General features: G+C 56.2%; 231 protein-coding genes and 1 pseudogene (2 of these 232 only partly in view). 106 read left to right on the plus strand and 126 right to left on the minus strand.

From position 1 onward, the window contains the following. From pheT to pyk, 8 genes are all read right to left on the minus strand, one after another. On the minus strand, nucleotides 1-163 hold the 5' portion of the coding sequence (gene pheT, locus ACXJGX_RS05640; protein ID WP_474779517.1) for a phenylalanine--tRNA ligase subunit beta. The gene continues 2,234 nt to the left of window position 1, outside the view; the window shows 163 of its 2,397 coding nt (coding positions 1-163); the start codon lies at nucleotides 161-163; the stop codon falls past the left edge of the window. Between the two features lie 90 nt (nucleotides 164-253). Beyond that, a complete protein-coding gene (locus ACXJGX_RS05645) occupies nucleotides 254-682 on the minus strand; it encodes an ASCH domain-containing protein (RefSeq protein WP_474779519.1) in 429 nt (142 codons plus the stop codon). Nucleotides 683-841: 159 nt separating this feature from the next. After that, entirely contained in the window at nucleotides 842-1,555 is a 714-nt protein-coding gene (locus ACXJGX_RS05650) for a hypothetical protein (RefSeq protein WP_474779521.1), read from the minus strand. Nucleotides 1,556-1,558: 3 nt separating this feature from the next. Further along, the gene (gene pheS, locus ACXJGX_RS05655) at nucleotides 1,559-2,623 is read right to left on the minus strand and encodes a phenylalanine--tRNA ligase subunit alpha (protein WP_474779523.1); all 1,065 of its coding nucleotides are present in this window, start codon (nucleotides 2,621-2,623) and stop codon (nucleotides 1,559-1,561) included. Nucleotides 2,624-2,756: 133 nt separating this feature from the next. Next, nucleotides 2,757-3,119, minus strand: coding sequence for a 50S ribosomal protein L20 (gene rplT, locus ACXJGX_RS05660; protein WP_272146497.1), 363 nt, complete (start codon nucleotides 3,117-3,119; stop codon nucleotides 2,757-2,759). A 17-nt stretch (nucleotides 3,120-3,136) separates the two neighbouring features. After that, complete coding sequence (rpmI, locus tag ACXJGX_RS05665) at nucleotides 3,137-3,337, minus strand: 50S ribosomal protein L35 (protein ID WP_272146496.1); 201 nt, start codon at nucleotides 3,335-3,337, stop codon at nucleotides 3,137-3,139. A 110-nt stretch (nucleotides 3,338-3,447) separates the two neighbouring features. Then, nucleotides 3,448-3,672 (minus strand): hypothetical protein, encoded by a 225-nt coding sequence (locus ACXJGX_RS05670; RefSeq protein WP_474779525.1) that lies wholly within the window; start codon nucleotides 3,670-3,672, stop codon nucleotides 3,448-3,450. A 32-nt stretch (nucleotides 3,673-3,704) separates the two neighbouring features. Further along, nucleotides 3,705-5,150 (minus strand): pyruvate kinase, encoded by a 1,446-nt coding sequence (pyk, locus tag ACXJGX_RS05675; RefSeq protein ID WP_474779527.1) that lies wholly within the window; start codon nucleotides 5,148-5,150, stop codon nucleotides 3,705-3,707. Between the two features lie 118 nt (nucleotides 5,151-5,268). On the opposite strand from pyk, the gene ACXJGX_RS05680 reads away from it, so the two are divergent. Together ACXJGX_RS05680 and ACXJGX_RS05685 are read left to right on the plus strand one after the other, a co-directional pair. Next, complete coding sequence (locus ACXJGX_RS05680) at nucleotides 5,269-6,006, plus strand: N-formylglutamate amidohydrolase (protein ID WP_474779529.1); 738 nt, start codon at nucleotides 5,269-5,271, stop codon at nucleotides 6,004-6,006. Between the two features lie 11 nt (nucleotides 6,007-6,017). Next, the gene (locus ACXJGX_RS05685) at nucleotides 6,018-6,311 is read left to right on the plus strand and encodes a DUF1244 domain-containing protein (RefSeq protein ID WP_474779531.1); all 294 of its coding nucleotides are present in this window, start codon (nucleotides 6,018-6,020) and stop codon (nucleotides 6,309-6,311) included. 54 nt (nucleotides 6,312-6,365) lie between these two features. Here ACXJGX_RS05685 and ACXJGX_RS05690 read toward each other — a convergent pair whose 3' ends face one another. The 7 genes from ACXJGX_RS05690 to ACXJGX_RS05720 form a co-directional block, all read right to left on the minus strand. Continuing rightward, nucleotides 6,366-7,157 (minus strand): hypothetical protein, encoded by a 792-nt coding sequence (locus tag ACXJGX_RS05690; RefSeq protein ID WP_474779533.1) that lies wholly within the window; start codon nucleotides 7,155-7,157, stop codon nucleotides 6,366-6,368. A 237-nt stretch (nucleotides 7,158-7,394) separates the two neighbouring features. After that, nucleotides 7,395-8,072, minus strand: a complete 678-nt coding sequence (locus ACXJGX_RS05695; protein WP_474779535.1) for a type 1 glutamine amidotransferase domain-containing protein — start codon at nucleotides 8,070-8,072, stop codon at nucleotides 7,395-7,397. 177 nt (nucleotides 8,073-8,249) lie between these two features. Continuing rightward, nucleotides 8,250-9,116, minus strand: coding sequence for a D-amino-acid transaminase (locus tag ACXJGX_RS05700; protein WP_474779537.1), 867 nt, complete (start codon nucleotides 9,114-9,116; stop codon nucleotides 8,250-8,252). Beyond that, a complete protein-coding gene (gene dgcA / locus ACXJGX_RS05705; RefSeq protein WP_474779539.1) occupies nucleotides 9,113-10,069 on the minus strand; it encodes an N-acetyl-D-Glu racemase DgcA in 957 nt (318 codons plus the stop codon). The genes ACXJGX_RS05700 and dgcA overlap by 4 nt, the downstream gene beginning before the upstream one ends. Nucleotides 10,070-10,112: 43 nt before the next feature. Further along, nucleotides 10,113-11,114 (minus strand): N-acetyltransferase DgcN, encoded by a 1,002-nt coding sequence (dgcN, locus tag ACXJGX_RS05710; protein ID WP_474779541.1) that lies wholly within the window; start codon nucleotides 11,112-11,114, stop codon nucleotides 10,113-10,115. Nucleotides 11,115-11,348: 234 nt separating this feature from the next. Next, nucleotides 11,349-12,674, minus strand: a complete 1,326-nt coding sequence (locus ACXJGX_RS05715) for an ammonium transporter (protein WP_474779543.1) — start codon at nucleotides 12,672-12,674, stop codon at nucleotides 11,349-11,351. Nucleotides 12,675-12,696: 22 nt separating this feature from the next. Next, nucleotides 12,697-13,035: a P-II family nitrogen regulator gene (locus tag ACXJGX_RS05720; RefSeq protein ID WP_474779545.1), complete on the minus strand. Its 339-nt coding sequence runs from the start codon at nucleotides 13,033-13,035 to the stop codon at nucleotides 12,697-12,699. Between the two features lie 270 nt (nucleotides 13,036-13,305). Between ACXJGX_RS05720 and ACXJGX_RS05725 the strand changes: the two genes are divergently transcribed. Next, complete coding sequence (locus ACXJGX_RS05725; RefSeq protein WP_474779547.1) at nucleotides 13,306-15,456, plus strand: transglycosylase domain-containing protein; 2,151 nt, start codon at nucleotides 13,306-13,308, stop codon at nucleotides 15,454-15,456. Between the two features lie 43 nt (nucleotides 15,457-15,499). On the opposite strand, the gene ACXJGX_RS05730 is transcribed toward ACXJGX_RS05725, so the two are convergent. After that, the gene (locus ACXJGX_RS05730) at nucleotides 15,500-15,865 is read right to left on the minus strand and encodes a hypothetical protein (protein ID WP_474779549.1); all 366 of its coding nucleotides are present in this window, start codon (nucleotides 15,863-15,865) and stop codon (nucleotides 15,500-15,502) included. Nucleotides 15,866-16,015: 150 nt separating this feature from the next. Between ACXJGX_RS05730 and ACXJGX_RS05735 the strand changes: the two genes are divergently transcribed. From ACXJGX_RS05735 to ACXJGX_RS05765, 7 genes are read left to right on the plus strand one after another with little or no spacing between them, the layout of a single operon-like run. After that, the gene (locus ACXJGX_RS05735) at nucleotides 16,016-17,749 is read left to right on the plus strand and encodes a type I secretion system permease/ATPase (RefSeq protein WP_474779551.1); all 1,734 of its coding nucleotides are present in this window, start codon (nucleotides 16,016-16,018) and stop codon (nucleotides 17,747-17,749) included. Continuing rightward, the gene (locus ACXJGX_RS05740) at nucleotides 17,746-19,107 is read left to right on the plus strand and encodes an HlyD family type I secretion periplasmic adaptor subunit (RefSeq protein WP_474779553.1); all 1,362 of its coding nucleotides are present in this window, start codon (nucleotides 17,746-17,748) and stop codon (nucleotides 19,105-19,107) included. Before ACXJGX_RS05735 ends, ACXJGX_RS05740 begins: the two co-directional genes overlap by 4 nt. A 55-nt stretch (nucleotides 19,108-19,162) precedes the next feature. After that, a complete protein-coding gene (locus tag ACXJGX_RS05745) occupies nucleotides 19,163-19,633 on the plus strand; it encodes a RidA family protein (RefSeq protein WP_474779555.1) in 471 nt (156 codons plus the stop codon). After that, the gene (locus ACXJGX_RS05750; RefSeq protein ID WP_474779557.1) at nucleotides 19,630-20,382 is read left to right on the plus strand and encodes a glycerophosphodiester phosphodiesterase family protein; all 753 of its coding nucleotides are present in this window, start codon (nucleotides 19,630-19,632) and stop codon (nucleotides 20,380-20,382) included. Before ACXJGX_RS05745 ends, ACXJGX_RS05750 begins: the two co-directional genes overlap by 4 nt. Before the next feature lie 31 nt (nucleotides 20,383-20,413). After that, entirely contained in the window at nucleotides 20,414-21,598 is a 1,185-nt protein-coding gene (locus tag ACXJGX_RS05755) for a GNAT family N-acetyltransferase (protein ID WP_474779559.1), read from the plus strand. Beyond that, nucleotides 21,595-21,894 (plus strand): 4a-hydroxytetrahydrobiopterin dehydratase, encoded by a 300-nt coding sequence (locus tag ACXJGX_RS05760; RefSeq protein ID WP_474779561.1) that lies wholly within the window; start codon nucleotides 21,595-21,597, stop codon nucleotides 21,892-21,894. Before ACXJGX_RS05755 ends, ACXJGX_RS05760 begins: the two co-directional genes overlap by 4 nt. Nucleotides 21,895-21,897: 3 nt before the next feature. After that, nucleotides 21,898-22,743 (plus strand): mechanosensitive ion channel family protein, encoded by an 846-nt coding sequence (locus ACXJGX_RS05765; RefSeq protein WP_474779563.1) that lies wholly within the window; start codon nucleotides 21,898-21,900, stop codon nucleotides 22,741-22,743. 299 nt (nucleotides 22,744-23,042) lie between these two features. On the opposite strand, the gene ACXJGX_RS05770 is transcribed toward ACXJGX_RS05765, so the two are convergent. Then, entirely contained in the window at nucleotides 23,043-23,402 is a 360-nt protein-coding gene (locus tag ACXJGX_RS05770) for a winged helix-turn-helix transcriptional regulator (protein ID WP_474779565.1), read from the minus strand. 133 nt (nucleotides 23,403-23,535) lie between these two features. On the opposite strand from ACXJGX_RS05770, the gene ACXJGX_RS05775 reads away from it, so the two are divergent. Beyond that, nucleotides 23,536-24,000, plus strand: a complete 465-nt coding sequence (locus tag ACXJGX_RS05775; protein WP_474779567.1) for a DUF1330 domain-containing protein — start codon at nucleotides 23,536-23,538, stop codon at nucleotides 23,998-24,000. A 67-nt stretch (nucleotides 24,001-24,067) separates the two neighbouring features. On the opposite strand, the gene ACXJGX_RS05780 is transcribed toward ACXJGX_RS05775, so the two are convergent. Then, a complete protein-coding gene (locus ACXJGX_RS05780; RefSeq protein WP_474779569.1) occupies nucleotides 24,068-24,559 on the minus strand; it encodes a redoxin family protein in 492 nt (163 codons plus the stop codon). Between the two features lie 88 nt (nucleotides 24,560-24,647). Here ACXJGX_RS05780 and ACXJGX_RS05785 point away from each other — a divergent pair, with 88 nt between their 5' ends. The 3 genes from ACXJGX_RS05785 to ACXJGX_RS05795 are packed head-to-tail and all read left to right on the plus strand — an operon-like array spanning nucleotide 24,648 to nucleotide 27,054. Continuing rightward, nucleotides 24,648-25,862, plus strand: coding sequence for an NAD(P)/FAD-dependent oxidoreductase (locus ACXJGX_RS05785; protein ID WP_474779570.1), 1,215 nt, complete (start codon nucleotides 24,648-24,650; stop codon nucleotides 25,860-25,862). Then, complete coding sequence (gene rsmD, locus ACXJGX_RS05790; RefSeq protein ID WP_474779572.1) at nucleotides 25,859-26,416, plus strand: 16S rRNA (guanine(966)-N(2))-methyltransferase RsmD; 558 nt, start codon at nucleotides 25,859-25,861, stop codon at nucleotides 26,414-26,416. The genes ACXJGX_RS05785 and rsmD overlap by 4 nt, the downstream gene beginning before the upstream one ends. Further along, on the plus strand, nucleotides 26,413-27,054 hold the full coding sequence (locus tag ACXJGX_RS05795) for an HAD family hydrolase (RefSeq protein WP_474779574.1): 642 nt from the start codon (nucleotides 26,413-26,415) through the stop codon (nucleotides 27,052-27,054). Before rsmD ends, ACXJGX_RS05795 begins: the two co-directional genes overlap by 4 nt. Here ACXJGX_RS05795 and ACXJGX_RS05800 read toward each other — a convergent pair. From ACXJGX_RS05800 to accD, 5 genes are all read right to left on the minus strand, one after another. Next, the gene (locus ACXJGX_RS05800; protein ID WP_474779576.1) at nucleotides 27,051-27,926 is read right to left on the minus strand and encodes a 4-(cytidine 5'-diphospho)-2-C-methyl-D-erythritol kinase; all 876 of its coding nucleotides are present in this window, start codon (nucleotides 27,924-27,926) and stop codon (nucleotides 27,051-27,053) included. The genes ACXJGX_RS05795 and ACXJGX_RS05800 overlap by 4 nt on opposite strands. Beyond that, nucleotides 27,913-29,607: a tetratricopeptide repeat protein gene (locus ACXJGX_RS05805; protein WP_474779578.1), complete on the minus strand. Its 1,695-nt coding sequence runs from the start codon at nucleotides 29,605-29,607 to the stop codon at nucleotides 27,913-27,915. Before ACXJGX_RS05805 ends, ACXJGX_RS05800 begins: the two co-directional genes overlap by 14 nt. Before the next feature lie 269 nt (nucleotides 29,608-29,876). Then, complete coding sequence (locus ACXJGX_RS05810; protein WP_474779580.1) at nucleotides 29,877-30,383, minus strand: hypothetical protein; 507 nt, start codon at nucleotides 30,381-30,383, stop codon at nucleotides 29,877-29,879. Then, nucleotides 30,380-31,621, minus strand: coding sequence for a bifunctional folylpolyglutamate synthase/dihydrofolate synthase (locus ACXJGX_RS05815; protein WP_474780749.1), 1,242 nt, complete (start codon nucleotides 31,619-31,621; stop codon nucleotides 30,380-30,382). The genes ACXJGX_RS05810 and ACXJGX_RS05815 overlap by 4 nt, the downstream gene beginning before the upstream one ends. Before the next feature lie 29 nt (nucleotides 31,622-31,650). Then, nucleotides 31,651-32,583, minus strand: coding sequence for an acetyl-CoA carboxylase, carboxyltransferase subunit beta (gene accD, locus ACXJGX_RS05820; protein ID WP_474779582.1), 933 nt, complete (start codon nucleotides 32,581-32,583; stop codon nucleotides 31,651-31,653). A gap of 295 nt (nucleotides 32,584-32,878) precedes the next feature. On the opposite strand from accD, the gene ACXJGX_RS05825 reads away from it, so the two are divergent. Further along, nucleotides 32,879-33,454, plus strand: a complete 576-nt coding sequence (locus ACXJGX_RS05825) for a hypothetical protein (protein WP_474779584.1) — start codon at nucleotides 32,879-32,881, stop codon at nucleotides 33,452-33,454. Between the two features lie 5 nt (nucleotides 33,455-33,459). Here ACXJGX_RS05825 and ACXJGX_RS05830 read toward each other — a convergent pair whose 3' ends face one another. After that, on the minus strand, nucleotides 33,460-34,368 hold the full coding sequence (locus tag ACXJGX_RS05830) for a lysostaphin resistance A-like protein (RefSeq protein ID WP_474779586.1): 909 nt from the start codon (nucleotides 34,366-34,368) through the stop codon (nucleotides 33,460-33,462). A 106-nt stretch (nucleotides 34,369-34,474) separates the two neighbouring features. Here ACXJGX_RS05830 and ilvD point away from each other — a divergent pair, with 106 nt between their 5' ends. Genes ilvD through ACXJGX_RS05850 form a run of 4 tightly spaced genes read left to right on the plus strand, consistent with a single transcriptional unit; the run spans nucleotide 34,475 to nucleotide 38,034 of the window. After that, complete coding sequence (ilvD, locus tag ACXJGX_RS05835; protein WP_474779588.1) at nucleotides 34,475-36,208, plus strand: dihydroxy-acid dehydratase; 1,734 nt, start codon at nucleotides 34,475-34,477, stop codon at nucleotides 36,206-36,208. A gap of 4 nt (nucleotides 36,209-36,212) precedes the next feature. Beyond that, nucleotides 36,213-36,821, plus strand: coding sequence for a dihydroxy-acid dehydratase (locus ACXJGX_RS05840; RefSeq protein ID WP_474779589.1), 609 nt, complete (start codon nucleotides 36,213-36,215; stop codon nucleotides 36,819-36,821). Between the two features lie 55 nt (nucleotides 36,822-36,876). After that, a complete protein-coding gene (locus ACXJGX_RS05845; protein ID WP_474779591.1) occupies nucleotides 36,877-37,644 on the plus strand; it encodes a DUF6478 family protein in 768 nt (255 codons plus the stop codon). An 18-nt stretch (nucleotides 37,645-37,662) separates the two neighbouring features. After that, the gene (locus ACXJGX_RS05850) at nucleotides 37,663-38,034 is read left to right on the plus strand and encodes a hypothetical protein (protein ID WP_474779593.1); all 372 of its coding nucleotides are present in this window, start codon (nucleotides 37,663-37,665) and stop codon (nucleotides 38,032-38,034) included. Between the two features lie 75 nt (nucleotides 38,035-38,109). Here the strand turns inward: ACXJGX_RS05850 and ACXJGX_RS05855 are convergent, their stop codons facing one another. Together ACXJGX_RS05855 and ACXJGX_RS05860 are read right to left on the minus strand one after the other, a co-directional pair. Then, on the minus strand, nucleotides 38,110-38,946 hold the full coding sequence (locus ACXJGX_RS05855) for a DUF481 domain-containing protein (protein WP_474779595.1): 837 nt from the start codon (nucleotides 38,944-38,946) through the stop codon (nucleotides 38,110-38,112). Nucleotides 38,947-39,074: 128 nt separating this feature from the next. Then, on the minus strand, nucleotides 39,075-40,010 hold the full coding sequence (locus ACXJGX_RS05860; RefSeq protein ID WP_474779597.1) for a LysR family transcriptional regulator: 936 nt from the start codon (nucleotides 40,008-40,010) through the stop codon (nucleotides 39,075-39,077). 162 nt (nucleotides 40,011-40,172) lie between these two features. On the opposite strand from ACXJGX_RS05860, the gene ACXJGX_RS05865 reads away from it, so the two are divergent. The 3 genes from ACXJGX_RS05865 (at nucleotide 40,173) to ACXJGX_RS05875 (ending at nucleotide 44,073) form a co-directional block, all read left to right on the plus strand. Next, nucleotides 40,173-42,197 carry an oxidoreductase gene (locus ACXJGX_RS05865; RefSeq protein WP_474779599.1) on the plus strand — a complete coding sequence of 675 codons (2,025 nt, stop codon included), beginning with the start codon at nucleotides 40,173-40,175 and terminating at the stop codon, nucleotides 42,195-42,197. 151 nt (nucleotides 42,198-42,348) lie between these two features. After that, nucleotides 42,349-43,254, plus strand: coding sequence for a LysR family transcriptional regulator (locus ACXJGX_RS05870; RefSeq protein ID WP_474779601.1), 906 nt, complete (start codon nucleotides 42,349-42,351; stop codon nucleotides 43,252-43,254). An 81-nt stretch (nucleotides 43,255-43,335) separates the two neighbouring features. Continuing rightward, nucleotides 43,336-44,073, plus strand: coding sequence for a GGDEF domain-containing protein (locus ACXJGX_RS05875; protein ID WP_474779603.1), 738 nt, complete (start codon nucleotides 43,336-43,338; stop codon nucleotides 44,071-44,073). Nucleotides 44,074-44,077: 4 nt separating this feature from the next. Here the strand turns inward: ACXJGX_RS05875 and ACXJGX_RS05880 are convergent, their stop codons facing one another. The 3 genes from ACXJGX_RS05880 to ACXJGX_RS05890 are packed head-to-tail and all read right to left on the minus strand — an operon-like array spanning nucleotide 44,078 to nucleotide 46,498. Further along, on the minus strand, nucleotides 44,078-45,049 hold the full coding sequence (locus ACXJGX_RS05880; RefSeq protein WP_474779605.1) for an OmpA family protein: 972 nt from the start codon (nucleotides 45,047-45,049) through the stop codon (nucleotides 44,078-44,080). 4 nt (nucleotides 45,050-45,053) lie between these two features. Then, nucleotides 45,054-45,779 carry a GNAT family N-acetyltransferase gene (locus ACXJGX_RS05885; RefSeq protein WP_474779607.1) on the minus strand — a complete coding sequence of 242 codons (726 nt, stop codon included), beginning with the start codon at nucleotides 45,777-45,779 and terminating at the stop codon, nucleotides 45,054-45,056. Further along, the gene (locus ACXJGX_RS05890) at nucleotides 45,776-46,498 is read right to left on the minus strand and encodes a competence/damage-inducible protein A (protein WP_474779609.1); all 723 of its coding nucleotides are present in this window, start codon (nucleotides 46,496-46,498) and stop codon (nucleotides 45,776-45,778) included. The genes ACXJGX_RS05885 and ACXJGX_RS05890 overlap by 4 nt, the downstream gene beginning before the upstream one ends. A 42-nt stretch (nucleotides 46,499-46,540) precedes the next feature. Between ACXJGX_RS05890 and sfsA the strand changes: the two genes are divergently transcribed. The 3 genes from sfsA (at nucleotide 46,541) to ACXJGX_RS05905 (ending at nucleotide 49,310) form a co-directional block, all read left to right on the plus strand. Next, a complete protein-coding gene (sfsA, locus tag ACXJGX_RS05895; protein WP_474779611.1) occupies nucleotides 46,541-47,242 on the plus strand; it encodes a DNA/RNA nuclease SfsA in 702 nt (233 codons plus the stop codon). Between the two features lie 53 nt (nucleotides 47,243-47,295). Continuing rightward, entirely contained in the window at nucleotides 47,296-48,168 is an 873-nt protein-coding gene (map, locus tag ACXJGX_RS05900) for a type I methionyl aminopeptidase (RefSeq protein ID WP_474779613.1), read from the plus strand. 104 nt (nucleotides 48,169-48,272) lie between these two features. Next, on the plus strand, nucleotides 48,273-49,310 hold the full coding sequence (locus ACXJGX_RS05905) for a TRAP transporter substrate-binding protein (RefSeq protein WP_474779615.1): 1,038 nt from the start codon (nucleotides 48,273-48,275) through the stop codon (nucleotides 49,308-49,310). Between the two features lie 63 nt (nucleotides 49,311-49,373). On the opposite strand, the gene ACXJGX_RS05910 is transcribed toward ACXJGX_RS05905, so the two are convergent. Continuing rightward, complete coding sequence (locus tag ACXJGX_RS05910; protein ID WP_474779617.1) at nucleotides 49,374-50,372, minus strand: polyprenyl synthetase family protein; 999 nt, start codon at nucleotides 50,370-50,372, stop codon at nucleotides 49,374-49,376. 54 nt (nucleotides 50,373-50,426) lie between these two features. Between ACXJGX_RS05910 and ACXJGX_RS05915 the strand changes: the two genes are divergently transcribed. The 3 genes from ACXJGX_RS05915 (at nucleotide 50,427) to ACXJGX_RS05925 (ending at nucleotide 51,679) form a co-directional block, all read left to right on the plus strand. Then, nucleotides 50,427-50,645 (plus strand): putative signal transducing protein, encoded by a 219-nt coding sequence (locus tag ACXJGX_RS05915; protein ID WP_474779619.1) that lies wholly within the window; start codon nucleotides 50,427-50,429, stop codon nucleotides 50,643-50,645. Continuing rightward, nucleotides 50,638-51,393: a tRNA1(Val) (adenine(37)-N6)-methyltransferase gene (locus ACXJGX_RS05920; protein ID WP_474779621.1), complete on the plus strand. Its 756-nt coding sequence runs from the start codon at nucleotides 50,638-50,640 to the stop codon at nucleotides 51,391-51,393. The genes ACXJGX_RS05915 and ACXJGX_RS05920 overlap by 8 nt, the downstream gene beginning before the upstream one ends. A gap of 118 nt (nucleotides 51,394-51,511) precedes the next feature. Then, on the plus strand, nucleotides 51,512-51,679 hold the full coding sequence (locus ACXJGX_RS05925; RefSeq protein WP_474779623.1) for a YdcH family protein: 168 nt from the start codon (nucleotides 51,512-51,514) through the stop codon (nucleotides 51,677-51,679). Nucleotides 51,680-51,849: 170 nt separating this feature from the next. On the opposite strand, the gene phbB is transcribed toward ACXJGX_RS05925, so the two are convergent. The 12 genes from phbB to ACXJGX_RS05985 form a co-directional block, all read right to left on the minus strand. Continuing rightward, the gene (phbB, locus tag ACXJGX_RS05930) at nucleotides 51,850-52,575 is read right to left on the minus strand and encodes an acetoacetyl-CoA reductase (RefSeq protein ID WP_474779625.1); all 726 of its coding nucleotides are present in this window, start codon (nucleotides 52,573-52,575) and stop codon (nucleotides 51,850-51,852) included. Nucleotides 52,576-52,644: 69 nt separating this feature from the next. Beyond that, the gene (locus tag ACXJGX_RS05935; protein WP_474779627.1) at nucleotides 52,645-53,820 is read right to left on the minus strand and encodes an acetyl-CoA C-acetyltransferase; all 1,176 of its coding nucleotides are present in this window, start codon (nucleotides 53,818-53,820) and stop codon (nucleotides 52,645-52,647) included. Between the two features lie 87 nt (nucleotides 53,821-53,907). Next, a complete protein-coding gene (locus ACXJGX_RS05940) occupies nucleotides 53,908-54,714 on the minus strand; it encodes an EAL domain-containing protein (RefSeq protein WP_474779629.1) in 807 nt (268 codons plus the stop codon). A gap of 66 nt (nucleotides 54,715-54,780) precedes the next feature. Continuing rightward, on the minus strand, nucleotides 54,781-55,221 hold the full coding sequence (locus tag ACXJGX_RS05945; protein ID WP_474779631.1) for a molybdenum cofactor biosynthesis protein MoaE: 441 nt from the start codon (nucleotides 55,219-55,221) through the stop codon (nucleotides 54,781-54,783). Then, nucleotides 55,222-55,467 carry a molybdopterin converting factor subunit 1 gene (gene moaD / locus ACXJGX_RS05950; protein ID WP_474779633.1) on the minus strand — a complete coding sequence of 82 codons (246 nt, stop codon included), beginning with the start codon at nucleotides 55,465-55,467 and terminating at the stop codon, nucleotides 55,222-55,224. Further along, nucleotides 55,464-56,129: a CDP-diacylglycerol--glycerol-3-phosphate 3-phosphatidyltransferase gene (gene pgsA, locus ACXJGX_RS05955; protein WP_474779635.1), complete on the minus strand. Its 666-nt coding sequence runs from the start codon at nucleotides 56,127-56,129 to the stop codon at nucleotides 55,464-55,466. The genes moaD and pgsA overlap by 4 nt, the downstream gene beginning before the upstream one ends. Before the next feature lie 90 nt (nucleotides 56,130-56,219). Next, nucleotides 56,220-58,088, minus strand: coding sequence for an excinuclease ABC subunit UvrC (gene uvrC / locus ACXJGX_RS05960; RefSeq protein WP_474779637.1), 1,869 nt, complete (start codon nucleotides 58,086-58,088; stop codon nucleotides 56,220-56,222). A gap of 278 nt (nucleotides 58,089-58,366) precedes the next feature. After that, nucleotides 58,367-59,143 (minus strand): SDR family oxidoreductase, encoded by a 777-nt coding sequence (locus ACXJGX_RS05965; RefSeq protein ID WP_474779639.1) that lies wholly within the window; start codon nucleotides 59,141-59,143, stop codon nucleotides 58,367-58,369. A gap of 160 nt (nucleotides 59,144-59,303) precedes the next feature. Next, a complete protein-coding gene (locus tag ACXJGX_RS05970) occupies nucleotides 59,304-60,098 on the minus strand; it encodes a S49 family peptidase (RefSeq protein WP_474779641.1) in 795 nt (264 codons plus the stop codon). Nucleotides 60,099-60,117: 19 nt separating this feature from the next. After that, a complete protein-coding gene (locus tag ACXJGX_RS05975) occupies nucleotides 60,118-60,879 on the minus strand; it encodes an ABC transporter permease (RefSeq protein ID WP_474779643.1) in 762 nt (253 codons plus the stop codon). After that, complete coding sequence (locus ACXJGX_RS05980; protein WP_474779645.1) at nucleotides 60,876-61,802, minus strand: ABC transporter ATP-binding protein; 927 nt, start codon at nucleotides 61,800-61,802, stop codon at nucleotides 60,876-60,878. The genes ACXJGX_RS05975 and ACXJGX_RS05980 overlap by 4 nt, the downstream gene beginning before the upstream one ends. Nucleotides 61,803-61,884: 82 nt before the next feature. Continuing rightward, the gene (locus ACXJGX_RS05985) at nucleotides 61,885-62,859 is read right to left on the minus strand and encodes a type I glyceraldehyde-3-phosphate dehydrogenase (RefSeq protein ID WP_474779647.1); all 975 of its coding nucleotides are present in this window, start codon (nucleotides 62,857-62,859) and stop codon (nucleotides 61,885-61,887) included. Nucleotides 62,860-63,321: 462 nt separating this feature from the next. Between ACXJGX_RS05985 and ACXJGX_RS05990 the strand changes: the two genes are divergently transcribed. From ACXJGX_RS05990 to urtE, 13 genes are all read left to right on the plus strand, one after another. After that, nucleotides 63,322-65,406, plus strand: coding sequence for a serine/threonine protein kinase (locus tag ACXJGX_RS05990; RefSeq protein WP_474779649.1), 2,085 nt, complete (start codon nucleotides 63,322-63,324; stop codon nucleotides 65,404-65,406). A gap of 55 nt (nucleotides 65,407-65,461) precedes the next feature. Beyond that, nucleotides 65,462-66,268: an FHA domain-containing protein gene (locus ACXJGX_RS05995; protein WP_474779650.1), complete on the plus strand. Its 807-nt coding sequence runs from the start codon at nucleotides 65,462-65,464 to the stop codon at nucleotides 66,266-66,268. Then, nucleotides 66,252-67,277, plus strand: a complete 1,026-nt coding sequence (locus ACXJGX_RS06000; RefSeq protein WP_474779652.1) for a PP2C family protein-serine/threonine phosphatase — start codon at nucleotides 66,252-66,254, stop codon at nucleotides 67,275-67,277. The genes ACXJGX_RS05995 and ACXJGX_RS06000 overlap by 17 nt, the downstream gene beginning before the upstream one ends. Next, nucleotides 67,277-68,656 carry a hypothetical protein gene (locus tag ACXJGX_RS06005; protein WP_474779654.1) on the plus strand — a complete coding sequence of 460 codons (1,380 nt, stop codon included), beginning with the start codon at nucleotides 67,277-67,279 and terminating at the stop codon, nucleotides 68,654-68,656. Before ACXJGX_RS06000 ends, ACXJGX_RS06005 begins: the two co-directional genes overlap by 1 nt. A gap of 161 nt (nucleotides 68,657-68,817) precedes the next feature. Beyond that, nucleotides 68,818-70,899: a dynamin family protein gene (locus ACXJGX_RS06010; protein WP_474779656.1), complete on the plus strand. Its 2,082-nt coding sequence runs from the start codon at nucleotides 68,818-68,820 to the stop codon at nucleotides 70,897-70,899. Next, nucleotides 70,896-71,762, plus strand: a complete 867-nt coding sequence (locus ACXJGX_RS06015; RefSeq protein WP_474779658.1) for a dynamin family protein — start codon at nucleotides 70,896-70,898, stop codon at nucleotides 71,760-71,762. Before ACXJGX_RS06010 ends, ACXJGX_RS06015 begins: the two co-directional genes overlap by 4 nt. Nucleotides 71,763-71,862: 100 nt before the next feature. After that, nucleotides 71,863-72,225: a hypothetical protein gene (locus tag ACXJGX_RS06020; protein ID WP_474779660.1), complete on the plus strand. Its 363-nt coding sequence runs from the start codon at nucleotides 71,863-71,865 to the stop codon at nucleotides 72,223-72,225. 33 nt (nucleotides 72,226-72,258) lie between these two features. Continuing rightward, a complete protein-coding gene (locus ACXJGX_RS06025) occupies nucleotides 72,259-73,038 on the plus strand; it encodes a hypothetical protein (protein ID WP_474779662.1) in 780 nt (259 codons plus the stop codon). A 379-nt stretch (nucleotides 73,039-73,417) separates the two neighbouring features. Next, complete coding sequence (urtA, locus tag ACXJGX_RS06030) at nucleotides 73,418-74,707, plus strand: urea ABC transporter substrate-binding protein (protein ID WP_474779664.1); 1,290 nt, start codon at nucleotides 73,418-73,420, stop codon at nucleotides 74,705-74,707. Nucleotides 74,708-74,768: 61 nt separating this feature from the next. Next, nucleotides 74,769-76,703, plus strand: a complete 1,935-nt coding sequence (gene urtB, locus ACXJGX_RS06035) for an urea ABC transporter permease subunit UrtB (protein WP_474779666.1) — start codon at nucleotides 74,769-74,771, stop codon at nucleotides 76,701-76,703. A gap of 114 nt (nucleotides 76,704-76,817) precedes the next feature. Next, nucleotides 76,818-77,978: an urea ABC transporter permease subunit UrtC gene (gene urtC / locus ACXJGX_RS06040; RefSeq protein ID WP_474779668.1), complete on the plus strand. Its 1,161-nt coding sequence runs from the start codon at nucleotides 76,818-76,820 to the stop codon at nucleotides 77,976-77,978. Then, the gene (urtD, locus tag ACXJGX_RS06045) at nucleotides 77,975-78,715 is read left to right on the plus strand and encodes an urea ABC transporter ATP-binding protein UrtD (protein WP_474779670.1); all 741 of its coding nucleotides are present in this window, start codon (nucleotides 77,975-77,977) and stop codon (nucleotides 78,713-78,715) included. Before urtC ends, urtD begins: the two co-directional genes overlap by 4 nt. Before the next feature lie 2 nt (nucleotides 78,716-78,717). After that, a complete protein-coding gene (urtE, locus tag ACXJGX_RS06050; RefSeq protein ID WP_474779672.1) occupies nucleotides 78,718-79,413 on the plus strand; it encodes an urea ABC transporter ATP-binding subunit UrtE in 696 nt (231 codons plus the stop codon). Nucleotides 79,414-79,741: 328 nt separating this feature from the next. Here urtE and fliP read toward each other — a convergent pair whose 3' ends face one another. Genes fliP through fliF form a run of 4 tightly spaced genes read right to left on the minus strand, consistent with a single transcriptional unit; the run spans nucleotide 79,742 to nucleotide 82,897 of the window. After that, entirely contained in the window at nucleotides 79,742-80,446 is a 705-nt protein-coding gene (fliP, locus tag ACXJGX_RS06055; protein ID WP_474780751.1) for a flagellar type III secretion system pore protein FliP, read from the minus strand. A gap of 24 nt (nucleotides 80,447-80,470) precedes the next feature. Further along, nucleotides 80,471-80,761, minus strand: coding sequence for a FliM/FliN family flagellar motor switch protein (locus ACXJGX_RS06060; protein ID WP_474779674.1), 291 nt, complete (start codon nucleotides 80,759-80,761; stop codon nucleotides 80,471-80,473). Then, on the minus strand, nucleotides 80,754-81,317 hold the full coding sequence (locus ACXJGX_RS06065; protein WP_474779676.1) for a FliH/SctL family protein: 564 nt from the start codon (nucleotides 81,315-81,317) through the stop codon (nucleotides 80,754-80,756). The genes ACXJGX_RS06060 and ACXJGX_RS06065 overlap by 8 nt, the downstream gene beginning before the upstream one ends. Then, nucleotides 81,314-82,897: a flagellar basal-body MS-ring/collar protein FliF gene (fliF, locus tag ACXJGX_RS06070; RefSeq protein WP_474779678.1), complete on the minus strand. Its 1,584-nt coding sequence runs from the start codon at nucleotides 82,895-82,897 to the stop codon at nucleotides 81,314-81,316. Before fliF ends, ACXJGX_RS06065 begins: the two co-directional genes overlap by 4 nt. A 122-nt stretch (nucleotides 82,898-83,019) precedes the next feature. On the opposite strand from fliF, the gene ACXJGX_RS06075 reads away from it, so the two are divergent. The 10 genes from ACXJGX_RS06075 to ACXJGX_RS06120 all read left to right on the plus strand — a co-directional run bounded on the left by ACXJGX_RS06075 (nucleotide 83,020) and on the right by ACXJGX_RS06120 (nucleotide 92,521). Further along, a complete protein-coding gene (locus ACXJGX_RS06075; RefSeq protein ID WP_474779680.1) occupies nucleotides 83,020-83,514 on the plus strand; it encodes a flagellar basal body-associated FliL family protein in 495 nt (164 codons plus the stop codon). Between the two features lie 10 nt (nucleotides 83,515-83,524). Further along, complete coding sequence (locus ACXJGX_RS06080; RefSeq protein ID WP_474779682.1) at nucleotides 83,525-83,878, plus strand: hypothetical protein; 354 nt, start codon at nucleotides 83,525-83,527, stop codon at nucleotides 83,876-83,878. Then, on the plus strand, nucleotides 83,878-84,447 hold the full coding sequence (locus ACXJGX_RS06085) for a MotE family protein (RefSeq protein WP_474779684.1): 570 nt from the start codon (nucleotides 83,878-83,880) through the stop codon (nucleotides 84,445-84,447). Before ACXJGX_RS06080 ends, ACXJGX_RS06085 begins: the two co-directional genes overlap by 1 nt. Nucleotides 84,448-84,526: 79 nt before the next feature. Next, nucleotides 84,527-85,396: a flagellar motor stator protein MotA gene (gene motA / locus ACXJGX_RS06090; protein ID WP_474779686.1), complete on the plus strand. Its 870-nt coding sequence runs from the start codon at nucleotides 84,527-84,529 to the stop codon at nucleotides 85,394-85,396. A gap of 323 nt (nucleotides 85,397-85,719) precedes the next feature. Beyond that, nucleotides 85,720-87,459 carry a hypothetical protein gene (locus ACXJGX_RS06095; protein WP_474779687.1) on the plus strand — a complete coding sequence of 580 codons (1,740 nt, stop codon included), beginning with the start codon at nucleotides 85,720-85,722 and terminating at the stop codon, nucleotides 87,457-87,459. Nucleotides 87,460-87,535: 76 nt separating this feature from the next. Beyond that, entirely contained in the window at nucleotides 87,536-88,186 is a 651-nt protein-coding gene (locus tag ACXJGX_RS06100; protein ID WP_474779689.1) for a transglycosylase SLT domain-containing protein, read from the plus strand. After that, on the plus strand, nucleotides 88,183-90,273 hold the full coding sequence (gene flhA, locus ACXJGX_RS06105) for a flagellar biosynthesis protein FlhA (RefSeq protein ID WP_474779691.1): 2,091 nt from the start codon (nucleotides 88,183-88,185) through the stop codon (nucleotides 90,271-90,273). The genes ACXJGX_RS06100 and flhA overlap by 4 nt, the downstream gene beginning before the upstream one ends. Continuing rightward, nucleotides 90,270-91,052 carry a flagellar biosynthetic protein FliR gene (locus tag ACXJGX_RS06110; RefSeq protein WP_474779693.1) on the plus strand — a complete coding sequence of 261 codons (783 nt, stop codon included), beginning with the start codon at nucleotides 90,270-90,272 and terminating at the stop codon, nucleotides 91,050-91,052. Before flhA ends, ACXJGX_RS06110 begins: the two co-directional genes overlap by 4 nt. After that, entirely contained in the window at nucleotides 91,049-92,128 is a 1,080-nt protein-coding gene (locus ACXJGX_RS06115; RefSeq protein WP_474779695.1) for an EscU/YscU/HrcU family type III secretion system export apparatus switch protein, read from the plus strand. Before ACXJGX_RS06110 ends, ACXJGX_RS06115 begins: the two co-directional genes overlap by 4 nt. Continuing rightward, entirely contained in the window at nucleotides 92,129-92,521 is a 393-nt protein-coding gene (locus ACXJGX_RS06120; protein WP_474779697.1) for a hypothetical protein, read from the plus strand. Here the strand turns inward: ACXJGX_RS06120 and ACXJGX_RS06125 are convergent. The 9 genes from ACXJGX_RS06125 to ACXJGX_RS06165 are packed head-to-tail and all read right to left on the minus strand — an operon-like array spanning nucleotide 92,509 to nucleotide 97,046. After that, nucleotides 92,509-93,015: a flagellar basal body-associated FliL family protein gene (locus ACXJGX_RS06125; RefSeq protein WP_474779699.1), complete on the minus strand. Its 507-nt coding sequence runs from the start codon at nucleotides 93,013-93,015 to the stop codon at nucleotides 92,509-92,511. The two genes, ACXJGX_RS06120 and ACXJGX_RS06125, sit on opposite strands and share 13 nt — an antisense overlap. Nucleotides 93,016-93,036: 21 nt before the next feature. Further along, a complete protein-coding gene (gene flgH / locus ACXJGX_RS06130) occupies nucleotides 93,037-93,759 on the minus strand; it encodes a flagellar basal body L-ring protein FlgH (RefSeq protein WP_474779701.1) in 723 nt (240 codons plus the stop codon). A gap of 9 nt (nucleotides 93,760-93,768) precedes the next feature. Beyond that, nucleotides 93,769-94,185 carry a flagellar basal body P-ring formation chaperone FlgA gene (flgA, locus tag ACXJGX_RS06135; RefSeq protein WP_474779703.1) on the minus strand — a complete coding sequence of 139 codons (417 nt, stop codon included), beginning with the start codon at nucleotides 94,183-94,185 and terminating at the stop codon, nucleotides 93,769-93,771. Further along, a complete protein-coding gene (flgG, locus tag ACXJGX_RS06140) occupies nucleotides 94,182-94,967 on the minus strand; it encodes a flagellar basal-body rod protein FlgG (protein ID WP_474779704.1) in 786 nt (261 codons plus the stop codon). Before flgG ends, flgA begins: the two co-directional genes overlap by 4 nt. Nucleotides 94,968-94,979: 12 nt before the next feature. Continuing rightward, nucleotides 94,980-95,696 carry a flagellar hook-basal body complex protein gene (locus tag ACXJGX_RS06145; RefSeq protein ID WP_474779706.1) on the minus strand — a complete coding sequence of 239 codons (717 nt, stop codon included), beginning with the start codon at nucleotides 95,694-95,696 and terminating at the stop codon, nucleotides 94,980-94,982. Nucleotides 95,697-95,698: 2 nt separating this feature from the next. Next, nucleotides 95,699-95,965: a flagellar biosynthetic protein FliQ gene (locus tag ACXJGX_RS06150; protein ID WP_474779708.1), complete on the minus strand. Its 267-nt coding sequence runs from the start codon at nucleotides 95,963-95,965 to the stop codon at nucleotides 95,699-95,701. Continuing rightward, the gene (gene fliE, locus ACXJGX_RS06155) at nucleotides 95,965-96,246 is read right to left on the minus strand and encodes a flagellar hook-basal body complex protein FliE (protein WP_474779710.1); all 282 of its coding nucleotides are present in this window, start codon (nucleotides 96,244-96,246) and stop codon (nucleotides 95,965-95,967) included. Before fliE ends, ACXJGX_RS06150 begins: the two co-directional genes overlap by 1 nt. An 11-nt stretch (nucleotides 96,247-96,257) precedes the next feature. Beyond that, nucleotides 96,258-96,650 carry a flagellar basal body rod protein FlgC gene (flgC, locus tag ACXJGX_RS06160; protein ID WP_474780752.1) on the minus strand — a complete coding sequence of 131 codons (393 nt, stop codon included), beginning with the start codon at nucleotides 96,648-96,650 and terminating at the stop codon, nucleotides 96,258-96,260. Between the two features lie 9 nt (nucleotides 96,651-96,659). Then, on the minus strand, nucleotides 96,660-97,046 hold the full coding sequence (locus ACXJGX_RS06165; protein ID WP_474779711.1) for a FlgB family protein: 387 nt from the start codon (nucleotides 97,044-97,046) through the stop codon (nucleotides 96,660-96,662). Between the two features lie 99 nt (nucleotides 97,047-97,145). On the opposite strand from ACXJGX_RS06165, the gene ACXJGX_RS06170 reads away from it, so the two are divergent. Then, the gene (locus ACXJGX_RS06170; RefSeq protein WP_474779712.1) at nucleotides 97,146-98,492 is read left to right on the plus strand and encodes a FliI/YscN family ATPase; all 1,347 of its coding nucleotides are present in this window, start codon (nucleotides 97,146-97,148) and stop codon (nucleotides 98,490-98,492) included. A gap of 4 nt (nucleotides 98,493-98,496) precedes the next feature. Here the strand turns inward: ACXJGX_RS06170 and ACXJGX_RS06175 are convergent, their stop codons facing one another. From ACXJGX_RS06175 to ACXJGX_RS06200, 6 genes are all read right to left on the minus strand, one after another. Then, a complete protein-coding gene (locus ACXJGX_RS06175; RefSeq protein WP_474779714.1) occupies nucleotides 98,497-99,237 on the minus strand; it encodes a DUF1217 domain-containing protein in 741 nt (246 codons plus the stop codon). Between the two features lie 59 nt (nucleotides 99,238-99,296). Beyond that, the gene (flbT, locus tag ACXJGX_RS06180) at nucleotides 99,297-99,701 is read right to left on the minus strand and encodes a flagellar biosynthesis repressor FlbT (protein WP_474779716.1); all 405 of its coding nucleotides are present in this window, start codon (nucleotides 99,699-99,701) and stop codon (nucleotides 99,297-99,299) included. Continuing rightward, entirely contained in the window at nucleotides 99,701-100,075 is a 375-nt protein-coding gene (gene flaF / locus ACXJGX_RS06185; protein WP_474779718.1) for a flagellar biosynthesis regulator FlaF, read from the minus strand. The genes flbT and flaF overlap by 1 nt, the downstream gene beginning before the upstream one ends. A 92-nt stretch (nucleotides 100,076-100,167) precedes the next feature. Next, nucleotides 100,168-101,013, minus strand: a complete 846-nt coding sequence (locus ACXJGX_RS06190; protein ID WP_474779720.1) for a flagellin N-terminal helical domain-containing protein — start codon at nucleotides 101,011-101,013, stop codon at nucleotides 100,168-100,170. A gap of 207 nt (nucleotides 101,014-101,220) precedes the next feature. Further along, nucleotides 101,221-101,562, minus strand: coding sequence for a flagellar protein FlgN (locus tag ACXJGX_RS06195; protein WP_474779722.1), 342 nt, complete (start codon nucleotides 101,560-101,562; stop codon nucleotides 101,221-101,223). Further along, nucleotides 101,555-101,848, minus strand: a complete 294-nt coding sequence (locus ACXJGX_RS06200) for a rod-binding protein (RefSeq protein ID WP_474780754.1) — start codon at nucleotides 101,846-101,848, stop codon at nucleotides 101,555-101,557. The genes ACXJGX_RS06195 and ACXJGX_RS06200 overlap by 8 nt, the downstream gene beginning before the upstream one ends. Before the next feature lie 106 nt (nucleotides 101,849-101,954). Here ACXJGX_RS06200 and ACXJGX_RS06205 point away from each other — a divergent pair, with 106 nt between their 5' ends. Continuing rightward, the gene (locus tag ACXJGX_RS06205; RefSeq protein ID WP_474779723.1) at nucleotides 101,955-103,214 is read left to right on the plus strand and encodes a flagellar hook-length control protein FliK; all 1,260 of its coding nucleotides are present in this window, start codon (nucleotides 101,955-101,957) and stop codon (nucleotides 103,212-103,214) included. 8 nt (nucleotides 103,215-103,222) lie between these two features. After that, on the plus strand, nucleotides 103,223-103,885 hold the full coding sequence (locus tag ACXJGX_RS06210; protein WP_474779725.1) for a flagellar hook capping FlgD N-terminal domain-containing protein: 663 nt from the start codon (nucleotides 103,223-103,225) through the stop codon (nucleotides 103,883-103,885). On the opposite strand, the gene ubiB is transcribed toward ACXJGX_RS06210, so the two are convergent. Beyond that, entirely contained in the window at nucleotides 103,882-105,411 is a 1,530-nt protein-coding gene (gene ubiB, locus ACXJGX_RS06215) for a 2-polyprenylphenol 6-hydroxylase (protein WP_474779727.1), read from the minus strand. The two genes, ACXJGX_RS06210 and ubiB, sit on opposite strands and share 4 nt — an antisense overlap. Continuing rightward, complete coding sequence (gene ubiE / locus ACXJGX_RS06220; RefSeq protein WP_474779729.1) at nucleotides 105,412-106,164, minus strand: bifunctional demethylmenaquinone methyltransferase/2-methoxy-6-polyprenyl-1,4-benzoquinol methylase UbiE; 753 nt, start codon at nucleotides 106,162-106,164, stop codon at nucleotides 105,412-105,414. Nucleotides 106,165-106,267: 103 nt separating this feature from the next. Between ubiE and ACXJGX_RS06225 the strand changes: the two genes are divergently transcribed. The 10 genes from ACXJGX_RS06225 to ACXJGX_RS06270 all read left to right on the plus strand — a co-directional run bounded on the left by ACXJGX_RS06225 (nucleotide 106,268) and on the right by ACXJGX_RS06270 (nucleotide 114,943). Beyond that, nucleotides 106,268-106,897 (plus strand): hypothetical protein, encoded by a 630-nt coding sequence (locus ACXJGX_RS06225; RefSeq protein ID WP_474779731.1) that lies wholly within the window; start codon nucleotides 106,268-106,270, stop codon nucleotides 106,895-106,897. Then, a complete protein-coding gene (gene mutM / locus ACXJGX_RS06230; protein ID WP_474779733.1) occupies nucleotides 106,897-107,748 on the plus strand; it encodes a bifunctional DNA-formamidopyrimidine glycosylase/DNA-(apurinic or apyrimidinic site) lyase in 852 nt (283 codons plus the stop codon). The genes ACXJGX_RS06225 and mutM overlap by 1 nt, the downstream gene beginning before the upstream one ends. A 60-nt stretch (nucleotides 107,749-107,808) precedes the next feature. After that, on the plus strand, nucleotides 107,809-108,585 hold the full coding sequence (locus ACXJGX_RS06235) for an enoyl-CoA hydratase (RefSeq protein ID WP_474779735.1): 777 nt from the start codon (nucleotides 107,809-107,811) through the stop codon (nucleotides 108,583-108,585). A gap of 157 nt (nucleotides 108,586-108,742) precedes the next feature. After that, the gene (rpsT, locus tag ACXJGX_RS06240) at nucleotides 108,743-109,006 is read left to right on the plus strand and encodes a 30S ribosomal protein S20 (RefSeq protein WP_474779737.1); all 264 of its coding nucleotides are present in this window, start codon (nucleotides 108,743-108,745) and stop codon (nucleotides 109,004-109,006) included. Nucleotides 109,007-109,621: 615 nt separating this feature from the next. Continuing rightward, nucleotides 109,622-110,968, plus strand: coding sequence for a chromosomal replication initiator protein DnaA (dnaA, locus tag ACXJGX_RS06245; RefSeq protein WP_474779738.1), 1,347 nt, complete (start codon nucleotides 109,622-109,624; stop codon nucleotides 110,966-110,968). 124 nt (nucleotides 110,969-111,092) lie between these two features. Next, nucleotides 111,093-112,211, plus strand: coding sequence for a DNA polymerase III subunit beta (gene dnaN, locus ACXJGX_RS06250; RefSeq protein WP_474779740.1), 1,119 nt, complete (start codon nucleotides 111,093-111,095; stop codon nucleotides 112,209-112,211). A 55-nt stretch (nucleotides 112,212-112,266) separates the two neighbouring features. Continuing rightward, the gene (gene recF / locus ACXJGX_RS06255) at nucleotides 112,267-113,367 is read left to right on the plus strand and encodes a DNA replication/repair protein RecF (RefSeq protein ID WP_474779742.1); all 1,101 of its coding nucleotides are present in this window, start codon (nucleotides 112,267-112,269) and stop codon (nucleotides 113,365-113,367) included. Then, the gene (locus tag ACXJGX_RS06260) at nucleotides 113,364-113,792 is read left to right on the plus strand and encodes a VOC family protein (protein WP_474779744.1); all 429 of its coding nucleotides are present in this window, start codon (nucleotides 113,364-113,366) and stop codon (nucleotides 113,790-113,792) included. The genes recF and ACXJGX_RS06260 overlap by 4 nt, the downstream gene beginning before the upstream one ends. A gap of 2 nt (nucleotides 113,793-113,794) precedes the next feature. Next, complete coding sequence (locus tag ACXJGX_RS06265; RefSeq protein ID WP_474779745.1) at nucleotides 113,795-114,322, plus strand: GNAT family N-acetyltransferase; 528 nt, start codon at nucleotides 113,795-113,797, stop codon at nucleotides 114,320-114,322. Then, nucleotides 114,323-114,943 carry a LysE family translocator gene (locus tag ACXJGX_RS06270; RefSeq protein WP_474779747.1) on the plus strand — a complete coding sequence of 207 codons (621 nt, stop codon included), beginning with the start codon at nucleotides 114,323-114,325 and terminating at the stop codon, nucleotides 114,941-114,943. Here ACXJGX_RS06270 and ACXJGX_RS06275 read toward each other — a convergent pair. Next, nucleotides 114,927-115,526 (minus strand): TetR/AcrR family transcriptional regulator, encoded by a 600-nt coding sequence (locus ACXJGX_RS06275; RefSeq protein WP_474779749.1) that lies wholly within the window; start codon nucleotides 115,524-115,526, stop codon nucleotides 114,927-114,929. The two genes, ACXJGX_RS06270 and ACXJGX_RS06275, sit on opposite strands and share 17 nt — an antisense overlap. A 102-nt stretch (nucleotides 115,527-115,628) precedes the next feature. Here ACXJGX_RS06275 and ACXJGX_RS06280 point away from each other — a divergent pair, with 102 nt between their 5' ends. The 3 genes and pseudogenes from ACXJGX_RS06280 to ACXJGX_RS06290 all read left to right on the plus strand — a co-directional run bounded on the left by ACXJGX_RS06280 (nucleotide 115,629) and on the right by ACXJGX_RS06290 (nucleotide 120,817). Continuing rightward, nucleotides 115,629-116,222, plus strand: coding sequence for an NAD(P)H-dependent oxidoreductase (locus ACXJGX_RS06280; protein ID WP_474779751.1), 594 nt, complete (start codon nucleotides 115,629-115,631; stop codon nucleotides 116,220-116,222). 107 nt (nucleotides 116,223-116,329) lie between these two features. Next, nucleotides 116,330-118,744: a DNA topoisomerase (ATP-hydrolyzing) subunit B gene (gene gyrB, locus ACXJGX_RS06285; protein ID WP_474779753.1), complete on the plus strand. Its 2,415-nt coding sequence runs from the start codon at nucleotides 116,330-116,332 to the stop codon at nucleotides 118,742-118,744. A 903-nt stretch (nucleotides 118,745-119,647) separates the two neighbouring features. Further along, nucleotides 119,648-120,817 (plus strand): annotated as a pseudogene (locus tag ACXJGX_RS06290) (IS3 family transposase). 40 nt (nucleotides 120,818-120,857) lie between these two features. Here ACXJGX_RS06290 and ACXJGX_RS06295 read toward each other — a convergent pair. From ACXJGX_RS06295 to ACXJGX_RS06330, 8 genes are all read right to left on the minus strand, one after another. Continuing rightward, complete coding sequence (locus tag ACXJGX_RS06295; protein ID WP_474779755.1) at nucleotides 120,858-121,964, minus strand: flagellar basal body P-ring protein FlgI; 1,107 nt, start codon at nucleotides 121,962-121,964, stop codon at nucleotides 120,858-120,860. Next, on the minus strand, nucleotides 121,961-122,968 hold the full coding sequence (locus ACXJGX_RS06300; RefSeq protein ID WP_474779757.1) for a flagellin: 1,008 nt from the start codon (nucleotides 122,966-122,968) through the stop codon (nucleotides 121,961-121,963). The genes ACXJGX_RS06295 and ACXJGX_RS06300 overlap by 4 nt, the downstream gene beginning before the upstream one ends. Then, nucleotides 122,969-124,417, minus strand: a complete 1,449-nt coding sequence (gene flgK, locus ACXJGX_RS06305) for a flagellar hook-associated protein FlgK (RefSeq protein ID WP_474779759.1) — start codon at nucleotides 124,415-124,417, stop codon at nucleotides 122,969-122,971. 22 nt (nucleotides 124,418-124,439) lie between these two features. Further along, nucleotides 124,440-125,768, minus strand: coding sequence for a flagellar hook protein FlgE (locus ACXJGX_RS06310; RefSeq protein ID WP_474779761.1), 1,329 nt, complete (start codon nucleotides 125,766-125,768; stop codon nucleotides 124,440-124,442). Between the two features lie 96 nt (nucleotides 125,769-125,864). Beyond that, complete coding sequence (locus ACXJGX_RS06315; RefSeq protein ID WP_474779763.1) at nucleotides 125,865-126,704, minus strand: flagellar motor protein MotB; 840 nt, start codon at nucleotides 126,702-126,704, stop codon at nucleotides 125,865-125,867. Nucleotides 126,705-126,794: 90 nt separating this feature from the next. Next, complete coding sequence (locus ACXJGX_RS06320) at nucleotides 126,795-127,202, minus strand: hypothetical protein (RefSeq protein ID WP_474779765.1); 408 nt, start codon at nucleotides 127,200-127,202, stop codon at nucleotides 126,795-126,797. A gap of 188 nt (nucleotides 127,203-127,390) precedes the next feature. Then, nucleotides 127,391-128,440: a Gfo/Idh/MocA family protein gene (locus tag ACXJGX_RS06325; protein WP_474779767.1), complete on the minus strand. Its 1,050-nt coding sequence runs from the start codon at nucleotides 128,438-128,440 to the stop codon at nucleotides 127,391-127,393. Further along, nucleotides 128,437-129,219, minus strand: a complete 783-nt coding sequence (locus ACXJGX_RS06330; protein WP_474779769.1) for a ThuA domain-containing protein — start codon at nucleotides 129,217-129,219, stop codon at nucleotides 128,437-128,439. The genes ACXJGX_RS06325 and ACXJGX_RS06330 overlap by 4 nt, the downstream gene beginning before the upstream one ends. A 165-nt stretch (nucleotides 129,220-129,384) precedes the next feature. On the opposite strand from ACXJGX_RS06330, the gene idi reads away from it, so the two are divergent. From idi to ACXJGX_RS06350, 4 genes are all read left to right on the plus strand, one after another. After that, nucleotides 129,385-129,915: an isopentenyl-diphosphate Delta-isomerase gene (idi, locus tag ACXJGX_RS06335; RefSeq protein WP_474779771.1), complete on the plus strand. Its 531-nt coding sequence runs from the start codon at nucleotides 129,385-129,387 to the stop codon at nucleotides 129,913-129,915. A 57-nt stretch (nucleotides 129,916-129,972) separates the two neighbouring features. Further along, nucleotides 129,973-130,503, plus strand: a complete 531-nt coding sequence (locus tag ACXJGX_RS06340; protein ID WP_474779773.1) for a gamma-glutamylcyclotransferase — start codon at nucleotides 129,973-129,975, stop codon at nucleotides 130,501-130,503. A gap of 154 nt (nucleotides 130,504-130,657) precedes the next feature. Next, on the plus strand, nucleotides 130,658-131,740 hold the full coding sequence (locus ACXJGX_RS06345; RefSeq protein WP_474780756.1) for a biopolymer transporter ExbB: 1,083 nt from the start codon (nucleotides 130,658-130,660) through the stop codon (nucleotides 131,738-131,740). Between the two features lie 3 nt (nucleotides 131,741-131,743). Continuing rightward, nucleotides 131,744-133,450 carry a peptidoglycan -binding protein gene (locus tag ACXJGX_RS06350; RefSeq protein ID WP_474779775.1) on the plus strand — a complete coding sequence of 569 codons (1,707 nt, stop codon included), beginning with the start codon at nucleotides 131,744-131,746 and terminating at the stop codon, nucleotides 133,448-133,450. Between the two features lie 187 nt (nucleotides 133,451-133,637). Here the strand turns inward: ACXJGX_RS06350 and clpA are convergent, their stop codons facing one another. Together clpA and gloB are read right to left on the minus strand one after the other, a co-directional pair. Then, nucleotides 133,638-135,962, minus strand: coding sequence for an ATP-dependent Clp protease ATP-binding subunit ClpA (gene clpA, locus ACXJGX_RS06355; protein WP_474779776.1), 2,325 nt, complete (start codon nucleotides 135,960-135,962; stop codon nucleotides 133,638-133,640). 180 nt (nucleotides 135,963-136,142) lie between these two features. Continuing rightward, complete coding sequence (gene gloB, locus ACXJGX_RS06360; RefSeq protein WP_474779778.1) at nucleotides 136,143-136,919, minus strand: hydroxyacylglutathione hydrolase; 777 nt, start codon at nucleotides 136,917-136,919, stop codon at nucleotides 136,143-136,145. Nucleotides 136,920-136,981: 62 nt separating this feature from the next. Here gloB and ACXJGX_RS06365 point away from each other — a divergent pair, with 62 nt between their 5' ends. Together ACXJGX_RS06365 and ACXJGX_RS06370 are read left to right on the plus strand one after the other, a co-directional pair. After that, entirely contained in the window at nucleotides 136,982-137,746 is a 765-nt protein-coding gene (locus ACXJGX_RS06365) for a class I SAM-dependent methyltransferase (RefSeq protein ID WP_474779780.1), read from the plus strand. A gap of 45 nt (nucleotides 137,747-137,791) precedes the next feature. Continuing rightward, nucleotides 137,792-138,895 (plus strand): THUMP domain-containing class I SAM-dependent RNA methyltransferase, encoded by a 1,104-nt coding sequence (locus ACXJGX_RS06370; protein ID WP_474779781.1) that lies wholly within the window; start codon nucleotides 137,792-137,794, stop codon nucleotides 138,893-138,895. Here ACXJGX_RS06370 and ACXJGX_RS06375 read toward each other — a convergent pair. The 5 genes from ACXJGX_RS06375 to ACXJGX_RS06395 form a co-directional block, all read right to left on the minus strand. Continuing rightward, complete coding sequence (locus tag ACXJGX_RS06375) at nucleotides 138,892-139,530, minus strand: ATP-binding cassette domain-containing protein (protein WP_474779783.1); 639 nt, start codon at nucleotides 139,528-139,530, stop codon at nucleotides 138,892-138,894. The genes ACXJGX_RS06370 and ACXJGX_RS06375 overlap by 4 nt on opposite strands. Further along, complete coding sequence (locus ACXJGX_RS06380) at nucleotides 139,523-141,190, minus strand: ABC transporter permease (RefSeq protein ID WP_474780758.1); 1,668 nt, start codon at nucleotides 141,188-141,190, stop codon at nucleotides 139,523-139,525. The genes ACXJGX_RS06375 and ACXJGX_RS06380 overlap by 8 nt, the downstream gene beginning before the upstream one ends. A gap of 67 nt (nucleotides 141,191-141,257) precedes the next feature. Next, a complete protein-coding gene (locus tag ACXJGX_RS06385) occupies nucleotides 141,258-142,457 on the minus strand; it encodes an ABC transporter substrate-binding protein (RefSeq protein WP_474779785.1) in 1,200 nt (399 codons plus the stop codon). A 13-nt stretch (nucleotides 142,458-142,470) separates the two neighbouring features. Next, nucleotides 142,471-143,079, minus strand: a complete 609-nt coding sequence (locus ACXJGX_RS06390) for a CDP-alcohol phosphatidyltransferase family protein (RefSeq protein ID WP_474779787.1) — start codon at nucleotides 143,077-143,079, stop codon at nucleotides 142,471-142,473. 93 nt (nucleotides 143,080-143,172) lie between these two features. Next, nucleotides 143,173-145,173 (minus strand): hydantoinase/oxoprolinase N-terminal domain-containing protein, encoded by a 2,001-nt coding sequence (locus ACXJGX_RS06395; RefSeq protein ID WP_474779789.1) that lies wholly within the window; start codon nucleotides 145,171-145,173, stop codon nucleotides 143,173-143,175. 140 nt (nucleotides 145,174-145,313) lie between these two features. Between ACXJGX_RS06395 and ACXJGX_RS06400 the strand changes: the two genes are divergently transcribed. Next, the gene (locus ACXJGX_RS06400) at nucleotides 145,314-145,925 is read left to right on the plus strand and encodes a class I SAM-dependent methyltransferase (protein WP_474779791.1); all 612 of its coding nucleotides are present in this window, start codon (nucleotides 145,314-145,316) and stop codon (nucleotides 145,923-145,925) included. A 372-nt stretch (nucleotides 145,926-146,297) separates the two neighbouring features. On the opposite strand, the gene ACXJGX_RS06405 is transcribed toward ACXJGX_RS06400, so the two are convergent. Next, complete coding sequence (locus tag ACXJGX_RS06405) at nucleotides 146,298-148,076, minus strand: hypothetical protein (RefSeq protein ID WP_474779792.1); 1,779 nt, start codon at nucleotides 148,074-148,076, stop codon at nucleotides 146,298-146,300. Nucleotides 148,077-148,504: 428 nt separating this feature from the next. On the opposite strand from ACXJGX_RS06405, the gene ACXJGX_RS06410 reads away from it, so the two are divergent. From ACXJGX_RS06410 to ACXJGX_RS06425, 4 genes are all read left to right on the plus strand, one after another. Then, nucleotides 148,505-149,671 carry a glycosyltransferase family 2 protein gene (locus ACXJGX_RS06410; protein WP_474779794.1) on the plus strand — a complete coding sequence of 389 codons (1,167 nt, stop codon included), beginning with the start codon at nucleotides 148,505-148,507 and terminating at the stop codon, nucleotides 149,669-149,671. Nucleotides 149,672-149,713: 42 nt separating this feature from the next. Continuing rightward, nucleotides 149,714-150,988 carry an acetylornithine deacetylase/succinyl-diaminopimelate desuccinylase family protein gene (locus tag ACXJGX_RS06415; protein ID WP_474779796.1) on the plus strand — a complete coding sequence of 425 codons (1,275 nt, stop codon included), beginning with the start codon at nucleotides 149,714-149,716 and terminating at the stop codon, nucleotides 150,986-150,988. A gap of 359 nt (nucleotides 150,989-151,347) precedes the next feature. Continuing rightward, nucleotides 151,348-151,656, plus strand: coding sequence for a chaperone modulator CbpM (locus ACXJGX_RS06420; protein WP_474779798.1), 309 nt, complete (start codon nucleotides 151,348-151,350; stop codon nucleotides 151,654-151,656). A 102-nt stretch (nucleotides 151,657-151,758) separates the two neighbouring features. Beyond that, a complete protein-coding gene (locus ACXJGX_RS06425) occupies nucleotides 151,759-152,943 on the plus strand; it encodes a DUF8173 domain-containing protein (protein WP_474779800.1) in 1,185 nt (394 codons plus the stop codon). 12 nt (nucleotides 152,944-152,955) lie between these two features. Here the strand turns inward: ACXJGX_RS06425 and ACXJGX_RS06430 are convergent, their stop codons facing one another. Further along, a complete protein-coding gene (locus ACXJGX_RS06430) occupies nucleotides 152,956-154,488 on the minus strand; it encodes a PAS domain S-box protein (protein ID WP_474779802.1) in 1,533 nt (510 codons plus the stop codon). A 188-nt stretch (nucleotides 154,489-154,676) separates the two neighbouring features. On the opposite strand from ACXJGX_RS06430, the gene ACXJGX_RS06435 reads away from it, so the two are divergent. Then, on the plus strand, nucleotides 154,677-155,030 hold the full coding sequence (locus ACXJGX_RS06435; RefSeq protein WP_474779803.1) for a phasin family protein: 354 nt from the start codon (nucleotides 154,677-154,679) through the stop codon (nucleotides 155,028-155,030). 116 nt (nucleotides 155,031-155,146) lie between these two features. Here the strand turns inward: ACXJGX_RS06435 and ACXJGX_RS06440 are convergent, their stop codons facing one another. The 5 genes from ACXJGX_RS06440 to ACXJGX_RS06460 form a co-directional block, all read right to left on the minus strand. Next, complete coding sequence (locus tag ACXJGX_RS06440; protein WP_474779805.1) at nucleotides 155,147-155,362, minus strand: hypothetical protein; 216 nt, start codon at nucleotides 155,360-155,362, stop codon at nucleotides 155,147-155,149. A gap of 105 nt (nucleotides 155,363-155,467) precedes the next feature. Beyond that, nucleotides 155,468-157,348: a heavy metal translocating P-type ATPase gene (locus ACXJGX_RS06445; RefSeq protein ID WP_474779807.1), complete on the minus strand. Its 1,881-nt coding sequence runs from the start codon at nucleotides 157,346-157,348 to the stop codon at nucleotides 155,468-155,470. A gap of 80 nt (nucleotides 157,349-157,428) precedes the next feature. After that, nucleotides 157,429-157,749, minus strand: a complete 321-nt coding sequence (locus ACXJGX_RS06450; protein WP_474779809.1) for a hypothetical protein — start codon at nucleotides 157,747-157,749, stop codon at nucleotides 157,429-157,431. A 101-nt stretch (nucleotides 157,750-157,850) separates the two neighbouring features. Further along, a complete protein-coding gene (locus ACXJGX_RS06455) occupies nucleotides 157,851-158,378 on the minus strand; it encodes a universal stress protein (RefSeq protein ID WP_474779811.1) in 528 nt (175 codons plus the stop codon). Nucleotides 158,379-158,449: 71 nt separating this feature from the next. Next, a complete protein-coding gene (locus ACXJGX_RS06460; RefSeq protein ID WP_474779813.1) occupies nucleotides 158,450-159,358 on the minus strand; it encodes a DNA-binding protein in 909 nt (302 codons plus the stop codon). 96 nt (nucleotides 159,359-159,454) lie between these two features. On the opposite strand from ACXJGX_RS06460, the gene ACXJGX_RS06465 reads away from it, so the two are divergent. The 3 genes from ACXJGX_RS06465 to ACXJGX_RS06475 all read left to right on the plus strand — a co-directional run bounded on the left by ACXJGX_RS06465 (nucleotide 159,455) and on the right by ACXJGX_RS06475 (nucleotide 162,723). Beyond that, entirely contained in the window at nucleotides 159,455-159,892 is a 438-nt protein-coding gene (locus ACXJGX_RS06465) for an Hsp20/alpha crystallin family protein (protein ID WP_474779815.1), read from the plus strand. Next, nucleotides 159,889-162,282 carry an endopeptidase La gene (gene lon / locus ACXJGX_RS06470; RefSeq protein ID WP_474779817.1) on the plus strand — a complete coding sequence of 798 codons (2,394 nt, stop codon included), beginning with the start codon at nucleotides 159,889-159,891 and terminating at the stop codon, nucleotides 162,280-162,282. The genes ACXJGX_RS06465 and lon overlap by 4 nt, the downstream gene beginning before the upstream one ends. 84 nt (nucleotides 162,283-162,366) lie before the next feature. Next, nucleotides 162,367-162,723, plus strand: a complete 357-nt coding sequence (locus ACXJGX_RS06475; protein WP_474779818.1) for an SPW repeat protein — start codon at nucleotides 162,367-162,369, stop codon at nucleotides 162,721-162,723. Between the two features lie 679 nt (nucleotides 162,724-163,402). Here ACXJGX_RS06475 and ACXJGX_RS06480 read toward each other — a convergent pair. Both ACXJGX_RS06480 and ACXJGX_RS06485 read right to left on the minus strand, forming a co-directional pair. After that, nucleotides 163,403-163,711, minus strand: coding sequence for a hypothetical protein (locus ACXJGX_RS06480; protein ID WP_474779820.1), 309 nt, complete (start codon nucleotides 163,709-163,711; stop codon nucleotides 163,403-163,405). Continuing rightward, nucleotides 163,708-164,133, minus strand: coding sequence for a DUF2267 domain-containing protein (locus tag ACXJGX_RS06485; RefSeq protein ID WP_474779822.1), 426 nt, complete (start codon nucleotides 164,131-164,133; stop codon nucleotides 163,708-163,710). Before ACXJGX_RS06485 ends, ACXJGX_RS06480 begins: the two co-directional genes overlap by 4 nt. Before the next feature lie 136 nt (nucleotides 164,134-164,269). Here ACXJGX_RS06485 and ACXJGX_RS06490 point away from each other — a divergent pair, with 136 nt between their 5' ends. The 5 genes from ACXJGX_RS06490 (at nucleotide 164,270) to ACXJGX_RS06510 (ending at nucleotide 167,368) form a co-directional block, all read left to right on the plus strand. Further along, a complete protein-coding gene (locus ACXJGX_RS06490; protein ID WP_474779824.1) occupies nucleotides 164,270-164,701 on the plus strand; it encodes a CBS domain-containing protein in 432 nt (143 codons plus the stop codon). A gap of 8 nt (nucleotides 164,702-164,709) precedes the next feature. Continuing rightward, the gene (locus ACXJGX_RS06495) at nucleotides 164,710-165,162 is read left to right on the plus strand and encodes a host attachment protein (protein ID WP_474779826.1); all 453 of its coding nucleotides are present in this window, start codon (nucleotides 164,710-164,712) and stop codon (nucleotides 165,160-165,162) included. A gap of 230 nt (nucleotides 165,163-165,392) precedes the next feature. Further along, nucleotides 165,393-165,902 (plus strand): Hsp20/alpha crystallin family protein, encoded by a 510-nt coding sequence (locus ACXJGX_RS06500; protein WP_474779828.1) that lies wholly within the window; start codon nucleotides 165,393-165,395, stop codon nucleotides 165,900-165,902. A 4-nt stretch (nucleotides 165,903-165,906) separates the two neighbouring features. Next, on the plus strand, nucleotides 165,907-166,563 hold the full coding sequence (locus ACXJGX_RS06505) for a phosphoribosyltransferase (protein ID WP_474779830.1): 657 nt from the start codon (nucleotides 165,907-165,909) through the stop codon (nucleotides 166,561-166,563). Nucleotides 166,564-166,654: 91 nt separating this feature from the next. Beyond that, the gene (locus tag ACXJGX_RS06510; protein ID WP_474779832.1) at nucleotides 166,655-167,368 is read left to right on the plus strand and encodes a response regulator transcription factor; all 714 of its coding nucleotides are present in this window, start codon (nucleotides 166,655-166,657) and stop codon (nucleotides 167,366-167,368) included. Here the strand turns inward: ACXJGX_RS06510 and ACXJGX_RS06515 are convergent. Further along, nucleotides 167,343-169,289: a hybrid sensor histidine kinase/response regulator gene (locus ACXJGX_RS06515; protein WP_474779834.1), complete on the minus strand. Its 1,947-nt coding sequence runs from the start codon at nucleotides 169,287-169,289 to the stop codon at nucleotides 167,343-167,345. The genes ACXJGX_RS06510 and ACXJGX_RS06515 overlap by 26 nt on opposite strands. 170 nt (nucleotides 169,290-169,459) lie before the next feature. On the opposite strand from ACXJGX_RS06515, the gene ACXJGX_RS06520 reads away from it, so the two are divergent. Further along, a complete protein-coding gene (locus ACXJGX_RS06520) occupies nucleotides 169,460-170,341 on the plus strand; it encodes a Crp/Fnr family transcriptional regulator (RefSeq protein WP_474779836.1) in 882 nt (293 codons plus the stop codon). On the opposite strand, the gene ACXJGX_RS06525 is transcribed toward ACXJGX_RS06520, so the two are convergent. Further along, nucleotides 170,335-170,553: a hypothetical protein gene (locus tag ACXJGX_RS06525; RefSeq protein ID WP_474779838.1), complete on the minus strand. Its 219-nt coding sequence runs from the start codon at nucleotides 170,551-170,553 to the stop codon at nucleotides 170,335-170,337. The genes ACXJGX_RS06520 and ACXJGX_RS06525 overlap by 7 nt on opposite strands. A 29-nt stretch (nucleotides 170,554-170,582) precedes the next feature. Here ACXJGX_RS06525 and ACXJGX_RS06530 point away from each other — a divergent pair, with 29 nt between their 5' ends. Beyond that, a complete protein-coding gene (locus ACXJGX_RS06530) occupies nucleotides 170,583-171,416 on the plus strand; it encodes a universal stress protein (RefSeq protein WP_474779840.1) in 834 nt (277 codons plus the stop codon). A 2-nt stretch (nucleotides 171,417-171,418) separates the two neighbouring features. Here ACXJGX_RS06530 and ACXJGX_RS06535 read toward each other — a convergent pair whose 3' ends face one another. The 13 genes from ACXJGX_RS06535 to panB form a co-directional block, all read right to left on the minus strand. Beyond that, the gene (locus ACXJGX_RS06535) at nucleotides 171,419-171,820 is read right to left on the minus strand and encodes a hypothetical protein (protein WP_474779842.1); all 402 of its coding nucleotides are present in this window, start codon (nucleotides 171,818-171,820) and stop codon (nucleotides 171,419-171,421) included. A 12-nt stretch (nucleotides 171,821-171,832) separates the two neighbouring features. Then, nucleotides 171,833-172,177 carry a hypothetical protein gene (locus ACXJGX_RS06540; RefSeq protein ID WP_474779844.1) on the minus strand — a complete coding sequence of 115 codons (345 nt, stop codon included), beginning with the start codon at nucleotides 172,175-172,177 and terminating at the stop codon, nucleotides 171,833-171,835. A gap of 65 nt (nucleotides 172,178-172,242) precedes the next feature. Beyond that, on the minus strand, nucleotides 172,243-172,893 hold the full coding sequence (locus ACXJGX_RS06545) for a BON domain-containing protein (RefSeq protein ID WP_474779845.1): 651 nt from the start codon (nucleotides 172,891-172,893) through the stop codon (nucleotides 172,243-172,245). 333 nt (nucleotides 172,894-173,226) lie between these two features. Next, nucleotides 173,227-173,505, minus strand: coding sequence for a glycine zipper 2TM domain-containing protein (locus ACXJGX_RS06550; protein ID WP_474779847.1), 279 nt, complete (start codon nucleotides 173,503-173,505; stop codon nucleotides 173,227-173,229). A 107-nt stretch (nucleotides 173,506-173,612) separates the two neighbouring features. Next, the gene (locus ACXJGX_RS06555) at nucleotides 173,613-175,013 is read right to left on the minus strand and encodes a Do family serine endopeptidase (RefSeq protein ID WP_474779849.1); all 1,401 of its coding nucleotides are present in this window, start codon (nucleotides 175,011-175,013) and stop codon (nucleotides 173,613-173,615) included. 91 nt (nucleotides 175,014-175,104) lie between these two features. Next, complete coding sequence (locus ACXJGX_RS06560) at nucleotides 175,105-176,847, minus strand: PHA/PHB synthase family protein (RefSeq protein ID WP_474779851.1); 1,743 nt, start codon at nucleotides 176,845-176,847, stop codon at nucleotides 175,105-175,107. Continuing rightward, the gene (locus ACXJGX_RS06565) at nucleotides 176,844-177,191 is read right to left on the minus strand and encodes a phasin family protein (RefSeq protein ID WP_474779853.1); all 348 of its coding nucleotides are present in this window, start codon (nucleotides 177,189-177,191) and stop codon (nucleotides 176,844-176,846) included. The genes ACXJGX_RS06560 and ACXJGX_RS06565 overlap by 4 nt, the downstream gene beginning before the upstream one ends. 62 nt (nucleotides 177,192-177,253) lie before the next feature. Then, nucleotides 177,254-179,152 carry a hybrid sensor histidine kinase/response regulator gene (locus tag ACXJGX_RS06570; RefSeq protein WP_474779855.1) on the minus strand — a complete coding sequence of 633 codons (1,899 nt, stop codon included), beginning with the start codon at nucleotides 179,150-179,152 and terminating at the stop codon, nucleotides 177,254-177,256. A gap of 125 nt (nucleotides 179,153-179,277) precedes the next feature. After that, entirely contained in the window at nucleotides 179,278-179,520 is a 243-nt protein-coding gene (locus tag ACXJGX_RS06575) for a hypothetical protein (RefSeq protein ID WP_474779857.1), read from the minus strand. Beyond that, nucleotides 179,517-180,065, minus strand: a complete 549-nt coding sequence (locus ACXJGX_RS06580) for a DUF2953 domain-containing protein (RefSeq protein WP_474779859.1) — start codon at nucleotides 180,063-180,065, stop codon at nucleotides 179,517-179,519. Before ACXJGX_RS06580 ends, ACXJGX_RS06575 begins: the two co-directional genes overlap by 4 nt. Before the next feature lies 1 nt (nucleotide 180,066). Then, nucleotides 180,067-180,417 carry a GerW family sporulation protein gene (locus ACXJGX_RS06585; RefSeq protein WP_474779861.1) on the minus strand — a complete coding sequence of 117 codons (351 nt, stop codon included), beginning with the start codon at nucleotides 180,415-180,417 and terminating at the stop codon, nucleotides 180,067-180,069. 332 nt (nucleotides 180,418-180,749) lie between these two features. Further along, a complete protein-coding gene (panC, locus tag ACXJGX_RS06590) occupies nucleotides 180,750-181,592 on the minus strand; it encodes a pantoate--beta-alanine ligase (RefSeq protein ID WP_474779863.1) in 843 nt (280 codons plus the stop codon). Continuing rightward, nucleotides 181,589-182,413 (minus strand): 3-methyl-2-oxobutanoate hydroxymethyltransferase, encoded by an 825-nt coding sequence (gene panB / locus ACXJGX_RS06595; RefSeq protein WP_474779864.1) that lies wholly within the window; start codon nucleotides 182,411-182,413, stop codon nucleotides 181,589-181,591. Before panB ends, panC begins: the two co-directional genes overlap by 4 nt. Before the next feature lie 333 nt (nucleotides 182,414-182,746). Between panB and ACXJGX_RS06600 the strand changes: the two genes are divergently transcribed. From ACXJGX_RS06600 to ACXJGX_RS06635, 8 genes are all read left to right on the plus strand, one after another. After that, on the plus strand, nucleotides 182,747-184,222 hold the full coding sequence (locus ACXJGX_RS06600; protein ID WP_474779866.1) for an ABC transporter substrate-binding protein: 1,476 nt from the start codon (nucleotides 182,747-182,749) through the stop codon (nucleotides 184,220-184,222). A gap of 40 nt (nucleotides 184,223-184,262) precedes the next feature. Beyond that, entirely contained in the window at nucleotides 184,263-185,207 is a 945-nt protein-coding gene (locus ACXJGX_RS06605) for an ABC transporter permease (RefSeq protein WP_474779868.1), read from the plus strand. Beyond that, nucleotides 185,204-186,019, plus strand: a complete 816-nt coding sequence (locus ACXJGX_RS06610) for an ABC transporter permease (protein ID WP_474779870.1) — start codon at nucleotides 185,204-185,206, stop codon at nucleotides 186,017-186,019. The genes ACXJGX_RS06605 and ACXJGX_RS06610 overlap by 4 nt, the downstream gene beginning before the upstream one ends. Then, nucleotides 186,016-187,611, plus strand: a complete 1,596-nt coding sequence (locus ACXJGX_RS06615; RefSeq protein WP_474779872.1) for an ABC transporter ATP-binding protein — start codon at nucleotides 186,016-186,018, stop codon at nucleotides 187,609-187,611. The genes ACXJGX_RS06610 and ACXJGX_RS06615 overlap by 4 nt, the downstream gene beginning before the upstream one ends. Then, the gene (locus ACXJGX_RS06620; protein ID WP_474779874.1) at nucleotides 187,592-189,037 is read left to right on the plus strand and encodes an aldehyde dehydrogenase family protein; all 1,446 of its coding nucleotides are present in this window, start codon (nucleotides 187,592-187,594) and stop codon (nucleotides 189,035-189,037) included. Before ACXJGX_RS06615 ends, ACXJGX_RS06620 begins: the two co-directional genes overlap by 20 nt. A gap of 1 nt (nucleotide 189,038) precedes the next feature. After that, entirely contained in the window at nucleotides 189,039-189,776 is a 738-nt protein-coding gene (locus ACXJGX_RS06625; protein WP_474779876.1) for an SDR family oxidoreductase, read from the plus strand. After that, on the plus strand, nucleotides 189,760-190,779 hold the full coding sequence (locus tag ACXJGX_RS06630; RefSeq protein ID WP_474779878.1) for a P1 family peptidase: 1,020 nt from the start codon (nucleotides 189,760-189,762) through the stop codon (nucleotides 190,777-190,779). Before ACXJGX_RS06625 ends, ACXJGX_RS06630 begins: the two co-directional genes overlap by 17 nt. 219 nt (nucleotides 190,780-190,998) lie before the next feature. Continuing rightward, the gene (locus tag ACXJGX_RS06635; RefSeq protein ID WP_474779880.1) at nucleotides 190,999-192,435 is read left to right on the plus strand and encodes a hypothetical protein; all 1,437 of its coding nucleotides are present in this window, start codon (nucleotides 190,999-191,001) and stop codon (nucleotides 192,433-192,435) included. A 63-nt stretch (nucleotides 192,436-192,498) separates the two neighbouring features. On the opposite strand, the gene ACXJGX_RS06640 is transcribed toward ACXJGX_RS06635, so the two are convergent. Both ACXJGX_RS06640 and ACXJGX_RS06645 read right to left on the minus strand, forming a co-directional pair. After that, on the minus strand, nucleotides 192,499-192,645 hold the full coding sequence (locus tag ACXJGX_RS06640) for a VOC family protein (RefSeq protein WP_474779882.1): 147 nt from the start codon (nucleotides 192,643-192,645) through the stop codon (nucleotides 192,499-192,501). 66 nt (nucleotides 192,646-192,711) lie between these two features. Beyond that, nucleotides 192,712-193,128: a hypothetical protein gene (locus tag ACXJGX_RS06645; RefSeq protein WP_474779884.1), complete on the minus strand. Its 417-nt coding sequence runs from the start codon at nucleotides 193,126-193,128 to the stop codon at nucleotides 192,712-192,714. 92 nt (nucleotides 193,129-193,220) lie between these two features. On the opposite strand from ACXJGX_RS06645, the gene ACXJGX_RS06650 reads away from it, so the two are divergent. Then, on the plus strand, nucleotides 193,221-193,628 hold the full coding sequence (locus tag ACXJGX_RS06650) for a winged helix-turn-helix transcriptional regulator (RefSeq protein ID WP_474779886.1): 408 nt from the start codon (nucleotides 193,221-193,223) through the stop codon (nucleotides 193,626-193,628). 53 nt (nucleotides 193,629-193,681) lie between these two features. On the opposite strand, the gene ACXJGX_RS06655 is transcribed toward ACXJGX_RS06650, so the two are convergent. Genes ACXJGX_RS06655 through ACXJGX_RS06685 form a run of 7 tightly spaced genes read right to left on the minus strand, consistent with a single transcriptional unit; the run spans nucleotide 193,682 to nucleotide 200,307 of the window. Beyond that, nucleotides 193,682-194,674: an ABC transporter substrate-binding protein gene (locus ACXJGX_RS06655; RefSeq protein ID WP_474779888.1), complete on the minus strand. Its 993-nt coding sequence runs from the start codon at nucleotides 194,672-194,674 to the stop codon at nucleotides 193,682-193,684. 45 nt (nucleotides 194,675-194,719) lie between these two features. Then, nucleotides 194,720-195,571, minus strand: a complete 852-nt coding sequence (locus tag ACXJGX_RS06660; protein WP_474780760.1) for an ABC transporter permease — start codon at nucleotides 195,569-195,571, stop codon at nucleotides 194,720-194,722. Then, nucleotides 195,571-196,488: an ABC transporter permease gene (locus ACXJGX_RS06665; RefSeq protein ID WP_474779890.1), complete on the minus strand. Its 918-nt coding sequence runs from the start codon at nucleotides 196,486-196,488 to the stop codon at nucleotides 195,571-195,573. The genes ACXJGX_RS06660 and ACXJGX_RS06665 overlap by 1 nt, the downstream gene beginning before the upstream one ends. Nucleotides 196,489-196,533: 45 nt before the next feature. After that, nucleotides 196,534-197,316, minus strand: a complete 783-nt coding sequence (locus ACXJGX_RS06670) for an ABC transporter ATP-binding protein (protein ID WP_474779892.1) — start codon at nucleotides 197,314-197,316, stop codon at nucleotides 196,534-196,536. Between the two features lie 22 nt (nucleotides 197,317-197,338). Beyond that, entirely contained in the window at nucleotides 197,339-198,793 is a 1,455-nt protein-coding gene (gene hydA, locus ACXJGX_RS06675) for a dihydropyrimidinase (RefSeq protein ID WP_474779894.1), read from the minus strand. 12 nt (nucleotides 198,794-198,805) lie between these two features. Next, complete coding sequence (locus ACXJGX_RS06680) at nucleotides 198,806-199,057, minus strand: hypothetical protein (protein ID WP_474779896.1); 252 nt, start codon at nucleotides 199,055-199,057, stop codon at nucleotides 198,806-198,808. Further along, complete coding sequence (locus ACXJGX_RS06685; RefSeq protein WP_474779898.1) at nucleotides 199,057-200,307, minus strand: Zn-dependent hydrolase; 1,251 nt, start codon at nucleotides 200,305-200,307, stop codon at nucleotides 199,057-199,059. The genes ACXJGX_RS06680 and ACXJGX_RS06685 overlap by 1 nt, the downstream gene beginning before the upstream one ends. Before the next feature lie 168 nt (nucleotides 200,308-200,475). On the opposite strand from ACXJGX_RS06685, the gene ACXJGX_RS06690 reads away from it, so the two are divergent. From ACXJGX_RS06690 to ACXJGX_RS06700, 3 genes are all read left to right on the plus strand, one after another. Further along, a complete protein-coding gene (locus tag ACXJGX_RS06690; protein WP_474779900.1) occupies nucleotides 200,476-201,084 on the plus strand; it encodes a TetR family transcriptional regulator C-terminal domain-containing protein in 609 nt (202 codons plus the stop codon). 95 nt (nucleotides 201,085-201,179) lie between these two features. After that, entirely contained in the window at nucleotides 201,180-203,078 is a 1,899-nt protein-coding gene (locus ACXJGX_RS06695) for a potassium transporter Kup (RefSeq protein WP_474779902.1), read from the plus strand. 98 nt (nucleotides 203,079-203,176) lie between these two features. After that, complete coding sequence (locus ACXJGX_RS06700) at nucleotides 203,177-203,422, plus strand: hypothetical protein (protein WP_474779904.1); 246 nt, start codon at nucleotides 203,177-203,179, stop codon at nucleotides 203,420-203,422. Between the two features lie 62 nt (nucleotides 203,423-203,484). On the opposite strand, the gene preA is transcribed toward ACXJGX_RS06700, so the two are convergent. Next, nucleotides 203,485-204,789 (minus strand): NAD-dependent dihydropyrimidine dehydrogenase subunit PreA, encoded by a 1,305-nt coding sequence (gene preA, locus ACXJGX_RS06705; RefSeq protein WP_474779906.1) that lies wholly within the window; start codon nucleotides 204,787-204,789, stop codon nucleotides 203,485-203,487. Nucleotide 204,790: 1 nt separating this feature from the next. Further along, entirely contained in the window at nucleotides 204,791-206,125 is a 1,335-nt protein-coding gene (locus ACXJGX_RS06710) for an NAD(P)-dependent oxidoreductase (RefSeq protein WP_474779907.1), read from the minus strand. 367 nt (nucleotides 206,126-206,492) lie between these two features. Here ACXJGX_RS06710 and ACXJGX_RS06715 point away from each other — a divergent pair, with 367 nt between their 5' ends. After that, nucleotides 206,493-207,353 (plus strand): SDR family oxidoreductase, encoded by an 861-nt coding sequence (locus ACXJGX_RS06715; protein WP_474779909.1) that lies wholly within the window; start codon nucleotides 206,493-206,495, stop codon nucleotides 207,351-207,353. Nucleotides 207,354-207,375: 22 nt separating this feature from the next. Here the strand turns inward: ACXJGX_RS06715 and dxs are convergent, their stop codons facing one another. From dxs to ACXJGX_RS06745, 6 genes are all read right to left on the minus strand, one after another. Continuing rightward, nucleotides 207,376-209,289 (minus strand): 1-deoxy-D-xylulose-5-phosphate synthase, encoded by a 1,914-nt coding sequence (gene dxs, locus ACXJGX_RS06720; RefSeq protein ID WP_474779911.1) that lies wholly within the window; start codon nucleotides 209,287-209,289, stop codon nucleotides 207,376-207,378. Nucleotides 209,290-209,301: 12 nt separating this feature from the next. Continuing rightward, entirely contained in the window at nucleotides 209,302-210,165 is an 864-nt protein-coding gene (locus ACXJGX_RS06725; RefSeq protein ID WP_474779913.1) for a polyprenyl synthetase family protein, read from the minus strand. Beyond that, entirely contained in the window at nucleotides 210,158-210,394 is a 237-nt protein-coding gene (locus tag ACXJGX_RS06730; RefSeq protein WP_474779915.1) for an exodeoxyribonuclease VII small subunit, read from the minus strand. Before ACXJGX_RS06730 ends, ACXJGX_RS06725 begins: the two co-directional genes overlap by 8 nt. Beyond that, nucleotides 210,391-211,314 (minus strand): histone deacetylase family protein, encoded by a 924-nt coding sequence (locus ACXJGX_RS06735; RefSeq protein WP_474779917.1) that lies wholly within the window; start codon nucleotides 211,312-211,314, stop codon nucleotides 210,391-210,393. The genes ACXJGX_RS06730 and ACXJGX_RS06735 overlap by 4 nt, the downstream gene beginning before the upstream one ends. Nucleotides 211,315-211,411: 97 nt before the next feature. Further along, nucleotides 211,412-212,113, minus strand: a complete 702-nt coding sequence (locus ACXJGX_RS06740) for a response regulator (RefSeq protein ID WP_474779919.1) — start codon at nucleotides 212,111-212,113, stop codon at nucleotides 211,412-211,414. After that, the gene (locus ACXJGX_RS06745; RefSeq protein WP_474779921.1) at nucleotides 212,110-212,616 is read right to left on the minus strand and encodes a MarR family winged helix-turn-helix transcriptional regulator; all 507 of its coding nucleotides are present in this window, start codon (nucleotides 212,614-212,616) and stop codon (nucleotides 212,110-212,112) included. Before ACXJGX_RS06745 ends, ACXJGX_RS06740 begins: the two co-directional genes overlap by 4 nt. Nucleotides 212,617-212,762: 146 nt before the next feature. Between ACXJGX_RS06745 and ACXJGX_RS06750 the strand changes: the two genes are divergently transcribed. Continuing rightward, nucleotides 212,763-213,632: a branched-chain amino acid aminotransferase gene (locus ACXJGX_RS06750; RefSeq protein ID WP_474779923.1), complete on the plus strand. Its 870-nt coding sequence runs from the start codon at nucleotides 212,763-212,765 to the stop codon at nucleotides 213,630-213,632. A 38-nt stretch (nucleotides 213,633-213,670) separates the two neighbouring features. On the opposite strand, the gene ACXJGX_RS06755 is transcribed toward ACXJGX_RS06750, so the two are convergent. Then, on the minus strand, nucleotides 213,671-214,099 hold the full coding sequence (locus tag ACXJGX_RS06755; RefSeq protein WP_474779925.1) for an organic hydroperoxide resistance protein: 429 nt from the start codon (nucleotides 214,097-214,099) through the stop codon (nucleotides 213,671-213,673). A gap of 105 nt (nucleotides 214,100-214,204) precedes the next feature. On the opposite strand from ACXJGX_RS06755, the gene ACXJGX_RS06760 reads away from it, so the two are divergent. Both ACXJGX_RS06760 and ACXJGX_RS06765 read left to right on the plus strand, forming a co-directional pair. Continuing rightward, nucleotides 214,205-214,651 carry a MarR family winged helix-turn-helix transcriptional regulator gene (locus tag ACXJGX_RS06760; protein ID WP_474779927.1) on the plus strand — a complete coding sequence of 149 codons (447 nt, stop codon included), beginning with the start codon at nucleotides 214,205-214,207 and terminating at the stop codon, nucleotides 214,649-214,651. A gap of 93 nt (nucleotides 214,652-214,744) precedes the next feature. Next, nucleotides 214,745-215,362, plus strand: a complete 618-nt coding sequence (locus ACXJGX_RS06765) for a hypothetical protein (protein ID WP_474779929.1) — start codon at nucleotides 214,745-214,747, stop codon at nucleotides 215,360-215,362. On the opposite strand, the gene ACXJGX_RS06770 is transcribed toward ACXJGX_RS06765, so the two are convergent. Then, nucleotides 215,359-216,279: a DMT family transporter gene (locus tag ACXJGX_RS06770; RefSeq protein ID WP_474779931.1), complete on the minus strand. Its 921-nt coding sequence runs from the start codon at nucleotides 216,277-216,279 to the stop codon at nucleotides 215,359-215,361. The genes ACXJGX_RS06765 and ACXJGX_RS06770 overlap by 4 nt on opposite strands. A 114-nt stretch (nucleotides 216,280-216,393) precedes the next feature. On the opposite strand from ACXJGX_RS06770, the gene ACXJGX_RS06775 reads away from it, so the two are divergent. Then, nucleotides 216,394-217,419 (plus strand): fatty acid desaturase, encoded by a 1,026-nt coding sequence (locus ACXJGX_RS06775; protein WP_474779933.1) that lies wholly within the window; start codon nucleotides 216,394-216,396, stop codon nucleotides 217,417-217,419. Here the strand turns inward: ACXJGX_RS06775 and queG are convergent. From queG to gltB, 4 genes are all read right to left on the minus strand, one after another. Next, nucleotides 217,387-218,433 carry a tRNA epoxyqueuosine(34) reductase QueG gene (gene queG / locus ACXJGX_RS06780; RefSeq protein ID WP_474779935.1) on the minus strand — a complete coding sequence of 349 codons (1,047 nt, stop codon included), beginning with the start codon at nucleotides 218,431-218,433 and terminating at the stop codon, nucleotides 217,387-217,389. The two genes, ACXJGX_RS06775 and queG, sit on opposite strands and share 33 nt — an antisense overlap. A gap of 33 nt (nucleotides 218,434-218,466) precedes the next feature. Next, nucleotides 218,467-219,132 carry an FtsZ-binding protein FzlA gene (gene fzlA, locus ACXJGX_RS06785; RefSeq protein ID WP_474779937.1) on the minus strand — a complete coding sequence of 222 codons (666 nt, stop codon included), beginning with the start codon at nucleotides 219,130-219,132 and terminating at the stop codon, nucleotides 218,467-218,469. Between the two features lie 64 nt (nucleotides 219,133-219,196). Next, a complete protein-coding gene (gene mtgA, locus ACXJGX_RS06790; protein WP_474779939.1) occupies nucleotides 219,197-219,946 on the minus strand; it encodes a monofunctional biosynthetic peptidoglycan transglycosylase in 750 nt (249 codons plus the stop codon). A gap of 81 nt (nucleotides 219,947-220,027) precedes the next feature. Beyond that, a protein-coding gene (gene gltB, locus ACXJGX_RS06795; RefSeq protein WP_474779941.1) for a glutamate synthase large subunit crosses the window boundary here: on the minus strand, nucleotides 220,028-223,064 show its 3' portion. It continues 1,496 nt past the right edge of the window; 3,037 of the gene's 4,533 nt are visible here — the last part of the coding sequence; its start codon lies off the right edge, out of view — the gene reads right to left on this strand; its stop codon occupies nucleotides 220,028-220,030.

Consider the following 223,064-nt stretch of genomic DNA (forward strand, 5'->3'; position numbering starts at 1 on the left):
TTTCCGCCGTTTTCACATAACCAAGCGCAAAACCGGCCAGCATTTTCGCAGGGTCTTCGACGCCTTCGACCTCTAGCCCGAGGTCGGTCAATGCCTCTGTGATTTCGTCCACGGATGCATCTGTGTCGAGGTGGTGTTTAAGCCAAGAGAGAGTGAATTTCATCGGGACATCCAGCGTATAAATGATTGCAATGGCCTTAGCCGATTACGGCGCGGGGGGAAAGACCGTTGGGTGGGGTTTACCCCACCCGCGTCACAGTTCGCGCCCGGCCAGATCTTCGACCACTTCGAAATATTCGAACAGCAGCATCATTTCCGGGTCATAATCGCCATTGCGTTTGAAATAGGCTTTGTGGGCTTTGCGCCAATCAAGCAGGGTCTCGCCCTCGCCTTCGGCGCGTGCCATTTCTTCGGTCACATCACAGAACCGGATTTCTTCAAGGCCGGTGGTGCGGATGACCAACGCCGGGGTGCCGTCCCAATTGGCGGCGATATCGCAGCGGCCGACCACGGGCATGGCGTCAGGATCATCTTCGAAATCGGCCAGCGCGGCACAGGTCGCGCGTTTCTTTCCCTTGCGGACAAGCGCGATCAGGTGCTGGCACATCTCTGGCCCATCGCCAAAGCGAAACGTGCCCGCGCCGGGATAGGTATCTTGCAGGTCTTCGACGTCATTGCTCATGTGGTTTCCATTCGTAAGATAGGGCGGAGTGCGGGCTACGGGGTAAGCCGCGATTTAGAAACTTTCCAGTGGACAGTTTCAGAGGCGAACGGGCGGAGCCTCGGGATACGAATGGCCATCCCAATCGTGGAGGTCCCGGCGCTACACGGCCGCGTAAAACTAAATTTCTTCCTCTAAGCGTCGGCTCTTAATTTCTACCTGTAGTGAGTTATCTAGAAATGGTTGAGAGCTACGATAATGGTTTACCAATCGAGATAATAGTTCATAATATTTGTCTTCCCAAGCAACTATAGCGTCCTTAAAAATCAGCTCAACATCTTGCTCAGTGACGGAATCTGGATTCTCTGATTTCGACAACTCACTTACATTTTTAGTAACTTCACCCCAAACTTTACGGAGTGCTTTTGTCATCTCCGTCGCAAGTTCGGCGTCACTAGACGGGCAATTCAAAATGTATCTAAATTGATTATCCTCGCACTTCGCGTCTATTTTAGAAAACCTATCAGAAAAGCGTTCAAAATCCTCGATGCTTTTGGTTTGCAACCGTAACTCAAGCATATCTTGTTTGATAGCGCTCCACTCTAAAATAAACCCTTGGAGGCCAACCCGCTGTTCACTTAAAAAATCAGTTTGCCTATCCAACCTTTTTTCGTGCCTATCTGCTGCCCGATCCAATTCCTTTTGCCAAGGATAAGCAACGAACGCTATCATGATAGCAACTGTTCCTGCCAAAGCGTATCCCTGAGCGCTTATTGGTACACAAAGCAGAAGGACGCCCCCCAGTATTGTTACAACTGCCGCCATCAACCAATCTATTGCACCCACCTTCTTTATGAAGCCTGCAATAATATTGTCATGAGTGACCTTTTCCACCCGCTACAGCCCACCATGCAGCGTCGGCACTTGCAACGCGCTGAATCCATAGTGACGCAGCCAGCGCAGGTCGCTCTCGAAGAACGCGCGCAGGTCGGGGATGCCGTATTTCAACATCGCAATCCGGTCGATGCCGACGCCAAAGGCAAAGCCTTGCCATAGGTCAGGATCGATTTTGGCGGCTTGCAGCACCTTGGGGTGGACCATGCCGGACCCCAGAACCTCTAGCCAGCCATCGCCTTCGCCGACTTTCAACTGGCCATCAACCCATGAACATTGAATGTCCACCTCGGCAGAGGGTTCGGTGAAGGGGAAGTGGGACGCGCGGAAACGGGTGCGGACTTTGGCGCCGAAATAGGCGCTGAAAAATTCCTCGAGCACCCATTTCAGGTTGGCCATAGAGATGTCTTTGTCGATGGCCAGCCCTTCGACCTGATTGAACATCGGCGTGTGGGTCTGGTCATAATCGGCACGGTAGACACGGCCGGGGCAGATAATACGGATGGGGGCGCCGTTTGCCTCCATGCTGCGGATCTGCACAGGGCTGGTGTGGGTGCGCAGCACATGCGGCGGGCGATCGTCGCCGGGCGCGCGGTGCGTATAGAAGGTGTCCATTTCGGCGCGCGCCGGGTGGTGCCCCGGGATGTTGAGCGCGTCAAAGTTATACCAGTCGGATTCGATCTGCGGTCCCTCAGCCACGGAGAAACCCATGTCCGCGAAAATGGCGGTGACTTCTTCGGTGACTTGGGAAATCGGATGGATCGACCCGACACGGCGGTCGCGCGATGGCAGGGTCACGTCCAGCCATTCGGTACGCAGGCGCGCGTCCAGAGCCGCATCGGCAAGCCCTGCCTTTTTCGCAGCAAGCGCGCTGTTGATCTCGTCCTTGAGGGCATTCAGCGCCGGACCCGCGGTTTGGCGTTCTTCGGGCGTCATTTTCCCCAGCTCGCGCATTTGCAAGCTGATCTCGCCTTTTTTGCCCACGGCCTGCACGCGCAGGTCTTCGATTGCGGCCTCGTCGGCGGCATCGGCAATCAGGGTCAGGTATTTGGATTTCAAATCGTCCATGGCGCGCCTCTTGTATCTGTCATCGCGGTGCTAGCGAAATGGGGCCACGGTTGCAAGCATCGCGCACAGGTTGCCCCAATGAAAAAAGGCCGCCCATGACGGACGGCCCTTTCAAATTCTTTGAACGCTTGGCTTAGGCAGCCAACGCATCCTTTGCCTTGCCGACGATTGTCGCAAATGCATCTGGTTCGTTGACAGCCAGATCAGCCAAAACCTTGCGGTCGACTTCGATCCCGGCCAGCATCAGACCATTGATGAACTTGGAGTAGTTCAGTGTTTCGTCAACCGAACGTACACCTGCGTTGATCCGCTGAATCCACAAAGCGCGGAAGTTGCGCTTGCGATTGTGCCGGTCACGTGTGGCATATTGGTTGGCTTTGTCGACGGCCTGTTTGGCGACCTTGAAGGTCTTGGACCGGCGATCGTAATAACCTTTGGCAGCGTCGAGAACTTTTTTGTGACGACGATGGGTAACTGTTCCGCCTTTAACGCGCATATCTCAAATCCCTCTAATTAACGTGCGTAAGGCATCATCGGTTTGATGATACCTTCGTCAGCTTTGCAAAGTGTGGTTGTGCCACGAGCGTTGCGGAGGAATTTGTTCGAGCGTTTGATCATGCCGTGGCGTTTGCCAGCCTGACCAGCCAGAATGCGGCCAGTGGCCGTCACTTTGAACCGCTTTTTGCAGCTCGATTTTGTCTTCATCTTCGGCATTTCCGTCTCCTCTTTGGGTCGGTAGAAAACGCGACTCGGCATGCCATCTTGGCCGGACGCGCGGTTTGAGATGCGCCGTATAGGACGCATCGCGGCAATAGGCAAGGCGTTTAGAGCACGTAGCGCCCAATCACATCGACAAAAACCTCGTCGATGGTCCCAACATTGTAAACACCGGGGTTTTCTTGCATCGCATAGGCGATGCTGACACCACCAACCAATAAGAACATGACGCCCACCCGCGGCAAACGGCGATCCGAGAACGCGCTGACTGCAGCCGGAATTGCAAAGGCGCAGCACAGCACGCCCATAACAAATATCAGGTCAAAGTCCATCTTTCGCGTTCCCGTTTTGCCTTTTCGTCAGACTATTCCGCCTTTGACGGGAAAATCAAACTTTCATCGCAGGGCGCGACACGCAAAATATTGGTCGACCCCGGCGTATTGAACGGTACACCCGCGGTAATCACAACCATATCGTCCTTGGTGGCCAGCTCCTGATCCTTTGCTGCGCGCACGGCAGCGATCACAGCATCCATGAACGTATCGACCTTACCGGTTACCACACAGTTTGTGCCCCAAGACAGGCACAGACGACGCGCGGTCAGGGTGTTGTTGGTCAGCGCGATGATCGGCACACGTGGCCGTTCACGTGAAACCAACAGGGCCGTGCGACCAGACTGCGAGAAGCAACAGATCGCTTTTACGTCAGTCGTTTCGGCGATTTCACGGGCCGCTGATACGATGCCGTCAGCGACCGTTTTGCCGTCGGCGCGCCGCGAGGCCTCGATGATTTCAGTGTAGGTTGGGTCGGCTTCGACCTCTAGCGCGACGTTGTTCATCGTTGTCACTGCTTCGATCGGATAAGACCCGGCCGCAGATTCAGCGGACAGCATGATCGCGTCTGCACCTTCGTAGATCGCGGTTGCGACGTCGGATACTTCGGCGCGGGTCGGCATCGGCGAATCGATCATCGATTCAAGCATCTGTGTCGCCACAATCACTGGCTTAGCGGCGGCGCGACACTTGCGGATTAGCTGTTTTTGGATTGGCGGAACGTTCTGCACGGGCAGTTCGACCCCCAGATCGCCGCGCGCGACCATGATTCCGTCGCTGACCTTCAAAATCTCGTCGAAGGATTTCACCGCGTTTGGTTTTTCAATCTTCGACAAAATCGCAGCGCGGCCTTTACACAGGGCGCGGGCTTCTTCGACGTCGGCAGCGCGCTGCACAAATGACAGAGCCAGCCAATCAACGCCCAGTTCGCACACGAATTCCAGATCTTTGCGGTCTTTTTCGGACAAGGCAGCCAGTGGCAGTGTCACGTCAGGAACGTTCACGCCCTTGCGGTTCGAAATCGTGCCGCCAACAATTACTTCGCAATTTGCAAAAGTCGCGCCGCAGTCGTTGACCCGCAGTTTGATTTTGCCATCGTTGACAAGCAGGTGCGCGCCCGGCTCAAGCGCATCAAAGATTTCTTTATGTGGCAGTTTCACACGGTTCACGTCGCCTTCGGCATCGTCAAGGTCCAGACGGAACGCCGCGCCGGGGATCAGTTCTTCGGAACCGTTGGCAAAAACACCCACACGCAGTTTTGGCCCCTGAAGGTCGGCCAGAATTGAAATCGGGCTGTTCAGGTCCTTTTCGACCTGACGGATAATTTCGTGACGGACCCGAATTTCAGCATGATCACCGTGTGACATGTTCAGGCGGAATACATCAGCGCCGGCTTCGTGCAGCGCGCGGATCATCTCATAGTCATTGGAGGCGGGGCCGAGTGTGGCGACGATCTTAACGTTGCGGTGGCGTCTCATGATTATTCCTTCGTAGATCAACGACTGTTAGCGGTAACATCCCGCTTCGATCCCTTATACGCAATTCCATTCCCTTCACAACTAGCCTAAATGCAATGACGAAGGAATGACATTAAAGATGACACAGTTTGCTTTTGAAACGCTGGGCGAAGACAGGCTTGGGCGCTGGTTAATCACGTGCGATCACGCCACCAACCATGTCCCGGATTGGATCAACGGTGGTGACTTGGGGCTGCCTGCCGAAGATATGGCGCGCCATATTGCATATGACGTTGGCGCAGCAGGGGTCACACGATATCTGGCCGCGGCGCTGAACAGTCCGGCGATCTTGTCACGTTTTTCACGGCTCGTTATTGACCCAAACCGTGGCGAAGATGACCCGACCCTTTTGATGCGCCTTTATGACGGGACGATTATCCCGGCGAACCGACATGCTGACGCAGATGAAAAGGAAAAGCGGCTTGCGCGATTACATCGCCCGTATCACGCCGCATATACTGAAATCGCGGCACGGCGTGCTGATACAGTCATCTGCGCAGTGCATAGCTTTACCCCCCAGTTGCGCGGACGCCCCCCGCGGCCATGGGAGATTGGCGTGCTTTACGCAGACGACGACCGGCTTGCACGGCCCTTTATTGATGGGTGCCGTGCGCAAGGCTGGTGCGTTGGCGATAATGAACCCTACTCCGGGCATTTGCCTGGCGACGCTGTGGACCGTCACGCGCTAAAACACGGGCGCCCGAATGTACTGATCGAAGTGCGCAACGATCTTATTTCCGATGATGCGGGTCAGGCCCTTTGGGCGCAGCGTCTTGCCCCTATATTGACCAAAGCACTTGCCCAGACAGATCTATAAGGAAGAAACCGATGGATGACCAAACCCGTATCGAAATCGAAGCCGCCGCATTCCGCCGCCTGCGCCAGCACTTGTTGGAAGACAGGCCAGACGCGCAAAATATCGACATGATGAACCTTGCCGGATTCTGCCGGAACTGCCTTTCGCGGTGGTATCAAGAAGCTGCGAACGAACGCGGCATCGAGATGGATAAAGAGCAAGGCCGTGAAGCATTCTATGGAATGCCCTTCGCAGAGTGGAAAGCCAAGCACCAGACCGAAGCCAGCGCCGAGGCGAAAGAAGCCTTTAAGCAATCACACAGCTAAATATTTGGGCCACCTCAAAGGGTGGCCCGTCTACGCGTTCAGGTGGCGGCAGTCCTAGCGGCGATTTGACATCCGGCTTCGCCGCAGCGCGCGAAAGTCAACTTCAGGTACGGGGTCCGCTGTTGGCCCCGTTGAACCGCGCGCTGCCAAATCCATATAGACAAGCGTGGCACCGGCACATTGCAAACACAAAAGCCAAAGCTGCCCCACCAATGCCAGAACAAGCATCGCGATCGCTGATACCCGCAGCTGAGAGGGATCAAGCAACCGCAGCGCACGGCGTATGCTCGCCGCGCCGCCACCCACCAGATCCCCCATACCCAGCGCCGAAGCGATCTGTGCGGCCACAGCTGGGGTAAATGCGATCACAATAGCCCCGAACACAGCAAGAAATATCAAGGGGATCAAGCCCGCACCGAAATGTGAGAGAGGGGTGTGATCACGCCGCCCCGGATCGCGACCAACGGACGCCGAGGCAAGCGGAACCAGCAAAGCCGCCTGAAATATGGCGACGATATACGGGACAATCGCCATCCAGTGAATCGGGGCCGGACCCAAGGTTCGCAACAAATACCCTGCCAGATAACTGACTGCTGATCCGAAAACGGCGATCAGAAGGCCATACCCCAGTGCAGGCCAGAGCAACTGACCATCGGTATTGCGCGGCACCACACCTTTGGTTCCCAGCCCGATGCGGCAACCGATCAGTGTTGGTACGACTACAATGGCAAGACCTGCCCCGAGCCATAGCAACGCAGGCAGAAGGAACGACACATACCCAAGGACGTAGGCCATAACAGCAACGACCGCAAAATACGCAATCATCGCCATCAGCAGAAGGGGCATCACCGCTACGAATCTGATGAAGATCGAAAATGAAAGAGGAATGGATTTGAATACTATCAATCGTCATCTCCTAGATGATTATATACTTGGTAACCAAACCCAGAATTGCATACCTTTTATGCACTTGAAATTCATTCTCATTCGTAAATTTCAAAATGCACGTCATGGTGCAAATGATTGGAAAGCGCGCGCTCCTTACCCCACGAAAGCGGGGGCATAGCGCCCCCGCCCAAATGATTACTGTAGCATCACGAGCAGCTTTTTCGCCGCTTCTTCGGATGAAGCAGGGTTTTGACCGGTGATCAGCTTGCCATCAACGACAACAAAGCTGGCCCAATCCGCCCCTTTTTCATAATTCCCGCCATTTGCCTTCAGCATATCCTCCACCAAAAACGGAACGATATCGGTCAATTGCACTGCCTCTTCTTCGGTGTTGGTAAATCCTGTAACGGTCTTACCCTTCACCAATTTTGTGCCATCAGCACCCATGACGTCTTTGAAAACGCCGGGCGCATGACAGACCGCGGCAACAGGTTTATCGCTGGCAGCAAAGCCTTCGATCAGGCGTTTGCTATCTGCGTCATTGGCCAAATCCCAAAGCGGCCCGTGGCCACCGGGGTAAAAGACGCCATCGTAGTCGGCGAAATCAATCCCCGATAGCAGCTCGGTGTTTGCCAGCGCCTTGTTTGCATCCGCATCACCTTTGAACCGGCGGGTTGCATCGGTCTGGGCGTCTTCGCTATCGCTTTTCGGGTCAAGCGGCGGCTGCCCGCCTTTGGGTGAAGCCAGCGTGATCGTCGCGCCCGCGTCCTTGAGCACGTAATAGGGTGCCGCGAATTCTTCGAGCCAAAAACCCGTCTTTTCACCGGTATCACCAAGGTCTTCGTGCGAGGTTAGGACCATTAGAATATTCATGTCGCTGTCTCCATTTTATGTATTGTGGTTCTAGTGATCTAGGCATCACCAGTTGTCTTCCCAACACATCAGATGCACGCCGGTTCCGCGCGATCACGCTCGGGCCATCAAAAGCAAACGCCGCGCCCTGTTTTGCAAGGGCGCGGCGCGGGTCGCATGACGTTGCGAAAACTTGGGTCAGATGCCGGCCTTGCGGCTTTCGTCCAGATAGATTTCCCGCAAACGGGCTGCGATCGGGCCCGGCGCGCCTGTGCCAATCGCACTTCCGTCGATCTCGACGACGGGCATCACAAAGGTGCTGGCGGATGTGATGAACGCCTCGTCGGCGTCTTGGGCTTCGGCGATCGTAAAGCTGCGCTCTTCGACTTGCATCTGTGCCTCGCGGGCAAACCGCAACACCGCAGCGCGGGTGATACCGTGCAAAATTTCGTGGCCCAGATTGCGTGTGATGATCGTGTTGCCTTTGACGATATAGGCGTTGTTCGACGTCCCTTCGGTGACGGCGCCGTCTTCGACCATCCATGCATCATCAACGCCGGCAGCTTTGGCCATCATTTTGCCCATAGAAGGGTACAGCAACTGCACAGTTTTAATGTCACGACGGCCCCAGCGTTCGTCCGCGATCGAAATTACCTTGATCCCTTTTTTCGCAACCGGACTTTCAGCTAGGCCGGGTTTGTTTTGGGTAAACAGCACCACAGTCGGCTTGGTCGTCGCTGGATCTGGAAAGGCAAAATCGCGGTCATCGGGCGCACCACGGGTGATCTGCAGATAAATCATGCCGTCGGTAATATCGTTCAACCGGACCAGTTCGCGATGGATATCGAGCAGATCAGGCAATGCTTCGGGGTGCGGCATTTCGAGTTCGTTGAGCGATCTCTCCAACCGTTTTGCATGCCCTGCAAAATCAATCAGCTTACCGTCCAACACCGACGTCACCTCGTAAACGCCGTCCGCCATCAGAAAGCCGCGATCAAAGATCGAAACCTTGGCTTCGTTTTCAGGTAGGTATTCGCCGTTGACGTAAACTGTGCGCATGGTCATCCCCATAATGCGGCGGCAGGTGGATGCACGCCATTTTCATCGAATTGCAGTGGTTGCGCACGGTCTTCGGCCAATAACAGCGGGCCGTCAAGGTCCGTAAACGCAACACCCTGCGCCAAAATGGTAGCAGGCGCCATCGCCAGTGACGATCCAACCATGCAGCCGACCATCACGTCAAAGCCTGCGCTGATCGCCGCATCCTTTAGCATCAGCGCTTCGGTCAGACCTCCGGTTTTATCGAGCTTGATATTCACCATATCATATTTGCCGCTGAGCGCCGCCAGACTAGAACGGTCGTGGCAGCTTTCGTCGGCACATACCGGCAGTGGCCGGGCGATTTCGGCAAGCATATCATCCGCACCTGCGGGAAGAGGCTGCTCCACCATCTTGACGCCAAGGCGGATCAGGTGCGGGGCCAGATCGGCATAGATTTCCGCGCTCCAGCCTTCGTTGGCATCCACGATAATCTGCGATTGCGGCGCGCCCCGACGGACTGCCTCAAGCCGGGCCATGTCGTCGGGTGTACCCAGTTTGATTTTCAACAGCGGGCGGTGCGCGTTTTTGGTGGCCTGCTGTGCCATTGCATCCGGCGTCCCCAACGACAGGGTGTATGCCGTGATCTGCGCGGTGGGCGCGGGCAGGCCCAACAAATCCCACACGCGGCATCCCGCGCGCTTGGCCGCCAAATCCCACATCGCGCAATCCACGGCATTGCGTGCGGCACCCGCTGGCAACGCGTCTTGCAGTGAGGCACGGGTCAGGTCGGAAGGTAATCCCTGAATTTGCGCGGTCACGCTCTGCAGCGTTTCGCCATAGCGCGCGTAGGGCACACATTCGCCGCGCCCCAAGCCGTCGAGAGTGACCGTCAACACCTCTGCCTGTGTGCGCGACCCACGGCTGATCGTAAACACTTGCGCCAGCCGAAACACATCAGAGGTCACTTCAATCTGCATGCTCTACCCTTTTATTTTCGCGAAATATTGCAGGAATTTTGCTTTATAGACCAGCCAAAGCGTCCACCAGCCGCCCTGCCCCCTGACGGAACGTATCAACCGTCGGAAGCCCCATGCGATCCTCGACTTGCGCCATATAGGCCATCGCGTCGGCTTCGGACATATGCTGAGTGTTGATTGAAATGCCAATCACCTGACACGCTGGGTTAGCGATCCGCGCCAGCGGCAGCGCGGTATCGCGCAGCGATTCGAGGCTGGGCAACGTGTACTCCGGCAGGCCGCGCATGTGGGTGCGGGTCGGTTCATGGGCCAAAACAAGTGCATCAGGTTGACCACCATGGATCAGCGCCATAGTGACGCCGGAATATGACACGTGGAACAGGCTGCCCTGCCCTTCGATATGATCCCAATGGTCGCTGTCGTTATCCGGGGTCAGATATTCAACGGCACCCGCCATGAAATCTGCAATAACCGCATCCAGCGGCACACCCCCGCCGGTGATCAAAATCCCGGTTTGACCAGTGGGGCGGAATGTCGACTTCAGCCCGCGCTTTTGCATTTCGGCATCCATCGCAAGGCCAGTGTACATTTTGCCCACCGAACAATCGGTGCCGACCGCCAAGCAGCGCTTGCCAGTGCGTTTCTTGCCGTTGGCAATCGGATACGCCACCGATGGAATCCGCACATCAAACACGGTCTGTCCGCTCACGCGGGCGGCGGCCATCAAATCATTTTCTTCGCGCAACAGGTTGTGCAGGCCAGATGCGATATCAAAACCCATTTGCAACGCCTGTATCAGAACCTCTTTCCAGGCAGCCGAAATAACGCCGCCGCGGTTGGCAACGCCCACCACAAGGGTCTTGGCACCTGCGGCTTTCGCCTCTGCCAACGTCATCTCGGTCAGACCCACATCCGCACCACAGCCGGGCATCCGGTATTGACCAACAGCGTTTTCAGGACGCCAGTCTTTGATGCCCTGCGCCACCTTCGCGGCAAGCTGATCAGGGGCATCGCCAAGGAACAAAAGATAAGGGGTCTGGATCATTGCATCACTCCGGATTTGAGAAAAATCATCTCCGGTAGAATTGCGCGTATGCCTTGGTAGTTCATCGTGAATGCTGTCGCGGAAACATAAAATAACACGATATTTTTGCGTGTTTTGCCGGAATACAGGAAAATATTGCGTCAGATTGTCGGGTGTCTGTTGATCCACCGCGCCTCATAAAAAAACCCGGGCGCGAACGCCCGGGTAAGTGATGAAAAACTGACAGGAAGGGTATCAGCCTTTCGAAAACTCGGGGTATGCTTCCATGCCCATTTCAGACACATCAAGCCCCATGATCTCGGCTTCTTCGCTGACGCGGATGCCCATCGTTCCCTTAAGGATCATCCAGACGATAGCGCTGGCGACGAACATGAAGATACCGATGGATGCGAAACCGACGAACTGTGTCACAAAGCTGGTGTCAGCGCTGTAGAACGGTACCGCCATTGTGCCCCAGAAGCCCGCAACCAAGTGGACAGGGATCGCACCGACAACGTCATCGATTTTCAGGCTGTCCAGAACCGGCACAACCAGAACCGCAATCACACCGCCGACAGCACCAATCCAAAGCGCGCCGAACAAAGATGGGTCAAGTGGACCGGCTGTGATCGACACCAGACCAGCCAGCGCACCGTTTAGCACCATCGTCAGGTCGACCTTTTTGTACAGAACCTGTGTCAGGATCAGCGCAGCAACCGCACCGGCAGACGCCGCCATGTTGGTGTTTGCAAAGATACGACCTACGTCTGTGATGTCGCCAACGGTACCAGCCGCCAGTTGCGAACCACCGTTAAAGCCGAACCAACCCAACCACAGGATGAATGTACCCAGTGTTGCAAGTGCAAGGTTAGACCCCGGCATTGGGATAACACGGCCATCTTTGTATTTGCCGATCCGTGGACCAAGGATGAGCGCACCTGCAAGGGCCGCAAAACCACCAGCCGCGTGCACAAGTGTCGAGCCAGCAAAGTCATAGAAGCCCATTTCAAACAACCAGCCGCCGCCCCACTGCCACGATGCCTCGATCGGGTAGAGGAAACCGGTCAGGATCACAGTGAAAATCAGGAACGGCCACAGCTTGATGCGTTCAGCCAAAGTGCCCGAAACGATCGACGCAGTGGTCGCACAGAACATCAACTGAAAGAAAAAGTCGGATGCGGTCGATGCATAATCCAATGCAGCGTCAGCGGCAGACAGGCCAACGGGCTCCAGCGATGTGATCGCAAAGAACTTGCCCACATAGCCCACGATTGTCCAATCGTCGCCGGGGTACATCAGACCGTAGCCGACAAACCAGTACATGATGCCCGCAATCGCAAACAGTGCCACGTTTTTGGTCAGCTGTGTCGTCACGTTCTTGGAACGAACCAAACCGGCTTCGAGCATCGCAAAGCCCGCTGCCATCCACATGACCAAAAAGCCACCGATCAAGAACAACAGCGTTGTCATGATGTAGGGGCCGATTTCGTCGAACGTCGGCGCAGGCGCATCCTGCGCCATAGCCAAAGTCGGCAAGAGCGCGAGGCCCGAACCGACAAGGAGTGATTTTGTAAGTTTCATAATCCTGTCCCTTAATTCGCGATCAAAGCGCGTCATCATTGGTCTCGCCGGTGCGCACCCGCAGGGCGCTTTCCACGTCGAGAACGAAAATCTTGCCGTCGCCGATTTTTTCGGTTTTGGCGGTGGAGGCGATGGTGGACACCACCTGATCAGCCAGCGCATCAGGCACAACGACCTCAAGCTTGACCTTTGGCACAAAATTCACGGCGTATTCTGCGCCACGGTAGATTTCAGTATGGCCGGACTGAGACCCGAAGCCTTTGATTTCCGACACCATCATCCCGCGAACGCCGACAGAGGTGAGCGCTTCGCGCACCTCTTCAAGCTTGAACGGTTTGATTGTTGCAATGATGAGTTTCACGTTCTTCCCCTTGCAAGTTCATGTGCAAACGCCTTTGGCAGCGTTGGCTTGCATGGACACAAGAGACGTCTCCAGCACCATCAAGCAAGGATATCTGCGGGGGTCACCACCCACCGATCGACTGTATTTGCACATTTTTTGCACAAAAAAGCACAATAGCCTAATTTTTAATCAATATAAAAACCAACCCAGAGCGACTCATCGCGCTCTACATTTGCCGTCCGGCCCGCTATGCTGGGCGAAAGAGACAAAAAACAAGTCGAGCAGAGCATGACTGATAACGGAAAAAAGCGCACACCTTTGGTGGCTGAAAAACGCTATAATGCAAGCGCAGCGCCCAAAAAGCCAGCGCCGAAGAAGAAACCTGTCGCCCGCCGAAAGGCCGCGCCAAAGGCGCGTCAGCCGCGTGGACTGATCGGGTGGATCTTGTTCCCATTTATCTGGGCCATCCGGATTGTCTGGGCGTTTAGCTGGCGTATCGGTGCGGTCGCTGCGCTGGTTGTTGCCGGTTTCGCGTTCTACTTTGCCTCGCAACTGCCGCCAGCGTCAGAACTGATTGACGGCAGGACGCGTGGATCGGTCACTATGACCGATTTCCATGGCGACGTGTTTGCATGGCGTGGGGACCAATTTGGCGGTGCAGTCACCGTTGCCAATGCATCTCCGTATATCGTGCATGCGGTCGTCGCCACCGAAGACAAACGGTTTTACCGTCACTTTGGTATATCCCCACGCGGTATCGCATCGGCGATCAGAATTAACATGAACGAAGGCCGCGGGCCTTTGTCAGGTCATGGCGGATCAACGATTACCCAGCAGACAGCCAAATTGTTATGTCTGGGCGTCCCGTTCAACCCGGAAAAATGGGCATCCGAATCCGAATACGAGAACGACTGCCGCCAAGGTTCGCTTGTGCGCAAGGCGCGTGAAGCGCTGTTCGCGATGGGCATGGAAATCGCCTATACCAAGGATGAGATCCTTACCATCTATTTGAACCGCGCGTATATGGGTGCAGGCGCCCGCGGGGTCGAAGCTGCGGCGCAACGCTATTTTGGTGTTCACGCCTCAGAATTAAACCCGGCCCAATCTGCCATGCTGGCCGGGCTGTTGACCGCACCGTCAACGCTCGCCCCGACAAGCAACCTCGCGCGGTCGCAAAACCGGGCCGCGGTCGTTGTCGGGCTGATGGAAGATCAGGGATACCTGACCGCCGCACAAGCCGCTGATGCCCGCGCCCAACCTGCGACTCTATCGGCCACGGCCCGTGCCAATGCGGCAACATTCTTTGCCGACTGGATCATGCGCAGCGGACCGGAATCTTTTACCCGCAATACAACCGAGGACGTCATCATCCAGACCACGCTGGACCAAAGCATCCAGCAAGCTGCCGAAGAGGCGATGATTTCCGTATTCCAAAATGAAGTCCGCGAAGGGTCCGAAGCGCAAGCAGCCATCGTGGTGATGTCTGCTGACGGCGCCGTGCGCGCGATGGTCGGCGGCCGCAATATCGGCGATACTGGCGCATTTAACCGCGCTACCCAAGCCAACCGGCAAACCGGATCGTCGTTCAAGCCGTTTATTTATGCGGCAGCACTTGATCTGGGCATCTCGCCCTACACGATGATCAACGATGCGCGCACCTGCTGGAAACGCCGTGGCGCAGATGATTGGTGTCCCGACAACTATGACCATGAATTCAAAGGCCCCATCCCCCTCACACAGGCCTTGGCAGAAAGCCGCAATATTCCGGCGATTTTGCTGTCCGAAGACGTCGGCCGCGAACTGGTACGCAATGTCGCCAACGGTTTCGGGCTGAACGGCGATCTGGCCGAAGGTCCGGCGCTGGCGTTAGGTGTATCGGAAAGCAACCTGTTGGACATGACAGGGGCCTATGCGGGCATTCTGAACGGCGGGTCACAAGTGACCCCTTACGGTCTGGTTGATTTGCGTATTCGCGGCGACAATGAATCGCTGATGGATTCCCATGGCGCCGGTATCGGCGAACGCATCATTCGTGAAGATGCCGCACGCCAACTCACATGGATGATGACCAAGGTGATCGAAGAAGGCACCGGGCAGCGCGCCAGAATCGACGGCTGGCAGATCGCGGGCAAGTCGGGGACGACCCAAGGTGCGCGCGACGCGTGGTTCATCGCCTTTACCGGGGATTACGTGACAGGCGTTTGGATGGGTTACGACGACAACCGCCCCCTAAGCGGCGTGACCGGCGGTGGTTTACCTGCCACAATCTGGCGCGAAACCATGACCCGTGTTTTGGCGGGGAAAACGCCAACGCCGCTGCCTATGCTGATCCCACAACAGGCCGCACCAACGGGCGTCCTGGAAAGCCAAGGCGGCGAAGTGCTTGATCAGGACATTCTGAACCTTCTGGAGTTGATCATCGACAGCGCCGGAAACTGACAGCGGCCTTACGACCGACGTTTCAAAGAGAGCGGCTGATGTGTCAGTCGCTCTCGACGTCGCAGCGTTGATAGCGGAAGGCGTAGCCGTTCCAGATCATATAAACGCCCGGCGTTTCGGCGTCGGCCATCATGATTGCGCGCTCTGACCAGGTCTGTCCCGACCCAGAGCATTCCATATTAAAAATGGTCGCGTTCATATCCCTGATGTCAATGGGATTGATCATCCGGCATTGCATCTCGACACCATAAAAAATGCTGTCCTCGACCTTTACTGATCCGCCGTCGATGCCCACGAGTGAACATTCGGCATTTGCGGTTTGTTTATAAACGCCATCGAAGGGGCCCGCGCTGACAAGGGTAGGAACCAGCGCGCATGTCACGCTGAGGTGTCGCAATATGTGTTTCATGCCCGCCATTCCCGCAGTAAAGACTGAATTCGATCAACTATTTATGATCTTTTCCGCTCATTTTTCATATGCCGCAGATAGACCATTAACTTTATTCTGGTTTTCTATAGTTTCGCGGCAACACTATGACGCAAGGATAATTTACCCCCCATGCCGACAAACTCGACTGGTCGATCCCAGCTGCGCAAGGCCCGCATCGAAAGCCGTGGCTTATATTGGACTGTGGCCATTTTCAGCTTTTTTGTGAACATGCTGATGCTGACCGGGTCGATATACATGCTCAATGTTTATGACCGGGTGTTAGGGTCGCGATCTTACGAGACATTGGTCGCCTTGTCAGTTTTGGTCGCGTTTTTGTACGGGATGATGGGCATTTTAGATTTCGTGCGTGGCAGGATCATGGGACGGATTGGTGCACGTTTTCAATCTCGGCTTGATCGCCCTGTGTTTTCCGCCGTGATGCAGGCCACCACATTGTCGCGCGCACCGCGCGAGGCCGCGACCGGGCTTCAGGACCTTGAAGCTATACAAAGACTAATCACGTCACCGGCATTGATGGCCCTGTTTGACCTACCTTTTGCACCGATTTTCTTTCTTGGTATCTTCATTTTTCATCCCATGATGGGGCTTTTGGCGGTTGTTGGTGCTGCGATTCTAATCGGGGTGGCCGTTGCGAACCAGATGATCAGCCGCAAACCCCTGCAATCCGCCACAGCAAGCAAATTCGCGGCAGATCAGCTAGGCGCGCAAATTCGCAGCGAAAGCGAGATGGTGCAGTCGTTGGGCATGCGCGGCGCCACCTTTGATCGCTGGCAAATGGCACGCGGACAATCGCTTGATGCGGCGATTTCTGCGTCGGACGCATCGGGGACTTTTACGGCGATCACCAAGACATTTCGGCTTTTCTTGCAGTCGGCGATGCTGGGCCTCGGGGCTTATCTGACGCTGCAAAACGAACTGTCGCCGGGCGCGATGATTGCAGGGTCCATACTGCTGGGTCGCGGTCTGGCGCCGATTGAAATGATCGTCGGCCAATGGGCGCTGTTTCAGCGCGGGCGCGAGGGCTGGCACAAGCTGGGCGTCCTGCTGGATGCAATCCCCCCACAGGCAAACCGCACGCGATTGCCAAAGCCACGCGCATACCTAAGGGTAGAACAAGTGACAGTCGCGCCCCCTGGCGAAAACCTGCCTGCCCTGCGCGGCATCAGTTTCGAAGTGTCGCCCGGTCAGGCGGTAGGCGTCATTGGTACATCGGGCGCCGGCAAATCGACACTTGCCCGCGTGCTTACCGGTGTCTGGCAACCCGTGGCTGGCAAGGTCAGGCTGGATGGCGCCGCGCTTGATCAATATGACCCCGATACTTTGGGAACATATATCGGCTATTTGCCACAGCGTGTGCAATTGTTTGACGGTACCATCACTGACAACATTGCCCGTATGATCATGCAACCGGACGCGGCAGAGGTGGTCGCCGCCGCCAAGAAAGCCGCCGCGCATGACATGATCCTGCGACTGCCTGACGGATACGATACCCGCGTTTCAGCAACCGAGGGGCGGCTGTCGGGTGGACAAATTCAGCGCATTGGGCTCGCGCGCGCACTGTATGGTGATCCGGTCGTGCTGGTGTTGGACGAACCCAATTCGAACCTTGATAACGATGGATCTGTTGCGCTGAACCAAGCCATCAAAGCCTTGAAAGCGGAAGGTAAGGTGGTGTTCATCATGGCCCATCGCCCGGCCGCCATTCAAGAATGCGACCTGTTACTGGTGATCGACAATGGTGCACGCCGTGCCTTTGGTCCAAAGGATGCGGTAATGGCCGATTTGGTGAAAAATCACGCGGATATCCAGCGTGGCCAAGGAACCGGGGGTGGCGTCGCATGAGCAAGCAAAGCAAGGCGATTTGGCAGCGGCTAACAGTTTTCGCCAAAAGCATTCTATCATCACCGCCCGATGACCGATGGTCGGCGTCGCGCCACGTTTGGGTTGGCATGGTCGGGCTGGTTATTCTGGTCGGCGGATTTGGCACGTGGGCCGTGATGGCGCAGATTACAGGCGCCATCATCACGACAGGCCAGATCGAAGTCGACCGCAACCGGCAGATTGTCCAACATCCGGACGGCGGCGTTGTCGCTGAGATTTTGGTAGACGAAGGTGACACAGTTGCCGCGGGCGATTTGTTGATCCGGCTCGATGCAACAGTGCTGCAGTCAGAATTGGCAGTTGTCGAAGGCCAGCTGTTCGAAATTCTGGCCCGCCGCGCCCGGCTTGAAGCAGAGCGTGACGATCTGACCGTCCTGCCCTACGATCCATTGATTGCCACGGCCAATAATCCCGAAGTCGCGGAATTGATTGCAGGTCAAAACCGGTTATTCGAAGCCCGGCTGACATCGAACAAAAGCGCGGTAGAGCAGTTGACCCAACAACGCGCCCAGATCGCAAGCCAGATCGACGGGATCACCGCGCAACAAACGGCACTGACAACCCAAAGCGAATTGATCGGCCGCGAATTAGCCGACCAGCAAACGTTGCTGGACCGTGGCCTTGCGCAAGCCAGCCGTGTGCTGGCGTTACAGCGCGAACAGGCAAGCCTGCTGGGCACAATGGGCGACCTGACCGCAAAGGCCGCCCAAGCCGCCGAACGCATGACAGAAATCGAAATTCAGGTGCTCGGGCTTGCATCTACCCGCCGCGAAGACGCGATTTCACAGCTGCGCGACTTGCAGTTCAATCAGCTTGAACTGGCCGAAAGGCGTCGCACGCTCACCCGTCAGTTGGACCGTCTTGATATTCGCGCGCCCGTGTCAGGCGTGATCTACGGCATGCAGGTGTTTGCACCCCAATCGGTGATCCGCGCAGCTGATCCGGTTCTTTATCTGGTCCCGCAGGATCGCCCGCTTGTCATCGCCACGAAGGTCAACGTGCAAGATGTCGATCAGATTAACGTGGGCCAAGAGGTTACGCTGCGGTTCTCCGCCTTTGACCGCCGGCGCACGCCAGAACTGTTTGGGAAGGTGACGCTGATTTCTGCGGATGCGTTTCAAAACGAAAACTCGGGGCAATCTTTTTATCGGGCCGAGGTGCAGTTGAACCCCGGCGAAATTGACCGCCTGCCCGCAGGCATGATCCTGATCCCCGGTATGCCCGTCGAAGCGCTTGCGCGCACGGCGGACCGCAGCCCGATGGATTACCTGCTCAAACCGCTGGCTGACTATTTTGCAAAGGCGTTCCGCGAGTCGTGATTGCACGCCGTGCATTTGGCCGCTAGCGTCCGGGCAAATACACGAGGAGAAACCAATGAGCGCGATTGAAACCAAACTGGCCGAATTGGGCGTGACCCTGCCCGACGTCGGTGCTGCACCGAAGGCGGCGGGCAATTACCTGCCATTTGTGACAGTGGGTGACATGGTCTATGTGTCGGGGCAGATTTCCCAAGATGCAAATGGTCCGGTCAAAGGCATTGTCGGGCGTGACTTTACACTGGAACAAGGCGCCGAAGCCGCGAAGCTTTGTGCGATTTCTTTGTTGACGCAAGTGAAGGTCGCCTGCGACGGCGATATGGATCGCCTCGTCCGGGTGGTTAAATTGACGGGCTTTGTGAATTCGACCCCTGACTTTACCGACCAGCCAAAGGTGATCAACGGCGCCTCTGATTTCTTTGTCGCCGCACTGGGTGACAAAGGGCGCCACGCCCGCGCCGCCGTCAGCGCCGCGAGCCTGCCCTTGGGTGTTGCTGTCGAAATTGAAGCAATCTTTCAAATCAAATGACCCTGCCCGCCGCTTTTTTGACAATCCCGCTTGCGCACCGCGCGTTCCATGATCGCAAAGCGGGGCGCGTGGAAAACAGCCTTGCGTCAATCCAAGCTGCGATTGACGCGGGCTATGGCATCGAGGTCGATGTGCAGCTGACCAGTGATGGCCATGCCGTGGTTTTTCATGACGACATACTGGACCGCTTGACCACAAAAACAGGCCCGGTCCGCGCGCGCAACCGCGCCGAACTTGCGGCGACGCCATTAAACGACGATCCCGGTATGATCCCGTCGCTTGAGGCGGTATTGGATCTGGTCGCAGGCCAAGTCCCCCTGCTGATCGAGATCAAGGATCAAGATGGCCAAATGGGCCCCAACATCGGCCAGCTGGAAACTGCGACAGCCAAGGCGCTGACAGGGTATGCGGGCGACGTGGCCGTCATGTCGTTCAACCCGCACAGCGTACTGCGGATGTCAGAACTTGCGCCCGGCATCCCACGCGGGATCACGACATCCCGCTATGAGCCCGTGCATTGGCCAGAGCTCCCCCCTGCCACGCGCGATCTGCTGCGTTTGATCCCTGATTACGACCGCACCGGCGCCTGTTTCATCAGCCACGAAGCAAGTGATCTGAACAGCCCACGGATCGCCGAATTAAAGGCACAGGGCGCGCAAATTCTATGTTGGACGATTCGTTCGCCCGAAGCAGAGGCGGCGGCGCGCAAAGTCGCACAGAATGTGACTTTTGAAGGTTACCGCGCTTGACGAAACCGGTCAGCCGCCCAAGTCTGATGGTATGACAGACAGCCCCATAGAAATTGCAGCGCACCGCAACCTGTCCGATATTTCGGAATCGGACTGGGATGCCTGCGCCTGCCCCGAAGCCAGCGCAGGTCGCCCGCACGATCCGTTCACCACCTACCGGTTTTTGCGCGCGCTGGAAGATAGCAAATCGGTGGGGGACGGTACCGGATGGCAGCCCCGGTATTTGACGGCGCAACAGGACGGGCAGATCATTGCGGTCGCACCACTTTATGCAAAGGGGCACAGTCAGGGTGAATACATCTTTGATCACAATTGGGCGCAAGCCTATGAAAATGCAGGGGGTCGTTATTACCCCAAATTGCAAATTGCGGTGCCTTTTACCCCGGCCACTGGACGCAGGTTTCTGACCCGCCCAGGATTTGAGGCACTGGGCATGTCCGCGCTGATCCAAGGGGCGGTGCAAATTGCCGCCGACAATGACCTGTCATCAATCCACGCGACATTTTGCACCGAAGCAGAGGCAATTGCAGGTGCCGAAATGGGCCTGCTGCCCCGCATCGGGCAACAGTTCCACTGGATGAACGACGGGTATGCCGACTTCGGCGCATTTCTTGCGACGTTGTCCAGCCGCAAGCGCAAGAATATCCGCAGGGAACGCGCGACCGCGCAGGCGTTCGGCGGCGAGATTATCCAATTGACGGGCGATCAGATCCAACCTGCCCATTGGGATGCATTTTGGCAATTCTATCAGGATACCGGAAACCGGAAATGGGGCACGCCCTATCTTACCCGGCAATTTTTCGACTGTGCGCAGGACAGCCTGCGTGATGATATGCTGCTTGTATTGGCCATGCGCGACGGGCGCGCGGTCGCCGGTGCGCTGAACTTCATCGGGCGCAATTCACTATATGGGCGGTATTGGGGCTGCACAGAACACCACGCCTGCCTGCACTTTGAACTGTGTTACTATCAGGCGATTGATTTTGCGATTGCGCGCGGTCTGACCCGCGTCGAAGCTGGGGCACAGGGTGAACACAAGCTTGCGCGCGGATACCTGCCCGTCGCCACCCATTCCCTGCATTGGATTGGTGACCCCGGTTTCCGCGAGGCCGTTGCGCGCTATCTTGATGCAGAACGGGACGCAGTTGATCATGAAATCGAGGTGTTGACCAGTTACGGTCCTTTCCGCAAATCCGACCTCGAGGAACAGCAATGACAGAAAAATTAACGCAAGACGAACGTGCGGCCCAGATCGCCCCATTGCTTGCAAATGGGTGGTCTATCGTTGATGGACGGGACGCAATTAAGAAAACTTTTGTTTTTGGGAACTTTATTGATGCTTTCGGGTTTATGACGCGGGTGGCCCTTTGGGCTGAAAAGTGGAACCACCACCCCGAATGGTCAAATGTCTACAAAACAGTGGATATCACATTGACCACACATGACGCGGGCGGCCTTTCGGCCCTGGACGCAAAACTAGGCGCGAAAATGGACGCGCTGGCAGGAGCTTAACCATTGAATGACTTTTTAACCACACCCATTTGGGACGGCAAAACGCTGGCCGATCTTTTAACACTCGAATTTATTGCGTCGATCTTTGGCAGTGTCGTTGCGGCCCTGCTGATTATTGTCGTCGGTTTTATCATCGCAGGTTGGGCGCGTGCACGTCTGATCCATCTGGGTGAAAAACACAAACATCTGGACGTTACCCTGTTCAACTTTTTGGGCAATGTCGCTCGCTACGTGATCATCGGCTTTGCCGTTTTGTTTGTGCTGAATACCTTTGGTGTGCAGACGACGTCGGTCATTGCCGTCATCGGTGCGGCGGGTCTGGCGATTGGTCTGGCCTTGCAGGGGACGTTGTCCAACGTGGCGGCAGGTGTGATGATTGTTTTCTTCCGGCCCATCAAAATCACTGATTTTGTCGAGGTAAATGGCCAGATGGGCACCGTCAAAGACATTACACTGAACTACACAGAGCTTGCGTCGACAGGCAACCTGCAGATCATCATTCCCAATTCAGAGGTCTGGGGAAACACGATTATCAACTATTCCACCTATCCAACACGGCGCGCCGAGTGGGAGTTTGGCGTGGGATACGGCGCGAATTTGAAAGACGCCGAAACCATCATCCGCGACACAATCGCAGCCGACCCACGGTCCAAAACCGAGCCAGAGCCATTCATTCAGGTCAACAACCTTAACAGCAGTTCGGTCGATTTTCTGGTGCGGTTCTGGTGCGATAGCGGCGACTATTTCCAGTATCAGGCCGATATGAAACGCAAAGTCAAAGAGGCGCTGGATAATGGTGGCATCGACATCCCGTTCCCGACGCGCACGATCGTGCAAGCACAAGAGTAAACTGGAAAGGGCGGTCGTTTGATCGCCCTTTTTGCATCCCACCACAGCTGCGGCGCGGATCATGCGCTAACCGCTTAATTTAATAAAACATATCCGGTCTGCGATGCGGCGGCATTGTGGCGCTTGACGGCGCGCAGGCTATATCAGACATCAAGAATCCACCGTAAGTCGGCGGATATTAAACTGCGAAATCCGATTGGACCAATCTCTGCTTCGCGCCCGAGATCACTGATGAAGCCGTCAACAGAATAGGTTGTTGCGGTTGATAGGGGGTTGCCACGTGCGCCCGGTTCGTGCCGTCAGTCTGCCGCGTTTTGGTTTCTTTTCCACCAATCGCGCATTGCGAAAAAGACGTCCTCCATGTCTTTTGCAAGCGGTGTGGCGCTGTATTCAACACGCGGCGGGACCTCGGCATAGATCTTGCGAAACACCAATTGGTCTTGCTCAAGCGCTCTGAGTTGGCTGGTCAACATGGTTTGGCTCACACCATCCAAACGTCTTTTCAGTTCACCAAATCGCTGGGTGCCATCAAAGACCAGTATCTGCAGGATGATAAGCTTCCATTTTCCACCGATGAGCGAGACGACATCGGGCATCGGGCACGGCAGCTGGCACAGCCCCGCAGGCGTGGCGGGAATGGGTTGCGCAATGTCAGTCATTATGTGCCAAAACTCCATTAGTACAGAAATGCATACTATATCAGAAAACTATGCCTACTTGTGAAAATGTACTTTTCTATTAGCTACCGTGCAACCGGCAATATCGGCGGGGCAACACATGGAAAATACACATATGACGACGACACAAACGAACCTGACCGATCGCATAGAGACCATTCTTGCGCAGTGGGGTCACCACGCGCACGGACTGCCAAGTGAAACCACATGGACAGCGCTCGCGCAAATCCCCGCGGATCAGCCCGTCACTTTGGTTAACTTTTTCAAGATGCGAGACACAGCCGTTTATCCCACGGACTTTGCGGACGGTGCGGATGACATATCTGGCAACGAAGCCTTTCAACGATATGCGGCAATCAGCATGCCAAGCCTTTCTGACGTCGGCGGAAAATTCCTGATGGTCGCGCCGTTCGGCAATTCATTCATTGGCCCCGCAGAGGACTGGGATTTGGTGGCGATCGGGTCATATCCAAATGTGAATGCGCTGGTTTCACTTTTTGAATCCGAAACCTACCGTCACGCTTATGCACACCGGATTGCAGCCTGTGCCGATCAAAAGGTATCGCTTTGCCTTGGCTAAAGCACAATTGCGCAGGCGGGTAACACGCGTAGAAAAAGGGCGACCCGTTGGCCGCCCTTCTTCGATTTTATGCCATTGCTTCCAGCAATGTTTCACCAGCGGAGATTTCGCAGGTGCCGGGGTTTTCTTCGGCGTTCAGGATCGTCACGACCCCGTTTTCAACCAGCATCGAATACCGCTTGGACCGGTTCACGAAACCCACGGGCGGTGCGCTAAAGTTCATACCGATCGCGGTGGTAAACGTGCTTTCGGCGTCGGCCAGCATGGTGATGCCAACGTCTGTGGCTTTGGTGGCTTCGCCCCATGCCTTCATCACAAACGGATCGTTGACCGAAATGCAGATGATTTCGTCCACACCTTTGGCAATGAAATCATCGTAAGTGATCATAAAGCTGGGCACGTGCGCAGTAGAGCATGTGCCGGTATATGCACCCGGCAACCCAAAGATCACCACTTTGCGGTTCGCAAGCTTTTCCGCGATCGCCACCGGCTGCGGCCCATCATCGCCCATCTGCAAAAGTGTCGCGTCCGGAAGTTTATCACCTGTCTTGATTGTCATTTTTATAGCCCCTCTTCATGTTGGTAATATCTCTGAAATCACATATAGAGTTCTTTGTAACAAGAGCCAGTCACAGGAACCCCCGCATATGTCACATGTCGTTGTTGTTGGCGCAGGTCAGGCCGGTGCCGCGCTGGTCGCGAAACTGCGCACCGAAGGCTTTGCCGGTAAAATTACTCTGATTGGCGCGGAAAAGGTGCCGCCCTATCAGCGCCCGCCCTTGTCAAAGGCTTATTTGCTTGGGGAAATGGCCGAAGAGCGTCTGTATTTGCGCCCTGCGGCCTTCTATGTGGATCAGGCGATTGATCTGCGGTTGGGCACCCGTGTGGTTGCCATCAATCCCGCGGATAAAACCATAACTTTAGCCGGAGACGGGGTCGTTTCTTACGACGATCTTGCCCTGACGGTCGGCGCACATCCGCGCACGCTGCCCGCAAAAGTCGGCGGTATGCTGGATGGCGTTTATGGGATGCGCGATTTGTCGGATGCTGATGCGATGTCGCCTGCTCTTGTGGCGGGCAAGCATGTGTTGATCATTGGCGGCGGGTATATCGGTCTTGAGGCGGCGGCTGTTGCGGCCAAACGTGGGCTGAAGGTGACGTTGGTCGAAATGGCCGACCGCATTTTGCAACGTGTGGCGGCCCCGCAGACATCCGACTATTTCCGCGCCCTGCACCGCAGCCATGGCGTGGATATCCGCGAAGGTGTGGGGTTGGATTGCCTGTTGGGTGACGATCATGTCACCGGCGCGCTCCTGACAGATGGCACCACTTTAAACATTGATTTTGCTGTGGTCGGTGTCGGGATTACCCCCGCAACCATTTTGGCCGATAGCGCCGGCTTGACCGTGGACAACGGGATTGTCACCGACAGCCATGGCCGCACATCGGACCCGCACATCTGGGCAGCGGGCGATTGTGCCACCTGTTTGTTTGGCGGGCGACAAATCCGGCTGGAAAGCGTTGGCAACGCCATTGACCAAGCCGAAGCAGTCGCGCTGAACATCATGGGGCGCGATCAGGCCTATCTGCCAAAGCCGTGGTTTTGGTCGGATCAATATGATTGCAAGTTACAGATCGCGGGGCTGAATGCCGGTTACACGGATGTGTATGTCCGCATGGGCGATGCCCCCGGTGTGCAGTCGCATTGGTATTACAACGGTGATCAGTTGCTGGCGGTGGATGCGATGAACGACCCGCGCAATTATATGATCGGCAAACGCCTGATCGAAGCAGGGCGCAGCCCCGATCCGGCCCTGATTACCGACCCCGCGACCGATATGAAGGCGCTACTGAAAGCGTGAGGATTATCGGCGGCACACATCGTGGGACCGTCTTGGCGGACGTGGGCGCAGGCGATGCGAACGCACATTTGCGGCCGACCAGCGACCGGGTGCGCGAAAGCCTGTTCAACGTGTTGCAAGGTGGCCGGTTTGGCGACCCGATCACTGGCGTTGCGGTGCTGGACCTGTTTGCTGGGACCGGCGCGCTGGGGCTTGAGGCGCTTTCGCGCGGCGCGGCCCATGTGACCTTTGTTGATAATGGACGCGTGGCGCAAAAGCTGATCCGCGCAAATATTGCCAAATTACGCCGACTGGCCGACACCACTGTGATCAGTAGCGACGCAAGTCTGCTTTCCGGTGGCACCCCTTGCGGGCTGGTGTTTCTTGACCCGCCCTATGGCATGGGGCTGGGCGCTAAGGCGATTGCGGCCGCGAAAAAAGCGGGATGGATCGCACCGGGCGCATTGATCGTCTGGGAGGAAAACAGCGCACAAATTGCGCCGCCCGGCTTTGCCACCCTTGACCAACGCCGTTATGGCGACACGTGGATTACGCTTATAAAGGCCAATGTATGACCCCGAAACTTGTGATTTTTGACTGCGATGGCGTGCTTGTGGACACAGAGCCGATGACCGACGCGATCCTATCCGCCAACCTGACCCAGCATGGGTTGCCGATCAGCGCGCATGACATTCATGTGCTATTTGCGGGTGGCACAATCGAAGGTGTCGGCATCGAAGCGACCCGTCGCGGCGCGACACTGCAAGAGAGCTGGGTGGACGATATTTATGCCGAAATCTTTGCGGGACTGCGCAAAGGTGTGCCTGTGATTGACGGCGTGTTGGATTTAATCAAAGCGATCGACGCTGCGGGCATCCCACGCGCGATTGCGTCCAACGGCCCGCTACCGAAGATGGACATCAGCCTTGCGCCAAGCGGATTGCTTGATCTGTTTGCGGGACGCATTTATTCCGGGCACGACCATGGCCCAAAACCAAAACCCGATATGCTGCAAAAGATCATGGCGGATGCGGGTGTTTCCCCCGCAGACACGATCATGATCGACGATATGCCCGCTGGATTTTTGGCAGCGAAAGCCGCGGGTGTACGGTGTTTTGGGTATGTCGCAGATGGTGACCCGGCGCGCATTGGCGATACCGGGGCAGAACCAGTCACATCAATGGCGCAAATCGCCAAAGCCATCGGGCTTTAGTAATGCTGCCCCGTGCCGAGGACTTCGGCGGGGGTGACCCACCAATCCATATTTGACACCTGAACGATCCGGGCCACATGGCGCGCTGTCGCCATATCTTTGACAAGGCCGAAACAGGTGGCGCCCGACCCCGACATGCCGGCGACACGAACCCCCGGCAATGACCGGAGTTTCGCAATGACTTGGCTGATCACGGGGGCAATTTTTTCGGCGGGCGCTTGCAGATCATTGCGTTGCGCCGACAGCCACTGCGCAAATCCATCAAAGTCGCTGCCGATTGGCAGCGGTGTCATGGCCGCCCCGTTTTTATCGGCTAACCCCTGGAAAACCGCGCCAGTGGGCACGTCAACGGGTGGCCGGACCAGCACAATACCGCACGACGGCAGGATCGGCAGGGCAGACAGTGTTTCGCCGATACCCGACATGCGTGTTGGCGTGGGCGCGCGCAAACACACCGGCACATCCGCGCCCAGCGCCAAAACGGCAGGATGGCTGGCATCCAACGGCGCAACCTTCCACAGCTCTGCCAGCATTGCCAATGTGGCGGCGGCGTCGGATGATCCGCTACCGATGCCCGCCGCATGGGGCAGTTGTTTTTCCAGCGTCAGCGCCGCGCCCACGGTTACGCCGCGGGCACTTCGCAAAGCTTCGGCCGCGCGCATCATCAGGTTGCGGCCATCAGTTGGCACGCCAAATGCAAACGGACCGGTGACCGTCATCCGCATTTCAGGTGCGATGCTTGCCGAAATGTGGTCCGCGACCCCCGCAAACACGACCAGACTGTCCAGCAGATGATACCCATCTGCGGTCTGTCCGGTTACATGCAAGGTCAGGTTTACCTTGGCCGGCGCAATCGCCTTAATTGTCGCCACGGGCGATCCTGACGGGTGCCAAGCCTTCGTCGAGCAAAACAAGGTCTAGACCGCGGTCCATCTTGTCGCGGATGCGGGCGGCCTCTGTTTCGGTTGGATCAAATGACAGCGCGCGTTGCCACTGAAACCGGGCTTCGATTTCGCGGCCAACGGCCCAGTACACATCCCCCAAGTGGTCATTGACGACAGAATCAACGGGTTCAAGTGAAGCCGCTGTTTCAAGGAGGCCGACCGCCTCATCATAGCGCGCCATGCGGAACAAAACCCAGCCAAGACTGTCGATGATCGCCCCGTTTTCCGGCTGCGCCGACGCAGCGGTTTCAAGCATGGCCAATGCCTCGTCCAGCTTTTCGCCGCGTTCGACCAGCGAATATCCAAGGTAGTTCAAGACCTGCGGATGATTTGGACGCAGCGCGAGGGCCATGCGAAAATCGGACTCTGCGGCGGTCCAGTCACCCGTACGATCCAGACAAATCCCGCGCGTGTAATAGATGAACCACTTTGTCGGGTTGTCGTCTGGATACAGCTCTAAGGCACGCGAATAGGACGCAACCGCGTCGGCGTATCTGGTCGCCTGTCGCAAGGTATCACCTTGGTTTGCGAAAACTTGGGGAAGGTTCGGGAATCCGCGCGCCAGCGCATCAAGAACTTCAATCGCCGCATCAACGCGACCACCAGCACGTAGCACATCTGCACGGCCCAGTTCTGCAGCATGATAGGCTGGATCCTCGCGTGGGACGCTGCTGTAGACGGTGTTGGCCAAGTCATATTGATGCAGATTCTCAAGCAAAGCTGCGTTCATGATCGCGATCGTCGTATTCGCTGGCCAAAGCGCATTTGCGGCGCGGGCAAACATTAACGTATAGGCGTCCGGGGCCTCGGATTGTACAGCGCTGGCGGTGGTGAAATAGATTTCCGCAAGACCCTGTGCGGGCGTTGTCACCGCATTATACGCGACAGCGTCGCCCGCGACCAATTGATCCCGCAGCGCCGCGACGCGGGGATCCATCTGTTGACCAAACACGCCATCAAGAATTGCAATCGCATCTGGGTTACGGCCCAGCTGGCTCAGGACTTGGGCGTGTGCAATTGCGCTTTGCCAGTTATACCGCATCCCACCGGGCATTGGGCGTGCAAACAATGCGTCGGCCCCTTCGAAATCACCGACCGAAGCCAATGCATAGGCTTTGTGCGTTGCGCCGTAGATTTCCATGCCTTCGGCCTCGATGACGTGGTCAAAGCTGTCGCCGGCTTTGCCCATGTCGCCTTGACCCAAATGCGCCCACCCTTGGGCGATCCCGTCGATGACCGGACTGATACCATGCCCCTGTTCGAGGGCATAAAAAACGGCGTCCCAGTCAGCGCGACGTGCGGCGTCCATTTGCAGGACGAGGTTGGCCACCTGACTGTTGTTGCCCTGATCAACGATGCCCTGTGCAATGACGATTGCCTGATCGTTTTGTCCCAGCGCCAAATATGCCGTCATCGCACGATCAAGAAGATAACCGTTGCTGGGGTCTTCCATGAGGGCGCTGGTGACATAGCGCGACGCCTGCGCGAAGTCGTTGTCGCGCATTGCTTGACGTCCGGCCAGATATGCACCGGCGTTCGGATCTGCGACGACGGCAGTCCCGAAAGACACCACAACCGAAAGCGCGAAGGCGGATAAGGAGAATTTCATCAAGAACATCAGACCCTTTAATCTATTCCGCTTTAGCCTAATGACACAGATCAAATCATGCAAACACGTCCTCGTGATGTGGCGGAACGCTGCATATTCGGGGCTGTTTCGCAGGTCACACCCCGAAAACAAGAAGACAGGCCCGAAAGCCCGTCTTCTCGCCCTGCCAAGGCTGCTCTGTCGCGCCTGTTCAGGCCGGCGCGTTGCGTTGGGACAGACACTAAGCGACGAAGTGATTCGCCGTCAAGTGTGTGATTCGCGGATCGGCGTTAACTGACCGGAGCATAAACGCGGCAATAGGGGTCAACGGGAACAGGGCTGACCAAAAAGGGTGTATCGGGTGGCATCCCGCTTTCTTCGACCCAGACCCCGTTCAGGCAAAAGTCTTGGGCAAAATTTCCCAAGTTGAACCCAAAGCCGGGGTTACCGCAGTCATCGGCGTCGCCGCCTGCGTTCCATGCCTGCGTCACACCAAGACCCAATTCGCCGGGCGTCAGAAAGACACGACGCTGCGGATCGTAAGAGAGCATCCAACTGGTGTTCGCTGTCCGGCTTGCCATGTCCCATTTGCCTAAAAGCTGTCCGTCGCGATAGCCCGCTATTTTGAAACCTGTCACGGCTTCTTGGGTGACAATCGACTGCCCCAAGACGTCATCTGGCAGCACCATTTGCCCGGTCATCGTATAGCCGTTCGCGCCCGCCCAGCAGAAATAGAAATCCGCCGCCTGCGCCTGTGTCGCGACCAGTGACAGGCTGATGGCGACCGCGCGTATCATGCGCCATTCTCGCGCAGAACATGCCCCGCTAAATACAGCGAACCACAGATTAATATTCGCGCGTTTGGTGATTTTTCTTTGATCGCCGCAATCGCGTCTTGGATGCTGTCGCCTGTTGATGCGGTCAACCCGACGTCGGCCGCAACTTGCGCGGTTTGTGCGGCAGGGATCGTGTTCATCTCTCCGGGGATCGAAACGGCGGTCAGGCTTTGGGCAATCGCGGCCAAGGGCGCCAAATATCCGGCGATATCTTTGGTGTTCAGCATCCCACAGATCAAATGCGTCGGACGTGGTGATTGCGCAACCAAAGTCGCGGCAAGCGCACGCCCCGCGGCAGGGTTATGCCCGCCATCAAGCCAAAGCTCTGCCGGGTACGCCAGATCGACCAACGCGCCCTTGGTCAGATGTTCCATCCGCGCGGGCCAATAGGCGCGGGTCACGGCCGCCTCGCAGGCGGTTTCATCCTTGCCCAGCAGGCGCAGTGTCGCAATCGCGGCCCCGGCATTCATGATCTGATGCGGACCGGGCAGCACGGGCAAAGGCAGATCCAGCAATCCGTGGTCGTCCTGAAAAACCAGCCGATCGCGTTCGCGGCTAACATGCCAGTGTTGTCCGTATGCGTGCAGCGGCGCGCCAAGGCGTGCGGCGATTGCTTCGATCACGTCCATGCTGTCGTCATGTTGCGGCCCCACCACACAAGGCACCCCGCGTTTGATGATCCCGGCCTTTTCAGCCGCAATCAACGCCAACGTATCGCCCAGATATTGTTGGTGGTCCAAATCGACCGGCGTGATGACCGTAACCGCAGGTTTATGGACCACATTGGTCGCGTCCAGCCGTCCCCCCAGCCCCACCTCAAGCAAGGCGTAGTCGGCATGTGTTTCAGCAAAAGCCAGCAAACCCGCCGCCGTGGTAATTTCGAAATAGGTCATCGGGTCGCTGCCATTGGCGGCGGCGCACCGATCAAGCGCATCTGTCAGCGCGTCTTCGGTGATCAGATCACCCGCGACCCTGATCCGTTCATGAAAACGCGCCAGATGTGGCGAGGTATAAGCGTGCACCAGTGATCCGCCCGCCTCTAGGCCGGCGCGGATCATGGCTTGGGTTGACCCTTTGCCATTGGTTCCGGCGACATGGATTACGGGGGGCAGTTTGTCTTGGGGGTTACCAAGTTTGTCGAGCAGGCCCCACATGCGGTCTAGCGTCAGGTCAATGACCTTGGGGTGCAAGGTCATCATCCGTTCAAGGATCACATCAGAGCGGGTCGTCACTTTTTCGCGTCCGCCAATGCGATTTCTGATGTCGCTTCGGATTTGATTTCGGGCGCGGGCAAGTCGCCCATCACAGGTGGGTCAAGCCGCATCAGCATCCGAATGATCGTCACCAATTCATCCTTCAGATGCGTACGCTTGGTCACGCGGTCAAGCATCCCGTGGTCCAACAGATATTCTGCGCGCTGGAACCCTTCGGGCAGCTTTTCACCGATGGTCTGTTCAATCACGCGCGCACCGGCAAAGCCGATCAAGGCGTTCGGTTCCGCAATCTGCACATCGCCCAGCATGGCGTAGGACGCAGTGACGCCCCCAGTGGTGGGATGGGTCAGGACGACGATGTAAGGCAACCCTGCCTCTTTCAGCATCTGTACCGCAATGGTGGTGCGCGGCATTTGCATCAGGCCTAGAATACCCTCTTGCATGCGCGCGCCGCCAGCGGCCGAGAACAAGATCAACGGACGGCCCAGCGCGATGGCACGTTCAGCCGCCGCAACAATGGCGTTGCCGACATACATCGACATTGATCCACCCATAAAAGAGAAATCTTGCACAGCGACGACAACGGGCGTGCGACCCATATCACCCTCGGCGACAAGCATCGCGTCTTTTTCGCCAGTCTTCTTACGGGCCTCTTTGATGCGGTCGGTATATTTCTTTTGATCGCGGAAATGCAGCGGGTCAGTGACCGGTTCTGGTACCGCCACCTCGATAAACACACCGCCGTCGAACAGCGACGCCAACCGTTCGCGGGCGCTGATCGCCATGTGGTGGTCGCAGTTGGTGCAGACGTTCAGATTATCCGCAAGTTCGCGGTGAAACAGCATGGTTCCGCACTCTGGACATTTGGTCCACAGGTTTTCTGGCACCTCACGGCGGGAAAACAGCGAGTTGATCGTTGGGCGGACGTAGTTGGTGATCCAGTTCATAAGCGGGCCTTCTGCGTTGTTCCCCCTGAGATATGACGCGGCGTGACGAAATGCAATCAGCGGTGTTCACCTGCACGACGGCAGGCTGGTGCGTTCGGCACCGTCCATCAAGTGAATGCAATGAATAATTGCATTATTATACCGCTTGTCTACCATCGGAATAGAATTTTACGGTGACCTATTGGGATTTTGAACGCATATGAAAGCGCAAGCAAACGTGACACATCAGGCTTTGCCTGTCTCTGCGCCGCGACCAAAGGCGATAGCCACATCAAGACAACATGCCCCTGACCTGATGCAAATGCGCGAAGCGGCCGCGCAAAGCCCCGGCGTTCTTGGCCTTCATCAATTACAGCTTGATGCAGCCGCTTATTCCGGGGCGCCAATCCAGCGCGTTGTCACGCCTAACCTTGTTCCGTGGGGACCCAACAAGGGAAAGTGGAAATCATCAGAGACCGGCCGAGAAGATTATGACACCCAACAAGACGCGCAGGCTGCAGATGATCTTGCAAGGGAAGCAAGACTGGCAGCAGAAGAGGACGCTTGGGAGCAAGAAGCTGACCGGGTGAGTTGGGAATTCCGGGATTTAAATGGCCGCCTCACCGCGCATTATAGGGACGGGTGGGGTGCGAAATATGGGATCCAATCGCACGCACAACTTCAAGCCTATATCGAACAGTATAACGCAGATGGAGATAGCCCAGGGCAATATACAATCGACATAGGGTCTTACGGTAACGTAAAGGATCACCACATGATGCGCCCTTGTACGATTGTGTACAACGTATGGATAGAGCAACTTACCGTTGGGCCAATTACAGGGGATATCACGGTGCGCGAAGTGTTCCACTGCGGGCCGTCAGATCAATAAAACCGCTATCGCCTGATCGCGATTCTTGCTGCGAGCCACATCACAAGGACCGACAGGAAATGCGCGCAAGCATAGACCATTGTTTCGGGTGCGAGCAGGGTATGCAGCCCGTAGTCCTGGCTTGCGGGGTCGACATAGGGGAATAAAAACAGCGCTACGCCGCTTCCCGGCCAATCGGTCATGCCGTACAGAAGCAAAGCGAACGCATTGCTGGCCAAATGCAGCCCGATGGCCGCACCCAAATTACCGCTGCGCGCTGTCAGATCGGCACAAGCCAAGCCCAAAAGCGTGGCCCACACCGCCCAAAGCAGCCCTTCGGCGGGGCCGTTTCCATTCCAATAATGCAGCACACCAAACATGACGGACGGCACACCCATCCAGATCCAGCGTTTGTCCGAAACCCATGCCAACTGCTGCTGCAGGTATCCTCGGAACAACATTTCTTCGGTCCCGACCTGAACGAACAGCGCAAGCAAGGTCACGGGAATCAGCAAGAGCCAGCGGGATAGCGCGCGTACCTCTTGGACTTCGCCAAGGTTGTACCAAGGTGGCAACAGTTCTTGTACGAGCAGCACCAACGCAACGATGCTCGCAACGCGCCTTAAATTATCCCACGCAGGCACCGCCGGACCGATCAGCGACCAAAATCCCCGACCGTGCAGCAGCCTCAGCAGTACGACCAAGCCAAATGCGCTGATCCCAAACGTAAAGAACTGCGCAAGTGTGCCAAATGCCGAAACCCCTGAAAAATAGGCGTCCACTGTGTCTTGGCTGATCAGAAAAGACGTGAAAATATCGGGCGACAGCGCAAAGATCAGCTCGAATCCGGCGACGAGCACGATGACCCGCCATAGCGCGGGTGCGCGGCCTGCAGGACGGATATATTTGGAGTGCGCGGCATAGGGATCAGACATAGCGGACATTAGGCCGCGCATTGCCGCGCCTGCAAGCGCAGTTCTATCTTGCGTCACCCCCGCCCAACTTTTAGACCTGCCCCAACAGTTCCCGGGAGATAAGCCAATGCTTAAAGGCAAAGCCGACAAAACCAACCTACCTAGCCGCCACGTGACCGAAGGCCCAAGCCGTGCGCCGCACCGGTCGTATTTCTATGCGATGGGTCTGGACGAAGACGATATTGCGCAGCCGTTTGTTGGTGTTGCCACCTGCTGGAACGAAGCCGCGCCTTGCAATATTTCGCTGAACCGTCAGGCGCAGGCTGTGAAGATGGGCGTCAAAGCCGCATTTGGCACCCCCCGCGAATTTACGACCATCACCGTCACCGATGGCATCGCGATGGGCCACGAAGGCATGCGGTCATCGCTTGCGTCGCGTGAAGCCATTGCCGACACCGTTGAATTGACCATGCGCGGTCACTGCTATGACGCGATTGTGGGACTTGCGGGCTGTGACAAATCGCTGCCGGGTATGATGATGGCGATGGTGCGCCTGAACACGCCGTCTGTATTTATTTACGGTGGGTCGATCCTGCCGGGCCGGTTGAACGGCAAAGACGTCACTGTTCAAGACGTCTTTGAAGCAGTAGGCCAGCACCAAGCCGGGAATATGTCCGACGCAGAACTGGAAATCCTAGAGCGCGTCGCCTGCCCATCTGCGGGTGCCTGTGGCGGCCAGTTCACCGCCAACACCATGGCCTGTGTCTCGGAAGCGATCGGCCTTGCGTTGATGAATTCGTCGGGCGCCCCTGCCCCCTATGAAAGCCGCGACCAATATGGCGAAGCCTCTGGTCAGGCCGTGATGAACCTGATCGCCAAGAACATTCGCGCCCGTGACATCGTCACACGCAAATCGCTGGAAAACGCCGCCCGTATCGTCGCCTGTACCGGTGGATCGACCAATGCTGGCCTGCACCTGCCTGCCATTGCGCATGAGGCCGGCATCGACTTTGACCTGTTCGACGTCTGTGACATTTTCCATGACACGCCTTATTTCGTCGACCTGAAACCGGGCGGCCAATATGTTGCCAAAGACCTTTACGAGGCGGGCGGCGTCCCTGTCGTGCTGAAGGAATTGCGCAAAGCCGGCCTCATCCACGAAGACTGCATGACCGCATCCGGCCGGACCATGGGCGAAGAACTGGACATGATCCGCGGCGAAGCTGACAATAAGGTCATCTATTCGGTCGAAAACCCGCTGACCAAAACCGGCGGCGTTGTCGGCCTGAAGGGCAACCTTGCCCCCGAAGGTGCGATTGTGAAGGTTGCGGGAATGAACACCCAAGAACAAACCTTTACCGGTCCGGCCCGCGTGTTTGAATGCGAAGAAGATGCATTTGAGGCGGTCAAAGCCCGTAAATACGAAGAAGGCGAAGTATTGGTCATCCGCAACGAAGGCCCCGCTGGTGGTCCGGGCATGCGTGAAATGTTGTCCACAACCGCTGCCCTGTCGGGCCAAGGCATGGGTAAAAAAGTCGCCCTCATCACAGACGGACGTTTCTCGGGTGCAACCCGTGGTTTCTGTGTTGGCCACGTTGGCCCAGAAGCAGCGCACGGCGGTCCGATTGCACTGCTGAAAGATGGTGATGTGATCACGATTAACGCCATTACAGGTGAATTGTCTGTTGATTTGACCGATGACGTTCTGGCCGCGCGCAAAGCCGACTGGAAAGGTCCAAAGGACACGATCTATGCGTCGGGTGCACTTTGGAAATATGCGCAGCTGGTCGGATCGACACGTCTGGGCGCCGTAACCCATCCGGGCGCCAAGGCCGAAAAACATATCTACATGGATCTGTAGGCCGATGTTTCATCGACTTGCCGGTTTGACCGGGGTGCTCGCAATCGCCGCCTGCACCCCGGTTACGCCGCAAAAAACTGTTGTGCTTGTGGACGGCGATGTCTTCGCACAGATGCCCGCCGGGTATTGTGTGGATATCGCGGCAAGTCGCGCGCGTGACGGGTTTGCTGTTGTCGCCCCCTGCGTCACCTTGGGCGAAGCAGAGGCGGTTCCCTTGGCGATCGGCATTGCGACCATTCAGGTTGGCGCGCAAGGCACGGCAAGTGTCGCGGGCAATGAAACCCAGATGCGCGACTTTTTTAATTCGGATGCGGGTGCGGCGTTACTTAGCAGCGATGGCCGTGCTGGCAGCATTGATGTGATCAGTGCTCGTGCAGTTTCGGGGCGCGTATCCGTTCACTTTAAAGACAGTGAAACACCGCCGATGGCCGGGCAACAAGACCAGGAATGGCGCACGTTTAAGGACGTAAACGGCCGCCTTGTGACGATTGCGCTGCGGGGGTTGGCCGCGGCGCCTCTGGATACCAATATGGCTGATTGGCTGCTGGGCATGTTCGCTGACGGCATAAAGCCCGCAACCACAACCCCCGCAAACCAAGCACCCGACAATTAACTTTTCTTGTGATACGTTGTGGGCATGACGCACCCCAAAAAGGCATACGCGCGCGATGACCCTGAACGATAGCTTTGGAAAATTGCTGCACCGCTTCATGTTGCGTCATTGGAAACGTGTATCACGGTTATCGCCGGATGCCGAACTTGCGTCCTTACGCGCAAGGCGCCAACAGGCGCGCCAACTGTCAATCCCGTTGCAAGAACTGATCACCATCGCTGACAGCCGACTGGCGATCCCGCGCATCGGATCAACCACATTTCCGCGCCCAGCCGGCACCGATTGGGCATGGCGGCCGATGGCGTGGCGTGCAGGCCTGACAAAACGCGGTCTGGCTCCGGCGCTGAATAAGGCAAAAATCGGCGACGAGATTGTTGTCTTTCACGATTGCACCCGGTCGGAAATCGCGATCACACAGCAACGCAACAGGCGCGAAGATGACCTTGCGCCTTACGGGTTAACCGTTGAAACCTATCATTTTGATGGCAGTTTTCTGTCTTTGGCGCTTGATTTGCCGGATGCGGCCTGTGTCGGCCTGCAAAAACGTCACATCGTGCAATTGTCGGCGCTGATCTCTCGCGAAGCCCCAATCACCATCTATGCACGCCTTAACGTGAAGCATGGTCCAAATACAGAACAGGTCATGTTGACGCTGCCGCACGAAAACGGCGAGATATCCATTGCCTTTGATCTGGCATATACGCAATTGAACGAAAAACGCACCGAGAAGATGTGGATCGACCTGATGTTTGAAAACCCTGCGATGAACAACATTGTTATTCGCGACCTTCACATCTGTCGCTATCCACGTGCCGCGATATAGCGCCAAAAAGGGACTGCGATGACTTCTTACACGTTGACAAAAACCCAACTGATCGGCGGCATCTGGCAGGGTATTTTGACGGGCGCTGACGACGCCATGCCCACACTGGTTGTCACACACGAAGGGCAGCAGCTAGACGGTATTCAGCTTGTTCGGGATGCGCCAAACAGCCGATGGTATGTGACGTTTCAGATCCCCGTTGCATTGATTAGCGACGGGATTCAGACTTTTGTAATCAGCGATGAAAAAGGCCATACACTGTCTAGCTTTGCGCTGCTTTCCGGCGAAGCCTTGGCCGAAGATATCCGTGCCGAAGTTGATTTGTTGCGCAGCGAATTAGACCTGCTTAAACAAGCGTTCCGCAAACAATTTCACGATACCCAAACATAAACAGACGGCAGTTTTCACTGCCGTCTGTGGTCTTCAATGATCCGTCACCAGAGGCTTGGGACACTGATCACGCGATCAGTTGAAGTTGTAGATTACCGACACACCCAATGTGTTCACACCTTCGGACAGGTCAGCGTCTGTTTCGCTGTTGTACGATGTTGTGTAGCCAGTCCGCAGCGACAGCGTGTCTGTCATCGCTACGTTCAGCGCCAATTCGTTGACCAGCGTTGTTGCTGTTTCCGAATAGATCACGTCGGTATCGTTCGTGATATAAGTTGTATCGGTCAGACCTTTGAAGATGTTCGAAGACACCGATGCTGCTGCTTCGGATACGTTGGCCATATCAACGCGCTTTGCCACACGGTATCCGGGCCCCGCTTGAACCGACCACTGCATGTCTGCACTGTTATAGATACGGTAACCAAGACCGGCGCCGACAAAGACGTCTTGTGTAAAGTCGCCAGCGGTATCGGCCATGTTGTCAAAGCCTGCTTCGATTTTGCCATAGGCAAAAACGGTCGATGTCAGATCACGACGATAGTCGATCCCGGCCAGCAGCGTGTCTTCGGTTTTGACACCATCGGTTTCGCCGTAAGCAAGCGTTGCAGTCACGTCGATACCGTTCACGCCATCATAGGTGCCGTAGCGCAGGCCAAGCCCGATGTCGGTCGTGGTGCCATCGTCGTCTTTGACAGACGTTCCGCGCAGCGCAACCGAACCATATGCGCCCAATTCACGGCCTTCGTTGCCAAAACGACCGATATCGCGATCACGATCCTCTTCGATAGCCTCTTCCAGATCTTCAACTGAATCGACAGAGGCATCGGCGTTCGAGAATGCTGTGGTTTGCGCGGCACCGGCTGTTGCGACAAAGGCGCTGATCACAGCAATGATAAATGTGTTGTTGGTCATGGGTCTATCCTCTCCCAAAAAGGTGACCCGCCCTATTTCCAGAACGGGAGCATCTCTGCTAGGGATTGCCTAAAGACGTCTTATCAATAAGAGAAATTCAAAATAATCATGCTTAAAACGATATTTTGTTATTTAATGTCGTGATCTGTTCCCAAAACGTCAACATCATGGTCTCCGCTGATGTCACGCAACCGCGCGAGGACAGCATCACCGTCCGCTTCTGCGCCATGGGCGACCCGGTGCAGGATGCTGTCGGCAGTCTGGCGAATTTCGGGGTCCAGGTCTTCGCGCCATACAGCCCAAACGGGGTAGGGAAAGCGTGGTGCATCGGGGACCAGATGCAGTTGGCCGGAATCAAGGTATTTTTTGACGTAGCGCGCAGGCAAATACGCGGCCCCGTCGCGGTTCACGACAAATTCGGCAACCATTGCGCCCAATGAAAACGTGAGGCCCGGGTTGGTCAGGTCGGGCAAGGCCAGCGCGTGCGCGGTCACAAATTCTGGCCCCCAGTCGACAAAGACATACTTCCCCTTGAGGTCCATCGTCGGGTCCGGCCAAGACGCAACCAACACCAGCTCCTCCTCCAGAACATGCTCTGCGACCAGCCCCGGACGCAGTTGCGGCATATAAAACAGCCCCACCTGCATGATGCCTTCCATCAGAAAACGGGTGAGCCGGTCGGGCATGCCCAGTTCGGCGCGAATGTTCAGGTCAGGCATTTCGGCGCGCAAGCCGTCAATCAGGCGAAACCCTAACCGCGGCCACAGGGAATATTGTGCGCCTATGGTCAGGCTGCGTGTAAATCCGGCGGGGATGGCAACCTGTTGACGCGCTTCTTCCCACACGCGGATCATCGATTGGGCGTAGCGTTCAAATTCTCGGCCGGCATTGGTAAGCTCCGCCCCCGCCTTGGACCGCGTAAACATTTGCTTGCCCAAGGTGTCTTCGAGGCGCTGAATACGCAAAGACACGGCCGATTGCGTGACATAAAGCCGATCAGACGCCGACACAAATGACCCTGTCGCCGCCACCTCGAGAAAGGTTTTTAGCAAAGTGATGTCCATGTCTGCCTCCTGTTGTAATTATTTAGGCTACTCTGGTTTCATATGTGCAATCCGCGCGACATTCACCCATGATATTTCCATATGCCACAGCGACCTGACGCCACGTAGACAGTGACGTGCGCGTCAACTTGCGCCATGATTTGCCAAAATGGGAGGCACGCAATGACCGATTATCCACATCTTTTGGCACCGCTTGATCTGGGGTTTACGACGCTGAAAAACCGCGTGCTGATGGGGTCGATGCACACCGGGCTTGAGGAAACCAAAGACTGGAACCGCGTCGCCGAATTTTATGCGGCACGCGCCCGCGGCGGGGTTGCGTTGATGGTCACAGGCGGCATTGCGCCCAACCCTGAAGGCGGCGTTTTTCCCGGGGCGGCAGGGCTTTATACACCCGCAGATATCGACAACCACCGCATCGTCACGGACCGCGTACACGACGCGGGTGGCAAGATCGCGATGCAAATCCTGCATGCGGGCCGTTATGCCTATAGCCCCAAATGCGTGGCCCCCTCTGCCATCAAATCCCCGATTTCACCTTTTCCACCACAAGAGCTTGATGCGGATGGTATCGAAAAGCAAATCGCCGATATGGTGACCGCCGCCATCCGCGCCCAAGAGGCAGGCTATGACGGCGTCGAGGTGATGGGATCAGAAGGATATTTCCTAAATCAATTCCTCGTTACGCATACCAATAAGCGTGACGATGGATGGGGCGGATCCTATGAGAACCGCATGCGCCTGCCCGTCGAAGTCGTGCGCCGGGTCCGTGCGGCCGTTGGACCCCATTTCATTGTGATCTACCGCCTGTCCATGATTGATCTGGTGCCCAATGGATCCACTTGGGAAGAGGTCGTGCAACTGGCCAAAGCGGTCGAGGCCGCAGGCGCCACAATTTTAAACACAGGTATCGGCTGGCACGAGGCCCGAATTCCGACGATCGCAACATCGGTGCCTCGCCGTGCTTTTACATGGGTCACAAAAAAGCTGATGGGCGAAGTTTCGATTCCGATCATCACATCAAACCGGATCAACATGCCGGATGTGGCTGAAAACGTGCTTGCGGATGGCTGTGCCGATATAGTCAGCATGGCGCGCCCCTTTTTGGCCGATCCCGATTTCGTGGCCAAGGCCGCGGCGGGTCGGGCCGCGATGATTGCGCCGTGTATTGCGTGCAACCAAGCATGCCTTGACCACACATTTAGCGGCAAGTTGACATCATGTCTGGTGAACCCGCGCGCCTGTCACGAAACCGAATTAACCATCGCGCCCACCGCGACACCCAAAAAAATTGCCGTCGTGGGTGCCGGACCCGCCGGGCTGTCCGCTGCATTGACGGCAGACGCGCGTGGGCATCACGTCACGATTTTCGATAAATCCGATGTGTTAGGCGGCCAGTTGAATATGGCTAAACAAGTCCCCGGCAAAGAAGAATTCTGGGGTTTGGTCGATTATTATGACGCCATGGTCGCGGCGTCTGGCATCACGCTGAACCTTGGCACAACCGCCACCCCCCAGATGCTAAACGGGTTTGACGACATCATCATCGCCACCGGCGTTGCCCCGCGCGACCCGCATATACCGGGACAAGATGGACCCAATGTGCTGTCCTATATTGATGTATTGCGCGGCAAAGCCCCTGTGGGCGACCGTGTTGCGGTGATTGGTGCCGGCGGGATCGGGTTTGACGTCGCCGAGTATCTGGTGACCGCAGACAGTCCGACCGAAAACCTCGCAGAATGGCTGCATGAATGGGGCGTGAGCGACCCGGCGGTAAATCGTGGTGGGTTGCACCCCGATGGGGCACAGCCAGACGCGCCGGTCCGGCAGGTCACGCTGCTACAGCGCAAGTCGGAAAAGCTTGGCAAACGGTTGGGCAAAACAACCGGTTGGATTCACCGCGCTGGCCTGCAAATGAAGCACGTACAGATGGTGGGCGGCGTGAACTATGAAAAAATCGATGCGCAAGGGCTGCATGTGACGACAGGTGAAGCGCGCGAAAATCCGCGGTTGATTGCCGTAGATACAATTGTGCTTTGTGCCGGGCAGGTTCCTGAACGCGGCCTTGCTGATGAGCTGATCGATATGGGCCGGACGGTCCACGTGATCGGCGGGGCAGATGTCGCGGCGGAACTGGATGCCAAACGCGCGATCAATCAAGGCACACGATTGGCAGCGACGTTATAATTTTACACCAATTGTGACGTTTTACGCACCAATTCACACCATGCTTATGACAAATTAGCGGTGATACCGCAGATTTGTCAGGCATTCGTCCCATTCCCGCCTGATTTCAAACGCTATAACACCTGAGATTATTTGACTTTAGGAAGCGCGTATGGATCGTCTGACCGAAATGGAAGCCTTTGCCACAGTTGTTGACCAAGGCGGTTTCACGGACGCAGCCAAAAAAATGGGCATCTCGAAATCGGCGGTGTCGAAACATGTGTCCGCTCTTGAGGCACGGTTAGGTGCCCGCCTGCTGAACCGCACGACCCGGCGTGTTAGCCCGACCGAAATCGGCCTTGCCTATTATGATCGCGCGCGGCGGGTGCTAAATGATGCCGGTGAAGCAGACGCGTTGGTCACGTCGATGCAATCAGCACCATCGGGGCTGTTGCGGATCAGCGTTGCGACAGATTTCGGGGTTAATCATTTGTCGCCGGTTTTGGGGACCTTCTTAAGCGAATTCCCTGATATCACTGTGAACATGGTGCTGAACAATCGCTACGTCGAGCTGATATCAGAAGGGTTCGATATGGCGGTGCGAATCGGTGAACTGGAAGACAGCACACTGCAGGCGCGCAAATTGACTGAAACGAACCGACGGATGATCGCAAGCCCTGCATATTTTGAACAATACGGCCGCCCCGAAAAGATCGATGACCTGAACAACCACAAGTTGCTGCACTATTCCAATCAGTCAAATTCGGCAGTCTGGAAGTTGACAGCACCGTCTGGTGAAAAACGGCAAGTGCGCACCGCAGGTTGGTTGACCGTGAACGATGGGCAGTCGTTGTTGAATGCATGTATTGGGGGTCTTGGCATCGCGTATTTGCCGAATTTTCTGTACGCAGATGCAATGCGTAACGGATTGGTCGAAGAAGCGATCCCCGAGCTTCCGGTCGAAACCCAAGGCATTTACGCAGTCTATCCACCGGGCCGGTTCACACAACCTAAGGTGCGCGCGTTCATCGACTTTTTGGCGCATGCCTTCGCGGATAAGGGCCCGAACGCCTGGTAAACGGTGCGAAGTAAGAAACAGTTAAAGATTTAGTCACACATTGCCCCCTACTGTTCTGTACTCATGAACAGGACAGGCGCCATGGACAAGTTGATGCACCGGCTAGAACTGCGCGGCATGCTCGGTGTGGCGACCGCGTTCCTGCTTTCGGTGTCTCTGGTTGCGCTCGCAAACTACGGGTTCGCAAAACTGTATGGTATTACCGACATCCTGCCAGCGTCCCTATATTTCGCGCACGCGGTTTTTGTTGGTGGCCCGTTCGCGGTAATGGTTTTGACCATCATCATGTATCAACTGCGTTTGCAACGGAAGCTATGGGTGCTGTCGCGCAAAGATGGGCTGACGGGTATCAATAACAGACGTACATTCCTTGAATCCACGCGTCGGCGTCTAGGCGAAGGTAAAACGGGTGTTTTTCTGCTGCTAGATGCCGACAATTTCAAGGTGATCAACGATACATATGGTCATCAGGCTGGTGACAACTGCCTGAAAGCCATTGCCTTCACGCTTGAGGGAAGCGTGCGCCAGAATGACGTTGTGGGGCGCATCGGGGGCGAAGAGTTCGCAATATTTCTGAGCGACACAACACTGGCCCAAGCCAAGGTTATTGGCGAACGGCTGACAAAGCCAATCAGCTTTCAGATCAGCACAGATCAACCGCAGACGTTCTGGGTGACACTTTCTGTGGGCGCTGCGTTGCATTGTCCCGATACGTCGCTTGATGCGCTGATCGCACATGCAGACGAGGCGCTATATCATGCAAAGCACAACGGGCGCGCGCGGCTTGAGGTTTGGACAGATTTGGCCTGCAGTGCCTAGAGGATCAAGGTTGAACCGACGTGATAATGACCTCGACACGCCGGTTTTCCTCTCGGCCTGCGTCAGTCTGGTTGTTGGCAATCGGCGCCAGATAACCCATGCCTTCGGCGGCGACCTGAGACCGGTTAACCCCGTATTGCGCAATCAGGCGCTCGCGCACAGATCCCGCCCGGCGTTTTGACAGCGCGATATTCGCGTCCAAGCTACCTTCGGCATCGGTATGGCCGACCAACGCGACCTGCAAATCCGGCGCCGCGGCAAGGTAGTCTGCCAATGCCTGAAGCGACGCGAAATCGCCATCATCCAATTGCGCCGATCCGGTATCGAACATCAGGTCCGACAAAACCGCGCGCCCGACATCATCAAGTCGGCCAGCGAGGGTTGTTGCATCCGATGTGCCGGGCGCGCGCAAGGCAGGCCCTTGGCCCATCGACACCTGCGCAGCATCGGTATTTGCCGGAGCCACATGCGTCACCTGCACGAACCCCGCACGCGCCGTTCGACTGATAAACAAGGTAAGATATTCGGGGCCATCAGCGCCGAACCGCTTGGCTGATAGAAACCGAAAATCGCCCAGATTGATCTGCATTTCGGGTGGCGGCAGCGTTGCCGTACCGAACCGAAAATCAAACCCGCCACAGGCCTCGGTTTGGCATTCAAACAAAATTTGGTAGCGGTCATTCCGCAATTGGTCGCGCAGCGGACGCAGCATTTGCAGGGTGGTCAGCGCCTGCGCATTGATGCGCCATGCCTGCTGGATGACTTGCCCCTCGACGACGTCTGCCGGCAAAATATCATTTGCCCAAATGCCCGTTGGCACAGCATAGCTATCAAGCGGGCTGATATGTTCGATTTGAAGGTTTGCATTGCTTGGAAAACTGAGTGTCTGCGCCCGCGCCGCGCCAGCAACCACCACCATAAAAATAACTGCAAAACAAAGCTGCAGGACTTGCTGGGCTTGGGTGCGTGGGGTCAACGTATCACTCCGACAGAATCCGATAGTGGTATTGTCCCACAAGGGTCATTCCGAGGGAATTATAGAGCGCATTTGCACCGCTATTTTCCTGCGTTGTGACCAACGTCATATAGGTGGCACCTTGCGCCTGCGCCCAAACCGCCGCCGCCTGCGTTAAGTCCCGCGCGAGCCCCATACGACGGTGGCTTTTTGCAACCTCAAGGGCGTGGATCATGGCGCAATTTGCGGCAATCGCGACATACGCTGTGCCAGCGGCAACACCGTCAATGCGCCCTAAAATGGTTGTCTTGGGGTCACGCGCCCGGTCCATAATCGCTATCCGCCCAAGACCCACGCCACCCGCCGCCCAGATTGCGACCTGTTCCGCCTGTGGCGGCCAAACTTCGGACGTGCGGTCCGCAGACGGGCCACCCGCCGCAATTTTTGCAATGTCGGCGGCATACATATTGACCGGGTCTTTGATGGTGTAGCCACGCGCGGCCAACACCGCGTCAAGCCTGTCTTCGCCATGACGCAGCATGAAAATAGGGCGCTGGCCGCCATCGATCATCGCGGCTTCGGCGGTCACAATGTCACGGTCTTCAAAGGCAAGTTCCGCTGTTGCTGCATTGACCCTGCTGCTGTTGCTGTCGTCTAGGCGCACGGTCCACGGACCCATCGCCTGTTTGACCGCAGCGGGCCATGTTCCGTCGATTACCGCGTAAAGTTTTTGTGCGTCAGGCAAATTCATACGCCGAAAACCTTTTTTAATGCTGCGAATGCAACATCAAGACGGGTCGTGTCTTGGCCGCGCAGCACCAGATTGGTGCCGTGTATCCCATCCTTTTGAAACGGATAAGACCCAACAGAAAGGTCGGCGTATGCTTGCGCAAATGCCGTTAAGGGGGCCGCGACATCGCCTTCGCCTTGCAGCAAGGGCAGTGTGCGCGACTGCAAAGGTGCACCGCCGGTCATTTTCGGCAGGACGCTTGCGACCATTGCCTGAAACACCGATGGCACACCGGCCATCACATGCACATTTCCCAAACTGAAACCTGGCGCCACACTGACGGGGTTATCGATCAGCGTCGCACCATCGGGAATCCGTGCCATGCGCAGGCGCGCCGCGTTCAGTTCTTTGCCGGACCGGTCGTAATGGTTCTGCAACAGCGCGCGCGCGTCGTCGCGCACGTCGATAGGCGTGTCAAACGCCGCCGCAATGCAGTCTGCGGTAATGTCATCGTGGGTCGGCCCGATGCCGCCGCTGGTGAACACATGGTCATACGCCTCGGCCAGCGCCTGAACTGCGGCAATAATTGCGGGGCGGTCGTCGCTGACGACCCGCACTTCGCGCAGATCAATCCCGGCTTCGGTCAGCTGTCCGGCCAGATAGTGCATATTCGCATCGCGCGTGCGCCCCGAAAGGATTTCGTCCCCGATCACAAGCATCGCAGCGGTTGGGTTAAACATGGGTGGTTCTCCTGTCTTGCGCAAATGGTTATAAGCCGCCCTATGGAATTTGCCACGCCTCTTATCCCTGCCCGTCTGATCCGCCGCTACAAACGGTTTCTGGCCGATGTCACATTGCCAGATGAAACCACAGTAACCGTTCATTGTCCGAACCCGGGTTCGATGATGGGGTTGTCCACGCCGGGTACCAAAGTGTGGCTTGAGCCCAATAGCGACCCAAAGAAAAAACTGAAATACGGCTGGCGGTTGGTCGATCACGAAAACGGGCATTTCACCGGGATCGATACATCTGTGCCGAACAAAGCGCTGAAAGCGGCGCTGAGCGCGCATCAGGTCCACGGACTGCCCCCATATGTCGCCGTCCGCCCAGAGGTGAAATACGGTGAAAATAGTCGCATCGACTTTTTGCTCAGTGGGGCAGGCAAGGACATTTATGTCGAGGTCAAAAGCGTGACCCTGTGCCGCACAAATGGTTTGGCCGAATTTCCTGACAGCGTGACGGCCCGTGGCACAAAGCATCTGCATGAACTGGCACAGATGGCCCGTGCGGGGCACCATGCCGTCATGTTTTTTCTGGTGCAGCGCACCGATTGTACAGCAATGACTTTGGCGAACGACATTGACCCGACCTATGCAAAGGCATTCGCGGATGCGCGTGCTGCGGGCGTCGTATGCCTTGCCCAATGTTGTGATATCACGCCGCGGGCGATCACGCTTGGGCATGCGATCCCACAGGTCCCCTAGCGCTTTTGCTGAAAATCGCCTATGTCGCGCTGGACATAAGAAGGAAAACGACCGTGGACACAAACAAAGGCCGCATCACGAAAGACGGAATTCGCATTTACGCAACCGAAGATTTTGCGCGGATGGCCACGGCAGGCGCGTTGGCCGCGCAAATTTTGGATGACATCGCGCCGTATGTGACCGTTGGTCAAACCACGGGCGAGCTTGATCGATTGATCAGCCAGATGGTCACCGATGCTGGCGCGATTTCCGCGACGATTGGGTACAAAGGTTATCAACACGCAAGCTGCATTTCGGTAAACCACGTCGTATGTCACGGCATCCCCGGCGCGCCAATTCCGATGGCCGCGGGCGAGACCGTGTCGAAAGACCTTGAAAAGCGGCGCCCCGATGACAGCCTGAAAGATGGCGATATCCTGAATATCGATGTGACCGTCATTGTCGATGGCTGGTTCGGGGACAGCAGCCGGATGTATGTCGCAGGCAAACCTAAACCCATCGCGTCGCGCCTGATCCAGGTAACACATGACGCACTGATGGAAGGGATAGCTGCGGCAAAGCCGGGCAACACATTTGGTGACATCGGTCATGCGATCCAAACCTTTGCAGAGGCACAGGGCATGTCGGTTGTGCGCGATTTTTGTGGTCACGGATTGGGGCGCGTGTTTCACGCACCGCCAAATGTCGTGCACTTTGGTCGCCCCGGCACCGGCGCTGTTCTGGAAGAGGGGATGTTTTTTACCATTGAGCCGATGATCAACCTCAAGCGGCCTTATGTCGAAGTCCTGAATGATGACTGGACGGCTGTGACCCGTGATAGATCCCTTTCAGCGCAATTTGAACATTCGATCGGGATCACCGCAACCGGCTGTCAGATTTTCACGCTGTCACCATCCGGCCGGTTCCATCCGACACAAGAAAGCTAAACTTTCTTTGCGAACGACTTGCAACTAGTGACGCCCATCTTTATGTAAGTGGTGTCGCTAGCGGTGGCACCCTTCCCCACATTATTGATGAAAGGATGCACACCATGCACCTGAACAAACATGCCGCATTTGCGGTTGCATTCACCATGACCGCCTCGGCCAGCTTTGCCCAGGATGTGACGCTCCGGTTCCAGCATTTTGTTTCGCCCGCCAGCGCCAACCCGACCCATTTCATGCAGCCTTGGGCGGATGCGATTGAAGAACAGTCAGAAGGCCGCATCAAGGTCGAAATCTACCCGTTTATGCAATTGGGCGGCGCGGCGCCAAATCAATATGACCTTATTCGTGATGGCGCGATTGATGGCGGATGGGTGATCCCATCCTATCAGCCGAACCGCTTTCCCGAAGTCGAAGCGCTTGAGCTGCCGTTTATGACAACCAAGTCCGCAGAGGAAGCAAGCGCTGCGGCGTGGACCTATACGCAAGACTTCCTGATGGATGATTTTGACGACGTCCATGTGATTGCGGCCCACATGCACGGCCCCGGTATCATTCACAAACGCGGTGACGCGATTGCGACGGTCGGGGATTTTGATGGCCTAAAGCTGCGCGGTCCTTCACGCCCCGCGACGATGCTTCTTACCGAATTGGGGTCAACCCCCATCGGTATGCCCGTGCCACAATTCCCGGAGGCGCTGTCCAAAGGTGTTGTGGATGGCGGCGTGATCGCATGGGAAATAGCGCCGTCGCTAAAGCTTGACGAACTGACAGACAGCCATACGGATGTCGCCGGGGATCGGTCGCTCTATAACCTGTACTTCATATGGGCGATGAACAAAGACGTGTATAACGGCATGCCCGACGACCTGCGTGCGATCATCGACGCCAATTCCGGCATGATGGCGAGCATGTGGGCAGGCCGCGCCCATGACACGGGCGATATAGTGGGTCGTGACCTCATGGCCGCCGACGGCAACGACATCGCGACATTGTCCGAGGACGAAACCGCCAGCATCATGGCATTGGGTGATCGCGTTACCGCACAATGGATCACCGAGATGAACGACAAAGGTTATGACGGTGCCGCGCTGGTCGCTGCCGCGCAGGCCGCTGTGGCCGAAAACATCGTCGTTGCCGACTAGCACAATTGCGGTACCTGCCGCCCATCGCGGCAGGTACCTTTAACCCAGCACCGTCAGTTTTGATTAGGTAATCCGCGCGACGACGTAATCGGCCAGATCAACCAACATCGTCTTCAGCGGATGATCAGGGATCACGCCCAGCGCTGATTTCGCTTTTTGCGCCCATGCGATTGCGTCCAAACGGGTCGCTTCCATCGTGCCATGTTTTGCCAAAAGGCTGATCGCGTGATCCAGATCACCGTCTTGCTGTTTGCCTTTTTGGATCGTCCTGACCCAAAAATCACGCTCGGTGGCGTCAGCAGCCGCAATGGCACGGATCACGGGCAAAGTCAGTTTTCGTTCGCGGAAATCATCGCCGACGTTTTTCCCTGTGGCTTTGGTTCCGCCGTAATCCAACAAGTCATCCACAATCTGAAACGCCACGCCCAAGGCATCACCATAATCATATAGCGCCTGTTTGGTCGCGGCGTCCTGGCCCGCGATTTCGCCGCCGACTTCCATCGCAGCCGAGAAAAGTGCCGCCGTTTTACCGCGGACCACCTGAATATAGATGTCCTCGGTCGTGGCCAGATCGCTGGCAGCGGTCAATTGCAGCACCTCGCCTTCGGCGATGGTTGCCGACGCATTGGCCAAAATATCAAGAACCCGCAAAGAGCCGGTTTCGACCATCAACTGAAAAGACCGGGCAAACAGGTAATCACCCACTAACACGCTGGAGGTATTGTCCCAAAGCAGGTTCGCGGTCGGACGTCCCCGACGCTGGCTGCTTTCGTCAACCACATCATCATGCAGCAGGGTCGCCGTGTGAATAAATTCAACGGTCGCCGCAAGGTGGATGTGGTAGGGACCGTCATAGCCACACATGCGCGCCGCCGCGAGCGTTAGCATCGGGCGCAGACGTTTGCCGCCTGCCTCGACCAAATGCGCGGTCACTTCGGGGATGCGGGGTGCGTGTTCGGATGCCATCCGCGCGCGGATCATATCGTTTACTGCGGTCATGTCGTCTGCCAGGGCAGCAGCCAATTGTTCGTGTGGTTTGGTGGCAGCTTGATCAAGGCTCATCGGCGGTTCCGTCATGTGATAGACAAAGGCAACGCCCCGTCTTAGGTCATAGGTATGAAAGAGCTTTTGCGCACCAACGACCCGACTGTCATTGCTTTTGCAACCGCCCTGCTGGACAGCGAGGGTATAGACTGCTTCACCTTCGACGTAAATATGAGCGTGCTTGAAGGCAGCATAGGCATAATGCCACGGCGGCTGATGGTGCTGGACCGTGATATGTTCATCGCCGAAGCAATAATGCGCGACGCGCAGATTGATTTAGGCCGTGAATAACGATCTGACACAAGATGACTTTCTGGGTGGCAAGCTGCGTGTGTGGCAACCGCGCAAAGGCTACCGCGCGGGCGTCGATCCTGTTTTGCTTGCCGCGAGTATTGCCGCAAAGCCGGGCCAAACAGTGTTGGAGTTGGGCTGTGGGGTTGGCGTGGCCTCGCTGTGTTTGTCGGCACGCGTTCCGGGCCTTGCGATCACGGGTGTCGAACTGCAACCTGATTACGCAGATCTTGCACGCCGGAACGCATTGGAAAACAATGCCCCGTTCGAGGTGCTGACCGCTGATTTGCGCAACCTGCCTGCCGCGTTGCGCCAGCAGAGATTCAATCATGTGATCATGAACCCACCCTATTTCGACCGCACGGCCAGTGTCGCGGCATCAAACGCGGGTCGCGATGTTGCGTTGGGGGGTGATACACCGCTGGCCGATTGGCTGGATATCGGTGCGCGGCGGGTGGGTCCGCGGGGGTATTTGACAATTATCCAGCGTATGGAGCGGCTACCCGAAGTGATTGCCGCAGTGCAGGGGCGGTTGGGCGCATTGATTCTGCGCCCGATTGCAGGTCGTGAAAACCGTGCACCTGAATTATTTTTGCTGCAAGCCCGCCAAGAGGGCCGCGCCGCATTTCGCATGACCCCGACGCTGGTCATGCACGACGGTACGGCGCATGTTGACGATCAGGAAACCTACACAACACAGGTGCGCGCAGTACTGCGCCACGGCGCCGCATTGCCCGATTGGGCTTAATCATTTGGCAATAATTTTCAAGCAGCCTGACTTCACGCTGTCTTGTAATCTTGCAGCGTGACTTTGCGTCACAAATGTGTTGCAATTGAATTATTCAAAACCCCAGAGGAGGACGACCATGAGCTTGAGTTCACACCTGCAGGAACTGAAGAAAAAACACCAATACCTCTCTGATAACGTCGAAATGATGCAGCGCAGTCCTGCAACCGACGATCTTGAAATTGCGCGGATGAAAAAGCAAAAGCTCGCGCTGAAGGAAGAGATCGCGAAACTCAGCACACACTGATGACACCTAAGGCAGTATCTGCCGAAGCGTGGGATTTAGCTGCCATAGTTGGGCACGCGTCCCCGGGTGACTGATGTCTGTGACGTCTCACGCAAAGATGCGGCCATACCACACATAAAAAGGGGCCACACCGATCGGACGTGGCCCCTTTTTATTGTCTTCGTGGTCGATCAGACCATGTACTGACCGCCGTTCGCCGTCAGGGTCGACCCGGTGATAAAGCCCGCATCATCCGACGCCAAGAAAACAACAGCCCGTGCAATTTCCGATGCTTCGCCTAAGCGGCCAACGGGAATTTGCGGTAAAATCACTTCGTTCATGACTTTTTCGGGAATCGTGCTCATCATTTCGGTATTAATGTAACCCGGCGCAACCACGTTGACGGTAATGCCAGCGCGCGCGCCTTCTTGCGCCAGCGACTTGGTAAAGCCGATGTCGCCAGCCTTGGCCGCCGCATAGTTTGCTTGGGCGAATTGACCCTTTTGACCATTGATCGAACTGATTGTGATGATCCGCCCGAATTTGCGTTCGCGCATACCGGGCCAAACGGGGTGGGTCATGTTGAACACACCTGACAGGTTGGTCGAAATAACCTCGTTCCACTGCTGTGGTGTCATTTTGTGGAATGGGGCGTCGCGGGTGATGCCAGCATTGTTGACCAAAATTTCGACCGGACCTAGATCGGCTTCGATCTGGGCGATGCCAGCTGCGCAAGCGTCATAATTCCCGACATCCCATTTATAGGTTTTGATCCCGGTTTCCGCCGTAAATGCTGCGGCTTTTTCGTCGTTCCCGGCATAAGTCGCCGCGACAGTATAGCCAGCGTCCTTAAGAGCCGTTGAAATTGCTGCGCCGATTCCGCGCGAGCCGCCAGTAACGAGGGCTACTCGTGTCATATGTCTCTCCTCCCAGAGAATTTGGTTAAGCAATGTTATTGCAAAATAAGTTCACGTTGCGAAATATAGTTACGCGCGCTCGACGCACATTGCAACACCCATACCGCCACCTATGCACAAAGTCGCAAGACCTTTTTTCGCCCCGCGGCGTTTCATTTCAAACAGGAGGGTATTCAAAACGCGACATCCAGAGGCACCAATCGGGTGACCAATTGCGATCGCACCACCATTCACGTTCACAATCGCAGGGTCCCAACCCATTTCCTTGTTCACGGCGCAGGCCTGCGCGGCAAACGCTTCGTTCGCCTCGACCAAATCAAGGTCTGACACGCTCCATCCCGCTTTCTCAAGCGCCTTGCGCGACGCCATAACCGGTCCCACGCCCATGATCGATGGGTCAAGTCCGGCTGTCGCATACGAAGCGATCCGCGCAAGCGGTTCGATCCCACGCCTTTCGGCGTTGGCAGCGGACATCAGCAAAGTTGCGGCCGCACCGTCGTTCAGGCCTGATGCGTTAGCGGCAGTCACAGACCCATCTTTTGCGAACGCAGGGCGCAGTTTTTGCATGGCTTCCATCGTTGCGCCGTGGCGGATGTATTCGTCTTGATCAACGGCCACCTCTCCTTTGCGGGTTTTCACCATAAACGCGACGATCTCGTCCGCAAATTTTCCAGCCTTTTGCGCGGCTTCCGCTTTGTTCTGGGATGCGACCGCAAAAATGTCCTGATCCTCGCGGGTAATCCCCCACTTGCTCGCGACATTTTCGGCAGTCTGACCCATGTGGTAGTTATTAAACGCATCCCACAGACCATCGCGGATCATCGTGTCGATGAACTGCATGTCGCCCATCTTTTGACCCGGGCGCAGCAGCGCCGCATGCGGGCTCATTGTCATGTTTTCTTGACCACCCGCAGCGACGATATCTGCATCGCCCAGCTGAATATGTTGTGCGCCGAGCGCAACCGCACGCAGACCAGAGCCACATACTTGGTTAATACTCCAAGCAGCGGATTCGATGGGAAGTCCTGCGTTGATGTGCGCCTGACGCGCCGGGTTTTGCCCTTGGGCGGCCGTCAGAACTTGCCCCAAAATCGTCTCGCTGACCTCTGATTTGTCGATACCGGCGCGCGCAACAACTTCTGCGAGCACCGCGGCGCCTAAATCATGTGCGGGCGTGGTGGCGAAAGCACCGCCAAAGCTGCCAACAGCAGTACGGGCGGCAGATGCGATAACGACGTTGGTCATGGAAAATCCCCTCAGGTTTGCTAACTTGAGGTAACGGTGCCACTTACCCATGTCAGGCGCAAGATAACTTGCGGCCTAAAAATGCGGTTAAATGTCAAACTTTGGTACACCAAAGTAGTAGCCTTGCAGGCAATCGACACCCAAGGCGCGCAGAAACCCGGCCTCTTCCTTGGTTTCGACTCCGTCCGCAATTGCAAACATTTCAAACTGATGCGCGACCGTAAGCAATGCCTCTGTCAGCACTTGGTTGTCAGGATCAGACGCGATCCCCCTGACAAAACTTTTGTCGATTTTGACGAGATCAAAAAAGAAATCTTTTAAATGGCGAAACGCGGTTAAGCCTGCTCCAAAACCGTCCAACGCAAACGACACGCCCTTTGGTTGTATTTCAGTCATAAAGCGAATGACATTTTCATGCAGCATCATTGCCGATGTTTCGCTGATTTCAAAAATCAAACGGTCCCCGGGGTTGGACCGGTGCAACATCCCCCGGTCCAGAATACGCCGCCATTCACCATCGCCGATGGAGCGTGCCGATAGGTTTACGGACAACCGCAAATTTGGCCGTTGGACCAGTGTTTTGAGCGCAAGATCAAGCGTTACACAGTCAATTTGACGCCCCATGACGGTTTCTTCGACAAGCGACATAAAATGCGCGGCGGGAATAATGCGCCCCGCATCATCCATCAATCGAATCAATCCTTCGTAGAATGCAATACGCGGGGTCGCGTCAGCGGTGTAAATCGGTTGAAACGCTAGCCTTACCCGCCCCGCATCCAGTGCGGCACGTACCAAATTCATCACGTCTGAATCCCTGCTTGCCATTGCATACTGGAACGGATCCGCAAGCGCGTGATCATCAATTTCTGTGCGGGTGCGAGATGTGTTTTGCATTTGTCAGGCCCATGAATACGCGCCCACCATCAACCAATGCAGCTAAAATCTGATTAACGCGCACCGCTACCAGCGATTTAGCGCGTCTTCATCCGTGGCTTTGGCCGCGACCCATTCCGCGCTGGTTGCTGTCACCTCTTTTTTCCAAAAAGGTGCGCGTGATTTCAGGTAATCCATCAGGAAATCCGCAGCAGCAAATGCCGCTGCACGATGTCCGGCCGCTGTGGCCACCATCATGATAGGTGCGCCGGGACTGAGCGTGCCATACCGGTGAATCACCAGAACATCCATCAGATCCCATCGCGTAACGGCTTGGGCTGCAATGTTCGCAATCGCATGTTCCGTCATGCCCGGATAGTGTTCGATCATCATATGCTGAAGATCGCCATTTGTATCACGCACAACCCCCGTAAAGCTGACAACCGCACCGACATCAGTCCGACCTTTGGCAAAGTCGTTCAGCTCTGCGCCCGCGTCGAACGCCGCTGTTTGCACACGGACGGTCATTTAGCCCCCCGTCATCGGCGGGAAAAACGCGACCTCGGAAACGCCGGCAAGGGGGGCGTCAAATTCAGCAAGTTCTTGATCAAGCGCGACGCGCAGCGCGGTCAGGTCGGCAAAGGCCGCCGCATAGCGTTCTTCCTTTGCGCTTAGTTCAGCGACAAGGTCAGCCACAGTCGCTGCATCCGATTGGACCTGTTCTTGGGGGATGCCGATCCGTTCACGCACCCAAGCAAAATAGACGATATTCATTGTCCATCCTTCAGATACGGTCGCGCCTTTGAAAAATAGTCCCAGCCGGTGACAACCGTAAGAACGGCGGCAACCCACAATACGACAACGCCTGACCACCAGCAGATCAGTTCGCCTTGATGCTTCCAAAGCAGGCCGTTCACATCGGGGGTGGTTCCGTTTAGCGCAGCCTCAACTGCGTCTTGCGTCATCGCCAAAGCGTCGATCGCGAGATAGTGTTTGAAAGCACCGGCTGCGAACAACAACGCGATGCCGACCATTTGCGCCGTGGTTTTCCACTTTGCCAGCTTTGTCACCTTTAGGGTGCCCGCGGTATCGCCCAAAAATTCGCGCAGGCCCGATACAAAAACCTCGCGGAACATAATGAGCGTGGCGGGAAGAAGAATCCACGGGTTCATGCCTGAAAATCCGGTGATCACCAGCAGCGCGATGATGACCATGGCCTTGTCAGCAATCGGGTCAAGCATCGTACCTAGCTTGCTTTCTTGTTTCCAAGCACGCGCCAAATACCCGTCAAGGAAATCTGTCAGCGCCGCCAGCACAAACAAAACAAGCGCAAACCAGTCGGCCCAAGGCCGATTGAAGTACAAGAACATGATCACCACACCGGGCGCAGCGGCCAGTCGCAGGATCGTCAGGAAGTTTGGTAAATTGAGTGTCATAGTTTTACCTACCGCGATTGCAACGTGCTGACCATATCCGTCTTTTCCGAAAATGACCTATCCACGATTAGGGCATATAAAATGCGTGTGTCATCCGTTTTCATGAAAGAAATCGTAGATCGTTTGCGCCATATTGTCCGATACGCCAACCACAGCCTTCAGGTCCATCAAGTTGGCGCGCGCCACAGCTTTGGCTGATCCAAAGTGTGCCAACAGCGCCCGTTTGCGGGTGGCGCCGACGCCTGGAACATCATCAAGCGGGGTTGCCCCGATCGCCTTGCTGCGTTTCGCACGGTGGGTACCAATGGCAAAGCGGTGCACCTCGTCGCGCATCCGCTGAATGAAATAGAGGACAGGATCGTTGTGGCGCAGCGCCTTGACGGGTTTTCCCGTGCGGTAAAATTCCTCTTTGCCTGCGTCCCGGTCTTCGCCCTTTGCGACCCCGATCATCGGGATGTCACTGACGCCAAGTTCATCCATAATCGCCCGCACCGAACTGACCTGCCCCGCGCCCCCGTCGATCAACAGCAGGTCTGGCCACGCACCAGACGTGCGATCGGGATCTTCTTTCAAAAGGCGTTGAAAACGGCGGGTCATCACTTCTTTCATCATCCCGAAATCGTCGCCCGGCGTCAGGTGGTCACCACGAATATCGAATTTGCGGTATTGGTTTTTTTCGAATCCGTCGGGGCCGGCGACGATCATCGCGCCCACCGCATGCGCCCCTTGAATGTGCGAGTTGTCGTAAACTTCGATCCGCTGTGGCACCTTGGGCAGATCAAACGCGTCGGTCAGCCCTTGCAGCAGACGGGCCTGCGTGGCCGTTTCCGACATCTTGCGCGCCAGACTTTCGCGTGCGTTGCGCAGGGCATCACGCACTAAATCCGCCCGCTCCCCGCGTTGGGGCACCAAGACATCGACCTTGCGACCGGCCTTTTGAATCAGCGCGTCTATCATCAGTTCTTCGTTATCCAACCCATGCGACAGGATCACAAGTTTGGGGGGTTCACGGTTGGTGTAGAATTGGCCAACAAAGGCTTCCATCACCTCTGACAGGTCTTCGTCGCCCGCGATGCGGGGATAAAAATCGTGGTTGCCCCAGTTTTGATTGGCGCGGATAAAAAACACCTGCACGCAGGCCTGACCACCATCGGTATGCAGCGCGATCACATCCGCCTCGGGCGTGCCTTGGGGGTTCACGCCTTGGGTTGCTTGCACCTGCGTCAGCGCCTGAATCCGGTCGCGCAACGCGGCCGCCCGTTCAAATTCAAGATCATCAGAAGCAGCCCGCATTTGTGACGCCAAGGTTTCCTGAATACGCTTGGTACGCCCGCGCAAGAATTGTTCTGCCTCATGTACCATCTCGGCATAGTCTTCATGCGAAATTTTTCCGCAACAGGGCGCCGTGCAACGTTTGATCTGATACTGAAGACACGGGCGGCTGCGGTTTTCAAATTCGATGTCCGTACAGGTCCGCAACATAAACACTCGCTGCAATTGGTGCAGCGTCCGGTTGACGGCACCCGCGCTGGCAAAGGGGCCAAAATAGCTGCCTTTTTCGCGCTTGGCGCCGCGGTGTTTTTTGATCTGGGCATAGGCGTGTGACCCTGTCACCAGAATGTTCGGAAACGACTTGTCGTCACGCAGCAAGACATTGTAGCGCGGCTTGAGCTGCTTGATCAGGTTTTGTTCAAGCAGCAAGGCTTCGGTTTCGGTTTGGGTGGTCAGAAACATCATCGACGCTGTTTCCGTGATCATACGCGCAATCCGGGGGGAATGATTGCCGGGGCGTGCATAGCTACTTACACGGTTACGCAAATTGCGCGCCTTGCCCACATACAAAACCCGGCTTTCCGCATCCAGCATCCGGTACACACCCGGAGACGAATCCAACAGCCGCAGATAGCTGTGGATCAGGTCGTATCCAGTCAGAGATGTCGTCGCGGGTTGGTCTGTCATGCGAAAAGCTGATTCTATTTGGGCTGCAATGGTAGCGCGGTCGGGACAAGAGAAAAGGTATCCACCGTTTCTGTGGATAAGTCAGTGGAGTTTTCTGTGAGAAGGGAAAATTCTCTAGGCTTTTAGCGGGGTTCGTCTGTTTGATTAAAAAACAGGCAATTATTCAAGCCACTGAAATATATTAATATTTTTATTACCATCTCCTTAACGCCCTGAAATTTGGTTAATTATGACACTTCTGTGAATGGCGTGCGGGGCGCGTGTACAACTATAACGACCTACTCGACCCCAAGCACGTCCGGCGTCTGCCACGCAAGGTGCTGCCCCCCATCCACAGCAATCATTTGCCCCGTCACCGCTGGCGCATCCAGAAAGTATCCAAGCGCCGCAGTGATGTCGGACGGGTTTGCACCGCGACCCAGAATTGTGGCGCCACGTTGGGCCTGAAAATGGCTTTCGGTTTGGCGATGCCCCTGCAAAGTGGGCCCCGGACCGATGCCGTTGACACGGACGTTGGGCGCAAGCGCCTGCGCCGTCGTTTGTGTCATCGCCCACAGGCCCATTTTAGCGATGGTATAGGTCATGAATTCGGGCGTCAGTTTATGCACCCGCTGATCCAGCATGTTAACGATCAATGCCTGCGCAATTGGTTCCGCCTGCGCGTCTGGTTCGGCCTGCGGCGCCTGCGCTGCGAATTGCTGCGTCAAAACAAAAGGTGCGCGCAGATTTGACCCCAGATGCCGGTCCCAACTATCGCGGGTTGCCGAGGTCAGGTTGTCATATTCAAAAATCGAGGCATTATTGACCAGACAGGTCAATGCGCCCCCCAAACCATCGACCGCGCGCCCAACCAACGCTTGCGCCGCCGCTTCGTCCAACAAGTCAGCTTGTAGTGCAACGGCCGTGCGACCCATCGCCCGGATTTGCGCAACCGTGTCGTCGGCCCCTGCCCGTGACCCTGCATAATGCACGGCAACGTCATATCCGCGCCGCGCCAAGTAGAGCGCCATCGCCTGACCCAGCCGCGCGCCCGCACCTGTTACCAATGCCTTCATGGTCGTCCCTTTTCACACGCGCACGGCCCTTTGCCGATGCGGTAACGTTGGCATTTCGGGCATTTGGCATCCTGCAACCGTTGCTGCCACGGAAACCGGAATTTCCCGAAAATTCCGAGCACGACAATAAATGCCAGAAACAGAAAGACGCCTCTGATGATCACAGGCCAAACCTTGCATATGCCGCACGCTCTTCGATGCCGGCAACCGCGTCACCGACAATTTGCGCGCCAAACCGTGACAGGATGGATTTCCTTTGGCCATAGCGGCGGAACTGGGTCTTGTCGCCAAACCGCTGTTTCATCACTGGCACCAAATGCCCGATCCCGTCGACCAGCCCCGCATCGACCCCCTTTTGGCCGATGAAGACATCGCCTGTGAACAGGTCGGGATTGTCTGACAGTTTAGGACCGCGCCGCGATTTGACATAGGCGATAAAGGTGGCATGCAAGTCATCAAGCCACCCCTTGAGCTTTTTCAGGTCGGCGGGGTTTTCGGGTTTGAACGGGTCCATCATGGATTTCGATTTACCCGCCGTGTGCACCCGGCGTTCGATCCCATAGTTGGCAATTGCCTCATGGGCACCAAAACCGGCACTGATCACACCAATCGACCCCGTCAGCGAACAGTCATCAATGAAAATTTCATCCGCGGCACATGCCAACCAATAGCCCCCCGATGCCGCCACATCTTCGACAAAGGCAAAAACAGGTACTTTCTTTTCATCCGCCAACCGCCGGATGCGCGCCGCGATCAACGAAGATTGCACAGGGGAACCGCCTGGGCAGTTGATTTCCAGCGCAACTGCGGCGGGTTTGCCTTTGCGAAACGCCTTTTCAAGCACCGGTGCCAGAGACGGGTGATCAAGCCCGCGCCCGCTGTTGGTGATTGCGCCCTGTAGACGGACGACGGCAACAAACGGATCAGGTTTGAGGAACGGAATATAGCGTTTCATATCATTTCCCCACAGCAGGTCATTGCCGAATGCGCCAGCCGGTCCGGAAAATCCAACCGATGATGCCAAGGCAGACAACCGTAAACAGCGTGATCGCAGCCAAGGATACACCAATATCCACATCAGCCACCCCAAAGAACGCCCAGCGGAACCCTGAGATCAGGTAAACCACCGGATTGAACATCGCGATGGTCTGCCAAATGCCGGGCAGCATCGACACCGAATAGAATGAACCGCCCAGAAAAACCAAAGGCGTGATCACCAACAGCGGGATCAGTTGCAACTGTTCAAAGTTGCCAGCCCAAATCCCGATGATAAAGCCAAGCAATGCAAAGCTGATACAGGTCAGCGTCAGGAATGCGATCATTGCGATGGGGTGTGCAATTTGAAGGTCCACGAAAAAGAACGCCGTAATCAGGATGATAACGCCGATAAACATGGCCTTGCTTGCGGCAGCGCCAACATAGCCCGCGACGATTTCAAGAAAACTGACAGGCGCCGAAAGAAGTTCGAAAATAGTGCCGGTAAATTTGGGAAAATAGATCCCAAAACTGGCATTGGTTGTGGCCTGCGTCATCACTGACAACATGATGAGCCCGGGCACAATAAACGCGCCATATGGCACGCCTTCGACTTCGTCGATGCGGCTGCCAATCGCAGCCCCAAAAACGATGAAGTACAGGGATGTGGACAGAACGGGCGAAATAATGCTTTGCGCGATTGTGCGGAAAAACCGCTTCATCTCGGCCCGGTAGATCGTTTTGACGGCGTGGACGTTCATGCGCTTTCCTTCACGAGGCCAACAAAGATGTCTTCGAGGCTACTTTGCTGGGTTTGCAGGTCACTTAGGACTAAGCCTGCAGCGGCGACGTCATTCAGCAATTTGGTAATGCCTGTGCGTTCGCCTTTGGTGTCATATGTATAGGTCAGCACGTCCCCTTCATTGGAAACATCCAACCGATAGGCAGCCAACGCATCAGGCACCGATGTCACCGGATCGGCCAGCGTGATGCGCAGCTGCTTTTTACCCATTTGCGCCATCATTTCGGCCTTGTCTTGCACCAACAAAATTTGACCGCCATTGATCACGCCAACACGGTCCGCAATCGCTTCGGCTTCTTCGATATAGTGTGTTGTTAAGATGATCGTCACGCCCGACGCTTTTAGGTCGGCAACAACGGACCACATGTCTTTGCGCAGCTCGACGTCAACCCCAGCGGTCGGTTCATCCAGGAACAAGATGCGCGGCTCATGGGCCAACGCCTTGGCGATCAACACCCGGCGTTTCATCCCGCCCGACAATGTCATGACACGGCTATTGCGTTTATCACCCAGCGACAGTTGGTTCAGGATCTTATCGACGTAGGCGTCATCGCGCGATTTGCCAAACAGCCCGCGCGAAAAACTGACGGTGTTAAACACTGTCTCGAATGGTTCGAGGTGAATTTCCTGCGGCACCAGCCCGATCAGACTGCGTGTCGCGCGAAAATCTGTGATTGTGTCGTAGCCGCCGACAGTCACAGTGCCACCGGTAGGAACTGTAATGCCACAAATTGTGGAAATTAATGTGGTTTTGCCGGCACCATTCGGGCCAAGCAATGCAAGGATTTCGCCTTCTTCAATTTCGAGGTTCACACCTTTCAGTGCTTCGAACCCGGTGGCGTAGGCCTTGCGCAAATTTTGTACGGAAACGATGGAGGTCATAAAGGCACCTATGTTGGGTGCGCACAACGTAGGGCGTGCAACATCAAAGTTAAAGAGCCGTCCATGTTTTGTTCTTCACCTGTCAGGCTGTCATGATCCGGGCCACATCCAGCATCCGACACGAAAAACCCCATTCATTGTCATACCAACCAAAAACCCGCACAAGCCCGCCCAATGTAACCCGCGTTTCGGGCAAGGATACAATCAGGCTTTCGGGACGCGCACGCAGGTCTGACGACACCAGCGGTTTTTCAGTCCAACCAATGACCCCGGTTTGCGCGCGCATGAGGGAATGCACATCGCCAATCGACACTTTGCGATCCAACGTCACCGTCAAATCCACTGCCGAGACAGAGGCGACAGGCACACGCACAGCGGCGGCTTCGATGCGGCCAGCAATATCAGGCAATACTTCGTTCAGCAGACGCTGCGCCGAAGTTGTGGTGGGGACCATCGAAAGACCGGCAGCCCTGCTGCGCAACATGTCCCCGCGCGGCGCATCGATCGTCGGTTGACTGCCTGTGTAACAGTGGATCGTTGTCATCCACCCTGTTTGCAGACCCCATGTGTCGTCCAGCAGCTTTACCAACGGTGCCAAAGCGTTGGTCGTACAGGACGCATTTGATACAATTTTCTGGTCTGACAGACGGTGATCATTTGCACCCAGAACCACAGTTAAATCTGCCCCGGACGACGGCCCCGAAATCAAGATGCGCCGCGCACCGGCCTGCAATCCGCGTTCTGCAATTTCGCGACTGTCGGCCTTACCGGTGCATTCCAGCAAAAGATCAACATCACTTAAGTCGACAGCCCGTATATCCGGCGTCGTGTAAAAGGGAATCGCACGGCCATCCAACATCAATGTCCCGTCGACGATGTCCGCTTGGCCGCGATAGGGGCCAAATACGCTGTCATAGGCAAACAGGTGCGCGCACAACTCTGGGGCGGCGATATCGTTAATTCCCACGATTTCAATGCCCGGCCATCCACCATCTGCCCAAGCACGCAGCAAAGTGCGCCCGATTCGCCCAAACCCATTGATGAATATTTTTGCCATTGCCCTGCCTTTTAGCTTTTTCGTAATGCTGCACCTTTCAAGGAAGCGCAACAAGCGCCGTCAGAACCAGATATCGGGCGGGTTTCGCGGTATGCAAGAAGGGAGAATCACGCTCTGTCAAACGTGGCTTATGAAATTTCGTGACAAAAGTGACACTTAACGGCATCACATTGCTGGAAATTCCACCACGATCGTTACGAAAAGGTTAAAACTGTTCCGAAGGTCTAGCAATCGGCATATTTTTAGCGGAAAAGCATCATTTATAACTATAAACAGACATATTTAGGCGGAAATCCGCCGTTCATTGTTTCGAAAGATTGGAATAATGACTGGATTTCATCCTGATTGCAGACCATGAAACGACAAGTTAGCGTCACTTTTTGGCCTAATTTGAATGAGACTAGACGAGTAAGGCTTGCGGTATTTCCGTATAGTCGATGAAGTTTAAGAGCTGGATGTAGGATGGCGAAGGCGCAAGTGAACGAACACGCGGACGATAAAGACAGCTTCGTAGACGAGCTTAAGCCGGGCACGAAGCTGATGCATGGCCAATACACGATTGAAAGCTTCCTGAATGCAGGTGGGTTTGGGATCACGTATCTTGCCAAGGATAGCTTGGACCGCAAGATCGTTATTAAAGAGTGTTTCCCCGGCGCGTTTTGCCGGCGTAGCCGTTATATTGTGCAGGCGCGGTCGCGTGCACATCAAAATGAACTGAAATCAATTGTACGCCTGTTTGTGCAAGAAGCGCGCAGCCTCGCAAAACTGAACCACCCGAACATCGTTGGTGTGCATCAGGTTTTCGAAGATAACGACACTGCATACATGGCTCTTGATTTCGTCGAGGGGCGCGACCTGCTGGATACCATTGAGGATCCAAACCACACGCTTACACCACCGCAAATCAAAGTGATCTTGAAAGAGGTGCTTGGTGCGGTCGGTTTCATCCACGACCAAGGCATTTTGCACCGCGATATTTCGCCAGACAATATCCTGATCAACCAAGACCTTCACCCTGTGTTGATCGACTTTGGTGCTGCCCGCGAAGAAGCAACAAAACAAAGCCGCGTTCTGTCGGCGCTGCGCGTTGTCAAAGACGGGTATTCGCCACAAGAATTCTATATTGCGGGATCCGAACAAAGCCCCAGCAGTGACCTGTATGCGCTTGGCGCATCGTTTTATCACCTGATCAACAAAGAGGTGCCGCCCAACAGTCAGGCACGTCTTGCGGCAATCGCATCGGGCGATCCAGATCCATACGAAAAATTGGCCGGACGGTTCCCCGAGTATGATAACGAATTCCTAGACGCCATCGACAAGGCGCTGGCAGTTTTGCCAAAAGACCGCCTGCAATCTGCCACCGATTGGCTGGATATGATGGACGGCAAAAAAGGCAATGTGACGCCTCTGAACGTGACATCCGCCGCGCCAAAGGGCGCCAAACCCGAAAAGACCGAGGCCGCGACAAAGTCCAAAATGCCGCTTCTTTTGGGCTCGGCTGCGGTGATCGCAATTCTTGGTGGCGTCGGCGTAATGATGATGTCCGGTGGTGAAGACGCCCCTGTGGCACCGCCCGTTGAGGTCGCGCAAGAACCCGTGCAGGAAGTGACACAAACACCGACAGCACCAGCAGACGTTGCTGAACCAACAGCTGAACCCGCGCCTGCAACGGCGCCGGTTATTGTTGAAGGGCCTGTTATTGTCGACACACCGGCACTACGGCCAACGGCACGTCCAGAAAACATCGCGGTTGCCGCGGCGCCTGAACCGTTGCCAGAACCTGCGGAAACGCCACGCCTGACGACAACGGAGCCCGCAGCGAATGCCGAGTTCCCTGACCAAACAGGAAACCGTCCCGTTGCGGATACACAGACCGCCGACGTGGCGCTGCCTGCAACGCCTGACACCGTCGAAGAAATTGGTACAGGCCTTGCTGTCGACATCGATGCAGTTGTTCCGGGTAACGAGCTGACGCAAAGCACGGTCGACGCGATCTGGCGTGTAGAGCTGCCGTTTTCAGCGAGTGATCCAACATCGAATGTGATTACCGAAGTTGGTTTGATTTCGCCGATCTGGGTTAAGCCGGGCCTGCAAATTACAGCTGTGAATGGTGCGCCTGTGACGTCGATTGCAGACATTTCTGATGCTTTGCGCGAAACAACGGACATTTCTGAAGCAACACCAACGGTCGCTGCCGTCTTTGATACGCTTGATCCAGAGACCGGTGAAGCGGCGCAATACAATTGGGGACTGCCAGTCGTTCAAGAAATTGCGCTCGACAGCGGCGTCAAGTTTGCATCGACTTTCGCAGGCGACAAATGGCGCACGGCGGTAACCGAGATGCCTTCCAACCTTGCCGGTGGTCTACAAGTTGGCGATGTTGTGGTATCATACATTCCAACAGCGGAAAGCGTCACAGAACGCGATTCCTTGTTGAATATTTTCAACCGGGAACTGGATAATAACGTCGAACAGTTCATGTTCGCGGTCCAGCGCGACGGTAGCATGTGGGTTGCATCGCTGATTTACTCAGCCGCCCAAAACTAATCCATGATGCGGCAACTCGAAGCCGCTTTGTGACGCAAATAGAAAGGTAGACAAGATGAAATTCCTTCGTAATCTCATTGGTAAAAAGCGGGATAACCAGACGACCCGCCGTCCGGCTGGCGTCGATCAACTGGAAAAATCCTACCATGACACCATCGGTGCGCTCGATACTAATCAAGTGTCAGAAGCCGCGGTCAGTGACATTCTTTCAAACGTTAACACCAAGGTAAAAGGACCGACACCACAGGCTGAGGCAGCAATATCCACTGCGGCCAACATCTGGGATGTCGAGGAGAGCGCGGCATCGACAGAGCTGCCAACCGCGATCCCCGATGTGTCGCCAGCCGCTGCAGCAGCGTCGGCAGCCAGATCGCCTGCACGGGCACGCCGCACAAAAACGCGCCTGATTGGGTTTGAAAAATCTGACGGTGATGTTGTTGATCTGTTTACCGACTCGCCAAAAGCGCCCGTCACGCAGCGTGCAAAGTTCCCCGTTGGTTGGATCGTTGTTGCCGATGGCCCCGGTCGCGGTGAAGCATTTTCGCTGATGGCCGGCATGTCCCAAATCGGCCGCGGCGAAGATCAAGCCATTCAACTGGATTTTGGCGACAACTCCATCTCGCGGACTGGTCATGCGGCCATCGTGTATGACCCTGAAACCAAAGAGTTTTTGCTAGGTCACGGTGGTAAATCGAATATTGTGCGTTTGAACGACAAGCCACTGATCAGCAACGAAGTGCTGAAAACGGGCGACGTCATTCGTATCGGTGAAACTGTTCTTCGTTTTGTGGCCCTGTGCGATCAATCGTTCAGCTGGACCAGCGGAGAGACCGGGGAGGACGAAGATGTGGCGATCGCCTGAACCACGTTTTGACGTCGCGTCTGCGATTTGCCAAGGCGGTAGAGACTATCAAGAAGACGCAATTGTCACCGACTTCCCTTTCGGGGCGGATACGGGGGTTGTTGTTTTGGCTGACGGCATGGGCGGCCATGCCGCTGGTGACGTTGCTAGTAAAATTGTAGTAACAGAAGTATTTAGCGAGCTAAAATTTCAAAGCGCCAATTTCTCAGAATTTGAAAACGAGATCCCGCAATACCTGACTGCGGCGGCAGTAAGCGCCAATACAGTTGTACGGGAGCATGTAGAAGAGCACCCAGAGACACGCGGCATGGGAGCAACCCTCGTTTCGCTTGTTCTGGTGGAAAACCGGATGTTTTGGATGTCGATCGGGGATTCCCCGCTCTATCATTTCCGCAATGGCAAGCTGCAACAGTTGAACGAGGACCACTCTATGGCACCTCAGATCGACTTTATGGTGAAATCCGGTCTGCTTGATGCTGAAGCGGGTAAAAACCACCCTGACCGCAATTGCCTGACCTCGGTTATATTGGGTGACCGGGTGGCTAAATCCGATTGCCCGAAAACGCCTTTTGAATTGCAGGTTGGCGATATTGTGGTGGTCTCTAGCGACGGACTTCAGTATCTGGACGAACCACATATTCAAAAAATCCTGCACCGCTATCGCCGACGTAAGAGCGCCGAGATCGCAGGTTATCTTTTGGAAGCGATCGAAGCGCTTGCCGACCCCGATCAAGACAATGTGTCATTTTCAGTTATTAAACTGAATCACGACAAGCCGGTGATCCGTGCGATCCGCGCGAAACCGATTGGTCATGTCGAAACACATGCGGCAACCATCACGCGTGTTGTTGACCCCAACGATGTGGGGCGTGTCGGGGCAAAAGACGTCCCACCCCGGATCAAAGAGGTGAAGCCTGTCGCGAAATTTGACACAAATGGTAAAGATTCCAGCGGAACGGAGGTTGATGAGGCTACGCCTCAGGCTAAGATAGCCGCTGGAGGCAATTAATGTCGAATCAAGCATTGGCAATACGCGTTCATGATCAATTAAAGCAGGCTGTCGCAAGCGGCCTGCTTTCTGCTGCGACGCATAAACGCGCTGTCCAGCTATCTGGTCGTTTAGACCAGCCGATGCGTATTGGTTTACTGGGTATGTCCGGGGCCGGGAAATCAAAGCTGCTAAACCTGTTGGTCGGCAGCCATGTGATCCCTGAAGGCATCGCGCTGCCCACAGTGCAGTTGACCTATGGTGACAGCACGCAAGTGATCTGTACACTTGATGACGGTACAAAAACGACACTTGATGATTTTGGAAGTCAGACGGCACTTAGCTCGGTCGACATGCTCAAAGTTGTCGGCCTCAAGCCGACGTTTATAGAAATTCGCCTGCCTTTGCCCGCGCTCAAGAAGATTTCCGTCTTCGAGGTAGCCGGTGCAAAAACACCAGAGGCTCTTCTGAACGCGAGCCAATGGGCTGCGAAGCGTTGTGATGTCGCAATGTGGTGCACGCGGGGCTACGTGCCCATGGAACAAAATATTTGGGCGCAGATGCCGGACATGATCAAAGATCATGCATTCTTGATGTTGACGCACGCAGACCAGATTGCTGCGGCGGGGAAGCTGGACATTGCAATGACGGCCGTTCGCAGGGCTGCTGGCGACGAATTTAATCACGTTCTGCCGATCGCAACAGTGGACGCGCTCGGCGCGCGAAAGCCGGATGGTACGGTTGACAAGGATGTGATGCGCCAAAGCGGCGGACTTGCGCTCATTTCGGCGGTTCTGAAGCAGTTTGATCAGGGGCGCCAATCGGCAGTGGATATGGCCGATATTTTGCTTATTCAGAACGAGGAAATCCTCGCTGGAAAGAAAATTTCTGAGCAAAATCAAGATGATAAAGTTCAGTGGCCGGCGGATGATAAGGCGCATCAGGCTGCAAAGCTGTCCATTGTTGAGGAAATACATGTTTCCAATAAGGAAACAACTCCGGCGACCGATACCACGACGCGAACCGGACATACGGCATCTGGCAACCCCGCTGCGAACGTCGTGACGCTGCAACCTGCGACACGAAGCGCATACAGAAACGCGCTTGACTACATCGCTGAGCAGACGGTTGCGATCGCGGAAATCGCAAATGGTGACGGCCCCGGAATACCTGCGCAAATCATCGCCTTGGCTGTTGAGAATGTGCAATGGTTAAGCGCTTATTTAGACGAAAATGGTGATGGCGCGGATGTTGCGTTACATCGTGTCCGCACCACCGTGCTGGACGCAGCTGATCTGGTGCAGTTGATGCAGATGGAAAAAAACGACAGCGCAGCAATCGAGGCATTGAGCCTGTTGTTGCAAATCAAGCACGAGCTACAGGCTGATCTCGCTGCGTAAGTTATCACAACACTTGTAAAAGTCGGGCAAACATTGCCTTATTTAAGCAGTGTGGCGCTGTTTCCATTATAGCAATAAACAAGTGGTAGTCTCGTGATTTGGCGAAGAGACTATCTACTGATAAAGGTGGTAGCCAACACGACTATTGAGGACGGACAAGAATGAAGATGGAAGAGCTGACAAAAGGGGACGGTTATAAAGTTCCAGCAGCACACCACCCATTCATGCGACTTGGCCTGGAAAAGCTTGAAGAGTTTCATGACGAGGTGGTTGATCTCGAAGCAACACTAGCTGACGTTGTCAGACTGGGTGGTTCTGATGCGGAAAAGAAATCATCGCGTTTGATCAAGCAGTTACGCGCATTTGAACCCAGCGTCACGATGATTGGACAGATCAAGTCCGGCAAAACTTCATTGGTAAACGCAATGGTTGGTCGCCCGGATTTGTTGCCCGCCGACGTGAACCCGTGGACGTCGGTGGTGACCTCTCTTCACTTGAACGCCCCGCTAAGCAAAGACGCACCTACCGCCTCATTTCAATTTTTCAGCCAAGGCGAGTGGGACCATTTGATCGAAAATGGTGGCCGAATCGGTGAATTATCCAGCCGCGCCGGCGCAGACGAAGAGCTTGAAAAGGTTCGCGAACAAATCGCCGAAATGCGCGACAAAACGAAGCAGCGGCTCGGTCGCAAGTTTGAGCTTCTTCTGGGTCAAAAGCATAATTATGCTGAACTGAATGACGACCTTGTACAGCGCTACGTCTGTATGGGCGATGATTTTGAAGATCTGGACGAAGAGGACCAACAGGGTCGCTTTGCCGATATCACCAAATCGGCTGATCTTTACTTGGAAGCCAAGGCAATTCCGATGCCGCTGTGCTTGCGCGACACGCCGGGCGTGAACGATACCTTCATGATGCGTGAACAAATCACCATCAATGCGCTTCGTGACAGCCGGATTTGTGTGGTTGTTCTGTCGGCCCATCAGGCGCTTAGTTCGATGGATATGGGGCTTATCAGACTGATCGCGAACGTAAAATCGCGCGAAGTTGTGATTTTTGTGAACCGTATCGACGAATTGGCAAACCCCGCCGAACAAGTCCCAGAAATCCGCGCCAGCATTTTGCAGACACTTGCAGATAACAATGGCCCTGAAAACCCAGAATTGATTTTTGGTAGCGCCTATTGGGCGAATATCGCCTTGGGCGAAAATATGGACAATATCGTGGCCGAAAGCGCCGAGGCCATGTTCAACTGGGCCGAAGCATCGCTGGACGCCGAAACTGCCGGCATGGCGACCAACGAATTGGTGTGGCACCTGTCGGGTGTACCACAACTGTATCGCGCGTTATCCGAACGGATTTCCGAAGGGCCAGGCGCCGAAATCCTGTCTGCGTCACGCAAGCGCGCGCTGAACCTTGTTGGCGGCGTCCGCGCGTCAAACGCGATGGTATCCATGCGTCTTGATAGCGATAGCGTCAGCGTAATGCCTTACGATCAACTTGTTGCCCACTTGGACAAACTTGAAGCGGACAATCTCAAATTTCTGAGTGACCGCATGGATATCGTGTTTCAACAGTTTGGATCCCGCGTCGACCAATCCCATAAGCGGTTCCTTGAACGGGCGCTTGAATCGTTGTTGCAACACCTGGAATCGCACGGCGAAGAAGAAGTATGGCAGTACAGTCCAGATGGGCTGCGCATGCTTTTACGCACCAGTTATCAGGTGATGCGCCGAAATGTTACGTCAACCTGCGAGCAGGTATTTGCTGCCGCCTCGGATGATCTGTCTGAAACTTACCGCAGTGCTTTTGGCGTTGCTGTCGAAAACTTTTCGGTCACGCCCCCTGCCGCACCAGAAATCCCTGCGCCTGTGCAACTGGGTCAAACCATCGCGTTGGATCTACAGACATCGTGGTGGAAGGGTTGGTGGAAACGCCGCAAGGGCTATCGGGCATTTGCGAGTGGTTTCTATGATCTGATTGAAGCTGAAACCGCGCCAATTGTTGACGAACTCAAAGTGCGGCAAGCGGACGAAATCCGGCTTCTGGCCGAGCGCGAGCTGCGCGATTTTCTTGCTGAACAGCGGGGGTTCCTGACTGACATCAGCGAAAAGTCGAACCTGAGCAAAGAAGACTTGCAAGACATCTTTGGCATCACGGCCCAACAAGAGCGCGAAGAACTGTTCGATTATATCTTCGAAGAGCTTAGCGGTGCCGCGCCTGCAGAAGGGCGTATAGCATGACGGCGCCCGCTTCCGGTGCCGGACGCAAACCGCGCATTGCGTTGATGGGGGAATTTTCGGCAGGTAAAAGTACATTGTCAAATTTGCTGATGGGCGCCCGCCCCCTTCCTGAAAAGGTGACGGCGACGCGACTGTCCCCGGTATGGATGACACACGGTACCGGCGCACCCTACCGCGTGGATATCGACGGATCGACAGAACCTGTTTCGCTTGCACGGCTAGAGGATATTCCGGTCGAAGAAACCCGCTATATCCGCCTTTCGATAGATTGTGACATTCTTGATGTCTGTGATTTGATCGACTTTCCGGGGATTTCGGACCCAAATATGTCATCTGAAGTTTGGGAGCGCATGCTGCCAGAGGTGGACGCCGTGATCTGGTTGACCCATGCAACCCAAGCGTGGCGCCAGTCAGAGGCTGCTGTGTGGGACACGATGCCTGACGCGGTGCGTGCCAATTCGATTTTGTTGATCACGCGCTTCGATAAGCTCACCAATGAAAAAGACCGTCTGCGGGTGTTCAAACGCGTCCGGCGCGAAACGAACGGGATGTTTGCGGCCACCTTCCCAATTTCGCTGCTGCAAGCTTTGGAAGCTGGCGATGATTATGACCGCTGGGATGCCAGTGGCGCGGGACCGTTCGTAGAGCATCTGATTGGTGCGATCGAGAAACTGGCCAAGCTTGCCGCGCGGACGGATCTGCCGCTTTACAACGTGCCAGACGGCACTGCGATCCCTGATCCTGTCGCCGCGCAAGTCCTCCCGCGCCGTGTGAAGCGTCCATTGGATGCCGATAGCCCAAGCCGTAGACGCCCGACCGCCGAACAACCAAATGGGACGAACATTCCGCATAAATCTGAATGACACCCAGCTCGGACTGTAATGCACGGCTAGGCTTTCACTGACCCGTGTTTTATCATATCCCCACTGAAGAACTGAAACACACAATAGCGGACGAACACTAATGGTCGTGGACGAACTTGATGCACTGCAGGAAAAATTTGCAGCATGCGACACGATCGCCTTTGCCGACCTGTCGACGCAGATGATCCTCGTCACGAACTCATCAACTTCGCTGGCACGCGAAGGATTGGACAATCTTTGCGCCGAGGCCGCACTGACGCTGGGAACAAAATCACGCCAGTTTCTAGGTGTCGTGCCTTGCAGCTCTGCGGTTGTCGCAAGCCCGGGCCAACTCCGCATTTTCTTGCGGGCCGATACGGAACCGACAGATGTTCTATGCTGCGTGTGCTCGACCCAGATCGATGTTGACGCGTTTATCGCGGACGCCCGCCCGTTCCTCGAAAAACTAAGCGCAGGCGCATGACCATGACCGTACACATGAACCGAGGCTGCTTCTGTGAGTGACTCCACCCTTATTGCCAGCAAACTGGCCGCCCTGCTTGACCGCAACGAAACCTACGTTTCCGGGGCACGCGTCATATCGCAAGGTGGCGCGCCGACCCCGTTAGCATCGGTGCTGACTGAAATTGACTCCACGGTTCTTGAACGCACCTTGGTGTTCAGTATTGATGATGTGACTGTCAGCATGATCGTCGCCGGGCGGCGGCTGCGCGGCTTTATTGACGTTTCTGGCAATGTTCCCGAAGCGGCGTCCGTTATTGGCAAAGTGCTGTCGCGCGATGAACCCGAAACGCTGCAGGCTGCAGGCGATTTGATGATGTTGCTCTGTGCCTCTGCCAGTCGTGTCATGGTCCGCAGCTTGCCAGCACGCCCGCTGGGGTCCGGTTCCGACGCGGGATTGCCCGCCGAAGGTCTCGCGAAACTATGGAAGATTGACCTGGATGAGAAGCCCGCCGCGAGGTTGGAGCGTTTTTTAACCGCCAACGCCGCGTCTATGACTGCGTATATCTATATCTCTAACGGAGCTGTCGCGAAAACAGTCGGCGATGTCGCCACTCTTGATGCGATGTGGGCCACACAAGTTGCCGACTTTCGCAAACGACAGCGCAACCTGTACCCGAAGCAAGAGGGCGCGCGGCTGGTTTGCCTGAACGACCCAATGGGCGAAGGCACCACAGCGGCCGTCGCTTTTGATGGAAATGATGTTGGCTTGTTCAGCTATCAACCGAAGAGCATGTCATCTATTTTAGCCGGCTGGAACGCGATCACGGGGTAAAAATGCGAACAACGCGAGCCAAAGAGTAACGTTCGCTCCCCAAAGTTGCCCCAAACAATGCACCCAAAAAACGACCAGTTCGCTACCGCAACCGACACGTTGATGTTTTGCCTGTTTTTTAGACAAATACCATCGAATCCGGCGCGCATTTCAACATGCTGTCGACGGAACCCTTGAAAACCCATCAGCACCACGGACTCTTGTCTGCGCACAGCATAGTCAGGTGATCGTCAATTATGACATTCATCGCCGCGCAGTGGGTCTTCCTGGCAGAAATTCCCCACCACGCGACTACAACAACACTGTTGTGGGCCTGTATTACATTATGGCGTTTGCCATGCCTAGGGCACCATGACAACGAAACGGGGACATAGTTTCGATGACATATAAGAATACTCTTGGCGCCACTGCATTTGCCGCATTGCTGGCAAGCACGAGCATGGGTGCAGCACAGGACTGTGCGGAGCCGATCAAAGTTGGTGTTCTGCACTCTTTGTCCGGCTCCATGGCGATTTCCGAGACCACATTGAAAGACGTCATGTTGATGCTGATCGAACAGCAGAACGCGGCGGGCGGTTTGCTGGGCTGCCAGATCGAACCAGTGGTTGTCGACCCTGCATCCGATTGGCCATTGTTCGCGGAAAAAGCGCGCGAGTTGCTCACCGTTTCTGACGTTGACGTCATCTTTGGGAACTGGACGTCCGTGTCGCGCAAATCCGTATTGCCTGTGATCGAAGAATTGAACGGCCTTCTGTTCTATCCAGTACAGTATGAGGGCGAAGAATCGTCGCGTAACGTATTCTACACTGGCGCGGCACCAAACCAGCAGGCAATCCCCGCTGTTGACTACTTCCTCGAAGAGTTGGGCGTCGAAAAGTTCGCGCTGTTGGGCACCGACTATGTCTACCCACGGACCACAAACAACATCCTCGAAGCCTATCTGGTGGACCACGGCATCGCGGCCGAAGACATTTTTGTCAACTACACGCCTTTTGGTCACTCTGACTGGGCCACAATCGTTGGCGACGTTGTTGCATTGGGCGAAGACGGCAAAAAAGTCGGCGTGATTTCGACCATCAACGGCGATGCCAACATCGGTTTCTACAAAGAACTGGCCGCCGCTGGCGTATCGGCTGACGACATTCCTGTTGTCGCCTTCTCGGTCGGCGAAGAAGAACTGTCTGGTTTGGACACATCTAACCTTGTTGGTCACTTGGCTGCTTGGAACTACTTCATGTCTGCGGACACGCCTGAAAACGCGGCATTTATTGAGCAGTGGAAAGCCTTTGCTGGTGCTGATCGCGTCACCAACGACCCGATGGAAGCCCATTACATCGGCTTCAACATGTGGGTGAATGCCGTCGAAGCTGCCGGAACAACTGATGTCGATGCGGTACGTGCAGCGATGTATGGTCAGGAATTCACAAATTTGACAGGTGGCACAGCGGTTATGCTGCCAAACCACCATCTGACCAAACCTGTCTTGATCGGCGAAATCCAAGCAGACGGTCAATTTGACATCATCAGCCAGACAACCGAAGTTCCCGGCGATGCATGGACAGACTACCTGCCTGAATCCGCTGTGCTAGAATCCGATTGGCAGACCCTTGGTTGCGGCATGTACAACACGGAAACAAAAACCTGCGTACAACTGACATCCAACTACTAAGATCAACGATAGGCGCGGGATAATCCCGCGCCTATTTCATATCTGCATACCGGAATCCCCCATGTATCGCGTCTTAATTCTGCTCGCTCTGCTGATCGGGTTTGTTCCCATGGCGCAGGCCCAAACATTGCAAGACCTGCTGCGATCCCACGCCGACGAGGTTGCATCGCCCGGGCGCCGCACTGTTGGCGTGTTGATTGATGATCTTGCCGCGTCTGATTTACCGCAGGTCGGCACCTTTCTTGAGCATTGGCAGGACAAGTCGGTTTGGCAAAGCCCCGAAGGTCTGTTTTTTATCGCCCGCGAAGATGGTGCGAACCTGACCCTGACCGATATCGACACCGGCGCGGAAACCACGGTGCCTAAAGATGGCTATTCTCAAATTAAGCCCAATGGCGGTGTGCGCGGCGTGATCGGCACTGCCCTGGTGCAATTCCAGTTGATGGACCCCGATCTATCCCGACGCAGCAGTGCCGTCGCGTCGATCGCGCGCCGCCCCGAGGCCGCGCAGCTTGCGCCCCTGCTTGGCTCGATCGCCGGGGAAACCGATGCGACACTGAAGGCACGCAAAGCACAACTGGCCAACTTTCTATCCGCAAGTTTCGCCGACGACCCAGCAGAGCGGATCACCGCAATTGAAAGCCTGTCGACAGATGTCAGCGTCGAAGCCCGCGCCGTGCTGAGCCAAATTTTGGCTACGAAGGCCACATTGGCCCCCGAATTACCCACCGACGCAAACATCGCCCGCGTCCTGACACCGGGCGCGGATATGTCGTTGGACGCCGCTTATGACCTGCTGATTGCCCAAGACCTTGCGCCGCCGCGTACGCCCGATGACGTGATCAAAACCGCCCTTGCCGAAAACATCGTTGACGGCCGCGTGGGCGATGTTCCTGTGGCACAGCTGGATAGCACCGCCAACCGCGCGCGTGCCTATGCGCAGTTGGCTGCGGCGGGTAGCGTACCGCCTCTTGTCACCGAACAAGACCGGGATGCGGCCCTTGCTGGTTTCGTGTTTTTCGAAGTCTACGATGAAGAAGACCCCGCAATCACAGCTGCCGCACAAAAGGCGCAAACCGCGGCCGGTACGCGCGTTTTCGTTGGGCAGGCTGCTGACCTGACACTCGATGCGCTTTCGCTGGCATCGATCTATTTTCTGGCCGCGATTGGCCTTGCGATTACTTTTGGCGTAATGGGTGTGATCAACATGGCCCACGGCGAATTCATCATGATTGGTGCCTATACAGGCTATGTCGTGCAGCTTTTCGTACCCAACTACACCGCATCGATTATTGTCGCGCTACCACTGGCGTTTGCAGTCACCTTCGCAGCAGGTGTCGCCATGGAGCGGCTGGTGATCCGACACCTTTACCATCGCCCATTGGAAACGCTGCTGGCCACTTTCGGGATTTCAATCGCGCTACAGCAGTTGGCCAAGAACATCTTTGGGACGCAAGCACGCCCGCTGACTTCACCCGCGTGGCTCGATGGGGCGCTCGTATTTAACGATGTCGTCCAAATCAGTTACATTCGCATCGCGATCTTCGTATTGGCGATCATTTTCCTGTGCCTGATCCTGTTCGTCCTCAAACGCACCCGGCTGGGCCTAGAGGTGCGTGCGGTGACACAGAACCCTGGTATGGCCGCCTCCATGGGCATTAACCCTGATCGCATCAATATGCTAACATTCGGGCTGGGTTCGGGCATAGCAGGCATCGCAGGCGTTGCGATTGGACTGTACGCCAAAGTGACGTCCGAAATGGGTGCCGATTATATTGTCCAAAGCTTTATGACAGTTGTCGTTGGTGGCGTGGGCAACGTCTGGGGGACACTCGCAGGGGCATCCCTTATTGGTTTCCTGCAAAAGGGCATCGAATGGTTTAACCCGTCAAATACGCTGGCGGCCCAAACCTATATGATCTTGTTCATCATCCTGTTCATTCAGTTCCGGCCCAAAGGCATCGTCGCCTTAAAAGGCCGGGCGGCGGCGGATTAAATTGATGCGACTTTCGCGTCAAAATACCCCGGGGTGGTCTGGAGCGGCAAAGCCCCTTCAGCGTGGCGGTGCGCAATGCGCGGCGCAAATGCATCTTCTCAAAGGACACGACCTATGAACAGCTTCATCATGCGCCATCCGCAAACTTTGTGGTTTCTGCTTGCGCTCAGCATATTCACCATCGGTGTTACGATCCTGTCCGATGCGGGGCTTGGCGTCATGTCCACATCGTTTGTGAAAACGCTTGGCAAGACTTTATGCCTTTGCCTGATCGCGGTCGCGATGGATGTCGTTTGGGGATATTGCGGCATCCTCAGCCTCGGGCATTTCGCGTTTTTCGGGATTGGCGGCTATTCCGTCGGCATGTGGTTGATGTACGCGCGTACCGAGGGGATCGTGCTTGACAGTCTTTCGACGCAAACCATACCCGCCACCCCACAGGAAATCAGTGACGCAATCGGCAACCAGATTTTCGGCGTCGTTGGCAGTTCGGAATTTCCGATGATTTGGGGGTTTGCACACAGCCTGCCGCTCCAGCTTTTGATGGTGGTTCTGGTGCCGGGACTGTTGGCTTTGGTCTTTGGGTGGCTGGCCTTTCGCAGTCGGGTAACCGGTGTCTATCTATCGATCCTGACACAGGCGATGACCTTGGCGCTGGCGCTGTACCTGTTCCAAAATGACAGCGGCTTGCGCGGCAATAACGGGCTATCCGGCCTGCAAAATATCCCCGGCTTTGAAAGCACATCGCAGTCAACGATTTCGCTCGCGTTCTTTTATGCCTCGGCCCTTGCTGTTGCACTGGGCTATGTTTTGTTTGCATGGATCACGTCGGGAAAAATGGGGAGTGTGATCAAGGCGATCCGCGACAACGAAAGCCGCGTGCGTTTTCTTGGATATCACGTCGAAAGCTACAAGCTCTTTGTTTTCACCATCACCGCCATCGTCGCGGGAATTGCGGGCGCGCTGTATTATCCGCAGGCAGGCATTATCAATCCGGCTGAAATTGCACCAATCGCATCGATCTATCTGGCGGTATGGGTCGCGATCGGTGGGCGCGGGCGGCTCTATGGTGCGGTGATTGGCGCCGCCTTTGTCTCGTTATTGTCGAGTTGGTTCACCGGCGGCGGCGCGCCAGCGATTCATCTCGGTTTTTACACTGTCCAGTGGACCGACTGGTGGCTTGTGTTGCTCGGCCTGTCTTTTGTCGCCGTCACGCTTTATGCGCCCAAAGGGATCGGCGGCCTATTTGATTATCTGGTGAGGAAGCCGTCATGAGCACCCTTCTTGAAGTTTCTGGCGTCTCTGTCAGCTTTGACGGATTTCGTGCGATCAATAACCTGTCGATCCAGATTGGCGAACCTGAACTGCGCGCCGTCATCGGCCCCAATGGGGCCGGTAAGACCACATTCATGGACATCATTACCGGCAAGACCAAACCGGACGAAGGGCGTGTCACCTGGGGCGACCGCAATATTTCCCTGTTAGGAATGTCCGAAAGCGAAATCGCAATGGAAGGCATCGGGCGCAAGTTTCAAAAACCGACCGTTTTTGAAGAACAGACAGTGCGCGAAAACCTGGCCATGGCGCTGCGTAATCCGCGTGGGCCGTTTTCTGTGCTGTTTTATAAAAAGACCCGCGAAGGGGCCATACGCATCGAAGAAATCGCCGCTGAAATTGGCCTGTCAGACAGCCTGCCCCGCCGTGCTGGCGAATTGAGCCATGGGCAAAAGCAGTGGTTGGAAATTGGCATGTTGCTGGCGCAAGACCCGCGCTTGCTGCTTGTCGATGAACCCGCTGCCGGGATGACCACCGCCGAACGCGAGTTGACCACCGATTTGCTGAAACGTGCGGCGAAAACCCGCGCTGTCGTTGTTGTTGAACACGATATGGAATTTGTGCGTCGCCTTGATTGCAAAGTCACCGTGCTGCACGAAGGGTCTGTTTTGGCGGAAGGGTCGCTGGACCATGTCACCGCCGATCAAAACGTCATCGATGTTTATCTGGGGCGGTAAAAATGCTAAACGTAAAAGATATGACGCTACATTACGGTCAAAGCCAAATCCTGAACGGCATCAGCCTCGTCGCACCGGTAGGCGAAGTGACCGCAGTCATGGGCACCAACGGCGTCGGCAAGACCAGCCTTCTTAAGGCGATATCCGGGCGTCACCCTTATTCAGCGGGGAGTTTGTCCGTTGACGGTCAGCAGCTCAGTCATCCGTCTGCTTTTTCCGCAGCTCGTGCGGGCATCGCTTATGTTCCGCAGGGACGCGAGATTTTTCCACTGATGTCAGTACAAGAAAACCTTGAAACTGCTTTTGCCTGCCTGCCCAAAAGTGATCGCAGCATCCCGGACGAAATTTTCCAACTCTTCCCGGTGCTGTTGGATATGAAGGCGCGGCGCGGCGGTGATTTGTCGGGCGGTCAGCAGCAACAGCTTGCGATTGCGCGCGCGTTGATCACGCGCCCCAAGGTGCTTTTGCTTGATGAACCCACCGAAGGAATTCAGCCAAACGTGATCCAACAAATTGGTCGCACAATCAGCCATCTGCGCGAACAGGGTAATATGGCCATCGTATTGGTCGAACAAAATTTCGACTTTGCTTACGGGTTGGCCGATCGTTTCGTGGTCATGACGCGTGGAGAAGTGAAGCGGCGCGCCGACAAAGCTGATATTACCCCACAAGAAATGCTAGCAGAGCTCGCGCTGTAGGTGCCACCTATCCTGGGCGCGCGTAAATTTGCGCGTCGGCATGCGTCATGCCTAGCGATATTTTCAGGCGCTAAGCAAGACGGTCACAACGCACCGAGATATGGGCGACTTGTCGAAAGAAAATTTGTGCCTCGCCCCCAAAAATAACTACGGAACTGAAGACGATCGGCCAGAACATGTGTCACCGTGGTGTGGGTCGTTTGATGGGGCAGCATCATTTTAAGGCGTCGAAATATGGTGCCCCGAAAACGCATTCTTCGATAGGGCACGACCACAAAAGGCTGCGAGGCCCCCGTCCAACGATCAAGGCATTTTTAAGAGACTGCCCTTACGTGTAACTTTGGACAAGGCTTGCCGCGATTAGCCCCCAACCATCGGCGACCACAAAAAACGCGAGCTTGAATGGCAATGACACGATAGCCGGTGGCACCATCATCATCCCCATCGACATCAACACCGCGGCCACGACCAGATCTATGATTAAGAACGGCATGAAAATCAAAAAGCCGACCTGAAATGCGCGTTCCATTTCGCTGAGCAAAAATGACGGAATGACCACAGAAAGCGGCGCATCGACGGCAGCGGTCTGGCTGCCCACGTCGGGGCGTAAATCGGCCAGTGTCGCAAATGTTTCGGGATCGATACGTGCCAACATAAAGCCCCGCAATGGCCCGATAGCTTTTTCAAAGGCTTCCTCAAGTTCCATCGTGCCACTCATCAACGGGTTGATCCCGGCATTCCAGGATTCAATGAATACCGGCTCCATCACGAAATAGGTCAAGAATAGCGCAAGGCTGATAATCAGCATATTGGGTGGCGACTGCTGCAGACCAATCGCTTGACGTAAGATTGCGAAAACGGTGACAATGAACGGAAAACACGTGACCATAATGGCGATGCCCGGCACGAGGCTTAGCACCGTCATCATTATTAGCAATTGGACAGAGCGCGTTGCGAGCGACCCATCGTCGCCAAACGAAATTGCAACATCTTGTGCCATGGCAGGGCCTGCATAGGCGGCCATTGCTACCATGCTCACAAAGATCCATTTCCACATTTAGCTAAGGTCGTCGCTGTCGGTGGCAACTTCTGTCAGGCGCACCGCTAACTGACCGGGCTCGCCGCCTTCGAGTTCTTGCAGTTCGCCGCGTGCAATGAGGCGGTCCCCAATATAAAGTTCAACAGGGTCTTCGATCCGGCGATCAAGCGGGAGAACAGCATTTTCACCCAGTGCTAAAAGGTCACGGACTAATGGCCGGGCCTTTCCAACCGACACAGAGATTTCGATTGGGATGCGGCGCAATGGGTGGTCCTCTGCGCTGCGAAATTCAGTGTTGGTATCATCCATGTTGATTGGTCCTGTTCGGGGTGTCAGTAATGTTGTTGAGAATGGTTGTGACCCGCACCAAAAGCTGGTCCGCATCAATCCGGGTCTCGCGTTCGCAAAAACTGATGAGCGCAGCGTTCGGGGTCAGTGTGGGGTCACTGATAATGCGCACATCCGGCATCACATCCACGAGGATTGACCGTAGGGAATCAGACCTGTCAGGGTGAACCGAAAGCGTTGGGATCCCTGCAATTTCGTCGCGAGCCTGTGACGTTAACAGATCGACAAGTTGGGGTAAGAAACTCTCTGACACGCACTGCGGTACAATTTTCGTCACTAGTGCAGTGAACAGTGGGACGAGCCCCCTCAGTATTTCGCTATGTGCCTCGGCATAGGTAAACTGCATGTCACCGATAGCCTGTACCAACGCGTTCTGGCACGCCGTGAAGTCTGCCTGAACTTCGGCTTGCGCAGCGGCAAATCCGTCTTGGTAACCTGCGTTATAATCTGTGCTTGGACCAGTTTCTTCGGCCAAGACTGTTTCAAACGATTCAAGCGAAAGATGCTGTCCCATCATGCCCGCGCCTCGGTTGCGGGGTCTTCGATCCAGTTTTGCAGGATTTGAATTGTTTCGGTTTCGCGCTCAGAAATTAACTGCCGCATGCGCGTAACTGGATCATCAGATGATAGCCCCATCATGTCCATGTCGCCGCTCATAAAGTCCCCCATCGTATCATCACTGATCGCCATGGCCATTGGTGGGCCCATATCTGCAAAGTCGTCAGCATCTGCGTCCGCCGTTGGGGCGGGTAGCAGAGCCACAGGCGAGAGAATCGGCCTGACGACAAATAAACCCAGTATCAGCGCGACAATTGCCAGAACGCCGACCTGAATGAGCTGCATAGTGTCGAGCGCAATGCGTTGCTCGGGGGAGCTGATTTCCGTCCCGATGGGCGCAAATGGTTCAAAAGGGAGCGAGCGCAGCGTAAGAATGTCCCCGCGGGACGTGTCCAATCCGATGGCCGAGCTGACAAGCGCTTCCAATGATGCGAGTTCTTCGGGGCTGCGTGGGGTAATAGTGGCGGTTCCGTCGCTCGAAAATGTGGTCACATCATTTACCAAAACGGCAACGGTTAGGCGCCGTATTGCGCCCGGTGCCCGCAACAGCTGGCGCTGCGTCTCGGATACCTCATAGTTGGTTAATGTACGGCTTTCGCTGTTTTCATTGTTTGATGCGCCACCAGTACCGGCGGCATCACCACTGGGAAGGTTCGACGCAACCGTAACGTCTCCATTACGATTATCGGTTGATGTCGCCGTGCTTTCGGTCACGTCGGTGCTTATCGCGATGCGGCTGTCGGGGTCGACGATGCGTTCTGTGATGGTTTCTGTCTCGGTGACCGTATCGAGTGTGACTTCAACGATGGCGTTTCCTACGCCGACACGCGCCGCGAGCATCCGTTCGGCCCTGTCACGCAGCTCTGCGGCGCGCTCATTGCCACTCGGAATAATTGCGTTTCCATCGGTGTCTGACAATAGCCCACCGTTGTCGTCGATGATCGCTACTGATTCTGGTGAAAGCCCCGGCACTGCCGCCCCGACCAAGTATTGCAGCGCCTTTATGTGTGGTCCGGATAGTGACCCGCCGGTGGTGGTGACTGTGACCGCCGCCGTTGGTATTTGATCGCGCCGAAAAGAGCGTGCTGCCGGGGTCGAAATATGAACGCGCGCCGCACGAATATTGGGGTTCGCCAGTATTGTGCGCGCCAATTCACCTTCTTTTGCCCGCCAATAAGCGGCATCAAACATCTGCGATGTTGTGCTGAAGCCGGACAGCGAATCCAGTAATTCGTATCCCTGACTACCCAAGGATGGCAGCCCCTCCCCGGCGAGGCTCATCCTAAGAGGGTCACGCATCAATGTGGGCACATAAATTGCATTTCCACGCACCTCGTATTGAACTCCGCGCTGGTCAAGCGCGGTCACCACATCCCCCGCAGCGCGGCCTTCAAGGCCGCCGAAAAGAAGCGCCATGTCCTTGGTCCCTGCTCCTTTGGCAAGCATGAGGACCGCAGCGAAGACCGCGACCGTCGCAAAAAGGACAAATAGGCGGCGCGGTGCGTTAAGCGCTGACCACACTGTGCTGAGGCTTTGCAATCTGGTTCTCCATCACGTTGGCATTCTGCCGGATGAACACTGTTTGACCCAGGAGCCTTAACAATCGGTTAGGGCTTCTTGGTTTATGAGATGTTTTACAAAAATGAAAAAAGGACATTGCGATGGCAGCCGAGGCCGACGACCAACAAGAACCAACGCGCAAAGCATCCAAAATACCCTTGTTGGTAGGGGCTTTGCTTGCGGTGATTGGAGGAGGAGGAGGTTTTTTTGCGGTGCAATCAGGGATCATTGGGGGGGCAAATCACACAGAGGATGCGGTGATAGCCGAAGACGTGTCACACGTGCCCAATGCGATTCCTGTGGTGTTTGTGGCTCTTGATCCTTTGGTCATATCGCTACCCCGTTCGGGTGGGCGCGACCATCTGCGATTTTCTGCGCAGCTCGAGGTAGCCCCCGAGTATGCCGCCGAGGTGGAGGCCGTAAAGCCGCGCATCGTTGACGTGCTTAACGGATACCTGCGCGCGGTTGAGATTGCAGAACTTGAAGACCCTGCAGCCCTTGCACGACTACGCGGTCAGATGCTGCGCAGGGTGCAGGTTGTGGTTGGAGATGGCCGGATAAAAGATCTGCTAATTATGGAATTTGTGCTGAGCTAAGGATGATGAAATGACAATGATTGCAGACGTTTTACTGGTGGCGGGGGCCTTGGGTGCTGGGCTTTATTGTCACGTACTGTCGCGCCGTTTGCGCAACTTTACCAATCTGGAAAAAGGCGTCGGTGGCGCCGTTGCCGTTCTTTCGGCACAAGTTGACGACCTAACAAAAACTTTGAAACAAGCGCAAAACACCGCAAAATTTTCGGTCGACAAGCTCGACAGTGTTAGCGCTCGTGCTGAAGCGGCAGCGCATCGTTTGGAACTGTTGGTTGCATCTTTGCATGACATTCCCGAGCCGACCCCGCCAAAACGTGCAGAAAATCCATTTTTTGTACGCCGTCCCGGTTCGGAGGAAGCACATTGATGCGGCTTAATCGGCGCCGTCAGGGGCGTGGGACACTGTATGTTATTGGTGGGCTGCTGTTAGCGTCTGCAATGGTGCGTGTCGGGGGGTATGTGGGGCCCGCTTTGGCAAATGGTACAGGCACCCCGGAAGAAGCTATGCCTGAAGAAACGCGTGATACACCAACCACAGGTGGCCTACTTGAAGCGTTACAGGGTCGCGAAGCACGTTTAGAACAGCGTGAAGCGCAGGTGCGCGAACGAATGGACGCACTGCACGCCGCAGAACAGCAAATCGACAACAAACTACAAGCGCTTGTCGCTGCAGAAGAGGCGTTGCGCGCGACAATTGCGCTGGCTGATGGTGCTGCCGAAATGGATCTGGCTCGGCTGACAACGGTGTATGAGAACATGAAACCCAAAGAGGCCGCCGCACTGTTTGCTGAGATGTCGCCACAGTTTGCTGCGGGTTTTTTGGGATTGATGCGGCCGGATGCTGCCGCGCTCATTATGACAGAGCTTGCCCCGGAAACTGCATATTCATTTAGTGTCGTTCTCGCAGGGCGTAACGCGACCACACCAACGCAATAGCGCTGAGATATCTTTAACATATTAGCGTTAAAAAGAATCATCACCAAATTTGGTTTTTATTATTGAAGGACACTCCTGCATGGTAGGTTTTATCGGCATTGCGATTGTCTTTATCGCGGTATTCGGTGGTTACTTGTTGGCGGGCGGCAAGATGGCGATCATCTTGAAAACGCTCCCTTTCGAGATGATCATGATCTGCGGATCTGCGATCGGTGCATTCACAATCAGCAATGATGGGGCAGCAATTAAGCACACGATCAAGGATATCGGAAAGGTTTTCAAAGGCCCGAAATGGAAGGCCCAAGATTACAAAGACGTTCTGTGTTTGCTTTTCGAATTGATCCGCGTTGCCCGCACGAATCCAGTTGCACTTGAAAGCCATATCGAGGCACCTGAAACATCAACAATTTTCGGGAAATACCCCAAGATCCTTGGTGAGGGCGAGGCAGTTGCGCTCATTTGCGACACCCTGCGTTCGGCATCTATGAATTATGACGACCCGCATCAGGTCGAGGAAGTTTTAGAGAAGCGGATCGAAGCAACACTCCATCACAAAATGCATTCGACCCATGCGCTACAAACCGTCGCGGACGGCCTGCCGGCGCTTGGCATTGTTGCCGCTGTTTTAGGTGTGATTAAGACGATGGGATCGATTGATCAGCCCCCCGAGATTTTGGGAAAACTGATCGGCGGTGCCTTGGTGGGTACTTTTCTGGGTGTATTTCTAGCGTATGGCTTGGTCGGACCCTTTTCCTCCAAGGTAAAAGCTGTGATCGAAGAAGACGCGCACTTTCACCAGCTCATCCGCGAGGTGCTGATAGCGAACCTTTATGCGCACGCGCCCAACATCTGCATTGAGGTCGGGCGCCAGAATATGCCGGGTACATATCGCCCTAGCTTTTCCGAGATGGAGGATGCATTGAAAGCCACAAAACAGGACGCCGCATGATACGGTTTTTGGCGTTTCTCTTCATTTTGTTACCTGTGGTCAGTTTTGCACTGCCAGTGCGCGTGCAAACCGGTGAGCACGCTAATTTTACTCGCGTTGTTCTGACAATAGATCGCACTACACAGTGGGAGGTGCGGCGCGATGTTGACGCCTATGTCGTCCAGCTTTCGACGAATAACGGATTTGATCTTAGCCGGTTTTTTGATTTGATCCCCCGCGACCGAATTATGAACGTCACGCAAGACGGAGAAGGCGCACTGCGGCTTGGTGTCACTTGCAGGTGTCGTGTTGATGCGTTCCTGTTTCGGCCCGATATTCTTGTGGTGGATATTCTGGATGGTAGCCCATCAGTAGATTCGCCATTTGAGCGTCCGATCACCGGCACTGAATCTCTGAATCAAAAAAACCTGCCAACAAACCAATACGCGTTGCCGCCAAATGCAATCCTACCTGTCATTATGCATGCGAGCGACGAAATCCCTCCGTTTGAAACGCCGCAATTACCGATTGGAACCGGATCAGTTGACGATACAGAGCCCGCGGTTCCGGGCGTACCTGAAGAAGACTTGGCATCGCTAGAACAGGCGATCACGCAAAGTCTCGCAAGGGGGTTAACTCAGGGCGTGCTTGCCGCTGATCTACCCAACAAAGAGCAGGCACAATTATTGGATTTAAATTCGCAGCAATACTTTACGGATAACCCGAGCCCCATGCCTGGTCTGCTTGCGCGCACGAGCACTGATCCGCGTGCGATTCCAGACACTGTGCAGGATGCGAAAACTCAAACGGGTCAAAGTTGCTTGCCCGACAGCTTCTTCGCTGTTGCTGATTGGTCTGACGATAGACCCTTCTCAGATCAATTAACCGAGGCTCGCAATGCGATTACAACTGTCGCCGACCGCTATGACGAGAACGCAATTTTGCGATTGGCGCGGATTTACATGGCATTTGGCTTTGGCCGAGAGGCAATACGCACCCTTGAACTTGACGGTACACACTCTCAAGAACGCCTGTATCTCGCACAAATGGCGCGCATTGTGGATGGGGAAAACGTAGAATCAGACCTATTTACTGCGCAAGTGAGTTGCCAATCAAATGTCGCATTTTGGGCGATGCTAGCCACACGTGACGGGGCGCTAGATGCGCAAATGGATCGATCAGCAGTTTTAAATACCTTTAAGATGCTGCCACCGCGACTTCAGCGATACCTCGGTCCTCGCTTGTCGGACCGTCTTGTGGCGGTTGGTGACCAAGATGGCGCGAGGCAGGCATTGGAAGCCGCACGAGGTGGCGAAACTATCAGCGTCGACGTAATTTTGTCAGAGGCGACGTTGAACCACGCAATCGGCGAGGATGATCGTGCCAAAGGCGCGATCACAGAGCTTGCACGAGACAATGCGCGCGTCACACCTGAAGCATTCATTCGATTTTTTGATCAGGCCACAGAAAATGATCAGCCCTTGAATCCAGAAGATTTTTTGCTGGCGGACGCATTAAGATTTGAAAACGCAAATATGCCTGTTGCCGGTGACCTTGCCGGCGCGCAAATCAGGGCACTTTTGGCTAAAGACGATATCGCTGCTGCACGCGCGCTGATTGCGGCAGAGGGGAAATCGCTTAGTGATGCGCAAGTTACTGTATTTGATGCTGCAATTGTGGACACCATACTCGGGCTGGCTGATGACACGCTGTTCCTAGAACATGTCCTGTCGGAAGATTTGCCCGACGTTTCCGCAGGTATGCAAAATGCACTCGCACGGCGCGTGCTCGCACTGGGCTTCCCTGAAGAAGCTGGGGCTTTGTTGAAAGTTCCCGCGAATGGACCTGACGCGGTCGACCGCCTACTGCTACGTGCGGATATTGCACGCGTGGAACGCGGAGCATCAATCGTTGACACTGCGGCAGACAAACCGGCATTTGGCGAATTGCAGGCGGTGCAAGCACCGATTTCACTGACAGATGCGCCGCTAGCACAAGGCAGAGCATTGTTAGATGCCTCCACGCAAACGCGGGAAGAACTAAATCGCGTGCTCGACCAGTTTATCGCCCCGGAGAGTTTCTAAGCGCCATTCGTAAGTTACCAATTATCAACTATTTTCGGACAAGTTGTCTTAGAACTCCTAACGCTGATGGTCCGAAATGAATGGCAGAACGCCACTACACCAGTCACAAGTCATTTTGATTTGCTTGCTCAGTGTTATCACAACGCCTGTTGCTGCTTCGGTATCAGATATATGTGTTCGCGCGGCTCAAGCCGCGGCGCATGCACACAACGTGCCTGCTGAGGTGCTAATCGCGATCGCACAAACGGAAACTGGGCGGAACAGTGGTGGCTATGTAGAGCCATGGCCCTGGACACTGAATGTTGAGGGCCAAGGATATTGGTTAGCCACACGCGCCCAAACATTGGCGCAAGCACAACTCGCTATTGCCGACGGTAAGAACAGTTTTGATCTGGGTTGCTTTCAACTCAACTATCGATGGCACGGTCAGCATTTCGCATCTTTAGATCAAATGTTGGATCCGCGTGCGGGCGCGGACTATGCCGCGAAATTTCTTGCTGGGCTATACGCCGAAACAGGCGATTGGTCCGCGGCTGCGGGCGCATACCACTCGCGCACAGCGGTTCACGCGGCGCGGTACCGCCGCCAGTTTGATCCGTTGTACGCGGCGGCTTTGCAGAACTCTGAGACAGATTTCCGGGCAAATACCTTTCCCCTCCTGCAACAGGGGGGGGCGGTTAAAAGCTTGGGTTCATTGGTTCCGGTAAGTGCGCGGGTCACCGAATGACCGGACTGCAATTGCGCGATATATTTCAGCCGACCATCCTACTCGCGCTGGCGCTCATGGCCGTGATTGTTATGATGATTTTGCCAATGCCAGCCTGGGTGCTGGATATGGGGCTGGCCGCCTCGTTCGCGCTGGCAATTTTGATGTTTACAGTGACGCTGTTTATCGAGCGACCACTGGATTTCTCTGCCTTTCCGACAGTTTTGCTTGCATCGCTGATGTTGCGTTTGTCGCTGAATGTGTCGTCAACAAAGTTGATTATTGGTCAGGGTCACACCGGGACAGATGCAGCCGGCGATGTTATCGAAGGCTTTGCCACGTTTGTTATGGGGGGAAATGTTCTTCTTGGGCTGGTGGTGTTCTGCGTGCTTTTGATTGTGAATTTTGTGGTGATCAACAAGGGTGCAACGCGCATGGCCGAAGTCGGCGCGCGCTTCGCGTTGGACGCCATGCCGGGCAAACAGCTGGCGATTGATGCGGACATGTCAGCAGGTGCAATCGACCATCAAGAGGCCAAAGAACGCCGCGAACGCGAGCAGGCCGAGACGACATTTTTCGGCTCTTTGGATGGCGCATCAAAGTTTGTCAAAGGAGATGCCGTTGCCGGGCTTTTGATTACCGCCCTGAACCTGATCATGGGATTGATCATCGGTGTCGTTATGCACGACATGCCGATTTCGCAAGCTTTCGAAACGTATGCGGTGTTAACTGTCGGCGATGGGTTGGTGTCGCAAATTCCCGCGGTGGTAATTTCAATCGCTTCTGCACTGCTTTTGGCACGCGGCGGGGCTACCGGGGCCACGGACATCGCGCTGGTGTCACAGCTTGGGCGGCATCCGGCAGCGCTGGCAACGGTTGCAATTCTGATGGCTTTGTTCGCCTTAGTGCCGGGGTTGCCGTTTCTGCCGTTTATGATTGGGGCAATAACGTTGGGTGGCTGCGCATTCGCTGTAGCCAACGGAACCAAAAAAGCAGCGCTGACTAAGGCTGCGACGACAAAAAAAGAAAAATCTACTCCGCAGCAGACTTCGATGGGTGATATGCTCGATTTGGATGACATCCATGTTGAATTCGCACCCGACCTTGTGGACATGGTGCTGGATCCGGGGACCGGGTTGGACGCGCGGATCGCAAACATGCGTAATCACGTTGCAACGGCATATGGCGTTCTACTGCCTGAAATCCGATTGACCGACAACGCTGCGCTGCGGCCTGGAACCTATGTTGTTCATGTGCAAGGGGTCGAACAGGTGCGCGATACGTTGCGTTCCGATCAGATCCTTGCGTTGATGAATGACGCTGATGCCAGCGACCTGCCGGGCGATGTGGTGAAAGAACCGGTTTACGGCGCCCCCGCAAAATGGATCGACCCCAAAAATCAAGAGGTCGCGGCGCTGGCCGGGCTAACGACTGTCCAACCGACAGAGGTGTTGGCGACGCATCTTCTTGAAATCGTGAAACGAAATTTTCCCCGTCTTTTGACATTCAAGGCATTGCGGCGACGTCTGGATGAAATGGTGAATCTTAGCGACCCAAGCCGGGCCGCTGCAAACCGCAAAATGCTCGACGAACTCATTCCCGACAAAGTGCCGTTCGAACTGCTTCAATCAGTCTTGCGGTTGTTGCTGGAAGAGCGGGTATCAATTCGCAACCTACCCCTGATTATCGAAGCCATCGCCGAGGGTCGGCATCTGTATAAAACCGCAGACGGCATCACAGAATATGTGCGCCAAAGGCTAGGGTTTCAGCTGGTCGCGGAAATGCGCCGCCCAGACGGGACGATCCCGCTGGTACAACTTGCGCCAGAATGGGAAGACACGTTCAACACCTATGAAATCCGCAGCGAACGGAGCAACGGCGATGTGGCGCTGCCGCCCGAAAATTTTAACAAATTGGCGGATGGAATTGCCGAAAAGCTTGGGCAGGCCGCTGAGGCCGGTACATATGCGGCCGTTGTGACGTCAATGCGCCGTCGGCGGTTTCTACGCACGGTGATGGCGGCCAAGGGGATCATGAATCCGGTTCTATCATTCGAGGAGATCGGTATCGACGCCCGCCCTGCATTGGTTGGTCTGGTGCCGCTTTGATCGATGACCTGTTACCTTTGCTTCATCTATCGCAGGCGACGCTATGGTCGGGATTTGTTGTGTTTATGCGGATAAGTGCGCTCATGGCGGTCATGCCCGCCTTTGGTGACCAGGCTGTTCCGGTACGTGTTAAACTTGCGTTGGCGGTGATGTTTACCCTGATTGTCGCACCTGTCATTGCGTCGACCATTGGACCGATGCCGACCGGGCTCGTAACTGCAGTTACCATCCTTGGTCCAGAGGTGCTGAGCGGCCTATTCTTTGGGCTTTTCCTAAGATTTTTCATACTCGCACTGCAAATCGCAGGATCGATTGCTGCGCAGTCAACGTCACTTTCGCAAATCTTTGGTGGGTCTGCGGGCGTCGACCCGCAACCTGCAATTGGTCATATTTTGGTCGTCGGTGGTACGGCTCTTGCTGCACTGTCGGGGCTTCACGTTCACGTCGCGACCTATATCATTGAAAGCTACAAAATGGTTCCCATCGGTGTGGCTTTGCAGGCGGATATGGTAATTTCGCTGGGTTTGGGCGAAGTGACACGCACTTTTGGTCTGGGCTTTACCCTCGCGGCACCATTCTTGATCGCGTCCCTTGTCTACAATGTTGTGATCGGCGTGATTAACAGGGCGATGCCGCAGCTGATGGTGTCGTTTGTCGGGGCTCCTGCCATCACGGCAGGTGGGCTTTTACTTTTGTTGATCACCGCGCCGATTATTTTAGGGCTCTGGTTGGCGGCGTTTCGCGAATTTATGACAGCACCATTCGGGCTAATCCGATGAGCGACGATGGCGAAGACAGCGACAAACAATTCGAACCAAGCCAGCAAAAACTGGATGATGCGCGCAAAAAAGGTGAAATCGCAAAATCTGCTGATCTGACCACCGCCGCGGCTTACGGTGGATTCCTGATTGTTGCACTGACAATCGGGGCGGACGCATTGATGAGACTGGGCACGGTGCTTAGCAATCTCTTGGCACAAGTGGATAGTCTAAGCACATTGGTGTTTTCGGGTGCGACCCAACCCGTTTTGGGCGGCATATTTTTTGAAACTGCAATCAGCATCGCGCCTTGGTTTGTGCTTCCTGCATTATTCGCAGCGCTTTCGATTAGCGTTCAGCGCGCCTTTCTCGTCACCCCAACAAAAATTTTACCCAAATTGAACCGAATATCGCCGCTCGCAGGGGCTAAGAACAAATTCGGGCGGCAAGGCCTGTTTGAATTTTTCAAAAGCATGTCGAAACTGATCATTTATGCGGTGGTCATGGGTTTTTTCCTACGGGTTCAGATGGATCGGATCGTGGGGAGCCTGTACCTGCCACCGGCGCTGGTTGTCGCCCTGCTGGGTGATATTTTGTTACGGCTTATGGCGCTTGTTCTGCTTGTGGCAATCATCTTGGGCGGGGGCGATTACCTGTGGCAAAAGGCGGAGCATTTGCGCAAAAATCGTATGAGCCGCAAGGAGATGATGGACGAATTCAAGCAGGCCGAAGGCGATCCAACGATGAAGCAACATCGGCGGATGAAAGGGCAGCAAATTGCGATGAACCAAATGCTTGCGGATGTACCAACCGCCGATGTCGTCATCGTAAACCCCACACATTACGCTGTTGCGTTGAAATGGGACCGCGTGGCCGGCGGCGCGCCAACATGCGTGGCCAAAGGTGTTGATGAAATTGCGGCGAAAATCCGTGAGCTTGCATTTGAGAATGCCGTTCCGGTTCACGCGGACCCGCCAACAGCGCGTGCGCTTCATGCGGGCGTCGACATCGGTCAAGAGGTTGCACCTGAACATTATCAGGCCGTAGCGGCAGCAATTCGCTTCGCGGAAGCGATGCGTCAAAAGGTGCGCCGCTAAATGGACCGGCAGTCACAGGCGGCGCAGCTTACGCAGTTAAGTGCGATCAGGTTTCGGGCGGCGCAAGCTGAAATGGCACAATTGCGCCTGCGCGAGGATCGCCTGCGGTCCAATCTTGCGCAGCTCATCCAGCAGAAAGAAACACAAGCTGATGCGATGCGTGATGGGGCTGCCGCCATTGTCGCAGGCGCTGACGTGCGCTGGCATCAGTGGGTGGATCAGCGCCGTACGGTCATCAACGCAGAGCTTTCCCAAGTGCGGGCACTTCAGGAAGGGTGCCGCGCCAAGTTGAGCAATGCGTTTGGGCGGGACCAAGCTGTGCAAGACCTAAATGCAAAACTTACAGCGGAAGCAATGTTTGCAAAGCAACGCCGTAAGAATTATGAATCTTGACGGACCATGTCGGTGATCAGGACGTCTGTTACATTATCGCCCGAAATCTGCTGCGCGACGCGTCGCAATTCATTGCGCAGCGCCTGCATGTTTGTGCCTTCGGTGAAGTTTCCCGAAAAACCACCCAAGTTTGCATGATCAAACATAACCTGCAAAAAACCGTCGCGCAGCTTGGGCTCGTTCGCCAGAACAGCAGAGCCGCTATCGGGTAACACCTCTAGGCTGATGGCCATCACGACCAATGCTGCGACAACGCCGTCTTTGACAACGGGAATAACAAATTGATTGTTCAATTTAGAGTATTCGCGTTCCTCGGTGATCGCGGCAACCGGTGCATGTGCCTCCGCACTCTGGCTATCCAACGCTGCGTCGCCGCAGGGCGCGCCATCTGCCAATATGACCTCGTCCTGTTCTGGTTTCAAAACCAGACCAGCGCCGATGCCGCCACCGATTCCCGCCAAAAGTAGAAAGATAGGGAGCAATAATTTTTTCACGATATGTCCTTTGATGACGGGTCAGAAGGGAAGCACGCCCTCGAGTAGTTGCTGTCCATAGCGCGGCTGCTGCATGTCGGTGATCTGTCCGCGTCCGCCGTATGAAATGCGAGCGGATGCGATTTTATCGTAAGTAATCTCGTTCTGGCGGGTGATATCTTCGGGGCGCACATATCCGGTCACGATTAGTTCGCGTAATTCATAGTTTACGCGCACCTCTTGTTGGCCGACGATGGACAGAACCCCGTTGGGAAGCACATCGGTTATGGTTACGGCCACCCGCAGGGTCAATTTTTCGTTTCGGCGGACAGTTCCGTCGCCAGACGAATTGCTGTTCGAGCTTAGATCAACAAGGGCTGCGGAACTCGCACCATCAGGTAGACGCCGATCCAGCAGCTGTGGAATGCCCGCAAGCTGGGGGATACCCGCCTGCTGCGACGCGGACCTGGACCTGTCTGATGAATTCGAAATCTCGGCCCGGTCGTTGATTTCGATCACAACCGTCATGATGTCGCCGCGTTGCATGGCGCGCCGATCCCCCAACAGCGACCCGCGGTCACCCGTCCAAAGAGACGCCTGCGATGATGGCCCCAGCGTCGTCGCAATGATCGGGTCCGGGTAGTTGGGGTTGAACATCGCTTCTCGCTCGACGGTACGTTCCTGTGGCGTGAAATCTGGCGGTCGCCCGACTGGCGCTGTTGCACAGCCACCAACGGCCAGCAGAAGTAAGAGCGTGTTACGCATTTTCATTCCTTAACGTGCGACGTAACCGGCACCATCTACGCCAATTTGCGCAGAGACCGTGCTACGAGAGCTGACATTCATAACTCTGATAACGTCGCCGGGGCCGGCACGACCAAGCGCGCGACCTTCGGTTGTGATTGCAATCCCATGTTGTTGATAGTGCAGAGGGATGATTTGATTTCGTTCGACGACAGCAGGGAATCCAACGTCGCCAGACCGGATGGGTCGGCCTGCATAAAGAGCGACCCTTGCTTCCATGCCGATCAGGTCGTTGGGATCCTCGACGCCTCCTAGAATTGAAAGATTGTTGACCAAAAGATCCTCCGGGCGGATCGTGCTGTTGGCTGGAATTGTGCGTGCTGCAACCACAGTGTCGGCCATTGCAGGCCAAGCGAATGTGCAAAAAACGACGAGGGTACGGATCATCGGACCTGCACCATTGAGCTAAGCATTTGATCTGCGGCGGTAATGACTTTGGAGTTCAGTTCATATCCGCGTTGGGCAGAAATAAGATCCGTGACCTCGCGGACGGGGTCAACCGAACTGCTTTCAAGATACCCCTGCCGCAAAACGCCAAGGCCATCTTCGCCCGGCGTGGCGACAAGCGAAGGCCCAGAAGCAGGCGTTTCAATGAACAGGTTTGACCCGATAGCCTCTAGCCCTTTGGGGTTGGTAAAGCCCGCGAGCGAGAATTGCCCTAATAGCTGCGGTTGCACCTGATCGTTGAAATATCCGTATATCTCGCCGTCGGCATTGATCGACAAGGACCGGGTATCGCTGGGAATAGTGATGTCGGGCACCACCGGAAATCCATCCGAGGTAACGATTTGCCCATCTCCGGTCAGCTTTAGCCCCCCGTCACGTGTATAGGCCGACACGCCCGACGGCAGCGTAATTTCAAGATAACCGTCACCCTCGATCGCGACATCCAGATCGCCGCCGGTGGCCGCAAGCGACCCTTGCGACAGCATCATGGAAACGGCGCTTGCACGGACGCCCAGACCAAGCTGGATGCCAGTTGGCAGAACCGTTCCGTCTGATGCGTTGATCGTCCCGGGACGGGCGACTTGCTGGTAATGCAAATCCGCAAATTCGGCGCGGCGGGCGTTGTAGCCCGTCGTGCTCATGTTCGCGAGGTTGTTGGAAATCACCTCGACTCGGGTTTGTTGGGCTGCCATTCCAGCGGCAGCAATCTCTAAGGCGCGCATGGGTGTTCTCCTTTATTGCCGAACCGTCTGAATGACGCTGCGGATGCGTTCGTGTTCCTTGTCCAGAAAACTTTGACCCATTTCATAGGCGCGCTGGACTTCGATCATGCGGCTGATTTGCAGGATCGGATTAACGTTGGATTCCTCAAGGAAACCTTGCAATGTGCGCCCATCGGGTGCTGGTTCGAAACCACCTTGGGCGTCGAACATGACCCCGCTTTCACGGATCATCTGGTTTGGATCAGTCGGTATGAAAAGACCAATTTGGCCAATGGGCTGTCCTCCCGCACTGATCGTTCCATCGGCACCAATACCGATACGCCCGACGCCTTGGGGTACAAAGACCGGCGCGCCGCCAGCGTCCAGAACGGGATAGCCTTCGGGGGTTACAAGGTCGCCGTTTTCGTTGGGTCCGAAAGACCCTGCACGGGTCAATCGTTGCCCATTTGGGGTCTCGATCAAAAAGAACCCATCGCCTTCGATCGCCAAATCAAATGCCCCGCCCGTCTGCGTCAGGCTGCCTTGGGTCATCACGGTTTCACGCACTTCGGCCGTCGCCATCGACAATGAAGGTGAATCCGGCCCTAACGCTTTTACATGTTCGGAAAACATCACCCCTTCGGCGCGAAATCCCGTGGTCGATGCGTTGGCGATGTTATTGGCGATCACCTGCATTTCGCGCATCAGCCCAGACTGTCGGGTTAGGGCGGTATAAGAAGCGTTATCCATAGTTATCCTCCGGCGATGATGGGAATAAGCGTGCCTTTGAACAGGCTCACCAGCGTTTCAGACATAAAGTTCATCGTGATCCAGAATGTGCCAATGATGGCTGCCAATTTTGGCACAAAGGTCAGGGTCATTTCCTGAATCGACGTCAGTGCCTGAAAGAGACCCACGACCAAACCTGTGGCCAAAGCCACGGTAAGGATCGGGATCGAAATGACAAAAGCTGTCCATAATCCCTGCCGCAGCGTGTCATAAAACAGGGCTTCGGTCATCAGACCGGCATCCGCAATATTTCTTGATAGGCTTCGACCACGCGGTCACGCACAGTGACGGCTGTTTGGACGGCCAATTCCGTTTGCGCCAAAGCGGTTACCAATGCATGCGGGTCCGCGTTGCCGGTCATCGCTTGCATGGCGGTGTTTTCGCTTGCCTTCAGCGTTGCCATAAAATCCTGGGCCGCGCCCAAAACCGCGCCGCCGCCGGACCCCGCATCCGGGGCAGTCGCAGTTTTACTGGCGGCATAATTTTGGGCGACAAGTGCACTAATATCCATCGGTATATTCCTTATTTGCGGAGCAGATCCATGAGCGCAGAAGACATCTGCCGCACTTGATCAAACATTTTTAGGTTGGCTTCATAGCTGCGTTGGGCTTCGCGGGCGTCAGCGATTTCGATAAGAAGGTTCACGTTGGACCCGTCATAGTACCCCGTCGCATCGGCCAGCGGGTTCGCAGGGTCGTAGATCCGGGGCAACGCCGTTTGGTCAAGCTTCACGCGGCTGGTCTCGACCGCACCGGTTGTTTGGCCTGCGTCAATAATCTCTTGAAATCCCACTGTTTTACGGTGGTATCCCGGCGTATCGGTGTTCGCGATGTTTTCAGAAACATACCGCAGGCGGTTTGCCTGTGCGCGCATTCCGCTGGTTGCAACGGCCATGGCTTCGCTAAAGTCTGTCATCATTTACCCCTATGGTTTACCAAGACTGGTACGCATTACAGTCATGGCATGTTGGTAAATCGCCAATGCGGTGCTGTGGTCGCGACTGATCTGGACAGAGTTCATCAGCTCTTCTTCCAGAGAAACCGTATTGCCGTTGGGTGCAGGCTCGCCGCCCGTCTCGATGATCTGCGCGGCAAATGCGCCTTCTGACGACGCAAGGTGGCCGGGGCGCGTCATTCGCAACGGCTGTTCGGCGGCGTGTGCTTTGTAGGTTTCACGAAACGCTGCAATGTCATGGGCGCGATAGGCCGGCGTATCCGCATTTGCGATGTTGCGGGCGACCATAGCCTGCCGCGCACCGGCGTGTTTGGCCATCGCACTGGCCGTTTGGAATATATCCAAAGATTTGTTCATCGGGGATTCTCCCTCGGTTTGGTTTCAACGAAGCATTAAGGCTGATTCCTTAAGAAGAGGTTCGTGGTTACCGTTCAGAGACAACAGAGGATCAAAAATATGCTCAAACAAATGACGACTGCGCTGGGGGATCTGCACGCGATACACCGTGTTGGGCGCGTATCTGGGGTGTCTGGCGGCACAGTGCAGGTTAGCGGCGTCGGTGATTCGGCGAAGGTCGGGGATCGCACCCAGTTGCTCTGTGACGGCCGTACGGTTGATGGCGAAGTCGTGCGATTAGAGCGTGACTACGTCAATATTTTGCTCGACGGTGCTGCGGACGGGGTTTGTTTGGGCGACCGTGTGATTTTTGATCGCCCGCCTGTTTTCGCCCCTGATAAAAGCTGGATCGGGCGGGTGATTGACCCGGATGGGTTGCCGATTGATGGACGGCCTTTACTACCCGGTCACGTGCCGCGTCGCCTTCGGGCGGCACCGCCAGCGCCGCACGCACGCCGAGCGATGGGTGCGCGCATCGAGACGGGCATCGCCGTTTTTAATACACTTTTACCCATCGTGCGCGGGCAACGCATCGGGTTGTTTGCAGGATCTGGTGTCGGGAAATCGACACTCTTGGCGAACCTTGCGCGGGGCGTTACAGCCGATGTTATCGTTATCGCCCTGGTTGGCGAACGTGGTCGCGAAGTCCGTCACTTTGTCGAAGAGGTGCTTGGTCAGGAAGGTATGAAAAACGCAATTGTCGTCGCGGCAACATCGGAACGTGCGCCTCAGGTGCGGCGAAGGTGCGCCTGGGCTGCAACGGCGGTCGCCGAACATTTTCGCGACTTGGGGCTTCAAGTATTTTTGATGATCGATTCTGTAACACGGTTTTGCGAGGCTCACCGTGAGGTGGCTGTCGCAAGCGGTGAACATGCGAACTTGCGCGGGTTTCCGGCCTCGACCGGGCCTGCAATAGCAGCGCTTTGCGAACGTGCTGGTCCAGGAGTGGAGGACGCAGGTGACATTACGGCAGTTTTTTCGGTGCTAGTGGCCGGTTCGGACATGGATGAACCTGTCGCCGATATGTTGCGCGGCGTATTGGATGGGCACGTTGTACTTGATCGCGACATCGCTGAACGTGGGCGTTTCCCTGCGATTAATGTATCGCGATCTGTGTCCCGATCCCTTCCCGTGGCGGCGAGCGCACAAGAAAACACACTTATTCAGCAGGCACGATCCCATTTAGGGACCTATCAACGTGCCGAGCTAATGGTCCAATCGGGATTGTATACTACAGGGTCGGATCCTGCGATTGACGCGGCTATAGCTTGTGCGCCAGCACTAGACAGCTTTCTAACGATTATAGACCAGCGTGGTACACTCGCCCACTTTTCCAAGCTACGGCAGGCGATGATAACTGTGGGGTCTCGGATGCAGTCAGAAGACCTCGCTGGGCGAAAGGCATAGGTTATTAAAACATTGGGCGCACAGACTGCAAAAGGGTTAGTGCAGTTGAGCTTCCCGTCGTCATCGAAAGATTGGCTGCCTCTGAGCGGATTAAGAATAGCCGAATTAACTTTTCCTGTTGCTCTGGGGTGGATAATTCGGTCAAGTCGCTTGTGCCGAGCACGGATTGAGACCGTTCTTTAAAAATATCAAGCTGCTGGTCAACATCGATACTCGACATACTGGATGGAAGCCCAAGCGCAGTCTGAAAAACGTTACGCATGGGCGCGTTACCCATAACCGAGAACCACTGCGCATTACTGCTGCTATTACGGTCCAGAATATCCGCAATCCCGCCCTGCACGCTCATCGCCAGACGCAAATCATTGTCTTGTGCTCCGACCGCGCGTTCGAATTGACGCGTTTCGTAGCGACTGATGATGTTTTCGGCGAACCCCTGCGCCCCCGTAGCTGCCCCCCCATTTTCGGCAAATCCAAACGCATTGCTAAAATCCGCATAGCGATTGTCGGCCAGCCGGTTGGCAAGCGCGTCATCATCAACTGTACCGTCTTCCAAAATTTTCCGGATAAAGAAAGTATTGTTAACATCCTCATCCAGCCCAAATGCACCAAGCGCAACAGCAAGCATACGTTTATCGTTGACCAGATCTTCGGCTGTTTTGATGTTGCCGATATTTTCACGAAAATAGTCGGTTGCGCGTGCAACAGGTTGACTGACAGCAAAGGTTTCTTGCTGTTTTTCCATGGTGCGGTCCAGAAACCGCCAACCACCATAACCTGTCAACGGCACGATGGGTTGAAAGCTCATGACGGGTGCCCAGCCAAAAGTCGGGATTCGCGGGGAAGTAAGTTTCGCAAAGCTTTCAGCGCCCTATAAAAGTCGTTGTCAGTTACATGTTGAGTTGCACAATCAAGATGTTGACGGCTGTCGTCATCACGTAGCACTTGGCTAAGTTGCTCGATCCCACGCAACATTTGCATGCGCGCATCATTTTCTGCCACATCCCCGGATAGGACCAACTGAGCAATATAGCAGACCCTGCGAACCGGTGTATTCACTTCCCCCGGGCGTATTGCATCGCGCAGGCGCAGAATGTTTGCGTTCGGCGTCAGGATTGAAAGTCGACTTCGTCTGTCACCGTTTTCGATAACGGCCCCATTCACAAGCACACGTTCTTTCGGGTTAAGTTTAAGAACAAGTCCTGACATTACGCTGCCTCCTGACGGTTTAGGCCGCGTAAGACAGCGGTGTTAATATCAATCAATGCAGTCGCATCAGCTTCTTTGCGCAAAACGCGGCGACTGTGGTGTTCTGTGAACTCTGCAAGGTAGAACAATTGGGCCCGCAATGCGCGCGGCAAAGCGTTGTCCTCGTCTGCGACACCAGCCGCGAGCGTAACCCACATACGCCGGTTGTCGTGTAGCGCTGCGACGAGAAGAGGGAAATTCAACGGAATTGACGTTGTCGCCTTGCGCAGTCGCGCTGTAACTTGGCTGAAAAGTTGGGCCTCGACAGAGCGCTCTGTTCTGATGGACGTTTGGGTCGGGGCATAAGCCTGCCGAGCTTGTTCGATGACGTTCACGTGGGTTCCTTCCGGCACGAATTTGAACGAGCTGCGGGTTTTCCGCGGCATCCCAGAAGGCGGCGCCAGAAAGGCGCCGCCGCATATTTAACTTATCTGAAGAGCGACAGAATTGTCTGTGGCGCCTGGTTCGCAATCGACAGGGACTGCACACCCAGCTGCTGCTGAACTTGCAATGCCTGTAGGCGCGCAGATGTTTCTTCCATGTCGGCATCCACCAGCGTACCGATACCAGACTTTAGCGCGTCTGATAGTTTCCCAACAAAGTTGTTTTGGTCGTTGATCCGCTTTTCCGATGCACCAAGTGCGGCGGCGCCGTCGATCGCAGTTGTTAGAAAGGTTTCCAACTCTCCCAGGGCCGTTGCAGCCGTCGCCGTATCCGTGATTCCGGTCAGGTTCGTAGCCAAATCGATATTTGCTTCAAAGTTAACGCTGTCTACTGTGATAAGCGTTGGCGTTGGCGCAGCATTCCCGACGCGATCAAGCGACGACAATACGTTCAGACCTGTACCGCCGTTTCCGTCAACATCGGTCGCAAGCAAGTTGGCGCCATTGAACTGAGACGCAGAGATGATCGACGCCACCTGTGCGGCTTTTTCGTCCATATCCGCTTGAATTTTAGCGAAATCGACGTTTTCTGACTGGGCAGAAACTGCCAGTTGTTTCATTTCTTTGAGCGTTTCGACGATTTGCTCGGCGCCTGCCGATGCGACCGCAACCGTTGATTCCCCGAGTGAAAGGCTGTCAGAGATGGCTTTAAACCCGGCGACGTCTGATTCCATCACTTTTGAGATCGCCCAAATCGCAGAGTTGTCTTTTGCTGACCCGATTTCTTTACCAGTCGAAATCATGGTCTGTGTTTTGGCCAGGTTTCCGTTGATTGATTTTAGGGTTTGCAGTGCGACCATCGCACTATTGTTGGTAAGAATGCTGGACATGTTTTTTGGTCCTAAGTTTAGGGGCGCTTTGCGCCAGATTGATTCACGAAACGGTGCAACTGCACCCATTTGAAACGTCATTCTGACGACGATCGCTGCAACACGGTGAGAAGCAGACAGCCATTCTAGCGATAGACAGAGATAAACATTTTCGGCCTAAAGAAACCCTTAATCGCTCATACCAAAGAGTTTCGGATTTGAATCAAGTTACGCCTTCTTCTCAAAATCAGAATTGCGCGTTGGCACCAGCGCCATTTTACCGGATTGGTCGTAAACATTCAGACCATCGCGCACGTGCTGCAGCGCGGAAATGCGGTCGCGCGCGGCCTGAACGCCAGCAATTGCCGCAACTAGTAACGACTGGTTTTCAGCCAATTTTTCGCGAATAGCAATCATTTCCGAGGCTGTAGGGTTTTCCTGCGCCAAACGTTCAAAAAGCAGCACTTTTGTAGCAGAAATCGCATCAAGGTCTTCAAATACACCTCGTTTGAGCGCTTTTTTCTCCTGAACCAATGCATCTGTAAGTTGCTGGTAAGTTGGCCTAGGCATTCATCTTGCCCTTCATGGCCTCAAAAAGGGCTTCGGCCAGACCGATTCCGCCAGATTTCACCATTTCATTTGCCTGAGCCTCGCGAAGGAACGACGCAAAATGCTCTTCGCCTGAGCCGCCACCAAAAGTCTCGCGCGGTGCACCAACACCCGCCGCCTTTAACATTTCCGCCAAAAAAGTCGCTTCCAGCTTTTGGGCAGCGTCGCGCAGTTTTGCATCGTTCTGCATATACTCCGGCAGTTTTGGCGCAGAGCGCGGCGGGGGTAGCACCGGTATCGCGGTCATCATGTTCTCCGTTTCTGGTCAATTCTCCTTTTGTCATCGAGCCGTAAAGAATCAGTAAGTTTTGTCTGCGAAAAGTAAGGCCCACGAAGATTCGTTCGGAGAACCGATGATACCGATACTGTTAACAGATACGGCTCCACCAAAATCGCCACCCTCGCAGGGTGGTGGGCTTGCGTTATCGACGGATACGAGCACCGATTTCGCAAGCCTCCTTGCTGAGATGGATGTGGAGGAAGTTGAAGACGATCCGGATTTCACTCTATCGGTTGATGTATTGATGGATATGCCCGCCGAAGTGACAAATTTTTTGGCAGTCACGGGACAGAACGTGCAACCTAACACTGACTCCGATGTCAATTTGACTGCGAAATCCATTGAATACCCAGAGATTGCACAGACAGATACGCCTGACACGTTTCGTCAAATCGATGCTGCTTCTGATGCTGTCGCGGAACATACTGCTCCCAAGGCAAATGATGTACCACGTGTGCCACGTGGTCCAACATGGGCACAGCTGATATTTGAACGGCAGGTGCCGCAAGGGCCGCCCGGATCGTCAGCAGCGAAAGTGCCGGAAGCAATCCCAAATAGTATGCCGCCGGATGTCGTTTCGGGTGATAGACAGGTACAGGCGTCAGACGTAAATGTGGTGGCCCCCGTTGAAAAAACCGTTGCGCAGGTTCCAAATTCTGTCGGGCTATCTAACGTAGTCAGACCCGACGAACCCGTTCGGAAAATACATGGCGATACCCCACCAAAACAGCCGGAAATGGACGTCGAACGAGCTTTGACATCACCAAAGACCGAAGCGGCACATGTCAGCACCAGCGTCACCCAGCATCGTGTGGTTCAGCAAGACGTCGCAGATGTTGGTCGTGACGACCCGGAACTACAGAGGCTGTTCACCCTAAGTGATCGACCTGCCACGATATCAAGTCACACACCTGTTGCTGCTGTTCCCGCCAGCGGCACAGGAACGGTGCGACACGTTGCGCAACAGATGGCTGTTGCCGTCGCTGATCGCCCCGGACAGCCAACCGAAATTTCTCTTAATCCGCAAGAGTTGGGGCGGGTGCGGATGACCATGTCAGCCGTTGACGCATCCATCACGATGACAATCATCGCAGAACGACCAGAAACAAGCGACCTGTTGCGCCGCAATATAGAAACGCTCACTCAGGAGTTCCGCGATCTAGGTTACAATGACATCAATTTTGCCTTTGGACGTGACAGTGCGTCGGAACACCAGGATTCGTCGCGTGACAAAGCCAGTTTTGGTGAACCAGTCAATGCAGGCGACATTTCGGAATTGCAAGGCGTGGAACAGACACCCGCCACAAAATCGGGCATGGATATTAGAGTTTAGGAAACACGATGGACGTCAACCAAGTTACAACCACGACGCCGACCGTTGCGGCGCCTGAACCGGCCGCCTCTCAGGGAATAACGTCTGATTTTGAGATGTTTTTGCGAATGCTAACGGTTCAAATGCAAAACCAAGACCCGTTAAACCCAGTCGATTCGACGGACTATGCCACGCAGTTGGCGACGTTTTCGGGGGTAGAGCAAGCCGTGCTCACTAATGATCTGCTGCGGGCGCTCTCGGCGCAGCTGACATCGGGCGGGCTGGCGGATATGGCTGCTTGGGTCGGGAAAGAAGCGCGTGCGGCGACATCGGGGTATTTCGACGGTCAGCCGATTACACTGGCCCCCAACCCAGCATTGTTAGCGGATAGTGCTGAGGTGGTGGTGCGCAATGAACAAGGGGTTGAGGTTCAGCGATTTGATGTACCCATTAGCGCTGACCCCATTGAATGGGCTGGGGTTGCCGCCGGCGGGTTTCCGTACCCTAGCGGTCTCTATTCGTTTGAACTGATCAGCAGTGCAAACGGCGAGGTGATCACACAAGATGCCGTCGAGGTTTATAGCACAGTGACCGAAGTGCGCGCCGAAGGCGGTGAAACAATCCTGATCCTTGAGGGGGGTATTGCCGTGGCCGCAACCCAAGTCAGCGCGCTTCGCGATCCATCGCTTTAGATCAGGGCTGAAAGCCAAACGCCGGCACCCACCAAAATGCCGCCCAGTGCCATCCAAACCACGGGCGCAAGCGGTGACAACGGTTTCGACGGGGGCACAGGGTTGTTCTGCCTGATTAACGCCGCCTCGGCCAAATGAGGAAGTTGCGGTCCAAAGCGGGACAGAACCATTGCCGTCTTGGCCAGATCGCGCATCAACGCCTTTGGTCCAATGCTTTGTTTGATATAGCTTTCGACAACGGGCTTGGCGACTTGCCAGATGTTCATATGTGGATCAAGTGACCGCGCCACGCCTTCGACGACCACCATCGTACGTTGCAGAAGGATCAGTTCAGTGCGTGTTTCCATGCCGAAACGCTCGGTTACCTCAAACAAATAACTAAGCAGACGCGCCATCGAAATACGGCTGGCGTCCATCCCAAAGATGGGTTCGCCCACCGCGCGCAGGGCGCGGGCGAATTCGTCCACATCACGGTCGGCGGGGACATATCCAGCCTCAAAGTGTACTTCAGCGACGCGCTGATAGTCCTTGCGGATAAAACCAAACAGAATTTCCGCATAGACGCGACGCGTGTATTCATCGATCCGCCCCATGATCCCAAAGTCGTAGGCAACAATGTCGCCATCTGCGGCCACTTTCAGGTTTCCCTGATGCATATCCCCGTGAAAAAACCCGTCACGCAGCGCGTGATTTAAAAACAGCTGAAGCACACGTGTTGCAAGTGCACGCCGGTCGTGTCCTGCAATATCAAGCGCGGCATTCTCGCCGATGCTAATTCCTTCGACCCAGTCCAGCGTCATCACGCGGCGACTTGATAGATGCCAGCGGATCTGTGGCACCTGGAACCCGGCGTCGGTCGCGGTATTTGCGCCAAACTCTGCAGCCGCCGAGCTTTCTAACCGCAGGTCAAGCTCGCCCGTGACCACACCTTCAAAGTGGGTGATCACATCCATTGGCCGCAGGCGACGCGACGCGGGTGACAACAGTTCAATCATACGCGCCGCGAAATAGAACGCGTCAATATCCTTGCGAAACGCGCGTTCGATGCCGGGGCGAAGGATTTTGACGGCGACCGCCTCTCCGGTGTCGGCAAGATGGGCCTTGTGTACCTGCGCCAGGGACGCCGCAGCAACTGGTTCTGAAAACGAAGAAAACAGCTGCGCGACTGGTGCACCCAATTCATATTGAATCGCGGCCTCTGCCTCTTCCATCGAAAACGGCGGCAATTTGTCCTGAAGTACACGCAGTTGAATGGCCAATTCATCGCCCACAACATCAGGGCGCGTCGAAAGCACTTGGCCGAATTTGATATACGCAGGTCCCAATGCCGTGAGCGCGCGCGGCGCGGGTGGCATATTAACGTCACCCTTATACCCCAGCCATCGAAAGGGCCAAACCAGAACACGAAACGTCACGCGCAACAGCGGACCCGCGTCAAACGCATCCAAGACGACGTTCATCGCGCCGGTCCGTTCAAGGGTCGCACCCGTACGGATCAACCGGATGATGTTATGGGGGCCACGCATTTACAGTTTCCAACCCGAATGCAGAGCGGCGATACCCATTGAGAGGTTGCGATATTTCGCGTTCCCGAAACCTGCTTGGCGCACCATATCAAGGAAGGTGTCTTGATCCGGGAAATTACGAATCGACTCGACCAGATACTGGTAACTGTCGCGATCCCCCGCGATCAACTGCCCCATCCGCGGGATCACGTTGAACGAATAAGCATCGTAAGCGGCCTGCATCATCGGGTTCGGCAATTGGCTAAACTCTAGGACCATCAAACGACCACCTGGCTTTAGCACCCGGAAGGCTTCGTTCAGCGCCTCTTGGGGGCGGGTCACGTTCCGAATGCCAAAGCTGATTGTGTATACGTCAAATGTATTGGATTCGAACGGCAGGGCCATGGCATCGCCCACCACCCAGTTCAAACTGTCAGACATCCGTTCCGCCTCGGCGCGTTTGCGGCCTTCAACCAGCATGGATTCGGTAATATCCAGAACGGTTGAATGTCCATGCCCGGCCCGCTTCAGGAATCGGAACGAAATATCGCCAGTTCCACCCGCCACATCCAGCAGTCGTTGACCGGGGCGTGGTGCAAGCCAATCCATCATCGCATCTTTCCAGATACGGTGAATGCCCACCGACATCACATCGTTCATGATGTCGTATTTGCTGGCAACCGATGAAAATACACCCTGCACGCGCCCTGCTTTTTCGCTTTCGGGGACGGTCTCGAACCCGAAGTGGGTTGTGGTCTGTTGTGTGTCAGTCATGTCATTCTTTCGCCCGAATAGTCCCGAATGGTGTTGCCCATGGGTTATACGCAGTTCGCGTGATAGACAAACTGTCAATGTGCCACGGGCTAGGGGTTAGATTGTGGAATTATTTTTTGTCGTGCTCGGTTTCGCAGTTGTTGTGTCGATTGTTGTTGGCCAATTTCTCTTAACGCACCTCATCATGAAATGGCTTTATGGCCAAAGAAATCAACGCGACAGCGATGGTACGGTTATTGACCTCACACCGTTGGCGAAAACGGATGCGGCCAATTTGCCGCGCGATATCAGCTTTGTGGCTGGAATTGGGGCGCAAGCGGCACCGCAGATGACACTAAACGAAGCAACGCTTAGGCGGACGGTTGGGCTGCGACTGGTGAGTGTCGGGATCAGCGGTGTGTTGATGCAATATACGTGGATCAGCGACTCCGGATACATCCCCGACAATATCTACGTGAAGATGGCGATCACTGTTATCGTCTTATACAGCCTTATCTACACCACAACCTACAATATGCGCTACGATCGTGACGTCTTGATCGACAGTGATTGGTTGTTTCGCAGGCGCGAAATTCTTTGGAAGGACGTGGTGTCATTGCAGGACAACGGCCACTATTCCTATGTAATAGGTGTGCAGAGTGGTAAATCGGTCGAAGTCATGAAATATATGACGGGTATCCGTGAATTTCTCACGACTGCGCGCCAAAATATTGCGCTGAATCAAAGGTTCTGATGCCCGAACTTCCCGAAGTTGAAACCGTCAAAGCAGGTATTGCCCCCGCAATGGAGGGGCATGTTATTGCGCAGGCCGATATCAATCGCCCCAATTTGCGCTGGCCCTTTCCCGAAAACATGGCGGCGCGGCTGACAGGCAAGCGTGTCCTGAGGCTGCGCAGGCGGTCGAAATATATCTTGGTCGATCTCGATAGCGCGGAAACCTTGCTGATTCATTTGGGCATGTCGGGGCGCATGTTGGTGTCCGGGCAGAAGGTCGGCGAATTTCACCATGCGCACCCGGCGCCTGCAAAACATGACCATGTTGTCCTGCATATGGACACAGGCGCACGCATCACATTCAACGATGCACGCCGGTTTGGCGCAATGGATCTGTTGGATACCGCGACACAAGACGACCACTGGCTGATCCGCGACCTGGGACCAGAACCGTTGGGCAACGGATTTGGCGACACCTATCTTAAGGCGCGCCTAGAGGGGCGGAATACACCTATCAAATCAGCGCTGCTCGATCAGGGAATCGTCTCTGGCCTCGGGAATATCTATGTCTGCGAAGTGCTATTTCGCGCAGGCGTGGACCCGCGCCGCAAGGCCGGCAAGCTGAGTGTCAAAGAGGTGGACTCACTTGTACCGATCATTCGCGACGTCCTTACCGAAGCCATTGCCGCTGGCGGTTCTTCACTGCGCGACTATCGGCAATCGGACGGCGCATTGGGTTATTTTCAACATGTATTCAAGGTTTACGACCGTGCCGGAAACCCATGCGTCACGGCAGGGTGTCACGGGGTGGTTGAACGGGTCGTACAGTCCGGGCGGTCGTCATTCTTTTGTCCGGAATGTCAAAGATAACTTGCGCCACGTGCCACCTTTGTTAAGCACTAAGGCATTCATTGGGATAAGGATCGCGTCATGGCTTACGAAAATATCATTGTCGACATTAGTGACCATGTAGCGATTATCACGTTAAACCGTCCATCTGCATTGAATGCGTTGAACAGCGCCTTGTTGGGCGAGCTTTGCACAGCGCTCGAGGCGGCGGATGCCAATGACAAAGTGCGCTGTATCGTGATCACTGGTTCTGAAAAGGCATTTGCCGCGGGCGCAGACATCGCAGAAATGGCCGACAAATCCTTTGTTGATATGTACACGAGCCGCTTCTTTGAAAACGAATGCGACCGCTTTAACCGCACGCGCAAGCCGATCATTGCTGCGGTGGCAGGTTGGGCGCTGGGCGGTGGCTGTGAGCTGGCAATGATGTGTGATTTTATCATCGCGGCCGACACGGCAAAGTTTGGTCAGCCTGAAATTAATCTTGGGGTCATCGCGGGTATTGGCGGCACGCAACGCCTGACCCGTTACGTCGGCAAGGCAAAGGCGATGGAGATGCATTTGACCGGGCGATTCATGGATGCAAACGAAGCAGAACGTAGCGGACTGGTCAGCCGTATTGTGCCCGCAGATAAACTTTTGGCCGAGGCCCGCACCACGGCTGAAAAGATTGCAAAGAAGTCGCGCGTCGCAACCATGGCCGCCAAAGAAGCGGTGAACCGCGCCTTTGAAACCACCTTAGCCGAAGGGTTGAACTTTGAGCGGCGTTTGTTCCAGTCACTGTTCGCCACAGAGGATCAATCAGAGGGTATGACCGCCTTCATCGAAAAGCGCGAACCGCAGTTCCGCGACCGATAAACCCACTTTTTGGGGTTTCTTTCTGCGTGGAACTGCCCTATCAGCCCACCTTACATGCGCGTGAGGCCCGCTTTGGCCAGAATCACCGGTTCTAGAACCCGGTCGGGGCTTATTGCGCTATCGAATTTTAATTTGACCCGACGAAGGGAAAGACATCATGGCAAATACACCACAAGCTAAAAAACGCGCCCGTCAATCTGACGCACGTTACGCAGTTAACAAAATGCGTCGTTCGCGGATTCGTACATTCTTGCGTCTCGTTGAAGAAGCAATTGCATCCGGCGACCAAACTGCAGCAGCCGCCGCACTAAAGGCAGCACAGCCAGAACTAATGCGCGGCGTCACCAAGGGTGTTGTTCACAAGAACACAGCAGCGCGCAAAATTTCGCGCCTGTCTTCACGTGTTAAGGCAATCGGCTAACTTCCACCGATTCTGCGCCGCGCGCAATTTTGCGGCGAAACTTTTTGAAAAGATGCATCCGAAAGGGTGCGTCTTTTTTTGTTTGGGTGTTGTTCGTTTGCCTATGTTTTGTGGCATTTCAACAGGGCCGCAGATTCTTTTTCCGCAATCTCCGAGTCAAGTGCGATGTTATGTTGATGCCGCCCCAAGGACATTGGTACCTTAGCCAAGCGATTCACATCGTTCCGGGGGGACATGAAGAGTTTTGCAGTTTTTAGCGCGGTGCGAACCCAGGTAGGGGTGCGCATCAATCGGTAAAATGTGCTGAACTTCATGCAAAACTAGCGATCGTTTCTACGTGTTGGAAACCCGCTTGGTCTGTGTCTGCACGGTTGCCGAAGGCTGCTCTTTGGTGACTATGTTGTTCATGTCTTCTTTTCTGCCGCTCAGGCATCCCGACGCGTATGGCAACATGCGACGCACGGGTGCCCAGGCCTTTGAAATTGATAAACTGCATTCGGCCTAAGTGGGGACAAACTTAGGTACAGAATTCTTTTATCTTGGGAACGAGTGACGCGTGATTCAGGGGCTTCACCCTGCGTGATGACGCCATGTGCTTGGGGGCAAGATTAAAAGATGACGAACGATATTTGGGCAACGGTTCTGACACGGCTGAAGAGCGCGCTTGGCGTGAACAACTTCTCCAACTGGATTGAACCGCTCGAGTTTTCGAAATTGACGGCGGGTGTTGCGACATTCCAAGTGCCGACCAATTTCATTGGCAACTATGTGTCCCAAAACTTTGGCGATCAGATCATCTACCATCTGAACCAGCTTGGCGAATCCGTGCAACGGCTCGAATTTACCGTACCTTCACAGGCACGTACCGCTGCGGCCGCGCCCAAGCCTGTTGTCGCGCCTAGAACGGTGATGGCCGACGAAATCTCAGGGTCTCCGATTGATACGCGGTTCACATTTGACAGTTTTGTCGTTGGGAAACCCAACGAACTTGCCCATGCTGCAGCGCGCCGTGTCGCCGAAGGTGGCCCTGTAACCTTTAATCCGCTGTTTTTGTATGGCGGCGTTGGTCTGGGTAAAACCCACCTGATGCACGCCATCGCCAATGAACTAAAGCAACGCTCGCCCGAATTGAACGTACTTTATCTGTCGGCGGAACAATTCATGTACCGTTTCATCACAGCGCTGCGCGAGCGTAAAATGATGGATTTCAAACAGCTGTTCCGTTCGGTTGACGTGCTGATGGTGGACGATGTGCAGTTCATCGGCGGCAAAGACAGCACCCAAGAAGAATTCTTTCACACCTTCAACGCGCTCGTTGATGGCAAGAAGCAGATCATCATTTCGGCAGATCGTGCACCGGGTGAAATCAAAGATCTGGAAGAGCGGATTAAATCGCGCCTTCAATGCGGTTTGGTCGTGGACTTGCACCCAACAGATTACGAGCTGCGTTTGGGCATTTTGCAATCAAAGGTCGAAGTATACGCCACCCAATATCCCGGCCTTGCCATTACGCCCGGTGTGCTGGAATTTTTGGCCCACCGTATTTCCACCAACGTCCGTGTGCTTGAGGGTGCGTTAACACGTCTTTTCGCTTTTGCGTCCCTTGTGGGCCGTGAAATCACCCTAGAGTTGACCCAAGACTGTCTTTCAGACGTGCTCAAGGCCTCTGACCGCAAGGTCACGGTGGAAGAAATCCAACGCAAGGTGTCCGATCATTATAACATCCGCCTGTCCGACATGATCGGGCCAAAGCGGGTGCGCAACTATGCGCGGCCCCGTCAGGTGGCGATGTATCTGGCCAAAACAATGACAAGCCGGTCGTTGCCCGAAATCGGGCGCCGGTTTGGCGGGCGCGACCACACCACGGTCATGCACGGCGTACGCCGGATCGAAGAGCTAAAGGTTACGGATAGCCAGATCGCAGACGACCTGGAACTGTTGCGCCGGGCGCTCGAAGCCTAAGGCATGTGCTTGACGAACCTGCCCCCATCGTCAACAGTCCAACAAAACGCTTGAGCCGCCGGAAAAATGCAGTAAATTCTGCGTCCCGGCGGCTTTTGCCACCAAATATGCGGAGCATTGGGACATGAAATTTAGCATCGAACGCAGCGCACTTCTCAAGGCGGTCGCACAGGCGCAATCCGTCGTAGAGCGGCGCAATACAATCCCGATCCTTGCCAACGTGCTGATCGAGGCCGAAGGGGACTCTGTGCAGTTCCGCGCAACCGATCTTGATATCGAAGTGGTGGACCGCGCCCCGGCCAAGGTCGAACGCGCCGGCGCGACGACAGTATCAGCGGTGACGTTGAACGAAATTGTCCGCAAACTTCCCGACGGCGCATTGGTGTCCCTGACCGAAGACGGTGCATCCGGTCGGTTAACCATCGAGGCGGGGCGCTCCAATTTTTCGCTGGCCACGCTGCCAAAAGAAGATTTCCCCGTGATGGCCACATCCGAATACGCCGCGAACTTCTCGGCGCCAGCGCCTGTGCTGCGGCGCCTGTTCGATAAATCAAAATTCGCGATCTCCACCGAAGAAACCCGGTATTACCTGAACGGTGTTTACCTGCACGTCGCCGACAGCGATGGCGGTAAGGTCCTGCGCGCTGTTGCAACCGATGGGCATCGCTTGGCGCGGATTGATGCAGAGCTTCCCGAAGGTGCGGCTGATATGGCCGGTGTGATTGTGCCGCGCAAAACCGTGGGCGAATTGCGCAAACTGTTGGATGACGACGATATGAAAATCGCCGTTTCCGTGTCCGAGACAAAAATCCGCTTTGCGACCCCGGATATCACTCTGATTTCAAAAGTGATCGACGGCACGTTCCCCGACTACACCCGCGTTATCCCGCAGGGAAACACACGCCGGATGGAAGTGGACGCAAAAGAATTTGCAAAGGCGGTGGACCGGGTAGCAACCGTATCATCCGAACGGTCACGCGCTGTGAAACTATCGCTGGACGAAGATCGCTTAATTCTGTCGGTCAATTCGCCTGACAGCGGTGCCGCCGAAGAAGAACTGGCTGTCGCTTATGGCGACGAACGGTTGGAAATCGGATTTAACGCGAAATACCTGCTGGAAATCGCCAGCCAGGTGGACCGCGAAAATGCGGTTTTCTTGTTCAATACATCTGGTGACCCGACCCTGATGCGCGAAGGCAACGACACGACCGCAGTTTATGTTGTTATGCCGATGCGCGTGTGACGGGGCAAAATACTTCGACATTTTCTTACGCCCCAAACGGCAGGCATCGCGCGATATGACAGGCCTTGCTTTGACCCAATTGGCGCTCTCGCACTTCCGCTCGCATAAGCGGGCGGTGGTGGATCTGGATGGCCGGCCGCTCGCAATTTATGGTCCGAATGGCGCCGGCAAAACCAACCTAATCGAAGCTGTTTCACTTCTTTCGCCCGGTCGCGGGATGCGGCGCGCCGCCGCCGAAGACCTGACCCGCCGCCCCGAAGCGTTGGGATGGAAGGTCACTGCCGCCCTACGGTCCCTGAACCAGACCCACGAATTGGAAACTTGGGCCGAGGCTGGCAGCCCGCGCCAGCTGCGTATTGATGGCAAAGCTGCCCCGCAAGTCACCCTAGGACGTGTCGCGCGTGTGCTTTGGCTCGTTCCATCGATGGATCGGTTGTGGATCGAAGGCGCCGAAGGGCGCAGGCGGTTTCTGGACCGAACGACTCTCAGCTTTGAGCCATCACATGCCGAAGCCGTACTGACATACGAAAAGGCGATGCGTGAACGGAACCGTCTGCTCAAAGACATGGTGCGCGATCCGCATTGGTACACCGCGCTGGAAAGCCAGATGGCCGAAGCAGGCGCGCAAATTCATCGCAACCGTAAACGCGCCATTGCTGAATTGGCGGCCGCCCAGGACGCCGCAACCACATCGTTTCCCACCGCCAACCTTACGCTGACCGGACCCGATGCGATGCCTGAAGATCTGCAATCAGCGCTCGCGCAAAATCGCAGCCGCGATATGGCAGCGGGGCGCACATTGGTTGGCCCACACCGTGCCGATTTGCAGGCGGTGTTTGCGGTCAAAGGTGTCGATGCCAAAGATTGTTCGACCGGCGAACAAAAAGCGCTGCTGATTAGCCTGATCCTTGCCAACGCCCGTGCGCTTGCCCGCGATTTTGGTGCGCCGCCGATCTTATTGCTGGACGAGGTTGCCGCCCATCTTGACGCCAGTCGCCGCGCCGCGCTTTATGATGAAATCTGCGGCCTTGGCGCGCAGGCGTTTATGACAGGCACAGGACCGGAATTGTTTACGGAACTGGGCAACCGCGCCCAATATGCCGAAGTAACGGATGCCGCTGGACAATCAACCGTAACCCAAAGGGACAGCCCATGACCCCACAACGCGTGACCCTGATCACACTTGGCGTGACTGATCTGGAAAAATCAAAGGCGTTTTATGGCGCGATGGGCTGGCAGCCAACCTCGCAAACCGACGGCGTTGTCTTTTATCAAATCAACGGCTTGGTTTTGGCCCTGTTTGGCCTAGGACCATTGACCCATGATCAGGGACGACCAGACGCGGTTTTGGGAACCGGTGCGATGACGCTTGCGCAGAACTTTGCCACCGAAAACGAGGTCGACACCGCCTTTGCGGCAGCCATCACCGCAGGGGCAACCGTGCTGAAAGCCCCTGAAAAAGTATTCTGGGGCGGTTACTCTGGGTATTATGCCGACCCGGATGGCCATGTCTGGGAGGTCGCACATAACCCGTTCTGGCAGCTTAATGCAGATGGCAGCCTGACACTGCCCGTAAGTTGATCATGGACATTCTAGCCATTGCCGAACTTGACCTCGGTGCTGCTGTTGATGCTGAAATTGCGGCGCTGCTGGCGACCGCGTTCGAGACTGATTTTGGCGGGCGGTCCTATTTTCGCCAGCGGCACCACTTGCGGCTGATTGCGCGGGTCGACGGGCGGCTGGCAGGGCATGTCGCGCTGACCTACCGTGTGATCCAGATGAACGATATTTTGATCCCCGTTCTGGGCTTGGCCGAGGTTGCGACAGACCCTTCATTTCGCGGGCAAGGGGTGGCGCGGGCGCTGATTACGCACGCGCTTACGATTGCCACCAAAAGCGACGCGTCCTTTGCATTGCTGTTTGGCGACCCCGCGCATTACAGTCGCTATGGATTTCAAACCGCGCACAACAGGTTACGCCACTTTGACCTTGAACGTGGAACCTCGCTTGCTGTTAAAACGGTTTCTGATCCCGGTTTCATGGTCGCGAAGACCGGCGATATCGTGTGGGATGACCAGACCGAAGTCGACCTGATGGGACATATGTTTTAGATGACCGTAACCTTGTATGACCTGCTGCTTTATGCGGGCGCCCTGCTCATCTTGTTTATGACGCCGGGGCCGGTGTGGGTTGCATTGTTGGCGCGCTCTATGTCGGGCGGATTTCAGGCGGCTTGGCCATTGGCCATGGGCGTTGCGATTGGCGATATCCTGTGGCCGCTGGTTGCTGTGCTGGGTGTCAGTTGGCTGGTGTCGGAATTTGCGGGTTTTATGGACGTGCTGCGCTGGGTCGCTGTCGGCGTGTTCATCCTGATGGGCGTGCTGCTGATCCGCAATGCCGATAGACAGCTGGGCAGCAACAATCGGCTGACGCGTCCAGGCATGTGGGCCGGATTTATCGCGGGGCTGGCGGTGATCATCGGCAACCCCAAAGCAGCGCTATTTTACATGGGGATTTTGCCGGGTTTCTTCGACCTGACGCAGATGACGCGGCTGGACATCGCCGCCATTTGCACGCTGAGTTTCGTCGTACCGTTGACGGGAAACCTGATCCTTGCTGGTTTTGTCGATCGCGCGCGGGGATTTCTAAAATCGCCCTCTTCGGTGCGCCGGATGAATCTGGTCGCGGGTTGGCTGTTGATCTGTGTTGGTGTGGTTATTGGTCTGACATGACCGGGGCCATCCATGCCTGTAAGTAACGTGTTAGTCGTTCGCGCATCGTGCCAGTATTGTGCAGCGCACAAAAGTTGAACGCCATAGATTGAATAGCAAATGCCTGAACACCTTCGGCAAGAAGCAGCGCTTCAACATCGTCGCGGATCACCTTCCCTTGCAATGGCTTGATCCATTCCGCAACTTGCTCAACTTGATGTAGAAAATTAAGCGAAATAAGCTCTGTTGTTTCAATCGCCATCGCGCCTGAAAACCGGACGACTAAGTCAAATACAACACGATCCTGCGCCATATAGTCAAAAAGTGGCGCAAGCGTATCAGCAAATGCGGGTATCGACGATGGTGCGGGGCCTGCTGCGACCTGTGACAGTATGCGTGTCATCTCCTCGCCAATAAGCAGGGCCATTAGGCGGTCTTTGTCCTCGAAATGGGAAAAGAAGGTGCCTTTGGCGACTTCTGCCCGGGCCACGACATCTTCGACACGCAAAGCGGCAAATCCGCCATCGGACACAATCGCGCTTGCCGCGTCGATCAGACGTTGGCGCGTTTCAAGGCGGCGTTTTTGTGGGGCGCGGGCGTTCATCGTTGCAATTTAACATATTTTTGACCGTGGTCAAATTTCAGTAATTGACCACGGTCAATTTTATGATTTAAAAGTGACCATAGTCAATTTAATGGAACCAAGATGACACAGAAACGCATTATTGTTTTAAACGGTCACCCCGGCGCCTCCTCTTTGTCGCGCCACTTTGCAGAAAAATACGCCACCGCAGCGACGGCGGCTGGCGCAACGGTCAAGGCACATCACATATCTGAAATGAGGTTTGATCCTGACTTCGGTCAAGGTACATATTCAAAGTTCAAACCGTTAGAGCCACAGCTGGAGACATTCCTGTCTGACCTCGAATGGGCCGAACACCTTGTTCTGACGACCCCGATGTGGTGGGGCGGATTGCCCGCCAAGCTGAAGGGGCTGTTTGATCGCGCGCTCATTCCGGGCCGTACATTCGATACCAAGGACACAACTTGGCTGGGAATGCCTAGACCCAAATTGACCGGTAAAACCGCGCGGATCATCATGACATCAGACACGCCATATTGGTTTGAAAGTCTGGTCTACAAACGTGCCGTGCTGCACCAAACCAGCAAACAAATCTTTGGTTTTGTCGGGATCAAGCCAACGCGATATTCCTATTTTTCAGGTGCCACGGACGCCACCGATCACAAGGTGCAGACTTGGACGGACAAAGTGAAGCAACTTGCCCGGCAAGCTGCCTAATGGGAAACCTTTGTTGCTGGCGTAAAACCACAAAATATGGTGTCATTCGCGTGACAATCCGGCGCTGATAGCATATATTTTGCGCATAGAGACACGGGAAAAACTGCATGTCAGACGACGATAAGAAGCCAGAAGAATACGGCGCCGATTCAATCAAGGTTCTCAAGGGGTTAGAAGCGGTTCGAAAGCGTCCCGGTATGTACATCGGTGACACGGATGACGGCTCTGGCCTGCACCATATGGTATACGAGGTGGTTGATAACGGGATTGACGAAGCCTTGGCCGGTCACGCTGACCATGTCTACGTCAGAATTAACGCCGATAGCTCTGTCACAGTCGGTGATAACGGGCGCGGCATCCCTGTCGGTATCCACGAAGGTGAAGGCGTTTCCGCAGCCGAGGTCATCATGACCCAGCTGCACGCCGGCGGTAAATTCGATAGCAACTCTTATAAAGTGTCCGGCGGCTTGCACGGCGTTGGTGTGTCAGTTGTGAACGCGCTATCGGACTATCTAGAACTGCGTATCTGGCGCGAAGGCAAAGAACATTACGCCCGCTTTGAAGGCGGATTTACCGTCGAAAGCCTGCGGGTGATCGGCGACGCCAATGGCCGTAAAGGAACCGAAGTCACCTTCCTCGCATCGACAGACACTTTCAGTAACCGTGAATTCGACTTTCACACTCTTGAAAAACGCCTGCGCGAATTGGCGTTCCTCAACTCTGGTGTCCGGATCATCCTCGAGGATATGCGCCCTGCCGAACCGTTGCGCTCGGAGCTGTTTTACGAAGGTGGCGTCAAGGAATTCGTGAAATATCTTGACCGGTCCAAGACACCGCTGATGGCAGAACCGATCTATGTTGTCGGCGAGCGCGACGACATTATTGTCGAAGTCGCGATGTGGTGGAACGATAGCTACAACGAAATGGTGCTGCCGTTTACCAACAACATTCCACAACGCGATGGCGGCACCCACTTGGCTGGTTTCCGCGGTGCGCTGACCCGTGCAATCACAAAATATGCCACCGACACCGGCATCACGAAAAAAGAAAAAGTATCCCTGACAGGCGATGACGCTCGCGAAGGTCTGACTTGTGTGCTGTCGGTAAAAGTCCCCGACCCAAAATTCTCGAGCCAAACCAAAGACAAATTGGTAAGCTCCGAAGTGCGGCCTGCCGTCGAAAACTTGATGGGTGAAAAGCTGAACGAATGGTTCGAAGAAAACCCTGCCATCGCCAAGTCGATCATATCTAAAATCGTCGAAGCCGCCGCCGCACGCGAAGCTGCCCGCAAGGCGCGCGAGATCCGGCGCAAATCCGCGATGGACGTCAACTTTAACGCGTCAAAGCTCAAAGACTGCTCTGAAAAAGACCCCGCAAAAACCGAAGTGTTCCTCGTGGAAGGGGACTCTGCCGGCGGCTCCGCCCAAACGGGCCGTGACCGTGGCACGCAGGCGATTTTGCCACTGAAGGGTAAGATTTTGAACGTCGAGCGCGCGCGTTTCGACCGGATGTTGAATTCTCAGGAAATTGGCACATTGGTCATGACCTTGGGCACCGGCATCGGGCGCGACGAATTCAACATCGAAAAATTACGTTATCACAAAGTCATCATTATGACCGATGCGGACGTTGACGGCGCGCACATCCGCACACTGCTGCTCACCTTCTTCTTCCGGCAAATGCCGCAGTTGATCGAAGGCGGGTATCTGTATATCGCGCAGCCACCGCTTTATAAGGTCGCGCGCGGCAAGTCAGAGGTTTACCTGAAAGACCAGGCTGCGATGGACGAATACCTGATCGAACAGGGCGTTGAAGGCGCAATGCTGCGCCAAGGCAACGGCGAGGAAATCGCCGGCGCCGACCTGCGCCGCGTGATTGAAGAAGCCCGACAGCTCAAGCGGGTTTTGGACGCGTTCCCAACACATTATCCGCGTCACATTCTGGAACAGGCGGCCATTGCCGGGGCGTTCACGCCCGGCGCAATTGATGCCAACCTGCAGGGTGTTGCCGATGCTGTCGCACGGCGGCTGGATCTGATCGCACTTGAATGGGAGCGTGGCTGGCAAGGCCGGATCACCCAAGACAAGGGCATGAAGCTGGCCCGTATTCTTCGTGGCGTCGAAGAAGTGCGTACTTTGGATGGCGGCATGCTCCGCTCTGGCGAGGCGCGCCGCGCCGGGACATTCACGCAAAGCCTGCAAGACGTCTATGACCTGCCTGCCACACTGGTGCGCAAAGACCGCAACCAATTGATTCACGGGCCGCTTGACCTGCTTAAGGCGATATTGGAAGAGGGCGAAAAGGGGCTGTCGCTGCAGCGATACAAGGGTCTGGGCGAAATGAACCCCGACCAGCTGTGGGAAACCACGCTTGATCCGGACGCGCGCACGCTACTGCAAGTCAAAGTCGAAGATCTGGCCGAGGCCGATGATCTGTTCACCAAACTGATGGGCGATGTCGTAGAACCGCGGCGCGAGTTTATCCAAACCAACGCGTTGAACGTCGAAAATCTGGATTTCTAATCGAATGTAGGGAAACGGATAAAATTCTGCGGCGCGCATAAAATTGCGCGTCGCCAGATCTGGGCAAAAGAGACTAAATTATTTTTCAATGACTTTGATGTAAATCTGTCTAATCACATAATTTGCGAGTTCGAGCAAAGTTACCAGACATCTTAGGCGTATTGCGGTTTCTCCAAGCCAAACGGAGAACTTTGAAAGTCCATCGCCCATCAATTGGCGTCAGTGACGACCCAACTTGTTTCCATTCATTAAAACCGAACGGTTTGAACAAAATTATTGTCTCAGGGAAAAATGCTCATGGCACCACTAAGAGCACAGCTGAGAGAGTATATGGAAGACTGACTGCTCAACCTAGAACCAACTGCCTTTGCGGAAAGTCCAGAACCCGATTTTGATGCTATCCCAGAAGCGCTCCAGATCGACGACTACGCTATGATATGGCCGGGTCGCCAAGGCGCTCCCGTCGCCGATGCGCTGGAGGCCTCTCATCACTGCCGTGCATTCGATGGGATTATTCCGCCAAATGTGCGTGTGGTGGTTCTTGGATAGGACCCACACCACGCCGGGCTACATCGATGTCCACTTGGCACTTTGGCGTTCTGTACACTATTAGCTTCTGCGGAAACTGGCCAGAGACCCAAGGTCCGCTTGTCTTCCTTCTGCTCGGAACGAAGGCGCAGAGAAGATTCGAAGATAGTGGCGCTGAGGGGGGAAGCTGTGGACTGAGGTGCCCCTAGTTTCCTAGACGTCTGCTTTGTTCGGTTTCAACTCTCTTTCGTCATAGTCAACCGGTGACAGCATCCCGTTGTTTGTGTGCTTGCGCGTCGGGTTGTAGAACATTGGACGTATCACGGTTTGATGCCGCTCCTTTGATAGCACTTACTGCGTCGAAGGTGACTGACTATGGGACTGAAACGGACGGACGAATTCCGCAAGGACGCTGTGCGCATCGCGTTGACCAGTGGGCTGACGCGCAGACAGGTGGCTGACGATCTGGGCGTCGGTGTGTCGACGCTGAACAAATGGATCACTGTGCATCGAGACTCGGAAGTAGTGTCGAAAGAGGATCTGAGGCTCATCCAAGATAATGATCGGCTGCGCCGCGAGAACCGCATTCTCAAGGGGGATAGGGATATCTTAAACTGAAGAGGATCACGAAGGATCCCTATGTGGCGTTATCCCGATGAAGGCCACGGTATTCTTCGCGCACCAAAAGCCATGAGGTTTAAGTTCATCGAAAAGCACCAATCCGTATTTGCCATCAGCCGGATGTGTTATGTTATAAATATCAGCATGCGCGGTTTGCGTGCATTCCGCAGTCGCACTGCCAGCAGCAGGCAGCGATCTGATTTGGTCACCTTGGCGCACATCAAAGAACAGTCCCGTCTCAGCCTTGGCATTTACGGTCGACCACGGATGACGGAGGAATTGAGGGAGATTGGCTTGAACGTTGGGCATCGCCGCGTAGGCCGTCTGATGCGTAAAAACGGCATATCGGTCGTAAGAACACGCAAAAAAGTCAGGACAGATAGCGACCACACGTTTAACGTCGCCCCGAACTTGCTTGATCGTAACTTCTCAGCAGATTAACCAAACCAGAAGTGGGCTGGTGACATTACCTACATCTGGAAGCGTGAAGGTTGGCTGTATCTGGCCGTGATCCTGGACTTACACTCGCGTCGTGTAATCGGCTGGGCCGTGAGTAACAGGATGAAACGTGATCTGGCGATCCGGGCATTGAGCATGGCCATAGCGTTCCGAGCGACGCCAAAGGGCTGTGTTCATCACACTGATCGCGGGTCGCAATATTGTTCGCACGACTTTCAGAAAATACTTCGCCAACATGGCTTTAAGGCATCCATGAGCGACAAGGGAAATTGCTGTGATAATGCGGGTGTCGAGACGTTCTTCAAAACGATCAAAGCAGAGCTAATCTGGCGAGGCACATGGAAAACCCGCAAGCAGGCTGAGATGGCCATCTTCGAATACATCAATGGCTTCTACAATCCACGTCGCCGCCACTCAGCATCGGGCTGGAAAAGTACGGTCGCTTTCGAACGGAAAGTGGCCTAAACGAGCACTTGGGGCGGCACGAACGCGCGACAGGTCCAATTCAACGAACGATGAATTCTGCGTGAAGTGCACCGCTGGCCTTAATGCTTTTCAATATATCAATCATGTCGCGCGGCGCGACGCCCAGCGCATTTAGGCCCGCTACGACCTCACTCAAGGATGTGCCTTCTTGCACTTCAGCTAATCCAACGCCGGCTTCGTCAACGATAGCTACGTCAGTTCGCGGCACTACAACGGTTTCACCCGGAGCGAATGGGTTTGGTTGCGACACAAGTGGTGCCTCTTGAATACGTAAGGTTAGGTTTCCTTGGCTGACGGCAACCCGACTAATGCGCACATTCTCACCCATGACGATCGTCCCCGACCGCTGATCAACAACCACACGCGCCCTTTGTTCTGGCTCGACAAGGATATTCTCAATCCGCCCCAATGCGTGCGCCGGTGATGCCATTTGGGTCGCTGTGATATTTAGCTCGACGGTTCCGGCATCCAGCATCTTTGCGACACCTCGCCGAAAGTTCTGATTGATCGCCACCTCAATACGGCCTGCCGTGGTAAAATCCGGAGTCCGAAGAGCGAGCCGTAGCGACGTCAAGCCTTCAAAATCAAATGCTACCTCGCGCTCAATTGTGGCGCCAGACGGGATCGCGCCTGCTGTAGGAACACCTTGGATGACCGTCGCGCCATCGCCGGTTGCAGATACCCCACCAGCGATAATCGTTCCCTGCGCGACCGCATAAATGTCGCCATCTGCGGCATTAAGTGGCGTCATAATTAACGTGCCGCCCAACAGGCTGTCTGCATCACCGATTGCCGAAACGGTCACGTCCAACGGGCTACCAGCCCGCGCAAATGGCGGCAAGCTTGCAGTAACCAAAACCGCCGCAACATTTTTCGGGCGGAATTGTTCGCCGGTTACATTGACACCGAGACGCTCAAGGATGTTGCTAAGAATTTCCTCTGTGAAGGGTGAGTTTCGCAACCCGTCTCCAGTGCCGTTCAACCCGACAACGAGCCCATAGCCGACAAGGTCATTTGATCGAACCCCGTCGAATTCAACCAGGTCTTTAATGCGGATCGGCGTTGCCTGTACGCCAGACGAAACCAAGACAGTTACGCAGCATAAAATAATGCGAAGGGCATTCATGACATGTACCTCAACAAACTAAGTTGGGAGAGGCGCGCCGTCACTGCATAATGGGTTTCAAGCTGAATCTGGACGCTTTGAAGGCGCGATGCTGTATCAAAGGGATCCGCTGAAATGAGATTATTTTTCGCTATTTCGAGGGCCGCTCCCTGGGCGCTCATTTCAGCCATCTCTTGTGAAACGGTTGCTTCGCCAAAACCAATACGTGCTTGCACCGCAACAAGGGCACTTGCCGAACCCAAAAATCCTGCCCCGGCTTCCTGCAACAATCCCGTCCTTGTAGCCGGCGGCAAACTGGGCATTTCGTCAACGATGGCCGCCATAGCTGCAAATTTCAGAACCGTCCTTATCGCGGGATCATCCGCCCGCGCATCAAGCACAAGCGACGTGTTTGCAGACACACGTTTTTGTAATTCAGGTCCGGTATCCCCCGCATAACCCATGGTCGAGAACCCCCCAGTTGGGCTGTCAAACCAGTCAGAAACAATCGCAGAAATCGCTGCTTGGCTGGTTGCACCGCCAATGGCAGCTTGGATATCGGCAACCATGGTATCTGCTTTGGCAAGCGTTGTCATTGCTACCTCGGCCCCACCAAAAATCGCCCGATCCCCGACGCGGGTGTTCAGCAGGTTCACCATTGTTCCGAAGGTAGAACTTGACGCACGCGCAGCTTCGTTAACCTGATCCTCCGAGCTATTGTTACTCACGAGAAGAAGCTGCCCTACCGTCGTTTCCCGCAAAGCACCAACTTGGTTGAGAACAGTCTGCATCGTGGCAAGCGTCTGTTCTGTCTCTCGCCCCGCCTGCGCGTAGCTGCTGATCTGGGTCAAACTGTGGTTAATGCCGGACAGTCGTGCTGTTTCACCGCCAAGATGCCGCGTAATATCGGACACACGTCCAGACGACATACTTTCAGACAATCTCGCAAGGTCGGATTTGATCCCGCTACCATTGCGCATGGACATAAAATGCTGGGCCATATCCCCTACTGAATTAACTGGCATCTATATCTCCATGAGGCGCTGCATCATAAAATCTGCAGATTCGATTACTTTTGCATTTGCTGCGTAGGCTTGTTCGATGCGCATCAAAGTTTGCAGCTCGATGTCGGTATCAACGCCGTTAGATAGCTCTGCTTCATGAAGCGTGTCCCAGCGTGCCGCTGTAAAGCTTAGCTTTTCTTCGGCAGCCAGGCGTGTCCCGCCCACCATCGCTGTAAAGCTGGAAACACGCCCGCTTGCTGAATGCGTGGCAACACCCGGCAAGTCTGCGCGCGGCACTGCCAACGCTTCGAGCAATCTATTCAGCTGTGTCGCGTAACCTGTGGGGCCAGCGACACCAGAATTAAGCCCATCTCGCAAAAGCCGAAGTTCACCCCCCTTGTTCGGGTCAACGGCGGCATTCAACGCGATCCGCCCGGCAACGCCGGGAACATCCGCTAGGTCAAGCAACCCACCCTCATCAGTGAGCAGCCCCAAATCACCGGGTGCCAACGTCGCATCAGTCATCGGATCTTGGTAGCGAGCGATCAGATCAACCGCGATTTCGTCCAGCCCGTTTTGCACTTCAACTAAGGTCACGTCTCGCATGGCAAAAGCCGCGCCAAGCGACCCACCATCCAGTCGACCTGCCCCTTTTGCCGGATCAAGCGGAACCCCATTGACCGTTATCCCGCCAAGCGCACCAGAAGCAAAAGTCATATCTGCAGTAATTGTCGGCGTACGATCAAAACCAAATTGTACCGCGCGTCCATCCAGTAGGGTCGTACCATTTTTTGTGAGCAGTCCGATTGTGTCATTGGGTCGGTCAATTTGTCGCACAGGCACAATTTCGGCTATCTGATCGACAACCTTTTGGCGAGTATCAAGCAAACTTGACGTGTCAATACCTTTACTCTTCAACCTTAGAATATCTGTATTTAGCGCCTCAACCTGAGACAATGCCGCATTAAGCGTATTTATGTCGTTCATTATGGCGCCATCCGCCTCTTGCCGTAACGCTTGCGTACTGCGGGTATTGCTATTGAGTGTTTGCGTAAGGTCGGTGAAGCGGCTGACAACGGCAGCTAAACGTGTTTCCGATGCGGGATCACTGCTTGCACTGATCAACGCGCCTTCAAGTGCGGCAAGCCGCGCACCAATGCTGCCAGCATCTTCGGCGCCACCTAAAGTTTGTTCAAGCCGCGTCAGGGCGTTCACTGTCTCTTGCTGTCCCGTCAGGGCGGCGTCAGTCAACCGGCGGTCAGCCAACAGTCCCGCGTGAACAAATCGGTTCACGCTGGAAACACGCACACCGCCGCCAACGTTTCCCATTTGCACCGATGACAGTTCGACCGACCGGCGCCCATAACCATCAGTCATTACGTTAGACAGGTTCGATGAAACAACTTCCGCCATACGCGAGGTGGACGTCAGGCCGCTTATGGCATTGTTTAGTGCGCTGGATAGGCTCATCTGTCATTGCTCCTGTGCGGGCTTAACGTTTGATGTTCGTGGTTTCCTGCAGCATTTCGTCCACAGTCTGGATGACTTTTGCGTTAGACGAATAGGCGCGTTGGGTTTGGATCAAATTTGTGAGTTCACCAGCGACATCAGTAGCGGATTCTTCACGGGCATAGCTGACGATATCGCCAGTCGGGCCATCCCCCGCATCCCACAAGAAAAATGTGCCGCTGTCTGGTGTGACCCTGTAGCTTTGCTGATCGAGCGTTTCGAGACCGTTCACATTGGCCACATCAACGAGTGGAATTTGATAAAGAACGCGATTGATTCCGATATCGAAGCTCGCGCGAACATATCCGTTTTTGTCGACCTCGACCGACGTCAGGCTACCAACAGGTGTTCCGTTTTTCGAAATCGAAACAGGGGCAAATGCATCCGAAAGTTGCGTTAGGCCAATCGAACTCCCCAGCTCGCCGATGTTTATATCCATCGGGCCACCGTCAACCGCAATGGTCAGCGCGCCAGTCAACGGGTCATATGCCCCGCCAATGGCCGCGCCGGTGTTTGTCACGCTCGCCAAAGTCCCGCCGCCCCCACGTGACGCGTCGAAGGTCAGGGTGTATTCGCCCACCACGTCAGGAATGCCATTTGCATCGACATCGCTTTCGCTGTCACGGATTTCCATGGTCCACTCATTTGAAGCGCCAGTAGCTGGTACCGTTGGCGTGAAAGTAAAGCTGAGGTTCGACGACGCCCCCAAGTTGTCAAAGTATTCGACTGTTAAGCTTTCCAGATCACCTGTCGAATCTTCCCGCGTCGAAGTGGCAGGTAGATTGACAGATAGATTGACGCGGGTGGTTGCCTCGCCAGCGAACTGGTTCGCGTTGATCTGTACGGGGACAAGACCATCAATTGAATCGCGTGGATAGTTCGGGATTGTGCCATCTGCGGACGCTGGAACACCCAGTAGAACCAATCCTCCCGGGGTGCGCAGGTACCCGTCTGCATCAGGTCTAAATGACCCGGTTGTTGTAAGAAACAAAGGGTTGTCACCATTACCGACCGCAACTGACGTTTCGGACGTCACAGGAAGCATCCCGCGCCCCCGCACAGCAAGATCGGTGGGGTTGCTGGTCGAAACAAGTGCGCCGCGCTCATCAATCAGGCGCGCCGTTGTGATCCGAACGCCGCCAGCTGAATAAGTTCCATTGCCGCTTTCGATAACCATCGCGTGAAAGTCTGTGACGGCACGTTTATAACCATAAGTCGACGAGTTCGAGATGTTGTCAGATATCGTTGCCAATCGCGATGCGTTGGCCGCCAGGCCAGCGACGCTTGCGTTGAGAGAAGAGGAAATGGTCATTGCTGAGCCTTTCTGCGGCGAATTTCATTCTTACTCCTCTCCCTAAACACCGCGCCTTAACGCACTCCTAACAGATAAAATTCAAACCATTTTTTGCTAAATATCCGATCGCAACAAGACCACTTCGATCCTGTTGTTACGTGGCGCGGTTGCGTCGGCAACCGCTGGCACGCGATCACCAGCCCCTGTCAAACGGGCAATGCGACGTGGCGCAAGCCCCGCCGATTCGAGCATCAGGCGCATTTGCGCAGCTCTGCCTGTTGACAGCTCCCAGATCGGATTATCGATCCTTACGACAGACTTGGCGCTCAGATGGCCCTTGATGACGACATCATTACTGACAGATTGAAACAATCGTGCAAGAATCCCTGCAATTTCCGCCGTGACAGGATGTGGGTTCGTACTGTCTTTGTCGAACAATTCGACGTTGGGAAGATCAAATATCTCGATCACCAACCCTTCATCAGTGAGGCGGGTGACGATATGGCGCAGCGCTTGATCAGACAGCATACTTTCGCCGCCGCTTCCCATCAAAACTGCTTCGATATCGCGCAGCGCTGCGACCTGCGCGGCAACGGCGGCAGCTTCGCCTTCGGTCGCGTCTTCGACCCGAACCGGATTTTGACCGATCGTGGGCTGGCTAATACCTGTCCCGCTTTGCGCAAGGGTGTCTTCGGTAAAAACATCGCTGCCGCCAAACGCGCCAGAACCACCACCCGAAATCCGGCTTAGCGGAATCGTCGGTGCAAAATAGTCGGCGATCCCCTTGCGCTGCTGTTCAGTGGTCGCGTTCAGCAACCACATCAGCATGAAAAAAGCCATCATTGCGGTTACAAAGTCCGCATATGCAACCTTCCAGGCGCCGCCGTGATGGCCGCCACCTGAAATCACCTTTTTCCGTTTTATAATAATCGGCGCATTTGGTTTTGCACGCATATCACCACCTCGTTTTCACCCGAGGTTCGGAATAGGTCATCGGAAATGAATAGCGGATTAATGCTGCAATTCTAATAAATTTAGCTAGTTTTAATAATCACGTAGCTGTGAAAAAGTCTGCGTTGCGTTTCGTGACATTTCAAAATGAACGACACGGTCGTTGATCTCGGATTTGATCCGATCAAGGACATCTTGCGACACAAAAAATGCCTGCGCCAAAGCAACAAAAGCGGTTCCAAAATCGGCCCTTTCCTCACAAGCGCGCAAGTCCTGCTCTATCGTTCGAAGGTCAACACGCACAGCATGAAGGTCCTGTCGCAGCGCGCAAAACGTCGGGTCTTTTGGCAAAACACGTTCCGCTAATCGATCAAGTAATGCCTTTTTACTGCGCAAAGACGCCTGATGTACTGTGTCCACAGCGCTTGTCGTCTGTAGGTCAAGAACGGCCATCCGATCTATCAAATCGCCGACCGAAATCGGAACAAGAACCTCGTTCATTTCATATCCTCCAATTCGCACTCCAAACAAATTTAGCAACATTCACGCAGATGTCCGATACTACCCTAGCGCGAAAACCTTACTGGATTGTTTGCGAAATGCCGCAGGCTCCACGAAAACATGTTGCCCCGCAGCAGAGGTGAAACGAAATCAGAAAAAAGTCAAAACAGGTACCGTACGGTGCCCCATCAAATGACTTGATCGGTTGCATTTTCTATGCTCGAGGTCACAGCGAGGTCCAAAACCCGCTGCAGGGCGGCACCGCGCGCGAAGTCGGGATGAACCGGCTTCTTTTCGCGTATCGCTTCTATAAAGCGTGCGTAATTTGTCGGGATTGTCACAGGCGGAATATCTGTCCAGATTCCATCGGCCATGTCATCAGCCAAACATGTGCGCAGGGTACTGGTTGCGTTTTCATACCGCACCTCAAGCCCGCCACGGGTCCCAAAAAGACGCAAACACAGGTCATTCAAATGGCCGCTGGCAAATCGACTGGCGTGAATAACACCGATTGCACCATTTTCCAGCGCGACCTGCATCGTCATGCTGTCGTTTGCATCCAAATGATATATTCCGATCTGGTCACCCTCAGCCTTGTGAAACGTCTTTAGTCGACAAGATACCCGTGCGGCATCTGACCCCGCGGCAAACGTCGCATAGTCTAAAATATGAACACCCACATCGCCTAAAACGCCCATCGACCCATGTTCAGATGACAAACGCCACAGCCATTGGGCTTCAGTCTGCCAATCCCCCCAGGCAGGCTGCGTCAACCAGCTTTGAAGATACGACGCCTCGAAATGCCGCACTTCGCCGATCTTGCCAGCCGCAACCAACTGGGCGGCCTGCATTAACGCTGGCACATTGCGGTAAGTGAGGTTGACCATATTGATCACACCCGCCGCCTGCGCAGCCTCGGCCATTTCAACGGCATCCGCATGATTGGCCGCGAGCGGCTTTTCACACAAAACATGTTTTCCCGCAGACAAAAACGGCATCGTCGTGCGGTGATGCACCGCATCAGGCGTTACGTTCGACACCGCATCAAATTCACCCCAATCAAGCGCGTCTTGCACCTGTGAAAATGCATGCTGGATACCGTGTTTGGCATTGAACGCATGCAAGTTTTCAGCGTTTGGATCGACACCCGCAACCACCTCAACCCCATCCATCGCGGCATAGGCCTCGGCGTGGGCGTGGGCCATGCCGCCAGTGCCAACGATCAAAACACGGATCATTTAAACCCCTCCTCACCGTCATGGTGCAGACGCGCGCCACGTTGTTGGATCGGCTCTAGTGCCTGTTCAACTGGTACGTTGGGCGCGTCATTCACGCCAATCACGCGCGGCGCAGGGTTATAGGCCCAGCGGACGGCATTCTGCAACACGCGTTGCACGTTTGGATCGTGGTAGGTGGGGTATGTTTCATGCCCCGGCCGAAAGTAAAAAACGTTCCCCGCCCCACGTTTATAGGTCAGTCCAGACCGGAACACTTCGCCACCTTGGAACCAGCTGATAAATACGGTCTCAAGCGGCTCGGGCACGCCGAAGGGTTCGCCGTACATTTCTTCGTTTTCCAGTTCAAAATGGTCAGGCAGCCCTGCCGCAATCGGGTGATTGCGCGAAGTGACCCAAAGCCGTTCACGTTCGCCCGCCTCGCGCCACGTCAAATTGCATGGCGTGCCCATCAGGCGTTTAAAGATTTTCGCAAAATGGGCAGAGTGCAACAAGATAAGGCCCATGCCCGCATTCACATGATCTGCGACACGTTCGACGACGGTGTCAGATACGTCGCCATGCGCCGCATGGCCCCACCACAACAACACATCTGTTTCAGCCAGACGGCTTTCAGACAAACCATGTTCTGGTTCTTGCAAAGTGGCCGTAGTGGCCATAACGCCATCGCCATTCAAGGCTTTTGCAATCGCTCCGTGCATCCCGTCAGGATACAGATCGGCAACAACTTTGTTGGTATTTTCATGAACATTTTCGCCCCAAACGACTGCCCGAATTGTCATATCTTTCCCTCTCAAAGCGCTTTGACCTGAAACTTGCGTCAGCCCCGCCGAGAATACAAGTGGCGGTCGCGCGGGTCTAACCCGCTGGGGTCTTTGGACATGTTCGGGGTGTAAACAGAATGAAAACGGGATATATCGCGGCCGGATCAGCAAAAGGTACGTGCAATGGAATCACAAATGATCCCCGCATGGGTGGATGGCACCCTTACCCCGGTAGAAAAGATGCAAGTGCATCGACTTGGCTTAAAACACAAAGCGGTCAGCGTATTCGTCATGCACGACGATCAAATTTTGATCCAGCAACGATCACTGACGAAATACCACACCCCGGGTCAGTGGGCGAATACCTGCTGTACCCATCCGCTATGGGACGAGGCCGATGCCGATTGTGCAGCGCGACGGCTGGACGAGGAATTGGGCATCACAGATCTGCATCTCGCCTATCGCGGCGACATCGAATACCGGGCGGATGTGGGTGGCGGTTTGATCGAGCACGAAGTTGTCGCGATATTCGTGAGCCAAGCAAGCCTGAACTTATCCATAAAACCGAACCCAGCCGAGGTCATGGCGACCCGTTGGATTGATATACGCAGGCTGCAAAAAGAGGTGGCCGATCAACCAAATGCCTATACGCCGTGGTTGAATATCTATTTGCAGCAGCACGGCGCGGCGATCTTTGGCGACACCACCAAATAGTCCCTTTTATGCCTGCGCAAACGGGTGTTTAACAGGGCAAAGCAAGGGAAAAGCAAGATGGCGATGTGGGTGTTTGGGTATGGATCGTTGCTGTGGAATCCGGGTTTTGAACCTGTGACCGCTGTCAAAGCCTGCTTGCACGATTATCATCGCAGTTTTTGTATGCTGTCGATCCATCACCGCGGTTCAACGGATCACCCCGGTCTTGTTTTGGCGCTGGACGCGGTCCCCGGCGGGCGCTGCACCGGTATGGCGTTTCAGGTCGCCCCCGACGACGAAGACAAGGTCCTGACCGACCTGCGCGAACGCGAACTGATCTCATCGGCCTACGTCGAAGAACATGTTGACCTGATCACCGAGACCGGCGAAACGATCCGCGCACTGACCTATGTCATTGACCCCGCGCACGCACAGTATTGCCAGTATGAACTTGAACAACAGGCGGTCATGATTTCGACTGCAGTCGGCGGGCGCGGACCGAACACCGACTACCTGTTCAACACAGCGGCACATCTGGTCGAGCTTGGGATCAGGGACAACGATATGGCGTGGTTGGTGGACCGCGTGCGTGCCTTGACAGCAACATAAATTCGTCGCGTTATTATTTTATATGCGCCGCATTCTATCGCTAGTGCTATGAGTCAATTTGTATATTCAGGAATAAGGACTCCCTTCTGTGTCAGACAAACGGGAAGCCAAAGCGCAACCGCAATTTTCACAGCCCATCCGGCAGATCATTTTCATGTTGATCGTGCTGGGGTTGGTTGGCGCCGGATTTTATATTGGGCTCAATCAGATTGTCGCGATCTATCGGTCGAATCCCTACCTAAACGGGGTGATTTTAGCTGTGTTTGGGTTGGGTGTGCTATCATGCATCAACCAAGTCTATCTTCTGATGAAATCGGTGCGCTGGATTGAACATTTCGCACGCGATACCGGCGGCCATAACTTTACCAAAGCGCCCTCGCTGCTCGCGCCACTTGCGACGCTTCTGCGTTCGCGCGGCGCACGAACCCAAGTGTCTTCCACCTCTGGGCGGTCGATTTTAGATTCGGTTGCGCAAAGGATCGATGAAGACCGTGAAATCACGCGGTATCTTGGCAACGTCCTGATCTTTCTGGGGCTATTGGGCACGTTTTATGGTCTGGCCACGACCGTGCCAGCGCTGGTTGAGACGATCCGATCGCTGAACCCCGGCGAAGGCGAAAACGGCGCAGACATATTTTCGCGGCTTCAAGCGGGTCTGGAAAGCCAGCTAGGCGGAATGGGTACCGCATTTTCCAGCTCACTCTTGGGACTTGCCGGATCGCTGATCGTGGGCCTGCTCGAACTTTTTGCGGGACATGGTCAAAACCGCTTCTACCGCGAACTTGAAGAATGGTTATCCACCATCACCCGCCTCGGTGCAGATGGCGAAGATGGCGGCACCGCAGATTTTGGGGCGATGAACGCGTTTGTCGAACAACTTGGCGAATTAATGGACACCATCCAAATGATGATGGGTCAGAATGACGCCGACAGAGAAAAGACCGACAGCCGGTTTGCAAGCCTTGCGGCTGCCGTCGAACAGTTGGCCCATACGACAAGATCAAGCAATGCAAACGACATCCTGACACGGGTCGCCGAGGGACAAGATAAACTTATCAAGAAACTTGATGACAGTGGCATGGAGGGCATCGACGCCGAAAGCCGGATGCGTCTGCGGTCGATTGACGTACAACTGTTGCGGATATTGGAAGAAATGGCTGCCGGCCGCCAAGAAAGCATGACAGACCTGCGCGGTGACCTCGCCGCGCTTACCACTGCCATCAGAACAAGAGGCTGATCCATGGCCCTGGGTCGTCGATCATCCAATCGCTTTCACAATGCCATCTGGCCGGGTTTTGTCGATGCGATGACAGGGCTTTTGCTTGTCCTGATGTTCGTCCTGACCATTTTTATGGTGATCCAATTTGTGCTGCGCGAAACGATCACAGGGCAGGAAAATGAACTCAATGTGCTCACCGAAGAAGTGGCGGCACTTGCCAGCACATTGGGTATGGAACAGGGACGCAACGCAACGCTGACGGCAAATTTGGCCGCTGCGAACGCCACTGCAACCCAACAGGCCAACCGGATCGCCAGCCTGATTGCAGATCGCGAGGCGCAGGATCAGGCACTGGCGCGCGCCCGCAACGATATCACCGCATTCGAGGCCCAAGTCGCGGGCCTGCTAGCCGAACGCGATACAGCGCTGGCAAATATTGCCGGTCTGGAGGCGACACAGGCTGATCTGATGTCACAACAAGACGCGCTGAACCTTGCGCTGGCGCAGGCACGCAGTGAAATCGACGCTGGTGCAGAAGCCGCCCGCCTATCCGCCGCACGGCGCGAAGCCTTGGAGGCGCTGGTTGCAGACTTGGAACGTGACGCATCTGAAAAATCAGAACAATTGTCAGCGCTTGAAACCGCACAGCTGGCAGATGCCGCCGCAGCAGAGGCGCTTCGCGAACGGCTGGCAAATGCGGATACAGAACTCACCGCGATGACGCTAAATCTTGAACAGAAACGCCGCGATGCGGAGGAAACGCTGACTTTGCTGGCGGCAGCGCGCGCGGCGCAGGCCGAACTCGATGCGATCCGCAACGGTCTGCGTGATGAAAACGACAGTTTGGCGCAGCAATTGGCCGAAGCACGCGCCGCGCTTACGCAGTTGGAAGGCACCCAAACCCAACAAATGTCGGAATCTGCACGCCAGGCGCAGCTTCTTGCGCTGGCGAACGACGCCTTGGCACAAGAAGAAGCGCTATCCGCCGAAAGCCAACGCCAAGTTGCGCTGCTGAACGAACAGATCGCGGCCATGCGCATTCAGGTTGGCAACCTGCAAAGCCTGCTGAATTTGGCCGAGGATGCCGACCGCGAGGCCCAAGTGCAGATCGAAACGCTCGGCTCACAGCTGAACACCGCCCTTGCGCGCGTCGCATCCGAAGAACGTCAGCGCGCCGCACTGGAAGAAGCAGAACGTATCCGGCTCGAGGCAGAGGCGGCGCGTCTGGCGCAAGAGGCCCAGCGCCTGCAAGCAGAAACGCAAAACCTGGAACAGTTTAAGTCTGATTTTTTTGGTGAACTGCGTAAAATACTCGAGGGGCAAGACCGTGTCCGGATCGAAGGCGACCGTTTTGTCTTTTCGTCTGAGGTTCTATTCGAACCGGGCAGTGCGCGACTGTCTGCCCAAGGCGAATCTGAAATCGCCAATATCGCGGGTATCTTACGCGGCATCGCTGACCGAATTCCCCCGGGTATCGACTGGGTGATCCGGGTCGACGGCCACACCGACAACATTCCCGTGTCAGGTGGCGGTCGCTATGCGGATAACTGGGAACTGAGCCAAGCGCGCGCCCTATCGGTCGTGCGCTTCATGTCGCAGGATTTGGGGATTGCGCCCAATCGTCTTGCCGCCAATGGTTTTGGAGAGTTTCAGCCGATCAATCCCGACGATACGCCCGAGGCGCGTGCGCAAAATCGACGGATCGAACTGAAATTGACCGAACGTTAAATTAAATTAAATGCTGCAAAGCTGTGTCACGACCGCCGCGACGTGATCAAAAAATAATATGGCCGTCTATACGCCGGGATTGCTGATATTTAACCGGCCACCACGACAACAGGTGCCAACGCCACTACGCCCTAAAACGCAAACCCCCGCCGTTTTTTACAACGGCGGGGGTTTATAATCTATCAGCTTACTCCGCCGTCAAAAGTGGCGGTTTGTTTTTACCACCCGCGATCTTGGCTTGCTCAGGCGCCTCATAGGTTAGTTCAAGTTCACCCTTCTTGACGCCGACCTTGACGATTCCACCTTTGACCAGCTTGCCGAACAAAAGTTCCTCGGCCAGCGGTTTTTTGATGTGTTCCTGAATGACGCGGCCCAACGGTCGCGCGCCCATCTTTTCGTCGTAGCCTTTGTCCGCAAGCCATTCGGCCGCACCTTTTTTCAATTCGATATGCACGTTGCGGTCAATCAACTGTGCCTCAAGCTGAAGAACGAATTTTTCCACGACCTGCATGATCACTGGCTTGGGCAGCGCGCCGAAGCTGATGATCGCATCCAAACGGTTGCGGAATTCAGGCGTAAACGTACGTTCAATCGCTGCAGTGTCTTCGCCCGTGCGGGTTTCACGGCCAAAGCCCATCGCGTTTTTCGACATTTCAGCCGCACCCGCGTTCGACGTCATGATGATAATCACGTTGCGGAAATCAGTTGTTCGGCCGTTATGGTCGGTCAGTTTCCCGTGGTCCATCACTTGCAAAAGGATGTTGTACACATCCGGGTGCGCCTTTTCCATTTCGTCCAGCAACAGGACGCAATGTGGATTCTGGTCAACGCCATCGGTCAGCATGCCACCCTGATCAAACCCGACATAGCCAGGCGGTGCGCCGATCAAACGGGAGACCGCGTGTTTTTCCATATATTCGGACATATCAAACCGTAGCAGTTCAACACCCAAGGTATCCGCCAGCTGTTTGGCCACTTCGGTTTTACCGACACCGGTCGGCCCCGCGAACAGATAGTTCCCGATCGGCTTTTCAGGTTCACGTAATCCAGCACGCGCCAATTTGATCGCGGACGACAAAGCCTCGATTGCATGATCCTGTCCGAACACCACGCGCTTGAGCGATTTTTCCAAGTCGCGCAGCACTTCGGCATCGTCCTTGGACACGTTTTTCGGCGGAATGCGCGCGATTTTTGCGACCACTGCCTCGATCTCTTTGGGGCCGATGGTTTTGCGCCGTTTGGATTCAGCCAGCAAATGCTGCGCCGCGCCAGCCTCGTCAATCACATCAATCGCCTTATCAGGCAGTTTACGGTCGTTGATATAGCGTGCGGACAGCTCTACTGCGGTTTTGATCGCCTCGGCAGTGTATTTGATGTGGTGATGCTCTTCGAAATAGGGCTTGAGGCCCTGCAAAATCTTGATCGAATCTGGCACCGAAGGTTCGTTGACATCAATTTTCTGGAACCTGCGCGACAGCGCACGGTCCTTCTCAAAGTGTTGACGGAACTCTTTATAAGTTGTTGATCCCATGCAACGCAGCTTGCCACCCTGCAAGGCTGGTTTCAGCAGGTTGGACGCGTCCATTGCGCCACCTGACGTCGCACCGGCCCCAATCACGGTGTGGATTTCATCAATGAACAAGACGGCGTCCTTGTGATTTTCCATTTCGGTCATCACAGCCTTCAGGCGTTCTTCGAAATCGCCGCGATAGCGGGTGCCGGCCAAAAGCGCCCCCATATCAAGCGAATAGATCGTTGCACCGGCCAGAACCTCTGGCACGTCGTGGTTGACGATCTTAAACGCCAAACCTTCGGCAATCGCTGTTTTCCCCACACCGGGGTCACCAACAAGCAGAGGGTTGTTTTTGCGGCGGCGGCAAAGAACCTGAATACAGCGCTCTACCTCATTGGCGCGACCGATCAGCGGATCAACGTCGCCTTTGGATGCTTTGGCGTTCAGGTCAACGCAGTATTTAGCAAGCGCGCTTTCCTTCTTTTCGCCTTCTTCAGCGGAATGGGGTTCGGAATCATCGGGCGTCCCGCTCACTGGGCGGGTTTCGCCAAACGCAGGGTCTTTTGCTACGCCATGCGCAATAAAATTCACGGCGTCATATCGGGTCATATCCTGTTCTTGCAGGAAGTACGCCGCATTGCTTTCACGTTCGGCAAAGATCGCAACAAGCACGTTTGCGCCGGTAACTTCGTTCCGGCCAGACGATTGGACATGAATAGCTGCGCGCTGAATCACGCGTTGAAACGCCGCTGTTGGCACCGCTTCGGACCCTTCGACGTCCGTGATCAGGGTCGACAGGTCATCGTCGATAAAGTCTTCCAGATCTTTGCGCAGTTCATCCAGGCTAACGGAACATGCCTGCATGACACGGGCGGCGTCCGGTTCGTCGATCAACGAAAGCAAAAGGTGTTCTAGCGTGGCAAGTTCATGTTTGCGCGCGTTCGCAAGGGCCAACGCGCCGTGGATGGCCTGCTCTAGTGTGTTCGAGAATGATGGCACTTGGTGTGCTCCTTCATATCGGGGGTCAGCGCGTGCCGGGCACATTCTGACCGTGGCCTCTTATCCTTAAGGTTTGGTTTTATTGCGGAACCTTCAAGGACTATTTTGTATTTTTACTTCACAAAGACTGTGAAGATGCGGATTTGTATTATTTTCTGGCGTTTCAGCGCCAAGCGAACGTCAGAACCTGTCTTTACGACCGCGGATTTCGGCAAATACTTCGGCATCAGTCATGTTTTCCATGTCCAAAACCGTCTTAAGGGTGGGATCATCGGCGCGCAAAAAAGGGTTCGTCCGCTTTTCGTCGCCCAGCACCGAAGGCACAGTTGGCAATTTGGCGTGACGCGCCGCTCTGATATCTTCAACACGAGAGATAAGCGCGGCGTTCTCAGGATCAAGGGCCAGCGCGAAGCGCGCATTCGATTCTGTGTATTCGTGCCCCGAACAGACCAAGGTTTCGTCAGGCAAAGCCCGCAATTTTTGCATGCTGCCCCACATCTGCGCAGGCGTCCCCTCGAACAAGCGCCCGCAACCCAATGCCATCAAGCTGTCAGCGGTAAATAAATATCCAGCATCGGGCATATGAAATGCAATATGACCAACTGTATGCCCTGAAACGTCAAAGATGTGCGTCAGCGCACCACATACCGTGATCGAATCCCCCTCGGTCACAGCCAAGTCCAACGGCGGCAGTCGGTGCGCATCAGCCGCAGCGCCGATCACCCGCGCAGCCCCCCGCAGGTCCGCGACGCCATCAATATGATCATTGTGATGGTGGGTCAGCAAAAGATCGGTCAGCACCCACCCACGCGCGTCCAGTGCGGCCTGAATCGGCGCGGCCTCGGGCGCATCAATCAGGGCCGTTTCACCCGTTTGCGCGTTATGAACCAGGAACGCGTAATTATCCGACAAACAAGGGACGGTAACCAATTCAAGAGCGGGCGGTGTGTTTGTCATGGCAATATGGCTTTCTGTTGCTATGTTCAAACGTAGTCTTTGCCGAAGGAACTGCAACCGCAATGCATCTAGATGTGTTGGATCTGCGCCAATTCTACTATCGCAGTGCGCTTGGGCGGGCGGCCCAAAAGGTGATCCGCAATGAATTGACCCAGATCTGGCCCGAGGCAAAGGGCCAGATGGTTGCAGGCTTCGGATTCGCTGTGCCTTTGCTGCGTCCCTACCTTGGCGATGCACGGCGGGTCATCGGGTTGATGCCCGGTCCGCAAGGGGTCATGCCGTGGCCACCCGGCGAAAAAAACGTAAGTGTCCTGTGCGAAGATACTCTGTGGCCGATCGAGACGGGCCATATCGATAAACTGGTCGTGATGCATGGCCTTGAAACCACGGAACAGCCGACCGCCCTGCTGGAAGAAATCTGGCGTGTGCTTGGTCCCGGCGGGCGCGCGGTGTTCATCGTGCCGAACCGCGCAGGGTTATGGTCACGGTCGGATCAGACGCCATTCGGATTTGGTCGCCCCTATTCGCTTGGGCAGCTTGAATCACAATTGCGCAAGCACCGCTTTGTCACGGAACGAACCCTCTCAACACTCTATCAACCGCCCTCGGCGGGGCGTATTTGGCGAAAATCGGCAGGGTTAATCGAACGGGTGGGGCATGCGATGCCGCTCATTGCGGCAGGCGGCATTCTCATGGTCGAGGTAAGCAAACAACTGGCAGCGAAAACACCAACCGGGCTATCGGAAACGGTCAAACGGCCATTGCGGGTGCTCGAAGGCATGGCCAAACCCGCGCCAAACCCCGAAGTCGCACGGCAGCAAATCTAGTTTGAAACCTTGCACGCACGTGTGTTTTCTGGTCATGCATGCCAAATGGACCAATTTGAAATCTATATGACCGCCACCCCCGGATTTGAACACGCGCTACTTGCCGAGGCGCTGGAAAACGGTTTCGCGAATGCGCAAGTTAGCCAAGGTGGGGTGACCATCATGGGAGGCTGGCCGGATGTCTGGCGCGCAAACCTGACCATGCGCGGGGCGACGCGGGTTTTGGCGCGGGTGGGGTCATTTATGGCGTTCCATTTAGCGCAGCTTGATAAACGCGCGCGTAAATTCCCTTGGGGCGATATTTTAGACCCTAAATGGCCTGTTAGGGTCGAAGTTAGCACAAACAAGCTATCGAAGATCTACCATGCTGGTGCCGCGACCCAGCGGTTTGAAACGGCACTGCACGAAAGTCACGGCATGGTGATCAGCCCCGACGCCGCCATCGTGATCAAAGTGCGCATCGACGATAACCGCGTGACGATCAGTCTCGATACATCGGGCGAAAGCCTGCACAAGCGCGGCCACAAAGAGGCCGTGAACAAAGCACCGATGCGCGAAACCCTCGCTGCGCTATTTCTGCGCGAATGCGGATACACGGGCAAAGAGCCTGTATTAGACCCGATGTGTGGCTCTGGCACCTTCCCGATCGAGGCCGCGGAAATTGCCTTGGGCCTTTACCCCGGTCGCACGCGGCACTTTGCGTTTGAACATTTTTCCAGCTTTGATCCTGCTGCATGGGATGAGATGCGCAAGCAGACATCCAAAACGACCGAGCAGCGTTTTTTTGGCAGCGACCGCGACGCCGGCGCAATCCGGATGAGCCACGCAAATGCGGCCCGTGCCGGGGTGAACCCGTTCATCACGTTCGAGAATAGCGCGATTTCAGACCTGAAACGCCCAGACGGCCCGCCCGGCCTGATCATCTGCAACCCGCCCTATGGCGGCAGAATCGGCAACCCGAAATTGCTTTTTGGTCTTTATGCGAGCCTTGGGCAGACGTTAAAGGCAAACTTTGGCGGCTGGCGCGTCGGCATCATCACCAGCGACGCGGGCCTTGCGAAATCCACCGGATTGCCATTCAAACCCAAAGGCGCGCCCGTCCCCCATGGTGGGCTCAAGGTTTGGCTTTTCCAAACTGGCCCGCTTTAACGCGCCGCAAGGGTGATAATATCACCGCCCGCTGCGGCGGCATCTTCGGCATCATGGGTCACCAAGAGCACCGGTAGACCGCGCGCTTTGGCACGTGCAAAAACCAAATCACGCACTTGCGCCCGCAAGGCCGCATCAAGCCGTGAAAAAGGTTCGTCCAGCAACAGCGCGCAAGGGTCGGACAACAACATCCGCATCAACGCGACACGCGCCTTCTGCCCGCCTGACAGGGTCGCGGGATCGCGGTCTGCGAAATCGTCCATATTTACCTCTGCCAATGCTTCGGCGACCTTGGCCTGACGCGCCACAGCGGTGCCGCCCCTGGCCAATCCAAACGCCAAATTTGCGCCAACAGACAGGTGGGGAAACAACAAATCGTCTTGGAATAATATGCCAACGCGCCGTTGGTGCGGCGCAGCATGGGTGATGTCACGCCCATCTAACCACACACTGCCCCGCGCACTAAAATCGCGGGCAAGGGTGCCTGTAACAAAGGCAAGCAGTGTCGATTTCCCAACGCCGGACGGCCCCATGATGGTCAGAACCTGCCCCGGCTGCACGTGATGAGACACCGCCAAAAGCTGATGCTGCCCCTTGAAAATTTCGATATCGCGTAGGACCAGACCGTCACGCATGGCTTAGACCCTTTCTGTTGCGCCACACAAAGGCGGGGATAAAAAGAGCAAGCGTAAAGGGGATCAACGCAGCCCCGGTTTGCATCAACCCGTAAACTCCAATCGCGCGGCGATCACCCCCCGATGACAGCGCCACCGCCTCTGTCGTCAGGGTCGTGACCCGGCCACCGCCGATTAACAAAGTCGCAAGATATTGACCGACCGACACGGCAATCCCCACAGCCAAAGCTGTCAGGATAGGCCGCAGCAGCATCGGCAGCCGCACGCGCCACAGAACCGCATCCGGCCCGGCGCCCAGCGCGGACGCAATCGTGCCCATGCGTGCGTCCCATGCGCGAAAAGGATCAGAAAGCGACAAAAAAACATAGGGCAGCACAAACACAAGATGCACCAGCATCACCGGAAAACGCCCCATATCCGCGCCAACCCCCAACATGAGCGTCTGCAACCCCGGTAAGAATGCGGTCTGCGGGATCAGCAAAGGCAGATACAGCAACCAGACCCCGCGCTGTGTCACGCGACGTCCATGGCGGTACTCGGCCTCAAGACAACCGATCGTCAGGACAAGCGCGGACAAGCCGACCACAAAAGCGATTACAGCGGTTTCGGTTAACGCATCCCAAGTACCGGGGCCATGCCGGACCCAATTGCGCAGGGTCAGGGTGTCTGGAAGGGCATCGGGAAACCCCCAAAAGCCCGCAAACGACCAAACCGCCAACACGCATATCCCCAAAAGGACGGCAATCGCCGAAGCGCCGCCCACAAAAAGGGATGAATAGGCAAGGATAGGGTCACATTTTCCGCGTCCCCCTGCGGCGATACAGCGTCGCCCCAGCCAGGCAACCACGTTTTCGCCCAACCACCAGATCAGCAACGCACCAATCACCAACCCCAACTGCACCAGCGCCCCGGCCGCCGCCAGCAAACGCATCGCAAGGTCCGGATCAGACATCCATTTTACAATCTGCACTGACAGGGTCGGCGGTGTATTCGGCCCCAAAATCACAGCGACATCCACCACGGACATCGCGTATGCCAGCACAACATAAACCGGCGGTCTGATTTGTGCATAGACCTGCGGAAACACCGTTTTCAGCCAGCCAGTCAGGCGACGATACCCCAAGGCCTGCGCGATTTTCAGGCTGCTATGCGCTTGGGCCTGCCCCAAAGCCGCAAGCGCGATCAGCATCAGGAACGGCAGTTCCTTCATAATCATGCCAGCGGTCATCGTCAGACCCCAACTGTCCTGCACGATCAGCAGATCAAGCGGTCGGTCCCAGCCTGTCGCCCAAGGCGACAGTAGCCGCGCCAGCCAGCCTGACGGCGCAATCAAAAACGCTAACCCAAAGGCCGCAGCGGCGTGCGGTACCGACAGCAGCGGTGAAAGCAACCGTTCGAGGACGCGAAACGGGCGGGTGCCTGACCAGCCCGCCAGCAAAAGCATCACAATGCTCAGCGAAATCAATGTCGCAGCGAACCCTGTCGTGACCGACAAAAGCGCCGCACGCGGCAAGCCCGGCCAGTCGAACAGCGCCCGAAATGGGTCCAGTGATGGGCCGCACAGCCCGGCGGCGGGCAAATGCCCAAAGGCAGGCAGCACGGTCCCCCATAGCCCTGCCATCACTGGGCCAAGCATCACAAACAGCGTCAGCGCGGGCATGACAGGTAGAAAGCGGCGGCGCACTATTTATCCCCTTGCGGGTATGACTGCCGCGCCGCCTGCATATTTACTGCGAAACACCGTAACGCGTGACCCAATCGTCGGCGATACGGGTCATCCAGCTTGGATGCGGTTCGGCTTGGACCGTTCCCAGTTCGGCAGGGGACAACGTCGCCACACCCAGTTCCAGCGCATCAAACAAGGCGCGGTCATCTTCAGTCAGCGCATCCATGTTCAACACGGTCCCATAGCCAAGGATCGCTGGATCTTGGGCGCGCGCTTGGGCTTCGGGGGACATCAAGAAATTCGCAACAACCATAGCACCCGCTTTAGACCCCGAATTATAAGGTACGGCGACAAACGACGCGTTGCCGATCGTGCCTTTGTCCAAAACAAAGGTCCGTACTGTGTCGGGAAGTTCATCGTTGGCAATCGCCGTGGACGCCGCACCGGGGCTGAACGAAATCGATAGATCCAATTCACCATCTGCAATCAGCGGGAACATCGCGGTGCCAGTCGCGGGATAGGCACGACCTTCACGCCACAGATTGGGCGTCAGCGCGTCCAGATAGGCCCAAAGCGGCGCGGTCACTGTGTCATAATTTTCGTCCGTCGCAGGGGCACCCAATACCGACGGATCCTCCAAAACATCGACCAAAACCTGTTTCAAAAATGTCGTACCCAGAAAATCTGGTGGCTGCGGATAGCTAAAGCGGCCGGGGTTCGCCTGCGCCCAGTCCTGTAGGGCCTGCATCGACCCTAGCCGGTCGGGCATGGTTGCCGTGTTGTGTACGAAAACGACTTGCGCCATCGCCCATGGGCTCTCGAAGCCGTCAACTGGAACCGTAAAGTCGGTTTGCACAGTCTTGCCTGCGACATCAACCAACGCCCAATTCGGTAGTTGTTCAGCATATGGACCAAACAGAAGGTTGGCGTCTTTCATCGCTGCAAAGTTTGATCCGTTAATCCAGATCATATCGATCGCGCCGTCATCGTTTTCACCGGCTTGCTTTTCAGACAGCACGCGGGTCACCGCATCGGCTGTATCGGTCAGTTTCACATGTTCCAGTGTGACGCCGTAGTCATCCAAAACGCGGTCTGCGACCCAAGCGATAAAATCGTTGGTCGTGGTCGATCCGCCCCAAGCGTTCCAATAGACAGTTTGGCCCGCGGCCTCGGCCAGAACCGCATCCCAATCGCCCGGATCAACATCGGCGATTGCGGGCAGAGGTGCCAAAAGCGCGGCCATAACAGCAAGGTGTTTCATGCAAAGTGGTCCTTTATTGTGTGTAGATTTGTTTGGCAGCGTAAAGCCGCAAGGTTCCTGTCGCGAAACAGAGTGCGCCAAAGACCCATGACAAGGGGGCAAATGCGGTTGGGAACAGACACAGCAGGACAAAGAACACGATTGTTTCAGTCCCTTCAAGGATCCCGTTAGAGTAATAAAGCGACTTTTGCCCCTGCGCGTCCGTCTGATGCCCGTGTTTTTCGGCCAAAATGGCGTAGCCAAGGAAGCTGGCGCCATTGAAATAGAATGATGCAAGCAAAAACGCCCCAGCCGCCCCGTTTGTCACAGGCGACATCCAGACAAACGCCATCGGAATTGCCCCGTAAAACAAAAAATCAACGGTGATATCGAGATAACCGCCAAAGTCGGTCTTGCGGGTCGCGCGGGCCACAGCACCATCAAGCCCATCCGCAATCCGGCTGGCCAACAGTGGGACCAGCGCAAGTCCCGGCGCGCCCAATGCGATCACGCCGGCGGCGACAAGCCCCAGCGCCATCCCGATCAACGTCACACGGTCCGCCGTCACACCACGTACAGCAAGCATCCGACCCAATCGGTTCAGCGGTGGATCAATCAATTGGCGTGCATATCGGTCGAGCATGTCTTCCCCCAAAGTAGCAGGGTTGTCGCTGATCTGGTCAAACGACGCAATCTGCCTGACAACAAAGTGAGAAAATCGCGCAGATTTGACACATTAACCGGCGGCAATGCGTGGCCGTCCAGAGGCGGTAACGCGCAAGGTCGCCTCGATAAACATCTGCTGGCCGACGATTTCGGCCTGTTTGATATCACGCAAAACAGACACCTGCGGGGTCTCAACACCTGCTGCCAGCGCCTTTTCCATGGCCGCTGCTGTCAGCGCCGTTTCAAGCATTGCAAGCCCAGCTTCTTGCCCCGCACATTGCTGCGGACCATCGGGCAGATGCGCGGTAAACACGCCTGCCCCATCGCTGGACAACGTTCCTGTCACCTGCATTTGTACTTGTCCGACCACCGCACCAATTGCATTTGCCACGTCAGCGTGTTCCGGCAAAATCATTCTTGCGCCCAACCGTTCACCCACAGCGCCATAATAGGCAGCGGCAGACGCCCCAAGCCCGATAACAGGCACCCCCAACCGCATTTGAATTTGGACCACCCCGCTATGATGCGCGAGCCCCGCCTGCGTCAACACATGATGCGCCAGCACCGTGGGCTCACCGTCGAACCCGTCCTCGGCGAACGCGGCCTGTAGCAGGCAGTCGACCGTCTGCGCGGTCAATTGGTCAACGATCATTCGGGCGATATCCGATGCAGAGGTCGCAATACGCTGGCCCGCGCCAGTGCGCCGCCGCGCAAACAAGGCCAGCGCTTTTTCGGAGGCCGCCTTGTCCCAACTGTCTGACAGCCCCAGAACATGGGCGGCATCCGACGGGGTAACCCCCGCCATCATCACAAAACCACGGTTAATCAAACGCCCCATCGCAGGGGTTTCCGTGCGGTTTTGCACGGCATGTCCTAGCCGCAGCGCGCCATCCGCCAGCCGCCCCGCAACCACGGCTTCGCGCGGATCCAGGCCTTCAGGGAACGTGGCCCACAAAGGGATTGCAAACTGCCCGCCGTCTGCTGCAGGCACGTCATGTGCCAACGCACGGTCAAGTGCATCATGGATCAGCGCCGGGAATTGCAGCGCCGCCAGCGAAAGTGGCATCAACCGCCGCGGACCTAATCGCAATCCGCCCTGAAGTCCCTCGACCACATGAACTTCGCTATCTCCGCCTAGACCGGTCGTCCGCATCGCGACGGCCTCGACCATTGTCCGAAAGGGGCCAACGCGTGCGCCCTGCGGATCGATCTGCGGGCGGCCATCGCGCAGCAGGCAAACATCTGTTGTTGTCCCGCCAATATCGCTGACGAGCGCGTCGTTTTCGCCGCTTAGCCAACGTGCGCCCGCGACCGATGCGGCCGGGCCGCTTAGGATTGTTTCAATCGGTTTGTCGCGGGCAACCGCCGCTGAAATCAACGCACCATCACCACGCACGACCATCAACCGCGCAGTGATCCCGCGCTTTTGCAGATGGTCTTCACATGCAGTAATCAAACCGTCAATCATCCCAATCAGCCGCGCGTTCAACACCGCTGTAAGGGCACGCTTTGGGCCACCCAGCGCTTGCGATAATTCGTGCGAACATGTGACCGGCTTTGCAGTCAGATCGCGGATCACATCACGTGCAGCGATTTCGTGCGCAGCATTCCGGGTTGCGAAACGCGCGGCGACGGCAAACCCCGTTACGCCCGCATCCAGCGTCGATAACGCGTCCCGCAACCCCTGCAAATCAAGCAGCCCCGCCTGCGTTCCGGCATGGTCATGCCCACCCGCAAGTACGATCAACGGATCATCACCCAAGGCCCCTGAGAGCCCCGCACGCTGCAAATCGGCGGCATCAAACCCGATCGCAACCAGCGCGACACGGCCACCCTGCCCTTCGACCAACGCATTGGTCGCCAGCGTCGTTGATAACGAAACCATCGTTACTTCGCGCCCCGCGATATTTGCTTTCTGTAGCGCGGCATCGATCGCGGCACCCACACCCGGCGCCAAATCCGGCCGCGTGGTCAATGCCTTGGCGGAGGCCACAACTTTATCGGTCGCCTCATCCAAAACAACCGCGTCAGTATAGGTGCCACCCGTATCCACGCCCAAAAGATATGCCATCAGTCTCGCTCGCTCAAAAACTGTCAGCAGATAGCGACCTGTCCGCAACAAAGGCAACGTTAAACTGTACCGACACTTTACCTTGGTTGGTCGTTCGGTCAGTGTTCGAAAAGTATATTTTGCCAAAAGGGCCTCGAGTAATGCTAACCAAATCCATCGGTCGTGTGCACGAAAAATTGGTTTTCAACCGCCGCGTTCGGGTGCTGGTCGACGGCATAGGGGCATTACTCCCCGTTGAATCAAGCATGTTGGATGTTGGCACCGGGAATGGTGAGATCGCAAAGCTGATCGGCGAACGCCAAAAAGGAACACAGGTGCAGGGCATTGATATCATGCTCCGTGAGACAACACATATTCCTGTCACTCTTTTTGACGGCACGACAATTCCGCTCGAAGACAACAGCGTCGATGTCGTCACCTTTGTCGATGTGTTGCACCATACGAACGACCCGCAAATTTTGATCTCGGAAGCGGCGCGCGTTGCACGCAAAGCAGTCATCATCAAAGACCATCTTAGCGAAAACGTAATAGACCACCTTACCCTGCGTCTGATGGATTGGGTCGGAAACGCCCCGCATGGGGTTGTCTTGCCATACAACTATGTCCCGCGGCGCGATTGGGATCGGTGGTTTTCAAACGCCGGTCTAGAGACTGATACGTTCAGTACAAATGTGCCGTTGTATGCGGCACCTGCAAAATACATTTTTGGCCGCAAACTGCACTTTATTGCCCGGCTGACGCCGACGGCTTGAAAATCATAAGACGTGCAATCAAATACGTGCCCACAGCAGCACCCCCCGAAACTGCAATAAAGATCAGCGTATCGACCCAAACGGTTTTGGTTGCGAAGTAACCGCTTAAGGTGGAAACAAATAGCAGGCTTCCAACTTGGGTTAGTATGTATAGCGGCATCGCGACCTTAGCAGATTTTGTGCTGCGAAATGCAAAACGGCGTTGGGCGAAAAACGCCATGGGAATGCACACCGCGTATACAGCCGCACTTGTCCAAAATGGTGGCGTACCTGCCACGCCAATGAAAATTGCCGTTATGACGGAATAGAATAGCCCAAAAGCGCCGCCAACGGCCAAAAACCGAAAAAACCCCTTGAATTGCGATGATGTACTCATTCGCGCAGCACTTCAAACAGGACCTGACTTTCGCTCGAGACGGGTACGCGGCGAAGCCAATCCGCCTGCCCGCCACCGGCCAGGTCCGTTACAAAATCGCTGTCGTACTGCATACCCATACACAATAGGATATGCGTTGCCGTGGTTTCCTTGACATAGTCTTCGAATGCGGGACCTTCCAACCTGAAGGGGACAAAGCCGTTGTTGAAGGCCGCGGCACTGCGGTGATACGGTGCAGACAGAACACTATGGTGGGTCGAAACCAATACTGCGGGCCCATAGTTAATGTGATTCAGAATAACCCCCGCGGGCACCTCATTCAAAGTCACCAAAGACTCGTAGCTTTCACAGGCCTGGGTGACTTCTTCATTCACCATTGTTTCGCCTAGTAGGAGTGGCGCAATACCTTGCGCAACAAGCATCGGCGAAATGATCAACGTCGCCGCGGTCAGTGCCAGTGCACCTTGCACAAGATCGCGCGTCTTTAGATATTTGACCGTCAGGGTCGCAATAACATACCCACCAATCATTGGCACAACCGATGCGGCCATAATCACTGTGCGCATCTGAACGAAGAGCATGCCGATGCAAAACACGCAGATCAGCAACAATTGTAGTAACGCAGGTGCATTTTTATCAGTAAAGCGTGTTTGGACAAATTGCGCCAACCCCAGAAAAAAGGCCGCGAATACAGGCAAAGCAAAGACGAATGCCGTGGCAGGTTTAGCCATTGCATAAACGATGCCGGGTTTCGCCTCTGTAATACTTGTTTTGATCGTCCGCTGGACGTCATCCGGAAGATCGCCGTACGGGCCATCAATGCAATTTGCAAGCAGTGGCCAAGCAAGCACCAAACCGACAGCTGTTGCACCAGCAGCCACAGCGATAAACGCGCCGGGGCGCGACGTCCGCGCGCCCAAAGCAATCGGCAAGATGCATGCCGCCACTGCAATGGCGATCAAACTTAACACCGGCGTCCCAAGCTGATCGCACATCGGCGCAAACCGGGCGTCAGGAGCTGTCTGCCCCAACCATAATAAAATGCTCCCACCCGCTAACGCGGCACAAAACATTCCCAGAAACTGCCGCGCGTTATCATTTGGCGTGAACGGCGTCCGAACCAGAATAATCAGGCCGACAACCACAATGTACAGCAGGCTTTCCAGCCCGATCGCCAACGAGAACGCCGCAGCCAACCCGCCGACGATGCCAGCCGCTGTCGGTCGCGTCGGCCAGACCACGGCAAAAGCCATCAGGATCATCATCAAAAGTTGGACGTTGTGATGGTCCAGGTTACCAACGCGCGAATGTAAATCAGCAGTCAGGGGCCAAATCACAAAACAAAGCATGCTGAAACACGCCGCCATTGTGCCAAAAACACGGCGTGTACCGAAACCGATGACAAGGATCGAAAGCACAAGAATAACAGTAGGATAAATTGCCACTGCCAGTTGCTCGGCGGTGTCCATCGGTACAAAATATGACAACGGAACGATGATGGCCGCGATTGCCGCATCAATGTAGCGCGACCAGTGTATCGAAACGCCTTCCGGCGGATTTAGTCGGTATTGCACGACGTCAAACCAGCCCTGCCCGGCCAGCCAATCGCGTACTGTCAGCAAACGCATGAGGTCATCGTTGCCCATGCGTACAAAATTTTCCTGCATGCCAAAACCCATCGTGACGGCTTTACCCACCGCAAGGATCAACACGCCTATCGTCACAAGCAAAAACGCGTTGTCGCGCAGGACACGCAAAATGGGAGCATCATTCATGAGCAAAGGTTCCCTATCATCCCGGTGGGGATCTTGACGTCACATTTCGAAAAGGGCGTGAACGACGCCCGAGCATTTGGCGCGGCGCACATAAGCGCCGCCTCGCCATGCGCACGACCAGTGGCAACGCCTATGCGGCATGTGCTTGCGGGGTAAAACGTCATACAAGTTGCGCCGGTCACCTTAACAAGCGTTTCCACCGCCGCCTCCTTCACTGTGAATAGACATGTTCATTTTGCGCCTATCGATCATGTCGCATATCTTTGTCCAAATCTGTTGCACATAATAAACCGAGAGCCTAGCGCACCTTCCAATAGCTGTTGCACAAAGGTCGCAACTTCGTCACTGTACTGCAAACGGCGGCCCGAATTGTGCCCCAATGTCAGCATATCGACATTCAGAATAACAAGTGATCAGAGCAATAAGTCATGACCGAATTAACAATCCTGATGCCCTGCCTGAACGAGGCAGAGACGCTTGAAATTTGCATCGTCAAGGCGTTTGACTACCTCAAACGGTCAGGTGTCGATGGCGAAGTGTTGATCGCCGACAACGGGTCAACCGATGGCAGCCAAGACATCGCAAAGCGTCTAGGCGCGCGCGTCGTCGACGTTCCTGTCAAAGGGTATGGGGCAGCGTTGATCGCCGGGATCGATGATGCACGTGGAAAATTCGTGATCATGGGAGACAGCGACGATTCCTATGACTTTTCTAACCTCGATCCATTTGTCGATGCGTTGCGCGCAGGATCTGATCTGGTCATGGGGAACCGCTTTGCAGGGGGGATCGCAAAGAATGCGATGCCGCCCTTGCACCGATATCTAGGCAATCCCGTCCTTTCAACGGTTGGTCGCGTCTTTTATCGCACCCCGGTCAAAGATTTCCACTGCGGTTTACGCGGGTTTTCGCGCGATGCCATTCAAGGATTGCATCTGGACACGCCGGGCATGGAATTCGCGTCCGAGATGGTGATCAAAGCCACGCTCACTGGCCTGAAAATCACCGAAGTCCCCACGACCTTGAAGCCCGATGGCAGGTCGCGCCCGCCGCATCTGCGCAGCTGGCGCGATGGCTGGCTTCACCTCAAACTGCTGCTGACATTCGCGCCCTACTGGTTGTTCTATTACCCCGGTTTGGTGCTATTTGGGGTCGGCGCGGTTAGCTTTGCGGCGCTGATGTTCGGACCAGTCACCATTGGCGCCCTCAACTTTGATGTCGCAGCGCTCATTTTGGCCAGCGCGCTGGTTTTGACCGGATTTCAAATGGTGTGCTTCCACATTTTGGCGCGCATTTTTACGGTAAGGTTCAATTTACTACCCGTCACCAAACGGTTCACCCGGCTGCGGACGCGGATCAGCGTCGACAACGCCTGTATCGCGGGCGGCGTGCTACTGACCATTGCATTTGTCGCGACCATGACGGCGATTTTCAAATGGGGCGGTGCAGGATTCGGCGATATGGATGCCAGTGTGATCACCCGCCCTGCGGCTTTGGCGGTGGTGTGTGCGTCGCTTGGTGTGCAAGTGATCACAACCGGATTTCTGGCACACCTGCTACAGCAAAAAATCACAGGGTTTTCAGACAACAAAGCCTAACACAGGCTTGCGGCATCACGGGGTTTCGCCAATAGTTGGCGCATGACCGAACAAAGCCCCCTGATGCATGCAATCACACGCCGCCGCGACGACCTGATCGCGTTGACCCAAGATCTGATCCGCATTCCCACCCTGAACCCGCCGGGCGACAATTACCGCGAGATTTGCGAATACCTTGATAAGCGGCTGCGCGCATCGGGTTTCGAAACCCAGTTGGTGCGCGCCTTTGGCACACCCGGCGACAGCGAAAAATATCCGCGTTGGAATATTGTCGCCCGCCGGGACGGTGGCAAAACCGGGGAATGTGTACATTTCAACAGCCACACAGATGTCGTCGAGGTCGGCAAAGGCTGGACCCATGATCCGTTTGGCGGTGAGCTGCAGGATGGAAAAATTTATGGGCGAGGGGCGTGCGACATGAAAGGCGGGCTTGCCACATCCATCATCGCCGCCGAGGCGTTTTTGGAAATTCACCCGGATTTCGCCGGCGCGATTGAAATTTCAGGCACAGCCGACGAAGAATCCGGCGGCTATGGCGGCGTGGCCTATCTGGCTGAACAGGGTTTCTTCCAGGACGTCCAGCATGTCATTATCCCTGAACCCCTGAACAAAGATCGGGTTTGTCTTGGGCATCGCGGCGGCTGGTGGGCCGAGATCGAAACCTTTGGTGAAATTGCCCATGGGTCCATGCCGTTTTTGGGTGATTGCGCCGTGCGGCACATGGGGGCTGTGCTGTCAGAGTTCGAAGACAAACTTTACCCCGCCATGGCCGCGCGTCACACCGACATGCCCGTTGTGCCCGATGGCGCGCGGTCGTCCACAATGAACATCAATTCGATACACGGCGGTCAGGCGGAACAATCGGCTGATTTCACCGGCCTGCCGGCGCATTGTGTGCCTGACAGCTGCCGGATCGTCATCGACCGGCGGTTTCTGGTCGAAGAAAACATCGACGACGTCCGCGGCGAAGTGACCGCCTTGCTCGAAGGGCTGAAAGCCAACCGCGATAAATTCGACTACGACCTGCGTGAAATCAATGTGGTGCTGCCCAGCATGACAGACCGCAACGCACCCGTCGTGCAGGTCATCGCCGCGCAAATCGAAAACGTGCTGGGAAAACCCGCCGCATTCGTCGCGTCGCCGGGCACATACGACCAGAAACATATCGACCGGATCGGCAAGCTGAAAAATTGCATCGCTTACGGGCCGGGCATCCTCGAACTCGCCCATAAACCCGACGAATACATCGGCGTTGATGATATGATCGATAGCGCAAAGGTTATGGCAGGGGCATTGCAAAGTATCTTGCTGAAATAGCCCGGACCTTGCGTGCCGATATGAGATAGCGAAATTAAGGCAGCGGCGGGATCTGAACATCGCGTTGATGTCATGGTGGGCCGCGATAGCCCCTCATGCGCGGCATCTCAGCTCGTATCTTCATGACAAGACGCTCGTCGCGCCAAGGTGCGGTAAAAAATTGGCGCTGCCGATTGAGGTTAGTCAATCACGCCCCGCCACACACATGCCAAACTTGATTCAACGCAGCGCGAGACGACACCGTGACTGACACAGCCCGTTTTCCACCGCCTGGCGGGGCGGGGCGGGGCGTGATTGCGACTAGCCGCGCGCCACCGCAAAGCGCATCACCTCACGCCTAAAACCCGGAGTATAACGCTATGAAAAAAGCAACCCCTCGCGCCGACATCACAGAGACACTGTCGCTGTCCGAACTGACGGTGTTTTGCGACACTTCCGCAGATTGGGTGGTGACATTGGTCGAACAAGGCGTCGTCACGCCTGTTGTCCGCCAAGCACCCGAATGGCAATTTTCACCACCCGATATCGCCCGCGCCCGCAAAGCGGCGCGTCTGATGCGCGATCTGGGGTTGAACGTGGCGGGCGTGGCCCTCGTCTTGGACCTGATGAAAGAACGCGACGCGCTGGCGCGCAAACTGGCAGCCCTTGGCGGGACGTTTGCGGGATGACACCGGCAGTGCGCAGCAGTGACGCGCGGTTTGACATTGCTCAATTGCGTCGTGGCCCGACGCATTAGGAAGGACCGTGAAAACGGATCAAAGGATCATGACATGCGACTTTTTCTGGCAACATCCATTGTCAGTCTGGCCCTCGCAGGGCAGGCACAGGCCCAAGATTTCAGCCGCGTCCATGGCGGCGACGTCTACACCGCCGGCGAAGCCGTGACACAGAACCTGTCCGCGGCAGGCGATGTTTTCGCCGCAGGGAGTGTGGTTACAACCTCGGGCAGCGCTGCGGGCGATCTGCTTGCCGCGGGCTATGACGTGAGCATCACCACTAACACCGACGGTGATCTTTATGCTGTGGGCAGCGCTGTAACGATCGGCGGGCCTGTGGGCGAAGACATCACCGCAGCCGGTTTCAGCGTCCGCAGCACCGCAGCAGCGCCGGTCGCAGGAAATTTACGATTTTTCGGCCGCAGCCTGACGATCGAGGGGCCGATTTCCGGGGCGCTGACAGCATTTGGTGGCACAGTGTACCTGAACGCCGCCGTATCGGGGGATGCATGGATCGTGGCCGAAAAAGTGACCTATGGACCGACCGCGCGCATTGACGGGACGTTGATCTTGTCCACCAAAGACGGTGCGCCGGTGCCCGATCGCGTGATCCCAGCCGCACGGATCACCGTCGAAGACTGGGACGCGCACGCGATGTACCGCGAATTCGATCGCAGTTGGAAGGCGGTGGATATGCCGATGCTTCCCATGTGGATGTCGCTGTTTTCGGCGTTCTTGGTCTCGGCGGTGTTTTTGTTGCTGCTGGCCGCGATTTTCCTGACGTTCGCAGAAAAAAGCGTCGAAAAAATGCGCCGGCGTATGATCCGGCAGCCGTTGCAGACCTTCCTTTTGGGGGTGTTCGGACTATCGGCGCTGTTTGGCATGGTGCCGATCACAGCGCTGACCATCGTCGGTATTCCTTTTGTACCGTTTGCGTTGCTGGCGATCCTTGTGGCGTGGACTTTGGGCTATCTGCTGGCTGCTTATACCGTCGCAAGGCGCGTGTTACTGGCCTTTGGCGCGCCCGAAAACCCATCGTTGCTGATAAATTTGGTCACGGTCGCAGTCGCGCTTTGTGTGATTGCCATTCTCAACTTTATCCCGTTTGTGGGCTGGATCGTGAACTATACGCTGGTGTTGCTGGGCGTCGGTGCGATGACGGCAGGGTTTTTGTCAATCTGGATCACCGACCCTGATCCTGCGGTCGCACTGGATATGCAAACCCCTGTTACGGACTAGCGACAAGCAGCATCAGCGGGCGTCGAACAAGACCGCAAACGCCTGCGCCAGATCCGACTGCCGATAGGGTTTGCGCAAGATCTGGTAACAGGTATCGGTGTTGCAGCGGCCAAGGGTGTCTTCGGCATAACCCGACGTCAGCAATATCCGCGTGTCGGGGTAGCTGGCCCCGACCAACCGCGCCAACCCTAACCCATCCAACGCGCCGGGCATCACCAGATCTGTAAACACAGCGTCAATCTTGTTGGCCTCCTGTTGCAAGATGTCCGCCGCGACATCACCGCGTGCGGCTTCGCGTATGTCGTAACCTAATGCTCTCAGGCGAACCCCTGTCAGCTTGCGCAGCTGCGGGTCATCTTCGACGACAAGCACCGTTTTGTGGCAGGCGGATTTGCGCGCCGCTGTTTGCCGCACGGCAGGCTTTTGGGGTGCAGCCATCGCGACCGTGGGAAAATAAAGCGCGACGGTCGTACCCAAGCCGACCTTGCTGTACACCGCAACATGGCCGCCACATTGCCGCATAAACCCGTCAACCATCGCCAACCCCAGCCCGGTGCCTTGCCCGGCGGGTTTGGTGGTAAAAAACGGTTCAAACACCTGCGGCAGGGTTTCGGCCCCGATGCCGTGGCCTGTATCCGTGACGCAGACGCGCACATATGCGCCGCGACCTACGTGAAGTTGCTGCGCGATGTAATCATCACCAACAACGATTGCGTCGGACCGGATGATCAGCTTGCCCCCATCGGGCATCGCATCACGCGCATTCAGCGCGATATTGATCAGCGCTGATTGCAGTTGCGTCGCGTCCCCCAAAACAGCAGGCAACGCATCAGTAAGATCTTCTTGAATCTCAAAGTGTGGATCAAATGTGCGCTTGATCATTGTCAGGGCTGAATGGCAGGCCATGTTGACGTCGATGGGATGGGAATGCGGCGTGGTCTTGCCGCCCAAGGCGCCCAGACCGGCCGTCAACTCGGCGCCCAATGCTGCGGCTTGCAGGGCGTCTGCAACGATTTCCTGACTTTCGGTGTCTTTGATGCGCCCCTCAAGCAGCTCTAGGTTCCCGATCACCACTGTCAGAATGTTGTTAAAATCATGGCTGATCCCACCCGTCATCTGTCCGATTGCGTCCAGGCGGGCAGCGCGCGCCAATGCTTCCTCTGCGGCAACGCGGCGACTGATGTCGTGCATGATGACCACAAAATGGGTTTCATCCATGTGTCTGGCATGACCAACCGACAGATGAAGCGGAAACACGCGGCCATCGCGCCGCATCCCGTCCACGGTGCGCCCTTGTTCGTGGCCGTGCAGCGCGCCGCTGCTAAGATCGCAGTGCAAAAACCCGTCATGCGGTGCGGCGGTGGCGGTTGGCATCAGCATATGTATGCTTTGGCCTGCCAGATCGGCGTGGGCGAAACCGAATAGCGCGGCGGTCGCTTTGTTGGCGCGCGTGATGATGCCTTTAGCATTGGTTACCAAAACGGCATCCGGCATCGCATCCAGCATGGCCATTAACAGCACCCCATCAAGCGTCTGATCCGTCATTACAGTTGTCATGATCTGGCTGCTTCCCTGTCGAAATTCCTTGACCAGCCGCGTCGTGTGCGACCCGACCACCTGTCATTTCCCCCTTTCAATCGACGATCTTGAATGCGCAGGCGTTGATGGTCGTCAATCACGGTGCTGTGCCTGCTGTTAAAACAACGCATGAAACACAAAAAAGAGGGCACGACATGGCGACCACAAAGACAGACCCACCCACGCGCGACGGCCCGGCCGCGCACGATCCAACCTTTGCCGATGAATTCGAGGACGCAGGTCTTGGCACGCTACGCTGGGTCTGCGCGGTTTGGCTTGACGCAATGGCGGACATGAACACCGAAGTCGTGAATTTTGTCGCAAAGCGCATCAAGGAAGATGTGAAAACACAGCGTGAATTGCTGCATTGCACATCCCTTGAGGACGTCCAGCACGCACAACTGACGTATCTGAACACTGCCTATCACCACTACACCGACGAGACCGGCAAGCTGGTCAAAATGGGCCTTGACCTGCTGCCACCCTCTGCCAAAAGCACCCCGCTTTAGCCGGGGCGGTCAGCCGCGCAATGACTGACTATGATCGTTCGGTTGCGGCAATTATGTAATCACGCAACCGCACGCCGGAATGCATTGGGCATCGCTTCACATCACGGATCATCATCTCACTGATAATGGTTTTGCGCGACGTTCACGATATGCGCAGCGCGCACGATCTCAAGCGTGATTTTGTTGTCGGATTGACGCAGTACAATTTCCAACCGGAGCGGCGCTGTATTTTTTGCGCACGCCTGTTTCACACCCGGTGTGGCATCGCTTTTGCACAGTCTTTGCAATATCTCAAAACTGGACAGCTTTGGTGTGCGGGGTTTGGCAGGCATGGCGACGCTCCGGGACATTGTCAGTTGCGCAATGATCGCACAGAACGCCGTATGCCGGATTGTCGGGCATCAATGACAGGCGCAGCGACTGCGCGCTTTGTCAGATCACATCGGGGTGTTTTTTTCAGGCGCGGTCAGGATCGCGTCCTCGCGCCGCCCGACACGCAGCGCACGCAACGCGTTCGCGATCACGGCGACATCGATCGCCTCTTGCAGCAATGCGCCCTGCACCGGCGTAAGATACCCGAAAGCAGCCGCAATCATACCAAGCACAGACAACCCGATCCCGGCCATCACGCTTTCGACAGCGATCCGCCGCGCCGCGCGCGCGATTTCGACGCCTTGGCCAAGGCGGTCGATCCTGTCCACAAGCAACACCACATCAGCGGCTTCGGCCGACGCGGCGGCGCCCCTTGCGCCCATCGCAACACCCACATCCGCGGCGGCCAGCGCAGGGGCGTCGTTCACGCCATCGCCCACCATCATGACGGGGCCGTTTTTACGTTCGCTGAGCACCAAAAGAACCTTCTGGTCCGGCGTTAACCCCGCCCGCAGCCCGTCTAGCCCCAGCCCTTGGGTCACCCGTTCGGCCACATCCGCGCGGTCGCCAGTGGCAAGCAGGATGCGCCCGATCCCTTGTTTGCGTAAACGGGCAAGCATGGGGCCGGCGTCGGCACGCAACGGGTCGGACATCACCAGATGCCCGGCGAAACGGCCATCCACCGCAACAGCCACAAGCACGGAACCCGCACATGTGACGGTTTTATTCTGCGCAGGCCGCCCGACGCGCGACGCGACGAAACCGTCGCCACCGACGATGACGCGGCGCCCGTCAGCTTTGCCCACGACACCTTCGCCGGGAAATTCCGTCACGTCGGTCGGCGCTTGCAGCGACAGGCCCCGCGCCTTTGCGGCGGTGACGACAGCCTGCGCGACCGGATGCTGCGACGCCTGATCAACCGTCGCGGCAAGGCGCAAAATATCGTCGGCGGGTATGCCAGTGGCGCTTTCGATAGATACGATCTGGGGTCGTCCATCCGTCAACGTGCCTGTTTTATCAAGGATCAGCGTGTGAATATGCGCCATCCGTTCAAGGGGGCCCGCACCTTTGATCAACACACCAAAATGCGCCGCACGTGACAGCCCGGCAACCAGCGCCACAGGCACCGCAATAATCAGCGGACAGGGCGTTGCAACCACCAGCACGGCGACCGCGCGGATCGGATCGCCCGTAAACCACCACGCGGCAAATGCGATCGTCGACGTCACCGCCAGAAAACCCAAAGACCAGCGATCTGCCAGCCGCGACATCGGGGCCTTGGACCGCTGCGCCGCTTTCACCAACCGGACAATCCCGGCGTATGTGCTTTCTTTGGCAAGGCGGGTTGCGGTCAGGTCAAAGGCCGCGCCTGCGTTGGTGGATCCGCTCAGGGCATCTGCCCCGCGTGCCACACGCACCGGAAGCGATTCTCCGGTCAGCGCCGAGGTATCAAGAAATGCGGTGTCAGACGCCACGGTTCCATCCACCGGAACCACGTCGCCCTGCCGGATCAGCAGCCTGTCACCAAGACCGATCGCGTCAAGGCCGATAACCTCAAGACCGCCGTTTTGATAGCGGGTCGCCTGCCGTGGCACCCGCGATAGCAGATCGTGCATCTCGCGTTGGGCGCGACCTTCCGCAAAGCTTTCAAGGAAGGTGCCGCCGGAATACATCACCGCGATGACGGCTGCCGCAAGGGTTTCCCCGAAAACAAGCGCGCCACCCATTGCCAATGCCGCCGCAATATCCAGACCGATTTCGCCGCGTCTGATGCCTTGCAGAATTTCCGTTATCAACGCAGCAAGCGCCGGAATGACCGCAGCGACCCAGAAGAAACGCGCGCTGTCAGATCTGCCCGACACAAGCAACACAACACCGGTAACAAGACAGCCCAGAGCGCAAAACAGTACTGTCGCCTTTAACCTACCCGCGCTTTTCGGCATCATGCGCGCCCGTCCCCTGCGGATTTCCCGGGACCGGTCCGGGTTTCGTGATGCACGCAAGGCGGGCGGCGACTTGCATCGCCCTACTGCCCTGCACCATCCAGCAACTTACCACGGACAGTCGCGGCAAGTTTGCGCAATCGGCCATCCCCGTCAGGTTGGCCGCGTCCGGTCTTCAGGTCGGTGATGCGTTTTTCGCTTACCCTGAAATAGCGGGCGATTTCCGCATTGCTAAGCCCCAGATCGGTGAACACCTGCACCGAAACATCGGGAAACGGTCCCATGGGATCGTCAAAAGCTGTGGCAAAGTGGCCAGCCGCCACCACCGGGCGCGGCGTGTTGCGCGCAGCGCGGGTCAGGTCATCCCATTCCCAAGAACCGGTTGCGTGGTTTTCATACGACATGGAATTATCACTCCTTTGCTGGCAAACGCATAAGGCCACGACGGGTGTCAATCATTGATGTGCATCAACAGCGTAAGGCGCCCGACAATGACGCCGCCAGATCAACTGACAATGACAACGGTGCAGGGCGCATGGTGCAACACTTTTTGGGAAACGCTTCCGACAAGTGTCTCGCGCACACGCCCAAGTCCACGTCGCCCCATCACGATCATGTCCGCATTTTCAGCTTCGGCCACGTCCAAAATCTCGTCGGCGCAATCGCCAACACGCGTTTGGGAGGTCACGTTGCGCGCCCCGGCATCTTGGGCGCGTGTTTTGGCAGTGGCCGCCACATATTCACCCAGTGCAATGATCAGCTTTGCTGTATGAACCTCGTCGACGGCACTCGATAACAGCCCGTACAACGACGCAAACCCCAAACCGCCCCGCACACCCGCACGTGTGGCGACCGTATCGACCAGATTTTCGGTTTCGGCAAATTGCTTGAATTCCACAGTAGGACGACCGTGAAGCATGACATGCACGATGCAAAGATCACGCGCCAGCTTTGCGGATAGTTCAGCGGCAAGATCAACGGCGCGGTTACTGGCCTCGGAGCCATCCGCAGCAACGACAATTTTTCCATCCATGCACCTGCTCCAGATATTGGTATCGATAAACCAAGCATATTGCGCGAACCGCATGGCTTCATTGTGCGCCGTCAATGCGCCGCGACTTCCGGTTCATTTTCATAGTAGTCTGCGCAGGCGTCTTCGCGGCCACGCACAACACGCCGCCCGGCAAGATCCCCGCGCCGCTGCGTCACGATGGTCTGTTGTGACTCGGGCGCATCGCCATGATGAAAGAAAACGACCACCCAATCCTTTGTCTTATGCAACGCATGGGCACGCGCCGTGTTGGAATACATCAAGGTCAGATGCCAATCGCCCCGCCGCAAATGCAGCACGGGCAGCCATGCCGCCCCTGCGGGGTTAAAGCGGCGCGGCGCGATCTGGCGCAATTCCCCGGCGGCCTCTTTCTGGCGGTATAACGCATCCGCTTCGAGCAAAAGCGAAACCGGCGGTTCATTGGCGGGGTCGGCCTTGCGGCTTCGGTCGCGCCGGATCGGATCAAGCCGCCCTGACAGCGCCGCCTGAATCGCCCGGCGGCGGCGTTGGCCAAGCCCCGGCACTGTCATCCTTGGATCGGCAAGCAACGCCTCTAGCTCTTCCAGACTTTGTGCGTCCAGCAGTGTCGCGAACCTGTCGGCCAGCACCGGACCTACACCCGGCACGGTTTGAAAGACACGCTCTGGTGTTGTGTCGCCGCGCAGCCGTTCAAGCTGTGTCCATCGCCCCGCTGTAAATATCTCGGCGATGGCTGCAGCGATCCCTTGCCCGATGGCTGGCAAGGCAACCAGAGCCTTGCTGCCCCCATCGCGGTAGATGTCGCGCAGCGGCGTAGGCATGTGTGCGATCTGATCTGCCGCCGTGCGATAGGCGCGGATGCGAAACAGGTCGTCACCCTGACTTTCCAAAAGGTCGGCATAGGTGCGCAGGCGATCCGCGATCTGCAAATTTTCGTGCGGGACTTTCCCGGACCAGGTGCGTGTGTTTTCTGCGGCGTTCATGTCAATCTATCCGGACCAGTGACCATATTTCACCTTGCCCAGACACCGCGCGGACGCATTGCCCACCGTCAATGCACACCCCGCAAAGGGCGGTAGATGTTCAAAGAAATGCAGCGGGGTGTCAAAGTGTCTTCGAAGTTGGTCGAAAATCATATGCTGTCGCAAGCCATCCGCCTTTTGTCGCGCATCGACGATTTGCGACAGGTCGGGTTTGAACTGGGCGACGTCTTTGATTGGGAACCCCCGCTGGACCTGATCGAAACGCAGTCAGAGGTCGTGGCCTATGTGGCCCTGCCGGGGGTGGATATGTCCGACGTGAAAATCTCGGTCGAGAATGGCGTGCTTGCGCTTTGGGGGCAACGACACCGGCCCGCGGAATGGCGTGATGCCGGGATCTTGCGGCTAGAGCTGCCTTGGGGTGCCTTCGGGCGGCGCGTCAAGGTTCCCGACGGGTGCTCTTTTGTAAAGCAAAGCGTGGTTCAGGGGTATCTTGTGATCCACCTCAAAAAACCAGTGCTGGAGATATCAACATGACTGACCCAAAGCAGTTGTTTGCGTCTGAAAATAGCAATGGTCTGGTCGACATACCCGACGACGGGTTGATCATTCTGCCCGTCCGGAATTTTGTCGCCTTTCCGGGGACGGTGTTTCCGCTTGCTGTCGGGCGCACCGCATCCGTGGCTGCGGTGGAACAGGCCGTGCGCGGGGACAAGCCGATTGGGGTTCTTTTGCAACGCGACCCGCAAGACGACACACCCGACATCGAAAGCCTGCATAAAATCGGATGTACCGCGCAAATTCTGCGTTACGTGGCGTCCCCTGACAGTGGCAATCACCTGATTTGCCGCGGAAACCGCCGGTTCCGCGTCGAGGGGCTGCTGACAAAAACCCCCTTTCCGGTCGCCCGTGTCACATTTCTGTCCGATGCGCCCGACACACGCCCCGAAACAGAGGCGCGGTTTTTTTACCTGCGCGCGTTGGCGGTCGAACTATTGGAGATTTTGCCAGACGCGCCTGTCGGTCTTGCCGATTCAGTGGGGCAGATGACCGAACCGGGGGCGCTGGCCGATCTGGCAGCAGCCTATTCCGACTTTTCTCTGGCTGACAGGCAGGACTTGCTGGAAACGCTTGATGTGGGGGGACGCATCGAAAAGACGACAAAGCTGTTGGCGCGACGGCTGGAGGTGCTGCGGATCACACGGGAGATCGGTGAACAAACCCGCGAGGTTTTCGACGAACGTCATCGCAAGGCGGTTCTGCGCGAACAGCTTGCGACGATCCGGCGCGAACTGGGTGAAAACGGGAATGGGGTCAACGAAGAGGTTGCCGGATTAAGCCGCGCCATTTCCAACGCCGGAATGCCCGACGAAACCCGCACATACGTTCTGAAGGAACTTGGGCGCTATGAAAGAATGCCGGACGTGTCCGGCGAGGCAGGCCAGTTGCGCACTTGGCTTGAATGGATGGTCGAATTGCCATGGACACTTCCTGAAGAGGCGCAAATCGATCTGGCCGAGGCCCGGCGCATTCTAGATGCCGATCACTATGGACTGACAAAAATCAAAACCCGCATCATCGAATATCTGGCCGTGCGGCGCTTGGCGCCGACCGGGCGGGCGCCGGTCTTGTGCTTTGTCGGCCCGCCCGGTGTTGGCAAAACGTCATTGGGCCAGTCTATCGCACGCGCAATGGGGCGGTCGTTTGCACGGTTCAGCCTTGGCGGTGTGCATGACGAGGCCGAGGTTCGCGGCCATCGTCGCACCTACATCGGTGCCATGCCGGGAACGGTGATACAATCGATCCGGCGCGCAGGGGCGCGCAACTGTGTTCTGATGCTGGATGAAATCGACAAACTGGGGCACGGGACGGGCGGCGACCCCTCTTCTGCCCTGCTCGAGGTGTTGGACCCCGCGCAAAACGCGACCTTTCGCGACAATTATTTAGGCGTGGATTTCGACCTGAGCCATGTCGTTTTTCTGACCACGGCGAATATGCTCGACATGATCCCCGGTCCGCTGCTGGACCGGATGGAGATCATCACGCTGCCCGGTTATCTGGAAGAAGAAAAGCTTCAGATCGCAAAGCAGCACCTGTTGAAAGCCCAGCTAGAAGCGACAGGTCTGAAACCCGATCAGGTGACAATCGACGACGACGCGCTGCGCCTGATCATCCGCAGCTACACAAGGGAGGCGGGGGTTCGAAACCTGGAACGCAAAATCGCCGCCGTTCTTAGACATGCCGCCGTAGACATCGTGGAAGGCAAGGCAGAGACGGTCCAGATCACGCAAAATAACGTGAAAGACAGTCTTGGCGCACCGCGCTACGAGAACGAAGTTGCCATGCGCACCAGCCTGCCCGGCGTCGCGACAGGATTGGCCTGGACGGCTGTCGGCGGCGATATCCTCTTTATCGAGGCAAGCCGGATACCGGGTAAGGGTACGCTTCAGCTGACCGGCCAATTGGGCGACGTCATGCGCGAAAGCGCACAGGCCGCACTGACATTGATCAGAGCGCGCGCTGACGCACTGGCCATTGATGCAAAAATATTCGAAACCTCGGACATTCACATCCACGTGCCCGCCGGGGCCACGCCAAAAGACGGGCCAAGCGCCGGAACCGCGATGTTTGCGGCTTTGGCCTCGCTTTTGCTGGGGCGTAAGTTGCGCAGCGATACCGCGATGACCGGTGAAATATCTCTGCGCGGACTGGTTCTGCCAGTGGGCGGCATTCGCGAAAAGGTTGTTGCCGCAGCCGCAGCAGGGTTGAAGCAAGTGCTGCTTCCTGCCCGCAACCGCCATGATTTCGATGACATTCCAGAGGCCGCGCGCGCCGTTCTCGACTTTGTCTGGTTAGACACCGTCGATGATGTTCTGAAACATGCGTTAGAAAACGAACCCCGCAAGGCAGCCCGCAAAAGTGCTTGATGGCTGTCAATGCACGCCATTCGGTCCGGCGTAGCCTGTGGGTATCCGTGGCGCGAACCGCGCCCACAGCTTTGGAGGATTATTATGGAACGGATGAAATGGCAGGACGGGGTGACGCTATTGGCGGGGTTAATTTTGGTGGCCGCGTTGTTTGTGATCGATTTCACGCTGCCTGAAGGCTTGGACCTTCAGACGATAACATGGAACTTCGTGCTTGTTGGGTTTGCCGCTGTCGTGGTTGCGGGCGCGGCGCTTTATGCCCCGCAGGCATGGGAAGAATGGGTCGCGGTCGCGCTTGGTGTGTGGATGATCGCGTCGCCTTGGGTTCTTGGCTTTAGCACCGTCACTGTCTTGATGTGGCTGGCGGTCATCTGCGGGGCGATCATTACGGTCATGGCCGTTTTTGTTCTGCTGCAACCCGATCGCAAACGCCGTTTTTAACAGCGGCGACAAAAGAACCGGGGTGGCATGTGCCGCCCCGGTTCTATCGTGATCCCACCACCATAGCGTGTGCTTTCATGACGGGCTGCCGGGCCAGGCCTTCACAATCCAGGTCGCCCCCCGGCGCGCTCACCTTCCCCCGACAGCCCCAATCAACAAGGTTCATTGCTTTTCCGGCGATCATCCAACGGTCTGCGCCCTGCGACGTTTTCCTGCGGACATTCCCCGGTTCTGCTCCTCTTGCCGATATGCACACAAGGCCTCGTTCAGGACAGCGCGCAGGCAAATGGCCACCACCAATTTGCGATCTGCGTGGCACAGGGCACCATGCAAGCCCGAACAAAACCTTTAAAGGTCTTGGTTTCATGACAAAGGACTGTCAGGTTCAAACCTAGTTTCCAAAGATTCCTTTGAAATCTATCGCCTTCCCCCGACAGCCCCCGACCAACAAGTCTCTTTGCTTTCCCGGTGCATCATCTCGCGGTTTGCGCCTTGCGACGTTTTCCAACGATCTTTCTCCAGTTCCACTCCTCTTGTCGATGTCTTCAGAATGCTTGGTTCGCGGCGATTCGACATTGACGGCCATCAACGATCAACACATTTTACCGGATCATTTCCGCGAAATGTCAGCCAGCGTAACGGGATCACCGCGGTCAACTGGTTGTGACGTGCGTGGGTTTTACGGGCTTCGCAGCACACGCCCGCGGGTCGGTATTTTGCTGATGGGCGGGATGTGATAGGACCAGCCTTGCCGCTTTGCAAATGTCAAAGCGCTGGCAAAATCGGGGAATTTCAGCGTGACGGTACCAATGGATTTTTCAGGTGCCACCCTGCGCAAAAGCGATTGCAACCGCGGTGCCATCGCTGGCGCGAACTCTAGAAACCAGCACTGCGAACAGGGCGCGCCATTGGCAGATCGGTAGATCAACGCTTGCGCCGTGTCGTGCGGGACCGGATGCGCACCGCTGCTGACGTATGCCAAATTCACCGCCACAGGTCCTTTAGGGGTGGGCGCACCGCTGCGCTGGTCGGCGCGGTATCATCGGTCGATACTTTGTGGCGCAGCAGGTCAAAAACGGCGACAACAGCGCGTTCCGGATCCTCTAGCGGCGTCTTGTCGAATTTATCCGAAATCCGGTGCAAAAAGGCGGTCTTGCTGCGGGGATGGACAGGCGTCTTGGACGGGGTCCAGCCGGTAAAGTAGATCCCGCGCAGGATCAGCGGCAGTTGCTCGGCCAGATCGGCGGCTTCTTCAACGCTTAGAAAATCGCGGACGGCCTGTAGCGTTTCCGCCAAAAGCAAAAGCGCGCGCCCTTTTTCGCTCCATTCAAGGTCCTGACAAATAAAATTCGTCCATTCCGCGACAACCTGAGGGGCCTCGTCGATGGGCGTATGTCCCGTGGCTTTCATGGCTATTTTCCCTACTTGCATCACCGCAGTCTTGGCCGAAACGGGGGACGCCGCATTGACGGCCATCATTTGGCTGGCTTGACAGCTGTCAATGCAACAGCCGCCGATTGGCGCAATACGTTGGTTAGGATTATTCATGGAGGATATGATGAAAGTCAGCGAAGCAATGCATGCCCCGGCAGAATGGGTAGAAGCCGACACCCCTGTCAGCGAGATCGCCGCGCGTATGGCAAAGGACGACATCGGCGCCGTCCCGATCGGCAGAAACGACAAACTGGTCGGCATGATCACCGATCGCGATCTGGCGACCCGCGTCGTGGCCAAAGGATTGGACGCGAAGACGACAAAAGCCGAAGACGTAATGACAAAAGGTGTCGTCTTTTGCCGCACCGAAGAATCCGTCGCGGATGCGGTCCACCTGATGGACCAGAAAAAAATTCGCCGGCTGCCCGTTCTGAATGACAAAAAACGCATGGTTGGGATGCTCAGTCTGGGCGATGTGGCACATGCTGCGGGGCTTCAGCTTGCGGGGGAATTAACACGCGCCGTGGCGGATCATCACAGATAGGAATCGCCATGATGCATGCCCCGACGATCTGGTATATTATTATGAACACGAACCGGGCACGGATCTTGCGCGAACTGCCCGGCCCGCATGACCCGCTTCCCGCCGAGATCACCATGCAAGGCCGGCGGCGCAATATGGCTGACATCATCGCAGATCAACCCACCAGCAGCTTTGCGTCTGCGGGCGGGGGCCGGCGGTCGTCGGTAGAACCCGGATCAGACCCGGTTGGCGAAGACGAACGTATTTTTATCGGTGAAGTACAAGATTTCCTGACAAAGGAGGCGGCGGCGATGGCCTATGATCAGCTTGTCGTCATCGCGACACCCGATGCTATGGGAAAATGGCGCGCACAGGCGTCGCCGGACCTGAAACGCCACGTGAAACAGGAAATTATCCGCAACCTTGTGGCTTTCTCGGCGCATGAACTGGTTGCCGCAGTGCGGGCGCTGGTCAAGCTGTGATCGGTCACACGGCACCGCCCGGCCGAAAAGATTGCCACAGCGGGCCGCGCGTTATTGACGTTCATCAATGCCGACGTGTCGGCGCACTGTTACGCATGTTGTGTTCGTGAACTCGTTTTACATCGGTGGATGTAAAAAGATCTGTCCCTTCGAGATCGCGAAAACCGCCATTGGCTGCGCCGGTCAGTCCCCAGACCCCGGCCAATGGCGCCACATTAAAGGAGAGCAAAATGCTTGGAAAACCTACAAACGTCCCTGTCACCCGCGAAAGCCGGACACCGTCCCACACCCTCAGCCCCTGGACCGGCTTTGGCAGTCTCCGGGATGAAATGGAACGACTGTTCGACAATTTCGAACCACGTCATTGGTTTGACCGCCCAGCGTCAGACAGGGGGCAGACCTTTGCGCTGTGTCCCGCTATCGATCTGGTCGAAGACGAAAAGGGCTATTCTGTTTCAGCGGAACTTCCGGGACTTGAGCCAGAGGCGATCCACGTCAAGATTAGCAATGGCACACTGACCATCAGCGGCGAAAAATCCGAGGAAAAGGTGGAAGACGATGCCAGCCACCACCTGAGCGAACGGCGCTGGGGGAGTTTCCTGCGGACAATCCGGATGCCTGACAACGTCGATAAGGACAAGATCGACGCGCAGTTCTCCAAGGGTGTGCTGACGGTCCATATGCCGAAATCAGAGGCTGCGATGGCCGCAGAAAAGACGATCGCGGTCAAAGCCGCCTAAGGCCGTGCAATCGCATCTTTTTCAAAATCGTTCGGAGGCCGCGACCCAATTGATCGCGGCACTTCCGCCGTTTGTTGATCGCACCTGGCTGGTGTGCGGACTGCCGCGCGGCGGTGTTCCGATCGCGGCGGCAATCGCACGCCACCTTGGTGCACAACTGGACGTGCTGATTGTGCGCAAGGTGGGTGCGCCCGCGAACCCGGAACTGGCGGTCGCGGCCGTGACCGGACCAAGGGATGATCAGATTGTTATCAACAAAGCCGTACAGCGCCTGTACGGATTGACCGATGCAGACATCCACGCGCTGGCCATCCAACCCGCCAAAGACGTGGAGGCCCGCAGACGTATGTGGGCGCAGGATGATGCGCCAACCACTGTGTCAGGGCGTGATATTTTAATCGTTGATGACGGCGCCGCGACCGGCACCACGCTTGCCGCGGCGATTGCCGCCGCCCGACAACAGGGTGCGCGTCGGATCATTGCGGTCATTCCCGTCGCGCTACAGGGTGCGTTAACCCACCTGCATGCATCGGATGTTCAGGTGATATGTCTGCATCACCCGGACCATCTGTCGTCGGTGGGTGAGGCATATCAGCAATTCCCGCAGGTCAGTGATGTGCAAGTTGCCGATTTTCTTTCAACCGGCCGCCGCATAAAGTAACGGCCGCATAGCCGCGCCCTATGACCATGCCACGCTATGCCGATGCTTTTTATTCACGTAAAACAGAATTTTACGGATCGCCCCATCTGCCATGAATGACCCATCCATCCTTGTCGTCGAAGACGACCCTGACATTCGCAGCGCGTTGAAACACAGCCTGTTGGCCCAAGGGTATCAGGTATTCGAAGCCTGGGATCGTGCCACGATGTTTGCCTGCCTTGAGACGCAAAAAATATCCATCGTCACCTTGGACCTTAATCTGGGCGGGGACGATGGCCTGGAGCTTGCGCGCGAAATGCGCGGCAAGTGGAACATCCCCGTCATCATGATTTCCGGCCGCACACACCCCTATGACCGTGTGCGGGGGCTGGAATGCGGTGCCGATGACTATATCGTGAAGCCGTTTCACATCAAAGAGGTCTCTCTTCGGATCAATCAGATCATGAAACGCTATCAGGCCACCGTCGATACCCCCACAAAAGTGCTATTCGATCACAGCGAACTTGATCTGCAACGCAAAATCGCCCGCCACCTTGATGGCACCCCGCTGGATTTGACCGCGATGGAAATGAAGTTGCTGGAACTTTTCGTGCGCCATCCCAATCGCGTGCTCAGCCGGGATGAAATATCGAACGCCTTGCATGGCCGCGATTGGTCGCCCTACGACCGGACCATTGACGGGCATGTCGCACGGCTGCGCCGCAAGATCGAATCACCGGGCGAGGCGCCGCTTTTGATCCGGTCGGTGCGCGGGGTCGGCTATGTTTTCAGCGGCGAGGTTATCGCAGCGTCGCAGCTTGGTTGATCGCGCGTGCGACCGCTTGTGCCAAGGCGGCCAGTGAATAGGGTTTTTTCAAAATCTCGGCCCCCCGCGCGCCCGTCTTGGCATGACTGCGCTGTTGGGATGTGTGCCCGGTTGCCAGCAAGACGCCAACCATGGAATAGCGCGTGCTGATCATTTCTTCCAAATCGAACCCCGAAATGTCCCCCGGCATCACGACATCCGAAAACACCAGATCAACGGGTTCGCCTTCGGCCAACAGATCAAGCGCGGCTTGCCCGTTCGATGCTGCGATCACGGCATATCCCAGGGCTTCCAAGCGGTTCAAAGTCGCCTCACGCACCAACGCGTCATCTTCGACAACCAGCACAAGTTCACCATTCCCCAGCGGCATCGGTTCCTTTTGATCGCGGTTGACAGGAAGGCCCCGCGCAATCGGCAGAAACAGTGATACTTTTGTGCCCTCGCCCGGTTCGGATTGGATCGCCATAAAGCCGTGGATACGTGCCATCGCGGTCGCCACGCTGGTCAGACCAAGACCCGAACCCATTTGCCGTGGCTTTGTGGTAAAAAACGGTTCGCTGGCGCGGGCGATCTCTGATTTGGTCATACCTTTCCCTTCGTCCGAGACACTCAGCTCTAAAAAATGGCCCTGCCGGCCGTCCACAATTTCCGCCGCAGCCGCGTCATCAAGGTCGACAATATGTGTCGCGATACTGATCGTGCCTCCCTTTGGTTGGGCGTCATGCGCGTTGACCACAAGGTTCAAGATCGCACCGTCCAGTTCGGCGGGATCCATCAGAACGCAAAGATCTTTGGCGCCGGGCAAAAATTTTAAGGCGATATGTTCGTTCATCAGACGTTCAAACATGACCCAGATGCTAAGGATGTGATCGTCAAGCCGGATCAATTGCGGGGCGGCTTCCCTGATCCCGGAAAGCGCCAGCAGCCGCTTGTTGAACCCTCCGCCGATCTCGGCTGCCTGGATGGCGTTTTGCAGAAATTCGTTGGTTTGTGTGTCTGAAACACGCAGCTTTGCCAATTCGACATTGGCCAGAATGACGGAAAGAAGGTTGTTGAAATCATGCGTGATGATTCCCGTGATCCGGCCGATCGATTCCAGACTTTGCGATCTGGCGCTGGACATCTCGAAATCCTGCCACGCGGTTTTATCCAGCAAGACGCCCACAAACCCCGATGGTTTTTTCTCTTTTCCGGCAGCAGAAAAAAGAACCTGACCAATGAACTGCATCTTGCGCACCCTGCCCGCAATGACGGGCGCGATATGAGCACTAAAGACACCATCGGTTCGCGGATCGCGCGCGCGGTGCAGTGATTCCAGAAATCGGTCTTTGTCGGTCGGCTTTAACAGCGCGATCAGGCTGTCCAGATCAACCGGCGCATTGTGCCCGTCAAGGCCAAGTTTCTTGCACGCGTTTTGGCTGGCGGATATTTCGGCCGTGTCGAATTCCCATTCGATGACCCCCGCATCCAACACGTTGATCACGAACTTTAACTGCTTTTTGCTATCTTGTAGGCGCTCTTCTGCCAGCTTCTGTGCGGTAAGATCCTCGCTGAAAATGGCGACCCCGGTGATGTCGCCCTGCGCGTCGATCACGGGTTGCGTGCGCCACCGCTCGTAAGTCTTTTGGTCGGGCGCCAGTTCCAACCATTCGCCATCGCAGGATATTTCTTCACCGGCCAGCGCACGACGATGGGCGTCGATGAAATGTGCAGGAAGGTCTGGAAACAAATCGTAATGGCTTACGCCCCTTAGATCGCGGCCAGCAATGCCATACCGGTTCGCCCATAACTGCGACCACGTCACGTATCGCATGTCACGGTCGAACATCGCCATCGCCAGCGGCGCATTGGAGATGAATGTCGACACTTGGGTGTCAGTGATATCCGATGGGGGTCCACCCAACTGTCCGTCGCTTTCCATGCATGGTTCACCTTGAAAGTATATTATTTATTCCAGCGGAAAACCCGCACGCACAATTCTACACAATTCTCGGCACCACGTCCCGGCCCGAAACCTCTAAGTTGACTTTAGGTGAAGCAAATACACCTAAGCGGACCTTGATCTGCTAACATGCATCGGGAGAAAACCAAATGAATGTTACCACAAATGCTTTACAGTCAGTACCCAATAGCTGCGCCTCTTGCGCGGCGCGTTTTCAGGGATTTTGTGATCTGCTCAACGGCACTTGTGCCACTGCATTTTTGGCAAAAAGCGAGCAGACGCAACACAAACGCGGCGAAGATCTGCTGTTACAGGGTGAGCGAACGGAAAAAATCGGTATCATCGCATCGGGTTTAGTCGAGGTCGTTTTGCTGACCGAAGAAGGCGAACACCTGATCCTTCAGATGCTGAAACCCGGTGAAATTGTGGGTGATCTTTGTAAAACTGTGAACACGTTTTCATGGGAGGCCGCCACACCAGTCAGAATTTGCTGGATCAGCCGTGCCAAGCTTGACGTGATGATGCGTGATGAACCGGACCTTTACCGTGCCTATCTCGAAGTGATCGCCCGTCAGCTTGATACGCATCGGGTTTGGGTGGCCGCGATGCGCGGGCGCAACACAATGCAACGCATCGCGTTCTGGGTTCTGCATCAAATGCCGGACGTCCGAAACGGTCAAAATACAACCGTCAAAATCGCGCTGACGCGGCGGGATTTGGCATCGTTTCTGGATATGACCGTCGAAACGCTTTGTCGGGGGTTGTACCAGCTTGCTGACCATGATGCGGTGCGCATTCTGAACCCAGAACTGATCGAAGTCACCAACACCGCCAAGCTGCGACTGCTGGCGCGCTGCGCGGACATACGCGTGAGCGCGGCGTTGCATTCGGGCGACACCGTGGCCAAGGCAGACAATCCTTTCTACATTTCCCAGCAACCGCGCGATGTTATGCCGCCGCATTTTGCAGGCACCCGAGTGGCCAGTCGCAATAACGCAGGTTCGCAGCCGCTGAATGACCGCCGTCAATGAAACACCGCGCACTCTGTCGTTTTGTGGTTCCGGGTCGATACCCGATCACTAAAGGAGGCCGAAATGGCAGATCCCAAATCGAAACCGAAGCCCGCAAAGCCGGGCAGTAAACCTGCGCCGTCGATCGCAAAGCCCGCAAAGCCTGCGCCCGCACAAAAGGCCGGTTCCAAATGACCAAAGTGCCACTCCGCAAACGGGGTGGCATCTTTCATCAATCGCCTCACATGCAAGGACATTTGAAATGACCGTTAAAACAATCGCCCTCATTGTATTCGACTCTGCCGAGGCAGAATGGCTTATTCAGAAATGCAGCGCGCTCGCAGTTGCGTTTGATGCCCATGTGATCGGCTTGCACGCATTTTCGCAGGTTGTTTTCTATGACGGCATCATGGCGGCGCCAATGGTTTATCCGACGCTTCAGGCGTGGGAAAAAGACGAATCCAACAAGATCAAAGATCTATTTGACGAAACCATGCGCAAAAATGATCTGCGGTCAGAGTTCCGGCGCCAAGACGCGCTTTATGGCAGCGAAACCTTTCTTCTTGCCGGAACAAGAGGCGCGGATCTTGTCGTCATGGGCTACAATGGCGCGACCACCCGGTCGCCGGACGATCAAGCCATGGCGCATCGGTTAATTCGCAATCTGGGTCGCCCTGTGCTGGTGCTGTCACCCGACGCCGCTGTCGTCGCGCCCTTTGAAACAATCGCCATCGGCTGGACAGAAACCCGCGAAGCAACACGCGCCGCGCACGATGCGATTGCGTTGGCAAAACCGGGCGCGGCCATCAGCCTGATCGCGTTGGTTGCGCACGCCGGCGAGGAAACCCAAGGATTCGACAGTCGCGATGATTTGGCCACCGCGCTGGACCGGCACGGATACAAGGTCACGACAACCGACAAATTGGCAACCGCCGATCATCGCGGCAAAGAACTGCTGCGCGCAGCAACCGAGGCAAACGCCACCTTGTTGGTGGCGGGTGCTTTCGGGCATTCGCAATTCTATGATTTTATGTTTGGTGCAGTGACAAGCTATCTTTTGCAAAACGCCAAACTGCCCGTGTTGCTGTCGCGGTGACCCTAGTCTTTGCCGTCGGCATCCTGACCGAATAGCAAAAATGCCACCGCCGCGGACATTACGCTCGCGGCGGCAAGCGTAAGCCCCAGTTTTTTCTTATCGTTCAGACCGGACACGATCGCGCGCGTGACGACCGCAGCCAACGTGGCGTCTTGGGCTTGATCACGTGCGTGCCGGGACTCCAAAGACGGTGCCAGCAACCGGCCAATCACGACCACAAAAACGGCGGCCGTCACAAGCACGCCCGCCATAACAAGCAGTGCCACACCAGTGCCCAGCGCAGGGCGCATCAGCACGATACCAGCGGCAACAAGGCACACCCACGCCGTAAGGCAAAGAATGCCAACGCCTGCATAAACCGCAGCCTTGCGCATCTTTGCCTCCATCGCGTCACGCAAGAACATGGCGCGCGTCCGTCAATGGTTTCGGCGCGTAAGCATACCGAGAATGAGACCAAACCCGATCACGCCCAGCAGGCCCCCGGCCCATGCCCCCGGATGTTCACGCAGGCTGCCTTCGACATTCTTTTCAAGCTGCACAACCCGCCGCTCCAGAATATCTAGGGTTTGGCGCCCGTGGCGCATCAGGTTTTCGGATTGCTCTTCAAATTCATCACCGACCTCGCTCAGGCTTTTTCTGCCAATCTTTTTGAGCAGCTTGCCAAGATCCTGCACGGCACCGCGCAGCTCTCTGATATCCTCGCCGACATCACCCGAAATCGTATCCTGTTTTTCCGATGTTTTCATCATATCCTCTGGCATCTTAATTCCTCCTTTCACGAAACAGACAGGTGCCGGAACGGTCTACGTTCCGGCACAACGGGGCATCAGGCACCGATTGCGATGTGGTCAACGACGCTGGTTACACCCGGTGCAGCCCATGCCGCCCGTTCCGCAGCGTCGCGTTCAGCCCACGTGCGCACCTTGCCATCCAGCGTGACCTTGTGGTTATCCACCTTCACCTGAATACGCATGGCTTCCAGTTCGGCATCCCGTCTCAGGGCATTCTCGATGCGCTGACGCACGTCTGACGGGCTGACGCTCGCTTCGATCGTGATCAGATTAGAGACGGCTTTGACGCCAGCCAGGTTACGCACCGCTCTTTCGGCCGCCTGCTTTTCAAAGTTCCATTTCACCTTGCCGCTAAGCGCGACAAGACCCTTTTCGACCTTTACCTGCACAGCATCTTTGGGAATTGAACTGTTCCAACGCAGTGAATCAGCCGCACGTTTTGCGATTTCGTCGTCCGCGGTCATATGTGATCCGATCGGGCGAACCTCGATTTCCTGCGCAATGGCGCGCACGCCCTTGACCCGTTTCACGATGTCCTCGGCTGTGCGTTTCTGCCAATATGTTGGCACATGGCCGGTCAGCGTGACGGTGCCGTCTTCGACGGCCACGCCAATGTCGGCGGCGTCGATGCTTGGGTCAAAATCCAACTCGTCGATGACATCTTGTCTGAGTTCAGTGTCTTGCATGATGTGTCCTCCTGGGTGCAAAGTTAATCTGATTGATATGCCCATTGTGACGCATGGATCGCCTGAGTCATTGACAGCGGACAACACCGCACGCGGCCGGGACAGATTCAGTAATGTGGTGCTTTTGGCGCGGCGACGCGCAGCCATCCGCCCAAGCGGTGACTGTGATGTACCGGAATTTATCGTTTTGCGCAGCGTTGGAGATGGCGGCGGACAGCACACCGACCCTACGATTGACAATTTTGGTCACAGCCGGCGACGCGTCAACGTTGCGATAGCTGATGATCGGTTCAATCTGCATGTGTCGACGTGCTTTTTTTGTGTCAGAAATATCTAGCTGCACGGTGCGATAAAATATGTGCCGTCACCGCGTGCATAGGCGCAGTCGCCGGTCGCATTGTTTTGCGCAACCAGCGTACCAGCCGCCGCCCCGACCAAGGCAGCAATCAAGCGCCAGTTGTTGTCGGCATCCAATGCTTCGGCTGTGATCAAACCCGCTGCTGCGCCCGCCGTCATACCCACAACCGTGCGTTGGTCGGACGTCAGGTTGTCACATCCAGCCACTATCAAAAGGCCCAAGGCCCCGGCGGAACATTTCAGAAGGTTTTTCATTTTCAACTCCTTGGTCAGTCTGGTTCGCTGCAACGTTCCCATGGAATTGACGGCGGTTTCATTGACGACCATCAATGTGCGTCACAACGATGCGGTTTGATGCACCCCTAGCCCCCGACGATCGCAAAGAAAGCGTGCCCCATGCGATAGACCCGGACAACCAGCGCGCCAGAGGCGTCTTTGGCAATATCGTCCAGCGCCTGCGGCGTGGACACGTCACGCCCGTTCGCCGAAATGATGACATCGCCAGGCCGTAGCCCTGCGGCGCCAAGCGGGCTGTTGGCAGCAAGCGATTCAATCAAGACGCCGCCCTGATTGCCGTCGCGGCCCGCACCATTGGGCACCGCAACCAGCGCGGCACCGTCCAGCAGCGCCGACATATCGCGCAGGTCATCAGACCGGTCAGATTGCTGGTCGGCGGCGCCTAAACTGCGCAATGTGACACGCACCTCTTTCTGGCGCCCATCGCGCTGAAGGCCGATCATAACATCCGTTCCGGGCCGTTTCATGCCCACCACCAACCGCAAGGCCGCGCTGTCGGCGATGTCTTCACCGTCGATGGATGCGATGATATCCCCGGGTGCCAGACCGGCAATTTCGGCAGGCGACCCCGGCAGCACCTCGGTGATCAAAACGCCGCCTCGCCCTGCGAATCCGAACGCCTTTGCCAGGTCGGGACGCATATCTTGCAAGGTAATCCCGATCTGGCCACGATCCACACGACCATCCGCAACCAGTTGCGAGGCGACCTGGATCGCCATGTCGATTGGAATCGCGAAACCGATCCCCACGTTCCCGCCTGTCGGTCCCGCGATCGCCGTGTTGATCCCGACCAGTTCGCCGCGCAGGTTCACCAAGCCGCCGCCAGAATTACCGGGGTTGATTGCGGCATCGACCTGAATAAAATTCTCGTAGCCTTCGATGCCAAGACCGCTGCGGCCCAGCGCACTGACAATCCCCAGCGTTACGGTCCCTTCCAACCCAAAGGGATTGCCGACCGCCAGCACATAATCACCGACGCGCAGATCGCCCGAATGCCCGATGGTCAGCGCGGTCAGATTGCTGGCTTCGATCATCAGGGCGGCGACATCGGTGTCTTGGTCAACACCGCGGATTTCAGCGGGGTATTCCCGCCCGTCGGCCAGTCGGACCGTGATTGTTTCTGCATTCTCAAGTAAATGCGCGTTGGTCAATATCAGCCCTTCGGTCGCATCCACGACAACCCCGGAACCGCTGGCTTGCACAAAAAGATCACGCGGGATGCCTTCGGGAAGGAAATCAAAGAATTGCCTGAAAAACTGGTCGGTAAACACAGGGTTATCGACAGATTGCTGCGATGAGACTGAAATCGACACAACCCCCGGTGCGACAGTAGCGACAATGGGCGCAAGCGATGGCGTCAGCACGCCCTCTTGCGTCGTCAGGGACATGTCTGCCACCGCCGCACCCGTGGCCATGAAAAGGCTGGTCAGCGCGGCGCAAAACAGGACACTTCGAAACGGGGGCATGGGGTGTCTCCTTTGGTCTTGCGGCTTTGTTTGCGCGTCAGCCTGCCCGCATCCCCAAATGCCGCAATGACCACCATCAATGTGGCGCACCTTATCGTTCCAACACGTAGCGACCGGGGGCCGGACAAATGCACGGCATGTCCTGCGCATCGTGCGGTGGGGCGGCCATCGCGCCTGACCGGTCAGCCAGCCATGCCGACCAAGCGGGCCACCATGATCCGTCGGTGACCGGCGTTTCCTGAAGCCACCTGTCGGGATCGCGCCAGAACGCCATCGCCTTGCGGGTGGCAATCCGGTGCCGGCGTCCTTTGTGTCCGGGTTCAGACACGATACCGGCGTTATGACCGCCATTCGTCAGGACAAAGGTCGTTTCGCTATCGGTCGCCAACGTGGTCTTATAGACGGACCGCCACGGCGCGACGTGATCCGTTTCAGTGCCGACAATACAAATCGGCACCCGGATATCGGACAATACGACCGGCGCATTGCCCACCTGATACCGGCCCAGCGACAGTTCGTTGTTCAGGAAAAATTTGCGCAAATATTCTGAATGCATACGGGCCGGCAGTCGGGTTGCATCCGCATTCCACGACGTCAAATCCGTCATCGGGTCGTCACGCCCCAGCAGATAATGTGTCACAATTTTCGACCACAACAGGTCGTTAGACCGCAACATCTGAAAGGCGCCCGCCATCTGGCGCGCTTCAAGATAGCCACGCACAGCCATCAGGTCTTCAAGAAACGCAACCTGGGCCTCGGACAGGAACAGCTGGATCTCACCCGCCTCGGTAAAATCGGTCTGTGCTGCAAATAACGACAGCGTTGCCAACCTGTCGTCACCATCACGCGCCATAGCTGCCGCCGCAGTCGCAAGAAGGGTACCGCCCAGACAATACCCCGTGGCATGTACCTTTTGCCCCGACCAGCCATGAACCACATCCAGCGCGGTCATCACGCCGTGGGTACGGTAGTCGTCAAGCGACAGATCGCGGTCTGTTTCATCCGGATTTTTCCACGAAATCACAAAGACGGAAAACCCCTGCCCCACCAGCCAGCGGATCAACGAGTTCGCAGGCGACAGGTCAAGAATATAGTATTTCATAATCCATGCGGGAACGATCAGAACGGGTTCGGGCCTGATCGTTTCGGTCGTGGGCCGATAGTGAATTAGTTCGATCAGGTGATTGCGATACACCACATCACCCGGTGTCACGGCCACCTCGTGTCCGGGACGAAACGCCTCTGCGCCGGGCGGTAACGCCCCGGACAGGAACACCCCGACGTCTTCGACAAAATTCGCCCATCCCCTGACGAAATTGGCACCGCCTTCGGCACGCGTCTGCGCCAAGACGTCGGGGTTGGTCCAGACGAAATTTGTCGGCGCAATCATATCAAGAAGCTGACGACCGACGAACTGAACCTGCCGTCCGTTTTCGGACGCGACGCCCGATGGCCCCTCGGTCGCGGCGTGCCACCATTGTTGCGTGAGCAGAAAGCTTTGCGACCAAAGATTAAAGGGCCATTCTTTCCAACTGTCCGCTGAAAACCGGCGGTCCTGCGGCAAGGGATCAATGCAGGTATCTGGCCCGCGTGACCACGCGCAGGTCGCAAGAAAAGACTGAAGCCGCAGCGCCTTGCGATACCCCTTGCCGAACAACGCAACCTGCCGCCCCGGCGAAGAGGCGAGGTGGGACGTCCAGTCAAACCATGCCAAAGCCAGCGCATTGGGCGACAAACCAAGCGTGAACCGACCTTGCCACGCATGTAGCGCACGATCCAACGCATCCGCAGGATCAATTCGCGCAGCTAGCGTAAAACGGTCCTGTGACGTCATGCGCTATCCTGCGCATCTCCTGTGGAAAACTTGCGGCTGGCATCTTGCAGCACGGTGCTGACGCGACCGGATTCCTGTTGGTATTCATCCATCGCCTTTTGCATGAACGCCGCCTGAATTTTGGGGATTTCTGCGGGGTTTTGACATTGAAGTATCGCATTCGTGGTGCGCACATCCTGCCGAAGCCGCCGATTGACGAAACCTGTCCATTCTTCGTACAGGTCCAGCCACGCGTCCGCCATCGCCATACCAAAAGCGCCGATCGGTGCGATGAATGTCATTTCCATTTCGCCAATACGTCCCAGAACGTCGGGTGTATCAGTGGTTTTCGGTAGTTTTGCCATGTTGCGTTCTCCTTCACTGGGGTGATTGAACACAGGGGCGGCGCAATCGGCATTGACGGTGGTCAACGGCAGGCTGGTCCAGAGGACGTGACCGCCGACAAAGCACGCAAAAGCGCGATATTCAGTTCGGCCATACGGTAGGGTTTTCGAAGAACGGGCACTGTCATGTCGTCAGCGTCATGCGCTGTTTCGGGGGCCGACGGCGCGTTTCCCGTGGTCAAAAGCACGGCAATGCCCGGCCAGTCTTTTTGCACAAGCCGTATCAGGTCGCGCCCGTCCCATTCGCCGGGCATGACGATGTCGCTGAACACCAGATTGATCAACCCGTTCTGTTGCAGGATCTTGTGCGCTTGCGCGGCATCGGATGCCTCAATAACACTATAACCAAGCGCCTGTAATTGCTTGCGAATAACCTGCCTGACACCGTGTTGATCCTCGACCAGCAGGATTGTTGCTTTGTGGTCTGTGTCGTCTGATGGCGGTGTGACAGCGCGGCCAATCAGGGGAAAAAACAACCGGACGGTTGATCCCTGTCCTTCTTCGCTTTCGATCTCCAGAAATCCACCGGCCTTGTGCACCATCTCGCTGACCGAATACAGGCCAAGCCCCGTGCCCTGTGGACGCGTGGTAAAAAAGGAATCGCAGGCCTGTTTGCGAATATCCTCGGTCATGCCGGACCCCTTGTCGGCGACAGACAGGCAGACAGACGGGCCGACCCCGCCCGATTCAGACAAAATTTCGATGCGCACCGTGATCCGGCCACCTAGCGGCGTCGCATCGCGTGCATTCATCACAAGGTTCATCAACGCCGCGTCGATTTCCACAGGATCGACGTGGATCATCGCGGGGTGGGGGGATGCGTCGAATTGCAACTGATATCCGCGCACCAAAGTCCGCCCAAGGATATCCACAATATCCGACACAGGCGTGTTCAGATCCAGATCTTGCGCGACGGCGTCCGTCTGGGTTGACCACCCCGTCAGGCGCTTGCTTAATTTGCCGCCGACTTCGACCATGCGAGCGGCGGCGTCCAAATACGCTGTTTGATCGTGCGACACCGCTTGCAAGCCTGCCATTTCGATGTTCGACATCACCACCAAAAGCAGATTGTTGAAATCATGGGCCACGTTTCCCGACAGGCGGGCCACCGCCTCGAGCCGCTGGTTGCGAAGCAATGCATCCATTGCGCGGTGGCGGCCCGTCACGTCACTGGCCACACCAAACCATTCCCTGATTTCACCGGTGTCATCCATCAACGGGACCGCGCGCGACAGAACCCAGCCCAAAGTGCCATCGGCACGCTTTACGCGGTGTTCAAGTTCAAAGGCGGCCTTTGCATCTTTTGCCGATTGGATCGCCGCCACAACCGCGGTTTTATCACGTTTGTCGATATAATCATCCAGCCAGCTCTGCGTCGACTCCTGCGCGGGGCGCAAGAAACCGCCGCATTCGCAATGGGATATTTCCGTCCAGTCCGGGTCCACATGATAGATAAAATCCGATGTGGCCGTGACCAACGCGCGCAACCGCTGTTCGCTGTCACGCAACGCCTTTTCGGCCCTGACACGCGCCGTCACGTCGCGCATCACCGCAAGCAAGACCGCCGTTCCAGCGGCCTGAACACGCGTCACCGACATTTCCAGAACCATACCTTGTGGCACGGATTCACGCACGATGCGGATGGGTGCGCCGGTGTCCAGAACGCGGTCATAGTCGTCGTACCAGGCTTCGACCTCTTCTTTGAAATTATCCCGGATTGATTGCCCGCTAAGATCGGCAATCCCGAACATGCGCTGCATCGCGGCATTCATCCAGATATAGCGGTAATCGCGCAGCCCGTCCGCACGAAGTGGCAGCCGTTCATAAAGGCACGCGCCTTCTTCAAGCGCCTCTAGGCTGGCAAGATACAATGCTTGTTTCCGGCGAAGTTCGGCTATTTCGATGTTTTCTTGTGTCGGCACCACCATCAATCCCTTTGGTGCATCAAGGCAAATTCCCTTTGCTATATCTGTTTAACTACATCCGGTATGTAAATTTTCAAATAAATTAAATTGCGCGCTGCGCCTGTCATTGCTTGATCAGGTGGCTATTGGGAATGGGTTTCAACTGCGGCGCACAGCGCGCTGACCTTGTGCAGCGCCACCGTGGCGCCCGTCATATCCAGCACCACCCTGCCCTGCGCGCTTTGCACCACAACATACTTCGGTACTTTGTTGCCATAGACGGCCAGTTTGTCCGGCCTAATCACATGCCCACCCACCAAAAGACGCGACACAATTGCAATCTTGACCCCGCCTGCGACACAGGCTTTGTCCAAAACATACGTCATCGGAACGGTCCGAACACGCGCCAACCAAAACAGGCGAATGGCCAAATGACCGCCAGTGGCGTGAAATGCAGTTGGGCTGACGCGCACCCTTGCAAACACGTCCGGTCAAAATTCGGGCGCACAGACACATGTCCCCCTGTCGTGAACAGGAACGGACACATCTGCCCATACAACTGGCCTGTCGCCGCCGGATCACCAAGGCCGACCTCGGCATCAACCGCCACTGCATCAATGTGCACAGCCTTCTTTACACGCCGGACCAAGGCCGCGGAATCGGCGTAGAGGGTCCGATTTGGCCGCCACTCGCGCCCGCGCGCCGTGTCACGCTTTTTACGGTGACGCACCGCTGCCTTTGCTTTGGGTGGTTTGCTGCTGTCGTAGACCGTGATCGCCGGACATCCCCCACCAAACAGACGCACACGGGCCGTCGAAGGTTGGGTCGGGTCGGTTTGCCATACCAACGCAAGATGAACGGGCAAGACCAGCGCGGCAGCCATCAAAATCAACACACCCTCGCCGACCAACCGCAAGATTTCAACGGCCATGTCAGACCTCTTTGGCTTTTCCCTGCGCCTGTTTGTCGATCGCATGGGCAGCAGCATCACCCAACATTTCGGCAAGTCCGGACATCGCACCTTTTATCGCCTCAACGCGGGCGCCTTTATCGTCCAGAATGATTGCACCAATGGGTTTGATGCCGCCACCGGCACCCGTGCCACCCCCGCTGCCGGACTTGGCCCCGTCCGTGCCGCCCGCGCCAAAACCAAAGCCGTAGCTCACAATCGGGATGATCGTGGCACCACCCTTTTCAATCGGATCGCCCAACACGTTCTTGGCGTTTAGCAACCGGTCTAGTTCTTCGACGGTGTTTTTCAGCAGCCGTTCAACGTCGCTCATGGTAAGCTCCTTTGCAATATCGCGGACGCGTGCCCGCGGTGATATCGCAGATGCTATGGCATGGGTGGCGGGTTAAAATTGATTTGCGTCAATGCGGTAGGCGCGGATGGACGCACCGTTTCATCCGATATCACGATCACCAGTGGCGCGCGCCCGTCCGCGGACCAAACTGCCGCGTGGCGCAAGCGCATACATTCTAACGCTTTTGTTTCAGTCTTTATCAAAACAGCAACGATCCGACGGACAACAGTGATGCATATCGGGCGGCCGGTCACGCCCCATCGGGTGGGATATTCGTTGACGCAAGTTGATATGATTCTGCGGTCGCCAGCCTAGACCGCAATATTATCAATCAATCGCACGCCCGCCAGCCACGCCGCCGCGAACAGGCGTGCGTTCGGTTGCGTTTTATCCAGCAACGACAAATCATGACCATCACGCAATTCAAGGTAGTCGATGTCGTTAAAACCTGCCGTCAAAAGACGCGCGCGTGCGGGGTCCTGGATGGCGGTCATGGTTTCACCGGCCCTTAACTGCGCGGCGATATCGTTCATCACCTCGGCCAGCACGGGGGCATAAACCCGCGACCGGTCAGACAGCAAAAGGTTGCGCGACGACATCGCCAACCCGTCTTCTTCGCGGATTGTGGGGCAACCCACGACCTCGATCGGGATATCCAGATCGGTGGCCAAACGGCGTACGACCTGTAGCTGTTGATAGTCCTTTTCGCCAAAGAACGCCTTGTCTGCGCTGGTCTGCAAAAACAGCTTTGGCACAACGGTTGCAACGCCATCAAAATGCCCGGGACGGGTCGCGCCACAAAGCATGTCAGTCAGACCTGACACCGTGACAGTAGTCGCGAAACCGTCAGGGTAGATCTGGTCGGGGCTTGGCACATAAATCAGGTCGACCCCGGTGCTTTCCAGCTTGAGCGCGTCCGCGTGTTCCGTGCGCGGATAGTTCTTGAGGTCGTCAGGATTATTGAACTGTTTGGGATTCACAAAAATGGTCACGATCACACGGTCGCAGGCGGCGCGGGCGGCGCGGGCCAGCGACAGATGCCCCTGGTGCAGCGCACCCATCGTGGGGACCACGCCGATGGTTTCACCGGCCTTGCGCCACGCGGTTGTCTGGGCGCGCAGCCCGGCCAACGTCCGTTCAATCGGGGCAATCATTTTGGGGCCTCGTCTGCAAAAATATGTTCTGGTGCGGGGAATTGCCGCGCGCGGACCTCTGCGGCGTAGGCTGCGATGGCCGCCGCCCCGTCATCGCCCAAGTGCGCGTAACGTTTTACGAATTTCGCCTTGAAGGCTGTAAATAACCCCAGCATATCGTCCACAACCAAGATTTGCCCGTCACAACCCGCACTGGCGCCGATCCCAATGGTCGGGATCGGGATGCGTGCGGTGATTTCATCGGCCAAGGTCGCTGGCACCTTCTCCAACACCACCGCAAAGGCGCCCGCGGCGGCCACAGCATCAGCATCTGCCACCAGCGCGTTTCGCGCGGCACCGCGCCCTTGGACCTTGTAACCGCCGAGCGTGTTCACGGATTGCGGCGTCAGACCGATATGGGCCATCACAGGAATGCCGCGTGCCACAAGAAAGGCGATCGTGTCGGCCATATGCGCGCCACCCTCAAGTTTTACAGCGCCAGCAGCGGTTTGCGCCATCAACCGTGCGGCATTGCGAAACGCCTGTTGCGGGCTTTCCTCGTAGGACCCGAACGGCATGTCGATCACCATCATCGCGCTTTTCAAACCACGTGCGACGGCTTGCCCGTGCATGATCATCATTTCAAGCGTGACGCCAAGCGTGGACGGCAACCCGTGCAACACCATGCCAACGCTGTCACCGACAAGAACAAAGTCACAGTGGTCGTCCATCATCTGCGCCATCGGCGTGGTGTAGGCGGTCAGACTGACAAGGGGCGTGCCACCTTTGGCAGCACGAATATCGTCAGGCAGCGGGGCACGTTTTTTCGCAGTCGCACTCATCTCGGTCTCCTCCCGGTTTGCAGCCAGATAGCAGGTGGCGAAATACGTTTCCAGTCAGAAGGAAAGGGCGTTGCGTCACACCCCACCCTGAACTGGATCGGCGGCGATCAAGAAATGGTATTAAAACCCAAGGTTTGTTGCAAAATAGCGGCTCGCGTTACACTGGACCTTTTGGCGGGCATTGCGTTGCCACCCGGTCTTGCACCCCCTGTCTGGTCCGCCGTGGCCACAAATGCGATCCCGGTGAACAGGCCCGTGTGATCAGGTTTCCACCAAGGGCTTGATTTGCCCCAAGGTTAGGTCAAGACTGCCAATACCAGTTAGGGGAACAGCATGCATCATTTCAAGCGCCTTGCCGCATCCACGGCGATTGTTCTTTGCGCCGGTGGCGCATTGGCCCAAGACAGCATTACCGTCGCCATCCAGTTGGAACCGCCGAACCTTGACCCGACCGGTGGCGCCGCACAGGCAATTGATTCCGTGCTTTATGCCAATGTGTTCGAAGGATTGACCCGTTTTATGGCGGATGGGGCAGTGGTGCCGGGATTGGCTGAAAGCTGGGATATTTCCGAAGATGGGCTGACTTACACGTTTCATCTGCATGACGGTGTGACATTTCACGATGGCACCACGATGGACGCCGAGGACGTGAAATTCAGCCTTGACCGCGCCCGCGCCGAGGACAGCATAAACGCCCAAAAGGCGCTGTTTGCGGGTATCACAGATGTCACCGTGGTGGACCCGCTGACCGTGGCTGTGACCCTTGATAAACCAAATGGCATGTTTTTGTTTAACATGGCGTGGGGCGACGCGGTAATTGTAAACCCTGAAGCCATTGCCGATATCGCAACGAACCCGATTGGAACGGGGCCGTTCACATTTACCGATTGGGCGCAGGGCGACCGGATCGATCTGACCCGCAATCCGAATTATTGGGGTAACGCCCCCGCATTACAGTCTGCCACCTTCCGGTTTATTGCTGACCCGACCGCCGCGTTTGCCGCCGTGATGGCGGAAGATGTGGACGCATTTATTGGGTTTCCCGCCCCCGAAAACCTTCCGCAGTTTGAGGCAGACCCGCGTTTTCAGGTGCTTGACGGCAATACAGAAGGCGAAACAATCCTGTCGATTAACAACAAAATGCCGCCCTTTGACGATGTCCGCGTCCGTGCGGCGGTGGCCCATGCGATCGACCGCCGGGCGATCATAGACGGCGCGATGTTCGGCTACGGCACCCCGATCGGGACTCATTTTGCGCCCCATAATCCCGACTATCTCGATCTGCTGTCCAATTCCGCCTATGACCCCGAACTGTCCCAGAAATTACTGGCTGATGCGGGTTATCCGGACGGGTTCACCACCACGTTGAAATTGCCGCCGCCATCCTATGCGCGGCGCGGTGGTGAAATTATAGCATCGCAGTTGCGCACAGTTGGGATCGAGACCGAAATCACCAATCTGGAATGGGCGCAGTGGATCGAAGAGGTGTTCACCAACAAGGACTTTGGCCTGTCTATCGTCAGCCATACCGAACCAATGGATATCGGGATCTATGCCAATCCGGATTACTATTTCCAGTACGATAACCCGTCATTGCGCGCGGTGATGACCCAGTTGGAACGAACAAGCGACCCCGCCGGGCGCAGCGCGTTGTTAAAGGCCGCGCAGCGGATCATCGCGGATGATTACGTCAACGGCTACCTGTTTGAACTGGCGATCGCGACTGTTGCCAAGGCAGAAATTCAAGGCCTGTGGGTGAACCAACCGACCGCCGCCGTAGACCTGACTGGCGTTAGTTGGGGTGAATGAAAATGCAGGCCCCAAGCCATAAAACTGACCTGGGGCCGCAATGATCCACTATATTTTTGGGCGGTTTGCGTCGCTGGTTCTGAGCCTGATCGTCGCCTCTGTCGTCATCTTCGCAGTGATCGAGGTGATCCCCGGCGACCCTGCGGCGTTTATGCTGGGGGTCAATGCGCGCCCTGACACATTGGCGGCGCTGCGGGCGGAAATGGGGTTGGATCAGTCTGTGTTTCAGCGGTATTTCGATTGGGTTTCCGGGATGCTGGTCGGTGATTTTGGCACTTCGTGGACCTATAAAACGCCTGTGTCCGCATTGATCAACGACCGGATATGGGTGTCGCTACCGCTTGCGATCTACGCCTTGATCCTGTCCACGCTGATCGCGTTTCCGGCAGGGATATATGCCGCCAGCAGACGCGGCAGCGCGGGGGATGTCACCATCATGGGCGCCACGCAACTGGGTGTCGCGGTTCCCAATTTCTGGTTCGCGATGATCCTTGTGTTGATTTTTGCGATCAAACTACGCTGGTTTTCGGCGGGCGGGTTTCCCGGATGGGACAACCCGGCAAAGGCGATGAAATCCCTGACCCTGCCGGCCATTGCGCTGGCCTTGCCGCAGGCTGCGATTCTGGCCCGCGTCATGCGGTCATCGCTGCTGGATATGCTGAGCGAAGATTTCATCCGCACCGCCCGCGCCAAAGGGTTGTCGCGCCGTCAGGCCCTGTGGAAACATGCGGTGCGCAACGCGCTGATCCCGGTGCTGACCATCATCGGGCTCCAGTTTGCGTTTCTGCTGGCGGGTGGGATTATCATAGAACAGGTGTTTTTTTTGCCCGGCCTTGGCCGGCTCATTTTCCAGTCCATTTCCGCGCGGGACCTGATCGTCGTCGAAAGCGTGGTGATGCTGCTGGTGTTCACCGTTATCATCGTCAACTTTGCTGTTGATATGGCTTATGCCATCGTTGACCCGCGCCTGCGGAGGCGCGCATGAACCGTGGTACCGTTATCGGTGGCCTGCTGACGATGACCTTTGTGGCGCTTGCGTTATTGTCTTTTGTCTGGACCCCGTTTGATATTGAAACCTTGGATATCGGGTCCAAATTGCAGACGCCCAATACGGCGCACCTGCTGGGGACAGATCATTTCGGCCGCGATATTCTGTCGATGATCATGATGGGTGCGCGCACCTCGATCGCGGTTGCGGTGGTGGCGGTGGGGATCGGGATTTGTGTCGGCGTGCCGCTGGGATTGCTTGCCGCAGCACTACGTGGGTCGGTGCTGGACGAAATCATCATGCGCGGCAACGATTTGATCTTTGCGTTTCCGTCGCTTGTGATTGCGATTCTGATTACCGCCGTTTTTGGCGCATCCGCGGTGAATGCGATCATTGCGATTGGTGTTTTCAACGTGCCTGTGTTTGCGCGGCTGACACGCGGCGCGGCGCTGCCATTGTGGGAACGCGACTTTATCCTTGCCGCCCGCGTGTGCGGAAAATCAGCGGCGCGGATTTCTGTGGAACATATCCTGCCCAATATCCTGAACCTGATGATTGTGCAGGGCACCATTCAGTTTTCATTGGGCATTCTGGCCGAGGCCGCGCTGTCGTACATCGGTCTTGGCGCGCAACCGCCGACCGCCAGTTGGGGTCGTATGTTGGCAGACGCGCAAACACTGGTCAGCATCGCGCCACAGACGGCCTTGGTCCCCGGATTTGCGATTGTGCTGATGGTATTGGGGCTGAACCTTCTGGGGGATGGGCTGCGTGACCGGCTGGACCCAAGGCTGCGGGTGCTGCGCACATGACCCTGCTTGCGGTTGAAAACCTGTCGCTGACGATCGGCAAAACGCAGATTTTGCACGATGTCGCCTTGACGGTCCAACCTGGCCAGATCGTGGCAATCACAGGCGAAAGCGGGTCCGGCAAAAGCATGACCGCGCTGGCGATCATGGGGCTGCTGCCTGATCGGGCGCAGGCACAGGGGCGCGTGACGCTGGACGGTGTGAACATCACGCAAACGCCCGAAGCCGACCTGTGCAAGATGCGCGGCAAAACCATGGGCATGGTGTTTCAGGAACCGATGACCGCGCTGAACCCTGTGATGACGATTGGCGCGCAAGTTGCCGAAACGATCCGCGTACATGAAAATGTCGCGCGGGCCGACGCCCGGAACCGTGCCGCCAAGATGCTGACCCGTGTGGGGCTCAAGGTGGGGCCGGACAGATACCCGCACGAACTGTCCGGCGGGCAACGGCAACGTGTGGTGATTGCGATGGCGATTGCCTTGCGACCCAAGCTGCTGATCGCAGACGAGCCGACAACAGCATTGGATGTCACCACACAAGCCCGCATTCTTGACCTGCTGCGCGATCTGGTGCGCGAATTTGACATGGGGTTATTGCTGATCACCCATGATCTGGCGGTTGTGGCCGATGTCGCGGACCGGATCGTCGTCATGCAACGTGGTCGCGTGGTCGAGGCAGGGGAAACCGCCCATCTACTGCGCAACATGCAGCACCCCTATACGCGGGCGCTGTTTGCGGCATCGACGCATCAGGTGCACCTACCGGAACATATCGGGTCTGAACCGCTGCTGTCGGTGCAAGATGTGGTGCGCGAATACCCGACAGCGCGCAAATCGCTGCGTGGCGCACGCGGGGCGTTTCGGGCGCTGGATGATGTCAGTTTTCAGATTAACCATGGGGAACGGGTTGGGCTAGTCGGCGAAAGCGGTTGTGGAAAATCGACCCTAACACGGGCGATATTGGGGTTAGAGCCGGTCCAAAGCGGCAGTATCACCGTTGACGGTAAACCCGTCTATGTCGGCAGGTCGCCCAATCGTGCGGTGCGCCGCAAAATGCAGGTCGTGTTCCAAGACCCTTACAGCAGCTTTAATCCCCGCCACCGGATCGACCGGCTGATCACCGAACCGTTTCACTTGTTGGACAACCCGCCGACTGGCGCGGCGCGTGACATGGCCATTGCGCAGGCGCTGCATGATGTCGGCCTGTCTTCACAGGACGCACATAAATATATTCATGAATTTTCCGGCGGCCAACGCCAACGCATCGCGATTGCCCGTGCGCTGATCATCGAACCCGATTTGATCGTCTTTGACGAGGCGGTTTCCGCGCTGGATGTATCTGTCCGCGCACAGGTGCTGGATTTGATCGCGCAGCTGTGTCGCAAGCGTCCGCTGGCCTACCTGTTCATCAGCCATGACCTGTCTGTTGTGCGTTCGATCAGTGACCGGGTGATGGTGATGCAGGATGGAAAAATCGTCGAACAAGGCGAAACAGAGACTGTTTTTAGCCATCCGCAGCACAGCTACACCAAGGCCCTGCTTGCCGCTGCCCCCACTTTACCGGAGATCGCACATGCCCCTGAAACAATTTGATGTCCCGGCTCAAAGTCACCTGATCAACGGCGTGTGGGTGCGTGGACATGCGGCGATTGACGTCACTGACCCGTCCACAGGCGCGCCGCTAGCCACCATTGCACGCGGCACAGCGGAAGACATCGACGCGGGGGTGACAGCCGCACAATCAGCGCTGCGCGGCGATTGGGGTCAGATGACCGCAACCGAGCGCGGCCGCATCCTGACCCGCATCGGGCAGGCGGTGTTGACCCACATAGAATCCCTTGCCCAGATCGAGGCCCGCGATGTCGGTAAGCCGCTGACACAGGCGCGCGCAGATGCTCTGGCGCTCGCGCGTTATCTGGAATTTTATGGTGGGGCGGCGGATAAGATCACCGGCGAAACGATCCCTTATCTCGATGGCTATACCGTTTACACGCTGCGTGAACCGCATGGCGTGACGGGCCATATTATCCCGTGGAACTATCCGATGCAGATCATCGGGCGATCGGTTGGGGCCGCGCTTGCCATGGGCAATGCTTGCGTGTTGAAGCCCGCCGAAGACGCGTGCCTGACGGCGCTGGCCTTTGCCGCCATTGCGATCGCGGCGGGTTTGCCGCCCGGTGCGTTGAACGTCATCACCGGATTAGGATCAGAGGCGGGCGCGGCATTGTCGGCCCATCCCGGCATCCAGCACATATCGTTCACAGGGTCCGTCCGCACGGCCGAAGCCATTCAAGCCGCCGCCGCAAGAAACGTGATCCCGGTCACACTGGAATTGGGCGGGAAATCCCCGCAACTGGTGTTTGACGATGCCGATCTTGACCGCGCGCTGCCGTTCCTTGTGAACGCGGGCATTCAGAATGCCGGGCAGACGTGTTCCGCATCAAGCCGAATTCTGGTGCAGCGCGGGGTTTATGATCAGGTGCGTGACCGCATGGCAGCGGCCTATCGGGCGGTGACGGTTGGTCCGGCACGGGATGATCTGCATGTCGGGCCGCTGATCTCGGCGCGGCAAAAGGCGATCGTGACAGGCTTTCTGGCCAAGGGCGCAGACCTGACAATCGCGGCCCAAGGGCAGATCGTCACCGATGCAGCGGGCCATTATGTGGCACCGACGTTATTTGCGGATGTGCCGTCCGGTCATCCATTGGCGCAGGACGAAATTTTTGGCCCCGTGCAGGTTTTGATCCCCTTCGATGACGAGGCCGACGCGCTGCGTATTGCGAATGGCACCGATTACGGGCTTGTCGCCGCGATCTGGACGCGCGACGGTGGGCGACAGATGCGGCTGGCCCGTGCGCTTAGGTCCGGGCAGGTGTTTATTAATAACTACGGGGCGGGTGGCGGTGTTGAATTGCCGTTTGGTGGTGTCGGGAAATCCGGGCATGGTCGCGAAAAAGGGTTCGCCGCACTTTATGGGTTTTCGACCTTGAAAACTGTCGCCGCTTGGCATGGGAGATGACATGAGACTAGAGGGTAAAACAGCACTCATTACGGGTGCGGGGTCGGGTTTTGGCGCAGGCATCGCACGCAAGTTCGCCCGCGAAGGGGCCCATGTCTATGTCGTGGACATCAACCCCGAAGCCGCGCAAACCGTCGCCAACGAGGTTGGCGGCGAAGCGATCACAGGGGATGTGGCAGATGCCGCATCAGTGTCGCACCTTGCGAAAATGATCCTTGGCACCGGGCCGTTGGATATTTTAGTGAATAACGCAGGCGTCACCCATCTGCCCAGCCCGATGGAGGATGTGTCCGAGGATGATTTCGACCGCGTGTTCAACGTGAATATGAAATCCGTCTATCTGACTGCGCGGGCGTTTGTGCCGCACTTCAAGACGCGCAAGACAGGGGTGATTTTGAACATTGCCTCGACCGCAGGTGTGTCGCCGCGTCCCAATCTGAACTGGTACAATGCGTCCAAAGGCTGGATGATTACGGCGACCAAAACCATGGCCATCGAACTGGCGCCCTACGGCATTCGTGCGAACGCGCTGAATCCTGTCGCCGGGGAAACGCCGCTGCTGAAATCATTTATGGGCGAGGACACGCCGCAAATGCGCGCCAAGTTCCTGTCGACAATCCCTTTGGGGCGGTTTTCCACACCCGAAGACATGGGCAATGCCGCCTGTTTTCTGTGTTCGAACGAGGCCAGCATGGTGACGGGTGTCGCACTGGAGGTGGACGGTGGTCGCTGCATATAAACCCGGTCCCAAAAACCTGATCACCGATGTCGCGGGTTTGCGTGTCGGCAATGCGCAAGACGACCGGCTAAAGTCGGGCAGCACCGTTTTGGTCGGTGACACGCCCTTTGTCGCCAGCGTTCATGTCATGGGTGGCGCGCCGGGAAGCAAGGAAACAGACCTTTTGGCCCCCGACAAAACGGTTCCGGCGGTTGACGCACTGGTGTTGTCAGGCGGGTCGGCATTTGGGCTGGATGCCTGTTCGGGCGTGATGGACGGTTTGCGCGCCATGGCCCGCGGGTTTGCGGTTGGCAATAGCACGATCCCGATCGTACCGGGTGCGATTGTATTTGATCTGATCAATGGCGGTGTCAAAGATTGGACTGAAAACCCGTATCGCGCGCTGGGGCGTGCCGCATTGGATGCGGCGGCGGTAGATTTTGATCTTGGCACTGCGGGGGCTGGCACCGGTGCGCTGGCCGCAATGCAAAAGGGCGGGCTAGGGTCAGCGTCATTGGTGTTGCCGGGTGGCACGGTCGTGGGTGCGTTGGTGGTGGTCAATGCGCTTGGCAGTGTCACCACACCCGGTGATCGCCATTTCTGGGCGGCACCGTTCGAGATGGACAAGGAATTTGGTGGGCTTGGCCCCGATTGTGCCAGCGGGTTGGTCGCGCCCCCCGAAAGCCGCAAGGAAAAAGCCATGATGCAGCAGGTGCGCGCGGGCATGAACACCACAATCGCGATTGTCGCGACGGATGCCCCGCTGTCAAAGGTGCAATGTCACCGCATGGCCGTCACCGCCCACGACGGTATGGCCCGTGCGATCGTGCCATCACATACGCCGATGGATGGGGATCTGGTGTTTGCTGCGGCGACAGGCGACGGCACAGGCGTGGATGCCGGCCGGATGAAGGATATCTGCGCCGCCGCCGCAGTATGTCTAAGCCGCGCAATCGCACGCGGCATCTACGAGGCGCGGCCTGCGCCGGGGGATTTGATCCCCACATGGCGCGATATGGCCTGACACACAGATCATTGCGCGCCCGTACCGCCCGCAAGGGTGGAAGTTCATGACACACACGGTGTTTTTTGTTAAACTTTGCTCAGTCATATTTCTAAATGCATTCTGAGATTCATCAACGTGTATCAAACGCATAAAAAAGCGGTCCCGCCGCCGCAGACCGAACAAAAACGCCGCGATGGTCACCTAACACCGGGCGCGCGTCGACCAGCGACCATTGGGTTGCACGATATTCAGGCGGCAAGCGTCGGACGCATCGGACCATTGGTATCGTTGCAGGCGCAGGCCACGCACCACGCTGGCGTGCAGCAATTGATGCAACTCCAACAAACTGCCGACGATCAAAAAGCGAAGGGTCCGATACCTGTTCGCATCGCCGATCGGCGGCGGGCGGCGCCTGCGGATCAAGCGGCGGATCAGCATGGACGCACAAATCTGCGTAACACGACCCAGTTGCAGCGACAGATGCCGACATATGGTGCAGTGCAATATCCTGCCCTGATCGGTGCGCGCAACACCCCCTTGGTCACGCCGTTTACCGAGCAGATGGGTGCGGCGGTGACACAAATGGCGCGCGCGGATTATGATGCCTGGCGTGGCAGCCCGACGGGGCGGGCCCTGCCGCATGGTGTCTTGCATCAGGGGGACCGCAGTACGATTGCACGCTTTGGGCATGGAACACCCGTCGCGCAGCGGTTTTCGATCCCGCTTAGCCAAAAGATGAAGGCAGGGCTGGTCATGGCCGAGGCCAGCCTGACAATCATCGCAGGATTGGTCGGTTTAGGGGCAGGCGTCGGCTTTGGTGCGATTCCGCTTGTTGTGCCGTCGATCCTTGCGTTGATCACCGGGGCGGTAAAGTTGGGCCGCGGCGTTTTGATGTATCAGGAAAAGGCCCCCGAAGGCACACGGCTGGCAGTGATCGACACACTGCGCACGATCGAGGCGCTGGTGGCGGGCGCGGGTGCGCTTTTGGCCGACCCAACATCGTTTTATAAAATCCCCGCGATGATCTTTGCCATCGCGAAATTGGTGCGGTCGCTTGCCACGGCGTTGGCCGATCTGATCGATACGAAAAGCGGCAAGAAACCCTCTATTTTTGTGAAGGGGTTGCGGGCGCTGTCCGCCGTCGCCCATGCGGTCGAAGTCGCCACCATTGGGTTCTCGTCCGGTGCCGGTATTGTTGACGGAATTGGCGGAATTGCCGAAGGCGGAGAGGCATTGGCCGGTGGCATTGCGCGTACCGCCGCTGGTGTGACGGGCCTTGGGATCGGAGCCGCAAAAGACATACGCACCGTGGATCAATTCGTCGGTCTGGGCAAAAAACCGGCCCCGCAACAGGATGGTGCTGTCATTCAGGCGCCCGTTGTTGAGCCGCAAAACCTTGGCAGGCCGGAAAACGCACAAGGCCCCGACCCTGTCGTCGTACCAGCAGATGGGCCAGAACCGGCAGTTTTACCTGCCGACGGGCCTGAACCCGAACCGACGCGCGAAGAAAACGAAATCAGGTACGCCAAGCAGATCGCGTATGGAAAGAGCGTCGCGAGTATTTATGATTGGAGCGATCAAACAGTCTACGAAATGGCTATTGCGGGATCATTTGACGAAAACGTGCGCGCCATTGATGCTGATACTGCGCCGACCCCCAGCTACTTTAACTGACGGCGCGTCGCGGACATTGGCAGGTCGCGCCGCGAAGATATTTCGGCAATCGATCACGCGCGCTCAAAGCCAATAACTGCCGCGCCTGATCAGCGCAGCCTTTGACATTTTGCGCCGGGGTTGCTCGATCAGTTCGATCTGGTTGCCATCGGGGTCAACAATAAATGCAATATTATCCGGTGGCCGGCTGTCGACAGAAATCGATTTCATTGGGCCAGGTAACCGTGTGTAGCAGATACCATGTGTCGCCAACCGTGGTTCCGCCGCCGTATTGGGTCAGCCTCGTGAAATTGCCGCGCCCAACTGGGCATTTGTCAACGCCCGGCCATCAAGGTTCCAACTGCCATCAACGGTGTGGACCGCGTTGGTATAGATTTGATCACGACGAACACGGGTTTCTGCGTAAGCGGCGATAATGTCGGTGGCTTCGGCAAAGAACCCTTCTTGGACCGAACGGTCAGCCAGCGCAAAGGATGGGGTTTTACATTCCAGCCAGACACCTGCCGTCACTTCACCACCCGCGAGCGTGTACCCGTCACGGTATTCCTGGATGTGCATGGTCACGTTTGGCGTCATCACAGTGTTGCCGGTTAGCCCGTGCCATTTAAGAAAAGCATCGGTGATCTTTTTGCCAATGGGTTGGACCGCGTCTGCTGGAATGACGGCTTCGGAATAGGTGAGTGTGAGGGGCATGTCTGTCTCCGTTGTTTACTTGCATTATGCAATACGTAAGAGTGCTAGGGCAACATATTGCATAATGCAAGTAAAAATGTGATACTGCAGAGATGAGTAAAATTGACAACCTACGCCCGTCGGGCTGCCCGATTGCCTATGCGCTTGATCTTATCGGAGATCGATGGAGCCTACTGATCATCCGCGACATCATGCTGCGGGAAAACAAGACCTATGGCGGGATGTTGCAGGCCGACGAAGGCATTGCATCAAACATTCTGGTTGATAGGCTGAAAAAACTGACCGCTGCGGGCATTCTGGATAAAACCCGCGACCCTGACAACAGGCGCAGCTTTCTGTACGAGCTGACAGACAAGGGGCGCGACCTTGCCCCTGTATTGATCGAGATGGTGTTATGGAGCGGCAAACACGACACGCGCCCAGAGGCCCGCAAAGATGTGTTTCAACGCGCAATCGACAACAAAGCCGCGCTTGATGCGGCGATGCGCAGTGCATCCTAAACGCAAACGAGCGACGGAAAACCGCCGCTCGTTCATATGAATTTGGTCGCGGCTTAGTTCAGTGCAGCATCCGTGATCACGCTTGTCCATGCGCCTTGTGGGGCGGCAGAGATGACCGGATCAGACCCGCCACCCAGCAACGTTTCAACTGTCCGCTGATAGTCGGCTGGGTCCAACGCGCCATTTGATCCGGCGGTCAGTTTGGCGATTTCACCCATCATGCGGACTTGGGCGGCTTCGGTTTGCGCGCCAGTTTCGTCGTTATCCAGCACAATGCCAGCGGCGGCTTCTGGGTTTTCTTCTGCCCATTTCCAACCCTTCATGGATGCGCGCACAAAGCGGACCATTTTGTCAACAAACACCGGATCTTCAAGGTTTTCTTCCAGCGCGTAAATCCCGTCTTCGAGGGTTGCAACACCTTGGTCTTCGTACATAAATGTCACCAGTTCATCCGGCGACACGCCTGCATCCAGCACCTGACCATATTCGTTATAGGTCATGGTGGAAATGCAATCAGCCTGACGCTGCAACAACGGATCAACGTTAAAACCCTGCTTTAGAACCGTCACACCGTCTTCGCCGCCGTCAACCGGAATGCCGGCTTGGGACATCCATGACAGGAACGGATATTCGTTGCCAAAGAACCAGACACCGATTGTTTTGCCGCGGAAATCTTCGACGGATTCAATGCCGGTGTCTTTCCAGCAGGTCAGCATCAGGCCGGATGTTTTGAACGGCTGGGCGATGTTGACAACGGGCAAACCTTTTTCGCGCGCAGCCAAGGCGGACGGCATCCAGTTCAGCATTACGTCAGCGCCGCCACCGGCCAGAACCTGCGGTGGTGCGATGTCAGGGCCGCCGGGCAGGATCGTGACGTTCAGGCCTTCTTCGGCATAGAAACCTTGATCAAGCGCAACATAATAGCCCGCGAACTGGGCTTGCGTGACCCACTGCAATTGCAGTGTGACATCATTGGCGTGACCTTCGGCTTGGGCGGTGCCGCCGAAGCCCGCGGCAAGGGCCGCTGCCATCATCAGTTTTTTCATTGTTTGACCTCCAAGTCAGGTTTGCGCCCTTTTTGGGCTCTTGATTTATTTTCTTTGCGACGGATGCCAGAATGTGACCCGTCCTTCGATCCATGCCATCAGCCCGTAAAAGGTACTGCCGGCAATCGCTGCCACCACAATCTCGGCCCAGACCATATCAAGCGCAAGCTGCCCCACGCTGGTTGATATCCGAAACCCCATGCCAACCGTAGGAGAGCCGAAAAATTCAGCAACAATCGCCCCGATAAGCGCCAGGGTTGTGGCGATCTTGAGCCCGTTAAAGATAAACGGCATCGCGGCAGGCAGGCGCAGTTTGAACAATGTCGCCCAGTAGCCCGCGCCATAGGTGCGCATCAGGTCGCGCTGCATGGATGTCGTATCGCGCAAGCCAGCCACCGTATTCACGAGGATGGGGAAAAACACCATGACGCCCACAACAGCGGCCTTTGATTGCCAGTCGCTGCCCAGCCATTTTACGAAAATAGGCGCGGTGCCAACAATCGGCAGTGCCGCCATGAACCCGCCAACGGGTAAAATACCACGCGTCAAAAAGTCGGACCGATCCGCAAGGATCGCGACACCAAAGGCCGCGATAGCCCCGACGATATAGCCGGTCATCGCGCCTTTGATGATGGTCTGTTCAAAGTCGGCCCAGAGCCGTGGTAATTCCTGGGCAAAACGCACTGCAATGGCCGACGGCGGCGGCAGGATCACGGCGTTCACCTGCAACACCCGCACCAGCCATTCCCACATGATCAGCAGGGTCAACCCAAAGATCGCAGGCACCAAAAGCTGTACCATCCGTTGCTGTGAAAGCGGGCTGTTGGCAAGCCGCGTATTGGTGAACCATCCCGCCCCCCAAATCGCCAGCGCACCCGAAATGCCAATCCATGTCATCATTGTGACATTCCCATCCGGCGCAACGTCAGCCGTTCCAGCAGACTGAAAATACCCACCAGCGATGCCGCCGTAATTGCCGCAGCGAACAGCGCCGCCCACGTCACCAGCGGTTGCCCGTATTGGTCACCCACAAGCATCCGCGCGCCAAAGCCAGCGCGTGCGCCCGTCGGAAGTTCGGCCACGATCGCCCCGACAAGCGCCGCAGAGATCCCGATCTTCAGTGAGGCAAAAAGATAGGGCACCGATGCGGGCAACCGCAGTTTCCAGAGTGCTTGGGACGGGCTCGCGTGGTAGGTGCGCAGCAGGTCCAATTGCATCCCGTCAGGGCTGCGCAGGCCCTTGACCATTCCGACGACCACCGGAAAAAAACTCAGGTACGCACTGATAATGGCTTTCGGCAGCAGGCCCTGGATGCCAATGGCACCGAGCATGACGATAATCATCGGCGCAAGCGCCAAAATCGGGATGGTCTGGCTTGCAATCGCCCAAGGCATCACGCTCATATCCATCGCCCGATTGTAAACGATGCCGACCGCCAGCAAAATCCCAAGGCTGGTGCCAATCGCGAACCCCAGCAGTGTCGCCGACAGCGTGACCCAGCCGTGATAGACCAGCGACCGCTTTGAAGTGACGTTTTTCAGCACAATCGTATCCCACATCTCGACCGCGATCTGATGCGGGGATGGCAACCGCGGGCGGTCTTGCACATAGGTCAGCCCCAGCAGCGACGGGTTGCGCAACGCCAACCCAAAACCAGAATAGTCCTGCCGTGCGGCAGGCGTTTCGGGTGCCACAACCAACCCGTCCCGCTGCGCCTGATCGGCGGTCAGATGCATATTCATCGGGATCACGGCCAGCACCCAGATCAACAAAATAACCATGATAATTGTCAAAACCGGAAGGATCGACTTCATGCGCACGCCCCCTCGCTTTGTTCAAAATACTCCCGCCGGAGGCAGCTACACATCATCATGCCCCGCACGCAGGCCGTCGCGCACCCGGTGGGCAATGGCAATGAATTCGGCGCTGTCGCGAATATCCAGCGGGCGTTCTTTTGGCAGCGGGCTTTCGATCACATCGGTGATGCGGCCGGGTCGTGGCGACATCACCACGATCTTGGTCGACAGATAAACCGCCTCGGGGATGGAATGGGTGACGAACCCAATCGTTTTTTCGGTCCGCGCCCAAAGCTGCAACAGTTGTTCGTTCAGGTGATCACGCACAATTTCATCAAGCGCCCCAAACGGCTCGTCCATCAGCAGGATATCGGCATCAAACGCCAGCGCGCGCGCGATCGAGGCGCGCTGCTGCATGCCGCCCGACAATTGCCACGGAAATTTGTTTTCAAATCCCGCCAGATCAACCAGTTCAAGCACCCGCGCCACGCGCTCTGCCTGTTCGGCCTTCGAAAAACCCATAATTTCAAGCGGCAGTTTGACGTTGCCACCAATCGTGCGCCACGGATACAGCCCCGCCGCCTGAAACACATACCCATAGGCGCGGGCGCGCCGCGCCTCTTCGGGGGACATGCCATTGACGGTCAAAGTGCCAGCGGTGGGTGTTTCCAACCCAGCCATACAGCGCAAAAACGTTGTCTTGCCGCAGCCGGACGGGCCGATAAAACTGACGAAATCGCCCTTGTTGATGTCCAAACTCACGCCCTTAAGCGCATGCACCGGACCGTCGTTTGTTTCGAACGTCAGATCGAGGTCTTGTGCATTGATAATGATCGGCTGGCTCAAAGCTGGCACCTTTTATTCTAAGTTATACGCCAGAGGCGGGAATACCGGTCCGTTCAACCGGGCGCGGGCTGGTCAGTTCTTTCCACGACGACAGCGCCTTGTTGACGGCAGTATTGGGTTCGCGCTTGACGAATTTACCATGCCCTTCTTGGGCGCGAACCTCGCCGTCGTAAACGGCCACTTGTCCGCGGGTAAGGGTAAACCGCGGCAGGCCTTTTACCGTTTTGCCTTCGAATACGTTGTAATCAATCGCCGAGACTTGGCTGGCGGCGGTGATGGTTTTGGATTTTTCCGGATCCCAGACCACCAGATCAGCGTCGGCGCCCACCAGAACTGCGCCTTTTTTCGGATAGCAGTTCAAGATTTTGGCGATGTTGGTCGATGTCACGGCGACAAATTCGTTCATGGTCAATCGGCCCGTGGCCACGCCGTGCGTCCAAAGCATTGGCATCCGGTCCTCTAATCCGCCGGTGCCGTTCGGGATTTTGGTGAAATCGCCGACACCATAGCGTTTTTGTTCAGTGGTGAACGCACAGTGGTCGGTCGCGACAACACTGAGCGACCCGGACTGTAGGCCCGCCCAAAGGCTGTCTTGGTGCATTTTATTGCGAAACGGCGGCGACATCACGCGGCGGGCGGCGTGGTCCCAGTCTTGGTTGAAATATTCGGATTCGTCCAATGTCAGGTGCTGGATCAGCGGTTCACCCCAGACGCGTTTCCCTTGCATCCGGGCGCGGCGGATCGCCTCGTGACTGTCCTCGCAAGAGGTGTGCACCACATACAGCGGAACGCCCGCCATATCCGCGATCATGATGGCGCGGTTTGTGGCCTCTCCTTCGACTTGGGGGGGACGGGAATAAGCGTGGGCTTCGGGACCGGTGTTGCCTTCGGCCAGCAGTTTCGCCGAAAGCTCGGCAACCACATCGCCGTTTTCGGCGTGGACCATGGCAATACCGCCCAGTTCGCCCAGACGTTTAAACGATGCGTACATTTCGTCATCATTGACCATCAACGCGCCCTTGTAGGCCATAAAGTGTTTGAAGGTGTTGATGCCGCGCTCTTTGATCACGCTTTCCATCTCGTTGAACACCTGTTCGCCCCACCACGTGACGGCCATGTGGAACGAATAATCACAAGCCGCGCGGCCCGATTTATTGTCCCACATTTGCAGCGCGTCATGCAGACCCTGACCGGGGCTGGGCAGCGCAAAGTCAACCACCATCGTGGTGCCACCGGACAACGCCGCGCGCGTTCCGCTTTCGAAATCATCGGTGGAATAGGTGCCCATGAACGGCATTTCCAGGTGAGTATGCGGGTCGATGCCGCCGGGCATGACATAACACCCCGACGCGTCCAGCACCTCGGCACCCGACAGGTTTTGCCCGATTTCGATGATGGTGCCATCGTCGATCAGCACGTCCGCCTTATAGGTCAGATCGGCAGTCACAATCGTTCCGTTTTTGATCACTGTGGTCATGGCGTGTCTCCTTTAGGCATTCGTATCGGGACGGCAGACCGGATCACCATTGTCGTCTTTGACGGTGAACAGGCTCGCGCCGTAGGTGTAAAAATAACAGCCGTTGGTGTCGCGGTTCACCTCGGACATATCGATGTCAGCGGGGATGAATTGGGTGACGTCGGCCGGAATATCGAGCGGTTCAACCGTCGGCAATGCGCAGGCCGTCGGCGCCACCAAGGCCGCCCCGCGCAAAATCAAAAGGCGAAACCCGCGGGTCGCCATCAGGATACGATCTCGGCTGTTTCAAGAACAGCGTGGAACAGCACATCCGCACCGGCGGCGGCCCATTCTTGGCTGATCTCTTCGGCCTCGTTATGCGACAGCCCGTCTACGCAAGGGCACATAACCATGGCGGTGGGCGCAAGCCGGTTGATCCAGCAGGCATCATGTCCCGCGCCGGAAATGATGTCTATGTGGGAATATCCCAGCCTGTCAGCGGCGTTGCGCACAGCAGTCACGCAAGCAGGGTCGAATGTCACAGGGTCAAAGTGACCGACGGCTTCGATCTCTATTTTCAGACCCAATTCCTGCGCAATCGGCAGGGCTTCTGCTTCTAACCGGGCTTTCATGCCGTCAAGCTTGGCCTGATCTGGCGAGCGGAAGTCGATGGTGAACACCACCTTGCCGGGGATCACGTTGCGCGAATTGGGGTAGACGTCGCAGTGACCAATCGCACCAACCGCTCCGGGCTGGTTTTCCATCGCGATGGTGTGCACAAGTTCGGTGATCCGCGCCATGCCAAGCCCCGCGTTGACCCGCATGTTCATCGGGGTTGATCCGGTGTGGGCGTCTTTTCCGGTCAGCGTGACCTGCAACCACCACAGCCCTTGGCCATGCGTCACCACACCGATTTGTTTATTCTCTGCCTCAAGAATCGGGCCTTGTTCAATGTGCAATTCAAAGAATGCGTGCATCTTGCGATCGCCGGTTTTCTCGGTGCCTTTCCAACCGATCCGTGCCAGTTCGTCACCGAATTTTTTGCCCTCGGCGTCGGTACGATCATAAGCCCAATCTTGGGTGTGCATACCCGCGAACACCCCTGACGCGAGCATCGCAGGCGCGAAACGGGTGCCTTCCTCGTTGGTCCAGTTGGTCACGACAATCGGATGTTTTGTTTTGATATCAAGGTCGTTCATAGTGCGCAGCAATTCCAAGCCGCCCAACACCCCCAACACACCATCGTATTTCCCGCCCGTCGGCTGGGTATCAAGGTGCGACCCAACATAGACTGGCAGCGCATCCGGGTCGATCCCTTCGCGGCGCGCGAACATATTGCCCATCTCGTCCAGACCCATGGTGCACCCCGCATCCTGACACCATTTCTGAAACAGGTGACGCCCTTCGCTATCGGCATCTGTCAGGGTTTGGCGATTGTTGCCGCCTGCGACACCGGGACCGATTTTCGCCATTTCCATCAGGCTTTCCCATAAACGCGCTCCATTTATCTTTAAATTCTCGCCGGGGGCTGCCATGAGGGTCTCCTGATTATCGCGGTATCTGATTTGACCATATGGTCAAAGTCAGGCTAACAGAGGAAAGGCATCAGTCAAGTTTTCCGCGCAGCAAATGAGCAAATGCTTTGGATGAAGTCAAAGCATGCAGAAAACGGCAAAATATGCCCATTTTTTAAGCAGTGACCAATGACGAATAAGCCAGAGACACGCATTCAACAACGCAACCGGGCCGCCATTATGACCGCCGGTCTAGAAGTGTTTTCGCAATTTGGTTTGCGAGGGTCCACGCTTGACCAGATCGCCGATGAGGCGGGGCTGTCGAAGCCGAATCTGCTATATTATTTTCCGTCAAAAGACGCGATTTATACCGCACTGCTAGAACGGTTGCTGGACACATGGCTAGAGCCGCTTGTGCAGATGAACCCGGATGGTGATCCGGTCAAAGAAATCCTGGCCTATGTGCAGCGCAAACTGGACATGAGCCGGGATTTTCCACGCGAAAGCCGTCTTTTTGCCAATGAAATCCTGCAAGGCGCGCCCCATATCGCCGACCACCTCAGCCAAGACCTGCGGCGTTTGGTTGATGAAAAAGCGGTGGTGCTGCGTGCATGGATCAAGGCGGAAAAAATTGCCCCCACTGACCCATATCACCTGATCTTTTCGATCTGGGCAATGACACAGCACTACGCCGATTTTGACGTCCAAGTACGCGCTGTTTTGGGCAGGGATACCCCATACGACGATGTCGCCGCACATTTGGAGCAGACATTTAGGGCAATTTTGCGGGTGTCATAACGCCGGGGTTGTGTTTGCAGGTGCAGAAAGACCACGCTTGTGATGTATGCCCAATCGGCGTAAATCTGGGCCATCGTTCTTAACGGCGACGTGCCATGTCATCTGCCAAAACCGGTTCATCCGGTCAGTCATCACACACCGGATCGACCTTGGCGCTGTCACTTGGGTCAGTTGGTGTCGTGTATGGTGACATCGGCACAAGCCCACTTTATGCACTTCGCGAAGGGTTAGCGGCAGCAACCCGTGGCGCACCCGCCGGGGCGAATGATGTCATCGGCATTGTGTCACTGCTGCTGTGGCTGCTGATTATCATTGTGACATTTAAATATGTGACCCTGATTCTGCGGGCAGATAACCGTGGCGAGGGCGGCACGCTGTCTCTTTTGGCGCTGGGTCAGCGTGCGATGGGCGGGCGCACCCGTGGTTTGCTGGCCATCGGCATTATCGGCACCGCGCTTTTCTTTGGCGATGCAATGATCACCCCCGCGATTTCAGTGCTGTCCGCGATCGAGGGTATCACGCTGATCGCACCGGGGTTTAGCCCCTATGTTATTCCAACGACCCTGACGATTATCGTCGCGCTGTTTCTGGTGCAAAGCAAAGGGACCGCAGGCATCGCCAAGTTTTTCGGTCCGATCATGTTGGTGTGGTTTATCATGATGGCGGGGATGGGTCTGGCGCATGTCGCTGATGATCCGGCGATCCTTGCGGCGTTAAATCCGCTGCCCGGCATCCGGTTTTTGCTGACGCATGGCGCAGCGGCTATGCCCGTTATTGGGTCGGTATTTTTGGCGATCACTGGGGCCGAGGCACTTTACGCGGATATGGGCCATTTCGGACGCAGCCCAATTCGGCGGGCGTGGATATTTTTGGTCTTCCCGGCGCTCGCGCTCAGCTATCTCGGCCAAGGCGCGATGGTGCTTGCCAACCCAGCAACAGCAAGCGACCCGTTCTTTTTGATGGCGCCAACATGGGCACTGCCGGGTTTGATTGCCTTTGCGACCGTGGCGACAGTCATCGCATCGCAGGCCGTCATCACGGGGGCGTTTTCTGTTGCCTATCAAGCGGTCCAAATGGGACTTTTGCCGCGAATGGGTGTTTTGCATACTTCCGAGACGCAGCAAGGCCAAATCTATATCCCGCGGATGAACGCTATGCTGATGATCTGTGTGATCATTTTGGTGTTGTCGTTCGGAAGCTCTGCCAGCCTGGCGACGGCCTATGGTATCGCCGTGACCGGCGAAATGATCACGACCACGCTGCTGGCTTTTATTGTCTATCGCTATTTGTGGTCTTGGTCCACGCGCCTTGCCTTGGCGGTATTCCTGCCGTTGCTCGTGATTGAATGCTTCTTGCTCGCGGCAAATATGACCAAGTTTTTTGAGGGCGGATTTCTTCCAATTAGCGTCGCAGCGGTGTTGGCCACCTTGATGGGAATTTGGGTTAAAGGGTCACGCATTGTGCAGAAAAAATCATCTGACAGTTCGGTGCCACTGACGACGCTTGTGGCATCGGTCGAAAAAAGCACGCATATCGCGCACGTCCCGGGCACTGCGATGTTTCTGACGGCTGAACCCATCACTGCCCCACCGGCGTTGATGCATAATATCAAGCATAACAGCGTACTGCATGCCAAAAATTACATCGTGACGGTGCGCACCGCAGACCGCCCGCATGTGCCGTTCGATGAAATGATCGACATCGAAGAACTGTCTGCCACCTTTGGAAGGGTGCGTCTGACGTTCGGGTACATGGATACCCCGAACGTGCCGCGCGCGCTGGCCGAGGCCCGTAAGTTGGGAATTAAATTCGACATCATGACAACGTCATTTTTCCTGAACCGGCGCAGTTTCAAGCTGTCGCAAAAGGGGGATCTGTGGCGCTGGCAAAAACGGTTGTACAAGGCCCTGACCAGGACCGCCAGCAGCGCCCACGACTATTACCATCTACCGTCTAACCGGGTTGTCGAGCTGGGGCAGCAAATCACGCTTTGATCTGACCAGGCCCGATACGGCCAGCCAAATTGCGATGGGGGCGTCATCGCTGGTATGTGGTAAGGTGTTATAAACCATGTGTCTGCTAGATTTGCGAGATGAGACAGATACAACTGCGCGAAACGCGCTTTACACATGGTAACCCTGCGTTTTTTCATCAGCTTTTCAGCGCCAAATCGGTGCAACGTGGTGGCGTCGTCCGGCGCGCGGTGCGTGACGTGGAACGCGAGGTCGGGCGTGACGCTATGTTGGAAGAGGTGGCGCGCCGCGGCTTTCATTTGCTGGAATGCGCAGGTCAGTTCATCATCGTCTGCAATTCAGATCATCTGACCGTGCACCTGTGAAACCGCTAAGTCTTCGCCATGAAGACTTAGCTGCGGACAGAGTTTTCGTCACGAAAACTCTGTCACTCTGCCGCCACGGCGCCGGGGTTGTTCGGGTGCGTGGTCCAGTTGGCATAGTCGCTGGAAACCACTTTGCCTGTCCGTGGATCGACCTCACCCGGTGTCATAGCCTCCATTGTAATGCAATTTTCGACCGGACAAACGTCCACGCACAGGTTACAGGCGACACATTCATCATCAATGACCGTAAAAACGCGATCCTCTGACATGGCGATGGCTTGGTGGCTCGTGTCTTCGCAGGCTGCATAGCAACGTCCGCATTTGATGCAGTCGTCTTGATTGATCTTGGCCTTGGCCACGTAGTTCAGGTTCAGGTACTGCCAATCGGTCACATTCGGCACAGCCATCCCAACAAAGTCAGCCGTTGACGTGTAACCCTTTTCGTCCATCCATTGCGACAAACCACTGATCATTTCCTGCACGATTTTGAACCCGTAGGTCATCGCCGCAGTGCAGACCTGCACGTTGCCGCAGCCCAGCGCCATAAATTCTGCCGCGTCGCGCCATGTGGTCACGCCGCCGATGCCGGAAATGGGCAGGCCGTGTGTGCCCGGGTCGCGGGCAATTTCGGCGACCATGTTCATAGCGATGGGTTTCACAGCTGGGCCGCAGTAACCGCCGTGTGTCCCTTTGCCGTCAATTGTTGGCTGGGGCGCCATGATATCCAGATCGACACTGGTGATCGAATTGATTGTGTTGATCAGGCTGACCGCGTCCGCACCACCGTCTTTTGCGGCCTGCGCAGGCTTGCGCACGTCGGTGATGTTGGGCGTCAATTTCACGATAACGGGCTTGTCGTAGTATTTCTTGCACCACTCTGTCACCATCTGAATATACTCGGGCACCTGCCCCACAGCAGAGCCCATGCCGCGTTCTGCCATCCCGTGCGGACAGCCAAAGTTCAGCTCGATCCCGTCAGCACCGGTTGCTGCCACTTTGGGCAAAATGGCTTTCCATGCTTCTTCCTCGCAGGGCACCATGATCGACACGATCACCGCGCGGTCAGGATAATCCGCCTTAACACGGGTAATTTCATCCAGGTTGGTTTGCAGATCCCGGTCAGTGATCAATTCGATATTGTTCAGCCCCAGAAGCCGCCGATCCGCGCCATAGATCGCGCCGTAACGGGGGCCGTTCACGTTGACGACGGGCGGGCCTTCGGCGCCCAGCGTTTTCCACACGACCCCGCCCCAGCCCGCCTCGAAGGCGCGACGGACGTTGTATTCTTTGTCCGTCGGCGGCGCAGAGGCCAGCCAGAACGGGTTGGGAGATGTGATGCCCAGAAAGGTTGTTGTAAGATCGGCCATTTTAGTTGCCCCCCATCAAGGTTGCATGAATATCCATCGCCGCATCGCGGCCTTCGGCAACGGCAGTCACCGTCAAATCATCCCCGCCAGAGGCGCAATCGCCCCCGGCCCAGACCCCAGCCACGCTGGTCCGACCCGCACCCGTGATCGCAATTTTTCGCCCGGCGAGCGTCAGACCCGCGTCCGTCGTTAGCGTTTGCCCGATGGCTTTGAACACCTGATCCGCGGGCAAGCGGATCATTTCGCCTGTGCCTTTCAATCCGGTGCCATCGTCGCTGGTGTATTCAAATTCGATCTCACGCACTGCGCCATTGCCGCGCACGGCGACCGGCTGCACGTTGAACATCAGGCGCACCCCTTTGGCGGCTGCAAGGTCCTGCTCGTAGGGGCTCGCGCTCATAACTTCACGGCCACGACGGTACGCAATCGTGACGTTTTGCGCGCCGAGCAGTTTGGACTGCACAGCCGCATCTACCGCAGTCATCCCGCCCCCGATAACGACGACGTCGCGACCCACGGCCAGTTGGGTCAGGTCGGTGGATTGACGCAGCGTTTTGATGAAATCGACCGCATCGGCAACGCCATCCTTGTCTTCGCCATCAGCGCGCAGCGCATTGACACCCCCCAGACCGACACCAAGAAACACCGCGTCATAATCCGCCTTGAGGGTATCAAGCGACAAGTCGGCGCCCAAACGTTTTCCAGTCTGGACGGTAATTCCGCCAATCCCTAACAGCCAATCCACCTCGCGGGCGGCAAAATCGTCGGTCGATTTATAGGCAGCGATACCGTATTCGTTCAGACCGCCAGCCTTAGGCATCGCGTCAAACAGGGTCACATCGTGGCCATGCATGGCCAGACGGTGGGCACAGGCCAATCCGGCGGGGCCAGCCCCCACAACAGCCACGGTTTTGCCGCTGCTGGCGGCACGGCTGTAAGGGTGGCTTTGTTTCGCCATCAGCCTGTCGGTCGCGTGACGTTGCAGGCGACCGATCTCAACCGGCTTGCCTTCGGCTGCTTCGCGTACGCAGGCCTGTTCGCAAAGTTGTTCGGTCGGACAGACGCGGGCGCACATCCCGCCCAGAATGTTTTGATCGAAAATCGTTTTCGCGGCTGCTTCGGGCGTACCCGTGCTGATTTGTCGAATGAACAGCGGAATGTCGATGCTGGTGGGGCAGGCCGTCATGCAAGGTGCATCATGGCAGAAATAACAGCGGTCCGCCGCAACAGAGGCCTCGTGGGGGGCAAGCGGGGCGTGCAGGTCGGCAAAATTGGCGTCGATAGTGTCAGCGGGTAAGCGCGCGGCGGCGATACCGGGGGTCATGGGGCTGGACATGATTTTTTTCCTGTCGTGGCTTCTTGGGTCAAGCCTGCCACAAGTTTATTTTTTATCAAACGGTAAATTTTCTGGGCGCGCCGGATTTTTTAGCCAGTACAACCGCATTTGGGAATTATTTTTGGTATTTCTGCGAAATAACAGATGCTTAAGTATTTTTAGCCGCAAGGTGGCGGCAGAGAAGCATTAGAGAAAATCAGCGCATCTGCTAATTTTTTGTGCAAATTGCTATAAAGCTTGACCCGTTTCCACACCTACGGCGCTTTCTTAAGCGGATAGGTTGGCATAGTTTTACGCCGCTGACGGCGGTATTGGGGCGCCAAAGAAGCGGCTTGTGATTTTTTGTGGCTTGGGTCAGGACTCAATCATGACAAAGACATTAGTTTCATTTGGCCACGGGTATAGCGCGCAAGCGCTGGTGCCTCTTTTACCCCCAGAGGCGTGGACGATTATTGGCACAACCCGCTCTGCGGATCGTGCGGCTGATTTGGCAAATACGGGGATTACGCCGGTCGTTTGGCCGGGTGCCGACATGTCCGCCTATCTGGATCAGGCGACACATCTATTGATTTCCGCCGCACCGGATGACGCAGGTGATCCGGTTCTAAGTGCGCTACACACCGAAATTGCCGCACGCGCAGGGCAGTTTTCGTGGGTGGGCTATTTGTCCACCACTGGCGTCTATGGCGACCACAATGGTGATTGGGTGGATGAAACGACACCCCTGACCCCTGCCACAAAGCGCGGCGTCGCGCGGGTCAAGGCCGAGGCGGCATGGGCTGCGATCCCCGGTTTGCGGCTGCACATCTTTCGGCTGGCGGGCATCTATGGCCCCGGCCGTGGCCCGTTTGCCAAGGTACGGTCAGGGGCTGCAAGACGGATCATCAAACCGGGTCAGGTTTTCAGCCGGACCCATGTAGCGGACATCGCACAGGTTCTGGCCGCGTCGATTGCGCACCCAAATCCCGGTGCGGCCTATAATGTCTGTGACGACGACCCCGCCCCGCCCGAGGACGTGATCGGCTATGCAGCCGAGCTGTTGGGCCTGCCGCTGCCCCCTGCCGAAGATTTCGCGACCGCCGAAATGACCCCGATGGCCCGCAGTTTCTATGCCGAAAGCAAAAAAGTGCGCAACGACCGGATCAAAGACGAGCTGGGCGTTAAGCTGCGATATCCTGATTATCGGGCCGGGCTGCAGGCGCTGCTGGCGCTGGAAACGCCAGACTAGCGCGATGATATAGCCCAGCGCCCTAGGCGCGTTTTTCTAACGTTGCCACGCCCATGACCTCTAACACCTTGGCTTCGATGTGTTCGGCATTCAATCCGGCGACATCATACATGGCGCGCGGGCTGGCTTGGTCGATGAAAATATCAGGCAGCACCATGGACCGGAATTTTAGCCCGTGGTCGAACACACCTTCGTCCGCCAACAGTTGCGCCACATGTGACCCGAACCCGCCAACGCTGCCCTCTTCGACGGTGATCAGCGCCTCGTGATCTGCCGCAAGTTTCAGGATCATGTCGCGGTCCAGCGGTTTGGCAAATCGGGCATCGGCGACGGTAGGGGTGATCCCTTTGGCGCGCAGGGCTTCGCAGGCGGCAGTGACCTCTTGCAGGCGGGTGCCAAAGGACAGGATCGCGACACGCGAACCTGTTTGGATCATCCGGCCTTTGCCAATTTCCAGCAGTTCCGGGTTTTGCGGCATTTCAACGCCGACACCTTCGCCGCGCGGGAACCGGAATGCGATGGGGCCATCGTCATAGGCGGCGGCGGTGGCGACCATGCGGACCAGTTCCGCCTCGTCTGCTGCAGCCATCACAACGATCCCCGGCAGGTTCGCCAAAAACGCCACATCAAACGCACCGGCATGTGTGGCCCCGTCGGCGCCGACCAAACCCGCACGATCAATGGCGAAACGTACCGGCAAGCGTTGGATCGCAACGTCATGCACCACCTGATCATAGCCGCGCTGCAGGAACGTAGAGTAAAGCGCACAAAACGGGCGCATCCCCCCCGCGGCCAGACCCGCCGCAAAGGTCACCGCATGCTGTTCGGCGATGCCGACATCAAAACAGCGGCTGGCATAACGCTTCATGAACCGGTCAAGCCCGGTGCCATCGGGCATTGCTGCTGTGATGGCGCAAATTTTGGGGTCTTTGTCCGCGAGGGCGATCAGCGTATCCGCAAAGACCGCCGTATAAGACGGCGCGTTGCTAGGGGATTTCTTTTGCTCGCCGGTGACCAGATCAAATTTCGCGCGCGCATGACCTTTGTCACTGGCGCCCTCGGCGGGGGCGTAACCTTTGCCTTTTTTGGTGATCGCATGGATCAGAATTGGGCCATCGGCCCGCTCTTTTACCGTGCGCAGGACCGACAGCAGTTGGTCCATATCGTGGCCATCGATGGGGCCGACGTAGGAAAACCCAAGCTCTTCGAACAGGGTGCCGCCCACTGTCATATGCTTGAGCATGTCTTTCGCCCGCCGCGCGCCTTCGCGGAAGGGTTCGGGCAGCAACGACACCGCACCTTTGGCAGCCGCTTTAAATTCCTGAAACGGCGCCCCGGCGTAAAGCCGCGACAGATACGATGACATTGCGCCTGTCGGCGGTGCGATCGACATTTCGTTGTCGTTCAGAATCACGATCAATCGCTTGCCCAAATGACCCGCGTTGTTCATCGCCTCATAGGCCATGCCCGCCGACATCGCACCATCGCCGATAATCGCAATCGCATCGCCGCCTTCGCCGCCCAAATCACGCGCGACAGCAAATCCCAGCGCAGCAGAGATCGACGTGCTGGAATGCGCGGCGCCGAACGGGTCATAGGGGCTTTCAGAGCGTTTGGTGAACCCGCTAAGCCCGCCTTCGGTGCGCAAGGTGCGGATACGGTCGCGCCGTCCGGTCAGAATTTTATGGGGATAGCATTGGTGAGATACGTCCCAAATGATCTTGTCCTTGGGCGCATCAAACACGGCATGCAGTGCCACGGTCATTTCCACCACGCCCAGACCGGCGCCCAAATGACCACCGGTGACCGACACCGCGGCAATCGTTTCGGTGCGCAGTTCATCGGCAAGCTGGCGCAACTGGGCGTCAGACATGCCCTTCATATCGGCAGGCGTGTGGACGCGGTCCAAAAGCGGGGTCTGTGGCTGGTTGCTCATTTCGCTACCTTCTCAATGCGTCCGCGATATCACAAAACGGGCGGCTTCTTTTAATGTCTCAGCGTCATTTCCGTAAACAGATAGCGCATCACAGGCCTGTTGCACCAGAGAAGTGGCGCGGCGTTTCGCCCCGTCAACGCCCAGTAACGACACAAATGTCGCCTTACCGGCGGCGGCATCTTTACCAACAGCTTTGCCAACGGCAGCCGCATCACCGATCACATCCAGCAGATCGTCCCAGATTTGAAACGCAAGGCCCAGCGCATCACCGTATGCCCGCAGGGCGGTCGTGTCGGCCTGCGCCATACGCGGCCCCGCCAAACAGGACCACGTGATCAATGCCCCGGTTTTCCCTGCCTGCAAGTCCGTAATGTCATCAAGCGTCAGCGGATATTCCGCCGTTTCAGCCGCAATATCGCGCGCCTGCCCGCCCACCATGCCCGCAACACCAGCCGCATGGGCAAGGCTTTGCGCCAAGATGATGCGCGCTGCTGCGGGCACATCGGGGCGCAACACCAGATCAAACGCCATTGCCTGCAACGCGTCACCGACCAAAACGGCTGTCGCCTCGTCCCATTTTGCGTGCACGGTCGGCTGTCCCCGGCGCATGTCATCGTCGTCCATGCACGGCAGATCATCATGCACCAGCGAATAGGCATGCAGGCATTCAATCGCCGCCGCCGCAGGCAGCGGATCAGCGACAGTGTGCAGACGGGCCGTTTCCAGCACCAGAAATGCGCGCAGGGCTTTGCCACCCTGTGTGGCATAAATCATGCCCTCGGCAACAGGACCTGTCTGACCGGCAAGCGCGTCAGCGATGTAGGTTTGTGTGTGCGCGGCCGCAACCTTTAGCGCGGCCTGAAATCGGTCACTCATCCAGCGGCGCAGTCCCTTTGGGTGCGCCATTTTCCGCAAAGGTGATCTTGGCCACTTTTTCTTCGGCCTCTTTCAATTTGGCTTCGCAACGGGCTTTTAACTCAGCACCACGTTCATATAACGCAATCGATTGATCCAATGCGACATCGCCACGTTCAAGCTGGCCAACAACGGCCTCCAGCTCTTTCATGGCACCTTCAAAGCTCATTTCTGCAACGGGCGTAGTCATCGGCCTCTTTCCTCCAAAACGCTGACATGGGCGGCAGCGGCGTCCCCCAATGCCACAAGGTCATACCCACCTTCCAAGGCTGATACAACGCGACCGGCACAGTGTTTCTCTGCCAAATCGCACAAACGCTGTGTGACCCATCCAAAGTCGGCAGTGGTCAGCAACAGCCCCGCCAATGGATCATCTGCATGTGCATCAAATCCGGCGGAAATCAGCAGAAGTTGCGGAAAGAATGCATCGACGCGCGCAAATACCTGCTTTTCCATCGCCGCGCGAAACCCTGCAGATCCGGTGCCTTCGGGCAAAGGCACATTCACCACATTGCCAACACCCGTTTCATGCGAGGCACCGGTGCCCGGGTACAGCGGCGACTGATGCGTCGAACAAAACAAGATACGCGGGTCGTCTTCGACCAAATCCTGGGTGCCGTTGCCATGGTGAACATCAAAATCGACAATCGCCACGCGCTCCAACCCGTGATGATCCAGCGCATATTTTGCAGCAACCGCAACATTGCCAAAAAAACAAAACCCCATAGCCGTTTCGCGTTCGGCATGGTGGCCGGGCGGGCGGATCGCGGCAAAGGCGTTGTCGGCGTCGCCCTCCAGCACCAGATCAACGGCGCGCACGACGGCACCGGCGGCGCGATAGGCGGCCTGCAATGTGCCCGCAGACATATGGGTATCGGCATCAAGCGACCGCCAACCGCTGTCAGGCACGGCATCTTGCAGATTCCGCAGGTGGGCCTTGGGATGAACGCGCAGCAGGTCATCTTCAGCGGCCATCGGGGCTTTGACACGGCGTAGATCAATATGAACAAGCGCGTTCAGCACGGCATCCAGACGCGCCACCTGTTCGGGGTGGCCTGGTGGCGTCACATGGTCATAACAGTCATCATGGGTAATCAATGCGGTTACCATAAACGCCCCTCTTTCTTGTTTCCGTCACACATGCACGCAGAAGGCCGACCCAATATGTCGTGCGCCCGTCAGGGCGCCCCTTTGGATCAGACGTGGGTCATTCCGGGGCCAGCATATACCCTGCGCCCCGCACGGTCTGCAAATACCGCGGCTGTTTGGGGTCGGCTTCTATTTTGCGGCGCAGCCGCGTGATTTGAACGTCGACCGCGCGTTCTTGGGTCTGGCCACCTGATCGGCTAAGTTCTTCGACAAGCTGCAACCGTGAAACGGCCTCTCCCGGACGCCCGGAGAAAATGCGCATCAGTTGGCTTTCGGTCGCGGTCAGTCGCACCAGTGCGTCGCCCTGCCACATCTCGCCGCGCGCAATGTCATACCGCACGCTGCCCATATGCATCACCTTCGGCACGACCAGCGCAGGTTCCGCTGCGGGCATCCGCCGCAAGATCGCGTTGATGCGCAGCAGCAGTTCTTTGGGTTCAAAAGGTTTGGCAAGATAGTCGTCAGCGCCCGCTTCCAGCCCGGAAATGCGGTCGTTCGTCTCCGCCTTTGCGGTCAGCAGCATGACGGGCGTTGCGATTTTTTGGCGCAAGTCGCGGCACAGTGATACCCCGTCTTCGCCCGGCATCATCACATCAAGCACAATCAGATCAAATTCCAGGCCAGCCAGAATGCGGCGCGCATGGGCCGCGTCGCGGGCTGTCGATACCAAGAACCCGTTCCGCACCAGATATTTCTTTAGCAACGCGCGAATGCGCTCGTCGTCGTCCACAATCAATAGATGGGCGTCGTCTGCCTTCATTCCGCTTTATCCTTCATCGCCGCATAATGGTGGCGGGTTTCGTCATCCATCATGGCCTCCAACACCTGCCGAAATCCAGCCACCGCAGCGGGACCCGCAGCACGGTACGCCACACGCATCCGGTCGCGCTGCGCATCCGACAGTGCTCGCTCTAACGTCGCCCCCTCGGCTGTTAGACGCAAATGTCGTTCGCGTTTGTCTTTCTTACCGACAGTGCTGGTCACTAAACCGTCTTCGATCAAGCTGCGCAACACACGATTCAGAGACTGTTTTGTAACACCCAAGATCGCCAAAAGATTATTGACCGTGGTGCCAGGGCTGCGGTTGATGAAATGGATAGCACGGTGATGCGCCCGCCCATATCCCTTGTCCGCCAGAATGCGGTCAGGGTCTGCGGTAAAGCCGCGATAGGCAAAGAACATCGCCTCGATCCCTTTGCGGAGCTGTTCATCGGTGAGGAACAACAGGCTTTGCCCCATCTGCGGTCGGCTTCCATCACTCATGCGTGGTCTCCCTCTGCTTGCCGTCACAATACGTCAGCTTTGTTGACATTCCAAGAATCAACTGTTAGCGAAATCAACAAAACACGCAACATTATATCCAACGCGAACCTTTTCGCGTAATTTATGCAAATCTAAAGGAGACTGTGATGGCTGGGGCATATGATGACAGAGATGGTAAAATCTGGATGGATGGTCAGCTGGTTGATTGGCGTGACGCCAATGTGCATATCCTGACCCACGCCATGCACTACGCCTCTTCAGTGTTCGAGGGCGAGCGGTGCTACAATGGCAAGATCTTTAAATCGGTCGCACATTCCGAGCGCCTGATCAGATCCGCGGAACTTTTGGATATGGTTTTGCCCTATTCCGTCGCAGAGATCGAAAAAGCCAAATACGATGTGCTGGCCGCCAATGGCTGGACCGATGCCTATGTGCGTGTTCTTGTCTGGCGTGGCGCTGGCGACGACATGGGTGTCGCGGCCAGCCGCAATCCTGTCCGCATGGCCGTGGCCGCATGGGAATGGGGTGCCTATTACGGTGACGCCAAAATGCAGGGCGCTAAGCTTGACATCGCAAAATGGAAACGCCCGTCACCCGAGACGATCCCGACCGCAGCCAAAGCCGCCGGTCTTTATATGATTTGTACCATGTCCAAACACGCCGCCGAAGCCAAAGGCTGTTCTGACGCGCTATTTATGGATTATCGCGGCTACGTCGCCGAAGCGACTGGCGCAAACATCTTTTTCGTCAAAGACGGCGAGGTCCACACACCTGATCCAGATGCGATCCTGAACGGCATTACCCGTCAGACAGTGATCGAAATGCTGGAAGCCAAAGGGATCAAGGTCCACGTGCGTCGGATCATGCCGGAAGAGCTTGCTGATTTTGAGCAATGCTGGCTGACCGGGACCGCCGCCGAGGTTACCCCTGTCGGGCAAATCGGCGACTACACATTCGAGGTCGGCGCATTGACCCGTGAAATCGCCGCAGACTACGAAAAACTGGTCCGCAGCTAAAGACAAACCCCCGCAGTGATCCTGCGGGGGTTTTTGTTTTAGGCAACTTTGGTTGTGACTGAAATATTGCCATTGGTTGCGTGCGAATAGGGGCAAATTTTGTGGCCGGCGGCCGCGATCGCCTCTACGTCAGCCTTGTCAGCACCCGGCACATGCACCTCGAGCGTCACCGCAAGGCCGAAACCCATATCTTCGCGGGGACCGATGCCCACTGTCGCCCGCACAGTCGTGTCGTCGGGCAATGTGATCAGCGACTTATCCTGGCTTGCCGCGAATTTCATCGCACCCAGATAACAAGCGGCATAGCCCGCCGCGAAAAGCTGTTCAGGGTTGTTCCCCTTGCCATCGCCACCCATTTCTTTTGGTGTGGCCAATGTTACTTCCAGTTGACCATCCTCTGTTTTGGCGTGCCCTGTGCGGCCACCTGTCGCGACGGCGATGGCTTCATATGCGATTTTCGTTGGCATTGCAGACCTCTTTCATTGTGCGTTATTATATTGTACACAACTTATCATCCATGGAGACAAAGTCAACCGCTTGCCATGGGATTGCGCGCAATATAAAATGACCAGATGAAATCACCTTCCAGCCCATCCGATCTTCTTTGCTTTGCCATTTACGAAGCACATCACAAGATGAACCGTATTTATCGGGTTTTTTTAGATCCGCTGGGGCTTACCTATGCGCAGTATCTTGTCGTGTTGGCCTTGGCCGAAACGAAAGAAACCACTGTCAAAGAACTCGGCGCGACGCTGGGCCTTGATTCCGGGACACTGACACCGCTTTTAAAGCGGCTGGAAAAAACCGGCACTGTCACCCGGCGCCGCAACCCGGATGACGAACGGCAGACGCTGGTGGGTCTGTCAGAAACCGGGCGCGAGTTACTGGGTAAATTGGCACATATTCCGCAATGTGTTCTTGATGAAACGGGGCTGTCGGTCGCAGAGGCGGTGCATCTGCGGGATCGCCTGCACGATTTTTCATCGGATGACACCAGTCATTCATCCATCCCGGACTAAAACAGCACGCGCTTTTTCTAATGCTGCCCCATATCGGACAAACTTCAGCCCGCTTTTCTAGCTATCAGGAGATATAACCAGTTCTGTGAGACGATGCAGCCTCCTTCACACCCCCACGCGCCCCTGCCGCAACCAGCTGAAATTGCGATCCGGCGCCTGCTGAAGGGTGCCCCACAGGACCTATGGCTTGATACCATTCGACGTGCGACCAGCCCCGCCCACAACACGCTGATTTATTGGATGCTGTGTCAGCCGGAATGTGATTTTGCGGTTGCGGCACACGCGTTCTACCGCAGCAAACCCGCTGATTTTTTGGACGAACCGCATCACTTGCCAGCGCGGCCCGGCCCTTACGATATCTTTGCCCTCGTGTTGGTGAATTGGGATACCGGATATTACCGCACGCATCGACTGAAGATTGATGAACGTGATGCATCACTGCGACAATTGGCACAGGTTAATCAAAAGGTGATGGCGCGCGTCCGTGGGTCGCTGCCATTTAAAATTCCGCAACGATTTCTAGAGCCGAAGGGTGGACACCCTGCCCGGGTTCCGCTGCATTTATCACCAACGGAAACCCGCGACATTTGGGAGCTGTATCGTGATGCAGGTCTTGATGTACCCGCCGATGCGCCGGGTCTGTCGCGACGGTTTCGGCGTATTAAATCGCTGATGAGAAACAGGTTTTCGTTCTTACGCCGGGCAGGTTAACTGCCAACCGTTCCCGTTGCTTTGCGTTGTTGCGCGCGCTGTAAACCCAATCTGTGCTCGCGCAAAATAATCATCACACCCGCGGCGATAACAACGCTTGCCCCGAACAGCATGGTGCCTGTCGGCACCTCATCAAAGATGAAGTACCCGATCAACAACGCCAAAATCATCGACGTGTAATCGAACGGCGCGACGACGGATGCGTCGGCGAACCGATAGCTTGAGGTCAATAAAATTTGGCCAATCCCCCCCAGAAGGCCCGCCATCACAAGCATGGTGAACATCGGAATCGTTGGCATAGCCCAGCCCCATGGAATGGTCAGTAACCCGATCAAAGACGAGGTGACTGTAAACCAGAACACGATGGCCGCAGTACCCTCTGTCATCACCAGCTTGCGCACAAACACCTGCGCCAACGCCGACATCACCGCACCCATCAACACGACGATCGCGCCCAGTTTTTCAGACGAATCTAGCGCGGTTCCTACGGCAATGCGTGGCGATAGCACAATCAAAACACCAATCATCCCCAATGCCACCGCAGACAGCCGTATAACGCCGACCTGTTCGTTCAAAAACATCGCGGCAAAGATAACGACCAGCAAGGGCGCAGCGTAGCCAATTGCCGTAACTTCGGGTAATGGCAGCAAGCCAAGGCCGGTAAATCCCAGCCCCATCCCGGTGGTTCCCACCAACCCACGCCAAAAATGGCCCATCGGATTATTTGTTTTCCAGCCATTGCGCAGCTCTCCGCGCATCGCAAGCCAGCCGAAAATAATCGGCAACGCGAAAAAAGACCTAAAAAACACCGCTTGCCCCGGCGGCACGTCGACAGAGGCCGCCTTGATCAGGCTGGACATCACCATGAACATGCATACTGACATGACTTTGAACAAAATTCCGCGTAGTGGCTGCATGATTGATCCCTTTTGCCGCACCCTAGGCCGCACCTTCACCACATTGAAGCCTTTTTTGCTTGCTACCGCCCTGCGTTAAGATATCCGATACCTACCTAAAATAAGAAGGCTTACATGTCTGATCATAACACCATCCCGACCAACATGAGCCCGCGTGACTGGGTCCAGATCCTTGCAAAGTATCGCGAACCCAGCAGCCTGCGCAGCTCATTTGAATTGGCCGTCAGCGTTGTGCCGTTTGTTGGCCTGTGGGTTTTGGCCTGCTGGGTTGCCCAATATAGCTATTTGGGTGCGCTTTTGATCTCGGCCGTCAATGGCTGCTTTTTGCTGCGCTTGTTTTGCATTCAGCATGATTGCGGGCATGGGTCATTCTACGGAAATCGCACCGTAAGCGATTGGGTCGGTCGCGTCTTGGGCGTGGTCACATTGACGCCCTACGATGTCTGGCGCCGCACACATTCGATCCATCACAGCCACGCAGGTGATCTGGACCGCCGCGGTATCGGCGACGTAATGACCCTGACGGTTGAAGAATACCACCAACGCACGGCATTTGGTCGCTTCATGTACCGCGCCTATCGGCACCCGCTGGTGATGTTTGGTCTAGGACCAACCTACCTGTTTATCCTGCAAAACCGGCTGCCATTCGGGTTGATGAACCAAGGGCGCAAATACTGGATCAGCGCAATGGGCACCAATGCTGCGATGGTCGCCATACTTGGGATTATCGTATATTTTGGCGGATTGCAGGCGCTATTTCTGGTGTTTCTTCCAACAACGCTGATCGCAGCCTCCGTTGGGGTTTGGCTGTTTTATGTCCAACACCAGTTCGAAACCACCCAATGGGACAGCGCGCCCGACTGGCAACTGCACGAGGCGGCTTTGCATGGTAGTTCACACTATGACCTGCCGCCGATCCTGCGCTGGTTTACGGCAAATATTGGCATTCATCATGTGCATCACCTTTATAGCCGCATTCCGTTCTATCGTCTGACAGAGGTATTGCGCGACCATCAGGAATTGGTGGAATGCAGCCGGATGACAATCTTGCAAAGCCTGAAATGTGCGAGCCTTGACCTGTGGGACGAAAAATCCCGCAAGCTGGTGTCATTCGCTGCGGCGCGTCGTCAGCCCGCCTAATCGGTCCAGCGCCCAGCGCGCTGCATCTGCGACAGTGGGATCTGGATCTGCAACCAAAGGCGCGACTGCCGCCCGCAGATCCGGATCGCCAGAGTTCCCAATCGCATAAGCCACATTGCGCACAAAACGGTCCCGCCCGATCCGTTTGATTGGTGATCCCGAAAATTTCGCCCGAAATGCTGCGTCATCAAGCGCCGCAAGTGCGGCAAGAGGTGGCGCGACCAGATCTTCGCGCGCGGCATAGCGGGCATCGCGCCCCTCTGCCGCGAACTTGTTCCACGGGCAAACCCCCAGACAATCGTCGCAACCGTAAATACGATTGCCCATCAAGGCCCGCAATTCAAGGTCAACCGGACCTTTATGTTCGATTGTTAAATACGAAATGCATCGGCGGGCATCCAGTTGGTAAGGCGCCGGAAATGCATTGGTGGGGCAGACATCCAAACAGGCGGTGCATGACCCGCAATGGCTGACTTCTGGCGCGTCCGGTTCCAGATCAACGGTCGTAAAAATTGCGCCCAAAAAGAACCACGACCCCAGATCACGCCCCAGCAGATTGGTGTGTTTACCCTGCCAGCCCAGACCCGCCGCCTGCGCCAGTGGTTTTTCCATCACGGGGGCCGTATCCACAAACACCTTGATTTGCGCATCCGGGACTTGGTCGATCAACCATCGCCCAACCACCTTAAGCCGTTTTTTCACAACGTCATGATAGTCGCGGCCTTGGGCATAGACGCTGATCGCCGCACGATCAGGTTGGTCCAAAACAGCCAACGGATCATGAGTTGGCGTATAGGGTTCAGCGAGCATGATCACTGATTTCGCCGCGGGCCATAGCGCGGAAGGATCACCCCGCCATGCCATCCGGTCGGCCATCCATGCCATCTGCCCGTGCAAACCGGCATCGACAAAGGCCGCAAGGCGATCAGCCATTTCCGGCACCGCATCCGGGCGGCAGATACCAACCTTTGCAAAACCTGCATCTTTGGCAAAAGTCGTCAAACGTGCTTTCATATGACTTGCACGCAAATACGCAGACAGCGCGCCCTAGAAGTCCAGATCAGCATAATGCGCGGCGGGTTGAAACCCCGGCACCTCATCCGCCAACAACGACCGAAACGCCGGGCGCGATTTGATCTTGGCGTACCAATCTTTCACCACCTCGTGGCGGTTCCAGTCCACATCGCTGGTGTAATCAAGGCATGACAAATGCGCGGCAGCCGCAAAATCCGCCATCGTCATATCATTGCCCACCAGCCAGCGCCGATGCTCCAGCAGATAGGCCATATAATCCAGATGGTACTTGATTGCCCGCGCACCCGCTTTGACGTTGGTGCTATCGGGGTATCCGGTGCCCATGACCTTGCGATAGACGCGTTCGCCGACCAGTTTGGTGGTCACCTCGTGATAGAATTTGTCATCAAACCACCCGATCAGGCGTCGGGCTTCATAGCGGCTTTCGGGATCACGCGGAAGCAACGCAGGGGTTGGATGAGCCTCTTCAAGGAACTCGCAAATTGCACTGCTTTCGGCCATCATACGGCCACCCATTTTCAGCACTGGAATTTTGCCCGCAGGATTACGCCGCAAGAAATCCGAATCTTGTTCCCAATAGCGTTCTTCAACAAGGCCGACTTCGATCTTTTTTTCGGCCAGACAAAGACGCACTTTGCGTGAAAACGGCGATAGCGGGTAATGATACAGGGTGTTCATGACGGACTCACAAATCTATTTTCCACCTCAATGCAGCAAGGGGCCGCCTGATTCAATGGCTGGTTCAGTCAACGAAACAATCCGCGCGGCCATCCGCCCGAATAGTTTCCGCGCCTGTGATGATCGCCGCAGCCCGGGTGCGCGTATAAGTACTGGGGTTTGACGCGGATCGGGTTTTGGGCGCGGGTAAAATCGCCGCTAACCGCGCCGCTTGTGTTGCGTTCAAATCCGCGGCATCGACGCCAAAATAATGCAGGGCGGCGGCCTGCACCCCAAAGACGCCTTCATCAAATTCGGCAACGTTCAGGTATAGCTCCAGAATACGGCGTTTGGTCCACACCGCCTCTGACAGCGGGGTCCAGACCGCCTCGATCGTTTTTCGGATCCAATTGCGCCCATGCCACAGATAGACATTCTTGATCACTTGTTGCGAAATCGTGGATGCCCCGCCGCGCCCGCTGTCGATCGCTGCGCGGATCGCGCTCACGTCCAACCCCCAATGCAGGCAGAAATTCGCATCCTCGGCGGCGACGGCGGACCGCGCCATCACAGGTGCAATTTCATCCATCGGCACCCAATCATATTTGATCGCGCCAAGGCGGCTGCGCTCCGACAGCATATAAGGTGTCGTGGGCGGCGGCAGCACAGCGTAAATGAGCGTGGACAGCACGACAATGCCCAGCACAGAAAATCCGACGCCCCAGATCAGGCGCCGCATCCACGACCAGCCACGGTCCGTCAGGCTCGGTTTTCTTGCGGCCTTGCTGCGCCGTTTCGGCGTGGATTTTTTAGGGGGTGTTTTGCGCTCTGCCATCGACACCATAAGCCATAGGCAGGGTTGTGTGGTCAAGAACCGGATCGCCCCCGCGCGTCATTCAGCGCAGGGGCGTTGCTTTTATTCCGCAGGAATTGCGGCCGCCTCGGTTGTGAGCGGATGCTTGAGGTGCACCAGCATTTCCTTTGGCGTGACTTGGACAAAGTTGTCTTTTTCCACATCCCAGTGCTGCAAAATCTCGGCAGCTTTGACACTGCCTGTTTCCTTGGCGTGGCGTTCGATCAGGTCTTTGAGTTGATCGAGCCAATGGTCGACGGAAACCGGGTTTGTCACCAGTGTTTCCATGTTGATCAATGGCCCGGCTTCGCCTTTGGGGTCGTAAAGGTAGGCCATACCACCCGTCATACCCGCCCCAAAGTTTGCACCGATCGATCCAAGGATCACAGCCACACCGCCGGTCGTGTATTCACAGCCGTTTGTGCCGCAGCCTTCGATCACCACATGCGCACCCGAGTTGCGAACGGCAAACCGTTCACCCGCACGCCCTGCGGCGAACAGATACCCCGCCGTTGCACCGTAAAGAACCGTGTTCCCGATGATTGTGTTTTCAGATGCAACCAACGGGCTGGCCATCGACGGGCGCACCACGATTGTTCCGCCAGACAGGCCCTTACCGACGTAATCGTTGGCATCACCAGATACTTCCAGCTTAAGGCCCGGTGCGGCAAACGCCCCTAGCGACTGGCCGGCAGAGCCGCGCAGTTTCACTGTCAGGTGATCAGGTTGCAGGCTGTTACGCATCCCGAATTTCTGCACGATGTGGCTGGATGTACGTGTGCCGATCGTCCGCAGTGTGTTTTGTACGGCATAGTCCAACTGCATCTTTTCACCATCGTTCAAGAAGCGCGCGGCGTCTTGCACGATCTGTGCATCCAGTGTGTCATCGACCACGTTGCGCGGCTTGTTGCGGTCATAAGTGATTTTATGCGCGCCATCGACGGTGATCAGCAGCGGGTTCAGGTCCAGATCATCAAGATGCGCGGCACCACGGCTGACCTGTGTCAACAGATCAGCACGGCCAATGACATCATCCAGCGACCGGGCACCGATGCTTGCAAGAATTTCGCGCACTTCGGTGGCGTAGAAGGTGATCAGGTTGACGACCTTTTCCGCATTCCCGGTGAACTTGCCACGCAGGGCTTCGTCTTGGGTACAGACACCAACCGGGCAGGTGTTCGACTGGCACTGGCGTACCATGATACACCCCATCGCGATCAGCGCAGCTGTCCCGATCCCGTATTCTTCGGCACCAAGCATCGCGGCGATCACAATGTCACGGCCCGTACGCAAACCACCATCGGTACGCAGCGTGACCCGTTCGCGCAGGTTGTTCATCGCAAGAACCTGATGCGCTTCGGTCAGGCCCATTTCCCATGGCAGACCCGCGTATTTGATCGACGTTCCCGGGCTGGCACCGGTGCCACCATTGTGACCGGAAATCAGGATCACATCGGCCTTTGCCTTGGCCACACCCGCCGCAATCGTACCGACACCCGACGAGGCCACCAATTTCACGGTGACTTTGCAGCGTGGGTTGATCTGCTTGAGGTCATAGATCAGCTGGGCCAGATCCTCGATTGAATAGATATCGTGGTGTGGCGGAGGTGAAATCAGCGTCACGCCTTTGGTCGAATGGCGCAGACGGGCGATCAGGTCTGTGACCTTCATGCCAGGCAACTGACCACCCTCGCCGGGCTTGGCACCTTGGGCGACTTTGATTTCCAGCTCTTCACAGGCGTTCAGGTATTCTGCCGTCACCCCAAAGCGACCAGAAGCCACCTGCTTGATCTTCGCAGAGGGGTTGTCGCCGTTCGGTTCGGGCAAGAAATGCGCCGGATCTTCGCCGCCTTCGCCGCTGTCTGATTTCGCACCGATCCGGTTCATGGCGACGTTCAGCGTTTTGTGCGCTTCGGGGCTTAGCGCCCCCAGCGACATACCCGGCGTCACAAACCGCTTGCGAATTGCCGTGATGCTTTCAACCTCTTCAATCGGAACAGCCTTTGCCATCGGCTTGATCGCCAAAAGGTCACGCAAATGGATCGGCGGGTTTGACTGCATAGACTTGCTGTACTGCTGCCACAACACATAAGACGCGTTGTTGCAGGCCGCTTGCAGCATGTGCATTGTCTGCGCTTCCCACGCGTGTTTTTCACCGGACCGACGGGCCTTGTAAAACCCGCCAATCGGCAGAACGTCGGTCGCGTTTTTCCAACCGCGCGCGTGGACTTCTTCCAGCTTGGTTTGAATGCCGTGTGTCCCGATCCCGGAAATCCGGCTTTGCATACCGGGGAAATATTCCGCGACCATCGCCCGTGACAGGCCGACCGCTTCAAAGTTCAGACCGCCGCGATAGGACGAAATCACCGAAATCCCCATCTTGGCCATGATTTTCAATAGCCCTGCATCCACCGCCGCGCGGTAGCGCATGACGGCATCGGTCAACGGGCCTTCAATCAACCCGCGTTCGACGCGCTGCGCAATCGAATCCTGCGCCAGATAGGCGTTCACCGTCGTCGCGCCACAGCCGATCAGCACCGCAAAGTAATGCGGGTCGATACATTCTGCTGACCGCACGTTCACCGAACAGAAAGTCCGCAAGCCTTTGGATGTCAAACCGGAATGCACCGCAGAGGTCGCCAGAATCATCGGCATTGGGATGCGATCCACCGACTGGTGCTGATCTGTCAGCACAAGGTGGCCCGCGCCTGACCGCACGGCATCTTCGGCTTCGTCACGAATCCGGTGCAGGCCGGCCGCCAATGCGCCGCGCCCTTCTTCAAACGTACAATCAATGATCGCGACGTTATCGCCAAAATGGCGGACCATTTCGTCAAATTCCGCGTTCGCCACAAACGGGCTTTCGAGCACCAGAATTTCTGTCTGCGACGAACTTTCGTCGAGCACGTTTTTCAGGTTCCCAAACCGCGTCTTGAGCGACATGACGCGCGTTTCGCGCAAGCTGTCGATCGGCGGGTTGGTGACCTGACTGAAATTCTGCCGGAAGAAATGCGAAAGCGGACGGTAAATGCTGGACAGCACCGCAGATGGGGTATCGTCCCCCATCGAGGCAATCATTTCTTTGCCATCTTCGGCCATT

The sequence above is a fragment of the Yoonia sp. SWMV100 genome, assembly GCF_056108365.1.

What these genes read in the sequence shown, in the direction of transcription:
- ubiE (WP_474779729.1), bottom strand. Translation starts at nt 106,164, where the DNA reads ATGACTGACACACAACAGACCACAACCCACTTCGGGTTCGAGACCGTC.
- ACXJGX_RS05860 (WP_474779597.1), bottom strand. Translation starts at nt 40,010, where the DNA reads ATGGACATCACTTTGCTAAAAACCTTTCTCGAGGTGGCGGCGACAGGG.
- flgC (WP_474780752.1), bottom strand. Translation starts at nt 96,650, where the DNA reads ATGACAGACTTTAGCGAAGCCATGGCCGTTGCAACCAGCGGAATGCGC.
- ACXJGX_RS06120 (WP_474779697.1), top strand. Translation starts at nt 92,129, where the DNA reads ATGGACCGGCAGTCACAGGCGGCGCAGCTTACGCAGTTAAGTGCGATC.
- ACXJGX_RS06640 (WP_474779882.1), bottom strand. Translation starts at nt 192,645, where the DNA reads ATGAAATCGATTTCTGTCGACAGCCGGCCACCGGATAATATTGCATTT.
- ACXJGX_RS06460 (WP_474779813.1), bottom strand. Translation starts at nt 159,358, where the DNA reads ATGAACGCCGCAGAAAACACACGCACCTGGTCCGGGAAAGTCCCGCAC.
- ACXJGX_RS06005 (WP_474779654.1), top strand. Translation starts at nt 67,277, where the DNA reads ATGTCGAATCAAGCATTGGCAATACGCGTTCATGATCAATTAAAGCAG.
- ACXJGX_RS06020 (WP_474779660.1), top strand. Translation starts at nt 71,863, where the DNA reads ATGGTCGTGGACGAACTTGATGCACTGCAGGAAAAATTTGCAGCATGC.
- ACXJGX_RS06150 (WP_474779708.1), bottom strand. Translation starts at nt 95,965, where the DNA reads ATGACCGAAGCCCTGTTTTATGACACGCTGCGGCAGGGATTATGGACA.
- ACXJGX_RS06405 (WP_474779792.1), bottom strand. Translation starts at nt 148,076, where the DNA reads ATGAATGATGCTCCCATTTTGCGTGTCCTGCGCGACAACGCGTTTTTG.
- ACXJGX_RS06260 (WP_474779744.1), top strand. Translation starts at nt 113,364, where the DNA reads ATGACCCCACAACGCGTGACCCTGATCACACTTGGCGTGACTGATCTG.
- idi (WP_474779771.1), top strand. Translation starts at nt 129,385, where the DNA reads ATGGAATCACAAATGATCCCCGCATGGGTGGATGGCACCCTTACCCCG.
- ACXJGX_RS06435 (WP_474779803.1), top strand. Translation starts at nt 154,677, where the DNA reads ATGGCGACCACAAAGACAGACCCACCCACGCGCGACGGCCCGGCCGCG.
- ACXJGX_RS05780 (WP_474779569.1), bottom strand. Translation starts at nt 24,559, where the DNA reads ATGACAATCAAGACAGGTGATAAACTTCCGGACGCGACACTTTTGCAG.
- ACXJGX_RS05750 (WP_474779557.1), top strand. Translation starts at nt 19,630, where the DNA reads ATGACCCTGCCCGCCGCTTTTTTGACAATCCCGCTTGCGCACCGCGCG.
- ACXJGX_RS06270 (WP_474779747.1), top strand. Translation starts at nt 114,323, where the DNA reads ATGACCGTAACCTTGTATGACCTGCTGCTTTATGCGGGCGCCCTGCTC.
- ACXJGX_RS05850 (WP_474779593.1), top strand. Translation starts at nt 37,663, where the DNA reads ATGACTTCTTACACGTTGACAAAAACCCAACTGATCGGCGGCATCTGG.
- ACXJGX_RS05970 (WP_474779641.1), bottom strand. Translation starts at nt 60,098, where the DNA reads ATGAAACGCTATATTCCGTTCCTCAAACCTGATCCGTTTGTTGCCGTC.
- ACXJGX_RS06380 (WP_474780758.1), bottom strand. Translation starts at nt 141,190, where the DNA reads ATGCCCGCGCTGACGCTGTTTGTGATGCTTGGCCCAGTGATGGCAGGG.
- mutM (WP_474779733.1), top strand. Translation starts at nt 106,897, where the DNA reads ATGCCCGAACTTCCCGAAGTTGAAACCGTCAAAGCAGGTATTGCCCCC.
- fliP (WP_474780751.1), bottom strand. Translation starts at nt 80,446, where the DNA reads ATGGTAGCAATGGCCGCCTATGCAGGCCCTGCCATGGCACAAGATGTT.
- ACXJGX_RS05945 (WP_474779631.1), bottom strand. Translation starts at nt 55,221, where the DNA reads ATGACCGTCCGTGTGCAAACAGCGGCGTTCGACGCGGGCGCAGAGCTG.
- ACXJGX_RS06190 (WP_474779720.1), bottom strand. Translation starts at nt 101,013, where the DNA reads ATGTCCAGCATTCTTACCAACAATAGTGCGATGGTCGCACTGCAAACC.
- ACXJGX_RS06680 (WP_474779896.1), bottom strand. Translation starts at nt 199,057, where the DNA reads ATGGCGACCCGCGGGTTTCGCCTTTTGATTTTGCGCGGGGCGGCCTTG.
- ACXJGX_RS06725 (WP_474779913.1), bottom strand. Translation starts at nt 210,165, where the DNA reads ATGAGTGACCGATTTCAGGCCGCGCTAAAGGTTGCGGCCGCGCACACA.
- ACXJGX_RS05745 (WP_474779555.1), top strand. Translation starts at nt 19,163, where the DNA reads ATGAGCGCGATTGAAACCAAACTGGCCGAATTGGGCGTGACCCTGCCC.
- ACXJGX_RS06165 (WP_474779711.1), bottom strand. Translation starts at nt 97,046, where the DNA reads ATGAACAAATCTTTGGATATATTCCAAACGGCCAGTGCGATGGCCAAA.
- ACXJGX_RS05825 (WP_474779584.1), top strand. Translation starts at nt 32,879, where the DNA reads ATGCAAATGCGCGAAGCGGCCGCGCAAAGCCCCGGCGTTCTTGGCCTT.
- ACXJGX_RS06275 (WP_474779749.1), bottom strand. Translation starts at nt 115,526, where the DNA reads ATGAACGCCCGCGCCCCACAAAAACGCCGCCTTGAAACGCGCCAACGT.
- ACXJGX_RS06745 (WP_474779921.1), bottom strand. Translation starts at nt 212,616, where the DNA reads ATGAGTGATGGAAGCCGACCGCAGATGGGGCAAAGCCTGTTGTTCCTC.
- flgK (WP_474779759.1), bottom strand. Translation starts at nt 124,417, where the DNA reads ATGAGCCTATCCAGCGCACTAAACAATGCCATAAGCGGCCTGACGTCC.
- ACXJGX_RS05680 (WP_474779529.1), top strand. Translation starts at nt 5,269, where the DNA reads ATGACACAGTTTGCTTTTGAAACGCTGGGCGAAGACAGGCTTGGGCGC.
- ACXJGX_RS06315 (WP_474779763.1), bottom strand. Translation starts at nt 126,704, where the DNA reads ATGCGTGCAAAACCAAATGCGCCGATTATTATAAAACGGAAAAAGGTG.
- ACXJGX_RS06415 (WP_474779796.1), top strand. Translation starts at nt 149,714, where the DNA reads ATGACCGAACAAAGCCCCCTGATGCATGCAATCACACGCCGCCGCGAC.
- ACXJGX_RS06510 (WP_474779832.1), top strand. Translation starts at nt 166,655, where the DNA reads ATGAATGACCCATCCATCCTTGTCGTCGAAGACGACCCTGACATTCGC.
- ACXJGX_RS05840 (WP_474779589.1), top strand. Translation starts at nt 36,213, where the DNA reads ATGTTTCATCGACTTGCCGGTTTGACCGGGGTGCTCGCAATCGCCGCC.
- urtE (WP_474779672.1), top strand. Translation starts at nt 78,718, where the DNA reads ATGCTAAACGTAAAAGATATGACGCTACATTACGGTCAAAGCCAAATC.
- dxs (WP_474779911.1), bottom strand. Translation starts at nt 209,289, where the DNA reads ATGAGCAACCAGCCACAGACCCCGCTTTTGGACCGCGTCCACACGCCT.
- ACXJGX_RS05995 (WP_474779650.1), top strand. Translation starts at nt 65,462, where the DNA reads ATGAAATTCCTTCGTAATCTCATTGGTAAAAAGCGGGATAACCAGACG.
- ACXJGX_RS05760 (WP_474779561.1), top strand. Translation starts at nt 21,595, where the DNA reads ATGACAGAAAAATTAACGCAAGACGAACGTGCGGCCCAGATCGCCCCA.
- ACXJGX_RS06710 (WP_474779907.1), bottom strand. Translation starts at nt 206,125, where the DNA reads ATGTCCAGCCCCATGACCCCCGGTATCGCCGCCGCGCGCTTACCCGCT.
- ACXJGX_RS06015 (WP_474779658.1), top strand. Translation starts at nt 70,896, where the DNA reads ATGACGGCGCCCGCTTCCGGTGCCGGACGCAAACCGCGCATTGCGTTG.
- lon (WP_474779817.1), top strand. Translation starts at nt 159,889, where the DNA reads ATGACTGACCCAAAGCAGTTGTTTGCGTCTGAAAATAGCAATGGTCTG.
- pyk (WP_474779527.1), bottom strand. Translation starts at nt 5,150, where the DNA reads ATGAGACGCCACCGCAACGTTAAGATCGTCGCCACACTCGGCCCCGCC.
- ACXJGX_RS06310 (WP_474779761.1), bottom strand. Translation starts at nt 125,768, where the DNA reads ATGACCATTTCCTCTTCTCTCAACGCAAGCGTCGCTGGCCTGGCGGCC.
- ACXJGX_RS06385 (WP_474779785.1), bottom strand. Translation starts at nt 142,457, where the DNA reads ATGAAACACCTTGCTGTTATGGCCGCGCTTTTGGCACCTCTGCCCGCA.
- ACXJGX_RS06605 (WP_474779868.1), top strand. Translation starts at nt 184,263, where the DNA reads ATGATCCACTATATTTTTGGGCGGTTTGCGTCGCTGGTTCTGAGCCTG.
- ACXJGX_RS06075 (WP_474779680.1), top strand. Translation starts at nt 83,020, where the DNA reads ATGGCAGCCGAGGCCGACGACCAACAAGAACCAACGCGCAAAGCATCC.
- ACXJGX_RS06205 (WP_474779723.1), top strand. Translation starts at nt 101,955, where the DNA reads ATGATACCGATACTGTTAACAGATACGGCTCCACCAAAATCGCCACCC.
- ACXJGX_RS06375 (WP_474779783.1), bottom strand. Translation starts at nt 139,530, where the DNA reads ATGCGTGACGGTCTGGTCCTACGCGATATCGAAATTTTCAAGGGGCAG.
- ACXJGX_RS06645 (WP_474779884.1), bottom strand. Translation starts at nt 193,128, where the DNA reads ATGCCCCTCACACTCACCTATTCCGAAGCCGTCATTCCAGCAGACGCG.
- ACXJGX_RS05755 (WP_474779559.1), top strand. Translation starts at nt 20,414, where the DNA reads ATGACAGACAGCCCCATAGAAATTGCAGCGCACCGCAACCTGTCCGAT.
- ACXJGX_RS06430 (WP_474779802.1), bottom strand. Translation starts at nt 154,488, where the DNA reads ATGACGGATCAGACGCTTGATGGGGTGCTGTTAATGGCCATGCTGGAT.
- sfsA (WP_474779611.1), top strand. Translation starts at nt 46,541, where the DNA reads ATGGAATTTGCCACGCCTCTTATCCCTGCCCGTCTGATCCGCCGCTAC.
- urtA (WP_474779664.1), top strand. Translation starts at nt 73,418, where the DNA reads ATGACATATAAGAATACTCTTGGCGCCACTGCATTTGCCGCATTGCTG.
- ACXJGX_RS05975 (WP_474779643.1), bottom strand. Translation starts at nt 60,879, where the DNA reads ATGAACGTCCACGCCGTCAAAACGATCTACCGGGCCGAGATGAAGCGG.
- ilvD (WP_474779588.1), top strand. Translation starts at nt 34,475, where the DNA reads ATGCTTAAAGGCAAAGCCGACAAAACCAACCTACCTAGCCGCCACGTG.
- ACXJGX_RS05845 (WP_474779591.1), top strand. Translation starts at nt 36,877, where the DNA reads ATGACCCTGAACGATAGCTTTGGAAAATTGCTGCACCGCTTCATGTTG.
- panC (WP_474779863.1), bottom strand. Translation starts at nt 181,592, where the DNA reads ATGATTGCCCCGATTGAACGGACGTTGGCCGGGCTGCGCGCCCAGACA.
- ACXJGX_RS06395 (WP_474779789.1), bottom strand. Translation starts at nt 145,173, where the DNA reads ATGGCATATCTTTTGGGCGTGGATACGGGTGGCACCTATACTGACGCG.
- ACXJGX_RS06520 (WP_474779836.1), top strand. Translation starts at nt 169,460, where the DNA reads ATGAATGTTACCACAAATGCTTTACAGTCAGTACCCAATAGCTGCGCC.
- ACXJGX_RS06540 (WP_474779844.1), bottom strand. Translation starts at nt 172,177, where the DNA reads ATGCCAGAGGATATGATGAAAACATCGGAAAAACAGGATACGATTTCG.
- ACXJGX_RS06615 (WP_474779872.1), top strand. Translation starts at nt 186,016, where the DNA reads ATGACCCTGCTTGCGGTTGAAAACCTGTCGCTGACGATCGGCAAAACG.
- ACXJGX_RS06175 (WP_474779714.1), bottom strand. Translation starts at nt 99,237, where the DNA reads ATGGAAAAACAGCAAGAAACCTTTGCTGTCAGTCAACCTGTTGCACGC.
- ACXJGX_RS06370 (WP_474779781.1), top strand. Translation starts at nt 137,792, where the DNA reads ATGGACCAATTTGAAATCTATATGACCGCCACCCCCGGATTTGAACAC.
- urtD (WP_474779670.1), top strand. Translation starts at nt 77,975, where the DNA reads ATGAGCACCCTTCTTGAAGTTTCTGGCGTCTCTGTCAGCTTTGACGGA.
- ACXJGX_RS06765 (WP_474779929.1), top strand. Translation starts at nt 214,745, where the DNA reads ATGCAGCCTCCTTCACACCCCCACGCGCCCCTGCCGCAACCAGCTGAA.
- ACXJGX_RS06755 (WP_474779925.1), bottom strand. Translation starts at nt 214,099, where the DNA reads ATGCCAACGAAAATCGCATATGAAGCCATCGCCGTCGCGACAGGTGGC.
- ACXJGX_RS06555 (WP_474779849.1), bottom strand. Translation starts at nt 175,013, where the DNA reads ATGCCCCCGTTTCGAAGTGTCCTGTTTTGCGCCGCGCTGACCAGCCTT.
- ACXJGX_RS06545 (WP_474779845.1), bottom strand. Translation starts at nt 172,893, where the DNA reads ATGCAAGACACTGAACTCAGACAAGATGTCATCGACGAGTTGGATTTT.
- ACXJGX_RS06655 (WP_474779888.1), bottom strand. Translation starts at nt 194,674, where the DNA reads ATGAAAAAACTGATGATGGCAGCGGCCCTTGCCGCGGGCTTCGGCGGC.
- ACXJGX_RS06610 (WP_474779870.1), top strand. Translation starts at nt 185,204, where the DNA reads ATGAACCGTGGTACCGTTATCGGTGGCCTGCTGACGATGACCTTTGTG.
- ACXJGX_RS06620 (WP_474779874.1), top strand. Translation starts at nt 187,592, where the DNA reads ATGCCCCTGAAACAATTTGATGTCCCGGCTCAAAGTCACCTGATCAAC.
- ACXJGX_RS06770 (WP_474779931.1), bottom strand. Translation starts at nt 216,279, where the DNA reads ATGCAGCCACTACGCGGAATTTTGTTCAAAGTCATGTCAGTATGCATG.
- ACXJGX_RS06695 (WP_474779902.1), top strand. Translation starts at nt 201,180, where the DNA reads ATGTCATCTGCCAAAACCGGTTCATCCGGTCAGTCATCACACACCGGA.
- ACXJGX_RS06760 (WP_474779927.1), top strand. Translation starts at nt 214,205, where the DNA reads ATGAAATCACCTTCCAGCCCATCCGATCTTCTTTGCTTTGCCATTTAC.
- ACXJGX_RS06280 (WP_474779751.1), top strand. Translation starts at nt 115,629, where the DNA reads ATGACACAGAAACGCATTATTGTTTTAAACGGTCACCCCGGCGCCTCC.
- ACXJGX_RS06450 (WP_474779809.1), bottom strand. Translation starts at nt 157,749, where the DNA reads ATGTCGTATGAAAACCACGCAACCGGTTCTTGGGAATGGGATGACCTG.
- ACXJGX_RS05795 (WP_474779574.1), top strand. Translation starts at nt 26,413, where the DNA reads ATGACCCCGAAACTTGTGATTTTTGACTGCGATGGCGTGCTTGTGGAC.
- hydA (WP_474779894.1), bottom strand. Translation starts at nt 198,793, where the DNA reads ATGACCACAGTGATCAAAAACGGAACGATTGTGACTGCCGATCTGACC.
- ACXJGX_RS06330 (WP_474779769.1), bottom strand. Translation starts at nt 129,219, where the DNA reads ATGACAATTCGGGCAGTCGTTTGGGGCGAAAATGTTCATGAAAATACC.
- panB (WP_474779864.1), bottom strand. Translation starts at nt 182,413, where the DNA reads ATGAGTGCGACTGCGAAAAAACGTGCCCCGCTGCCTGACGATATTCGT.
- queG (WP_474779935.1), bottom strand. Translation starts at nt 218,433, where the DNA reads ATGAAAGCACGTTTGACGACTTTTGCCAAAGATGCAGGTTTTGCAAAG.
- ACXJGX_RS06340 (WP_474779773.1), top strand. Translation starts at nt 129,973, where the DNA reads ATGGCGATGTGGGTGTTTGGGTATGGATCGTTGCTGTGGAATCCGGGT.
- ACXJGX_RS06010 (WP_474779656.1), top strand. Translation starts at nt 68,818, where the DNA reads ATGAAGATGGAAGAGCTGACAAAAGGGGACGGTTATAAAGTTCCAGCA.
- ACXJGX_RS05875 (WP_474779603.1), top strand. Translation starts at nt 43,336, where the DNA reads ATGGACAAGTTGATGCACCGGCTAGAACTGCGCGGCATGCTCGGTGTG.
- gyrB (WP_474779753.1), top strand. Translation starts at nt 116,330, where the DNA reads ATGTCAGACGACGATAAGAAGCCAGAAGAATACGGCGCCGATTCAATC.
- ACXJGX_RS05770 (WP_474779565.1), bottom strand. Translation starts at nt 23,402, where the DNA reads ATGACTGACATTGCGCAACCCATTCCCGCCACGCCTGCGGGGCTGTGC.
- gloB (WP_474779778.1), bottom strand. Translation starts at nt 136,919, where the DNA reads ATGACAAACACACCGCCCGCTCTTGAATTGGTTACCGTCCCTTGTTTG.
- ACXJGX_RS06775 (WP_474779933.1), top strand. Translation starts at nt 216,394, where the DNA reads ATGTCTGATCATAACACCATCCCGACCAACATGAGCCCGCGTGACTGG.
- ACXJGX_RS06565 (WP_474779853.1), bottom strand. Translation starts at nt 177,191, where the DNA reads ATGGCAAAACTACCGAAAACCACTGATACACCCGACGTTCTGGGACGT.
- flgA (WP_474779703.1), bottom strand. Translation starts at nt 94,185, where the DNA reads ATGATCCGTACCCTCGTCGTTTTTTGCACATTCGCTTGGCCTGCAATG.
- ACXJGX_RS06660 (WP_474780760.1), bottom strand. Translation starts at nt 195,571, where the DNA reads ATGACATGGATTGGCATTTCGGGTGCGCTGGCGATTTGGGGGGCGGGA.
- fliE (WP_474779710.1), bottom strand. Translation starts at nt 96,246, where the DNA reads ATGGATATTAGTGCACTTGTCGCCCAAAATTATGCCGCCAGTAAAACT.
- dgcA (WP_474779539.1), bottom strand. Translation starts at nt 10,069, where the DNA reads ATGCAGATTGAAGTGACCTCTGATGTGTTTCGGCTGGCGCAAGTGTTT.
- ACXJGX_RS05915 (WP_474779619.1), top strand. Translation starts at nt 50,427, where the DNA reads ATGAAAGAGCTTTTGCGCACCAACGACCCGACTGTCATTGCTTTTGCA.
- ACXJGX_RS06515 (WP_474779834.1), bottom strand. Translation starts at nt 169,289, where the DNA reads ATGGAAAGCGACGGACAGTTGGGTGGACCCCCATCGGATATCACTGAC.
- ACXJGX_RS05810 (WP_474779580.1), bottom strand. Translation starts at nt 30,383, where the DNA reads ATGATACGCGCGGTCGCCATCAGCCTGTCACTGGTCGCGACACAGGCG.
- flhA (WP_474779691.1), top strand. Translation starts at nt 88,183, where the DNA reads ATGACCGGACTGCAATTGCGCGATATATTTCAGCCGACCATCCTACTC.
- ACXJGX_RS05690 (WP_474779533.1), bottom strand. Translation starts at nt 7,157, where the DNA reads ATGCCCCTTCTGCTGATGGCGATGATTGCGTATTTTGCGGTCGTTGCT.
- ACXJGX_RS06325 (WP_474779767.1), bottom strand. Translation starts at nt 128,440, where the DNA reads ATGATCCGTGTTTTGATCGTTGGCACTGGCGGCATGGCCCACGCCCAC.
- ACXJGX_RS06060 (WP_474779674.1), bottom strand. Translation starts at nt 80,761, where the DNA reads ATGGATGATACCAACACTGAATTTCGCAGCGCAGAGGACCACCCATTG.
- ACXJGX_RS05670 (WP_474779525.1), bottom strand. Translation starts at nt 3,672, where the DNA reads ATGGACTTTGACCTGATATTTGTTATGGGCGTGCTGTGCTGCGCCTTT.
- ACXJGX_RS05815 (WP_474780749.1), bottom strand. Translation starts at nt 31,621, where the DNA reads ATGATGACCTTGCACCCCAAGGTCATTGACCTGACGCTAGACCGCATG.
- rpsT (WP_474779737.1), top strand. Translation starts at nt 108,743, where the DNA reads ATGGCAAATACACCACAAGCTAAAAAACGCGCCCGTCAATCTGACGCA.
- ACXJGX_RS06455 (WP_474779811.1), bottom strand. Translation starts at nt 158,378, where the DNA reads ATGGATGGAAAAATTGTCGTTGCTGCGGATGGCTCCGAGGCCAGTAAC.
- ACXJGX_RS05715 (WP_474779543.1), bottom strand. Translation starts at nt 12,674, where the DNA reads ATGAAACTTACAAAATCACTCCTTGTCGGTTCGGGCCTCGCGCTCTTG.
- flbT (WP_474779716.1), bottom strand. Translation starts at nt 99,701, where the DNA reads ATGTCAGGACTTGTTCTTAAACTTAACCCGAAAGAACGTGTGCTTGTG.
- preA (WP_474779906.1), bottom strand. Translation starts at nt 204,789, where the DNA reads ATGGCCGATCTTACAACAACCTTTCTGGGCATCACATCTCCCAACCCG.
- phbB (WP_474779625.1), bottom strand. Translation starts at nt 52,575, where the DNA reads ATGACACGAGTAGCCCTCGTTACTGGCGGCTCGCGCGGAATCGGCGCA.
- ACXJGX_RS06650 (WP_474779886.1), top strand. Translation starts at nt 193,221, where the DNA reads ATGAGTAAAATTGACAACCTACGCCCGTCGGGCTGCCCGATTGCCTAT.
- ACXJGX_RS05645 (WP_474779519.1), bottom strand. Translation starts at nt 682, where the DNA reads ATGAGCAATGACGTCGAAGACCTGCAAGATACCTATCCCGGCGCGGGC.
- ACXJGX_RS05990 (WP_474779649.1), top strand. Translation starts at nt 63,322, where the DNA reads ATGGCGAAGGCGCAAGTGAACGAACACGCGGACGATAAAGACAGCTTC.
- flgG (WP_474779704.1), bottom strand. Translation starts at nt 94,967, where the DNA reads ATGCGCGCCTTAGAGATTGCTGCCGCTGGAATGGCAGCCCAACAAACC.
- ACXJGX_RS06195 (WP_474779722.1), bottom strand. Translation starts at nt 101,562, where the DNA reads ATGCCTAGGCCAACTTACCAGCAACTTACAGATGCATTGGTTCAGGAG.
- ACXJGX_RS06365 (WP_474779780.1), top strand. Translation starts at nt 136,982, where the DNA reads ATGCATCTAGATGTGTTGGATCTGCGCCAATTCTACTATCGCAGTGCG.
- ACXJGX_RS06085 (WP_474779684.1), top strand. Translation starts at nt 83,878, where the DNA reads ATGCGGCTTAATCGGCGCCGTCAGGGGCGTGGGACACTGTATGTTATT.
- ACXJGX_RS06690 (WP_474779900.1), top strand. Translation starts at nt 200,476, where the DNA reads ATGACGAATAAGCCAGAGACACGCATTCAACAACGCAACCGGGCCGCC.
- ACXJGX_RS06200 (WP_474780754.1), bottom strand. Translation starts at nt 101,848, where the DNA reads ATGACCGCGATACCGGTGCTACCCCCGCCGCGCTCTGCGCCAAAACTG.
- uvrC (WP_474779637.1), bottom strand. Translation starts at nt 58,088, where the DNA reads ATGACAGACCAACCCGCGACGACATCTCTGACTGGATACGACCTGATC.
- mtgA (WP_474779939.1), bottom strand. Translation starts at nt 219,946, where the DNA reads ATGGCAGAGCGCAAAACACCCCCTAAAAAATCCACGCCGAAACGGCGC.
- ACXJGX_RS06715 (WP_474779909.1), top strand. Translation starts at nt 206,493, where the DNA reads ATGACAAAGACATTAGTTTCATTTGGCCACGGGTATAGCGCGCAAGCG.
- urtB (WP_474779666.1), top strand. Translation starts at nt 74,769, where the DNA reads ATGTATCGCGTCTTAATTCTGCTCGCTCTGCTGATCGGGTTTGTTCCC.
- pheS (WP_474779523.1), bottom strand. Translation starts at nt 2,623, where the DNA reads ATGGACGATTTGAAATCCAAATACCTGACCCTGATTGCCGATGCCGCC.
- ACXJGX_RS06525 (WP_474779838.1), bottom strand. Translation starts at nt 170,553, where the DNA reads ATGAAAGATGCCACCCCGTTTGCGGAGTGGCACTTTGGTCATTTGGAA.
- ACXJGX_RS05890 (WP_474779609.1), bottom strand. Translation starts at nt 46,498, where the DNA reads ATGTTTAACCCAACCGCTGCGATGCTTGTGATCGGGGACGAAATCCTT.
- ACXJGX_RS06740 (WP_474779919.1), bottom strand. Translation starts at nt 212,113, where the DNA reads ATGAAGGCAGACGACGCCCATCTATTGATTGTGGACGACGACGAGCGC.
- fzlA (WP_474779937.1), bottom strand. Translation starts at nt 219,132, where the DNA reads ATGAACACCCTGTATCATTACCCGCTATCGCCGTTTTCACGCAAAGTG.
- ACXJGX_RS05725 (WP_474779547.1), top strand. Translation starts at nt 13,306, where the DNA reads ATGACTGATAACGGAAAAAAGCGCACACCTTTGGTGGCTGAAAAACGC.
- ACXJGX_RS06265 (WP_474779745.1), top strand. Translation starts at nt 113,795, where the DNA reads ATGGACATTCTAGCCATTGCCGAACTTGACCTCGGTGCTGCTGTTGAT.
- ACXJGX_RS05700 (WP_474779537.1), bottom strand. Translation starts at nt 9,116, where the DNA reads ATGACCATGCGCACAGTTTACGTCAACGGCGAATACCTACCTGAAAAC.
- ACXJGX_RS06235 (WP_474779735.1), top strand. Translation starts at nt 107,809, where the DNA reads ATGGCTTACGAAAATATCATTGTCGACATTAGTGACCATGTAGCGATT.
- ACXJGX_RS06625 (WP_474779876.1), top strand. Translation starts at nt 189,039, where the DNA reads ATGAGACTAGAGGGTAAAACAGCACTCATTACGGGTGCGGGGTCGGGT.
- ACXJGX_RS06390 (WP_474779787.1), bottom strand. Translation starts at nt 143,079, where the DNA reads ATGCTCGACCGATATGCACGCCAATTGATTGATCCACCGCTGAACCGA.
- ACXJGX_RS06400 (WP_474779791.1), top strand. Translation starts at nt 145,314, where the DNA reads ATGCTAACCAAATCCATCGGTCGTGTGCACGAAAAATTGGTTTTCAAC.
- ubiB (WP_474779727.1), bottom strand. Translation starts at nt 105,411, where the DNA reads ATGCGTGGCCCCCATAACATCATCCGGTTGATCCGTACGGGTGCGACC.
- ACXJGX_RS05785 (WP_474779570.1), top strand. Translation starts at nt 24,648, where the DNA reads ATGTCACATGTCGTTGTTGTTGGCGCAGGTCAGGCCGGTGCCGCGCTG.
- pgsA (WP_474779635.1), bottom strand. Translation starts at nt 56,129, where the DNA reads ATGACACTCAATTTACCAAACTTCCTGACGATCCTGCGACTGGCCGCT.
- ACXJGX_RS06295 (WP_474779755.1), bottom strand. Translation starts at nt 121,964, where the DNA reads ATGAATGCCCTTCGCATTATTTTATGCTGCGTAACTGTCTTGGTTTCG.
- ACXJGX_RS05740 (WP_474779553.1), top strand. Translation starts at nt 17,746, where the DNA reads ATGAGCAAGCAAAGCAAGGCGATTTGGCAGCGGCTAACAGTTTTCGCC.
- ACXJGX_RS06170 (WP_474779712.1), top strand. Translation starts at nt 97,146, where the DNA reads ATGCTCAAACAAATGACGACTGCGCTGGGGGATCTGCACGCGATACAC.
- ACXJGX_RS06145 (WP_474779706.1), bottom strand. Translation starts at nt 95,696, where the DNA reads ATGGATAACGCTTCTTATACCGCCCTAACCCGACAGTCTGGGCTGATG.
- ACXJGX_RS05870 (WP_474779601.1), top strand. Translation starts at nt 42,349, where the DNA reads ATGGATCGTCTGACCGAAATGGAAGCCTTTGCCACAGTTGTTGACCAA.
- ACXJGX_RS06300 (WP_474779757.1), bottom strand. Translation starts at nt 122,968, where the DNA reads ATGCCAGTTAATTCAGTAGGGGATATGGCCCAGCATTTTATGTCCATG.
- ACXJGX_RS05965 (WP_474779639.1), bottom strand. Translation starts at nt 59,143, where the DNA reads ATGAAGGCATTGGTAACAGGTGCGGGCGCGCGGCTGGGTCAGGCGATG.
- ACXJGX_RS06445 (WP_474779807.1), bottom strand. Translation starts at nt 157,348, where the DNA reads ATGATGCCGAAAAGCGCGGGTAGGTTAAAGGCGACAGTACTGTTTTGC.
- moaD (WP_474779633.1), bottom strand. Translation starts at nt 55,467, where the DNA reads ATGAATATCGTCTATTTTGCTTGGGTGCGTGAACGGATCGGCATCCCC.
- ACXJGX_RS06100 (WP_474779689.1), top strand. Translation starts at nt 87,536, where the DNA reads ATGAATGGCAGAACGCCACTACACCAGTCACAAGTCATTTTGATTTGC.
- ACXJGX_RS06665 (WP_474779890.1), bottom strand. Translation starts at nt 196,488, where the DNA reads ATGAAGTCGATCCTTCCGGTTTTGACAATTATCATGGTTATTTTGTTG.
- ACXJGX_RS06420 (WP_474779798.1), top strand. Translation starts at nt 151,348, where the DNA reads ATGAAAAAAGCAACCCCTCGCGCCGACATCACAGAGACACTGTCGCTG.
- ACXJGX_RS05985 (WP_474779647.1), bottom strand. Translation starts at nt 62,859, where the DNA reads ATGGCAAAAATATTCATCAATGGGTTTGGGCGAATCGGGCGCACTTTG.
- ACXJGX_RS06210 (WP_474779725.1), top strand. Translation starts at nt 103,223, where the DNA reads ATGGACGTCAACCAAGTTACAACCACGACGCCGACCGTTGCGGCGCCT.
- ACXJGX_RS05730 (WP_474779549.1), bottom strand. Translation starts at nt 15,865, where the DNA reads ATGAAACACATATTGCGACACCTCAGCGTGACATGCGCGCTGGTTCCT.
- ACXJGX_RS05830 (WP_474779586.1), bottom strand. Translation starts at nt 34,368, where the DNA reads ATGTCTGATCCCTATGCCGCGCACTCCAAATATATCCGTCCTGCAGGC.
- ACXJGX_RS05855 (WP_474779595.1), bottom strand. Translation starts at nt 38,946, where the DNA reads ATGACCAACAACACATTTATCATTGCTGTGATCAGCGCCTTTGTCGCA.
- ACXJGX_RS06350 (WP_474779775.1), top strand. Translation starts at nt 131,744, where the DNA reads ATGGCCCTGGGTCGTCGATCATCCAATCGCTTTCACAATGCCATCTGG.
- ACXJGX_RS05695 (WP_474779535.1), bottom strand. Translation starts at nt 8,072, where the DNA reads ATGAATATTCTAATGGTCCTAACCTCGCACGAAGACCTTGGTGATACC.
- ACXJGX_RS05865 (WP_474779599.1), top strand. Translation starts at nt 40,173, where the DNA reads ATGACCGATTATCCACATCTTTTGGCACCGCTTGATCTGGGGTTTACG.
- ACXJGX_RS05905 (WP_474779615.1), top strand. Translation starts at nt 48,273, where the DNA reads ATGCACCTGAACAAACATGCCGCATTTGCGGTTGCATTCACCATGACC.
- ACXJGX_RS06000 (WP_474779652.1), top strand. Translation starts at nt 66,252, where the DNA reads ATGTGGCGATCGCCTGAACCACGTTTTGACGTCGCGTCTGCGATTTGC.
- ACXJGX_RS05980 (WP_474779645.1), bottom strand. Translation starts at nt 61,802, where the DNA reads ATGACCTCCATCGTTTCCGTACAAAATTTGCGCAAGGCCTACGCCACC.
- ACXJGX_RS06320 (WP_474779765.1), bottom strand. Translation starts at nt 127,202, where the DNA reads ATGAACGAGGTTCTTGTTCCGATTTCGGTCGGCGATTTGATAGATCGG.
- ACXJGX_RS06550 (WP_474779847.1), bottom strand. Translation starts at nt 173,505, where the DNA reads ATGAAAAACCTTCTGAAATGTTCCGCCGGGGCCTTGGGCCTTTTGATA.
- ACXJGX_RS06115 (WP_474779695.1), top strand. Translation starts at nt 91,049, where the DNA reads ATGAGCGACGATGGCGAAGACAGCGACAAACAATTCGAACCAAGCCAG.
- ACXJGX_RS06580 (WP_474779859.1), bottom strand. Translation starts at nt 180,065, where the DNA reads ATGGCCGTTGAAATCTTGCGGTTGGTCGGCGAGGGTGTGTTGATTTTG.
- recF (WP_474779742.1), top strand. Translation starts at nt 112,267, where the DNA reads ATGACAGGCCTTGCTTTGACCCAATTGGCGCTCTCGCACTTCCGCTCG.
- ACXJGX_RS05910 (WP_474779617.1), bottom strand. Translation starts at nt 50,372, where the DNA reads ATGAGCCTTGATCAAGCTGCCACCAAACCACACGAACAATTGGCTGCT.
- ACXJGX_RS06730 (WP_474779915.1), bottom strand. Translation starts at nt 210,394, where the DNA reads ATGACTACGCCCGTTGCAGAAATGAGCTTTGAAGGTGCCATGAAAGAG.
- ACXJGX_RS06495 (WP_474779826.1), top strand. Translation starts at nt 164,710, where the DNA reads ATGATGCATGCCCCGACGATCTGGTATATTATTATGAACACGAACCGG.
- ACXJGX_RS05935 (WP_474779627.1), bottom strand. Translation starts at nt 53,820, where the DNA reads ATGACCAACGTCGTTATCGCATCTGCCGCCCGTACTGCTGTTGGCAGC.
- ACXJGX_RS06465 (WP_474779815.1), top strand. Translation starts at nt 159,455, where the DNA reads ATGTTCAAAGAAATGCAGCGGGGTGTCAAAGTGTCTTCGAAGTTGGTC.
- ACXJGX_RS05925 (WP_474779623.1), top strand. Translation starts at nt 51,512, where the DNA reads ATGAGCTTGAGTTCACACCTGCAGGAACTGAAGAAAAAACACCAATAC.
- ACXJGX_RS06500 (WP_474779828.1), top strand. Translation starts at nt 165,393, where the DNA reads ATGCTTGGAAAACCTACAAACGTCCCTGTCACCCGCGAAAGCCGGACA.
- ACXJGX_RS06080 (WP_474779682.1), top strand. Translation starts at nt 83,525, where the DNA reads ATGACAATGATTGCAGACGTTTTACTGGTGGCGGGGGCCTTGGGTGCT.
- dnaA (WP_474779738.1), top strand. Translation starts at nt 109,622, where the DNA reads ATGACGAACGATATTTGGGCAACGGTTCTGACACGGCTGAAGAGCGCG.
- ACXJGX_RS06535 (WP_474779842.1), bottom strand. Translation starts at nt 171,820, where the DNA reads ATGTTCTTGCGTGACGCGATGGAGGCAAAGATGCGCAAGGCTGCGGTT.
- urtC (WP_474779668.1), top strand. Translation starts at nt 76,818, where the DNA reads ATGAACAGCTTCATCATGCGCCATCCGCAAACTTTGTGGTTTCTGCTT.
- ACXJGX_RS06065 (WP_474779676.1), bottom strand. Translation starts at nt 81,317, where the DNA reads ATGATGGGACAGCATCTTTCGCTTGAATCGTTTGAAACAGTCTTGGCC.
- dgcN (WP_474779541.1), bottom strand. Translation starts at nt 11,114, where the DNA reads ATGATCCAGACCCCTTATCTTTTGTTCCTTGGCGATGCCCCTGATCAG.
- ACXJGX_RS06735 (WP_474779917.1), bottom strand. Translation starts at nt 211,314, where the DNA reads ATGGTAACCGCATTGATTACCCATGATGACTGTTATGACCATGTGACG.
- ACXJGX_RS06750 (WP_474779923.1), top strand. Translation starts at nt 212,763, where the DNA reads ATGGCTGGGGCATATGATGACAGAGATGGTAAAATCTGGATGGATGGT.
- ACXJGX_RS05735 (WP_474779551.1), top strand. Translation starts at nt 16,016, where the DNA reads ATGCCGACAAACTCGACTGGTCGATCCCAGCTGCGCAAGGCCCGCATC.
- ACXJGX_RS06410 (WP_474779794.1), top strand. Translation starts at nt 148,505, where the DNA reads ATGACCGAATTAACAATCCTGATGCCCTGCCTGAACGAGGCAGAGACG.
- ACXJGX_RS06490 (WP_474779824.1), top strand. Translation starts at nt 164,270, where the DNA reads ATGGAGGATATGATGAAAGTCAGCGAAGCAATGCATGCCCCGGCAGAA.
- ACXJGX_RS06685 (WP_474779898.1), bottom strand. Translation starts at nt 200,307, where the DNA reads ATGGCAGCCCCCGGCGAGAATTTAAAGATAAATGGAGCGCGTTTATGG.
- ACXJGX_RS06485 (WP_474779822.1), bottom strand. Translation starts at nt 164,133, where the DNA reads ATGAAAGCCACGGGACATACGCCCATCGACGAGGCCCCTCAGGTTGTC.
- ACXJGX_RS05940 (WP_474779629.1), bottom strand. Translation starts at nt 54,714, where the DNA reads ATGCAAAACACATCTCGCACCCGCACAGAAATTGATGATCACGCGCTT.
- rpmI (WP_272146496.1), bottom strand. Translation starts at nt 3,337, where the DNA reads ATGCCGAAGATGAAGACAAAATCGAGCTGCAAAAAGCGGTTCAAAGTG.
- ACXJGX_RS06440 (WP_474779805.1), bottom strand. Translation starts at nt 155,362, where the DNA reads ATGCCTGCCAAACCCCGCACACCAAAGCTGTCCAGTTTTGAGATATTG.
- ACXJGX_RS06585 (WP_474779861.1), bottom strand. Translation starts at nt 180,417, where the DNA reads ATGAGCGACGTTGAACGGCTGCTGAAAAACACCGTCGAAGAACTAGAC.
- ACXJGX_RS05885 (WP_474779607.1), bottom strand. Translation starts at nt 45,779, where the DNA reads ATGAATTTGCCTGACGCACAAAAACTTTACGCGGTAATCGACGGAACA.
- ACXJGX_RS06600 (WP_474779866.1), top strand. Translation starts at nt 182,747, where the DNA reads ATGCATCATTTCAAGCGCCTTGCCGCATCCACGGCGATTGTTCTTTGC.
- ACXJGX_RS06530 (WP_474779840.1), top strand. Translation starts at nt 170,583, where the DNA reads ATGACCGTTAAAACAATCGCCCTCATTGTATTCGACTCTGCCGAGGCA.
- ACXJGX_RS06475 (WP_474779818.1), top strand. Translation starts at nt 162,367, where the DNA reads ATGGAACGGATGAAATGGCAGGACGGGGTGACGCTATTGGCGGGGTTA.
- dnaN (WP_474779740.1), top strand. Translation starts at nt 111,093, where the DNA reads ATGAAATTTAGCATCGAACGCAGCGCACTTCTCAAGGCGGTCGCACAG.
- ACXJGX_RS05685 (WP_474779531.1), top strand. Translation starts at nt 6,018, where the DNA reads ATGGATGACCAAACCCGTATCGAAATCGAAGCCGCCGCATTCCGCCGC.
- ACXJGX_RS05775 (WP_474779567.1), top strand. Translation starts at nt 23,536, where the DNA reads ATGACGACGACACAAACGAACCTGACCGATCGCATAGAGACCATTCTT.
- flgH (WP_474779701.1), bottom strand. Translation starts at nt 93,759, where the DNA reads ATGCGTAACACGCTCTTACTTCTGCTGGCCGTTGGTGGCTGTGCAACA.
- ACXJGX_RS05805 (WP_474779578.1), bottom strand. Translation starts at nt 29,607, where the DNA reads ATGAAATTCTCCTTATCCGCCTTCGCGCTTTCGGTTGTGGTGTCTTTC.
- ACXJGX_RS06575 (WP_474779857.1), bottom strand. Translation starts at nt 179,520, where the DNA reads ATGACGTATGTTTTGGACAAAGCCTGTGTCGCAGGCGGGGTCAAGATT.
- rplT (WP_272146497.1), bottom strand. Translation starts at nt 3,119, where the DNA reads ATGCGCGTTAAAGGCGGAACAGTTACCCATCGTCGTCACAAAAAAGTT.
- ACXJGX_RS06425 (WP_474779800.1), top strand. Translation starts at nt 151,759, where the DNA reads ATGCGACTTTTTCTGGCAACATCCATTGTCAGTCTGGCCCTCGCAGGG.
- motA (WP_474779686.1), top strand. Translation starts at nt 84,527, where the DNA reads ATGGTAGGTTTTATCGGCATTGCGATTGTCTTTATCGCGGTATTCGGT.
- accD (WP_474779582.1), bottom strand. Translation starts at nt 32,583, where the DNA reads ATGAACTGGATCACCAACTACGTCCGCCCAACGATCAACTCGCTGTTT.
- ACXJGX_RS06700 (WP_474779904.1), top strand. Translation starts at nt 203,177, where the DNA reads ATGAGACAGATACAACTGCGCGAAACGCGCTTTACACATGGTAACCCT.
- ACXJGX_RS06560 (WP_474779851.1), bottom strand. Translation starts at nt 176,847, where the DNA reads ATGACGTCACAGGACCGTTTTACGCTAGCTGCGCGAATTGATCCTGCG.
- ACXJGX_RS06345 (WP_474780756.1), top strand. Translation starts at nt 130,658, where the DNA reads ATGTTGATCGTGCTGGGGTTGGTTGGCGCCGGATTTTATATTGGGCTC.